Annotated in this window: 202 protein-coding genes, 1 tRNA gene, 3 pseudogenes and 1 riboswitch (2 of these 207 only partly in view); of the genes and pseudogenes, 122 read left to right on the top strand and 84 right to left on the bottom strand. The window is 68.1% G+C overall.

Annotated features, from left to right (window positions below; translation table 11 throughout):
* The 7 genes from CJ179_RS24730 to CJ179_RS24760 all read right to left on the bottom strand — a co-directional run.
* Positions 1-214, bottom strand: the 5' portion of a protein-coding gene (locus CJ179_RS24730; protein ID WP_005244643.1) for a HypC/HybG/HupF family hydrogenase formation chaperone. 59 nt of this gene lie to the left of the window's left edge; the window shows 214 of its 273 coding nt (coding positions 1-214); it begins with the start codon at positions 212-214; the stop codon falls past the left edge of the window.
* Between the two features lie 26 nt (positions 215-240).
* Positions 241-1,341, bottom strand: a complete 1,101-nt coding sequence (gene hypE, locus CJ179_RS24735) for a hydrogenase expression/formation protein HypE (RefSeq protein ID WP_095863188.1) — start codon at positions 1,339-1,341, stop codon at positions 241-243.
* The gene (locus tag CJ179_RS24740) at positions 1,338-2,030 is read right to left on the bottom strand and encodes an SIS domain-containing protein (protein WP_095863189.1); all 693 of its coding nucleotides are present in this window, start codon (positions 2,028-2,030) and stop codon (positions 1,338-1,340) included. The genes hypE and CJ179_RS24740 overlap by 4 nt, the downstream gene beginning before the upstream one ends.
* The gene (locus CJ179_RS24745; RefSeq protein ID WP_095863190.1) at positions 2,027-2,776 is read right to left on the bottom strand and encodes a hydrogenase assembly protein HupF; all 750 of its coding nucleotides are present in this window, start codon (positions 2,774-2,776) and stop codon (positions 2,027-2,029) included. The genes CJ179_RS24740 and CJ179_RS24745 overlap by 4 nt, the downstream gene beginning before the upstream one ends.
* Positions 2,777-2,820: 44 nt before the next feature.
* The gene (hypF, locus tag CJ179_RS24750; RefSeq protein WP_095863191.1) at positions 2,821-5,127 is read right to left on the bottom strand and encodes a carbamoyltransferase HypF; all 2,307 of its coding nucleotides are present in this window, start codon (positions 5,125-5,127) and stop codon (positions 2,821-2,823) included.
* Positions 5,128-5,191: 64 nt separating this feature from the next.
* Positions 5,192-5,764, bottom strand: a complete 573-nt coding sequence (locus tag CJ179_RS24755; protein ID WP_095863192.1) for an ATP-dependent Clp protease proteolytic subunit — start codon at positions 5,762-5,764, stop codon at positions 5,192-5,194.
* Positions 5,765-5,844: 80 nt separating this feature from the next.
* Positions 5,845-6,114, bottom strand: a complete 270-nt coding sequence (locus CJ179_RS24760; protein ID WP_072938908.1) for a helix-turn-helix transcriptional regulator — start codon at positions 6,112-6,114, stop codon at positions 5,845-5,847.
* A 42-nt stretch (positions 6,115-6,156) separates the two neighbouring features.
* On the opposite strand from CJ179_RS24760, the gene lhgO reads away from it, so the two are divergent.
* A complete protein-coding gene (gene lhgO / locus CJ179_RS24765; protein ID WP_072938905.1) occupies positions 6,157-7,362 on the top strand; it encodes an L-2-hydroxyglutarate oxidase in 1,206 nt (401 codons plus the stop codon).
* A gap of 4 nt (positions 7,363-7,366) precedes the next feature.
* On the opposite strand, the gene CJ179_RS24770 is transcribed toward lhgO, so the two are convergent.
* The 3 genes from CJ179_RS24770 to CJ179_RS24780 form a co-directional block, all read right to left on the bottom strand.
* Positions 7,367-7,963: a TetR family transcriptional regulator gene (locus CJ179_RS24770; protein ID WP_072938902.1), complete on the bottom strand. Its 597-nt coding sequence runs from the start codon at positions 7,961-7,963 to the stop codon at positions 7,367-7,369.
* Positions 7,953-9,476 (bottom strand): MFS transporter, encoded by a 1,524-nt coding sequence (locus CJ179_RS24775; protein ID WP_095863193.1) that lies wholly within the window; start codon positions 9,474-9,476, stop codon positions 7,953-7,955. The genes CJ179_RS24770 and CJ179_RS24775 overlap by 11 nt, the downstream gene beginning before the upstream one ends.
* A 76-nt stretch (positions 9,477-9,552) precedes the next feature.
* The gene (locus tag CJ179_RS24780; protein WP_095863194.1) at positions 9,553-10,950 is read right to left on the bottom strand and encodes a cytochrome P450; all 1,398 of its coding nucleotides are present in this window, start codon (positions 10,948-10,950) and stop codon (positions 9,553-9,555) included.
* A gap of 98 nt (positions 10,951-11,048) precedes the next feature.
* Here CJ179_RS24780 and CJ179_RS24785 point away from each other — a divergent pair, with 98 nt between their 5' ends.
* Positions 11,049-11,633, top strand: coding sequence for a TetR/AcrR family transcriptional regulator (locus CJ179_RS24785; protein WP_072938894.1), 585 nt, complete (start codon positions 11,049-11,051; stop codon positions 11,631-11,633).
* A 115-nt stretch (positions 11,634-11,748) separates the two neighbouring features.
* A complete protein-coding gene (locus CJ179_RS24790; protein WP_072938892.1) occupies positions 11,749-12,531 on the top strand; it encodes a class II aldolase/adducin family protein in 783 nt (260 codons plus the stop codon).
* A gap of 28 nt (positions 12,532-12,559) precedes the next feature.
* Here the strand turns inward: CJ179_RS24790 and CJ179_RS24795 are convergent, their stop codons facing one another.
* Genes CJ179_RS24795 through CJ179_RS24805 form a run of 3 tightly spaced genes read right to left on the bottom strand, consistent with a single transcriptional unit; the run spans position 12,560 to position 15,717 of the window.
* A complete protein-coding gene (locus CJ179_RS24795; RefSeq protein ID WP_095863195.1) occupies positions 12,560-13,519 on the bottom strand; it encodes a C-terminal binding protein in 960 nt (319 codons plus the stop codon).
* Positions 13,516-14,151, bottom strand: a complete 636-nt coding sequence (locus CJ179_RS24800; protein WP_095863196.1) for a TetR/AcrR family transcriptional regulator — start codon at positions 14,149-14,151, stop codon at positions 13,516-13,518. The genes CJ179_RS24795 and CJ179_RS24800 overlap by 4 nt, the downstream gene beginning before the upstream one ends.
* Positions 14,152-14,193: 42 nt before the next feature.
* A complete protein-coding gene (locus tag CJ179_RS24805; protein WP_095863197.1) occupies positions 14,194-15,717 on the bottom strand; it encodes a sodium:solute symporter in 1,524 nt (507 codons plus the stop codon).
* Between the two features lie 203 nt (positions 15,718-15,920).
* Here CJ179_RS24805 and CJ179_RS24810 point away from each other — a divergent pair, with 203 nt between their 5' ends.
* Positions 15,921-16,811 (top strand): LysR family transcriptional regulator, encoded by an 891-nt coding sequence (locus tag CJ179_RS24810; RefSeq protein WP_072938885.1) that lies wholly within the window; start codon positions 15,921-15,923, stop codon positions 16,809-16,811.
* Positions 16,812-16,818: 7 nt separating this feature from the next.
* On the opposite strand, the gene CJ179_RS24815 is transcribed toward CJ179_RS24810, so the two are convergent.
* Genes CJ179_RS24815 through CJ179_RS24825 form a run of 3 tightly spaced genes read right to left on the bottom strand, consistent with a single transcriptional unit; the run spans position 16,819 to position 19,831 of the window.
* Positions 16,819-17,481 (bottom strand): IclR family transcriptional regulator, encoded by a 663-nt coding sequence (locus CJ179_RS24815; RefSeq protein WP_072938882.1) that lies wholly within the window; start codon positions 17,479-17,481, stop codon positions 16,819-16,821.
* A 37-nt stretch (positions 17,482-17,518) separates the two neighbouring features.
* Positions 17,519-18,667: a CaiB/BaiF CoA-transferase family protein gene (locus CJ179_RS24820; RefSeq protein WP_072938879.1), complete on the bottom strand. Its 1,149-nt coding sequence runs from the start codon at positions 18,665-18,667 to the stop codon at positions 17,519-17,521.
* A gap of 12 nt (positions 18,668-18,679) precedes the next feature.
* Complete coding sequence (locus tag CJ179_RS24825) at positions 18,680-19,831, bottom strand: acyl-CoA dehydrogenase family protein (protein WP_095863198.1); 1,152 nt, start codon at positions 19,829-19,831, stop codon at positions 18,680-18,682.
* Positions 19,832-20,122: 291 nt separating this feature from the next.
* Here CJ179_RS24825 and CJ179_RS24830 point away from each other — a divergent pair, with 291 nt between their 5' ends.
* On the top strand, positions 20,123-20,485 hold the full coding sequence (locus CJ179_RS24830; protein WP_095863199.1) for a type II toxin-antitoxin system HicB family antitoxin: 363 nt from the start codon (positions 20,123-20,125) through the stop codon (positions 20,483-20,485).
* Positions 20,486-20,818: 333 nt separating this feature from the next.
* Here CJ179_RS24830 and CJ179_RS24840 read toward each other — a convergent pair whose 3' ends face one another.
* A complete protein-coding gene (locus CJ179_RS24840) occupies positions 20,819-21,022 on the bottom strand; it encodes a cold-shock protein (RefSeq protein ID WP_005244612.1) in 204 nt (67 codons plus the stop codon).
* A gap of 230 nt (positions 21,023-21,252) precedes the next feature.
* On the opposite strand from CJ179_RS24840, the gene CJ179_RS24845 reads away from it, so the two are divergent.
* Positions 21,253-22,086: an alpha/beta fold hydrolase gene (locus CJ179_RS24845; RefSeq protein ID WP_095863609.1), complete on the top strand. Its 834-nt coding sequence runs from the start codon at positions 21,253-21,255 to the stop codon at positions 22,084-22,086.
* A 21-nt stretch (positions 22,087-22,107) separates the two neighbouring features.
* On the opposite strand, the gene hutG is transcribed toward CJ179_RS24845, so the two are convergent.
* From hutG to CJ179_RS24865, 4 genes are read right to left on the bottom strand one after another with little or no spacing between them, the layout of a single operon-like run.
* Positions 22,108-23,070, bottom strand: coding sequence for a formimidoylglutamase (gene hutG / locus CJ179_RS24850; RefSeq protein WP_072938871.1), 963 nt, complete (start codon positions 23,068-23,070; stop codon positions 22,108-22,110).
* The gene (gene hutI / locus CJ179_RS24855) at positions 23,067-24,290 is read right to left on the bottom strand and encodes an imidazolonepropionase (RefSeq protein WP_095863610.1); all 1,224 of its coding nucleotides are present in this window, start codon (positions 24,288-24,290) and stop codon (positions 23,067-23,069) included. Before hutI ends, hutG begins: the two co-directional genes overlap by 4 nt.
* 47 nt (positions 24,291-24,337) lie before the next feature.
* Positions 24,338-26,014, bottom strand: a complete 1,677-nt coding sequence (hutU, locus tag CJ179_RS24860) for a urocanate hydratase (RefSeq protein ID WP_095863201.1) — start codon at positions 26,012-26,014, stop codon at positions 24,338-24,340.
* 59 nt (positions 26,015-26,073) lie between these two features.
* On the bottom strand, positions 26,074-27,510 hold the full coding sequence (locus CJ179_RS24865; RefSeq protein ID WP_095863202.1) for a cytosine permease: 1,437 nt from the start codon (positions 27,508-27,510) through the stop codon (positions 26,074-26,076).
* Between the two features lie 227 nt (positions 27,511-27,737).
* Between CJ179_RS24865 and CJ179_RS24870 the strand changes: the two genes are divergently transcribed.
* Together CJ179_RS24870 and hutC are read left to right on the top strand one after the other, a co-directional pair.
* Complete coding sequence (locus CJ179_RS24870) at positions 27,738-32,432, top strand: NAD-glutamate dehydrogenase (RefSeq protein ID WP_095863203.1); 4,695 nt, start codon at positions 27,738-27,740, stop codon at positions 32,430-32,432.
* Between the two features lie 100 nt (positions 32,433-32,532).
* Complete coding sequence (hutC, locus tag CJ179_RS24875) at positions 32,533-33,300, top strand: histidine utilization repressor (protein ID WP_072938860.1); 768 nt, start codon at positions 32,533-32,535, stop codon at positions 33,298-33,300.
* On the opposite strand, the gene CJ179_RS24880 is transcribed toward hutC, so the two are convergent.
* On the bottom strand, positions 33,233-33,871 hold the full coding sequence (locus CJ179_RS24880; RefSeq protein WP_095863204.1) for a helix-turn-helix transcriptional regulator: 639 nt from the start codon (positions 33,869-33,871) through the stop codon (positions 33,233-33,235). The two genes, hutC and CJ179_RS24880, sit on opposite strands and share 68 nt — an antisense overlap.
* 137 nt (positions 33,872-34,008) lie before the next feature.
* Between CJ179_RS24880 and CJ179_RS24885 the strand changes: the two genes are divergently transcribed.
* Positions 34,009-35,235, top strand: a complete 1,227-nt coding sequence (locus CJ179_RS24885; protein WP_072938854.1) for a glycosyltransferase family 87 protein — start codon at positions 34,009-34,011, stop codon at positions 35,233-35,235.
* 54 nt (positions 35,236-35,289) lie between these two features.
* Positions 35,290-35,571: a DUF2277 domain-containing protein gene (locus CJ179_RS24890; protein ID WP_072938852.1), complete on the top strand. Its 282-nt coding sequence runs from the start codon at positions 35,290-35,292 to the stop codon at positions 35,569-35,571.
* An 83-nt stretch (positions 35,572-35,654) separates the two neighbouring features.
* Here the strand turns inward: CJ179_RS24890 and ipdC are convergent, their stop codons facing one another.
* From ipdC to echA20, 4 genes are read right to left on the bottom strand one after another with little or no spacing between them, the layout of a single operon-like run.
* Positions 35,655-36,716: a (3aS,4S,5R,7aS)-5-hydroxy-7a-methyl-1-oxo-octahydro-1H-indene-4-carboxyl-CoA dehydrogenase gene (ipdC, locus tag CJ179_RS24895; protein WP_095863205.1), complete on the bottom strand. Its 1,062-nt coding sequence runs from the start codon at positions 36,714-36,716 to the stop codon at positions 35,655-35,657.
* Positions 36,713-37,474, bottom strand: coding sequence for a cholesterol ring-cleaving hydrolase subunit IpdB (gene ipdB, locus CJ179_RS24900; protein WP_072938846.1), 762 nt, complete (start codon positions 37,472-37,474; stop codon positions 36,713-36,715). Before ipdB ends, ipdC begins: the two co-directional genes overlap by 4 nt.
* The gene (gene ipdA / locus CJ179_RS24905) at positions 37,471-38,364 is read right to left on the bottom strand and encodes a cholesterol ring-cleaving hydrolase subunit IpdA (RefSeq protein WP_072938843.1); all 894 of its coding nucleotides are present in this window, start codon (positions 38,362-38,364) and stop codon (positions 37,471-37,473) included. The genes ipdB and ipdA overlap by 4 nt, the downstream gene beginning before the upstream one ends.
* Before the next feature lie 5 nt (positions 38,365-38,369).
* Positions 38,370-39,146, bottom strand: coding sequence for a (7aS)-7a-methyl-1,5-dioxo-2,3,5,6,7,7a-hexahydro-1H-indene-carboxyl-CoA hydrolase (gene echA20, locus CJ179_RS24910; protein ID WP_072938840.1), 777 nt, complete (start codon positions 39,144-39,146; stop codon positions 38,370-38,372).
* 79 nt (positions 39,147-39,225) lie between these two features.
* Between echA20 and CJ179_RS24915 the strand changes: the two genes are divergently transcribed.
* The 6 genes from CJ179_RS24915 (at position 39,226) to CJ179_RS24940 (ending at position 45,147) form a co-directional block, all read left to right on the top strand.
* Positions 39,226-40,014, top strand: a complete 789-nt coding sequence (locus CJ179_RS24915; RefSeq protein ID WP_373560152.1) for an SDR family oxidoreductase — start codon at positions 39,226-39,228, stop codon at positions 40,012-40,014.
* Positions 40,011-40,925: an SDR family oxidoreductase gene (locus tag CJ179_RS24920; RefSeq protein ID WP_072938835.1), complete on the top strand. Its 915-nt coding sequence runs from the start codon at positions 40,011-40,013 to the stop codon at positions 40,923-40,925. The genes CJ179_RS24915 and CJ179_RS24920 overlap by 4 nt, the downstream gene beginning before the upstream one ends.
* A gap of 201 nt (positions 40,926-41,126) precedes the next feature.
* The gene (locus CJ179_RS24925) at positions 41,127-41,990 is read left to right on the top strand and encodes a TIGR03619 family F420-dependent LLM class oxidoreductase (protein WP_095863206.1); all 864 of its coding nucleotides are present in this window, start codon (positions 41,127-41,129) and stop codon (positions 41,988-41,990) included.
* A gap of 90 nt (positions 41,991-42,080) precedes the next feature.
* Positions 42,081-43,328: a glycosyltransferase family 4 protein gene (locus tag CJ179_RS24930; RefSeq protein WP_095863611.1), complete on the top strand. Its 1,248-nt coding sequence runs from the start codon at positions 42,081-42,083 to the stop codon at positions 43,326-43,328.
* Complete coding sequence (locus CJ179_RS24935; RefSeq protein ID WP_095863207.1) at positions 43,322-44,062, top strand: class I SAM-dependent methyltransferase; 741 nt, start codon at positions 43,322-43,324, stop codon at positions 44,060-44,062. The genes CJ179_RS24930 and CJ179_RS24935 overlap by 7 nt, the downstream gene beginning before the upstream one ends.
* Positions 44,059-45,147: a prenyltransferase gene (locus tag CJ179_RS24940; protein ID WP_095863208.1), complete on the top strand. Its 1,089-nt coding sequence runs from the start codon at positions 44,059-44,061 to the stop codon at positions 45,145-45,147. The genes CJ179_RS24935 and CJ179_RS24940 overlap by 4 nt, the downstream gene beginning before the upstream one ends.
* Here the strand turns inward: CJ179_RS24940 and CJ179_RS24945 are convergent.
* From CJ179_RS24945 to CJ179_RS24965, 5 genes are read right to left on the bottom strand one after another with little or no spacing between them, the layout of a single operon-like run.
* Positions 45,123-45,785: a class I SAM-dependent methyltransferase gene (locus CJ179_RS24945; RefSeq protein ID WP_095863209.1), complete on the bottom strand. Its 663-nt coding sequence runs from the start codon at positions 45,783-45,785 to the stop codon at positions 45,123-45,125. The genes CJ179_RS24940 and CJ179_RS24945 overlap by 25 nt on opposite strands.
* Positions 45,782-46,174: a carboxymuconolactone decarboxylase family protein gene (locus CJ179_RS24950; RefSeq protein ID WP_072938824.1), complete on the bottom strand. Its 393-nt coding sequence runs from the start codon at positions 46,172-46,174 to the stop codon at positions 45,782-45,784. Before CJ179_RS24950 ends, CJ179_RS24945 begins: the two co-directional genes overlap by 4 nt.
* A complete protein-coding gene (locus tag CJ179_RS24955) occupies positions 46,171-47,058 on the bottom strand; it encodes an NAD(P)-dependent oxidoreductase (RefSeq protein ID WP_072938821.1) in 888 nt (295 codons plus the stop codon). Before CJ179_RS24955 ends, CJ179_RS24950 begins: the two co-directional genes overlap by 4 nt.
* On the bottom strand, positions 47,055-47,807 hold the full coding sequence (locus CJ179_RS24960) for an SDR family oxidoreductase (protein WP_072938818.1): 753 nt from the start codon (positions 47,805-47,807) through the stop codon (positions 47,055-47,057). Before CJ179_RS24960 ends, CJ179_RS24955 begins: the two co-directional genes overlap by 4 nt.
* A gap of 42 nt (positions 47,808-47,849) precedes the next feature.
* Positions 47,850-49,319 carry an aldehyde dehydrogenase gene (locus tag CJ179_RS24965; RefSeq protein WP_074933793.1) on the bottom strand — a complete coding sequence of 490 codons (1,470 nt, stop codon included), beginning with the start codon at positions 49,317-49,319 and terminating at the stop codon, positions 47,850-47,852.
* Positions 49,320-49,750: 431 nt separating this feature from the next.
* Here CJ179_RS24965 and CJ179_RS24975 point away from each other — a divergent pair, with 431 nt between their 5' ends.
* On the top strand, positions 49,751-50,941 hold the full coding sequence (locus tag CJ179_RS24975) for a Fic family protein (protein ID WP_095863210.1): 1,191 nt from the start codon (positions 49,751-49,753) through the stop codon (positions 50,939-50,941).
* Positions 50,942-50,952: 11 nt separating this feature from the next.
* Here CJ179_RS24975 and CJ179_RS24980 read toward each other — a convergent pair whose 3' ends face one another.
* From CJ179_RS24980 to CJ179_RS24990, 3 genes are all read right to left on the bottom strand, one after another.
* A complete protein-coding gene (locus tag CJ179_RS24980) occupies positions 50,953-51,408 on the bottom strand; it encodes an OsmC family protein (protein ID WP_072938803.1) in 456 nt (151 codons plus the stop codon).
* Positions 51,405-52,247, bottom strand: coding sequence for a hypothetical protein (locus CJ179_RS24985; RefSeq protein WP_072938800.1), 843 nt, complete (start codon positions 52,245-52,247; stop codon positions 51,405-51,407). Before CJ179_RS24985 ends, CJ179_RS24980 begins: the two co-directional genes overlap by 4 nt.
* 114 nt (positions 52,248-52,361) lie before the next feature.
* Complete coding sequence (locus CJ179_RS24990; protein ID WP_095863211.1) at positions 52,362-53,342, bottom strand: potassium-tellurite ethidium and proflavin transporter; 981 nt, start codon at positions 53,340-53,342, stop codon at positions 52,362-52,364.
* Between the two features lie 124 nt (positions 53,343-53,466).
* Here CJ179_RS24990 and CJ179_RS24995 point away from each other — a divergent pair, with 124 nt between their 5' ends.
* The 21 genes from CJ179_RS24995 (at position 53,467) to CJ179_RS25095 (ending at position 83,021) form a co-directional block, all read left to right on the top strand.
* The gene (locus tag CJ179_RS24995) at positions 53,467-54,036 is read left to right on the top strand and encodes a TetR/AcrR family transcriptional regulator (protein ID WP_072938795.1); all 570 of its coding nucleotides are present in this window, start codon (positions 53,467-53,469) and stop codon (positions 54,034-54,036) included.
* Between the two features lie 188 nt (positions 54,037-54,224).
* Positions 54,225-57,500: a protein kinase gene (locus tag CJ179_RS25000; protein WP_095863212.1), complete on the top strand. Its 3,276-nt coding sequence runs from the start codon at positions 54,225-54,227 to the stop codon at positions 57,498-57,500.
* Between the two features lie 235 nt (positions 57,501-57,735).
* Positions 57,736-58,938, top strand: coding sequence for a CaiB/BaiF CoA-transferase family protein (locus CJ179_RS25005; RefSeq protein WP_072938789.1), 1,203 nt, complete (start codon positions 57,736-57,738; stop codon positions 58,936-58,938).
* Positions 58,939-58,966: 28 nt separating this feature from the next.
* The gene (locus CJ179_RS25010; RefSeq protein WP_072938786.1) at positions 58,967-59,854 is read left to right on the top strand and encodes an LLM class F420-dependent oxidoreductase; all 888 of its coding nucleotides are present in this window, start codon (positions 58,967-58,969) and stop codon (positions 59,852-59,854) included.
* A gap of 28 nt (positions 59,855-59,882) precedes the next feature.
* Positions 59,883-61,337, top strand: a complete 1,455-nt coding sequence (locus CJ179_RS25015) for an aldehyde dehydrogenase (protein ID WP_083395636.1) — start codon at positions 59,883-59,885, stop codon at positions 61,335-61,337.
* On the top strand, positions 61,319-62,929 hold the full coding sequence (locus CJ179_RS25020; protein WP_095863213.1) for an AMP-binding protein: 1,611 nt from the start codon (positions 61,319-61,321) through the stop codon (positions 62,927-62,929). The genes CJ179_RS25015 and CJ179_RS25020 overlap by 19 nt, the downstream gene beginning before the upstream one ends.
* 73 nt (positions 62,930-63,002) lie before the next feature.
* A complete protein-coding gene (locus tag CJ179_RS25025) occupies positions 63,003-63,473 on the top strand; it encodes a VOC family protein (RefSeq protein ID WP_072938780.1) in 471 nt (156 codons plus the stop codon).
* 29 nt (positions 63,474-63,502) lie between these two features.
* Positions 63,503-64,327, top strand: a complete 825-nt coding sequence (locus tag CJ179_RS25030; RefSeq protein ID WP_095863214.1) for an IclR family transcriptional regulator — start codon at positions 63,503-63,505, stop codon at positions 64,325-64,327.
* A 136-nt stretch (positions 64,328-64,463) separates the two neighbouring features.
* A complete protein-coding gene (gene npdG / locus CJ179_RS25035; protein ID WP_072938776.1) occupies positions 64,464-65,144 on the top strand; it encodes an NADPH-dependent F420 reductase in 681 nt (226 codons plus the stop codon).
* On the top strand, positions 65,125-65,442 hold the full coding sequence (locus CJ179_RS25040) for an NIPSNAP family protein (protein WP_072938775.1): 318 nt from the start codon (positions 65,125-65,127) through the stop codon (positions 65,440-65,442). Before npdG ends, CJ179_RS25040 begins: the two co-directional genes overlap by 20 nt.
* Positions 65,443-65,545: 103 nt before the next feature.
* Positions 65,546-66,595 carry an LLM class flavin-dependent oxidoreductase gene (locus CJ179_RS25045; RefSeq protein ID WP_072938773.1) on the top strand — a complete coding sequence of 350 codons (1,050 nt, stop codon included), beginning with the start codon at positions 65,546-65,548 and terminating at the stop codon, positions 66,593-66,595.
* A complete protein-coding gene (locus tag CJ179_RS25050; RefSeq protein WP_095863215.1) occupies positions 66,592-67,290 on the top strand; it encodes an enoyl-CoA hydratase/isomerase family protein in 699 nt (232 codons plus the stop codon). The genes CJ179_RS25045 and CJ179_RS25050 overlap by 4 nt, the downstream gene beginning before the upstream one ends.
* Positions 67,287-68,450: an acyl-CoA dehydrogenase family protein gene (locus CJ179_RS25055; RefSeq protein ID WP_072938769.1), complete on the top strand. Its 1,164-nt coding sequence runs from the start codon at positions 67,287-67,289 to the stop codon at positions 68,448-68,450. The genes CJ179_RS25050 and CJ179_RS25055 overlap by 4 nt, the downstream gene beginning before the upstream one ends.
* A complete protein-coding gene (locus tag CJ179_RS25060; protein WP_179377639.1) occupies positions 68,447-71,005 on the top strand; it encodes a bifunctional FO biosynthesis protein CofGH in 2,559 nt (852 codons plus the stop codon). Before CJ179_RS25055 ends, CJ179_RS25060 begins: the two co-directional genes overlap by 4 nt.
* Positions 71,002-71,733, top strand: coding sequence for a 2-phospho-L-lactate guanylyltransferase (gene cofC / locus CJ179_RS25065; RefSeq protein WP_095863216.1), 732 nt, complete (start codon positions 71,002-71,004; stop codon positions 71,731-71,733). Before CJ179_RS25060 ends, cofC begins: the two co-directional genes overlap by 4 nt.
* A 199-nt stretch (positions 71,734-71,932) precedes the next feature.
* Entirely contained in the window at positions 71,933-73,189 is a 1,257-nt protein-coding gene (locus tag CJ179_RS25070) for an MFS transporter (protein ID WP_095863217.1), read from the top strand.
* Positions 73,190-74,173: a 2-phospho-L-lactate transferase gene (cofD, locus tag CJ179_RS25075; RefSeq protein WP_095863218.1), complete on the top strand. Its 984-nt coding sequence runs from the start codon at positions 73,190-73,192 to the stop codon at positions 74,171-74,173. It abuts the gene before it with no gap.
* On the top strand, positions 74,170-75,528 hold the full coding sequence (locus CJ179_RS25080; protein ID WP_095863219.1) for a coenzyme F420-0:L-glutamate ligase: 1,359 nt from the start codon (positions 74,170-74,172) through the stop codon (positions 75,526-75,528). The genes cofD and CJ179_RS25080 overlap by 4 nt, the downstream gene beginning before the upstream one ends.
* A gap of 120 nt (positions 75,529-75,648) precedes the next feature.
* A complete protein-coding gene (locus CJ179_RS25085) occupies positions 75,649-76,842 on the top strand; it encodes an NADP-dependent malic enzyme (protein ID WP_095863220.1) in 1,194 nt (397 codons plus the stop codon).
* Between the two features lie 284 nt (positions 76,843-77,126).
* A complete protein-coding gene (locus CJ179_RS25090) occupies positions 77,127-80,606 on the top strand; it encodes a multifunctional oxoglutarate decarboxylase/oxoglutarate dehydrogenase thiamine pyrophosphate-binding subunit/dihydrolipoyllysine-residue succinyltransferase subunit (protein WP_373560153.1) in 3,480 nt (1,159 codons plus the stop codon).
* A 174-nt stretch (positions 80,607-80,780) separates the two neighbouring features.
* Positions 80,781-83,021, top strand: a complete 2,241-nt coding sequence (locus CJ179_RS25095; protein ID WP_072947817.1) for an NADP-dependent isocitrate dehydrogenase — start codon at positions 80,781-80,783, stop codon at positions 83,019-83,021.
* A gap of 188 nt (positions 83,022-83,209) precedes the next feature.
* Here CJ179_RS25095 and CJ179_RS25100 read toward each other — a convergent pair whose 3' ends face one another.
* Positions 83,210-83,737: a hypothetical protein gene (locus CJ179_RS25100; protein ID WP_072947819.1), complete on the bottom strand. Its 528-nt coding sequence runs from the start codon at positions 83,735-83,737 to the stop codon at positions 83,210-83,212.
* 125 nt (positions 83,738-83,862) lie between these two features.
* Positions 83,863-84,465, bottom strand: a complete 603-nt coding sequence (locus CJ179_RS25105; protein ID WP_072947822.1) for a TetR/AcrR family transcriptional regulator — start codon at positions 84,463-84,465, stop codon at positions 83,863-83,865.
* An 84-nt stretch (positions 84,466-84,549) separates the two neighbouring features.
* Between CJ179_RS25105 and CJ179_RS25110 the strand changes: the two genes are divergently transcribed.
* The 9 genes from CJ179_RS25110 (at position 84,550) to CJ179_RS25150 (ending at position 93,386) form a co-directional block, all read left to right on the top strand.
* Positions 84,550-85,767, top strand: coding sequence for a cytochrome P450 (locus CJ179_RS25110; protein ID WP_074933788.1), 1,218 nt, complete (start codon positions 84,550-84,552; stop codon positions 85,765-85,767).
* Positions 85,768-85,830: 63 nt separating this feature from the next.
* Positions 85,831-86,391, top strand: coding sequence for a TetR/AcrR family transcriptional regulator (locus CJ179_RS25115; protein ID WP_072947826.1), 561 nt, complete (start codon positions 85,831-85,833; stop codon positions 86,389-86,391).
* 5 nt (positions 86,392-86,396) lie between these two features.
* A complete protein-coding gene (locus tag CJ179_RS25120) occupies positions 86,397-87,623 on the top strand; it encodes a cytochrome P450 (RefSeq protein ID WP_095863221.1) in 1,227 nt (408 codons plus the stop codon).
* Positions 87,616-88,401, top strand: coding sequence for an SDR family oxidoreductase (locus tag CJ179_RS25125; RefSeq protein WP_095863222.1), 786 nt, complete (start codon positions 87,616-87,618; stop codon positions 88,399-88,401). The genes CJ179_RS25120 and CJ179_RS25125 overlap by 8 nt, the downstream gene beginning before the upstream one ends.
* The gene (locus CJ179_RS25130) at positions 88,398-89,750 is read left to right on the top strand and encodes a cytochrome P450 (protein WP_095863223.1); all 1,353 of its coding nucleotides are present in this window, start codon (positions 88,398-88,400) and stop codon (positions 89,748-89,750) included. The genes CJ179_RS25125 and CJ179_RS25130 overlap by 4 nt, the downstream gene beginning before the upstream one ends.
* Positions 89,750-89,965 (top strand): ferredoxin, encoded by a 216-nt coding sequence (locus CJ179_RS25135; protein ID WP_095863224.1) that lies wholly within the window; start codon positions 89,750-89,752, stop codon positions 89,963-89,965. Before CJ179_RS25130 ends, CJ179_RS25135 begins: the two co-directional genes overlap by 1 nt.
* Entirely contained in the window at positions 89,965-90,513 is a 549-nt protein-coding gene (locus CJ179_RS25140) for a hypothetical protein (protein WP_095863225.1), read from the top strand. Before CJ179_RS25135 ends, CJ179_RS25140 begins: the two co-directional genes overlap by 1 nt.
* Positions 90,507-91,763 (top strand): hypothetical protein, encoded by a 1,257-nt coding sequence (locus CJ179_RS25145; protein ID WP_095863226.1) that lies wholly within the window; start codon positions 90,507-90,509, stop codon positions 91,761-91,763. The genes CJ179_RS25140 and CJ179_RS25145 overlap by 7 nt, the downstream gene beginning before the upstream one ends.
* A 12-nt stretch (positions 91,764-91,775) precedes the next feature.
* Positions 91,776-93,386: an acyl-CoA synthetase gene (locus CJ179_RS25150; protein WP_095863227.1), complete on the top strand. Its 1,611-nt coding sequence runs from the start codon at positions 91,776-91,778 to the stop codon at positions 93,384-93,386.
* A 43-nt stretch (positions 93,387-93,429) separates the two neighbouring features.
* On the opposite strand, the gene CJ179_RS25155 is transcribed toward CJ179_RS25150, so the two are convergent.
* The 3 genes from CJ179_RS25155 to CJ179_RS25165 form a co-directional block, all read right to left on the bottom strand.
* A complete protein-coding gene (locus CJ179_RS25155) occupies positions 93,430-94,095 on the bottom strand; it encodes a GNAT family N-acetyltransferase (RefSeq protein WP_072947847.1) in 666 nt (221 codons plus the stop codon).
* 100 nt (positions 94,096-94,195) lie between these two features.
* Positions 94,196-94,612: a nitroreductase family deazaflavin-dependent oxidoreductase gene (locus CJ179_RS25160; protein ID WP_174705562.1), complete on the bottom strand. Its 417-nt coding sequence runs from the start codon at positions 94,610-94,612 to the stop codon at positions 94,196-94,198.
* Positions 94,613-94,780: 168 nt separating this feature from the next.
* The gene (locus tag CJ179_RS25165) at positions 94,781-95,944 is read right to left on the bottom strand and encodes a steroid 3-ketoacyl-CoA thiolase (RefSeq protein WP_072947852.1); all 1,164 of its coding nucleotides are present in this window, start codon (positions 95,942-95,944) and stop codon (positions 94,781-94,783) included.
* 160 nt (positions 95,945-96,104) lie between these two features.
* Between CJ179_RS25165 and CJ179_RS25170 the strand changes: the two genes are divergently transcribed.
* Both CJ179_RS25170 and CJ179_RS25175 read left to right on the top strand, forming a co-directional pair.
* Complete coding sequence (locus CJ179_RS25170; RefSeq protein WP_095863228.1) at positions 96,105-97,361, top strand: cytochrome P450; 1,257 nt, start codon at positions 96,105-96,107, stop codon at positions 97,359-97,361.
* Between the two features lie 87 nt (positions 97,362-97,448).
* On the top strand, positions 97,449-98,705 hold the full coding sequence (locus CJ179_RS25175) for an erythromycin esterase family protein (protein ID WP_095863229.1): 1,257 nt from the start codon (positions 97,449-97,451) through the stop codon (positions 98,703-98,705).
* Positions 98,706-98,714: 9 nt separating this feature from the next.
* Here CJ179_RS25175 and CJ179_RS25180 read toward each other — a convergent pair whose 3' ends face one another.
* Genes CJ179_RS25180 through CJ179_RS25200 form a run of 5 tightly spaced genes read right to left on the bottom strand, consistent with a single transcriptional unit; the run spans position 98,715 to position 103,252 of the window.
* On the bottom strand, positions 98,715-99,128 hold the full coding sequence (locus tag CJ179_RS25180) for a nuclear transport factor 2 family protein (RefSeq protein ID WP_072947859.1): 414 nt from the start codon (positions 99,126-99,128) through the stop codon (positions 98,715-98,717).
* A gap of 10 nt (positions 99,129-99,138) precedes the next feature.
* The gene (locus tag CJ179_RS25185; RefSeq protein WP_072947861.1) at positions 99,139-100,002 is read right to left on the bottom strand and encodes a TIGR03619 family F420-dependent LLM class oxidoreductase; all 864 of its coding nucleotides are present in this window, start codon (positions 100,000-100,002) and stop codon (positions 99,139-99,141) included.
* Between the two features lie 17 nt (positions 100,003-100,019).
* Complete coding sequence (locus CJ179_RS25190) at positions 100,020-101,195, bottom strand: thiolase domain-containing protein (protein WP_095863230.1); 1,176 nt, start codon at positions 101,193-101,195, stop codon at positions 100,020-100,022.
* Complete coding sequence (locus tag CJ179_RS25195) at positions 101,195-102,259, bottom strand: thiolase domain-containing protein (protein WP_072947866.1); 1,065 nt, start codon at positions 102,257-102,259, stop codon at positions 101,195-101,197. The genes CJ179_RS25190 and CJ179_RS25195 overlap by 1 nt, the downstream gene beginning before the upstream one ends.
* A gap of 12 nt (positions 102,260-102,271) precedes the next feature.
* On the bottom strand, positions 102,272-103,252 hold the full coding sequence (locus tag CJ179_RS25200) for a Zn-ribbon domain-containing OB-fold protein (protein WP_095863231.1): 981 nt from the start codon (positions 103,250-103,252) through the stop codon (positions 102,272-102,274).
* Between the two features lie 79 nt (positions 103,253-103,331).
* Here CJ179_RS25200 and CJ179_RS25205 point away from each other — a divergent pair, with 79 nt between their 5' ends.
* Complete coding sequence (locus CJ179_RS25205) at positions 103,332-104,369, top strand: LLM class F420-dependent oxidoreductase (RefSeq protein ID WP_095863232.1); 1,038 nt, start codon at positions 103,332-103,334, stop codon at positions 104,367-104,369.
* Positions 104,370-104,439: 70 nt separating this feature from the next.
* Here the strand turns inward: CJ179_RS25205 and CJ179_RS25210 are convergent, their stop codons facing one another.
* Positions 104,440-105,387 carry a hypothetical protein gene (locus CJ179_RS25210; RefSeq protein WP_095863615.1) on the bottom strand — a complete coding sequence of 316 codons (948 nt, stop codon included), beginning with the start codon at positions 105,385-105,387 and terminating at the stop codon, positions 104,440-104,442.
* A gap of 172 nt (positions 105,388-105,559) precedes the next feature.
* On the bottom strand, positions 105,560-106,411 hold the full coding sequence (locus CJ179_RS25215) for a crotonase/enoyl-CoA hydratase family protein (RefSeq protein WP_095863233.1): 852 nt from the start codon (positions 106,409-106,411) through the stop codon (positions 105,560-105,562).
* A gap of 79 nt (positions 106,412-106,490) precedes the next feature.
* Between CJ179_RS25215 and CJ179_RS25220 the strand changes: the two genes are divergently transcribed.
* Together CJ179_RS25220 and CJ179_RS25225 are read left to right on the top strand one after the other, a co-directional pair.
* Entirely contained in the window at positions 106,491-108,143 is a 1,653-nt protein-coding gene (locus CJ179_RS25220) for an acyl-CoA synthetase (RefSeq protein WP_072947876.1), read from the top strand.
* Positions 108,144-109,259 (top strand): nitronate monooxygenase family protein, encoded by a 1,116-nt coding sequence (locus CJ179_RS25225; protein WP_095863234.1) that lies wholly within the window; start codon positions 108,144-108,146, stop codon positions 109,257-109,259.
* A 41-nt stretch (positions 109,260-109,300) separates the two neighbouring features.
* Here the strand turns inward: CJ179_RS25225 and CJ179_RS25230 are convergent, their stop codons facing one another.
* Genes CJ179_RS25230 through CJ179_RS25240 form a run of 3 tightly spaced genes read right to left on the bottom strand, consistent with a single transcriptional unit; the run spans position 109,301 to position 113,212 of the window.
* Positions 109,301-110,872 (bottom strand): long-chain-fatty-acid--CoA ligase, encoded by a 1,572-nt coding sequence (locus tag CJ179_RS25230; RefSeq protein WP_095863235.1) that lies wholly within the window; start codon positions 110,870-110,872, stop codon positions 109,301-109,303.
* Entirely contained in the window at positions 110,869-111,990 is a 1,122-nt protein-coding gene (locus CJ179_RS25235; RefSeq protein ID WP_095863236.1) for an acyl-CoA dehydrogenase family protein, read from the bottom strand. Before CJ179_RS25235 ends, CJ179_RS25230 begins: the two co-directional genes overlap by 4 nt.
* A 10-nt stretch (positions 111,991-112,000) precedes the next feature.
* Complete coding sequence (locus CJ179_RS25240) at positions 112,001-113,212, bottom strand: acyl-CoA dehydrogenase family protein (RefSeq protein WP_095863237.1); 1,212 nt, start codon at positions 113,210-113,212, stop codon at positions 112,001-112,003.
* Positions 113,213-113,459: 247 nt separating this feature from the next.
* On the opposite strand from CJ179_RS25240, the gene CJ179_RS25245 reads away from it, so the two are divergent.
* The 13 genes from CJ179_RS25245 to CJ179_RS25305 all read left to right on the top strand — a co-directional run bounded on the left by CJ179_RS25245 (position 113,460) and on the right by CJ179_RS25305 (position 126,509).
* On the top strand, positions 113,460-113,651 hold the full coding sequence (locus tag CJ179_RS25245) for a ferredoxin (protein WP_072947890.1): 192 nt from the start codon (positions 113,460-113,462) through the stop codon (positions 113,649-113,651).
* A 104-nt stretch (positions 113,652-113,755) separates the two neighbouring features.
* Positions 113,756-114,673 (top strand): 3-oxoacyl-ACP reductase, encoded by a 918-nt coding sequence (locus tag CJ179_RS25250; protein ID WP_072947892.1) that lies wholly within the window; start codon positions 113,756-113,758, stop codon positions 114,671-114,673.
* Between the two features lie 576 nt (positions 114,674-115,249).
* A complete protein-coding gene (locus CJ179_RS25255; RefSeq protein ID WP_015888557.1) occupies positions 115,250-116,014 on the top strand; it encodes an ABC transporter permease in 765 nt (254 codons plus the stop codon).
* A gap of 20 nt (positions 116,015-116,034) precedes the next feature.
* Positions 116,035-116,886, top strand: coding sequence for an ABC transporter permease (locus CJ179_RS25260; RefSeq protein WP_072947894.1), 852 nt, complete (start codon positions 116,035-116,037; stop codon positions 116,884-116,886).
* A 12-nt stretch (positions 116,887-116,898) separates the two neighbouring features.
* Positions 116,899-118,074 carry an MCE family protein gene (locus tag CJ179_RS25265; protein WP_095863238.1) on the top strand — a complete coding sequence of 392 codons (1,176 nt, stop codon included), beginning with the start codon at positions 116,899-116,901 and terminating at the stop codon, positions 118,072-118,074.
* Positions 118,071-119,093 carry an MCE family protein gene (locus tag CJ179_RS25270; protein ID WP_095863239.1) on the top strand — a complete coding sequence of 341 codons (1,023 nt, stop codon included), beginning with the start codon at positions 118,071-118,073 and terminating at the stop codon, positions 119,091-119,093. Before CJ179_RS25265 ends, CJ179_RS25270 begins: the two co-directional genes overlap by 4 nt.
* A 2-nt stretch (positions 119,094-119,095) precedes the next feature.
* Positions 119,096-120,151: an MCE family protein gene (locus CJ179_RS25275; RefSeq protein ID WP_072947901.1), complete on the top strand. Its 1,056-nt coding sequence runs from the start codon at positions 119,096-119,098 to the stop codon at positions 120,149-120,151.
* On the top strand, positions 120,148-121,440 hold the full coding sequence (locus CJ179_RS25280) for an MCE family protein (RefSeq protein ID WP_072947903.1): 1,293 nt from the start codon (positions 120,148-120,150) through the stop codon (positions 121,438-121,440). The genes CJ179_RS25275 and CJ179_RS25280 overlap by 4 nt, the downstream gene beginning before the upstream one ends.
* On the top strand, positions 121,437-122,666 hold the full coding sequence (locus CJ179_RS25285) for an MCE family protein (protein WP_072947906.1): 1,230 nt from the start codon (positions 121,437-121,439) through the stop codon (positions 122,664-122,666). The genes CJ179_RS25280 and CJ179_RS25285 overlap by 4 nt, the downstream gene beginning before the upstream one ends.
* Positions 122,663-124,072: an MCE family protein gene (locus tag CJ179_RS25290; protein WP_095863240.1), complete on the top strand. Its 1,410-nt coding sequence runs from the start codon at positions 122,663-122,665 to the stop codon at positions 124,070-124,072. Before CJ179_RS25285 ends, CJ179_RS25290 begins: the two co-directional genes overlap by 4 nt.
* Complete coding sequence (locus tag CJ179_RS25295; protein ID WP_095863241.1) at positions 124,069-124,815, top strand: hypothetical protein; 747 nt, start codon at positions 124,069-124,071, stop codon at positions 124,813-124,815. Before CJ179_RS25290 ends, CJ179_RS25295 begins: the two co-directional genes overlap by 4 nt.
* Positions 124,812-125,330: a h domain protein gene (locus CJ179_RS25300; protein ID WP_072947914.1), complete on the top strand. Its 519-nt coding sequence runs from the start codon at positions 124,812-124,814 to the stop codon at positions 125,328-125,330. Before CJ179_RS25295 ends, CJ179_RS25300 begins: the two co-directional genes overlap by 4 nt.
* Positions 125,331-125,498: 168 nt before the next feature.
* Complete coding sequence (locus CJ179_RS25305; RefSeq protein ID WP_095863242.1) at positions 125,499-126,509, top strand: NAD-dependent epimerase/dehydratase family protein; 1,011 nt, start codon at positions 125,499-125,501, stop codon at positions 126,507-126,509.
* Here the strand turns inward: CJ179_RS25305 and CJ179_RS25310 are convergent.
* Both CJ179_RS25310 and CJ179_RS51405 read right to left on the bottom strand, forming a co-directional pair.
* Positions 126,479-128,026 carry a trehalose-6-phosphate synthase gene (locus CJ179_RS25310; protein WP_072947918.1) on the bottom strand — a complete coding sequence of 516 codons (1,548 nt, stop codon included), beginning with the start codon at positions 128,024-128,026 and terminating at the stop codon, positions 126,479-126,481. The genes CJ179_RS25305 and CJ179_RS25310 overlap by 31 nt on opposite strands.
* 33 nt (positions 128,027-128,059) lie before the next feature.
* Entirely contained in the window at positions 128,060-128,233 is a 174-nt protein-coding gene (locus CJ179_RS51405) for a hypothetical protein (protein ID WP_005262874.1), read from the bottom strand.
* 166 nt (positions 128,234-128,399) lie between these two features.
* On the opposite strand from CJ179_RS51405, the gene CJ179_RS25315 reads away from it, so the two are divergent.
* Complete coding sequence (locus tag CJ179_RS25315; protein WP_095863243.1) at positions 128,400-130,103, top strand: ABC transporter ATP-binding protein; 1,704 nt, start codon at positions 128,400-128,402, stop codon at positions 130,101-130,103.
* Positions 130,100-131,848 (top strand): ABC transporter ATP-binding protein, encoded by a 1,749-nt coding sequence (locus CJ179_RS25320; RefSeq protein ID WP_095863244.1) that lies wholly within the window; start codon positions 130,100-130,102, stop codon positions 131,846-131,848. The genes CJ179_RS25315 and CJ179_RS25320 overlap by 4 nt, the downstream gene beginning before the upstream one ends.
* 58 nt (positions 131,849-131,906) lie before the next feature.
* On the opposite strand, the gene CJ179_RS25325 is transcribed toward CJ179_RS25320, so the two are convergent.
* Complete coding sequence (locus CJ179_RS25325) at positions 131,907-132,842, bottom strand: methionyl-tRNA formyltransferase (protein WP_072947926.1); 936 nt, start codon at positions 132,840-132,842, stop codon at positions 131,907-131,909.
* A gap of 110 nt (positions 132,843-132,952) precedes the next feature.
* Between CJ179_RS25325 and CJ179_RS25330 the strand changes: the two genes are divergently transcribed.
* The 5 genes from CJ179_RS25330 (at position 132,953) to CJ179_RS25350 (ending at position 153,905) form a co-directional block, all read left to right on the top strand.
* Complete coding sequence (locus tag CJ179_RS25330) at positions 132,953-133,756, top strand: alpha/beta fold hydrolase (protein WP_015888572.1); 804 nt, start codon at positions 132,953-132,955, stop codon at positions 133,754-133,756.
* 79 nt (positions 133,757-133,835) lie between these two features.
* On the top strand, positions 133,836-135,035 hold the full coding sequence (locus CJ179_RS25335; protein ID WP_095863245.1) for a sensor domain-containing diguanylate cyclase: 1,200 nt from the start codon (positions 133,836-133,838) through the stop codon (positions 135,033-135,035).
* A gap of 307 nt (positions 135,036-135,342) precedes the next feature.
* On the top strand, positions 135,343-152,148 hold the full coding sequence (locus CJ179_RS25340) for a non-ribosomal peptide synthetase (RefSeq protein ID WP_095863246.1): 16,806 nt from the start codon (positions 135,343-135,345) through the stop codon (positions 152,146-152,148).
* Between the two features lie 162 nt (positions 152,149-152,310).
* On the top strand, positions 152,311-153,657 hold the full coding sequence (locus CJ179_RS25345; protein ID WP_095863247.1) for a lysine N(6)-hydroxylase/L-ornithine N(5)-oxygenase family protein: 1,347 nt from the start codon (positions 152,311-152,313) through the stop codon (positions 153,655-153,657).
* The gene (locus tag CJ179_RS25350; protein ID WP_005244517.1) at positions 153,654-153,905 is read left to right on the top strand and encodes an MbtH family protein; all 252 of its coding nucleotides are present in this window, start codon (positions 153,654-153,656) and stop codon (positions 153,903-153,905) included. Before CJ179_RS25345 ends, CJ179_RS25350 begins: the two co-directional genes overlap by 4 nt.
* 109 nt (positions 153,906-154,014) lie before the next feature.
* On the opposite strand, the gene CJ179_RS25355 is transcribed toward CJ179_RS25350, so the two are convergent.
* Both CJ179_RS25355 and CJ179_RS25360 read right to left on the bottom strand, forming a co-directional pair.
* Entirely contained in the window at positions 154,015-155,454 is a 1,440-nt protein-coding gene (locus CJ179_RS25355) for a threonine/serine exporter ThrE family protein (protein WP_072947937.1), read from the bottom strand.
* Position 155,455: 1 nt separating this feature from the next.
* Positions 155,456-155,836 carry a nuclear transport factor 2 family protein gene (locus CJ179_RS25360; RefSeq protein ID WP_095863248.1) on the bottom strand — a complete coding sequence of 127 codons (381 nt, stop codon included), beginning with the start codon at positions 155,834-155,836 and terminating at the stop codon, positions 155,456-155,458.
* A gap of 72 nt (positions 155,837-155,908) precedes the next feature.
* Between CJ179_RS25360 and CJ179_RS25365 the strand changes: the two genes are divergently transcribed.
* Positions 155,909-155,983: transfer RNA gene (locus CJ179_RS25365), tRNA-Thr, on the top strand.
* Positions 155,984-156,128: 145 nt separating this feature from the next.
* Positions 156,129-156,332, top strand: coding sequence for an RNA polymerase sigma factor (locus CJ179_RS25370; RefSeq protein WP_095863249.1), 204 nt, complete (start codon positions 156,129-156,131; stop codon positions 156,330-156,332).
* Between the two features lie 4 nt (positions 156,333-156,336).
* On the opposite strand, the pseudogene CJ179_RS25375 reads toward CJ179_RS25370, so the two are convergent.
* A pseudogene (locus tag CJ179_RS25375) lies at positions 156,337-157,624 on the bottom strand (lipase family protein).
* Here CJ179_RS25375 and CJ179_RS52815 point away from each other — a divergent pair.
* A complete protein-coding gene (locus tag CJ179_RS52815; RefSeq protein WP_241031720.1) occupies positions 157,505-157,771 on the top strand; it encodes a hypothetical protein in 267 nt (88 codons plus the stop codon). The pseudogene CJ179_RS25375 and the gene CJ179_RS52815 overlap by 120 nt on opposite strands.
* Before the next feature lie 71 nt (positions 157,772-157,842).
* Here CJ179_RS52815 and CJ179_RS25380 read toward each other — a convergent pair whose 3' ends face one another.
* The 3 genes from CJ179_RS25380 to CJ179_RS25390 form a co-directional block, all read right to left on the bottom strand.
* A complete protein-coding gene (locus tag CJ179_RS25380; RefSeq protein WP_095863250.1) occupies positions 157,843-158,478 on the bottom strand; it encodes a TetR/AcrR family transcriptional regulator in 636 nt (211 codons plus the stop codon).
* A 72-nt stretch (positions 158,479-158,550) separates the two neighbouring features.
* Entirely contained in the window at positions 158,551-160,443 is a 1,893-nt protein-coding gene (locus CJ179_RS25385) for a glycoside hydrolase family 15 protein (RefSeq protein ID WP_095863251.1), read from the bottom strand.
* 85 nt (positions 160,444-160,528) lie between these two features.
* On the bottom strand, positions 160,529-161,416 hold the full coding sequence (locus CJ179_RS25390) for a sigma-70 family RNA polymerase sigma factor (RefSeq protein WP_095863252.1): 888 nt from the start codon (positions 161,414-161,416) through the stop codon (positions 160,529-160,531).
* 78 nt (positions 161,417-161,494) lie between these two features.
* Here CJ179_RS25390 and CJ179_RS25395 point away from each other — a divergent pair.
* Positions 161,495-161,881, top strand: a pseudogene (locus tag CJ179_RS25395) (SDR family oxidoreductase); the annotation flags it as partial.
* A 37-nt stretch (positions 161,882-161,918) separates the two neighbouring features.
* Here the strand turns inward: CJ179_RS25395 and tnpA are convergent.
* Positions 161,919-162,255: pseudogene (tnpA, locus tag CJ179_RS25400) on the bottom strand (IS200/IS605 family transposase); the annotation flags it as partial.
* A 20-nt stretch (positions 162,256-162,275) separates the two neighbouring features.
* Between tnpA and CJ179_RS25405 the strand changes: the two are divergent.
* Together CJ179_RS25405 and CJ179_RS25410 are read left to right on the top strand one after the other, a co-directional pair.
* A complete protein-coding gene (locus CJ179_RS25405; RefSeq protein ID WP_095863253.1) occupies positions 162,276-163,514 on the top strand; it encodes an RNA-guided endonuclease TnpB family protein in 1,239 nt (412 codons plus the stop codon).
* Entirely contained in the window at positions 163,515-163,946 is a 432-nt protein-coding gene (locus CJ179_RS25410) for an SDR family oxidoreductase (protein WP_241031470.1), read from the top strand. It begins immediately after the preceding gene.
* Here the strand turns inward: CJ179_RS25410 and CJ179_RS25415 are convergent.
* The 3 genes from CJ179_RS25415 to CJ179_RS51415 form a co-directional block, all read right to left on the bottom strand.
* Positions 163,931-164,851 (bottom strand): SigB/SigF/SigG family RNA polymerase sigma factor, encoded by a 921-nt coding sequence (locus CJ179_RS25415; protein WP_095863254.1) that lies wholly within the window; start codon positions 164,849-164,851, stop codon positions 163,931-163,933. The two genes, CJ179_RS25410 and CJ179_RS25415, sit on opposite strands and share 16 nt — an antisense overlap.
* A 43-nt stretch (positions 164,852-164,894) precedes the next feature.
* Positions 164,895-165,038, bottom strand: a complete 144-nt coding sequence (locus tag CJ179_RS51410) for a hypothetical protein (RefSeq protein WP_167372177.1) — start codon at positions 165,036-165,038, stop codon at positions 164,895-164,897.
* Between the two features lie 83 nt (positions 165,039-165,121).
* The gene (locus CJ179_RS51415; RefSeq protein ID WP_167372176.1) at positions 165,122-165,265 is read right to left on the bottom strand and encodes a hypothetical protein; all 144 of its coding nucleotides are present in this window, start codon (positions 165,263-165,265) and stop codon (positions 165,122-165,124) included.
* A 224-nt stretch (positions 165,266-165,489) separates the two neighbouring features.
* Here CJ179_RS51415 and CJ179_RS25425 point away from each other — a divergent pair, with 224 nt between their 5' ends.
* Positions 165,490-165,816: a helix-turn-helix transcriptional regulator gene (locus CJ179_RS25425; RefSeq protein WP_083395631.1), complete on the top strand. Its 327-nt coding sequence runs from the start codon at positions 165,490-165,492 to the stop codon at positions 165,814-165,816.
* Between the two features lie 11 nt (positions 165,817-165,827).
* Here CJ179_RS25425 and CJ179_RS25430 read toward each other — a convergent pair whose 3' ends face one another.
* A complete protein-coding gene (locus CJ179_RS25430; protein WP_072942853.1) occupies positions 165,828-166,211 on the bottom strand; it encodes a hypothetical protein in 384 nt (127 codons plus the stop codon).
* A gap of 241 nt (positions 166,212-166,452) precedes the next feature.
* Between CJ179_RS25430 and CJ179_RS25435 the strand changes: the two genes are divergently transcribed.
* Together CJ179_RS25435 and CJ179_RS25440 are read left to right on the top strand one after the other, a co-directional pair.
* Positions 166,453-166,755, top strand: coding sequence for a MerR family transcriptional regulator (locus tag CJ179_RS25435; RefSeq protein WP_072942855.1), 303 nt, complete (start codon positions 166,453-166,455; stop codon positions 166,753-166,755).
* A 90-nt stretch (positions 166,756-166,845) separates the two neighbouring features.
* Positions 166,846-167,076: a hypothetical protein gene (locus tag CJ179_RS25440; protein WP_072942857.1), complete on the top strand. Its 231-nt coding sequence runs from the start codon at positions 166,846-166,848 to the stop codon at positions 167,074-167,076.
* Positions 167,077-167,091: 15 nt separating this feature from the next.
* On the opposite strand, the gene CJ179_RS25445 is transcribed toward CJ179_RS25440, so the two are convergent.
* From CJ179_RS25445 to CJ179_RS25460, 4 genes are all read right to left on the bottom strand, one after another.
* A complete protein-coding gene (locus CJ179_RS25445) occupies positions 167,092-168,255 on the bottom strand; it encodes an epoxide hydrolase family protein (protein ID WP_072942859.1) in 1,164 nt (387 codons plus the stop codon).
* Between the two features lie 55 nt (positions 168,256-168,310).
* Positions 168,311-168,661 carry a hypothetical protein gene (locus tag CJ179_RS25450; RefSeq protein WP_072942861.1) on the bottom strand — a complete coding sequence of 117 codons (351 nt, stop codon included), beginning with the start codon at positions 168,659-168,661 and terminating at the stop codon, positions 168,311-168,313.
* Between the two features lie 73 nt (positions 168,662-168,734).
* Positions 168,735-169,541 carry an ABC transporter gene (locus CJ179_RS25455; RefSeq protein WP_072942863.1) on the bottom strand — a complete coding sequence of 269 codons (807 nt, stop codon included), beginning with the start codon at positions 169,539-169,541 and terminating at the stop codon, positions 168,735-168,737.
* 48 nt (positions 169,542-169,589) lie between these two features.
* Positions 169,590-169,904 (bottom strand): multidrug efflux SMR transporter, encoded by a 315-nt coding sequence (locus CJ179_RS25460; protein WP_072942865.1) that lies wholly within the window; start codon positions 169,902-169,904, stop codon positions 169,590-169,592.
* Between the two features lie 10 nt (positions 169,905-169,914).
* A riboswitch (guanidine-III (ykkC-III) riboswitch) is annotated at positions 169,915-169,976 on the bottom strand.
* Positions 169,977-170,748: 772 nt separating this feature from the next.
* Between CJ179_RS25460 and CJ179_RS25465 the strand changes: the two genes are divergently transcribed.
* Together CJ179_RS25465 and CJ179_RS25470 are read left to right on the top strand one after the other, a co-directional pair.
* Positions 170,749-171,465 carry a response regulator transcription factor gene (locus CJ179_RS25465; RefSeq protein WP_167372175.1) on the top strand — a complete coding sequence of 239 codons (717 nt, stop codon included), beginning with the start codon at positions 170,749-170,751 and terminating at the stop codon, positions 171,463-171,465.
* 80 nt (positions 171,466-171,545) lie between these two features.
* Complete coding sequence (locus CJ179_RS25470) at positions 171,546-172,928, top strand: cell wall metabolism sensor histidine kinase WalK (RefSeq protein ID WP_072943153.1); 1,383 nt, start codon at positions 171,546-171,548, stop codon at positions 172,926-172,928.
* A gap of 3 nt (positions 172,929-172,931) precedes the next feature.
* On the opposite strand, the gene CJ179_RS25475 is transcribed toward CJ179_RS25470, so the two are convergent.
* Positions 172,932-173,357 carry an HIT family protein gene (locus CJ179_RS25475; RefSeq protein WP_174705505.1) on the bottom strand — a complete coding sequence of 142 codons (426 nt, stop codon included), beginning with the start codon at positions 173,355-173,357 and terminating at the stop codon, positions 172,932-172,934.
* Positions 173,358-173,497: 140 nt separating this feature from the next.
* Between CJ179_RS25475 and CJ179_RS25480 the strand changes: the two genes are divergently transcribed.
* Together CJ179_RS25480 and CJ179_RS25485 are read left to right on the top strand one after the other, a co-directional pair.
* Positions 173,498-174,751, top strand: coding sequence for a bifunctional glycosyltransferase family 2/GtrA family protein (locus tag CJ179_RS25480; RefSeq protein ID WP_095863256.1), 1,254 nt, complete (start codon positions 173,498-173,500; stop codon positions 174,749-174,751).
* A complete protein-coding gene (locus tag CJ179_RS25485) occupies positions 174,748-176,829 on the top strand; it encodes a glycosyltransferase family 39 protein (RefSeq protein ID WP_095863257.1) in 2,082 nt (693 codons plus the stop codon). The genes CJ179_RS25480 and CJ179_RS25485 overlap by 4 nt, the downstream gene beginning before the upstream one ends.
* 59 nt (positions 176,830-176,888) lie before the next feature.
* On the opposite strand, the gene CJ179_RS25490 is transcribed toward CJ179_RS25485, so the two are convergent.
* Positions 176,889-177,287, bottom strand: a complete 399-nt coding sequence (locus tag CJ179_RS25490; protein WP_095863258.1) for a hypothetical protein — start codon at positions 177,285-177,287, stop codon at positions 176,889-176,891.
* Positions 177,271-177,657, bottom strand: coding sequence for a hypothetical protein (locus tag CJ179_RS25495; protein ID WP_095863259.1), 387 nt, complete (start codon positions 177,655-177,657; stop codon positions 177,271-177,273). Before CJ179_RS25495 ends, CJ179_RS25490 begins: the two co-directional genes overlap by 17 nt.
* A gap of 101 nt (positions 177,658-177,758) precedes the next feature.
* On the opposite strand from CJ179_RS25495, the gene CJ179_RS25500 reads away from it, so the two are divergent.
* The 15 genes from CJ179_RS25500 (at position 177,759) to CJ179_RS25570 (ending at position 192,185) form a co-directional block, all read left to right on the top strand.
* A complete protein-coding gene (locus CJ179_RS25500; protein WP_179377640.1) occupies positions 177,759-178,898 on the top strand; it encodes an acyl-CoA dehydrogenase family protein in 1,140 nt (379 codons plus the stop codon).
* 123 nt (positions 178,899-179,021) lie between these two features.
* Positions 179,022-179,810, top strand: a complete 789-nt coding sequence (locus tag CJ179_RS25505; RefSeq protein WP_072942876.1) for an enoyl-CoA hydratase/isomerase family protein — start codon at positions 179,022-179,024, stop codon at positions 179,808-179,810.
* A 38-nt stretch (positions 179,811-179,848) separates the two neighbouring features.
* Positions 179,849-180,226, top strand: coding sequence for a Zn-ribbon domain-containing OB-fold protein (locus CJ179_RS25510; protein ID WP_072942877.1), 378 nt, complete (start codon positions 179,849-179,851; stop codon positions 180,224-180,226).
* A complete protein-coding gene (locus tag CJ179_RS25515) occupies positions 180,226-181,374 on the top strand; it encodes a thiolase family protein (protein ID WP_095863261.1) in 1,149 nt (382 codons plus the stop codon). Before CJ179_RS25510 ends, CJ179_RS25515 begins: the two co-directional genes overlap by 1 nt.
* Before the next feature lie 9 nt (positions 181,375-181,383).
* The gene (locus CJ179_RS25520) at positions 181,384-182,589 is read left to right on the top strand and encodes an acyl-CoA dehydrogenase family protein (protein WP_241031471.1); all 1,206 of its coding nucleotides are present in this window, start codon (positions 181,384-181,386) and stop codon (positions 182,587-182,589) included.
* A complete protein-coding gene (locus CJ179_RS25525; RefSeq protein ID WP_072942880.1) occupies positions 182,586-183,548 on the top strand; it encodes a phosphotransferase family protein in 963 nt (320 codons plus the stop codon). The genes CJ179_RS25520 and CJ179_RS25525 overlap by 4 nt, the downstream gene beginning before the upstream one ends.
* 52 nt (positions 183,549-183,600) lie before the next feature.
* Positions 183,601-184,803 carry an acyl-CoA dehydrogenase family protein gene (locus CJ179_RS25530; protein ID WP_072942881.1) on the top strand — a complete coding sequence of 401 codons (1,203 nt, stop codon included), beginning with the start codon at positions 183,601-183,603 and terminating at the stop codon, positions 184,801-184,803.
* Entirely contained in the window at positions 184,800-185,561 is a 762-nt protein-coding gene (locus tag CJ179_RS25535) for an SDR family NAD(P)-dependent oxidoreductase (protein WP_072942883.1), read from the top strand. The genes CJ179_RS25530 and CJ179_RS25535 overlap by 4 nt, the downstream gene beginning before the upstream one ends.
* A gap of 35 nt (positions 185,562-185,596) precedes the next feature.
* The gene (locus CJ179_RS25540) at positions 185,597-186,358 is read left to right on the top strand and encodes an SDR family NAD(P)-dependent oxidoreductase (protein ID WP_095863262.1); all 762 of its coding nucleotides are present in this window, start codon (positions 185,597-185,599) and stop codon (positions 186,356-186,358) included.
* Between the two features lie 11 nt (positions 186,359-186,369).
* On the top strand, positions 186,370-187,419 hold the full coding sequence (locus CJ179_RS25545) for an NAD(P)-dependent alcohol dehydrogenase (RefSeq protein WP_095863263.1): 1,050 nt from the start codon (positions 186,370-186,372) through the stop codon (positions 187,417-187,419).
* Between the two features lie 73 nt (positions 187,420-187,492).
* A complete protein-coding gene (locus CJ179_RS25550; RefSeq protein WP_072942888.1) occupies positions 187,493-188,995 on the top strand; it encodes a class I adenylate-forming enzyme family protein in 1,503 nt (500 codons plus the stop codon).
* A gap of 87 nt (positions 188,996-189,082) precedes the next feature.
* Positions 189,083-189,691, top strand: coding sequence for a TetR/AcrR family transcriptional regulator (locus tag CJ179_RS25555; RefSeq protein WP_083395629.1), 609 nt, complete (start codon positions 189,083-189,085; stop codon positions 189,689-189,691).
* Positions 189,692-189,765: 74 nt separating this feature from the next.
* Positions 189,766-190,101, top strand: coding sequence for an EthD family reductase (locus CJ179_RS25560; RefSeq protein ID WP_174705508.1), 336 nt, complete (start codon positions 189,766-189,768; stop codon positions 190,099-190,101).
* 11 nt (positions 190,102-190,112) lie between these two features.
* Positions 190,113-191,114, top strand: a complete 1,002-nt coding sequence (locus CJ179_RS25565; protein WP_095863264.1) for an MBL fold metallo-hydrolase — start codon at positions 190,113-190,115, stop codon at positions 191,112-191,114.
* 39 nt (positions 191,115-191,153) lie between these two features.
* A complete protein-coding gene (locus CJ179_RS25570) occupies positions 191,154-192,185 on the top strand; it encodes an NADP-dependent oxidoreductase (RefSeq protein WP_095863265.1) in 1,032 nt (343 codons plus the stop codon).
* A 79-nt stretch (positions 192,186-192,264) separates the two neighbouring features.
* On the opposite strand, the gene CJ179_RS25575 is transcribed toward CJ179_RS25570, so the two are convergent.
* The 6 genes from CJ179_RS25575 to CJ179_RS25600 all read right to left on the bottom strand — a co-directional run bounded on the left by CJ179_RS25575 (position 192,265) and on the right by CJ179_RS25600 (position 198,685).
* Entirely contained in the window at positions 192,265-193,029 is a 765-nt protein-coding gene (locus CJ179_RS25575; protein ID WP_095863266.1) for an SDR family NAD(P)-dependent oxidoreductase, read from the bottom strand.
* Positions 193,030-193,074: 45 nt separating this feature from the next.
* On the bottom strand, positions 193,075-194,775 hold the full coding sequence (locus tag CJ179_RS25580) for an iron ABC transporter permease (RefSeq protein ID WP_072942897.1): 1,701 nt from the start codon (positions 194,773-194,775) through the stop codon (positions 193,075-193,077).
* On the bottom strand, positions 194,775-195,941 hold the full coding sequence (locus CJ179_RS25585) for an ABC transporter ATP-binding protein (protein ID WP_095863267.1): 1,167 nt from the start codon (positions 195,939-195,941) through the stop codon (positions 194,775-194,777). Before CJ179_RS25585 ends, CJ179_RS25580 begins: the two co-directional genes overlap by 1 nt.
* 149 nt (positions 195,942-196,090) lie before the next feature.
* Entirely contained in the window at positions 196,091-196,867 is a 777-nt protein-coding gene (locus CJ179_RS25590; protein WP_095863268.1) for an SDR family NAD(P)-dependent oxidoreductase, read from the bottom strand.
* The gene (locus CJ179_RS25595; protein WP_095863269.1) at positions 196,864-197,901 is read right to left on the bottom strand and encodes an ABC transporter substrate-binding protein; all 1,038 of its coding nucleotides are present in this window, start codon (positions 197,899-197,901) and stop codon (positions 196,864-196,866) included. The genes CJ179_RS25590 and CJ179_RS25595 overlap by 4 nt, the downstream gene beginning before the upstream one ends.
* Before the next feature lie 88 nt (positions 197,902-197,989).
* Positions 197,990-198,685: an alpha/beta fold hydrolase gene (locus tag CJ179_RS25600; protein ID WP_072942904.1), complete on the bottom strand. Its 696-nt coding sequence runs from the start codon at positions 198,683-198,685 to the stop codon at positions 197,990-197,992.
* A 105-nt stretch (positions 198,686-198,790) separates the two neighbouring features.
* Between CJ179_RS25600 and CJ179_RS25605 the strand changes: the two genes are divergently transcribed.
* The 4 genes from CJ179_RS25605 to CJ179_RS25620 all read left to right on the top strand — a co-directional run bounded on the left by CJ179_RS25605 (position 198,791) and on the right by CJ179_RS25620 (position 205,155).
* A complete protein-coding gene (locus CJ179_RS25605; RefSeq protein WP_095863270.1) occupies positions 198,791-200,725 on the top strand; it encodes an FAD-dependent oxidoreductase in 1,935 nt (644 codons plus the stop codon).
* A gap of 104 nt (positions 200,726-200,829) precedes the next feature.
* Positions 200,830-201,699 carry a branched-chain amino acid ABC transporter permease gene (locus tag CJ179_RS25610; protein WP_072942908.1) on the top strand — a complete coding sequence of 290 codons (870 nt, stop codon included), beginning with the start codon at positions 200,830-200,832 and terminating at the stop codon, positions 201,697-201,699.
* Between the two features lie 5 nt (positions 201,700-201,704).
* Positions 201,705-204,278, top strand: coding sequence for an ATP-binding cassette domain-containing protein (locus tag CJ179_RS25615; RefSeq protein WP_095863271.1), 2,574 nt, complete (start codon positions 201,705-201,707; stop codon positions 204,276-204,278).
* Positions 204,279-204,351: 73 nt separating this feature from the next.
* Positions 204,352-205,155 (top strand): SDR family NAD(P)-dependent oxidoreductase, encoded by an 804-nt coding sequence (locus tag CJ179_RS25620; protein WP_072942912.1) that lies wholly within the window; start codon positions 204,352-204,354, stop codon positions 205,153-205,155.
* A gap of 68 nt (positions 205,156-205,223) precedes the next feature.
* Here the strand turns inward: CJ179_RS25620 and CJ179_RS25625 are convergent, their stop codons facing one another.
* The gene (locus tag CJ179_RS25625) at positions 205,224-206,384 is read right to left on the bottom strand and encodes an ABC transporter substrate-binding protein (RefSeq protein WP_072943157.1); all 1,161 of its coding nucleotides are present in this window, start codon (positions 206,382-206,384) and stop codon (positions 205,224-205,226) included.
* A gap of 189 nt (positions 206,385-206,573) precedes the next feature.
* On the opposite strand from CJ179_RS25625, the gene CJ179_RS25630 reads away from it, so the two are divergent.
* Complete coding sequence (locus CJ179_RS25630) at positions 206,574-207,890, top strand: FAD-dependent oxidoreductase (RefSeq protein WP_095863272.1); 1,317 nt, start codon at positions 206,574-206,576, stop codon at positions 207,888-207,890.
* 89 nt (positions 207,891-207,979) lie between these two features.
* Positions 207,980-209,233, top strand: a complete 1,254-nt coding sequence (gene purD / locus CJ179_RS25635; RefSeq protein ID WP_095863273.1) for a phosphoribosylamine--glycine ligase — start codon at positions 207,980-207,982, stop codon at positions 209,231-209,233.
* Between the two features lie 71 nt (positions 209,234-209,304).
* Here the strand turns inward: purD and CJ179_RS25640 are convergent, their stop codons facing one another.
* Positions 209,305-210,057 (bottom strand): 3-hydroxybutyrate dehydrogenase, encoded by a 753-nt coding sequence (locus tag CJ179_RS25640; RefSeq protein WP_072942918.1) that lies wholly within the window; start codon positions 210,055-210,057, stop codon positions 209,305-209,307.
* Entirely contained in the window at positions 210,054-211,442 is a 1,389-nt protein-coding gene (locus tag CJ179_RS25645) for an MFS transporter (protein WP_095863274.1), read from the bottom strand. The genes CJ179_RS25640 and CJ179_RS25645 overlap by 4 nt, the downstream gene beginning before the upstream one ends.
* Before the next feature lie 92 nt (positions 211,443-211,534).
* On the opposite strand from CJ179_RS25645, the gene CJ179_RS25650 reads away from it, so the two are divergent.
* The 6 genes from CJ179_RS25650 (at position 211,535) to CJ179_RS25675 (ending at position 215,999) form a co-directional block, all read left to right on the top strand.
* Positions 211,535-212,482: a LysR family transcriptional regulator gene (locus CJ179_RS25650; protein WP_373560154.1), complete on the top strand. Its 948-nt coding sequence runs from the start codon at positions 211,535-211,537 to the stop codon at positions 212,480-212,482.
* A gap of 23 nt (positions 212,483-212,505) precedes the next feature.
* A complete protein-coding gene (locus CJ179_RS25655) occupies positions 212,506-213,672 on the top strand; it encodes a pyridoxal phosphate-dependent aminotransferase (protein ID WP_072942924.1) in 1,167 nt (388 codons plus the stop codon).
* Between the two features lie 91 nt (positions 213,673-213,763).
* Positions 213,764-214,051, top strand: coding sequence for a PLDc N-terminal domain-containing protein (locus CJ179_RS25660; RefSeq protein ID WP_072942926.1), 288 nt, complete (start codon positions 213,764-213,766; stop codon positions 214,049-214,051).
* A 56-nt stretch (positions 214,052-214,107) separates the two neighbouring features.
* Positions 214,108-214,527: a DUF1707 domain-containing protein gene (locus CJ179_RS25665; RefSeq protein ID WP_072942927.1), complete on the top strand. Its 420-nt coding sequence runs from the start codon at positions 214,108-214,110 to the stop codon at positions 214,525-214,527.
* A 105-nt stretch (positions 214,528-214,632) separates the two neighbouring features.
* Positions 214,633-215,226 carry a PepSY domain-containing protein gene (locus CJ179_RS25670; RefSeq protein WP_095863276.1) on the top strand — a complete coding sequence of 198 codons (594 nt, stop codon included), beginning with the start codon at positions 214,633-214,635 and terminating at the stop codon, positions 215,224-215,226.
* Positions 215,227-215,318: 92 nt separating this feature from the next.
* A complete protein-coding gene (locus CJ179_RS25675; RefSeq protein WP_095863617.1) occupies positions 215,319-215,999 on the top strand; it encodes a DUF998 domain-containing protein in 681 nt (226 codons plus the stop codon).
* On the opposite strand, the gene CJ179_RS25680 is transcribed toward CJ179_RS25675, so the two are convergent.
* Positions 215,986-217,509, bottom strand: a complete 1,524-nt coding sequence (locus tag CJ179_RS25680; RefSeq protein WP_095863277.1) for an alpha/beta fold hydrolase — start codon at positions 217,507-217,509, stop codon at positions 215,986-215,988. The genes CJ179_RS25675 and CJ179_RS25680 overlap by 14 nt on opposite strands.
* Before the next feature lie 99 nt (positions 217,510-217,608).
* Between CJ179_RS25680 and CJ179_RS25685 the strand changes: the two genes are divergently transcribed.
* The 3 genes from CJ179_RS25685 to CJ179_RS25695 all read left to right on the top strand — a co-directional run bounded on the left by CJ179_RS25685 (position 217,609) and on the right by CJ179_RS25695 (position 220,167).
* A complete protein-coding gene (locus tag CJ179_RS25685; RefSeq protein WP_015888636.1) occupies positions 217,609-218,238 on the top strand; it encodes a TetR/AcrR family transcriptional regulator in 630 nt (209 codons plus the stop codon).
* A gap of 22 nt (positions 218,239-218,260) precedes the next feature.
* Complete coding sequence (purB, locus tag CJ179_RS25690; RefSeq protein ID WP_072942936.1) at positions 218,261-219,682, top strand: adenylosuccinate lyase; 1,422 nt, start codon at positions 218,261-218,263, stop codon at positions 219,680-219,682.
* 74 nt (positions 219,683-219,756) lie between these two features.
* Positions 219,757-220,167, top strand: coding sequence for an HIT family protein (locus CJ179_RS25695; RefSeq protein WP_095863278.1), 411 nt, complete (start codon positions 219,757-219,759; stop codon positions 220,165-220,167).
* Between the two features lie 37 nt (positions 220,168-220,204).
* Here CJ179_RS25695 and CJ179_RS25700 read toward each other — a convergent pair whose 3' ends face one another.
* Positions 220,205-220,948, bottom strand: coding sequence for an NRDE family protein (locus CJ179_RS25700; RefSeq protein WP_095863279.1), 744 nt, complete (start codon positions 220,946-220,948; stop codon positions 220,205-220,207).
* A gap of 92 nt (positions 220,949-221,040) precedes the next feature.
* Here CJ179_RS25700 and CJ179_RS25705 point away from each other — a divergent pair, with 92 nt between their 5' ends.
* From CJ179_RS25705 to CJ179_RS25715, 3 genes are read left to right on the top strand one after another with little or no spacing between them, the layout of a single operon-like run.
* Positions 221,041-221,541 carry a MarR family winged helix-turn-helix transcriptional regulator gene (locus tag CJ179_RS25705; RefSeq protein WP_072942942.1) on the top strand — a complete coding sequence of 167 codons (501 nt, stop codon included), beginning with the start codon at positions 221,041-221,043 and terminating at the stop codon, positions 221,539-221,541.
* On the top strand, positions 221,538-222,383 hold the full coding sequence (locus tag CJ179_RS25710) for an ABC transporter ATP-binding protein (RefSeq protein ID WP_095863280.1): 846 nt from the start codon (positions 221,538-221,540) through the stop codon (positions 222,381-222,383). Before CJ179_RS25705 ends, CJ179_RS25710 begins: the two co-directional genes overlap by 4 nt.
* Positions 222,343-223,161, top strand: coding sequence for an ABC transporter permease (locus CJ179_RS25715; protein WP_072942946.1), 819 nt, complete (start codon positions 222,343-222,345; stop codon positions 223,159-223,161). Before CJ179_RS25710 ends, CJ179_RS25715 begins: the two co-directional genes overlap by 41 nt.
* A 9-nt stretch (positions 223,162-223,170) precedes the next feature.
* Here the strand turns inward: CJ179_RS25715 and CJ179_RS25720 are convergent, their stop codons facing one another.
* Genes CJ179_RS25720 through CJ179_RS25730 form a run of 3 tightly spaced genes read right to left on the bottom strand, consistent with a single transcriptional unit; the run spans position 223,171 to position 226,769 of the window.
* Positions 223,171-224,823 (bottom strand): (2,3-dihydroxybenzoyl)adenylate synthase, encoded by a 1,653-nt coding sequence (locus CJ179_RS25720; protein WP_095863281.1) that lies wholly within the window; start codon positions 224,821-224,823, stop codon positions 223,171-223,173.
* 36 nt (positions 224,824-224,859) lie between these two features.
* The gene (locus CJ179_RS25725; RefSeq protein WP_095863282.1) at positions 224,860-225,630 is read right to left on the bottom strand and encodes an SDR family oxidoreductase; all 771 of its coding nucleotides are present in this window, start codon (positions 225,628-225,630) and stop codon (positions 224,860-224,862) included.
* Positions 225,627-226,769 (bottom strand): isochorismate synthase MenF, encoded by a 1,143-nt coding sequence (locus CJ179_RS25730; RefSeq protein ID WP_095863283.1) that lies wholly within the window; start codon positions 226,767-226,769, stop codon positions 225,627-225,629. Before CJ179_RS25730 ends, CJ179_RS25725 begins: the two co-directional genes overlap by 4 nt.
* A gap of 262 nt (positions 226,770-227,031) precedes the next feature.
* Here CJ179_RS25730 and CJ179_RS25735 point away from each other — a divergent pair, with 262 nt between their 5' ends.
* From CJ179_RS25735 to CJ179_RS25750, 4 genes are all read left to right on the top strand, one after another.
* Positions 227,032-227,982, top strand: a complete 951-nt coding sequence (locus CJ179_RS25735; RefSeq protein ID WP_072942954.1) for an Lrp/AsnC family transcriptional regulator — start codon at positions 227,032-227,034, stop codon at positions 227,980-227,982.
* Positions 227,983-228,133: 151 nt separating this feature from the next.
* Positions 228,134-228,403 carry a hypothetical protein gene (locus CJ179_RS25740; protein ID WP_095863284.1) on the top strand — a complete coding sequence of 90 codons (270 nt, stop codon included), beginning with the start codon at positions 228,134-228,136 and terminating at the stop codon, positions 228,401-228,403.
* Positions 228,400-229,872, top strand: a complete 1,473-nt coding sequence (locus CJ179_RS25745) for a sodium:solute symporter (protein WP_095863285.1) — start codon at positions 228,400-228,402, stop codon at positions 229,870-229,872. Before CJ179_RS25740 ends, CJ179_RS25745 begins: the two co-directional genes overlap by 4 nt.
* A protein-coding gene (locus CJ179_RS25750) for an amidase family protein (RefSeq protein WP_095863286.1) crosses the window boundary here: on the top strand, positions 229,869-230,686 show its 5' portion. 619 nt of this gene lie beyond the right edge of the window; only the first 818 of its 1,437 coding nucleotides appear in the window; its start codon is at positions 229,869-229,871; the stop codon falls past the right edge of the window. The genes CJ179_RS25745 and CJ179_RS25750 overlap by 4 nt, the downstream gene beginning before the upstream one ends.

Below are 230,686 nucleotides of genomic sequence, written 5' to 3' on the forward strand. Positions count from 1 at the left end.
TCTGCACCTGATCCAGCGTCAGCTGCGCCTCGATCTCGTCGATCTTCGCCATCGCGAAGCCGACGTGCACGAGCACCCAGTCACCGACGACGAGACCCTCTTCGGCGAGCAGTCGCACACTGATCGTTCTCTGGACGCCGTTCACGTCCACCTTGGCCAGATGCTGTTCGGCGTCGACGATGTCGACCACCTGACCGGGTATCCCCAGACACATCGTGGTTCTCCTTCTCGGGCTGTTCTTCAGCAGATTCGGGGGAGCGGGTCACCGACGAGCATGTCGACGATCCGGCTGCCGCCGAACGAGGTTCGCAGTGCGACGATGCCCGGCGGTTCGGCCAGGATCTCGCCCACCGCGGTCGCGTCAGCTCCCCGCGGGTGGGCTCGCAGCGCCGCGACGGCCGCGTCCGCCTCCTCCGCCGCGACGATGGCGACGAACTTGCCCTCGTTCGCGACGTACAGCGGGTCGATGCCGAGCATGTCGCAGGCACCGAGCACCTGAGGCTCGATGGGCAGCGACTGCTCATCGATGATCACGGCGAGCTGGCAGGCATGGGCCAGTTCGTTGCACACGGTGCCGACGCCGCCACGGGTGGCGTCCCGCATCCACCGCGTCGACGGGGCCGCCTCCAGCAGCGTCTCCACCAGGGAATTGACGGGGGCCGTGTCGGAGGCGATGTCGGCCTCGATGGCCAGGTCGCCGCGGGCGAGCATCACGGCCATCCCGTGTGCGCCGATCGTGCCCGACAGCAGCACCTTGTCGCCCGCGCGCACGAGGTCGGGCGACAGCCGCCTGCCCTCCGGGATGACACCGACGCCGGCGGTGGAGATGTAGACCCCGTCAGCGGCGCCCTTGCCGACGACCTTGGTGTCGCCGGTGACGATCTGCACTCCCGACAGGACAGCCGCCTCGCTCATGTCGGCGACGATCTCCCGCAGTTCGGCGATCGGGAAACCCTCCTCGATGACGAACGCCGCCGACAACCACTTGGGGCGCGCACCGGACACGGCGAGATCGTTGACGGTCCCGTGCACCGCGAGATGCCCGATGGAACCGCCGGGAAACCGCAGCGGCTGAACCACGTACGAGTCGGTGGAGAACGCGAGCCGCTCACCCGACGGCATGGTGAGCGCGGCCGCGTCACCGAGTTGCTCGAGTTCCTCGTTGCGGAACGCCTCCACGAACACCGCGTCGACGAGCGCGGCCGACGACTTTCCGCCCGCACCGTGAGCGAGTGTCACCACCTCGTCGAGCAGCCGGGGCCTGCGCTGCCGGAACTTGTCGATCCGCTCCAGCACCCGGTCTTCGCGTTCCGCCGACGTGGCCGGTTCAGTTGTGCTCATGAAGCCTCCACGGAGTTGGGAGCGGGCCGCGTCATGTGTTCCTGGGCCACCGACCACAGCCGGTACCCGAGCATCGCGTGGCTCTCCTGAATCCGGTGGATGCTCTGCGAATGGACGGTGTAGCAGAAATCGAGTTCGCCTGCGGACGCCATCGCCGCCATCCGGCCGCCCTCGTGCCCGGCGAACCCGATGGTCAACAGCCCCCGCTGCTTCGCCTCGGTGAGCGCGGTCATCAGGTCGTCCGAGTTCCCCGACGTCGACAGCGCGATCGCGACGTCGCGGTCCCGGGCGTGGGCGATGATCTGCCGTTTGAAGATCAGATCGAAGCCCACGTCGTTGCCGAGCGCCGTCACCACGGCCTGATCGGCGGCGAGCGACCAGGCCGCCACCGGGCGTCCGCGGGCGGGACGGCTGAACAGCGACGCCAGCGTGGCGGCGTCGGTGGAACTGCCGCCGTTGCCGAACGTGTAGAGGCGGCCGCCGCGGCGGAACCGGTCGGCCATGTCGATCCCGGCCGCGGTCAGGCCTTCCCCGTATTCGTCGAGGGACGCCTTCTGCAGACGCGCGCTCTCGGCGGCCTTCCCGCAGGCGGAGGCGGCGAGGTCGTCGAGGAGGCTCTGGGCGTCGGTTTCCTCCGAGTCGATGAACGGGTAGAGGAAGCTGGTGCTCTCCGAGTCGTGGGTGGTCATCGGTTCGCCTCCGGACTCGTGTCGTCGAGTCGCGTGATCGCCGCGCCCGCGTGCACCAGGACGAGGTCGTTGGGCCGGACGTCGCCGAGGACGCTGACGTCCACCCATTCCTCGCCGGCGGCCGTGCGGACCAGGGCGGGGCCGAGGGGTTCGGCGGGCTCGATCACCACTTCACCGAGACGGCCCTCGTCGCTGCACGTGACGCAGACCGTCTCGTCGCACTCCTCGGCGTCAGGCTTCAGCAGTCCCGAGTGCTCGAAGCAGACGTGCGTGAGTTCCCACAGCAGGTGGTACATGAGGACGAACCGTCCGGTGGCGGGGACCATCGGGTCGTCCGAGTCGACCCAGAGGATGTGGTTCGCCGCGCCGGCCGGTGGCCGCGGGCCCGCCCCGATCCACATCGTCGTCGCCCCCCACGCCGGTGCGCGGCGCATGGCGTCGACCACGGCGGGTTCGTTCGCCGACGCCACCGCCAGCAGGATGTCGCCGGGCCTGCTCGCCACCCGGGCCTGCGCCACCGGATCGGGTTCGACGAGGGCCACCGACGGCAGCGCCCGTTTGCCCATGATCACGGGATGGACGAATTCGACGGCGACGTGATGGGCGTGCGGTTCCCACTGCGGTGAGATCACCCAGAGCGTCGCCCCGTCATGGAATTTGCGGGCGAGCGACAACGCCGCGGCGGCGAGATCCGCGGACAGGTCCGTGTCGACGAGGTGCCCGCCCGCCTCTGCGGTGGTGGTCATTCACTAGCTCCCGTCCCGGGCCGTCCGGTCGGGGGCTGCCGACGTCACGGTCCGCGCATGGTTGCCGCGGCACCGATCACCGCCTGGCCGAGGGAGAGTCCTCCGTCGTTGGGAGGCACCCGGTGGTGGGTGAGGACTCGATAACCGCTGCTCTCCCAGTGTGCTCTCACCAGTGCGAGGAATAAACGGTTTTGAAAGACTCCTCCGGTCAGCCCGATCGTCGACGCACCGGTCGCGGTGGCGGCCCGGTCGACGAGGTCCGCCGTCGCGCCCGCGAGGGCATGGTGGAAGCCGAGCGCGAGCGCCGCGGGCGGGGTTCCGTCGCGCAGACTTGTGACGATGCCGGACACCAGAAGAGGCAGAGTGAGCTGGTCGTTCTCCACCTGCATGGTGAGGGGCGCGGGGCGCGGGGCGGTCCGGGCGAGGGCCTCGAGTTCGATGGCCGCCTGCGCCTCGTACGTGACCCGGTGCCGGACCCCGAGCAGCGACGCGACGCCGTCGAACAGGCGGCCCGCGCTCGTCGTCCTGATGCATCCGACACCCGAGACGAGTTGCGATTCCACGGCCGCGCGTTCCGCGGCGGGGATCGCCGCCACGCAGGGCAGTCCGCCGACGTCGGTGATGCCGCACTCGTGCAGCAGCGCCAGTGCCACCCGCACCGGATTCCGGACGGCCGCGTCGCCACCCGGCAGTGAGAACGGCTGCACGTGTCCGACCCGCCGCGAGTCGAGGATGTCCGGGCCGACGAGGAGGAGTTCGCCGCCCCACACGGTGGTGTCGCAGCCGTACCCGGTCCCGTCGAACGCGACACCGAGCACCGTCGTCCCGACCAACCCGTGTTCGGCCATCAGCGACGCGACGTGCGCGTGGTGGTGCTGCACGGTGAGCAGCGGGACGCCGGTGCTGTCGCTGTAGCGCCGGGCCCAGTGGTGCGTCGAATAGCCGGGGTGCCGGTCGGCGACCACGGCCTCCGGGGTGATCCCGTGCAGCTGCGTCAACTGCCGCACCGATGTCTCGAAGGCGCGCTGACTCTCCAGGCTGCCCATGTCTCCGAGGTGCGCCGAACAGAACGCGTAGTCCTGCCGGGTCAGGCAGAAGGTGTTCTTGATCTCCGCGCCCACCGCCAGGATCTCCGGGCCCTGCGCGGGCAGCACCACCGGCAGCGGCGCGAACCCGCGCGAGCGCCGGATCGGCAGCACCGCCGCGTCCGCCACCGCCAGCACGGAATCCTCACAGGGCACCGCGATCCGGCGGTCGTGCATCAGGAACACGTCGGCGATGTCCCGCAACCGGGTACGGGCGTCGTCGTTGTCGAAACACAGCGGTTCGCCGCTGAGGTTGCCGGACGTCATGACCAGCACCCGCGGTGGGTCGACGTCGCTGCCGGGGGTCCGGGTGAAGAGCAGGTGATGCAGGGGGGTGTACGGCAGCATCACGCCGAGGTCGTCGATCCCGGGCGCGATTCCGTCGGCAATCGTGGCAGTATTCCGCTTGTGCAGCAACAGGATCGGCCGGGCCGCGTGCCGCAGCAGCGCGCTCTCGGGTTCGGAGATCTCGCACAGTTCGGCGGCGACGGACAGGTCTGCCGTCATCACCGCGAACGGCTTGTCCGGGCGGTGCTTGCGTGCCCGGAGGGTCGCCACGGCGGACGCGTCGGCGGCGTCGCACACGAGGTGGAACCCGCCGAGGCCCTTGACCGCCACGATCCGGCCGCCCCGCAACGCCCCCTGCACCGCGGTGATCACGGCATCGTCCCCGTCCACCCGGCGACCGTCGATCTCGGCGAACAGGTGCGGACCGCAGTCGGGGCAGCACACCGGTTGCGCGTGGAACCGGCGATCGGCAGGGTCGCGGTACTCGGCCAGGCACGCCGCGCACAGCGGGAACTCGGCCATCGTGGTGTTCGGCCGGTCGTAGGGCAGGTCGGTGATCACCGTGAACCGCGGCCCGCAGTTGGTGCAATTGACGAACGGGTGCCGATACCGGCGGTCGTGCGGATCGGCCAGTTCGCGAAGGCAATCCGCGCACGTCGCTACGTCCGGCGACACCAGCGTCCGTGCGCCGGGGACGTGCCGGCTGTCGATGATCCGGAACGACTCGTCCCCGCGCACCGGCACGGGCTGGACCGTCGCGTCCACGATCACGGCCATCGGCGGCGCGTCCGTGCGGAGCCGCCGCACGAACTCCGACACCGACGCGGACTTGCCCTCGATCTCGATGAACACGCTGACGTCGTCGTTGCCGCAGTGGCCGTGCAACCCCAGGTCACCGGCCAGTCGCGCGACGAACGGGCGGAAACCGACCCCCTGCACGACCCCGTGGACCGTGATGCGCGATCGTTCGACCGTCATCCTCGGATGATTCCCCCGCCGAGGTGCGGGGCGCAAGAGCCGCGCCCGCGGTCCGCCTGCCGGATCACTCGCCTTCGACGGTGCGCGCACCGGTGATCGTGTCGATCAGCCCGTAGTCGCGGGCCTCGTCGGCGGTGAGGATCCGGTGGTCCCGCATGTCTGCGATCACCGTGTCGACGGGACGCCGGCAGGAGTCGGCGATCCGCTGCTGGAGTCTGCGCAGCTGTTGCTCGTGCTGTTCCGCGGCGATGGCGACGTCCGACGCCGGACCGGTGCAGGACGTCCGCGGTTCGAGGAGGTGGAACGTGGCGTGCGCCGCCGCCGTCCGGCGGTCGGCAGGCGCGAGGAGAGCGATCGCCGTTCCGCGGACGTCGCCGCGGCAGTGCACGTGCAGCCGGACGCCCATCAGGTCCAGGGTGTCGAGGAGCGTGGCGGCCGCGTCGACGTCGGCGTCGACGCCGTGCAGCCACAACTGGACCTCGTCGTCGCCGGACGCGTCGAGCAGCGCCAGCGACGCCGCCGCGCGGTTCGTGGCTTCCGCGTCGAGCCGGCCGGTGAGCGAGACGATCCGTTTGTCGAACAGGCGCTCGGCCAGCCAGTCGGGACCACCGGTAGCGCCGACGGACGTGACGGGCATCGGTGCCGACGGTAACCGGGGGTCCGGCTGCCAGGGCGTGTGAAAAGGCGGGACCGACGGTGGGGTGGGTGGTGGCCAGATCATGGTGACTCCCGGTGCGGTGAGATCGTCCAGTCGACCGTCCCGCCCACGGCCTCGGCATACCGTTCGAGTGTCGACAGGCGGGGATCGACGTCGCCGCGTTCGAGCCGTGCCACGGCCGACTGCGACGTGCCCATGTGGGCGGCGATCTCCGTCTGCGTCAGACCCCGCTCGCGGCGGGTGGTGACGAGTTCGTCCAGCAGCGCTCGACGCCGATCGGACAGGTTCCCCAGTCCGGGAAAAGACGTGCGTCGAGGGGTGGTCGACATACCATCGATGGTATCTCGAAAACGGTATACGGAGGGGTGCTCATGGCGAAGGTTCGTGCGGCCGTCATCGGCGGCGGCATCATCGGTCTTGCGGTCGCCCGGGAACTTCTGCACCGGATGGACGCCGTCGAGGTGACGCTGTTCGAGAAGGAAACTCGGGTCGCGGCCCACCAGACCGGGCACAACAGCGGCGTCGTCCACGCCGGTCTGTACTACCCGCCGGGCAGCCTCAAGGCGCGCCTGTGCCGCCGCGGCGTCACCCTCCTGCAGCAGTACGCGCAGGACAAGGGTGTGGCCTACGAGGAGTGCGGCAAAGTGGTGGTCGCCCACGACGCGTCCGAAGTGGGCCGGATGGACGCCATCTTCGACCGGGCGGTGGCCAACGGGGTTCCCGGTATCCGCAAGATCGCGGGGGCGGAGATCCCCGAGATCGAACCGCACGCCCGCGGGGTCGCCGCCGTGCACTCGCCGCACACCGCGATCATCGACTACGTGGCGATCGCGGAGGCCCTCGCCGCGGACATCGCCGCGGCGGGGGGACGCGTGCTGCTCGGCCGGGAGGTCGTGGGTCTGGACAGCCGGGCGTCGGAAACGGTGGTCACCACCGGGCACGGCAGTGAGGTCTTCGACCTGGTGGTCACGTGCGCCGGACTGCAGTCCGACCGGGTGGCGCTGCTGTCGGGTGAACCGCGAACCCCCCGGGTGGTGCCGTTCTTCGGCGACTACTTCCTGCTCGAGCCGGAGCGGTCCTCACTCGTGAAGGGGCTGATCTACCCGGTCCCGGATCCTCGGTACCCGTTCCTCGGTGTCCACCTCACCAAGCGGATCGACGGGCGAATCATGCTCGGGCCGAACGCTTTTCTCTCCCTCGGGCGGGAGGCGTACGACCGTCGGGGGTGGTCGGCATCGGACGTGGTGTCCGCGGTCGGGTTTCCCGGATTCTGGCGGTTCGCCGCGCACAACACCGCGGCGGCGGTCCGCGAGGCCCGCACCGTCCTCAGTACGGGCCAGTTCGTGAAGGAGGCGCAGAAGTATGTGCCCGACCTGCGCCGCTCCGACGTCACCCGCGGCCCCCGGGGCATTCGCGCCCAGGCGATGAACGCCGACGGCAGCCTCGAGGACGACTTCGTCATCACCGGGGGGCACCGCGTGATCCACGTCCGGAACGCGCCCTCCCCGGGTGCGACGTCGTCGCTCGCCATCGCCGAACACGTCGTGACGGAAGTTCTCGAACGCACGACCACGTGACGGTCTACGACGTGGTGTCCCGCCCGAGCGGCAGCCCGTCCTCGAGGAATTCCAGTGCGCGCAGGGCGAGCGGCAGATTCCCCGGCAGCAGATCGACCACACCGAGGACGACGCCGACGATGGCCCCGGCGAGCGCGCGGACCTCGAAGTCGTCGGCGGTGCGCCCGACCCTGCGCGCCGTGACGCCCGCGATCATGTCGATGCTGCGCACCATCTCCTGCATGATGGCCCCGCGCAGTTCCGGGACCGAATACATCAGTTCCTGACGCGTCCGCTCGAACTCCATGTCCGCCTCGGACAGACCGGCGAACACGGACTCGGCGGCCTTCCGGAACGCGGTGATCAGCGGGACGTCCGGCGGTTGCGCCTCGATGGCCTCGATCATGGGCGGATCGAGATCGTCGGCGAGGACCAGTTGTTCCTTGGTAGGGAAGTAGCGGAAGAACGTGCTCGGCGACACGTCCGCGGCCTCCGCGATCTGCTCGATCGTGGTGTCGGCGTAGCCCTGTTCGTGGAACAGCCGAAACGCCTCGGCGCGGATGGTCAGCCGGGTGCGCGCCTTCTTCCGCTCCCGGAGGCCTGGTCGGGCATCAGTGGACATGTACCGATTCTGACTCATCCTGCGCAGGGGCCGGGGTATCGCGGGGCGTGAAACGCGCTGCGAGCACGACCGCGACGGCGCAGATTCCCGCGCAGATCCACAGCATGAGGCTCATCCCGGAGACGAACGACGCCTGGACGTGCGCGAGCATCGACGGGTCGCCGGTTGCCTTGGCCACCGCGACGCCGGCGTTGACGCCGTCGCGGACCGGATTCACGTCCAGTTCGCCCAGTTCGGACCGGTACCGGGTGGCGAGGACGGTGCCGAGCACCGCGACCCCGATCGTGCCGCCCGCCTGTCGCAGCGCCTGGATCAGTGCCGAGCCGGAACCGGAACGTTCGGCGGACAACGCCCCCAGGGCGGCTCCCATCGCAGCGGGCATCACAAAACCCATTCCCGCGCCGACGAGCGCGATCCACGTCGCGGTGAACCAGTACGCGGAATCGACGGACGTCAGGGCGCCGGTCGCGAGACCTGCGGTGAGCAGTGCGAACCCGATGACGATGACCGGCCGGGCGCCTGCCCGCCGAAGTAGTTGGTCGCAGAGCCGGGTGCCGACCAGCAGTCCGCCGATCAACGGCAGCAGGCGGAGTCCGCTGCCCAGCGCGTCCACCCCGAGCACGGCCTGAAAGTACTGCGGCACCGTGAAGAACAGCCCGAACATCCCGAAGTTGACGAGCGTCGTGAAGATCGTGCCCCAGCGGAATCCGGGGCTGGCGAACAACGACGTGTCGATCAGCGGATGCCGTGACCGCCGTTCCCACATCGCGAACAGCCCGAGCACGACCACGGACGCCGCGATCGACGTCAAGGCCAGTGCGTCGCCCCAGCCGTCCTGGCCAGCCTTGATGAAACCATAAGTGAGGCTGAGCAATCCGAGCGACGACAGCACGGCGCCGAGGTAGTCGGTGGTCGACCGCTCCTCGCTACGCGATTCCGGCACCAGGGTTGCGACGGCGATCGCGCCGACGACGACCAGGGGCACGTTGATCAGGAACACCGATCCCCACCAGAAGTGCCCGAGCAGCCAGCCGCCGAGGATCGGACCGAGGGGCAGTCCGATCGCGGTGGACGTCACCCAGATGGTCAGTGCCCGCGACCGTTCGTCGGCGTCGGGGAACAGGACGGGCAGCACCGCCATCGACAGCGGCATCATCACCGCGGCTCCCAGCCCCAGCAAAGTGCGTCCGGCGATCAGCTGACCCGACGTGCTCGCGTAGCTGCAGAGCAGCGACGCGGCACCGAACAGGACGAGTGCGCCGAGCAGCAGTTTCTTGCGGCCGTACCGGTCGCCGAGTGCCCCGGCAGGCAGGAGAGCCGCGGCGAGGACCAGCGTGTATGCGGAACTGAACCACTGCAATTGCGAGTTGTCCGCTCCGAGATCGACCGCCAGCGTGGGCAGCGCCACCGTCAGGACCGTGATGTCGAGACCGATGGTCAGCATGGCCACGGACAGGGCGCCGAGCGCCCACCAGCGGCGCGGGGTGACTTCGATGACCGTCGTTTCACTCATGACAGCTCCACTCGAAAGGAAGTTACTATATTTTGATAGTAACTCTCACTTTGTGGCTGTCAAGGGGCGGCAGTGCTCAGCGTCGGCGTAACTGCAGCGTGAATCCCTCCGGCATGAGGGTGAGCCGCTCGGCGACCTTCAGGCGGTAGCCGGGGTCGCCCACGATGTCGTACCGGCGCAGGATCGTGCCGAGAACCAGCACCGCCTCGTGGAGGGCGAACTGCCGTCCGATGCAGGCGCGCTCGCCGGTCCCGAACGGCTTGTACACGTGCGCGGGACGGGACCGGATGCGCTCGGGCAGGAAATGGTCGGGGTCGAACGCCTCCGGGTCGTCACCCCACGCGGGGTCGCGGTGCAGCGCGGGTATGAGGACGAGGACCCAGTCGCCGACCTTCATCGGGTACTTGCCGACGAGGGTCGTGTCGACCGTCGCCTCCCGGCCGTACGCGGGCGCCGTCGGCCACAGCCGCAACGATTCGTCCAGCACCCGGCGCACGTAGCGGAGCTTGGCGACCTGCTCGAACGCGGGTTCCTCGTCGCCCCACACCGCATCGACCTCCGCCTGAGCCTTCGCGAGGACGTCGGGATGCCGCGACAGGTAGTACAGGGCGAAGGACAGTGCACCGGAGGTCGTTTCGTGTCCGGCGACCAGGAACGTCACCACCTGGTGGCGGATGTTCAACTCGTCGATCCGGTGGGGGTCGTTCTCCCGGGCCGCCCGCAGCATGAGTTCGAGCAGGTCCTCGGGGCCGGCCTCGGCGCTGTCGCGGCGGGCGCGGATCACCTCGTCGACGACCTCGGCCATGTGTTCCAGGTTGGCGACGTTGCGGCGATCCGACCGCCGGACCAGCAGGCGTCCGAGCGCCGTCGACTTCACGAACGTGGTGCGCTGCGAATGGCTGAGCGCGCCGACCATTGCCTGCACGAATGGGTGCGGGCGCTCGCGTCGGAAGGAATCGAAGGAATAGCTGAACCCCGTCCGGCCGATGGTCTCGAGCGTCAGCTTCGTCATGTCGGACGACACGTCGACGGGGGAGTCGCCCACGCGCTCGTCCCAGTGCTCCGTCAGTTCGCCGGCAACGTCGAGCATCGTGCGGTGATACGAGCGCATCGCGGATTTCGTGAACGCCGGTGCGAGGAGGTTGTGTGCCTTGCCCCAGTTCGGCTCGTGGTTGTACGCGGTGAACAACCCGTCGCCGCCGACCTCACGCAGCGACGCGACGCCGGGTGCCAGGTGCTTCGCGAACCGGGATTCGTCGGAGAGTTCCGCGACCATGTCGGCGCCGGAGGCGAACACGAACCGGTTGCCGAGAATGTCGCGTTCGAAGATGGGCCCGAGTTTTCTGCCGATCTCCATCGAATTCTGCACGGGAGTGCGGATGCTGATCCCGAACACGTCGCCGAAGACGGGAAGCCGCCATCGGGGATGCGGAATCGTCGCCTCCGCTGTGCTGTGCAGTGATCCGACGCTCATTGTCGACCCCCGTGTCGATGTGGCCCGCGTTACTGAATTGATGTCTAGTACGCAAGGTACGCCTTACTGAACCGGTGTCAAGCAGTACGGTGGCTGGCATGACCAGCGCCCGCCGTCGACTCGCCCCGGAGCAGCGGCGCGCGCAGTTGCTCGACATCGGCGCGCGGTTGTTCGCGGACCGCCCCTACGAGGATGTCTGGATCGAGGAGGTCGCGGAACTCGCCGAGGTGTCGCGCGGATTGATGTACCACTACTTCCCGACGAAGCGGGATTTCTTCGCCGCGATCGTCGAACGCGAATCCGAACGACTCCTCGACGTGACGGCCCCCGACTCCACACTCCCCGTCGAGGAACAGGTCGCGGCCGGACTCGACGCGTACTTCGAGCACGTCGCGAGCCACCGGCACGGAGTCCGGGCCATCAACCGCGGCGCGCTGTCGGCCGACGCCGACATCCGGGCCATCGTCGACCGGGAACTCGACGCGCAGCAGCGCCGCATCGTCGACGCGCTCGATCCGCCCGCCGGCGAGCGCGAACTCGTCGGCGTCGCCGTGCGCGGCTGGATCGCCTTCGTCCGCGCCGTCTGCATGGACTGGCTCGACCACCCCTCGATCGCCGAGAGCGAGCTACGGGAACTCTGCCTCCGCTCGCTGCGGGGCATGCTGAGTGGACGGCTCGACTGAGCCGCTCGTCTCGACGACGTCAACATGTCGATCACGTGTAGCCAAACACTGGCACTTAAATAAATCAGTTGATATATTTAAGCCGAAATCCGTTCCGTGATCAAGGAGATCCCGCATGAGTGCACCCACCGTTACGTCGCAGGGCCGAACGAATCCGGTGAAGACCGAGACGGAACTGCGTCGTGAACTCGCGGCGGTGTACCGACTGCTCGCGCATTTCAAGATGACCGACCTGATCTTCACGCACGTCTCGGTCCGGCTGCCCGGGCCCGAACATCACTTCCTCATCAACCCGTACGGCCTGCTCTTCGAGGAGATCACCGCCTCCAACCTGGTGAAGATCGGACTCGACGGCGAACTCGTCGAACCGTCCGAATATCACGTCAACCCTGCGGGATTCGTGATCCACGGCGCGATCCACGAGGCCCGGACGGACGCGCAGTGCGTGCTGCACACCCACACGAAGGCCGGGTGCGCGGTGGCCGCGCAGGAGCAGGGCCTGCTGCCGCTGAACCAGATCTCGATGGAGTTCTACAACCGGGTCGGCTACCACGACTACGAGGGCATCGCCCTCAACACGGCCGAGCGGGTGCGGTTGGTCGAGGACCTGCGCGATCACCCCGCGATGATCCTGCGCAATCACGGACTGCTCACCGTCGGCGAGTCCGCCGCCGAGGCGTTTCTGCGAATGTTTTACCTGGAGAAGGCGTGTGACATCCAGATCGCCGCCCAGGCATCGGGCGACCTGCGCGTTCCATCGCCCGAGATCGCCGAGCATACGGCGCGGCAGTTCGCCGGCGAGGCCACCGACGACTTCGCCGACGACCAGGCCTACGAGATGGCGTGGGCGGCGCTGCTGCGGATGCTGGACCGGACCGCCCCCGAGTACAAGGACTGAACAGCGCCACAAGGACTGACAGGGGCAATCACATCCCCGGTGAGGCAACGACTCCCACCGGGGATGCGCCCGTCAGGACCGCGGCGACGTTGCGCGCCGACTGCTCCGCCAGCGTGCGCGCGACCTGCGGCGAGTACCACGCGGCGTGCGGGGTGATCACGAGGTTGGGGATGTGCAAGATCGGATCATCCTGTGCGGGAGGTTCGTTCGGAAGGACGTCGACGGCAGCACCGGCCAGGTGCCCGCTGCGCAGTGTGGCTCCGAGCGCGTCGTGGTCGACGAGTCCGCCGCGGGAGACGTTCACCAGATACCCGCCGCGCCGCATCGTCGCCAGCGCACGCTCGTCGATCAGCCCCTGCGTCTCGGGGGTCAGGGGAACGTGCAGACTCAATACGTCGGAGCGGCGCAGTAGTTCCTCGAACCCGACCACCTCGATGCCGTCGGCCGCCAGTTCCGCGGTGCGGTCGCTCAGCCCGCGACCGCTGACGAGCACGGTCATCCCCACCGTCCGGGCCCGCACCGCGAGCGCGCCGGCGATCCGGCCGAAGCCGTAGAGGCCCAGCACGGTTCCCGCGATGCGCCGCGGTGGTGCGGCCGTGACGTCCCACCCGCCGGCGCGTACGGAGCCGTCGAGGGTGTGGGTGGATCGGATCAGTCCGAGGGCGAGCGCGAACGCGTGGTCCGCGACCTCCTCGGTGCAGTAGTCCACTGCCCGCGTGACCCACAGGCCGCGTTCGTGCGCCGCCGACACCGGCAGGTGGTCGTACCCGGCGGAGGTGGCCGACAGTAGTCGCAGGTCCGGGAGTGCCGACAGGTGACGCGGCTCGAGTCCGGTGTTTTCCGGACCCACCAGCAGGGCGACGACACCCGGTCCGGACGGGAACTCGGACTGATGAATCACCTCCGCGGAAATACCCGCGGCGGCAAGAGAATCGGACAGCACTTCGGCCGGGATGAAGCCGTCGAGGACGACGACACGGTCGGTCATGTGCCCACCGCTCCCGCTTCTTCGGTGGTGCGTCGCACGGCGGCGTCGACGCAGCGCGCGGCCGCGTCCCCGGTGCTGATCGCTTCCATCACAACGGGATCCAGGATGGCCTGCAGTGCAAGCCCGTCGGTCAGCGCCACCAGTGCGACGGTGACGGCGTCCGCGTCGAGGTCGGCGGAGACGATGCCCTCCCGCTGTGCGGCGACGACCGCCTCGCGCACGACGCCGCGCCAGCGGGCGAGGAAGCCCGCGATCTCACCGCGGGCCGTGTCCTCGGCCGCCCCCTCCGCATAGAAGAACAGGAAGACGCGGGTCATCGCGAGTCGGCGTTCGTCGAGCGGCAGGATGCTGGCGGTGATGTTCCGCAGCTTCTCGATCGGACCGGCGCCCTCCTCCTCGAGGATCGCCCGGTACAGGTCGCCCTGGATGTCGCCGGCCCGGCGAAGCGCCCCGAGGAGCAGTTCGTGCCGGGACCCGAAGTAGTGGTTCAACACTCCGGTCGACCATCCGCTCTCCTCCGCCACCGCCCGCGTGGTGACGGCGGAGATTCCTTCCCTGGCGATCAACGCGAGAACGGCGTCGGCGAGCGTTTGTCTCCGCTCGTCGTGGTCGACGATCTTCGGCACGATCATTCCTCCCGCTCGTGCGCACTCACCCTCGTGCGCCGGTGTCCCTCAGGCTATCGGTGTCGATGTGCTCGCACCGCTCGGTGTCGATGTGCTCGCACCGCTCGGTGCCGGGACCGGAACCGGCTCTTCCTCGTCCTTTCCCGACACTCGCGCGTTCCACACCGACATCACGTTCGCCGGGGTGGGCTCGGTGAACAGGCTGGTCGCGACGAATACCACCAGGGCGCTGACGAGTCCCACGTACACCGGTTCGTTCGCCATGACGTCGCCGACGACGAACATCGTGGCGATGGTCGCGAGGGTGCCCACCGCCATGGCCGCCATCGCGGCCGTTCCCGTGGCGCGCTTCCAGACCAGTCCGCCGAGGATGGGGACGAGGAGTCCGCCGACCAGGATGTCGTAGGCGATCGTCAGCGCGGAGACGATGTCGTTGATGAGCGCGGCGATCACGATGCTGACGAGGCCGATCACGATCACGTAGAGACGGTTGCCGCGCACGTCGGCTTCCGGGTCGGACGTGTCCAGTTCGGGCCGGGTACGGCCGAAGATCTGGGCGACCAGCGGAAGGACGTCCTGCCGGGCGACCGTGGCGGTCGCGATCAGCGCGCCGGACGCGGTCGACATCATCGCGGCCACCGCGGCGGCGAGGACGATGCCGCTGAGGCCGACTGGCAGGACGTGGACTGCGACGTCGGCGTACACGTCGTCGGACGAACCGATGTCGGGCATGAGGGCGGATGCGGCCAGACCGATCAGCGCGCCCGCGACGCCGTACAGCAGGCAGTAGATGCCGGCGGTGACGCCGCCCCACCGTGCGACCTCGGGCGACTTCGCGGTGAACACGCGCTGCCAGATGTCCTGACCGATGAGGATGCCGAGGGTGTAGACGACGAAGAACGTGATGATGGTGCCGGTGCCGATGGTGCCGAGCCCGAGTGCCTGTTCGCCCACGCGCTCCTTGATGCCGGCGTACCCGCCCGCCTTGCTCCACGTGAACGGCAGCAGCAGGACGAAGACGCCGATGGTCTTGATGACGAACTGGACGACGTCGGTGAGCGTGATCGACCACATGCCCCCCATCGCGGAGTAGGCCACGACGATGAGGCCGCCGAGGACCACCGACAGCGTCCGGTCGAAGCCGAACAGCACGTTGAAGATGGTGGCGTAGGCAATCGTGGACGTGACGGTCAGCATGAGCGTGTACGCCATCATCACGAGACCGGACGCGCCGGTGGCGTCGATGCCGTACCGGAGTTTCAGCATCCCGGAGACGGTGTAGACCTTCAGGCGCTGGATTCGCGCCGCGAAGAGCAGGCTGAGCAGCAGCACGCCGGCGGCGATCGACACGACCAGCCACATTCCGGAGATGCCGTACTTGTAGCCGAGGCCGACGCCGCCGACGGTGGAGGCGCCGCCGATGACGACCGCCGCCATCGTGCTGGTGTAGAGGAATCCGCCGAGGCGGCGGCCTGCGACGAGGTATTCGCTGGAGTTGCTCGCCCGGCGTTTGCCCCACCAGCCGAACGCGAGCATCGCGCCCAGGTAGATCAGGATGATGGTGATGTCCATGGTGCGTCCTTCACGTGTCCTAGCGGATCGGTGATGACGGGCGCGGGTCCCGTCGGTGCCGGTCTCGTCAGACCGTTGCCCTAGACGGTAGGAGAACATTGACGTGAAATAAATCACTTGATACAAATAATCACTTCAGAAAATCGTGAAGTAATGGTGCGAGCCAGCTCACACCCTGTTTTCGACCCTCCCGGAGGAGCACGATGCGCAGCTCGCTGCCCGATCTGAAGCTCCTCCAGATCTTCGCGGCCGTCGTCCGGCACCAGGGGTTCGCACCCGCGCAGCAAGAACTCGGTCTGTCCGCGTCGGCGATCAGCACGTACATGAGTCAGCTCGAACGCCACCTCGGCATCGTGCTGTGCCACCGCGGCCGCGGCGGATTCGGTCTGACCAGCAAGGGCGAGCTCTACCACAAGGAATGCCTCCGCATCCTCGGGGAGCTCGAAGGCTTCGAACGCTACGGCGCCGCGCTGCAGGGAGAACTCCGGGGCACCCTCACCATCGGGGTTCTCGATTCCACCGTCACCGACGCCACCCTGCCGCTCGCCGACGTGATCGGCGTGTTCAGCAAGGACCATCCCGCCGTCTACCTCGACCTCAAGATCCAGACGCCGCACGAACTGCAGGTCGGGGTGCTCGACGATCGGATCGACGTCGCGGTCGGCGCGTTCGCGTCACCGATGAACGGCCTCGTCTCCCAGGCGCTGCACCGGGAACAGCATTGGCTGTACTGCAGCGACAAGCATCCGCTGTTCGGCAGGAAGCGGGTGCCGCCCGAGGTCATCACGCAACAGCGGATGGTGACCCGCGGCTACTGGTCCGAGCAGGAACTCGCCCGCCAGGGATTCCCGCAGCCCTCGGCGACGGTGGAGAACATGGAGGCGCAACTCATCCTCGTGCTGTCCGGCGCCTACATTGGATACCTGCCCGAGCACTACGCGGAGTACTGGGTCGACCGGAACCGGCTGCGCCCGATCCTGCCCGCGTCGTTCGGCTATCAGGCGCCGTTCTCGCTGATCTACCGGCGCGGCCGGGCCCGCGAACCGATGGTCCTCACGTTCCGCGAGTTCGTCCGGACCAGCATGGACAGCTGACCGTCGCTCACTCGGTGGGGGAGCCAAGTTCCGCCGACAGCGCACGGCAATGTTCGACCAGGACGAGACCGTGCTGTGCGCACAGCGCGTCGTCGAGGCGGAACGACGGCCCGATGACGCTGAGCGCGCCCACGATCCGCCCCACCGCGTCGTAGATGGGGGCCGCCACACCCGTCGACTGGTCCTCGATGGTGTCGTGGGCGATCGCGTATCCCTCGCTCTGGAGGTCGCCCCGCAGCGCGGCGCCGACGGCCGTGCCCTCGAGCGGCACCGTCTGCCCGACCCAGCCCATGTGCCGGATGGCGTGGGTGCCCTCGATCTGCGCGAGATACAGGGCGGTGCCCTTCGGGCCGTGGGTCGACAGGTACGTGGATTCGCGGGTTCCCTCCGCGATCGCGACCATCGCGGGCCGGGCCCGGGACAGCAGCTGGTTGTCGCTGATCGCCCGGGCGCCGATCTGGAGAAGTCGCGGTCCGGCCCGGTAGACGTTGTCGTCGCCGCGGACCAGGAACTCGCTCTGCTCCATGCTGCGGATCAGGCGCAGCGCGGTACTCGTGGCGAGGCCGGCGGCCTTCGCGGCGTCGCCGAGCGTCAGCCCGCCCTGCTCGGTGATCGCGCCGAGCAGTTCGAAGGTGCGGCTCGCGCTGCGGGTCACATCTCCGGGGGCCATGGGTTCTCTCCTGACGGTCGCGGGTGTCGGCGTGAATCTACCGTGACGCGATCTCGGACAGCAGGGGCTGCCGGTGTTCGTCGAGCAGCGGGCTGCGGCGGACCCCGGGGCGTGCGCTGTCGCCGAACACGACCGGCTGCCGCACGTAGTCGATGGTTCCCGCGACGGGATGCTCGAACGATTCGACGAGTCCTCGGTGCCTGCTCTGCTCGGACGACAACGCCTGTTCGACGTTCCAGATCTCGGAGCCCGCCAGTCCGGCCGCGCCGAGGATCGCGACCACCTCGGCGACCGTCTTGTCCTTCGCCCAGATCTCGATCTCGGTGCGCAGGGCGGGTTCGTGATCGGTGCGGGAGGTGTCGTCCGCGAAACGGTTGTCGCCGAGAAGATCTGCGCGATCCATGGTGTGCGCGAGCTTCTCGAACCCGGACTGGCTGGCGACGGCGAGGACGAACAGGCCGTCCGACGCCCGGTACGTGTCGAACGGGGTGGACACGGGATGGCGATTTCCCACGCCTGCCGGCGCGACCCCGGATGCCTGCAACTGGCTGTGCGCGGTGGGGAGCATGGCCAGCATGCTGTCGAACATGGCGACGTCGAGGTGTTGCCCCACACCCGATTCCCGGGTGCCGACCAGGGCGGAGCTGATGCCCCACGCCGCGAACAGACCCGCGACGAGGTCGCCGAACGACTCGCCGAGCCGGGTCGGCCCGGATTCGGGGGAACCGGTGATGCTCATGATCCCCGACATCGCCTGCACGACGAGGTCGTAGGCGGCCGCGCCCGCGAGCGGCCCGTCCTGCCCGAAACCGGAGATGGACGCGTACACCAGCCGGGGGTTGCGGGCGTGGACGGTGTCGTAGTCGATGCCGAGCCGGGTGGTCACGCCGGGCCGGAAGTTCTCGACGAGGACGTCTGCCGTGTCGAGGAGGTCGAGCAGGACGGCGCGATCCGCTTCGTCCTTGAGATTGAGTGCCAGTGAGCGCTTTCCACGGTTCAGCACGTTGAAATAGATGCTCTCGCCGTCGCGGAACGGGCCGAGGTGCCGCGAGTCCTCGCCGGCGGCGGGCTCGATCTTGACGACGTCGGCGCCGGCGTCCGCGAGCAGCGCCGTGCAGTACGGCCCGGCCAGAACACGGGAGAGATCGACGACGCGGATGCCGTCGAGGGGAGGCAGGGTAGGCATAACGAGCCCTTCTCAGAATTCGGTCGAGCGCGGCGACGGCGCGTTGGAGGCGATGGTGAGCAGCTGGATCTGCGAGGTGCCCTCGAAGATCCGGAGGATCCGGCAGTCGCGGTAGAGGCGTTCGATCTCGGATTCGCGCATGAACCCGGCGCCGCCGTGAATCTGCACGGTCTGGTCGACGATCGAGAAGCAGGCCTCCGTCGCCACGTACTTCGACACCGAAGCGGCGCGGCGCAGGTCCGCTCCGGCGTCCTTCACGTCCGCCGCCCAGTCTGCGGTGACCCGGGAGGCGACGAGTTGTGCGTCGCACGCACCCAGCAGCAACTGGATCGCCTGGAATTCGGCGATGGGGTGTCCGAACTGTTTGCGCTCGGCCGCGTAGGACCGGCCCAGTTCCCAAGCACGCAGCGCGATTCCGTTCGCCATCGCGGCCACGTCGATGCGGGCGCGGTTGAGGGCGGCGAGTGCGATGTTGCCGCCGCGCCCCTCCGTTCCCACCACCGCGTCGTGGGGCAGCACCACGTCGTCGAGGTACACGGTGTAGGTGGGCGCCGATCGGATGCCCAGCTTGTCCTGCGGCTCCGAGTAACTCACGCCGGGAGTGCCCTGGGGGAGGACGAACGCGGTGATGCCACGGAAGCCGGCGGACGGATCGGTCTTGGCGAAGAGGACGACCAGGTCGGCCTCCTTGGCGTTGGAGATGTACGTCTTCGACCCCGACAGGTGCCACCCGTCGTCCTCGCGCCGCGCCGTCGTGCGCATCGACGCGATGTCGGAGCCGGCGTCCGGTTCGGTGAGGGCGAACCCGGCGAGCAGTTCCCCGGACGCGAGGCGGGGCAGCCACCGGTGCTTCTGCTCCTCGGTGCCGCCGACAAGGATCGGCTCGAGCCCCAGGTAGTGCGCGGTGTAGATCGAGGCGAGGGCGGCGTCGGTGCGGGCCACCTCCTCGATGGCGATCAGCTGCGTCTTGGTGGACATGCCCAGTCCGCCGAATTCCTCGGGCACCGAGATCCCCATGAGGTCCTGTTCGCCCAGTCGCTTCACCAGTTCCGCCGGGAACTCCCGCGTCTCGTCCCGGAAGGCCGCGCCGGGGTGGATCTCACGGTTGGCGAAGGCGCGCACTGCGCCGCGGAACTCGGCGGCATCGAGCAGCTGATCGGTCACGGGAACTCCTGTCGGAAGATCGAAATTGCCATCTAGTGAAATAGCAATGCCACTTGGTGGCATACCGACTATGAAGGAGTACGCCGAATTTGTCCAGGGGATGCCGATGCGATCGGCGACCGCGAATGCTGCCGGCTGTCCTTCTTCGGGTTCATCTCGATGAAGTAGTATCGCGGGTGATATCACCTTGGCCTGTCGAAGCAGGCGAAGCTGGTCGCGAGGATGAGGGCGAGTCCTATCGGGTCGGCCAAGTCGTCATCGCCTTCGGCAGGCTTACGAAGGAGGCTGACAATGGCTGACGCAACGCACTACACCTATCGGGTGACCTGGTCGGAAGACGACGGCGAGTTCGTCGGGGCCGTCGCCGAATTCCCATCGTTGTCATGGCTGGCGGAAACGCAGGCCGAGGCACTCGACGGTGTCATCGGTGTCGTCCGCGACGTCCTCGAGGACATGGCGGTGACCGGCGAGCAACCACCAGTGCCGATCGCTGATCGTCCCTACAGCGGCAAGTTCATGGTGCGAACCTCGCCGCAGGTACACCGGAGCCTGGCGATCGAGGCGGAAGAGCAGGGCGTGTCGCTCAACATGCTGATCAACCAGAAGATCACAGCTCCTGCTGTGCCCCAGTCGACAGCCGTCGGCGCCGCCTGAAGAGAGGTCGCCGTGGCAAAGTCATAGAACTTCAACAGTTCTGCACTGCAGGAATTTTCACTCAAGCCGTGGATTCGGTGGGGGCATCTGGGCGCGGACCCGGACGCGACACGGGAGCAGTCGGCGGCCCAGTTCGACGAGAAGGCGGTCCGGGGTTCCTGACCGACAGGATCTCCCCCAACACCGACGGGAGTTACACCGGGGCCGTCTACGTGGGCGGCAGCCAGGTGGGAAGTTTCGGCCTCTCGAGATAGCTGTCCCGGGGCCTGCTACGACAACGAGGCCGCACCTCTCGGGTGCGACCTCGTCGTCACAGTGTCATCGGGGCGTCGGTCAGACGGCCCGCACGTTCTGGGCCTGCGGGCCCTTCTGGCCCTGTCCGACCTCGAACTCCACCCGCTGGTTCTCCTCCAGCGACTTGTAGCCGCTGCCCGAGATCTCGGAGTAGTGAACGAACACGTCCGCGCTACCGTCGTCCGGCGCGATGAATCCGAAGCCCTTCTCGCTGTTGAACCACTTCACAACACCCTGCGCCATACCGTTCACTCCCTGAGTTGCCGCCCGGGATCTCACATCGAGATCCCGTTCGCGTAAATCTCATCCTGTCATCTAGCCGCGCGTGCTTCCAGTGGTAGGCCCACGAATCCTCCGGATCCGAGGCTCCGGGGAGGTCATGGGCGAGAAATTTCCCCCACGGAACCGATGATTCTGCCCGTCGGGGGCGGTCCTACCTGCGACCGATGATCACCTGCAACGAGGAGAACCCGATGAATTCCGCATCGACCGCCACCACCCACGCCCGGACCCTCGACGTTCCCGGTGCCAGGCTGTACTACGAGGTACGGGGCTCGGGTCCCGTCGTGGTGCTCGTCGGCGCCCCGATGGACGCCGACTCCTTCGCGCCCGCGGCCGATCTGCTGGCCGCCGGATACACCGTGCTCACGACGGACCCGCGGGGCATCCGCCGCAGCCCGGTCGACGACCGCGACCGCGATTCCACCCCGGAGATGCGCGCCGACGACCTCGCCCGGTTGCTGATGCACCTCGACGCAGGCCCCGCCGTGGTGTTCGGTTCCAGCGGCGGCGCCGTCAGCGCGCTCGCGCTCGTGCAGGCGCATCCCGACCTGGTGCACACCGTGGTGGCTCACGAGCCGCCGCTGGACGAACTGCTCGACGACCGCGAGCACCTGCGCGTGAAGACCGACGAGATCATCGACGCCCACCTCGGCGGGGACGTCGCAGGGGCGTGGAGGAAGTTCCTGGACCTGGCGAACATCCACCTGCCCGAGGAGGTGTTCCAGCAGATGGTCGGGGATGAGCGGGACGAGCAGACCGAGGCCGACGAGTACTTCCAACACGCGCACATGCTGCGCCCGACCACCCGCTGGTGCCCGGACGTCGCCGCGCTGCGCTCGGCGTCCACCCGCGTCGTGGTCGGGATCGGCGAGGAGTCGGGAGGTCAACTCTGCGACCGGACGTCGCGGGCGCTCGCCGCCGAACTGGGCGTCGAGCCCACACTGTTCCCGGGTGATCACATCGGCTTCGCCCACGACCCGGCCGCGTTCGTCACCCGCCTGCGCGCAGTGCTGCGGGAGGGCTGAGCGCAGGCTCCCCGGGCGATCTCAGCCCACGATCGGAATGCGCTTCGTGGCGATCCGGTGGATGAATCGGGCGGCGGTGCGGGCGGTGCGGTTGTCGATGTCGAACGATGGATTGAGCTCGGCGACATCGACAACCGCGAGCTTTCCGCTGGCGGCGACCGCGTCGCACACGAATTGAATCGTCTCCGCGGGCACGCCGTACGCTGCGGGAGCGCTCACTCCCGGCGCGACCGCGGCGGGGAGGACGTCGAGGTCGATGGTGAGGTAGACGAGATCGACGTCCGACAGGAACTCGCTGACGAACACGGCCACCCGGTGCCGGTCGGAGACCGAGCACTCGTCGTCCAGGAGGTACCGGACGTCGTACCCGCGTGCGGTGTCGAACAGCGCGGTGGTGTTGCTGGGCTGGCTGATGCCGAGCACGGAGTACTGCAGGGTGGTGCCCGCCGCGTGTTCCCGTTCGAGGATCTGCCGGAACGGTGTGCCCGAACTCGGCACCGGATCGGACCGCAGGTCGAAGTGCGCGTCCAGGTTCAGGATCCCGACCCGTTTGCGCGGGGTCCGGACCGCCGCCTGCGCCAGACCGAGGTACGTCCCGAACGCCACCTCGTGGCCGCCGCCGAGGACCACCGGGAACTGGCCGGCGTCGAGCGTCGCGGCAACCACCGCGCCCAGCGCCTCCTGCCCGGCTTCGAGGCGATTGTCGGTGACCGCGACGGTGCCGGCGTCATACGCGCGGAGCGGCTCGGCGAGCGCCATAGACGACAGCGCGCTCCGCAGCGCGTCCGGACCGCGGGACGCCCCGCGGCGCCCCTTGTTCCGTTCCACGCCCTCGTCGCTGGAGAATCCGATGAACACGCAGGCGCCCGGCTCGGCGCCGTCCCGGAGCGGGGTCACCGCCTGGTGCCAGCGGAGGTGGTGACTCGACGTGCCGTCCATCCTGCCGACCCAAGGGGGTGGCGGTATCAACAGGTTCTCCATCATCGCAATGCCCTCGCTTTCTCGTGACCGACGTGCGCGGACCAGGCGAGTTCGCCGCCCCGCCACACATCGCTGACCAGGGGGACGCCGGGCCGGTAGGCCAGGTGCAGGTACGACGGCGCGTCGAGGGAGAGGGCATCGGCCCGCGCTCCGGGACGCAGGACCCCGACGTCGGCGCGTTGCAGCGCGCGGGCGCCGCCCGCCGTCGCCGCCCAGATCGCTTCGTCCGGGGTCATGTGCATGTCCCGCACCGCGATCGCGATGCAGAACGGCAGGCTGGTGGTGTAGCTGGTGCCGGGGTTGCAGTCCGCGCCCAGCGCGACCGTGACCCCGGCGTCGAGCAGGGCCCGGGCATCGGGGTACTTGTTGCGGGTCGAGAAATCCGCGCCGGGCAGGAGGGTCGCCACCGTCGAACTCTGCGCCAGCGCGTCGATGTCGGCCTGCGTGGTGTAGCAGACGTGGTCGACGGACGCGGCGCCGAGTTCGACGGCGAGCTGGACTCCGGGCCCCTCGCGGAGCTGGTTGCCGTGGACGCGGGGGATCAGCCCCTTCGCCATTCCGGCGGTGAGCACGGCGTGCGCCTGATCGCGGTCGAACGCGCCGGTCTCGCAGAACACGTCGATCCATTTCGCCTGCGGTGCACAGGCATCGATCATCTCCGAGCACACCATGGCGACGTAGTCGTCGGCGCGGCCCGCGTATTCCGGCGGCGGAACGTGAGCGGCGAGCAACGTCACCTCGTCGGTGAGGGACGCCGCAATCCGCGTGCTGCGCAGTTCGTGCGCGACCGTCTGCCCGTAGCCGGTCTTGCACTCCACCGTGGTGCTGCCCGACCGCAGCGACTCGTCCAGCAGTCGCCGCGTGTTCGCCTGCAGTTCTTCGTCGGTGGCGTTCCGCGTCGCCTCGATCGTGTTGCGGATGCCACCTGCCGCGTACGGCTGCCCGGCCATGCGGGCGGCGAATTCCTCCGCGCGTTCCCCGCCGAACACCAGGTGCGAGTGGCTTTCGACGAAGCCCGGCAGCACCGCCCGGCCGTCGAGGTCGTGCCCGACGTCCGCGGCGGGCGCCGCGTCGGTGCTGCCGACCCAGGCCACCACGCCGCCGTCGAAGACGACGGCGGCGTCGCGGATCAGCCCGAGCGGACCTTCCCCCACTGTCGGGTCGTTGGTCACCAGGGTGCCGATGCCAGTCAGCGCTGTGGAGCGGGAGGTGTTCGCTGTCACTGCTGTTCCTTCCAGTGGTTCGAAGATACGGTCGCTCGGGCGGATGGTCATCCCTCGGACATCGGCACGCGGACGCCGCGCTCGCGGGCGACGTCGGCGGCGTGGTCGTAGCCGGCGTCGACGTGCCGGATGACGCCCATGCCGGGGTCGTTGGTCAGGACCCGCTCCAACTTCTCCGCGGCCAGGTCGGTGCCGTCCGCGATGCACACCTGACCGGCGTGGATGGACCGGCCCATGCCGACCCCGCCGCCCTGGTGGATGGACACCCACGACGCGCCCGACGCGGTGTTGACGAGCGCGTTGAGCAGCGGCCAGTCGGCGATCGCGTCGGAGCCGTCGAGCATCGACTCGGTCTCACGGTACGGCGACGCGACCGATCCGGAATCGAGGTGGTCGCGACCGATGGCGACGGGCGCCGACAGCTCACCGGACGCCACCATCTCGTTGAACTTCAGGCCGGCCTTGTGCCGTTCGCCGTAGCCGAGCCAGCAGATCCGGGCCGGCAGACCCTCGAACGCCACCTTTTCGCCTGCCATCGTGATCCACCGCTTGAGGTGCTCGTTCTCGGGGAACAGTTCGAGGATCGCCTTGTCGGTGGCCTCGATGTCCTTCGGGTCGCCCGACAGCGCGGCCCAGCGGAACGGGCCGAGGCCCTCCTCGAACAGCGGACGGATGTAGGCGGGCACGAATCCGGGAAAGTCGAATGCGCGGGAGTAGCCGGCCTTGCGGGCCTCGTCACGGATGGAGTTGCCGTAGTCGAACACCTCGGCGCCCTTGTCGAGGAAGCCGACCATCGCGGCGACGTGGCGGGCCATCGACGCGCGGGAGTCCTCGGTGAACTTCACCGGGTCCTTGTCGGCCATCGCCTTCATGTCGGCGAAGTCGATGCCGAGCGGCAGGTATGACAGCGGGTCGTGTGCCGACGTCTGGTCGGTGACGATGTCGATGGGGGCGTTCATGGCCAGCAGTTCGGGGAAGATCTCGGCGGCGTTGCCCTCGAGCCCGATGGACAGCGGACGCTTCGCGTCGCGGGCCTCGATCGCCAGACGCAGGGCGTCGTGGATGTCGGTGGCCTTGGTGTCGAGGTACTTGTGCGCGATCCGGCGGTCGATGCGGGTGACGTCGCAGTCGACGCAGATCGCGACGCCGTCGTTCATCGTCACGGCGAGGGGCTGGGCGCCGCCCATGCCGCCGAGGCCCGCGGTCAGGGTGATGGTGCCGGCGAGCGAGCCGCCAAAGCGCTTCCGGCCGACCGCGCCGAACGTCTCGTACGTGCCCTGCAGGATGCCCTGCGTGCCGATGTAGATCCACGACCCGGCCGTCATCTGCCCGTACATGATCAGTCCGAGGGCGTCGAGCTTGCGGAACTCCTCCCAGTTGGCCCAGTCGCCCACCAGGTTCGAGTTCGCGAGCAGGACGCGGGGCGCCCACTCGCTGGTGCGGAACACACCGACCGGCTTGCCGGACTGCACCAGCATCGTCTCGTCCGACTTCAGGGTCTTCAGCGTGCGGACCATCGCGTCGAACGCTTCCCAGCTGCGCGCGGCCTTGCCGGTGCCGCCGTAGACGACGAGCGAGTCGGGGTGCTCGGCGACCTCGGGGTCGAGGTTGTTCATCAGCATGCGCAGGGCGCCTTCTTGCTGCCAGCCGAGGGTCGTCAGTTCGGTGCCGCGGGGCGCCGACACGTGGCGGGGTCCGGAAACCGGAGGCGTCGTGGTGGTCATGTCGTGTACTCCTTGATGGTCGAACGAGAGAGGTGGAAGAGTTTGGGGGTCAGCGTGATTCACTGTCGTGTGTCAGCCATGGCGGTGTGTTCCGGGTAGATCATGGCCGGGGGCGGGTTGCTGCTGCGCCGTGCGAGCGGGTAGTAGATCGCGGCGGTGAAGACGATGCCGACGATCCAGGAGATGTCCGCGCCGCCCAGCATGTCCGTCACCGGGCCGGTGTAGAGCTTCTGCGCGAGGAACGGGATCTGCGCGACGACGCCGATGGCGTAGCAGCTCATCGCGGTCTTGTTCCAGCGGCCGTAGCGGCCCGCCGGGTCGTACAGGGCCGGGATGTCCACGCGCTCCTTGGAGATGAGGTAGTAGTCGATCAGGTTGATGGCGCTCCAGGGCGTGAAGACCATCAGCAGCACGAGGACGAAGTTCTTGAAGTTGTTGAGGAAGTCGGCGCTGGCACCGATCGCGATCAGCATCGACACCGCGACGAACCCGATGATGTACAGGGTGCGGGCCCGGGACGAGATGCGCGACTGCCCGTTGAACGCGGTCACGGTGGTCAGGATCGACATGAATCCGCCGTACGCGTTGAGGCAGTTGACGGTGAGCTTCCCGACCAGGATCACCAGGTAGATCATCAGGGCGATGACGGCGGGTCCGGCGAGTTCGCCGATGAAGCCGACCTGGTCGCTGAGGAACGCGTCGCCGGCGACGGCGGCGACGAGCGCGCCCAGCGTCATCGACCACTGCGAGCCGATCACGCTGCCCGCGAACGTCGACCAGAAGGTCTTCCGCTCGCTCGTCGAGCGCGGCAGGTAGCGGGAGTAGTCCGCGACGTACGGTCCGAACGTCAACTGCCAGCCGGCTCCGAGCGAGATCGCGAGGAGGAACGTGACGATGTCGAAGCCCTTGATCCCGACGAACGCGGCCACGTCGTACTCGGCGAACAAGCGGATCAGCAGGTAGGTGAAGCCGATGATGCCGACGACGGTCGCGACCTTGCCGACCACGTGGATGAGCTTGTACCCGGTCACCGCCACGAACGCGGTCATCGCGCCGAAGATGAGGATGCCGACGGTGGCGTTGTCGATGTGGAGGATCTCGTTCACGGCCTGACCGGCGAGGACGCTGCCGGTCGCGGCGAAGCCGAGATACATCAGGACGACCAGGACGAGCGGGAGCACGGCGCCGAGGACGCCGAACTGGGCCCGGCTCGAGATCATCTGCGGCAGGCCGAGGCGCGGTCCCTGAGCGGAGTGCAGGGCCATGACGGCACCGCCGAAGACGTTGCCGATCAGCAGGCCCACGATTGCCCACAGCGCGTCCGCGCCGAAGACGACCGCGAGTGCGCCGTCGACGATCGCGGTGATCTGCATATTGGCGCCGAACCAGAGCGTGAACTGGCTGCGCGGAGATCCGTGGCGCTCGTCGTCCGGGACGACGTCGATGGTGCGACGCTCCGGCGCGAGGCTGATCTCGGGAGGTCCCTCGTGTGTCATAGGCCTGTTCTCTCTGTGACGAGTCCGGCAGCTTCTGGTCGGTCCCGGGTGCTCTGTCCCATGTCCTGAATCCAGTGTGCTCTGACTCACGTTTTTTATCGCCTTAGATGTATAGTCCTGTATAGACAACCCCCTGTCAAGCGTTCTCCAAGGACCCAGCCGAGAAGCGTGCCGGCCCGCCACTGCACCAGCCGGGAGTCCCGATGCTCCCGACGGAAGGTACTGACATGAGACTAATTTCGACGTCCTCACATCCGCTCGAGCGCGATGAGCAGCTGTTTTCCGATCACGAGGCGCGCGAGCGCTTCCTCGACCTCTACCTCCGCACCGCAGGTCACCCCTACGCCGACAACGCGGATCCCGAGGCACGTGATCGGATCGCGAACACACATCTCGAGACGGGGCGGCACCGGATCCCCGGGACCGCGGTCGTGCGCGGAGTCGACGCCGCGGACCCCAGCGGGATCGGACCCGCCGTGCAGATCGTCACCGACGACATGGCGCTGCTCGTCGAATCGGTACTCCTCACCGCGGGCAGGGTCGGCGCCCCCATCGAGGAGGCACTGCACCCGGTCGTCGCCGCCCGCCGCACGGAGTCGGGCACCCTCACCGACGTGCGTCCGGCCACCGAACCGGGGACGGCGGAGTCCTGGATCCACGTGGGACTTCGCTCCGACACCGGCGAGACGGTCGTCGCCGCACTCGTCGAATCCCTGACCGCCGTCCTCGCCGACGTGCGCCGGGTCAACACGGACCTGGCGCGCATGCGCGAACTCCAGACCCAGGTGTCCGGGCAACTCGACGCGCAGGCAGGCCAGGACGCGCTGTCCGAAGAACTCCGCGAGGCCGCCGACTTCCTGCGCTGGTGCGAAGCGGGCAACTTCACCGTCCTCGGATACGCGCGGTACGACGCCGACGGCGCACCCCGGGAAGGTCTCGGTGTTCTCCACGACCGGGAGGGCGACCGTGCACCGGCCACCGATGCCGGTCCCGTCCTCGCGATCGGGCAGGCGGCGCTTCCGGTGTCCGTGCACCGTTCGTCGTATCCGTCCTTCGTCGGTGTCCGGGCCGCAGGGGAGGAGCACCGCTTCGTCGGCGTGTTCACGCCCGCGGGCAGGCACGAGAACGTCCTGGACATCCCGGGTGCGGGCCGCCGGGTGCGGGCCCTGCTCGACCGCGCCGGCTTCGACATCGATTCCTTCTCCGGACAGGCCGTGCTGCAGGTCGTGCAGGCGCTGCCGCTGACCGAGTTGTTCGCAGCGAGCCCGGACTCGCTGCATTCGGCCCTCACCGAGGTCGCCGGCATCACCGCGCGCGAACACATCCACCTCTTCCTGCGCACGGACGTCCCCGGCGACAGCATGTCGGCGTTGGTGTTCATCCCTCGCGACCGGTACAACACGCGGACGCGCCTGGTGGCCCAGCAGGTCCTCCTGGACGAGTTGAACGGCACCGCCGTCGAATACACCACGAACGTGTCCGAGTACCCGCTGGCGATGGTGCATTTCACGATGCGCGTTCCTTCGGACACCGAGGTGACGGACACGCGGCGACTGGACATTCAGCGCCGGATCGCCCGGGCCTGCCGGACCTGGGAAGACCGATTCCGCACGGGCGGCGACGACGAACTCGGCGCCGCGTTCGAACGCGAACTCCTCGCGCACTATTCGGAGAACTTCCCCGCGGTGTACAAGCACGACTTCGACGCCCGGCGCGCCCGGACCGACGTCGCGGTGTTCGAGACACTGACGGACGGCGCGATCGAGACGCGACTCGACACGCAGGCCGCCGACTGGCGTTTCACCTTCTTCGTCGGCGGCGCCCCCGCCTCGCTCAGCGACGTGCTGCCGATCCTGCAGAGCATGGGCGTCGCGGTCCTCGACGAGCGCCCGTACATGGTCGCGAACAGCCGCGGAACCGTGTGCTGGATGTACGAATTCGGGATTCGCCACACAGCGGCCGGGCCGGTGGACGACGCACTGCCGCACCGCTTCACGGAGACGTTCGCCGCGGCCTGGGAATCCCGTGCGGAGACCGACAGTTTCAACGAACTCGTACTCCGGGCGGGCCTGGATTGGCGGGAGGTGGAGGTGCTGCGGGCGTACGCGCGTTACCTCCGGCAGGGCGGGTTCCCGTACAGCCAGAACCACATCGCGACGGTCCTCGGGGATCACCCGGAGATCTCGCAGGCGCTGATCCGGTTGTTCGCCGCGAGGTTCGATCCGGACGCCGCGGAGGAGTCCGGCGAACTGGTCGGCTCGCTGGAAACGGCGATCGGCGACGTGCTCGGCCTCGACGCCGACCGCATCCTGCGTGCCTACCTCAACGTGGTCCTCGCGACCCTGCGCACCAACCGCTACGTTCGTACGGGCCGGGAACGGGAGGTCCTGTCGTTCAAATTCGATCCGCAGCGGATCCCCGAATTGCCGCAGCCGCGGCCCCGCTTCGAGATCTACGTGTACTCACCGTGGGTCGAGGGTGTGCACATGCGGTTCGGCGCCGTCGCGCGAGGCGGCCTGCGGTGGTCCGACCGCAAGGAGGATTTCCGCACCGAGGTGCTCGGCCTGGTGAAGGCGCAGGCAGTCAAGAACTCGGTGATCGTGCCCGTCGGCGCGAAGGGCGGGTTCGTCGTCACGCGCCCACCGGAACCCACCGGCGACCCGGCGCGCGATCGGGACGCGCAGCGCGCCGAGGGTGTGCGCTGCTACCGCAGCTTCATCAGCGGACTACTCGACGTCACCGACAACGTGGACCTCGCGAGCGGCGCCGTCATTCCGGCGCCGCGGGTGGTGCGGCACGACGGAGACGACACCTACCTCGTCGTCGCCGCGGACAAGGGCACCGCGACGTTCTCCGACATCGCGAACGACGTTGCGGCGCAGTACGGGTTCTGGCTCGGTGACGCATTCGCGTCCGGCGGATCCGTCGGCTACGACCACAAGGCGCTCGGCATCACCGCCCGCGGCGCGTGGGAGAGCGTGAAACGGCACTTCCGGGAGATGGGGGTCGACACCCAGTCGGAGGAGTTCACCGCCGTCGGGATCGGCGACATGAGCGGCGACGTGTTCGGCAACGGAATGCTGGCCAGCCCGCACATCCGGCTCGTCGCCGCATTCGACCATCGGCACGTGTTCCTCGACCCGAACCCCGACGCGGCCACCTCCTTCGCGGAACGGGAACGCCTGTTCGCGATGCCGCGGTCGTCGTGGGCGGACTATGCGCCCGACCTGATCAGCGCGGGCGGCGGTGTGTGGGAACGGTCGAGGAAGAGCGTTCCGGTCAGCGACGAGGCGCGGCGCGCGCTCGGGCTGGCGCCCGGGACCACCGAACTGTCGCCACCCGACCTGGTTCGAGCGATCCTGCGGGCACCGGTGGACCTGCTGTGGAACGGCGGGATCGGGACGTACGTGAAGGCGGGCGCCGAAACCCACCTCGACGTGGGGGACAAGGGCAACGACGGCGTGCGGGTGGACGGCGCCGACGTCCGGGCGCGGGTGATCGGTGAGGGCGGCAACCTCGGCCTCACCCAGTTGGGGCGCATCGAATTCTCCCGCAACGGCGGGCGGATCAACACGGACGCTCTCGACAACTCGGCGGGCGTGGACTGCTCCGACCACGAGGTCAACATCAAGGTCCTGCTCGACGCCCTGGTCAGCGGCGGCCGTCTCGCCGCCGAGGACCGCGCGGGTCTGCTCGCCGAGATGTCCGGGGAGGTGTCGCGTCTCGTGCTGTCCGACAATGTCGCCCAGAACGACGTGCTGGGCACGAGCCGGGCCGACGCCGCTGCGTCCCTCGCGGTGCACGGACGGCTCATCGGCCACCTGGAGGGCCGCTACGGTCTGGACCGCGCCATCGAGGTGCTGCCGTCCCGGAAGGAGATCGCCGCCCGGGAACGCGCGGAGGCGGGACTCACCTCGCCGGAACTCGCGACGCTCATGGCGCACGTCAAACTGGCGCTGAAATCGGACCTGCTCGCCGGCGACCTGCCCGACAGTCCGGCGTTCGCGGACGCCCTCGCCGGGTACTTCCCGCGCAGACTCCGGGAGTCGTTCGGCGACGCCATCGGCGAACACCCGCTGCGCCGGGAGATCGTCGCGACGGTCCTCACCAACGACGTCGTCGACAACGGCGGCATCACGTACGCCTTCCGGCTGGGGGAGGAGGCCGGTGCGAGCGGCGCCGACGCCATGCGCGCGTTCGCGGTGGTCTCGGAGGTGTTCGACCTGCCGTCGCTGCGCCGCGACATCCGGGACGCCGACCTCGACGCCGCGCTCTCGGACGAGTTGACGCTGTTCACCCGGCGGCTGCTCGACCGGGCGTCGCGGTGGATGCTCACCCGCAGGCCCCAGCCGCTGGCGGTCGGGGCGGAGATCAGCCGATTCCGTGACCGGGTCGCGGACCTGACACCGCACGTCGCGGGCTGGCTGTGCGGCGAGGACGCGGAGAGTCTCCGCAGCCGCACGGCGGCGCTGGTGGCCCGCGGTGTCCCCGCCGACCTGGCCGGGCGCGTCCAACTGCTGCTCGACCGGTTCGCGCTGCTCGACATCGTCGAGATCGCCGACATCACCCAACGCGACCCCCGCGAGGTGGCCGAGGTGTACTACCGGCTCGGCGAGTGCCTCGGCCTGGTTCACCTCCTGGTCGGGGTCTCGCAGCTGGGACGGGGTACGCGGTGGAACGCGCTGGCCCGGTTGTCCTTGCGCGACGAGTTGTACGACACGGTGCGGGCCCTGTGCCTCGACGTGATCGCGGGCAGCGAAGTCGCGGACACGGCGGAACAGAAGATCGGGGAGTGGGAGGACCGCAACGCCGCCCGGCTGGCGCGGGCCCGCCACACGCTCGACGCCGTCACGGAATCGGGTGAGCACGACCTGGCCGCCCTGTCCGTCGCGACCAGGCAACTCCGCAGCATGGTGAGGTGACGTCGGGCGCACCGCGCGATTGCGGCTTACCCGTGCAGTCGGCCGATAGACTGCAGACGGCCGACTGCACGGGAAGTTCGTCGGTGCCGCAGAGGAATGGGTGTCAGTGGTAGAGATCGCAGTAGTCGACGCGGAGCTTGCTGCGTTGTACAACGGACCGGGGACGGAGTCGGCCCCGGCGTACGAACGCGTCAAGCACCTGATCGTGTCGCAGATCAACGCCGGCCGCTGGCAGGAGGGCGATCAGCTGCCCTCGGAGAATCAGCTCGTCGGCGCTCTGGGGCTGTCCCGCATGACCATCAACCGCGCGCTGCGCGAACTCAGCGCCGAGGGCCTCGTGGTGCGCCTGATGGGGGTGGGCACGTTCGTGGCGGCCACGAAGACGGCGTCGCCGCTGTTCGAGGTCAAGAACATCGCGGACGAGATCCAGCAACGCGGACACCGCCACCGGACCGAAGTGGTGTACGTGCGTGAGGAAGACGCCGATCCGGCCAACGCCTTCATCCGGGATTCGATCCGCGGCAAGGTGTTCCACTCCCTGATGATCCACTACGAGGACGACACACCGATCCAGCTCGAAGACCGGTTCGTCAATCCCGCCGAGGCGCCCGGCTATCTCGATCAGGACTTCACCCAGCAGACGCCCAATCACTATCTGAGCGTGGAAGCCCCGCTCACGAGGGGTGAGCACGTCGTCGAGGCGATCCTCGGATCGCCCGAGGAATGCCGGCTCCTCCACATCGAGCGTTCCGAACCCTGCCTGCTGATCCGACGCCGCACCTGGTCGTCCCGAGGACTCGTCAGCGCCGCGCGTCTCGTGCACCCCGGTTCGCGGAACCGGCTCGAAGGGACGTTCGGGACGGGCTGATCGGTTCGGGCCACGCGAGGTGTCCGTCGCGGATGCCGGCGATCGTCGACGCGATCCAGTCCAGTTCCGCTCGTGCGGCATGGAGTGCGTAGTCCGCCTCGACGACGAACAGGGCGGGCACATCGTCGCCGAGCGCGCGGGTGAGCTTGGTGTGGTCGGATTCGATTCTCGCGGTGAGTCGTTGGGCGCGTTCGGTGAGTGCGTCGACGGCGCCGTCGCGTCCCAGCGCGCCGAGGTAGCTGATCGCGGCGAAGAACGGTGAGAATTCCCGTGCGGCGCTGCGGATCTGGATGTCCAGTCGGCTCACCAATTCCGCGCGCCCGGCGTCGGTGAGGGCGTAGACGGTGCGGACGGGCCGACCCTCCCGCTGCGCACGTTCGTGTTCCTCGATCCAGCCCGCCGCCGCGAGGGCGGCGATCACGTTGTTCAGTGAACCGCGGTTGAGCGGCCACTGACCGTCCTCGCTGCGCTCACGCAGCGTGACCTCCACCTGGTAGGGGTGCATCGGCGATTCGAGGAGCAGGCCCAGCACCGGCAGAACGAGCGGATTGTCGAGGACGCGTCCGGGCATGATCGAAATATACCAGTCTAAATAAACTAGGACGAAGCACGCGGTTCGGGCGCCACGACCTCGCCTTTGTCACGATTGGGTCACGGCCCGCTACGGTGGACCGTTGACCACGACGCCGATCATGAAAGAACAAATTCTTGTTACAGAGTGAATCGAAGTTCAGGGATTATCGCCTCCATGCCGTCGCGCTCCTCGTGGGCGTCCTCTCCGTGGGGGTGGTGGCCTACCGAGAGTTCGATGCGGCAACGGGCTACCTGATGGACCTCTCCGTGTTCCGCGACGCCGGCCACGCCTTCGTCGGCGGGCTGCCGCTCTACTCCGCGGACTTCCCGAGCAGTTCCGGGTTCAGGTTCATCTACGCACCCTTCGCGGCGATCCTTTTCGCGCCGATGGCCGAGATCGACCCCGCGGTCCTGCAGGCGCTGTGGTGCGCCCTCAACCTCGGGCTCGTGTGGTGGATGGTCAAGGTGGCGCTGTCGAAACTCGACGTCGGCCGCCCCGAACTTCTCGCTCTGCTGTCGATGGGCCCGGTACTGCTCCTCGAACCGATGCGCTCGAACTTCGACTTCGGTCAGATCAACATCATCCTGATGGCGCTCGTGGTCGCCGACTGCACCGGAGTAATCCCGAAGAGGTTCCGCGGAATCGCGATCGGCCTCGCCGCCGCAATCAAGATCACCCCCGCAGCCTTCCTGCTCGTCCTGCTCGTCCGCCGCGACTTCCGCTCGATCGGACGGTCGCTCGCCACGATCCTCGTCACCGTCGGACTCGGTTTCTGGCTGCTGCCGCAGTCGTCGGTGTGGTTCTGGACCACCGAATTCTTCGCCACCGGCCGTGCGGGCGCGCCCGACTTCTTCCGCAACCAGGCCGTCACCGGCGTCATCGCCCGGCTCGGGGCGGAGGGCAGGCTCGCCAGCGTCCTCTGGGTGCTCAGCGCGGCCGTCATCGTCTCCGCCGCCGCATGGTCGGCGTACCGGTTCACCCGGTCGGGTGAACACCTGATCGCGCTGTCTGTCGTGGCCCTGGCATCGCTGCTCGCGGCGCCGTTCGCCGTCACTCACCACTGGGCGTACAGCATCCTGCTCATTCCGATCCTGATCGCACCGCAGTACCGCAGCTGGCGGCCGGTGGTCGGCGCCGCGACGCTGATCTTCCTGATCGGCCCCAACTTCGTGCTGCAGTCGTCCTCGTCCGGCTGGGTGGAGGCCGCCGTCCGCGAGGTGATCGGCAGCTCGCAGTGCCTCGTCGCCCTCGTCTTGCTCGGCGCCGCGGTCGTGGCCGCGCGGTCCCGCACCCCGCTCCCGGACGTCGAGACCGACGCGGTGCCCGCCGACGAAGGCGCTCTGGAGCCCGCCCGCAGCTGACAACCCGCTTTCCGCCGGGCCGCGCGGAGGACCGGGCGGCGCTATCGTCGAGTCATGTGCCGAAACATCACCGAGCTGCGCGGACTCGAACCGGCGGCCACCGCGGAGGAGATCGAGGCGGCGGCGCGTCAATATGTCCGGAAGGTCAGCGGAATCCAGAAGCTCTCCGACGCCAACCGTGAACCGTTCGAGGAGGCGGTTGCCGTCGTCACCGAGGCCACCACGAAGCTCCTCGCGGCACTGCCGGCGCGCAAGCAGCCCCCGCAGACCGTGCCCCCGCTGCGACGGCCGGAGGTCCGGGCGCGCATCGCGGCGAAGGCCGCGTCCTCCAGCTGAGCGCGGCGAAGGCCGCCACTTCCTAGCCGGACGAACGGGACGCTCGTTGCGTCAGATCCAACGAGCGTCCCGTTCGTCCGGTCTCAGGCGCGCAGGGCGCCGAGTGCGTCGATGCGTTTGATCGCGTCGGCGACGATGCCGTCGATGAGGTCCTTGCACGTGGGCAGGTCGTCGAGCAGTCCGACGACCTGACCGGAGGCGAGGACGCCGGCGTGGGTGTTGCCGTCGACGAGCCCGGCCTTGAGCAGCATCGGGGTGTTGGCGGCCATGATGATCTGCTGCCAGGTGCGGTCGCCGGACTTCTTCATGGCGAGACCGTCCTTGACGAGCGTCGACCATTTCATGCCGGTCATGGCCTTGAATTTCGACGCGTTGCGGGCGGCGGCGACCAGCCCGCGCACATTGCCGGAGTGTTCGAGGCTGTCGACGAGTTCGGTGTTGAGGACCCGGTGGGGCATGCCGTCGACCTTGCGGGAGACCGTGGTGTCCTGCAGTCCGCGGGCGAGGTATTCCTGTTTGACGGAGTCGGGGACCGTCGATTCCTGGGTGAGCAGGAAGCGGGTGCCCATCGCGACGCCGGCGGCGCCGTACGCGAGGGCGGCGGCGAGCCCGCGGCCGTCGTAGAAGCCGCCCGCCGCGACGACGGGGATGTCGACGGCGTCGAGCACCGACGGCAGCAGCAGGGTGGTGGCGACGGGGCCGGTGTGACCGCCGCCCTCGCCGCCCTGCACGATCACCGCGTCGGCGCCCCACGACGCCACCTTCTTGGCGTGTTTCGCGGCGCCGATCGACGGAATGACCACCACCCCTGCGGCTTTCAGCTTCGCGATCAGTTCCTGCTTGGGGGCGAGCGCGAACGATGCGACGCGCACGTTCTCCCGGATGAGCAGGTCGATGCGTTGCGGGGCGTCGGTGGCGTCGGCGCGGATGTTCACCCCGAACGGCTTGTCGGTGAGCGTCTTCGTCTTCGTGATCGCCGCTTCGAGTTCGTCGTAGGTCATCGTCGCCGACGCGAGGATGCCGAGACCGCCGGCGTTGGCGGTGCCCGCGACGAGGCGCGGTCCCGCGACCCAGCCCATTCCGGTCTGCACGATCGGGTGCTGCACACCGACCAGGTCGGTCAGTGCGGTGCGGAGCGTGCTCATACCGACACCTCCCGGTCGCGCAGGGTGCGGGGGTCGAGGACCTCGCGGATCAGCCGCAGTTCTTCCTCGGTGGGTTCGCGGGTCACGCCGGCGTCGGCCAGCCCTGCCACCTCGAACGAGGTGTTCTCGGCGACCTGTTCGGCGGTGACGCCGGGGTGCAGCGACAGCGCCCGGAACGTGTGTCCGGGTCCGCCGAAGTCGAACACCCCGAGGTTGGTCACCACCCGGTGCAGGTGGTGGAACCGGTAGGCCGGATTGTCGGGGTCGATCCGGTCGTAGCCGACGCCGGAGACGATGTCGACGGTGTCGCAGAACACCCGCGACGTGTGCTTGCCCACCCAGTAGCTGGTGGGGTGGTTGATCGTGTTGCCGGGCGCGCCGCGGACGCCGAACATCTGCCGGGTCGGCTGCTGCAGCGGGCCGAACGCCGAGAGGTTCTGGTTGCCGTGCCGGTCGATCTGGTTGGCGCCCATCACCACGTGGCGGCGACCGGACGCGACGACGTCGAACACCTTCCGGAACGGCATCCAGCCCTCGACCGGTGCCTTCGCGCCGACGGCGGGGGTGTCGGCGAAGATCAGTGCTTCGCCGTCGGTGATGAGCAGGTCGGGTTCGGTGGTCAGTCGCGCGAGCCGGGCGCCGATCAACGGCAGCGTCGCCATCGGGCTGGCCATGATCTCGCCTGCGCCGGAGAAGATCTCGGCGCACGCGATCGCGCAGTATTCGGCGCGGGTGACGCCGGTGGTGGTCTCGGTCATGCCTGGGACTCCTCTGCAAATCTCTTCACGGCCGCCTGGTAGTCGTCCTCACTGCCGGACAGGTAGGTGTCGACGAACTGCTGCCATCCCTCGGGGGTCTTCGCCGCTTCGGCGTAGTGGCGCTGGAACTTCTCGTCGCGGCCGTAGCTGTCGCCTGCAAGGGTGAAGTGGGCGCCGTTCGGTGCCTCGACGACGCCGTCGACCATCATGCGGTTGAGGATCAGATTCTGCAGCGGAACGGTTTTCACCAGCTCCTCGGTCTCCACCACGCGTTCGACGGAGACGAACCGCTTCTCGGCGGCCGCGCAGTACAGGTCGTCGAAATAGGGGTCGACGCCGGTGTAGGCGGCGTTGCCGTGCTTGTCGCCCAGGTTCAGATGCACCAGTGCCGCATCGAGATTCAGGGCCGGCATCGCGATCAGCGTCTCCGACCGGCCGGACGCGTCGGGGTAGGGGGAGGTGACGGTGCGCAGTTCGTCGCCCCAGAAGTTCCGGACGTCGGAGCCGAGCCCGGCACGGATCGGCAGGAACGGCAACCGGGCGGCGGCCGCCTCGAGTCCGCACTTGACCATGCCCTCGTCCATTTCGCGGACCTCGATCTCGCCGCCGGTGCGCGCCTTCGCGAACCACGGGTCGTAGAACGGTGCCGAATCGAGGGACACGAAACCGTAGTACGCCTTCTTCACCTTGCCCGCCGAGCACAGCAACCCCAGGTCGGGGCCGCCGTAGGTGACGACGGTGAGGTCGGTGACGTCCGAGCGCAGCAGCGCCCGGACCAGCGCCATCGGCTTACGGCGCGAACCCCAGCCGCCGAGGCCGATGGTCATTCCGCTCCGCAGTTCCCCGACCGCGTCGTCGAGCGACATCCTCTTGTCGCGCTTGCTCGCCATCGATGTCAGCCTTTCCTGTTGTTCGAGTTGGACCGGGGCTTGCCGGTTTCGACGAACTCGTCGCGGTGCTCGTCCGCGACGCCCGCCAGGTTGAGTTCGAAGGTGTAGCCCTGCTCGAGGCGGTAACTGGTCTTCACGTCGACGGGGTCGATGCCGTTGATCGCCTCCTTGGCGCAGCGGATGACCCGGGTGTCCTTGGCCGCGATCTTGGCGGCGATGTCGCGGGCGGTGTCGTCGAGTTTCTCGCGCGGCACCACCTCGTACACCGACCCGAAATGCTGGAGTTGCTGGGCGGTGACGTTCTGCGCCGTGTAGTACAGGGTGCGCATCATGTGCTGCGGGACGAGCCGGGCGAGATGGGTGGCGGCGCCGAGCGCCCCGCGGTCGACCTCGGGGAGACCGAAGACGGCGTCGTCGGATGCCACGATCACGTCGGCGTTGCCGACCAGCCCGATGCCGCCGCCGACGCAGAACCCGTTGACCGCGACCACCACGGGCACGGCGCAGTCGTAGACGGCGGCGAACGCGGCCGCGCAGCCCCGGTTGGCGTCGACCAGCGCGCCGTACCCCTCGGTGGCCTGCATTTCCTTGATGTCGACGCCGGCGTTGAACCCGCGTCCCTCGGCTCGCAGGATCACCACGTGGGTGTCCGGGTTCCGGCCCGCGTCGAGCACGGCGTCGGCCAACTCGAACCAGCCCCGGGAGGGGATGGCATTCACGGGCGGGTAGTCGACGGTGACCGTGGTGATGCCCCCCGGATCTGTCTCGCTCCGAATTCCCACTGTTTTCTCCTCGTCAGATCCGCACTTCACGCACCAAGCAATTGCTTGGTAGGGTAGCACGATGGAAACAGGTTCCAACATGACCGGAAGTGTCGTGCTCGTGACCGGCGGAGTTCGCGGGGTGGGCGCGGGCATCAGCCGCACCTTCCTGCGGGCGGGTGCGACGGTGGTCGCCTGCGCTCGCCGACCGGGCGACGACCCCGTGGAGGTGGACGGACGCGCCGCCGAATTCCTGCCGTGCGACATCCGCGACCCGGAGCAGGTGCAGGGTCTCGTCGACCGGATCGTCGAGCGCCACGGCCGCCTCGACGTGCTGGTCAACAATGCCGGCGGGGCGCCGTTCGCCCTCGCGGCGGACGCGAGCCCGAAGTTTCACTCGAAGATCGTCGAGCTGAACCTCCTTGCCCCGCTGCTCGTCTCGCAGGTCGCGAATGCTCAGATGCAGACCCAGGATTCGGGTGGCGCGATCGTCAACATCTCCAGCGTCAGCGGGTCGCGGCCCTCGCCCGGCACCGCGGCGTACGGGGCGGCGAAGGCCGGGGTCGACAGCCTGACCACCAGCCTGGCGGTGGAGTGGGCGCCGAAGGTGCGGGTCAACTCGGTGGTCGTCGGCCTGGTCCGCACCGAACTCGCGCACCTGCACTACGGAGACGAGGCGGGGATCGCGGCGGTCGGGAACACGGTCCCGCTGGGCCGGATGGCCTGCCCCGAGGACGTCGGCAACTGCGCGGTGTTCCTGGCTTCACCGTTGGCGGCGTACGTCAGCGGTTCGACACTGACCGTCCACGGCGGCGGGGAACGTCCCGCCTTCCTGGCGGCAGCAACAGCATCTACATCAGCTACAGCATCTACAGAGGAGAAGGCATGAGTGGAGTGGTCGACGGTCGCGTCGTCATCGTGACGGGCGCCGGGCGCGGAATCGGACGCGCCCATGCGCTGGCGTTCGCCGCCGAGGGGGCGAAGGTCGTGGTCAACGACATCGGGGCCGGACTCGACGGTTCCGCGACCGGGGAGAGTCCCGCCGAGCAGGTGGTCGCGGAGATCGTGGCCGCGGGCGGCGAGGCCGTCGTCAACGGCGACGACGTCGCAGACTGGGCCGGGGCCGAGAACCTGATCCGGACGGCGATCGACACGTACGGGCGGCTCGACGTGCTGGTCAACAACGCCGGATTCCTGCGCGACCGCATGCTCGTCGGGATGAGCGAGCAGGAGTGGGACGCCGTCGTGCGGGTGCATCTCAAGGGGCATTTCGCGACGCTGCGGCACGCCGCCGCGTACTGGCGGGCCGAGGCCAAGGCGGGCAATCCGGTGGACGCCCGGATCGTCAACACCAGTTCCGGTGCCGGACTGCAGGGCTCGATCGGGCAGGGCAACTATGCCGCCGCGAAGGCGGGGATCGCGGAGCTGACCATCCAGGCGGCCGCGGAGTTGAAGAACTACGGCGTCACCGTCAACGCGATCGCGCCCGCCGCCCGAACCCGGATGACGGTCGGCGCGGGCGGCGCGATGGCCGAGGCGATGGCCGCGCCCGAGGAGGGGTTCGACGCGATGGCGCCGGAGAACATCTCCCCGCTCGTCGTGTGGCTGGGCAGTGTGGACTCGAAGGACGTGAGTGGGCGGGTGTTCGAGGTCGAGGGAGGCAAGATCACCGTCGCCGAGGGCTGGCGGCACGGCCCGGCCCAGGACAAGGGCGCGCGCTGGGAGCCGAAGGAGATCGGGCCCGTCGTCGCGGACCTGCTCGCGAAGGCGGAGGACCCGGTCCCGGTCTACGGCGCCTGAGCAGGTGAGTGGCGATGTGTGCTGGGGGACGCATTGCCACTCACCTGGGCGGGACGAACGGGACGCCCGTTGCCTCAGATCGAACGAGCGTCCCGTTCGTCCGGCCGCGCGGAGAACTGGAGAGTTGTTTGGACACATTGATAAACAGGTGTCCAGAAGTTAGTGTGCTTGAAGGAAAAGGCTCTCGGCCAAGGAGAATTCGTGAAATTCGGCATAACGTTGTTTACGAGTGACCGCGGGATCGAGCCGGCCTCGGCCGCGAGGGGTGCAGAGGCCACCGGATTCGACTCGTTCTACGTGCCCGAGCACACACACATTCCGGTGAAACGCGATGCGGCGCATCCTCAGACGGGAGACGCGTCGCTGCCCGACGACCGGTACATGCGCACCCTCGACCCGTGGGTGGCCCTCGCCACGGCGGCTGCGGTCACGGAGCGGATCGAACTGGGCACGTCGGTGGCGCTGCCCGTCGAGCACGATCCGATCACGCTGGCCAAGACGATCGCCTCGCTCGACCACCTCAGCGGCGGGCGGGTGATCCTCGGCGTGGGGTACGGGTGGAATCTGGACGAGCTCACCGACCACAACGTCCCGCCGGGCCGGCGGCGGACGATGCTGCGGGAGTACCTCGGGGCGATGCGTGCGTTGTGGACGCAGGACGAGGCGTCCTACGACGGCGAGTTCGTGAGCTTCGGTCCGAGCTGGGCGTGGCCCAAGCCGGTGCGGGTGCCTCCGGTGGTCGTCGGCGCCGCCGGCAACGACAAGAACTTCAAGTGGATCGTGAAATCCGCCGACGGCTGGATGACCACCCCGATCGAGCAGGACATCGACGACCGCGTCGCCGCGCTGCGACGGATGTGGCGGGAGGCCGGCAGGGACGGCGAACCGCGGATCGTCGTGCTCGACGGCAAACCGGACGTCGACAAGTTGCGCCGGTGGAAGGACCTCGGCGTCACCGAGGTCGTGTACGGGGTGCCCGACCGCAGCGAGGAGGAGGTCCTCGCCTACCTCGGACGCCTGGCGGGAAAACTCGAGGGATTGCGCGAGTCGACCGCGGTGGGGTGAGTGAGTGCGGTTGGATGGAACGAGGACACACCCCGAGTAGGAACGTGTTCTAGTATTGCTTGCCAGTTGCTCGAGGAGAGGCCGAAGTCCGTGCGCATCGCACTCTTGTCGTACCGAAGCAAGCCCCACTGCGGTGGGCAGGGTGTGTACGTCCGCCATCTCAGCCGTGAGCTGGTCGAACTCGGCCATCAGGTGGAGGTGTTCTCGGGCCAGCCGTACCCGGACGTCGACCCCCGGGTGACGCTGACGAAGGTTCCCAGCCTCGACCTGTACCGCGAGCCGGATCCGTTCAGAACGCCGCACCCGCGCGAGTTCCGCGACGCCGTCGACCTGCTCGAGGTCGCGACCATGTGGACGGCCGGTTTCCCGGAGCCGCTCACGTTCAGCCTTCGCGCCGCGCGACTGCTGAAGGAGCGGGCCGGCGAGTTCGACGTGGTGCACGACAACCAGTGCCTCGGCTACGGGCTGCTGCAACTCCGGAAGGCCGGGCTCCCCGTCGTCGCCACCATCCATCACCCGATCACCCGCGACCGCGAACTGGATCTCGCGTCGGCGAAGTGGTGGCGCAAGGTGACGGTCCGCCGCTGGTACGGATTCCTGCGCATGCAGAAACGGGTGGCGCGAGCCATCCCCGCGCTGCTGACGGTGTCGCAGTCGTCCGCCGACGACATCAGCGCCGCGTTCGACGTTCCCGCCGCGAACCTGCGGACCGTCCCGCTGGGTGTGGACACCGAGGTCTTCCGGCCCCCGTCCGCCGCGCGGGTGCCGGGCCGCATCGTGTGCGTCGCCAGCGCCGACATGCCACTCAAGGGGGTGTCGACGCTCCTCGAAGCGGTCGCGAAGGTGCACACCGAGCGCGCCGTCGAACTGGTGCTGGTCACCAAGCTGGCACCCGGCGGAGTCACCGAGAAGCTCATCGAGGAATTGGCCATCGGTGACGTCGTCCGGACGGTGTCGGGCATCGACGACGCCGAACTGGCCGCGCTGCTGGCGTCCGCCGACGTCGCGTGCGTGCCGTCGCTGTACGAAGGCTTCTCGCTGCCTGCCGTCGAGGCGATGGCGTGCGGTACCCCACTGGTCGCGAGCCGCGCAGGCGCCATTCCCGAGGTGGTGGGAACGGATGAGGAGGCGGGTGTGCTCGTGACGCCCGGCGACCCGCAGGAACTCGCGGACGTGCTGGGTGCGTTGCTCGACGATCCGCAGCGCCGCGCCCGGCTCGGCGACGGGGGCCGCCGTCGCGTCCTCGAGCGCTACAGCTGGGCCGCCGTGGCCGCGAGAACCGCGCAGACCTACGTCGAAGCGATAGCGCAGACCCGTGAAGGAGGCCGACCGTGCTGACCGTGGACTTCGACCGGCTGGGTGTGAAGCCCGGCGACAAGGTGATCGACATCGGGGCGGGTGCCGGACGGCACTCGTTCGAGCTGTATCGACGCGGCGCCGACGTCATCGCCTTCGACCAGAACGCCGACGAACTCGCGGACGTCGAGAAGATGTTCGTGGCGATGGCCGAGGTCGGTGAGGTCCCGGCGGGCGCGTCGGCTCGGGTGGAGGTCGGCGACGCGCTGAACCTCCCGTACGAGGATGCGACGTTCGACGTCGTCCTCATCTCCGAGGTCCTCGAACACGTGCCCCGCGACGGCCGTGCCATCGCCGAACTGACCCGCATCCTGAAGCCGGGTGGCGTTGCGGCGGTGACGGTTCCGCGGTGGCTGCCGGAGAAGATCTGCTGGGCGCTGTCCGACGCGTACCACGAGGTGGAGGGTGGGCACGTCCGCATCTACCGCGCCGACGAACTGGCGGAGAAGCTCACCGCCGCCGGGCTGGAGGTGCGGGGCCGGGACCACGCGCATGCCCTGCATTCCCCGTACTGGTGGCTCAAGTGTGCGGTCGGGGTGGAGAACAACGACAATCCCCTCGCGAGGGCGTACCACCAGGTTCTGGTGTGGGACATGATGAAAGCGCCCTGGCTCACCCGGACCGCCGAGAAGGTCCTCAACCCGGTGGTCGGCAAGAGCGTCGTGTTCTACCTCGAGAAGCCGAGGGAACCGAGCGTGGTGAAGGCGCCGCGGTGAGAGCCGCCGGCGTCCCGTCGGTGCCGAACGTGCTGTCGGAGAGCCAGGTCCGGCTGACGGCACGGTCGATCGCGGCAGCGCAGGAGTCGTCGGGGGCGCTGCCGTGGTTTGCCGGTGGGCACACCGACCCGTGGGATCACGTCGAATCCGCCATGGCGCTCACCGCGGCCGGCCTGATCGAGGAGGCGGAGGGCGCGTACGAGTGGTCGCGGCGGACGCAACGCCCGGACGGGTCGTGGCCCATGAAGTTCCGCGACGGAACCGTGGAGAATCACGATTCCGACAGCAACTTCTGCGCGTACCTCGCGGTGGGGGTGTGGCACCACTACCTGATCACCGGTGACCGCAATTTCGTCGACACCCTGTGGCCGTCGGTGCAGGGCGGTCTCGATCTCGTCGTCGACATGCAGTCGTCGAGCGGCGAAATCTGGTGGGCCCGCGGTCAGAACGGTCAGGACTGCCCCGAGGCGCTGCTGACGGGGAACTCCAGCATTCATCACAGCCTGCACTGCGGGCTGCTCCTCGCCCGGCTGGTCGACGACCCGCAGCCGGAATGGGAGTTCGCGAAATACACGCTGGGCCATGCGATCAGGCAGCACCCGGAGTCGTTCGCGATCAAGGACGAGTACTCCATGGACTGGTACTACCCGATCCTCGGGGGCGCCGTCCGCGGTGAGGCCGCGTCGGATCGCATCGATTCGCGGTGGGACGACTTCGTGGTCGAGGGACTCGGCATCCGCTGCGTGGACCACCGGCCGTGGGTGACCGGCGCCGAAACGTGCGAACTGGTGCTGGCGCTCGACGCGATGGGGGAGCACGCCCGCGCGCTCGCGCAATTCACCGCCATGCAGCACCTGCGGGATCCGGACGGCTCGTACTGGACCGGCCTCGTCTACAGCGACGGCAAGCGGTGGCCGGTCGAGCAGACCACGTGGACGGGCGGGGCGATGATCCTCGCTGCGGACGCGTTGTCCCGCACCACGCCCGGACACGGAATCTTCCGGGACGCGGCGCTGCCCGTGGGACTACCGATCGGTCTCGACCGCTGCGGCGACTACTGTCACGCCAGCGGTTCGCCGGTCTGACCGCCCACCCGCTCGAGAACGCGCAGCGACCCGGTGACGGACGTCTCCTTGAATTGCCCTGTCGCCAGGGCACGTTCGTAGATCTCGAACGGCGGCCGACCACCGTCCGCGGGGTCCGGAAACACGTCGTGGATCACCAGGGCGCTGCCCACGTTCACCCACGGCGCCCACCCCTCGAGATCCGCCGACGCCGCCTCCGACGTGTGGCCGCCGTCGATGAACACGAAGTCGACGGGGGTGCGCCAGAACGTCGCCACCGTCGACGACCGGCCCAGCACCGCCACCACGTACTCCTCGAGCCCCGAATCCGCCATCGTGTGCCGGAACCGGCCGACTGTGTCGAGCAGACCGGTGTGCGGGTCGACGAACGCCGGTTCGTGATACTCCCAGCCCGGCTGGTGCTCCTCGGAACCGTGATGGTGATCGACGGTGACGACGCGGGCGCCGCGCGCCCTGGCCGCCGCCCCGAGGTAGATCGTGGAGCGGCCGCAGTACGTGCCGATCTCGACGCCCAGCCCACCGGGAGTCAGGTACTGCATCGCGGCCTCGTGCAGGGCCGTCCCCTCGTCCTCCGGCATGAAGCCGGGGACGGAGTCGGCGAGTCGAAGTAGCTCTGGTGTCAGATGTTCGGTGCTCATGTGGCCTCTGCGTCCGGGGCGGCCGCTCTGGCCGCTTTCTTCCGCTTGTGTAGCACCCCGCCGATCATCGCGTCGAGTTTCGTCCCCAACGGCCAGCCCACGTAGTGGCACAGGAACAGGGCGATCTCCCGGAGTTGGTCCTCGTCCAGCTCCTCGTTGTGCAGGGCCGCCCCCACCTGGATCTCGGCGACGTCGACGAGTCCCTGCGCGGTGAGCGCCCCGAGGAGCAGAAGCCGGCGGTCGCGGATGCTCAGCCCGGGCCGCGACCAGATGTCGGCGAACAGGTGGTCGGCGGTCACGGCGAAATGCGCGCCGGGCCCGTCCTGCATCTCGAACCCGTAGACCTGCTCCATCATGGCCAGGCCACGGGTGCGGGTGTCGTCGGTCATGGTTGCTCCTCCTTGTCCACGATCTTGTCCACGGTGCTGTCGACGCCGAGTCCCGGACCCAGGCCCGAGAGCGCGAGCCGGGCGAGCGGCAGCGCGACGTCGAGTCGTTCGGCGAGCCCGATCGCCAGCGACAGGTCCTTCTCCCCGAGGTCCCGGACGTGGGACATGATCGGGTACCAGTTGTCGTTCTCGTCGAGAGCGTCGGTGGTGTCGCGGAGCATGATCGCGCCCGCGCCACCGGTGATCGCGTCGGTGTGCCGCACCACCTTCCCGAGTTCGGTGATGTCGAGACCGGCGGCCTCGGCGAGCCGCTGCGCCTCAGCGGCGGCGGTGAACGAGACGAAGTGCAACAGGTTGCGGGCCAGCTTCATCCGCGTGCCCGCGCCCACGTCTCCGGCGTGCACGACCAGTTCGGCCCAGTGCCCGAACGGCTCCCGCACCTTCTCGAACGCGTCTTCGCTCGCTCCGACCATCACAGCCAGCTTCCCCTTGTACGCGCCGGGTGCGCCGCCGCTGACTGGCGCGTCGATCAGATCGACGCCGTGCGCGCGGCAACGGTCGGCCAACTCGACGGCGGTGACGTCGCTGATGGTGGAGTGCACCGCCACGACGGTGCCCGGCCGCGCGGCCTCGAGGATCTGGGTGACCACTGCGCGCACCTGCTCGTCGTTGAGCACGGTCACGGAGATGACGTCCGCGTTCTCTGCCACCTCCCGCGGACTCGACGTCACCTTCGCGCCCGCCTTGCCGAACGGTTCCAGCGCCTCCGGCCGGGTGTCGCACACGATGAGTCCGCCGGGCCGGGCCAGCAGCCGCTTGGCCATGGGCGCACCCATGTTGCCGAGGCCGATGTAGCCGACGGACACCTGCTCGGTCGTGGTCATGATCGGAAGATCTGTCCGCCATCGACGTTGAAGATCTGCCCGGTGATCCAGCTCGCCTCGTCGGACAACAGGAACAGGCAGGCGCCGACGAGGTCGTCGGGGGTGCCCATCCGCTTCAGTGGCAATGTCTTGACCATGTCTGCCACCATATTTCCCGGTGTCACGGTGCGGGTGGCTTCGGTATCGATCGGTCCGGGCGCGATGGCGTTGACCCGGATGTTCATGCCGCCCACCTCGTGGGCCAACTGCTGGGTGAGTCCGTTGATCCCGACTTTCGCGAGCCCGTAGAAGCCGGAGTACAGCCACGCCGCCGTCGACGACTGATTGACGATGGAGCCGCCCCCGCGCTCGTTCATCGCCGGCCACACGGCCCGCGTCACGTTGAGGGCGCCGTCGAAGTTCACGGCCATGAACTTCTTGTAGTAGTCCCACGGCACGGTGATCAGCAGGTCGAGTTTCATGGCGCCGTAGATCGCGGCGTTGTTCACCAGATGATCGATGCCGCCGAACTTCTCGACGGTGAACGCCGCGAGTTCCTGCGCCGAAGCCTCGTCGGCGACGTCGACGTCCTTGAACACCGCGGTCCCGCCGTCGGCGGCGATCTGCTTGGCCACGGTCTCGCCGAGTTCCGCGTTGAGGTCGGCCACCACCACGTTGGCGCCCTCGCGGGCAAGAGCACGCGCGTACCCCTCGCCGATGCCCTGTGCGGCGCCGGTGACGATGGCCGTCTTACCGTCGAAACGTCCCATATCGATTGACTCCCTGCATTATCGGGCCGGCTCGCCGGCGTATTATCGGGCCGGCTCCGCGACCAGCTTGGTTTCCAGGTATTCCTCGAAACCGGCCACACCCATCTCGCGGCCGATTCCGGACTGCTTGTAACCGCCGAACGGGGCGTCGGCGGAATACCAGACGCCGCCGTTGACGCTGAGCGTGCCCGTGCGCACGCCGTCGACCACGCGCTGCACCCGTGCGGGATCCGTGCCCCACACCGATCCGGACAACCCGTAGGGCGAATCGTTGGCGATGCTGATCGCGTCCTCGTCGCCGTCGTGCGGAATGATCACCAGCACCGGTCCGAAGATCTCTTCCCGGGCCACCCGCGCGGTGTTGTCGAGGCCGCTGATCAAGGTGGGTTCGACGAAGAACCCGCGGTCCCGATCGGCCGGGCGGCCGCCACCGACCACGATCGTGCCGCCCTCCTCCCGGGCGAGTCGCAGGTACTCCTCGACCCGGGCACGTTGCCGGGCGGAAATGAGCGGCCCGCAGATGGTGCCGGGTTTCGCAGGATCGCCTGCGCTCAGTCCGCCGAGTGTGCGGGCCGTCGCCTCGACTGCCTGGTCGTACTTCTCGCGGGGCACGAGCAGCCGGGTGGTGATGGCGCAACCCTGTCCCGCGTGGGTGGAGACGGTGAACGCGGCGACCCCGCACGCCCCGGCGAGGTCGGCGTCGTCGAGCACGATGAACGCGGATTTGCCGCCGAGTTCGAGGAACACCTTCTTCAACGATTCGGACGCCGCCGCCATGACGGCTTTCCCCGTGGTGCTCGAACCGGTGAACGATACGAGGTCGACTCGGGGGTCGGTGGCGAGCTGTGCGCCGAGGGCATGGTCGCTCGACGTGACGATGTTGACGACACCGGCCGGAAGATCGGTCTCCTCAGCGATGAGGTGTCCGACGAGGGCGGCGCACCAGGGAGTGTCGGGTGCGGGTTTGAGCACCACCGTGTTGCCGGCCGCCAGCGCGGGGCCGATCTTGGCGAAGTTGATCTGGTGCGGGAAGTTCCACGGTGTGATGGCCCCGACCACCCCGACGGCCTCCTTGAGGACACGTCGGCGGGTCCTGATGCCCATCGGTTCGGCGACGCCCAGATCCTGTTCCCAGGAATAGCTTTCGGCGAGGTCTGCGAAGTAGCCGAGGTCGGCGACCGGGCCCTCGAGCTGCGGTCCGCTGGTGAGGAAGGCGGGGGCGCCGACCTCCGCGATGGTGAGGTCGCGCAGTTCCTCGATGTGGGATTGCAGTACGTCGCGCAGCTGTCGCAGGCAGCGGGCGCGGAAGCCGTGGTCGCGGGACCACGTGGTGTGGTCGAAGGCTCGCCGGGCCGCGGCGATCGCGGCGTCCATGTCGGAGTCGGTTGCGTCGGCGGCCCGTCCCAGCACTTCCTCGGTGGCCGGGTTGATCACCTCGAACGTGCCGCCGGAACCGGGAATCAGTTTGCCGTCGATCAGGAGAGCAGAGCTGTCGGTGGGGCGCAGAGTCATCGATTTTCGCTTCCGAGTCGGGTAAGTGTCACAGCGATCTCTGAAAACTGGACATGTGTCTGGACTATAGTTTGAACAACTGGATGCCGCAATGACGAGTTCCCGGAGGTGCGAGGACGGCGCGCGCGAAAAGGCGACTGGAAGGGTGGGGAGCCGGCGACCTCGCCACAGGCATCACCGGGCGAATCTTCGCCGGATCAGTTTGCTTCGTCGGTAGATTCGACCGACCGACTCCGACACTGCTGGCCTACCGCGGCCACGCGACAGAGCCGCCGTGGTCGCTCGACGAACTGGCGGAGCTGGTGGGTGCGGCATCACCCGGCTTACGAGGATGCTCGATATACCAACGATGTCTATAACTACGTTTGAGGTGCTAAAAGTAAGTTAAGGTAGCCGTTATCTTACGTTCGTCCTCGAACGAGGAGATTGTTGTGATCTGGCCGCCGCATCGAAGAGAGTCTCGAGAGTGGAACCCGCGTCATCGGCAGGGTTCGCGCGCCGACCGCACTCTGGAGTCGGTCGACGTTTCGATTCCGCCGATGATCGGTTCCCTCCACTGCGACCTGGTCGGTGCTGTCGCTCGCGTGCACGAGGAGGCGGTCATCTCCGTTGCCCGCCTCGAAGCTGGTTTCGGCGAGCACCTGGTGCCGCTGTCGGATTTTCTGCTGCGCAGCGAGTCGGTGGCGTCGTCGAAGATCGAGCACATCGATGCGGGCTGGCGGGCGTTCGGCAAGGCGCTGGCCGGCGGTAAGGCGAATGAGGAGGCCAAGTCTCAGCTCGCCGCGGTCAAGGCATTGATTGTGATGGTCGACGCCGCCGGCGGTGGCCCGATCACGCTCGAGACTCTGCTGAGTGCGCACCGGCTGTTGATGGCACCGGACTACTACACCGCCCGCGACTCCGGCAAGGTCCGCGACGTGCAGCACTGGGTCGGTGGCAGCGATTACACCCCGATCGACGCGCTTTACGTGCCGCCGCCGCCGGAACTGGTTGACGATCTGATGGCCGATCTAGTGGAATTCGCGAAGCGCACCGATCTGCCGATTCTCGCGCAAGCGGCGATCGCGCACGCCCAGTTCGAGTCCATCCATCCGTTCATCGACGGCAACGGCCGCATCGGCCGAGCCCTGATCAGCGCGATTCTTCGACGCCGCGGCCTGACGCGCCGCGTCACTGTCCCGTTGGCGCCGGTGATGCTCGCGGACACGCGCCACTACTACGACCAGCTGACCCGCTACCGTGCGGGTGACGCCGACGAGTTCGTCGAGTACGTCGCCCGCGCGGCGATCGTCTCCAGCGAGGCCGCTCAGGACTCTGCCCGCGCCCTGGCCGAACTCCCCAGCTATTGGCGGGATATCGCACGGCCGCGCAGCAATTCCGCCGACGAGAAGATCATCGACGCCCTCCTGGACATGCCGATCTTCAGCGCCGACACCGCCCAGCGGATCACCGGCACCACCGATGCCAGCACGTACCGCGCCTTGGGCCGGCTCACCGCGGCCGGGGTGCTCGAGGTGCTGTCCGAGAGCAAGCGCAACCAGATCTGGGCCGCCACCGGTGTGCTCGCCGAACTCGACGCCCTGACCACCACGATCGGCAGACGCACCACCGAGCACCCGTAACCGACGGGCAGTCACACGCCCGCGGTCGCCGGTGCGCGGACCGACACCTCTTCCGTGACGGCGGCTGCGGCGTCGATCAGCGCCTGTCCGGGTCGGCGAGTCGCGAGGTCGGGAAGCGCGGCGCGCAGGCGATCCGCGTGTGCCGCGTTCGCCACTTCCCAGTCCAGCCGGATCAGTTCGATGACGGCGCCGTCGTCGGTGCCCATGACGCGATCGACGTTCAAGGTCGCGGACACGGTGAGCGCGGCGGACTCGGCGATCGCAACCTCGCCGAGGAGCCGCAGCACCACGAGGGAGGCGGCCGCGATGCCGGCGAGCATGTGTTCCACCGGGTTTGCGCCGGAATCGTGCCCGCCGTACTGCTGGGTTTCGTCGATCGTCAACTCGTGCCTGCGCGCGGTGACCGTCGTGCCGTGGGTCCCGGGCAGCGCGTGCACGACCAGTTGCTCACGTCGAGAAGTAGTCATCGAACCGCCTCATAGAAGTCTGCGGCGGTGTTCCCGCCTGTATTCAACACGTCTGCAAGCCATTCGATCGCATCCGCACCGGCAGCTCGGACGTCACGTGGATCGGGACCGTACTGAGGGGATAGGTAGTCCGCCAGCAAGCGCTGCGCATCTGTCCCGCTGTCGTCGTGGAGCAGCGACGCCACGGCGTCGAGTGCCACAGGATCTCTGCTCCTGACCTTGGCGATCGCCGCCGTCTGTGCGGCGACGACCTTTCGTACCGACGGATGGTCGATTCCGGTCTTGTCCACGTCGACTGCGACACCTGCGGTGGGGAACCTCAGGGCGACGCCGAAGAACAACGATTCGGCGAGCCCGAGCCGTGACAGGGTGCCGGGAGCGAATGCGGAGCCCAGAACCGCGGCGTCGGCTTCTCCGGATCTCAGTGCCTCCAGTCGCTGCCGATCGCCTGCGCTTCCTGCGGGGAAGCGCAGCATCGACGGGGTGCCGTGGCCTGCCCAGCGATAACTCAGCATCCGCTGGGTGAATGCGCACACGATCGATCCCTCCGGGTGGCCGGCCACGACGGTCGGCCCGGCTGATCGTGTGTCACCCTTTCGCGTCCAGATCCAGAACAGCGGGTGGAGGGTGTGGACGAGCGCAACTTTCCAACGACGTTGCCCCCGAAGGGTTTCGACCAGAGATCCGCCGAGCCCAGCAGACAGGGCGGCCTCCGGATGGTCTGGGCCGGACACCGCTTTCACGTCGATGCCCAGACGGTCGTAGTAGCCCGCTCGCGCGGCGATCTCGTGGCACACCAGTTCGTGGACGTTGTGATCGCGATACCCCAGCAGAATCATTCCCGTTCCTTACTCGGCGAGTTCGGTCAGCCGCTGTGTTCATTATGCTGAAGCCGATACGATATTTGGAACACGCCGAACATATGATCCGCGCCGGAATCTGTCAAGCACCCCTCATCGAATCTTCTGAGCGCTCTTGTAGGTCAACAGGATCGATTTCGTCGCGATCGTCACCACGAGGAGAGTCGCGGCGCCGAGCAGTCCGGCCGTGAGGGGCTGCCAGGCACGTGGCTGTACGAGGTGAAGCCACGTGATGGTGAGGGCGACGACACTCGCCACCGGAAAGGTGAACGACCAGAAGCCGTGCGAGAACGTCAGGGCGCGGTAGCGCGTCAGCAAGGGCGCCTGGACCATGACCATGAACGCCGTGACGGCGGTGAGCGCCACGAACAGGGCGTCGGGTCGCCCGTTCGAGATGGTCAGCCATGCTGCCGAGCCGACTGCCGGCGGAGCGATCATGATCGCGAGTGTCGGGGTCAGGGGCGCGGGCATGGTGGGGCGCAGCGCGAGTCTGAGGAACAAGAACACGGAAATGATCACCCAGAAGAACAGGCCGACCGCGAAGCTTCCGACGGCGAGCCAGTCGAGACCGATTTGGGCTGCGGCAAGCGCACCGACGAGGCCGGCTGCGCTGAGGGGGAGGTAGTAGCCGCCGTGCACGGATTCGAGCGCCATCTCTCCGCTCATCCAGAAGCTCAACATCCATGCGCCGAATACCGCCCCGGCCGTGATGGCGAGCAGGGTCAGAGCCGTGCCGGCGATCGGAAATGTGCGGTGCAGGTTTGCTCCGAGCAGCATCGCCGAGATCGGAAGTAGCGCCGCGAGTGGGCCGTGGACGAAGTGTGTGAGCTGTTGCGAAATCCCGTGGTCCGCGCGCCTGGCGCGATGCGTGTGTGCGGTGGCGGTCCAGATCCAGGCGAGCGCTGCGAGCAGCCAGAACGCCTGGGTCAGCGCGAACGGAGTGCCGAGCGCGGTCGTGGCGACCGACCAGGCCTGGGCCAGTCCGGCGAGACCCAGAGGGATCGCGAACAGGTTCAACGGTCGGTGGGCACGGACGCGTGACTCACGGGCAGTGCTCGGGCGGTGATTGGACAAGGAAAATGCCTTCCTTCTCGAAACGGCGTACTCCGTTATTGACCTAGAGGTCTAATATGGGCGAGGGTCACCGTATTGCTATTTGACCTTGAGGTCAAATAGCGATCGCGAGTAACCTACTTCGGTGGCTAGACCGAGGCTGTTCGAGACGGATGCGGCGATCGACAAGGCGATGGACCTGTTCTGGCTTCAGGGGTACGCCGCGACGACGCCCCAGGAACTCGCCGGTCAGATGGGGATCGGCAAGGGCAGCCTGTACAACACATTCGGGAGCAAGCACGACTTGTTCCTGCGAGCGCTTCGGCGTTACACCGCGATGCGGCTCGAATACCTCGCCGATCTGTTCGCCGCGCCCGGCCCGGTCGGGCCCCGCCTCGAGACGGCGATGGCGGTACTCGCCGGGGTCGGCGAGCACCGGCGTGGGTGCGTCATGGTCAATGCCGCGGCCGAGCTCGGCACCGTCGACGACGAGGTGAACCGCATCGCGGACGAGCTGTTCGCCCGGATCGAAGGCATCTTCAGGGACGCGATCGAGCAGGGGCAGCAGTCCGGGGAGTTCGGAGCGGACCGGCCTGCCGACATTGCGGCGCGTCAATTGCTCGCGTCGGTGATCGGACTCAGCGTGCTCGTGAAATCAGGTGGCCGACCCGAGGCGTGTGCGACCGTCGTCGCGGGGTGCGTCGGCGGACTGTGATCTGCGCAAGACCGGGGTGTCCGGAACTCGAGTCGGCGACGTTCAGATGCTCCCGCGCGCAGGGTCTGCGGCTATATCCTGGAATGCACGCTACCGAGGGCTGAGGAGCCCACGATTGTTCTTGCACTGGTCGTGCCGTCGGGACCGGTGTTCGGGACCATGAGCCGACGGGGTGAGTAGACCGTCCGATGGGTGAAGCCGATCCGCTCGACACGCAGCGGCACGTCGTCCCCGTCGTGGCTTCGGAGCTGAGTGCGGCGGGTTTCGACGACGCCCGGGAGATCGGGCGCGGCGGCTTCGGGGTGGTGTACCGCTGCATTCAGGCGGACCTGGATCGCACGGTCGCGGTGAAGGTGCTCACCGTCGATCTCGACGAGGAGAACCGGGCCCGGTTCTTCCGGGAGCAGAGGGCGATGGGCCGGCTGACCGGGCACCCGAACATCGTCGGCGTATTGCAGGTCGGCGCCACCGACAGCGGCCTTCCCTACATTGTGATGCCGTATCACCCGCAGGACTCGCTGGAGGTCCGGGTTCGTCGGGACGGCCCTCTCGAACTGGACAGAGTATTGCGGCTGGGGGTGAAGATGGCGGGTGCGGTCGAGACCGCGCATCGGCTCGGGATCCTGCACCGGGACGTGAAACCCGCCAATATTCTGCTCACCGATTACGGCGAGCCGGCGCTGACCGATTTTGGCATCGCGCACATCTCCGGCGGTTTCGAGACCGCGACCGGTGTCGTCACCGGGTCGCCGGCCTATACGGCACCGGAGGTCCTCGAGGGCGATCCGCCGAGCCCGGCCGCGGACGTCTACGGTCTCGGGGCCACGCTGTTCAGCGCTCTCACCGGTCATGCCGCGTTCGAACGCGGCAGTGGGGAACAGGTGGTCGCGCAGTTCCTGAGGATCACCACGCAACCCGTGCCCGACCTGCGGGAGCACGGGATCCCCGACGACGTGGCCGACGCGATCGCGCGCGCGATGTCCCGTACTCCCGGCGAACGTCCGGCGACGGCGGCAGATTTCGGAGAGGAACTGCGCCGGATCCAAGTCGATCACGGTCTTCCGGTCGACGACATGGCCCTCCGCATGGAATCCGACGCGCACGGGAACGACGGACAGCCGGTGTCCGGCCGGTTTCGATCCACGGGCACTACCGGTACGTCCGCGAGGAGTGGCGGGCGGAACCTCCCCCTGGAACTCACCAGTTTCGTCGGCCGCCGGAACGAGCTCACCGAGGCCAGGAATCTGCTCGCGGGGTCGCGGTTGGTGACGTTGACCGGGATCGGAGGGGTCGGCAAGACGCGGCTGGCGATGCGGGTCGCCGCGGCGGTGCAACGGGACTACGGCGATGGCGTGCGGCTGGTCGAGTTGGGCGAGGTGCGTGAGGAGTCTTCGCTGGTCGACGCGGTGGCCGCGGCGGTGGGTGTGCGGGATCATTCGGCGCGGCCGCTACGCGAGGTGTTGATCGAGTTCCTCGCTTCCAGGGAACTGCTGCTGGTCCTCGACAACTGTGAGCACCTGGTGGACTCTGTGGCGGAGCTGGCCGAGACACTGTTGCGGGTGTGCCCGGCGCTGCGGATCCTGGCCACCAGCCGCGAACCCCTGGTCATCGGTGGGGAAGCGGTGTTGCGGGTGCCGCCGCTGGCCGTGCCGGAGCTTGACCGGAAACCGTCCCTGCGGAGTGTGCGCAGATACGAGGCGGTGTCGTTGTTCGTCGAACGTGCCGCGGCCGCGGTTCCCGGGTTCGAGCTGACGGAGGACAACGCGGCGGCGGTGGCGGGGATCTGTAATCGCCTCGACGGGTTGCCGTTGCCGATCGAATTGGCCGCGGCCCGGTTGCGGGCGATGTCGCCCGAGCAGATCCTGCACCGTCTGACCGACCGCTATTCCCTGCTGTCGCGCGGCAGCAGGGGTGCGCCGACGCGGCAGCAGACCCTGCGGTTGTCCATGGACTGGAGTTTCGAATTATGCACCGCCGGTGAGCAATTGGTGTGGGGACGGCTGTCGGTCTTCGCGGGGAGCTTCGAACTCGATGCCGCCGAGCAGGTGTGTGGCGACGGACTGGGCCCGGACGAATTGCTCGACACGCTGACCTCCCTGGTGGAGAAGTCGATCCTGATCCGGGAGGGGCACGGGTCGGTGGTGCGGTTCCGGATGCTCGAGACCCTCCGCGAGTACGGTTGCGAGAAGCTCGAGCAGACCGGCGAGACCGTGACTTTGCGTCGTCGTCACCGTGATTGGTACGAGACGCTGGCGCTCGAGGCGGAGTCCGAGTGGATCAGCGCCCACCAGTTGGACTGGATCCGCAGGTTGAAGCGCGAGCAACCGAACCTGCGGGAGGCCCTCGAATTCGGTGCCGACGACGATCCCGCCGCAGCACTGCGCACCGCATCCGCACTGTTCCTGTTCTGGGGCTCCCAGGGTCTGTACGGCGAGGGGCGGCGCTGGTTCGCGCAGTTGCTCGCCCGGCAGAGTGGTCCGCCGACAGTCGAGTGGGTCAAGGCACTCCAGCGTGCCGGCATGATGGCCAATGTGCAGGGTGACCTGCAGGCGGGGGCGGCACTCGTGGCGGAGGCGCGGACTCTCTCCGCGCACACGAGCGATCCCATGATGCGCTCTCTCGTTGCCTATGCCGAGGGCATGCTGGCCCTCTACAGCGGTGAACTGGAATCTGCGTCCTCGCACCTGGAAACGGCGCTCGCGGAGTTCGCCGAACGCGGCGATCGCACGCTCGAAGTCGCCGTCCTGTACCCGTTGGGGCTGGCGTACGGGCTCCGCGACTTGACGGACCCGGCGATCGAATACCTCGAGCGTGTTCTCGCGATCACGGAACACCACGGCGAGAAGATGTATCGGTCGCATTCGCTGTGGGCCTTGGGGATTGCCGTGTGGCGACAGGGCGACGACGATCGCGCGGTCCGGGTGCTCGAGCAGTCGCTGGAGCTGACCCGGCAGGTGCACGGCCCACGCGTCGCCGCGTCGGGGCTCGAGGCACTCGCCTGGATCGCCTGCGGGCTCCGCGACGAACCGAGGGCCGCGGTGCTGCTCGGAGCAGCGGAAGGGTTGGCGCGATCGGTGGGAAGCGCTGCGGTGATCTATTCCGATTTGCTTGTCTACCATGAAGAATGCAAACAAAAGAGCCGGAAGGCACTCGGAGGCAAGGTGTTCGACGCTGCCCACCGCAGAGGTGAGCAGCTCGGCTTCGATGCGGCCATCGCCTACGCCCTGCATGAACAGCCGGCCGGCACGTCCGCGCACGGCACCGGCCCGTCGACGCGTCTGACCAAGAGGGAGCGTCAAGTCGCCGACCTCATCGCCGAAGGGCTGACCAATCAGGCCATCGCCGACCGCCTGGTGATCTCGCCGCGCACCGCTCAGGGGCATGTGGAGCACATCTTGGCGAAACTGGGCTTCACCTCGCGAGCACAGGTCGCGGCCTGGGTCGTGGAGCAGACCGGCGGCTGAACGCAGGCACGTCCGTTCTAGTCGAACGGATGAAAATCTGTGGTCGGCAAACGTGTATCTCGCGCTTCGCAAGTCTTCGCGGCGAGGTCCGGCAGCGGTGCCGTCCTGGGGCCGAGTCGCGCACTCTGCCCGCCGATCGGCGGCAAATCCCCTCTTGACAGCGGGTGGCGGTGCTCGTAACGTCCGTGGAGTTCCAAATAATGATGTCAGTTCAGTATTATGAACGGAGCTTGTGATGGGGTTCACCGGAAATAGCGGAGCGTTGTCGGGCATCAAGGTGATCGACGCCGCGACGATGGTGGCCGGCCCGTTGGGCGCATCGCTGCTCGCCGACTTCGGTGCCGACGTCATCAAGGTCGAGCCGATCGGTGGTGACGAGTCGCGGACGTTCGGGCCGGGGCGCGACGGCATGAGTGGCGTCTACTCGGGCGTCAACCGAAACAAGCGCGCTGTCGCGCTCGACCTTCGAACGGCGGCAGGTCTCGAGCTGTTCCACGAACTCTGCTCGACGGCGGACGTGCTCATCGAGAACATGCTGCCCGGGGTTCGTGAGCGATTCGGGCTGACCGCCGCCGAGCTTCGCGAACGGCACCCTCACCTGATCTGCCTCAACGTCAGCGGGTACGGCGACAGCGGGCCCCTCGCGGGCCGTCCTGCCATGGACCCGGTCGCTCAGGCGCTCACCGGCCTCATGGAGGCCACCGGGGAACGCTCCGGGAAGCCGCTCAAGGCCGGGCCGCCCGTCGCCGACAGCGCCGCGGGCTACCTGGTCGCGATCGCCGCCCTCGTCGCACTCTTCGCGAAACAGCGCACGGGGGAGGGGCAAACGGGCTCGGTGTCCCTGGTCGGGGCGTTGTTCCATCTGCAGACTCCGTGGCTGGGGCAGTACCTCCTCGCCGATTACATTCAGGGCAAGGTAGGCAACGGCAGCAATTTCTACGCGCCGTACAACGCCTATACGACCCGTGACGGCGGCGCGGTCCACCTGGTCGCGTTCAACGACCGCCACTTCGTCAAGCTGACCCGGGCGATGGGTGTGGAGGCTCTCGTCGACGATCCGCGCTTCGCGGACGCCGCGTCCCGGTTGGAGCACCGCGAGGCCCTCGACTCCGCCTTCGCGCCCTGGTTCGCCGCCCGCGATCGTGACGACGTGGTCGAGTTGCTCTCGGCTCACGACATCATCTGCGCCCCGGTCCTCGCATACGACGAGGCCGTCACCCATCCCCAGATCCAGGCCCTGGACCTCGTCGTCGACATCGACCACGACCAACTCGGACCGCTGCGGGTCCCGGGCCTCCCGGTCAAGCTCTCGGGCACCCCGGGTCACGTGCATCGCCCACCGACTTCGCTGGGCGAGCACACCACCGAGATTCTCCGGGATCTCGGCTACCAGGACGACCGGATCGCGGCCCTCCGGGCCGACAGCGTCGTCCGATGACCACCGAACACGGCGAAAGGAAGCATCAATGAAGGTCGGAATCAGGATCCCGGGAGCGGGACCGTGGGCAGGGCCCGAGGCGATCACGGAGGTCTCGCGGTACGCGGAGAAGATCGGCTTCGACTCCCTCTGGATGACTGATCACGTCGCGCTGCCGACCCGAGTCGAGACGCCGTACCCGTACACCGAGGACGGCAAGTTCCTGTGGGACCCCGCCACGCCGTACCTCGACTGCCTCACGTCGTTGACGTGGGCGGCGGCGGCCACCGAGCGGATCGAGCTCGGCACGTCGTGTCTGATCCTGCCGTGGCGTCCCCTCGTCCAGACCGCGAAGACGCTGGTGAGCATCGACGTGATGTCGCGCGGGCGGCTTTCGGTCGCCATCGGCGTGGGCTGGATGAAGGAGCAGTTCGAGCTGCTGGGAGCGCCCTTCAAGGACCGCGGCAAGCGGACCACCGAGATGGTCAACGCGATGCGGCACATGTGGAAGGAAGACGAGGTCGACTTCGACGGCGATTTCTACCAGCTCCACGACTTCAAGATGTACCCGAAGCCGGTGCGTGGCACGATCCCCGTCTGGTTCGCGGGATATAGCACCGCCTCGCTGCGCCGCATCGCTGCGATCGGCGACGGCTGGCACCCCCTTGCGATCGCGCCCGACGAGTACGCCGGATACCTGGCCACCCTGCAGCAGTACGTGGAGGAGGCGGGCCGCGACATGAGTGAAATCACGCTCACCGCAAGGCCTTTGCGGACGGCGCCGTACAACGCCGAGACGATCGAAGCGTACGGCGACCTCGGTGTCACCCACTTCATCTGCGACACGTCGTTCGAACACGACACCCTCGAAGCAACCATGGAGGAGCTCGCGGAACTCGCTGACGCCGTCCTCCCCACCGCACACAACCTGGCCTGACGGCCCGGCGGAAGAAAGGACGAGAATTGTGCAGGCACTCACCTCGACAGTTCCCCTCGTCATCGGCGACCAACTGAGCCCGTCGTCGACAGGGGCGACCTTCGACTCGATCAACCCGGCCGACGGGTCGCACCTGGCCACGGTGGCCGAGGCGACGGTTCAGGACGTCGCGCGCGCCGTCGAGTCCGCGAGGGTCGCGGCCAAGGCGTGGCAGCGCATGCGTCCCGCCCAGCGGACCCGGCTCATGTTCCGCTACGCCGCGCTGATCGAGGAACACAAGATCGAGCTCGCCCAGCTGCAGAGCCGGGACATGGGCAAGCCCATCCGAGAGTCGTTGGGCGTCGACCTTCCGATCATGATCGAGACCCTCGAGTACTTCGCGGGCCTCGTGACGAAGATCGAGGGTCGCACGACGCCGGCTCCCGGCCGGTTCCTCAACTACACCTTGCGTGAGCCGATCGGCGTAGTGGGTGCCATCACACCGTGGAATTTCCCTGCAGTGCAGGCGGTCTGGAAGATCGCGCCGGCTCTCGCGATGGGCAACGCCATCGTGCTGAAGCCTGCGCAGCTCGCCCCGCTCGTCCCCGTGGCGCTCGGCGAGCTGGCCCTCCAGGCCGGGTTGCCGCCGGGGCTGGTCAACGTCCTGCCCGGTCGGGGTTCGGTGGCGGGTAACGCGTTGGTGCAGCACCCGCTGGTCGGCAAGGTGACGTTCACCGGCTCGACCGAGGTCGGCCAGCAGATCGGCCGGATGGCGGCCGACCGCCTCATCACGACCTCGCTCGAGCTCGGCGGCAAGTCGGCGCTGGTGGCGTTCGGCGACTCGTCCCCGAAGGCGGTCGCCGCCGTGGTCTTCCAGGCGATGTACGGCAACCAGGGCGAGACGTGCACGGCTGCGAGCCGGCTGCTCGTCGAGCGGCCCATCTACGACGAGGTGGTCGAACTCGTCCAGAAGCGGGTCGAGGCCGCCCGGGTGGGCGACCCCCTCGACCCCGAAACGGAGATCGGCCCGTTGGTCAGTGCCGCGCAACGGGAATCGGTCCACTCGTACGTCGTGGCCGGGACCGAGGAGGGCGCCAAGCTGATCAGCGGCGGCGGCCAGTCGCCGAACGGAGCCGCGGAGCAGGGCTTCTACTACCGTCCGACGCTGTTCGCCGGAGTCACCGCGGACATGCGCATCGCCCGGGAGGAGATCTTCGGACCCGTGCTGTCGGTCCTGCCGTTCGAGGGCGAGGACGAGGCGATCACCCTCGCCAACGACACCATCTACGGGCTGGCCGCGGGCGTGTTCACCCGCGACGTCGGCCGCGCACTGAGGTTCGCGCAGACCCTCGACGCCGGCAACGTGTGGATCAACACCTGGGGAGTGCTCAACCCCGCGTCGCCGTACCGCGGCTTCGGACAGAGCGGCTACGGCAGCGACCTCGGCCAGGCCGCCATCGAGAGCTTCACCAAGGAGAAGAGCATATGGGCACGCCTGGATTGACCTCCGGGCCGTCCCGGCCACAGATCGTGGGACGGCTGATCGACGCCCGCCACGTTCCGGACTGGGAGCCCGCGGCGGACTACACGATCACCGAGGACGCCCTCTTCTCCCGCGATCCCGACGCCGTTGCCGTGCTGCGCGAGGGGACCCACGCGCCCGAGAAGGTGACGTTCGGTCAGGTGCAGCGCGCCGCCGTGCGCATCGCGGGTGTCCTCCGCGCCCGCGGGGTCGAGCCCGGTGACCGTGTCGTCCTGTACCTCGACCCGTCGGTCGAGGCCGCCGAGGTCGTGTTCGGGGTGCTCGTCGCCGGGGCCGTGCTCGTGCCGGTCCCGCGACTGCTCACCGGCAACTCGGTGGGGCACCGGCTCGCCGACTCGGGTGCGACCGTGCTGGTCACGGACGGTCCGGGCGTCGACCGGCTCGAGTCGACGGGGTGCTCGCTGCGCGACGTCGACGTGCTCACGGTGGACGGCGCGCGTGGTCCGAGGCTCGGGGACCTCGCCCGCCGGGTCGACCCGTTGGCCCCGGTGCCCGGCCGGCCCTCGGACCCGGCCCTGCTGATGTACACATCGGGCACCAGCGGTCCACCGAAAGGCATCGTTCACGGACACCGCGCCCTGCTCGGGCACGCGGGCGTCGATTACGCCTTCGAGCTGTTCAGGCCCGGGGACGTGTATTTCGGCACCGCGGACTGGGGTTGGATCGGCGGCCTGATGCTCGGGTTGCTGGTCCCGTGGTCGTTCGGCGTCCCCGTCGTGGCTCATCGGCCACAGCGTTTCGACGCCGCCGCCACCCTGGACATGATGGCCCGCTTCGGCGTGACCACCGCCTTCCTGCCCGCGTCGGTGCTGCGGATGTTCGCCGAGCACGGGGAATCGGCACGGCAACGCCTCCGCGCGGTCGTGACCGGGGGAGAGCCCGCCGGTGCTGCGGAACTCGGCTGGGCCCGCAGCCACCTCAGTGACTGCGTCAACAAGGCCTACGGCCAGACCGAGGCCAACGCCCTCATCGGCGACTCCGCGGCTCTCGGATCGGTCGACGACGCAACCATGGGCGCCCCGTACCCCGGGCACCGCATCGCAATTCTGGACGAGGACGGCGTCCGCGTCGCACCCGGTGAGGTCGGTGAGATCGCGCTCGAACTGCCGGATCCGGTTGCACTCCTTGGCTATTGGGACTCGTCTTCGGCTCGGGCGGTACCCCCTCCGGGGGATTGGCACCGGACGGGCGATCTGGCGCGGCTCGCACACGGGCGCCGGCTGGAGTACCTGGGCCGCGCCGACGACGTGATCAAGAGCCGCGGCTACCGCATCGGCCCGGCCGAGATCGAAGAGGCCCTGAAGCGTCATCCGCAGGTCCTGGACGCGGCAGCGGTGGGGCTGCCCGACCGGGAGATGGGCCAACAGGTCAAGGCGTTCGTGCACCTCGCTGCCGGAGAGCTCACGGAGGAGATCGCGGCACAGCTCCGCGAACTCGTCACGGCGGCGGTGGGTCCGCACGCCCGGCCCCGTGAGATAGAGGCAGTCGCAACGTTGCCGCGCACGGAGACCGGAAAGGTCCGGCGCCGCGAGTTGGTGCGGCCCCCGGCTTGAGCACTCGGCGAATCCCGCGAACCCGCGGAGCGCTATTTATCGACCCAGCTAGACGAACACGAAGGACGAAGCAATGCGAAAATTCTGGCACGTCGGCATCAACGTGACCGACATGGACAAGTCGATCGACTTCTACCGGCGAATCGGCTTCCAGGTAGCGCAGGACAAAGAGGTCGACGACAGCAACCTCGCGCGGGCATTCATGGTCGAAGGGGCCAGCAAGCTCCGTTTCGCGCACATGCGCCTGAACAACTCCCCGGACGAGGCCATGCTCGACCTCATCCAGTGGCGGGACGCACGCTCCGAGGGGCGGGCGCAGAGCGACCTCGTACACCCCGGCCTGTGCCGATTCTCGATCCTCACCGACGACATCGACGCCGAATACGCACGGCTGGCGGACGACGGTGTCGAGTTCCTGCACTCGCCGCAGACCATCATGGGTCCGGACGGAGTCAACGGCTGGCGGCTGCTCTTCGCCCGCGATCCCGACGGCACGCTGTTCCATTTCGCCGAACTGCTGGGGCAGGCCGCTACGGTCGGCTGACAGCATTCGCACGACGAAGGTAGGAACCCTTGACCAAGGCAGAAGTCCCGGGAAGCGGCACGACCGACGAGCGGGGCGAGCAAACCGGTGAACAGTTGGTCCCCGCTGTCTCACGCGCCACCCGCGTGCTCGAGACGCTGGTCCAGCAGTCTGCCGGTGCCACGCTCACCGAGCTGGCCAAGCGCTGCGCCCTGGCGAAGAGCACGGCGTCGGTCCTGCTCCGGACCATGGTGGTCGAGGGTCTCGTCGTGTACGACCAGGAGACGCGCCGGTACAACCTCGGTCCGCTGCTCGTGGAATTCGGGGTCGCGGCGATCGCGCGAACGTCGGCCGTCGCCGCGTCGCGGACGTACATGGAGTGGTTGGCCGAGCGGACCGAGCTGGCCTGCCTGGCCATCCAGCCGATGCCGGACGGTCACTTCACGGCGATCGCGAAGATCGAGAGCCGCAAAGCCGTCAAGGTCACCATCGAGGTCGGTTCGCGCTTCGACCGCACTACCCCGTTGATCAGCCGATTGGCGGCAGCATGGCCGGGCCGGGGGCGCCCGGGGCCCATCTCGTTCCCCGACTCCGAACTGGAGCAGCTCCGGGCGCAGGGCTACGGCGCGGTCTACGGCGAGTATCGCCCCGAACTCAACGTCCTGGGGGTCCCGGTATTCGACCGGGACGGCGTGCCATGCCTGTTCATTGCCCTGCTCGGCATGGGTGACGACCTGACGGTCGAGGGCGTGGCCGGCATCGCCGACTACCTCGTCACGGCGTCACGGGAGATCAGCTCGCGCATCGGCGGACACATCCCCGAGGACTACCCGACTCCCGCCGGGGCGCCGGACCTCGACGCCGGACGCGGCTGACCGACCCGCACTTTTTCTTTCCTGCGGCGACCCCACCCGGGGCCTGCCGCTCCGAGTCGACCCTCGATGGTCGGCTGCCCACCTCCGGGTGCCACGCGCCCGAGGTATCCCCGTCCACTGTTCGTAGGAGACATAGATGACCAGCAACAAGATCGCCGTCGTCGGCGGCACCGGGCCCCAGGGAAAGGGGCTGGCGTACCGGTTCGCAGCGGCCGGCAGACACGTCGTGATCGGATCGCGTTCGATCGAACGCGCCGAGGAAGCGGCCGCCGAGGTGCGCAGACGCGCCGGTGACGGCGCCCGGGTCAGCGCTGCCGACAACGCGTCGGCCGCCGCCGACTGTCCCATCGTCCTGTTGGCCGTCCCGTACAAGGGCCATCGTGAGCTGGTCTCCGGGTTGGCTCCCGTTTTCGCGGGCAAGCTCCTGGTCAGCTGTGTGAACCCGCTCGGCTTCGACAAGGCCGGGGCGTACGGTCTGGACGTCGAGGAGGGCAGCGCTGCCGAGCAGTTGCGGGACCTGGTGCCCGACGCCACCGTCGTGGCTGCGTTCCACCACCTGTCGGCAGTCACACTCTGGGAGCACGAAGGCCTCGTCCAAGAGGATGTGCTCGTGTGCGGCGACGACCGGACCGCCAAGGACGAGGTGGCCCGGCTCGCAGTCGCGATCACGGGCCGGCCCGGCATCGACGGCGGGGTACTGCGGGTGGCGCGGCAGCTCGAACCGCTGACCGCCGTTCTCATCAACGTCAACAAGCGCTACAAGACGCACTCGGGTCTCGCTGTGAACGGGGTTGTTCATGATCCACGAGCTGCGTGAGTACATCGCTCTACCGGGCCGCGCCGACGACCTTCATCGCAGGTTCGCCGACGAGACCCTGGCCCTGTTCGCGGAATTCGGGCTGCAGGTCGACGGCTTCTGGCACGAGGCGGGCAACCGCGGCCGGATCGTGTACCTGGTGGCCTTCCCCGACGCCGAGGCCGCGGACGCGCACTGGGCACGGTTCCAGACCGATCCTCGGTGGCTCGCGGTGAAGGCGCGCACGGAGAGCGACGGGCCGCTGATCTCGGAGATTCGAAGCACGTTCCTGGTCACTCCGGCGTACGCCCGGCCCTGAGCGGCGCCCGAAGAGGTTGGGCCCGACTCTTGACCGTCGCCGCATCCTGCCCCTAATCTGTTCCATATAGTGATTCGAGTTCAATATCATGAAGAGAAGTTCCATGATCAAAGGAATCCAGCTTCACGGCTGGGCTGACGGGCCACAGATGGTGGAAGTGGCAGAGATCGCTGCTCGGAGTTTCGAGACCGTCTGGCTCAGTGACCAACTCCAGTCCCGAGGCGTTGCGGTTCTCCTCGGCGCCATCGCTGCGCGCACCGGCGCGGGCGTCGGCACGGCGGTGACGTTCCCCTTCGGACGCAACCCGCTCGAGATGGCGTCCAGCATGGCCACCCTCGCGGAATTCATGCCCGAAGGACGCCGGGTCAGCATGGGAATCGGCACCGGGGGTGGGTTGGTGAGTGCGCTCATGTCGCTGCAGAATCCGATCGAGCGGGTGGCCGAGTTCATTGCGATGTGCCGACTTCTCTGGCAGGGCGACGCGATCCGAATGGGTGACTACCCCCAGATCTGCGCAGGCCTCGGATTGCGTGAGGATGCTCGGGCGTCGTTCTCCTGGACGAGCAAGCCCGACGTGCGCGTCGTGGTCGCCGGCGCCGGACCGAAAGTACTGGAGATGGCCGGCGAGCTTGCCGACGGCGTCATCTGCGCCAGCAACTTCCCGGCGCACAGCCTCGCGGCCTTCCGCAGCGGCCAGTTCGACGCGGTGAGCAACCTCGATTCGCTCGACCGGGGACGACAGCGCAGCCAGCGGGGAGAGTTCACCCGGATCTACGGTGTCAATCTGTCCGTCTCCGCGGACCGGGACAGCGCCTGTGCGGCGGCGCGGCGACAGGCCACACTCATTGTGAGCCAACAGCCTCCGGAGAACCTGCACCGGGTGGGCTTCGAGCCGTCCGACTACGCCGCCACCCGAGCGGCGCTCAAAGCCGGTGACGGCGTGGACGCCGCTGCCGACCTCCTCCCGCAGGAAGTCGCGGACCAGCTCGTCGTGTCCGGCACACCGGGCGACTGCATCGAGGCGCTGGCCGAGCTGCTCGAGTACGCGGAGGACGCCGGATTCACGGAGGCCTACATCGGTGCCCCGGTCGGCCCCGATCCCCGTGAGGCAGTCGAGCTGCTCACCTCCCAGGTCCTGCCGGAGCTCCGATGAGCGCGAATAGGGAAGTAGCCCTGGACTTGTGCCCGGCCGAGCACCACGACGGTCTGGTCGTCCTGACACTCAATCGTCCCGAGGCACGCAACGCCCTCGACGTCCCCCTGCTCGAGGCGTTCGTCTCCGCACTTGCCGAGGGAAAACGCGCGGCCGTCGATGTCCTTCTCGTGCGGGCGGAGGGACCCGCGTTCTGTGCAGGAGCCGACGTGCGTTCGGACGACGGCACCGCGACCGGCCGCCCGGGTCTCCGGCGCCGGCTGATCGAGGAAAGCCTCGACCTGATCGGCGACTACCCGGCCGCAGTGGTCGCGGTCCAGGGCGCCGCGGTCGGCGCCGGCTGGGCCATAGCCGCGGCCGCGGACATCACCCTGGCCTCACCTGCCGCTACGTTCCGATTCCCCGAGCTCCCACTCGGGTTCCCGCCGCCCGACAGCACGGTGCGCCGACTCGAGGCCGCCGTCGGCCCGGCGCGGGCACTGCGGCTCCTGGCCCTGAACGAGCGCTTCGTCGCCGACGACCTCGCCAGGCTCGGTCTGGTGGACGTCGTTCCCGAGGATTCGCTCGACGTGACGGCGCGCGAGACGGCCGCCCGACTCGCGATTCTTCCGCCCGAGCTGTTGCGCGATCTCAAAACAGGGCTCTCCGCCTGGAAGCGGACCTCTCTACCGAACACCCTCGAAAGGCAATCATGACCACCAGCATCCACATCCAGACCGACGAGCAGGCGCACCTGCGCACCACGGCCCGGGCGTTCCTGGCCCGGCACGCTCCCGCGCTCGACGTGCGAATCTGGGACGAGGCGGGGACGTACCCCGAGCACCTGTTCCGCGAGATCGCCCGCCTGGGGTGGTACGACGTGGTGGCCGGAGACGAGGACGTCGACGGTACGGCCGGCCTGCTGATCACGCTCTGTGAGGAGATCGGCAAGGCGAGCTCCGACCTCGTGGCCCTGTTCAACCTGAACCTCAGCGGGCTGCGCGACATCCACCGCTGGGGCACGCCCGAGCAGCAGGAGACGTACGGCGCGCCGGTGCTGGCCGGCGACGCGCGCCTGTCGATCGCGGTCAGCGAACCCGACGTGGGCTCCGACGCGGCGAGCGTTGCCACGCGCGCCGAGAAGGTCGGGGACGGTTGGGTCCTCAACGGTCAGAAGACCTACTGCGAAGGCGCGGGCCTGCCCGGCGCGGTGATGGAACTCGTCGCCCGGGTGGGCGGCGGTGGCCGTAAGCGCGACCAGCTCGGCGTATTCCTCGTCCCGGTCGACCATCCGGGTGTCGAGGTCCGCCGGATGCCGGCGCTGGGACGGAACATCAGCGGCATCTACGAGGTCTTCCTGCGCGACGTCACCCTCCCGGCGACGGCGGTGCTGGGTGAGCCCGGTGAAGGATGGCAGATCCTCAAGGAACGCCTGGTGCTCGAACGCATCATGATCAGCTCCGGCTTCCTGGGCAGCGTGGCCGCGGTGCTCGACCTGACGGTCCACTACGCCAACGAGCGCGAGCAGTTCGGCAAGGCACTGTCGACCTACCAGGGCGTGACCTTGCCCCTCGCCGAGATGTTCGTCAGGCTCGACGCGGCCCGATGCGCCGTGCGCCGTTCGGCCGACCTCTTCGACGCGGGTCTGCCGTGCGAGGTGGAGAGCACCATGGCGAAGTTCCTCTCCGGTCAGCTCTACGCAGAGGCCTCCGCGCTGGCGATGCAGATCCAGGGCGCCTACGGCTACGTGCGCGACCATGCCCTGCCGATGCACCACTCCGACGGGATCATCGCCCGTGTCGTGGCGGGGCCGCCCTCGGTGCAGCTCGACTTCATCGCCCGGTCGATGGGCTTGGGGACAGGAGCGAGCAGGTGACGGGTCTGAGGCGCGCACTCGCGCGGGCGAGCGCCGGCAAGACCATCGACGCCGGTGAAGCCGAGGCCCTCCTCGGTGCGCGCGGCGCCGACCTCGACCGACTGTGCGAGGTCGCCGCGGGCGTCCGGTCGGCGGGCCTGTTCGACGCAGGCCGCCCGGGGGTGGTGACCTACAGCCGGAAAGTGTTCATACCGCTCACCCGCCTGTGTCGCGACCGCTGCCACTACTGCACCTTCGCAACGACCCCCGGGCGGGTCGACGAGCCGTTCCTCTCTCCCGACCAGGTGCTCGAGATCGCCCGTGCGGGCGCCCGGATGGGCTGCAAGGAAGCGCTTTTCACGCTGGGCGACCGGCCCGAGGATCGGTGGGACGCCGCCCGCGACTGGCTCGAGTCGCGCGGCTACGCCGACACACTGTCCTACGTGCGGGCCATGGCGGTGCTGGTCCTCGAGGAGACCGGCCTGGTGCCCCATCTGAACCCGGGGGTCATGAGCTGGGCGGAACTCCAACGCCTCAAGCCGGTGGCCGGTTCCATGGGACTGATGCTCGAGAGCACGGCCCGCTCACTATGGGCAGAGCCCGGCGGCTGCCACTACGGCTCCCCGGACAAAGATCCCGCCGTCCGACTGGCCTGCATCGAGGACGCGTCCCGCACCAACATCCCCTTCACGACCGGGATCCTGGTGGGGATCGGCGAGTCGTACGCCGATCGGGTGGAGTCCATCCTCCAGATCCGCCGGATCGCAAAGCAGTACGGCTCCATCCAGGAAGTGATCGTCCAGAACTTCCGCGCCAAGCCCGACACCGCGATGCGGTCCGCCGACGATGCAGACCACGAGGAGTACCTGGCCACGATCGCGGTGGCACGCATCCTCCTCGGACCTTCGATGCGCCTGCAGGCCCCGCCCAATCTGTCGGAGCCGGGTGAGCTGCGCCGGCTGTTGGCGGCGGGCATCGACGACTGGGGTGGGGTGTCGCCGCTGACCCCCGACCACGTGAACCCCGAACGCCCCTGGCCGGAGATCGACCGGCTCCGTGAACTGAGCGCTGCCGCCGGTTTCGAGCTCCGGGAGCGCCTCGCCGTCCAACCGCAGTACGTCCTCGCGGGAGATCCGTGGATCGACGCCCGGGTCCGGCCGCACCTGCTGGCGCTCGCCGACCCGGAGACCGGTCTGGCCGCGGACGTGCTTCCGGAGGGCCGGCCGTGGCAGGATGCCGCGCCCGTAGAATCCAGTGGCCGAACCGATCTGCACCTCGAGATCGACGCGGAAGGGCGTCGTACCGATACCCGCAGCGACTTCGCGAACGCGTTCGGTGACTGGACGGTACTCGGCGAGGAGATGAACGCACGCGCGGCGGCCGGCGCCCATCCCCGCCTGGGCGGTGAGGTGCTCGCCGCCTTGCGCACGGCCGAGCGGGACCCCGCGGGTCTCAGCGACGACGAGGCGCTGGCGCTCATCCACTGCGACGGCGCCGATCTGGATGCCTTGTGCGCCTTGGCGGACCAGGTCCGGCAGTCGACGGTGGGCGACGCGGTGACCTACGTCGTCAACCGGAACGTCAACTTCAGTAACGTCTGCTACACCGGCTGTCGATTCTGCGCGTTCGCGCAGCGCGCCAGCGACGCTGATTCGTACCGGCTCTCCGTCTCCGAGGTGGGGGACCGGATCGCCCAGGCCTGGGACGTCGGCGCCACCGAGATCTGCATGCAGGGCGGGATCGATCCCGGTCTCCCCAGCACCATTCATCTGGACCTGGCCGCCGAGGCGAAACGCCGGGCCCCGAAGATCCACCTCCATGCGTTCTCGCCGATGGAGATCGTGAGCGGGGCGTCGCGCATGGGCATCTCGGTGGCCGAGTGGCTGACCGAGGCGCGCAACGCCGGGCTCGATTCCGTGCCGGGCACCGCCGCCGAGATCCTGGACGACGAGATCCGGTGGGTGCTCACCAAGGGCAAACTGCCTGCGGCCGAGTGGATTCGGGTAGTCAAGACCGCGCACGAGCTCGGGATCCGCACCACCGCGACGATGATGTACGGGCACGTGGACGAGCCCCGGCACTGGGTCGGTCACCTTCGCGTGCTGCTGGACATTCAGCGGGAGACGGGCGGCTTCACGGAGTTCGTTCCGCTGCCGTTCGTGCACCAGAGTTCACCCATCTACCTCGCAGGTCTGGCGAGGCCGGGCCCGACCCGACGGGACAACCGCGCGGTACACGCATTGGCGCGGTTGATGTTGCACGGTCAGATCGACAACATCCAGTGCTCGTGGGTCAAGCTCGGTCCAGACGAATGCGTGGAACTGCTTCGCGGTGGCGTCAACGACCTCGGCGGCACCCTGATGGAGGAAACCATCAGCAGGATGGCCGGTTCGACCAACGGATCGATGAAGACCATCGCCGACATCACCAACATGGCCGCGGCTGCAGGCCGACCTGCCCGGCAGCGCACCACCACATACGAAGCCGTCGACGCCGAACGAACCGCCGCAGCCGAACGGTTCGACGACAGGGCGAGGTCCGTGCTGCCGCTCGCCGTCGGGATGGTCGGCCAGTGACCGCACATCCAGCTCCCGAGAGTGGTGGAACCCGCAGTCGAGGTCCCCGCGGGCCGTGGGTGGCCGTGATTCCCCAGCGGGACATCACGTCGGCGAAATCCCGGCTCCTGCTCCGGCCGGAAGCCCGGCAGGCGGTGGTTCGCGCAATGTTCCGAGACACCGTCTCTGCGGTTCGGGCTGCCTCGCAGGTGGAGGCGGTGCTCGTTGTCGTCGACCGGATTCAGGACGCGGCCCACGTGCGGTCGCCGGGTGTCGTCCCACTCGTATTGCCGGGCACGCCGGGCATGAACGCCGCCGTGCGCGAAGGTGGGCGCCGGGCCCGCGAGTGGTGGCCGCGCTGCCGGCTGGCGGGACTGCCCGCCGATCTTCCGAGCCTTCGCAGCGAGGACCTGGACGTCGCGCTGAAGGTGGCCGGGCGGCACGAGCGCACATTCGTGGCGGACCGAAGACGCGAGGGGACAAGTCTTCTGACGGCCTCCGAGGGCGTCGACCTCGATCCGGAATTCGGGGAGCGCTCGCGGCTGGCGCACCTGGGCTCCGGGGCGGTGGAGACGCTCGACCCGAACATCGAGTCCCTGCGGCGGGACGTCGACGATCTCGACGACCTGCTGGACGCCGCACTGGGACATCCCGGTGCCGCGCTGGGCGCCATGCTGCGCAGTCTGGGTCACCCGTTCGATCGGATGTCGGCGCGGCAGCGGTCCGGCTCTTCCTCGGTGGCGCCCTGACTTTCGGTTCGGCGCACTGATTTTCATCCCTATACAGCGGTGATCGGCTCGATGAGGTGACCTGTCGGTGACCTCGCGAGCATCGATCGCGTGTCTCGCTGTGTTCTCGGTCGGCCTGAGTGGGAATGTGCTCGATGGTCGATTCTCTTCATCTCCACCAGTATTCAGAGCGGCTCCCTTACTTTCTTCGAGGAGACACATGAACAATCGGCTCAGCTTTCCTGCATATGTGGGCGTCGCCGCCCTGGCATTTCTCGCGATAGCCGCTGACGGCTACGACCTCGCCATCTTCGGTGCCGCGACGCCGAACCTACTCCACTACGCAGATTGGGGTCTGACGACCGCGCAGGTCGGAGTGATCGCCAGTGCGGCGATCCTCGGGATGGGCATCGGACCCATCGCCGCCGGAGTGCTCGCCGACCGATACGGTGTTCGGCGGTTGTTCCTGCTCTGCGTCAGCTGGTTCTCGGTCGGCATGATGCTGTGCGCCGTGGCACCCACCGCCGAACTGCTGGGTGCCGCCCGGTTCTTCGCAGGGTTCGGCCTCGGCGGGGTCGTGCCCACCGCGGTCGCGGTGACGATGAGCGTCGCACCGGCAGACCGGAAGAACTTCCTCAACGGCGTGATCCTGGCCGGCATACCCATTGGCGGCGTCCTGGCCGCTCTCACCGCCCTGGCCTTCCTCGACGTGCTGGGCTGGCGCGGCGTCTTCTTCGTCGGGGGCGCTTTTCCCCTGCTGACCGTGGTACCGATCGCCGCGGTGAAGCTCCGGCGGTGGGTACCCACGCCGAACGCTCTGCGTTCGGACGGCGCGGCCGACCGCCGCACCTTGCGTGTCGTCTTCAAGAATCTCGGACCGACCGGATGGGGAGCGCTGGCAGTGTTCACCGCGCTGACCTTCTGCGGCCAGATCCAGTGGTACGGACTGCTCACCTGGTTGCCGCAGATCATGAAGGCCAGCGGTTACTCCCTCGGATCCGCATTGGTCTTTCTGGTGATCTTCAGCCTCGGAGCCGCCACCGGTGCGTCCGGAGGTTCCTGGATTGCGGACAAGTTCGGAGAACGTCGCGCAGTTCTCGCCGCCTTCACAGTCGGCGCGGTCGCCGTCATGACCCTCGCGGTACACCTGCCGTCACCCGTTCTCTACGTCTTTCTGTTCCTCGCCGGGGCGGGGACGGGCGGAACGCAGCCGATCGTCTTCGGCTACGTGGCCACCTACTTCCCCGTCGACATCCGCACCAGCGTTCTCGGATTCGTTGCCGGAGTGGGCCGGATCGGTGGTGTCTGTGGACCGATCCTGGGCGGCCTTCTCGCGGGCCGGCCGCCGATCGTCATCTTCTCGGTCCTCTCTGGGATCGGGGTGTTCGCCGCACTGCTCTGCGCTGTCGCGCTGGCGGCGCGCAAGGCCGAGAAGGACCACACCACCGTTACGGCGAGCACTCCAGCCGAGGTCTGAGTGAACGTGACTGTATTGGTTGGCGGGGTCGGTGGGGCCCGGTTCCTGCAAGGGGTGCGGCGGCTTCTCGGTGTTGATGCGCCGGATGGTGGGGGTTCGTCGCATCGGATCACGGCGGTGGTCAATGTCGGTGACGATGTGTGGATGCACGGGTTGCGGATCTGCCCGGATCTGGACACCTGCATGTACACCCTCGGTGGGGGTATCGACCCGGTGCGGGGGTGGGGGCATGCGGGTGAAACCTGGAACGCGAAGGAGGAACTCGCCGCGTACGGGGCGAAGCCGGAGTGGTTCGGGCTCGGCGACCGGGACATCGCGACGCATCTGATCCGCTCCCAGATGCTGCGGACGGGGTATCCGTTGTCGGCGGTCACCGAGGCGTTGTGCAACCGGTGGCGGCCGGGTGTGACGTTGCTGCCGGTCACCGACGATCGGAGTGAGACTCACGTGGTGATCACCGACCCGGAGGACGGGGAGCAGCGGGCGATCCACTTCCAGGAGTGGTGGGTTCGGCACCGCGCGCAGGTCCCGTCGCACAGCTTCGCGCACATCGGCGCCGAGCAGGCGTCCCCGGCGCCGGGGGTGCTGGAGGCGATCGAGGGCGCCGACATCGTGTTGCTGGCGCCGTCGAATCCGGTGGTCAGCGTCGGGGCGATCCTGGCGGTGCCGGGGATCCGGGGGGCGCTGCGCACCACCACCGCGCGGGTGGTCGGGGTGTCGCCGATCGTGGGTGGGAAACCGTTGCGCGGCATGGCCGACGAATGTTTGGACGTGATCGGGGTGGAAACCTCCGCGGAGGCGATCGGGCGCTGGTACGGGGCGCGCAGTGGCACGGGGATCCTCGACGGGTGGCTGGTCCACGACACCGACACCGCCGACGTCCCCGGGGTGGCCGTGGCCAGTGTGCCGTTGCTGATGTCCGACCCGGACGCCACCGCGGACATGGTCCGCTCCGCATTCAACCTGATGGGAGCCCTGCTATGACCGAACCGGAAAGACCGGCCGATCATGCGCCAGGCGGCGCGATCGAAATCCGGCCCATCGCGGGTCTGCCCGAGTTCCGGCCGGGCGACGACCTGGCTGCCGCGATCGTTGCCGCCGCGCCGTGGCTCGAGGACGACGACGTCCTCGTGGTCACCAGCAAGGTGGTGTCCAAGGTGGAGGGCCGGATCGTGTCCTCTCCCTCCGATCTCGATGCCCGTGAGGCCGCTCGGCGCCTCCTCGTCGAACAGGAAGCCGTCCGGGTCGTAGCGCGCAGGGGCCCCATCCTGATCACCGAGAACCGGCTCGGGATCGTCCAGGCGGCCTCGGGGATCGACGGCTCGAACGTCGACGGCGCCGAACTCGCTCTGCTGCCGGAAGATCCGGACGCCAGTGCCCGCACCCTGCGCGATGCGGTGAAGGGTGCATTGGGTGTCACCGTCGCGGTGGTGGTCACCGACACCATGGGCCGGGCATGGCGCAACGGCCAGATCGACGCCGCGATCGGTGCGGCCGGGGTGCCGGTGCTGCACGGGTACGCCGGGGCCCGGGACTCGCAGGGCAACGAACTCATGGTGACGGAGGTTGCGGTGGCCGACGAGATCGCCGCGGCCGGGGATCTGGTGAAGGGCAAGCTCGGTGGGGTGCCGGTCGCGGTGGTCCGCGGTCTGGGTGTGGCCGACGACGGGTCGCGGGCGCGGGATCTGATCCGGGCCGGTGAGGAGGACCTGTTCTGGCTCGGGACCGCCGAGTCGGTGGAGCGGGGGCGGGCGGAGGCGGTGCTGCTGCGCCGCTCGGTCCGGGAGTTCGCCGACGATCCGGTCGATCCGGGTGCGGTGCGGGCGGCGATCGGAGAGGCGTTGACCGCCCCGGCGCCGCATCACACCCGGCCGGTGCGGTTCGTGTGGGTCCGCACCCGCACGGTGCGCGAGGAGTTGCTGACCGCGATGCGGGAGCGGTGGCGCACCGACCTGACCGCGGACGGTATGGACGGGGCGGCGGTGGCGGCGCGGGTGGCGCGGGGGAACATCCTGTTCGACGCGCCGGAGGTGATCGTCCCGTTCTGCGTGCCCGACGGCGCGCACCCCTACCCGGATCCGCGTCGGCGGGCGGCGGAGGCGACGATGTTCACCGTCGCGGTCGGTGCGGCCGTGCAGGGGCTGCTGGTGTCGCTGGCGACCAAGGGGATCGGCAGCTGCTGGATCGGTTCGACGATCTTCGCCGCGGACACGGTGCGCGGTGTCCTCGACCTGCCCGACGACTGGCAGCCGCTCGGCGCGATCGCCGTCGGCTACCCCCTCGAACCACTCACACCCCGCCGGCCCACCGACCCCGGCGACGCCCTCATCGAGAAATGACCCACACACCATGAGGCACCTGAACGAGGCGAGAGCTCCTTGCGCCGCGCACGCACACGCTGATCGATTGTGACGACACGCTGACGTGGATCGTCGAAACCGAAAGGGAATGAGTAGAGAATGACCATCGTGTCCGAATCCACCGCATCGCAGAAGGTCGAGCTGACCGACGAGGAGATTTTCGCCGGCCACGTCGGGGGAAAGCTGTCCGTGGAGTTGACGACCCCGCTGGACAGCCAGCGCGACCTGTCCATCGCCTACACCCCCGGTGTCGCGCAGGTCTCCCGCGCCATCGCCGCCGACGAGACCCTCGCCGACCGCTACACCTGGACCAGCCGCCTGGTGGTCGTCGTCTCCGACGGCTCCGCGGTCCTCGGTCTCGGGGATATCGGCCCGCGTGCCTCCCTTCCGGTGATGGAGGGCAAGTCGGCCCTGTTCAAGAACTTCGCGGGCCTGAACTCGATCCCGCTGGTCCTCGACACCCAGGACCCCGACGAGATCGTCGAGACCCTGATCCGGCTGCGCCCGAGCTTCGGTGCCGTCAACCTCGAGGACATCTCCGCGCCGCGTTGCTTCGAGATCGAACAGCGCGTCATCGAGGCGCTGGACTGCCCGGTCATGCACGACGACCAGCACGGCACCGCCATCGTCGTCCTCGCTGCGCTGAAGGGTGCGGTCAAGGTCCAGGACCGGGACATCCGTGGGTTGCGCGTGGTCATCTCCGGTGCCGGCGCCGCCGGTGTGGCGTGCGCGAACATCCTGCTCGCCGCCGGGATCGCGGACGTGACGGTCCTGGACTCGAAGGGCATCGTCTCGGCCGACCGCACCGACCTCAACGAGATCAAGGTCGACCTGGCCGCCCGCACCAACCCGGCCGCCCGCCGCGGCGGCGTCGCCCAGGCCCTCGACGGCGCGGACGTGTTCCTCGGTGTCTCCGCGGGCACCGTGCCGGAGGAGTTGATCGCGACCATGGCGGAGAACTCCATCGTGTTCGCACTGTCGAACCCGGACCCGGAGATCCACCCCGACGTCGCCCGCAGGCATGCGGCGATCGTCGCCACCGGGCGCTCGGATTTCCCGAACCAGATCAATAATGTGCTGGCCTTCCCCGGTGTGTTCAAGGGTGCCCTGGATGCCGGCGCCCGGCGCATCACCGAGGGCATGAAACTCGCCGCCGCCGAGGCGATCCTCTCGGTCGTCGGTGACGAGCTGGCTGTGGACAAGATCGTTCCCAGCCCGCTCGATCCTCGCGTCGCCCCCGCTGTCGCGGAGGCAGTCGCCGCCGCTGCTCGCGCAGAAGGCGTCACCGACTAGCGAGAATCCACCCGAGCACCCCGATCCGGAACCCGCACCCACGGTTCCGGTGTCGGGGTGTCCGTGACGAACAGGCACGAACGCATCCGAGGGTGCGAGTGGCACACCGCACACCGAGTATTTGACCGCAAGGTACAAAATAGTTCTATGCTGAGAAGCAAGGAGCATCCGGCAGACCGTCGAAGTTCGAGCCGGAAGACGTAGCCGACGCAGGTCCAGGCCGACCCAATTGCGTTCCGGCAGAAACGTATCGAAGCGAACAGACGTGAAGTAGGAGATCGGCTGTGTCAGTCACCGTGATCGGACCGAAGACCATGACCGAGGCGGCGGCATCGATTCCGCCGAACCCGGCGCAGGCGGCCACATTCTCTGCGCCACCGGCCGAGGCGGCCGACGGCAGAACGACCACGGCCGCGATTCGCGGGATGGCCAGGTCTCTGGTCACCAACATGACCGCCAGCCTGGGTATTCCGACCGCGACGAGCGTCCGCACGATCCCCGCGAAGCTGATGATCGACAATCGCATCGTCATCAATAGCCACATGACCCGGGCGCGTGGGGGCAAGGTCAGTTTCACGCACCTGATCGGCTGGGCGCTCGTACAGGCCCTGAAGGATTTTCCGAGCCAGAACGTGTCGTACGCCGAAGTGGACGGCAAGCCGTTCGCCGTGACACCTGAGCACGTGAACCTCGGGATCGCCGTCGACGTCGCGAAACCCGATGGATCGAGATTCCTTGTCGTCCCGAACATCAAGCGCGCAGACGACATGAGTTTCGGTGAATTCCTGGAGGCGTACGAGGCTCTCATCGTCAAGGCGCGAAGCAACGCGTTGACCGTCGAGGATTTTGCCGATACGACGCTGTCGTTGACCAACCCCGGCGGCATCGGGACGGAGCATTCGATCACCCGCCTGATGAAGGGCCAGGGTTGTGTCATCGGTGCGGGCGCCCTGGAGTATCCGGCGGAGTTCCACGGGGCGAGCGAACAGACCCTTGCCGATCTCGCCATCGGCAAAACGGTCACCCTGACGAGCACCTACGATCACCGCGTCATCCAGGGCGCGGCTTCCGGCGAATTCCTCGGGCGAGTCCATGAACTCCTCATCGGGCAGCATCGGTTCTACGAAGAGATCTTCGCGGCCTTGCGAATCCCCTATGAACCGATCCATTGGGCACCCGACATCAGGGTGGATCCGACGAGCGCGGTCGACAAGACAGCGCGTGTACAGCAACTCATCGATGCGTTTCGCACCCGTGGTCACCTGATGGCCGACGTCGACCCTCTGGAGTACGTCCAGAGGTCACACCCCGATCTGGATGTGGAAAGTCATGGGCTCACGTTCTGGGACCTGGACCGGGAGTTCGTCACCGGTGACTTCGGCGGCGACCGGCGGCAGATGAAACTCCGCGACATCGTCGGTGTTCTGCGTGACGCCTATTGCCGCACGGTCGGCATCGAGTACATGCACATCCAGGATCCGGAGCAACGCGCGTGGATCCAGAACCGGGTCGAGCGGCCCTATTCGAAGCCGACCCACGGTCAGCAATTGCGGATTCTGGGCAAGCTCAATGAAGCGGAAGCCTTCGAGACCTTCCTCCAGACGAAGTACATCGGCCAGACGCGGTTCAGTCTCGAAGGCGGAGAGTCGACGATCCCCTTGCTGGACGCGATCATGCATGCGGCGGCCGAGAGTGGTCTCGACGATGTGGCCATCGCGATGGCGCACCGCGGACGACTCAGCGTGCTCACGAACATCGCGGGCAAGACCTACGGTCAGGTATTTCACGAGTTCGAGGGCACCGATCTTTCCGATACCTTCGACGGCTCGGGGGACGTGAAATACCACCTGGGTACCGAGGGAATCTTCACCGGCGCCGATGGCGAGACGATCCCCGTCTATGTCGGGGCGAATCCTTCGCATCTCGACGCGGTCGACGGTGTGCTGGAGGGCATCGTGCGGGCCCGGCAGGATCGGAGGCCGGCCGGTACGTTCGCGACTTTGCCGATCATCATCCACGGCGACGCGGCGATGGCCGGTCAGGGTGTCGTCGGCGAGACCATGCAGATGTCACAGCTGCGTGGCTACCGCACGGGCGGCACGATCCGTATCAATATCAACAACCAGGTGGGCTTCACGACCCTGCCGGGTGAGGCACGGAGTTCTGTCTACTCGACGGATGTCGCCAAGACGATTCAGGCGCCGATCTTCCATGTCAACGGCGATGATCCCGAGGCAGTCGTCCGGGTCGCGGAACTCGCGTTCGCCTACCGCCAGAAGTTCCATCGCGAGGTCGTCATAGACCTCGTCTGCTACCGCCGGCGTGGGCACAACGAAGCCGACGATCCGTCGATGACACAGCCGCACATGTCCGATCTCATCGCGACCAAGCGCAGCGTCCGGACCCTGTACACCGAGGCGCTGATCGGGCGGGGTGACATCACGATCGAGGAGTACGAGCAGGCCAACCGGGACTTCCGTGGTCGGCTCGAGAACGCCTTCGCCGAGACTCGTGCCGGACAGCACGACCTCGTGCCGGACTCCTCGACAACCACGATCGGCGCACCGGCGAGGACGCCTGCTTCCGAACCCGAAGCACCGACCAGGCCCCACGGAACCGGGGTGAGTCCCGGCGTGATCGCCCTCGTCGGAGATGCCTTCGACAAGCGGCCGCCAGGCTTCACCGTCCACCCGAAGTTGCAACAGCTGCTCGACAAACGAGTGGAGATGAGCCGAGACGGGAACATCGATTGGGCCTTCGCCGAGCTCCTGGCATTCGGCTCATTGTTGGTGGAGGGGACAACGGTCCGGCTGACCGGTCAGGACAGTCGCCGCGGCACGTTCGTCCAACGCCACGCGGTGCTTCACGACCGCGGCAATGGTCAGGAATGGTTCCCGCTCACCGACATTGCGGAGGGTCAGGGTCGGTTCTGGATCTACGACTCGCTGCTCAGTGAGTACGCCGTCATGGGATTCGAGTACGGCTACTCGGTGGAACGGCCCGACGCGCTGGTTCTGTGGGAGGCGCAGTTCGGCGATTTCGCGAACGGCGCCCAGATCGTCATCGACGAGTTCATCAGCTCGGCCGACCAGAAATGGGGACAGCAGTCCTCGCTGGTGTTGCTGCTGCCGCACGGCTACGAAGGCAGCGGACCGGATCACTCCTCGGCGCGCATCGAACGCTTCCTGCAGCTCTGCGCGGAGAACAATATGACGGTGGCGCAGCCGTCGACGCCCGCGTCGTACTTCCACCTCCTCCGCCGTCAGGCATACGCTCACCCACGCAAGCCGCTCATCGTGTTCACCCCGAAGTCGATGTTGCGTATGCGTGGCGCGACCAGCGCCCTGGCCGATTTCACCGGCAGCACGTTCGAACCCGTCATCGACGATCAGCGGGCGATCGACAAAGCCGCCGTCCGCCGCGTGCTGTTGGTGACAGGGAAGCTGTACTACGAGCTGCGCGACAGGCTCGCCACGTCTCCGGATCCGCAGATCGCGCTGGTGAGAATCGAACAGTTCTACCCGCTGCCCGAAACGGAGCTGGCCGACGTCGTCGGCTCCTACCCCAACGCCGAACTGGTATGGGTGCAGGAAGAGCCGAGAAACCAGGGTGCCTGGACGTTCCTCCTCAGCGAACTCGGGACCATCGGCTCGCGTCGCCTCGGCCTCGTGTCGCGCCCGGCGTCCGCCGCCCCGGCGACGGGCTCGAGCAAACGCCACGCCCAGGAACAGAGGAAGCTGATCGACGAGGCGCTGGAGAAGTAGGCCGCGAATCACGGCGTGAGAGCGCGCGTCAGTAGCGCGGTTTGTTACTCGCGGGTAGCGGTGCTCGAACAAGTCGCCGGCGATGCCGCAACGTAACCTGATAGTCGTCGCGATCCGATAGCTGCACGCTGAACCTGTGAAATTTAACCGAACTGACGCGGGAGAACAACAACAATGAGCGCCCATAAGCCGCCGACCATCATCTACACGTTGACCGACGAGGCGCCGCTGCTCGCGACCTACGCCTTCCTGCCGATCGTGCGGACCTTCGCCGGTGCCGCGGGCATCGAGATCGACTCCAGCGACATCTCCGTGGCGTCGCGGATCCTGGCCGAGTTCCCCGAGAACCTCACCGAAGAGCAGCGCGTCCCCGACAACCTCGCCGAGCTGGGTCGCCTGACGCAGCTGCCCGAGACGAACATCATCAAGCTGCCCAACATCAGCGCGTCCGTGCCGCAACTCCTGGCCGCCATCAAGGAACTGCAGGGCAAGGGCTACAAGATTCCCGACTTCCCGGACGACCCCAAGTCCGACGAGGAGCGCGATATCCGTCAGCGCTACGGCAAGATCCTCGGCAGCGCCGTAAACCCGGTCCTGCGTGAGGGCAACTCCGACCGTCGCGCACCCCGGGCCGTCAAGCAGTACGCCCGCAAGCACCCGCACAGCATGGACGAGTGGTCGATGGCATCGCGCAGCCACGTCGCACACATGCGGCACGGCGACTTCTACCACTCCGAGAAGTCGGTGACGCTGGACCGGGCGCGCAAGGTCCGGATGGAACTGGTCACGAAGGCCGGCGAGACGATCGTCCTCAAGCCCGAGGTGGACCTGGGCGAGGGCGACATCATGGACAGCATGTTCATGAGCAAGAAGGCGTTGCTCGACTTCTACGAGGAGCAGATGGAGGACGCGCGCAAGACGGGCGTCATGTTCTCGCTCCACGTCAAGGCGACGATGATGAAGGTATCGCACCCCATCGTCTTCGGCCACGCGGTGAAGACGTTCTACAAGGATGCCTTCGCCAAGCATCAGGCGCTGTTCGACGAACTGGGCGTCAACGTCAACAACGGCCTCGGTGACCTCTACGACAAGATCGAGACGCTGCCCAGCACGCAGCGCGAGGAGATCATCCAGGACCTGCACGACTGCCATGAGCACCGTCCCGAGTTGGCCATGGTCGACTCCGCCCGTGGCATCTCGAACTTCCACTCGCCCAGCGATGTGATCGTGGACGCCTCGATGCCCGCGATGATCCGCTCCGGCGGCAAGATGTACGGCGCGGACGGACGGCCCAAGGACGCCAAGGCCGTGATGCCGGAGTCCACGTTCGCGCGCATCTACCAGGAGATCATCAACTTCTGTAAGACCAACGGCGCATTCGACCCGACGACCATGGGCACCGTCCCCAACGTCGGGCTCATGGCGCAGAAGGCCGAGGAGTACGGCTCGCACGACAAGACCTTCGAGATTCCGGAGGAGGGCGACGCCAACTTCGTGGACGTCGAGACCGGTGAGGTGCTGCTCACCCAGCACGTCGAGGCCGGCGACATCTGGCGCATGTGCACCGTCAAGGACGCGCCGATCCGCGACTGGGTCAAGCTCGCCGTCACCCGGGCACGCAACTCCGGCATGCCGGTCCTGTTCTGGCTCGACCCGTACCGCCCGCACGAGAACGAGCTGATCAAGAAGGTCAACCTGTACCTGAAGGATCACGACACCGAGGGCCTCGACATCCAGATCATGTCGCAGGTGCGTTCGATGCGGTACACCCTGGAACGCCTGATCCGTGGGCTGGACACCATCGCCGCGACCGGCAACATTCTGCGCGACTACCTCACCGACCTGTTCCCGATCCTGGAACTCGGCACCAGCGCGAAGATGCTGTCCATCGTGCCGCTGATGGCCGGTGGCGGCATGTACGAGACGGGTGCCGGCGGCTCGGCGCCCAAGCACGTCAAGCAGCTGGTGGAGGAGAACCACCTGCGCTGGGATTCGCTCGGTGAGTTCCTGGCGTTGGCCGTCAGCCTGGAAGAACTCGGCACCAAGACCGACAACGAGCGCGCGAAGATCCTGGCCAAGACGCTCGATGCGGCCACCGGCAAGCTGCTCGACGAGAACAAGAACCCGTCGCGCAAGACCGGTGAGCTCGACAACCGGGGCAGCCAGTTCTACCTCGCGAAGTACTGGGCGCAGGAACTTGCCGCGCAGAGCGAGGACAAGGAACTGGCGGAACGCTTCGCCACGCTCACCCAGGCGCTGGACGAGAACGAAGACACCATCGTGCGGGAGCTCATCGAGGTGCAGGGAACCGCGGTCGACATCGGCGGCTACTACAAGCTGGACGGCGACAAGACCGCCGCTGTGATGCGTCCGAGCGCGACGTTGAACAGCGCGCTGGAGGCCGTGCAAAGCTGAGCCTGAACCACGACACCCCCGGGTCGGACCCGGGGGTGTCGTGGTTTATCGGAACTGTTCCCGTACAACATAATTCAGTGATAGCGATGCCTGTGCCGTGGTTGCGGGGCAATGGCCGGTCGTGGTCCCTCCCCCTTCCTTGCCTCCGCTGCGGACGATGAGTGCCGTCTTCCAGTGACGAAATGCGGTCAGCTGCCGAAGATTTTGCCCAGATCTCCCGCGTCGGGGATGGCGGCGGCGGGTGGCGCGGGGGCGACGCTCGGCACGGTGACCACCGAGGATGCTTGCTCCACGGTGTAGGCGGTCATCGGGAACTGGACCAGGAATTGCTCGATGCCGGGGTAGTCGGACACCCACAGGGCCGGGGCGTTGCCCTCCCGCCCGCAGGAGGCGAGTGCGACATAGGAGCCGTCGGGGACGTCGAGCACCGACTGGGTGGTGGTCCCGGGTGGTATGTCGTCGTGCTGGTAGAGGGACTGTCCGGGGCCGACGACTTCGGCAACCGGTGGGAGCACGCCGTCGGGGGCGAGGGCGAGCGAGGTCGTGCAGCCGATGGTGGCACCGGTGTTGTTGGTGATCGTGTTGGTGACGGTCGATCCGTCGACGCCGAAGGCGTAGGTGACATCGGTGGCTTCCGCGGCCGATGCCGGGGCTGCGGCGATGGCCAGGGGGATGGTCGCTGCGGCGAGGAGGGTGGTGCGGGCGATCGTGCGCATCCTGGTGTCCTGTTCGTCGGGGCGTGGGTCGTCCTCTGTGAATGGTGCAGCAAAAAGCGACCGATCGGAATGGTTTTGGTGAATTGCGGGCACTCCCGGTCGGTGGACATGCTCGCGCGCTGCTGTCAGGACCGTGTGGACGTGCGCTCCGGCCACCCGACGCTGGAGAGTGCTCCGCGCAGTACGGATTCGTAGATCGCGTCCAGATCCAGTTCGTTGCCGAGGAAGTCGGTGTTCACCAGCATCACGAAGCCGTGCATGGCGGCGAAGACGCTGACGGCGGCGTCGAGGGTGTCTTCGGGTGGCAGTCCGCACGACGCCAGCATTGTGCGTAGTGCCGTGTTGGCGTCGAGTGCGGCGGAGATGAAGGCGTCCCGGTCGACGGGGCTGGTGGTGAGTGTCTGGTACCGGTGCGGATGTGCGGTCGCCCAGGCGCGGTGCGCGTCGACGAGGGCGCGGAGGCCGTCGGGACCGGTTCGGCCCATGGCGATTTCGCGCAGGTGCGCGCCGAGTTCTGTCATGGTGCGCACCTGAACGGCGCCGCGGATGTCGTCGAGGTTGCGGACGTGGTTGTACAGCGAGGCGGTGACGACGTTCAGCCGGGCCGAGAGGCTCGTCATCGACAGTTGCTCCCAGCCGAGTTCGTCGATGATCTCGATGGCGGCATCGACGACCTTGTCTCGGGTGAGGGTGCGACGTCGGATCGGTGCGTTCTGTCCTTTCGCCATGGCCTCAGCATACGGTCTTCCATTCTAAATGAAAGTGTGTAGTTTAAGACGCATCACATTCGTTTATCGATCGAGGAGCAGTGAATGACCGCATCTCGGATTGATCTGAAATCCCCCGATGTCTACACCGAGGGAGTGCCCTACGCGTTCTTCGACCACCTGCGGTCGAGCGAACCCGTCTACTGGCAACCCGAGGAGAACGGCACCGGATTCTGGGCGGTGACCAGGCACGCCGACGTCGTCGCCGTGTCCCGCGACAGCGCGACCTTCTCGTCGGCGGTGGGCACCACCCAGATCGACGACTTCGACGAGCAGACCCGCGCGAAGCAGGCCGCCATGCTCGTCAACCTCGACCCGCCCGACCACACCCGGTTGCGGCACCTGGTCAGCCGCGGATTCACCCCGCGCACGGTGAAGGTGCTCGAGGGCCACATCCGCGACATCTGCACCCGGATCGTCGACCGACTCCTCGAGGCGCGTGACGTCGACTTCGTCCCCGAGGCGGCGGCGCCGCTACCGCTCGAGGTCATCGCGGCACTGCTGGGTGCGCCGCCCGGGGACGTCGACAGGCTGTACGACTGGTCCAACCGGATGATCGGCTTCGACGATCCCGAGTACGGCACCACCCAGGCCGACGGGGAGATGGCTGCGGCCGAGATCTTCCTGTACGCGAACGAGCTTGCCGCGCAACGCCGCATCGAGCCGCGGGACGACATCGTCACCACACTCGTGCAGCCGGACGAGAACGGCGACACGCTCACCGAGATGGAATTCAACATGTTCTTCGTCCTGCTCGTGGTGGCGGGGAACGAGACGACGCGCAACGCGACCGCCGGTGGGATGCAGGCGTTCATCGACCATCCCGATCAGTGGCGGCGACTGCAGTCCGAGCCCGAACTGGTCGCGAGCGCGGTGGAGGAGATCCTGCGGTGGGTGACCCCGGTGATGGATTTCCGGCGCACCGCCACCCGGGACGCGTACATCGGCGACCAGTTGGTTCGGGCCGGCGACAAGGTGGTGATCTACTACCCGAGCGCGAACCGGGATGAGGCGGTATTCGACGAACCGTACCGGTTCGACATCGGCCGGAGTCCCAACCCGCAGATCGCGTTCGGCGGAAGCGGGGTGCACTTCTGCCTCGGTGCGCACCTGGCGCGACTCGAACTGAGGATTCTGTTCGAGACCCTCGCCGCGCGGATCGACCACGTGGAACCCACCGGGCCGGTGTCCCGGCTGCGGTCGAATTTCATCAGCGGCATCAAGACGATGCCCGTGCGGATTCACCCGCGCAGTCCGGTGTGAGACCCCGGTTTTCGTTGCCACCCGGCGGTAACTGTAGTAGCGTCCAGACACGTGTCCAGTAGTATGAATTTCGAGTCCACTCGCCGCCGTCTGACCGAGAAGCAGGCCGACACCGTCGACCGCCTCACCAGGGCGGCCGTCGAAGTACTGCGTGAAGAGGGCTTCGCAGGGCTCACCGTCCGCTCGGTGGCCGGGATCGCCGGGGTCGCACCCGCCACGGCCTACACGTACTTCTCGTCGAAGGAGCACCTCGTCGCCGAGGTCTTCTGGCGGCGTCTCGCCGCCGCACCGCAGCCGGCGGACGAGGGACTCGACCGCACCGGACGCGTGGTCGCCGTGCTCCGCCACATCGCCCTGCTGGTGGCGGACGAACCCGAACTCGCCGGAGCCGTCACCAACGCGCTACTCGGCCGCGACCCCGACGTGGAGCACCTCCGCGCCCGCATCGGGCTCGAGATCCGTGATCGCCTCGCCACCGCACTGGGCGACGGCCACGATCCCGACGTCCTCGAGGCGCTGGAGCTGCTGTACGCCGGCGGCCTGGTCCGCGCGGGAATGGGATACGGGTCCTACGCCCAATTCGCCGATCGACTCGAAACTTCCGCCAAGCTGATTCTGGAGTAGATGCCATGACCGCAGCCTCGATGCCCGGGGTGTCACACAATCCGGTGACGTTCAATCCGTACGACTATGGCTTCCACGAAGACCCGTACGTCACGTATCGAAGACTGCGGGAAGAAGCACCGGCCTACTACAACGAGGACCTCGACTTCTGGGCGTTGTCCCGGCACGAGGACGTCGTCGCGGCCTTCCGCGACAACCAGCGCCTGTCGAGCGCGAACGGGGTGTCGCTCGACCCGGCGGCCTACGGTCCGCACGCCCACAAGACGATGTCCTTTCTTGCACTGGATGATCCGCGGCACATGCGGATGCGTCAGTTGGTGTCCCGCGGGTTCACCCCGAGGCGGGTGAACGAACTCGAGGGGCGGATCCTGGACCTGACCCGGCAGTACCTCGACCCGGCACTCGAGGTGGGCGAGTTCGACTGGATCGCCGAGTTCGCGGGCAAACTGCCGATGGACGTGATCTCGGAACTGATGGGGGTACCGGAGGCCGATCGCGTCGAACTCCGCCGCCTCGCCGATCTGGTGGTGCATCGCGAGGAGGGCGTCCTCGACGTGCCGCACGCGGCGATGGAGGCGTCGCTCTACCTCGTCGGCTACTACGCCGACATGCTGGCGGAGCGGCGCAGGAAGCCGACCGAGGATCTGACGTCCGCGCTGCTCGAGGCGGAGATCGACGGCGACCGGCTCACCGACGACGAGATCATCGCGTTCATGTTCCTGATGGTGGTGGCGGGCAACGAGACCACCACCAAGCTGCTCGGCAATGCGCTTTACTGGGGGTTCCGCTATCCGGGCGAGGCCAGGCAGGTGTTCGAGGACGCGAGCCGGGTGCCGGACTGGGTGGAGGAGACGCTCCGCTTCGACACATCCAGCCAGATGGTCGCGCGGACGGCGGCCGTCGACTTGGACTTCCACGACCGGACGATCCCCGCCGGCGACAAGGTGCTGATCCTCATCGGCTCAGCGAACCGCGACTCGGCGGTATTCGGGGACGCCGACGAATACCGGATCGGCCGGGACACATCCAACAAGCTGGCGAGCTTCGGCGGCGGCACCCACTTCTGCCTCGGCGCCCACATGGCTCGGCTCGAAGCACGGATCGCGCTCACCGAACTCGTTTCCCGCATAGACGATTACGACGTCGACGAGGCAAACAGCGTGCGGGTCCACTCGACCAACGTCCGTGGTTTCGCCACCCTTCCCCTGAAAGTGCAGGTCCGCGATGCCTAGGTTCGAACCCAATCCGCAGCGCCGGCCGTCGATCGTCGCCGGGGCGTCGTCGGGCATCGGCACGGCGACGGCCTACGCGCTCGCCGAGGCAGGCCACCCCGTCGCGCTCGGCGCCCGCCGGGTCGCGGAGTGCGAGGAGATCGCGGAGAAGATCCGCAGCAACGGGGGAGAAGCGTTCGCGCACTTCCTCGACGTCACCGACACCGCGTCGGTCGACGACTTCGTCACCGCCGCGGAGAACGCGCTCGGCCCCACCGAGATCGCGTTGTCGGGAGCCGGCGACCTCGAGTTCTCCGTCGCACACGAGATGGACCCGGAGCAGTTTCTGGACCAGGTCAACGTCCACCTCGTCGGGGCGCAGCGTCTCGCGCACCGCATCGTTCCCGGCATGATCGAACGCCGGCGCGGAGACTTCGTCCTGATCGGCTCCGACTGTGCGGACTCGCCCCGGCCCCGGATGGGGGCCTACAACGCGGCGAAGGCCGGTGTCGAGATGATGGGCCGGCAGATGCGGATGGAACTGGAAGGCACCGGCGTCCGGGCGTCGGTCGTGCGGCCGGGGCCCACCCAGACGTCGATGGGAATGAACACCACCGAGGAGGTCATCGGACCCGTCCTCGAAGACTGGGCGACATGGGGATTCGCCCGGCACTCGTACTTCCTGCGCGCCTCCGCGATCGCCGACGCCGTCGTCGCCGCCGTCAGTGCACCCCGCGGCGCGCACATGGTGCTGATCGAGGTGCAGCCCGAGGCGCCCCTGCGAAAGGATGGAGAATGAATCTGGTTACCCCGCAACGTGTGTCCGGCGGTGAGCACGAGCACGGACATCTCGACGAGCTGCGCACCGACCCGATCGCGCTGATGCGCCGCGTCCGGGAGGAATGCGGAAACGTCGGCGTCTTCCAGCTCGCGGACAAGAAGGTGGTGTTGCTGTCCGGCGCCGAGGCCAACGAATTCTTCTTCCGCTCCACCGACGAGGATCTCGACCAGCAGGCCGCCTACCCGTTCATGAAGCCGATCTTCGGCGAGGGGGTCGTGTTCGACGCGAGTCCCGAGCGTCGCAAGGAGATGCTGCACAACCAGGCGCTGCGTGGTGAGCAGATGAAGGGGCACGCCGCGACGATCGCCCACGAGGTCGACCGGATGGTGGCGCAGTGGGGCGACGAGGGCGAGATCGATCTGCTCGAATTCTTCGCGGAGCTGACCATCTACACGTCCTCGGCCTGCCTGATCGGCACGAAGTTCCGGGAACAACTCGACGGCCGGTTCGCGCACCTGTACCACGAACTCGAGCAGGGCACCGACCCCATCGCCTACGTCGACGCGTACGCCGACATCGAGAGCTTCCGCAGGCGGGACGAGGCGCGGGTGCAGTTGGTGGCCCTCGTCCAGGACATCATGACCGGGCGCATCCAGAATCCTCCGCAGGGCAAGGAGGGTCGGGACATGCTCGACGTGCTCGTCTCGATCAAGGACGAGAACGGCAACGAGCGCTTCACCGCCGACGAGATCACCGGCATGTTCATCTCGATGATGTTCGCCGGGCATCACACCACGTCCGGCACCGCGGCCTGGACGCTGATCGAACTGTTGCGGCACCCGGACTACGCGAAGCAGGTGGTCGCGGAACTCGACGACCTGTACTCGGACGGCTCCGACATCAGCTTCGGAGCGCTCAGGCAGATCCCGAAACTCGAAGCGGTACTGAAGGAGACGCTCCGGCTGCACCCTCCGCTGATCATCCTGCTGCGCGTCGCGCGGGGCGAGTTCGAGGTCGGCGGCTACCGGATCGCGGAGGATGATCTCGTGGCGGCGACGCCGGCGATCTCCAACCGGATCGCGGAGGACTTCCCGAACCCGGACACGTTCGATCCCGAGCGGTACATCGACCCCAATCAGGAAGACATCGTCAACCGCTGGACATGGATTCCGTTCGGCGCGGGCAGGCACCGCTGCGTCGGAGCGGCGTTCGCGCTGATGCAGCTGAAGGCGATCTTCTCGATCCTCCTGCAGGACTGGGAGTTCGAGATGGCGCAACCGTCCGAGACGTACCGCAACGATCACAGCAAGATGGTGGTGCAGCTGCAGCAGCCCTGCACCGTGAGGTACCGGAAGCGAAGCACGTGATGAAAGTCGAAGCCGATCTCGACCTGTGCCAGGGCCATGCCGTGTGCGAGATGGAGGCACCCGACGTCTTCGTCGTCCCCAAACACGGCAAGGTCGAGATCCTCGACAGCAACCCACCCGAGAATCAGCGCGCTGAGGTCGAGAGCGCCGTGCGTTTCTGCCCGACCCAGGCCCTGCGGATCGTCGCGGACACCGACTCAGAAGGAGAATCCTGATGGCCCCTTTCGACCGCGCCGAACTCGACGAGATGGTGCAGCGCTGGGTGGACGAGAACAAGCGGTGCGAGTCGCTCGGCGACTGGAAGCCGCTGGCCGAGATGTACACCGAGGACGCCACGTACGGGTGGAACTACGGGCCGAAGGACGACTTCATGGCCGTCGGCCGGGACGAGATTCGCGACCTGGCGCTCGGGCAGGAAATGGACGGCCTCGAGGGCTGGGAATATCCGTATCAGCAGTTCGTCATCGACGACCGCAGCGGCGACGTCATCGGATTCTGGAAGCAGGTGTCCGAACGCACCCGCGACGACGGCACCCACTATCAGGTCACCGGGATCGGCGGCAGCTGGTTTCGGTACGGCGGCAACTTCCAATGGTCCTGGCAGCGTGACTTCTTCGACTTCGGCAACGTCTCGAGCCTGTTCCTCGAAATGATCACGAACAACGCGATGTCCGACGGCATGAACGCGCGGATCCAGCGCGCGACGTCCGGTCGGCTGCCGGGGTGGTACCCGGTCGGGAAGGCCCCGGTCTCGCTGTGGTGAGCACGGTGAAGGTTCCGGCGTCGTTCGCGGATCTGTCCCGCGAGGATCTGGCGATCCTCGTGCCGGAACTGCTGCTGTGCGGTCACCTCATCGACCGCTCCGGGATGCCGCACCTCATCGGGGCGTTCGGCCGCGAGGGCATGACGCAGGTCGCGATCGAGGAATGGATGGCGTCGAGCCCGATCTACGCGCGGCGGATGCAACGCGCGCTGGGGTTCGAGGGCGACGGCGTCGTGACGATCTTCAAGGGCCTGCAACTCGACATCGGTGCGCCGCCGCAGTTCATGGACTTCCGGTACCGCGTCACCGATCACGACCACGGCGAATTCTGGCTGGATCACTGCGGGGCGCTGATGGACGTCGAACCGATGGGCGACGAGTACGTCACGGCCATGTGCCACGACATCGAGGACCCGACGTTCGACGCCACCGCCCTGGCCACCAACCCGCACGCGCAGGTGCGGCCCGTGCACCGTCCGCCGCGACGGCCCGCGGACCGGACACCGCACTGCCTCTGGACGGTCACCATCGACGACACGAACGAGCCACCGCCGGTCCCGGAAGGGCTGGTGACGGTGGGGAAGTCGCGGGCGGCGACGGTGGGGCTGTCGCCGATCGACACCGGCGGTCCGGGACAGCACGACTACGCGGGCGCGCTCCTCGCCGACCTGCGGTTCCCGGACTTCTCCCATTCGGCGCTGACCCGGATCGCGGAGGAGGTGTGCGTGCAGCAGCACCTGCTGACGCTCGGTTTCCTGCTCGCGGTGCGGGCACGCACGGATGCCGGCGCCGCGCTCGACATCGCCCGCAAACAACTCACCGGAATCGCCGGCCTCACGTCGGAGCGGATCCGGAACGCGCTGGGCCTGCCTGCGGATCTGGAGGGGCTGGCCGTCGTCCTCGCCGTGCACCCGGCGCTGAATCCCCGTCAGTACGTGGACGTCACGATCGCCCTCGGCGACCGACTGCTGCTGACCCTGGGCCGCGAGTGCGGCGCGTCGGAGGACGGGGCGTGGCCGTCCATGATCGACGGCGAGCATCTCGCGCCGTTGACGGCCCTGGTGCGCGGGGTGTCGCCGCGGTTCGCCGTGCAGGTGGTCGAGGAGACGGACACGGCGCTGACGGTGGAGGTCGTGACCGGTGAACCGCCGGCGAAGGAGGCACCCGAAGTCGCGCTCACCCGGTTCAGCACCGGGGCCGATTTCGCCTTCACCGATCGAGGGATTCCCCTTCCACTCACCGTCGTCTGAGAGGACACTCCCGTGGCCTACAACCTGGCAGATCTGTTCGAGCACTCCGTCGACGTGATGCCGGAGCGGGTGGCGCTGATCTGCGGCGCTCGCCGCGTCACGTACCGGGAACTGGAGGACCGCGCCAACCGGTTGGCCCACCACTTCCTGGACGCAGGACTGACCGCCGGTTCGCACATCGGCGTGCACCTGCACAACTCCATCGAGACCATGGAGACGCTGGTGGCGGCGTACAAGATTCGCGCGGTTCCGGTGAACATCAACTACCGGTACACCAGCGACGAACTCGCCTACGTGTATGGCAACGCGGAACTCGACGCCGTGGTCCACCATCGGATCTACTCGCCGCGCATCGCGGAGGTCCTGCCCTCGCTGCCGAGAATCCGGCACACCGTCGTCGTCGAGGACGATCTCGGCGGCGCCGGTGTGCCCAGCGACTCCGTCCCGTACGAGGAGGCGCTGTCCGGCAGCGGCGACCGCGACTTCGGTGGACGCAGTTCCGAAGACCTGTTCATCATGTACACCGGCGGCACCACCGGACGTCCGAAAGGTGTGGTGTGGACGCACGAGGCCATCTGGCGCGTCCTCGCCGGTGGTCTCGACTTCTACACCGGCGAGGCGATCGACGACGAGTACCAGCAGTCGCGGGTCGGATCGCAGGGGGAGCCGACGCTGTGGTTCGCGTTGCCGCCGCTGATCCACGCCGCCGCGATGATGCCGACGTTCACCGCGCTGTTGAGCGGGAACACGGTGCTGCTGGAATCGAAATTCGACGCCGACCGGACGTGGGACCTCGTCGAGCGGCACCGGGTGCAGATCCTCATCATCACCGGCGACGCGATGGGACGGCCGCTGATCGAGGCTCTCGACCCGGCCCGGACCGACACGTCGAGTCTCGGTGTGGTCGCGTCGGGAGCCGCGCTGTTCTCCCCGGTGATCAAGGACGCGTTCCTCGAGGCGTTCCCGGGGCTGCTGGTGTCCGATTCGATCGGCGCGTCCGAGACCGGTTTCGGTGGAATCGGTTTCGCCACCAAGGGGGAGAAGCAGGTGGGTGGTCCCCGGGTCCCGGCGGGGCGGTACGCGCTGGTGATCGACGACGCGGGGCGTCCCGTCGAACCCGGCTCCGGGATCGACGGCTGGTTCGCCAAGGGCGGGTACGTTCCGCTGGGCTACTACAACGACCCGGAGAAGACCCGGGAGATCTTCCGTGAGGTCGACGGACGATCGGTGGTCGTCACCGGCGACCGCGCGCGGATCGAGGCCGACGGGTCGATCACCCTGCTCGGTCGCGGCAACATGGTGATCAACACCGGCGGCGAGAAGGTGTTCGCCGAGGAGGTGGAGAGCGCGGTGAAGGCGTACCGCGACGTGTACGACGCCATCGTCGTCGGCGTCCCCGACGAACGGTGGGGGCACCGGGTGTCCGCGGTCGTGCAGGCACGCGACGGCCGGGGCGTCGACTTCGCCGGCCTCGAGCAGCACGTGCGGCAGAGCCTGGCCGGCTACAAGATTCCGCGGCTGGTGTGGGTGGAAGACGCCGTCCATCGCACACCGAGCGGCAAACCCGACTACCGCTGGGCCCAGGGCGTCACCAAGCAGCGCGGCCCCGACCACCGCACGTGAGTGGCGAAGTGTGCTCCCGCACGCTTCGCCACTCACATGCGGGTCAGGCGGGAGCGCGGACGACCAGGACCGTTCCCGGGAACTCCGCGGCGAGTTCCTGACGGCTGTGCTTCACGGCCGCGGTGCCGTAGCCCTTCTTCCGGGCGTCGGGGGAGATCCAGATCGCGACGTCGACCTCGCGTCCCGACAACTCGCCGAACACCATGCCGACGGCCGTGTTCTCCTCGGTGTCCTCACACACGAACCACGCGGCGGACTCGTCGTCGACCCGGCTCAGGCCCTCCGCGCGCTCCTTCTCGACCCGCTCCTCGGACCATTGCGTGCCCGCGTCGTCGACCTGTTCGACGCAGCGGCGCCGGAACAGTTCGGCGTCCTCGTCGGTTTCGGTGAACGGGCGGAGGCGGAAGTTCCGGCCGGTGCTCGCAGGCCGGTCCGTCGACGTCCACTCCAGCGTGGCGTCGAGGTCCTTCAGTTCCGTCTGGATGCGGCGCCGCTCGACCTTGGTGAGACGGCGAAAGGTCAGGTTGAGGACGGCTTCCGCGTACGCCTCGGTCGTCTCGAGGAGCCCGGCGACGGTGGTGAGGGCCTCGGCGTGGTCCTCACTGTCGACGATGGCGTCGAGAACCTCGTGCCGCTGCTCCAGTGCGCGCAGCAGGACCGCGGTGAGCTCTCGACGGTCGTGTATCCGATCTTGAACCTGTGTACTCATCTGCAATTCCTCGCCCTCGGCCGTCCTACAAGTCCGTACGCGTCAATACTGCAAGAAGTCCTCCGACATGGCACGCGTTACCCGACGGTACATACAACTGCTATCGGGGTGTGCAGACGACGACGGGGATCGTGCGGTCCGTCCAGGCCTGGTAGTTGTCGAAGTCCGCGTACATGTCGACGAGCCGCGGCCACAGCCGCGCGCGTTCCCCGGGGTCCGCCACCTGGGCGGTCATCGGCCGGATCCGCGACTTCACCTGGACGGTCACCTGCGGGTTCGCGCGCAGGTTGAGGTACCACATCGGGTGCTTCGGGAGGCCGCCCTGCGACGCGACGAGGATGATGCGGTCGCCGTCCTCGAGGAACAGCAGCGGGCTGATCCGGGGCTCGCCGCTCTTACGGCCGGTGGTGGTGAGCAGGCAGACGGGCAACCCGCGCGGGAAGGCGCTGCCGACGCGCCATTTGCTGCCCAGACGCCCGCCCGTCCGCCGGTACAGCACGACGTTGATCTTCGACATCCACTTGATGAGGGAGGCCGTCCACTTCGAGTCGAGACCGGGCGGTCGAGCGGAGCGAGGGGAATTTGGCTCGGGTCGAGCGGAGCGAGGGGAATTTGGCTCGGGTCGAGCGGAGCGAGGGGAATTTGGCTCGGGTCGGGCGGGGGCGGGCGCATTCATCGGGCGGCCCTAGATCCGCTCGATGATGGTGCCGGTGGCCAGTGCGCCGCCGGCGCACATCGTGATCAGGGCCGTCGACCCGTCGGTGCGCTCGAGTTCGTGCAGCGCCGTCGTGATGAGCCGGGACCCGGTGCTGCCCACGGGATGTCCGAGTGCGAGCGCGCCGCCGTTGACGTTCACCCTGTCCATGTCGGGCTCGTGCACCGACGCCCACGACAGCAGGACCGAGGCGAACGCCTCGTTCACCTCGAACAGGTCGAGGTCGCCGATCTTCATGCCGCTGCGTTCGAGGACGCGCGCCGTGGCCTGGACAGGTCCGTCGAGGTGGAATTCGGGTTCGGAACCGACGAGCGCCTGGGAGATGATGCGGGCCCGCGGTTTCAGGCCGAGGGCGCGCGCCCTGGCCTCGTCCATGAGCATGACGGCGGCGGCGCCGTCGGAGATCTGCGAGGAGGTGCCCGCCGTGTGGATGCCGCCCTCGAGTACGGGCTTCAGCCTGGCGAGCGATTCCGCGGTGGTGTCGCGCAGACCCTGATCGCGCGTCACGATCCGGGTCTCCCCGGTGAGGTTGCCGTCCTTGTCGACGACGGGCGCCGCCACCTGCAGCACTTCCCGGTCGAAGCGTCCTTCGTCCCACGCCTGCTTGGCACGGGCCTGCGAACGCACTCCGAGGGCTTCGACGTCGGCGCGGGTGATTCCGCGGCGGCGGGCGATGCGCTCGGCGGCCTCGAACTGATTGGGCATGTCGATGTCCCAGTCGGCGGGCCTGCGTGGGCCGGCGTTCTCCCCGACGTTCGCCCCGAGCGGCACCTGGCTCATGGCCTCGATGCCGCAGGCGATTCCGACGTCGATCGCGTCCGTGGCGATCAGGCCCGCGATCAGATGGTTGGCCTGCTGCGCGGAGCCGCACTGACAGTCGATCGTGGTGGCGCCGACCTGCCAGGGCAGTCCGGCGTGCAGCCACGCGGTTCGGGTGATGTTGTTCGATTGCGCACCGGCCTGGGTGACGCAACCACCGATCACCTGCTCCACCAGGTCGGGGTCGATGCCGGAGCGGTCGAGGATGCCCCGCTGAGCGGCGCCGAGGATCTCGGCGGCGTGCAATCCGGACAGCCAGCCACCGCGCTTTCCTATGGGGGTGCGAACTGCCTCGACGATGACGGGTGTGCCCACGGCGGGCTCCTTTCCTTGTTCTCAGAAAATAGAACAGGTTCTGCTGTCTGGGCAAGGTCTGATTGAGCTTTTCTTTGCTAGTCGCCCGGCTTGTGCTTCAATGCTAGTAGAACGTGTTCCACATCACTGAGTGGTGTATGGCTTAGGGCAGGAGACAGCAGTGGCGCAGCCCAATCTTCCAGAGGGTTTCGACTTCACCGACCCGGACATCTACGCAGAACGCATCCCCTACCAGGAGTTCGCCGAACTGCGGAAGACTGCGCCGATCTGGTGGAACCCGCAGCCGCCGGAGATCGGTGGCTTCCACGACGACGGCTACTGGGTCGTCAGCAAGCTCGAGGACGTCAAAGAGGTGTCGCGGCGCAGCGACGTCTTCTCCACCCACGAGAACACCGCGATCGTGCGCTTCGCCGACGACATTCCGCGCGAGAACATCGAGATGCAGCGCTTCATCCTCATCAACAAAGACGCTCCCGAGCACACGAAACTCCGCAAACTCGTCTCCCGCGGCTTCACACCCCGCGCGATCAACAGCCTGCGCGAAGAACTCACCGAGCGCGCCGAGAAGATCGTGAAGGAGGCCGCCGAATCGGGGGCCGGCGACTTCGTCACCCAGGTGGCATGTGAGCTTCCGCTGCAGGCGATCGCCGAACTGCTCGGCGTGCCGCAGGAGGATCGGCTGAAGGTGTTCGACTGGTCGAACCAGATGACGGGCTACGACGACCCCGAACTGGACATCGACCCACAGGCCGCGTCGATGGAGATCCTCGGCTACGCGTACCAGATGGCGGACGAGCGCAAGAAGTGCCCCGCCGACGACATCGTCACGACGCTGATCGAAGCGGACATCGATGGAAATGAGCTCTCTCCCGAGGAATTCGGCTTCTTCGTGATCCTGCTGGCGGTCGCCGGCAACGAGACCACCCGCAATGCCATCACACACGGCATGATGGCGTTCCTCGACCATCCCGATCAGTGGGAGCTCTACAAGAAGGAGCGTCCCAAGACGGCGGCGGACGAGATCGTCCGGTGGGCGACCCCGGTCAACTCGTTCCAGCGCACCGCACTGGAAGACACCGAGCTCGGCGGCGTGCACATGAAGAAGGGGCAGCGGGTCGTAATGCTGTACGGCTCCGCGAATTTCGACGAGGACGCATTCGAGAATCCCGAGAAATTCGACATCCTGCGGGAGAACAACCCGCACGTCGGGTTCGGCGGTACGGGCGCGCACTTCTGCCTCGGAGCCAACCTCGCCCGCCTCGAAATCGACCTGATCTTCAATGCGATTGCGGATCACCTGCCGGATATCAGTAAGCTGGGAGATCCGCGGCGGTTGCGCTCGGGCTGGCTCAACGGTATCAAGGAGTTTCAGGTCGATTACAAGACTGCGTCAGGCGGTTGCCCGGTCAGGCACTGACCCCACTGATTCAGCGGCGTCGGAGGGCACCCTCATCCTCTCCGACGCCGCTGTTCCCTTTCTGTCCGAGGAGGGTGGGAGCAGGTCATGACTGTGCGGTCCATCGTCCACGACCCGGGTGCCGGTTTCTCGGCGCCGGGAGATCCGAGCGTCACTGCCGCCCTCGACGCGTTCCTTCGCCGCCTGGACGCCGCTCCTCGCCTGCTCGGGTTCGGCGAGCCCATGCACGGGGAGGAGAGCTTTCTGCTGCTCCGCAATCAGATGTTCCGATACCTCGTCGAACATGAGGGCTATCGATCCATCGCGATCGAAAGCAGTTGCCTGAAAGGGATACTCGTCGACTCCTTCGTGCGGGGCACGAACGGCGTGCCACTCGACGACGTCATGGAACACGGTTTCAGCCACGGCTTCGGAGAGTCCCGGGCCAACCGCGACCTGATCCGATGGATGGCCGACCACAACAGCCGACGCGAAGCGGGCGAGCACGTGCGGTTCTTCGGTTTCGACGCCCCCATCGAGATGACGTCCGCCGACAGCCCCCGGCAGGCCCTGACCTTCCTCGACACCTACCTGCGGACCCACCTCGACGAGCGGGATCTGCCCTGCACTCCGGACCGGATCTCCGCCCTGATCGGCGACGACGACCGCTGGAGCGACCCGGCCGTCGCCATGGACCCGGCCCGATCCGTCGGTGCCACCGCCGAGGCCGGACAGTTGCGTCTGATCGCCGACGACCTGATGACGCTGCTGGCCTCGGAGGCGCCTCGCCTCGTCGCTGCGGGCACGCGAGACGAATGGTGGGAGGCCGAACTGCACGGTCGCGTCGCCACCCGCCTGCTCAGCTATCACGCCGGAATGGCAGAGAACTCCCCACGCCGCATTGCCCGCCTTCTGGGGATCCGCGACACCCTCATGGCGGACAACCTGTCCGCGCTGGTGCGGAGGGAGGCGGATCGGGGGCCGACATTCGTCTTCGCCCACAACGGCCATCTGCTGAAGGGCGAAACCCACTGGGATCTCGCCGGAATGCACCTGCACTGGTGGTGCGCCGGCGCCCACCTGGACTTGCGGTTCGGCGACGCGTACACGGTCATCGGTTCCGCGGTCGGTGAGGCGCCCGGTCACGGCATCGGACAGCCGCCACCGGGCACCCTCGAGGATCTGCTCTTCGCGGTCGGCGAGAGTTGTCTCGTGCCTGCCGCGGCGATGGCGGACGCCGTCCGCGGCGCACAGAAGCGCGCCGACCCGTCGAGCAACTCCACATACTTCCCGCTCGACCCCGCGTGCCTCGGCGAACTCGATGCCGTCCTCTTCGTCCGGCACCTCGACGAGGCCGCCGGGTGATCCGAATCCTCAGACCTTGCGCAGCGTCTTCATCGCCCGCTCGACCTCCCAGAAGGCCCGTAGCGACGTGATCTTGCCTTCGTCGTCCACGCGGTAGACGAACACGCCCTCGGCGTCGATCTGCGATCCCGCCACCGTCGACCGGATGGTCCCGATGTTCACGTTCTCGTTGCCGCACACCAGTGAATCGGTGATGAGGAATTCGAGCGATTCGGTGGTCGCGATCGTCATGTCGTAGAACCGGGAGATCGCATCGAGGCCGTGGTGCCCCTTCCCTTCGGGGTCGAAACCCGAAGGGCCGACGGGATCTTCGACACATGCGTCCTCGGCGAACAGGGCCAGCCACTCCTCCTTGCGCCTGCCGCTGGCCGCCGCGCGGGACGCCTGTCCGGCGAGGCGGGCAGGATGGTCGGTCGTCGTCATGTCCACACTCCTATCCGATGTACTGATCGGCGAACTTGCGCAGCGACTCCTGCTTGGCGTCGAGCGGTCCGTCGAAGCCGATGCCGTCGAACACCCACGGGACGACGATCGTGTCGGTCACCCCGGCGTCCGCGAGTTCGGCGTAGCCGTCCTTGCCGAAACGGTCGATGCAGACCGTCTGGATCTCGTACGGCAGATCGGCGCGGCCGTACTCCTCCCGCAGTTCCCGCAGTCGCGCGATGACCTGGACGAGATCGTCGAACTTGATCATCGCCGACGTCCAGCCGTCACCGACCCGGGCGGCGCGCCGGAGTGCGACGTCGGTGTGGCCGCCGACGTAGAACGGCACCGGCTTCGTCGGGGCCGGGCTCATCTGCAGGCGGTCGAAGTCGTAGAACTCACCGTGATACTCGACCATCCCGCCGCCGAGGATTAGCTTGATGACGTCGATCATCTCGTCGACGCGGGCGCCGCGTTTCGCGTACGGCACCCCGCACCATTCGAATTCCTCGGGCGCCCAGCCGATCCCGACACCGAAACCGAACCGGTTGCCGATCAGGTTGGCCACCGATCCCACCTGGCGGGCCAGGAGCACCGGATTGCGGGACCCCAGCTTGAGGACCTGGGTGTAGAACTCGATCTTCGACGTCACCGCACCCATGGCGGCCGCCGCGATCAGCGGATCCACCCACGGCGTCTCCTCGGTCCACATCCGGGAGCCGTCCGGTGTGTACGGGTAGTCCGCGCTCTGCTTCTCCATGAAGAACAGCGAGTCGGGGAGTGCGATGGACGAGAACCCGCACTCCTCGGCTGTTTTCGCGAGAGCCGGCAACTGATCGAGGGGATTCATGGCGATGCCGACGGTGAATTTCACTGGTGACGTCCCTACTACTAGTTGTTCGGCCGGTCGGAACCGACCACCCACATCGAGAAGTACTGCGAACCGCCGCCGTAGGCGTGGCCGAGTGCCTTGCGCGCGTCCTTCACCTGGTGGTCGCCGGCGCGGTGCATCACCTGCATCGCCGCCTCTGCGAACCGGATCATCCCGGAGGCGCCGATCGGATTGGACGACAGGACGCCGCCCGACGCGTTGAGCGGGAGCCGGCCGCCGATGGCCGTCTCGCCCGCCTCGGTGAGCTTCCAGCCCTCGCCCTCGGCGACGAAGCCGAGATTCTCGAGCCACATCGGTTCGAACCAGGAGAAGGGGACGTAGATTTCGGCGACGTCGATCTCGTCGAGCGGATCCTTGATGCCCGCGGCCTTCCACAGTGCGGCCGACGCGTCCCGTCCGGCCTGCGGATTCACCTGGTCGCGTCCGGCGAACGTGGTGGGCTCGGTGCGCATCGCGGTCGCGTGTATCCAGGCCACCTCACGGCCGTCCGCGACGACCTGCTCGGCGGCCTCCTCGTTGCCGATCACCAGCGCGCAGGCGCCGTCCGAGGACGGACAGGTCTCGTCGTAGCGGATGGGATCCCACAGCATCTGCGAGGCCTGCACCGATTCGAGCGTGATGTCGGGCTGCTTGAGGTGGGCGTACGGGTTGAGGCTGCCGTTCAGCCGGTCCTTCACCGCCACCATCGCGCCGATGTGATCGGGTGCGCCGGACCGCCGGATGTACGAGCGGACGTGCGGGGCGAAGTACCCGCCCGCGCCCGCGCCGACCGGCATGTGGAACGGAATGGGTGTGGACAGCGCCCACATGGCGTTCGACTCGGACTGCTTCTCCCACGCCACCGTCAGCACCCGCTTGTGCACCCCCGACTTCACGAGGCTCGCCGCCACGCAGGCGGTCGAACCGCCGACCGAGCCCGCCGTGTGCACACGCAGAAGCGGTTTGCCGTTGGCGCCCAGTGCGTCCGACATCGCGAGCTCCGGCATCATCGACCCCTCGAACAGGTCGGGGGCCTTGCCGATCACGACGGCGTCGATGTCGTCCCAGCCCACCCGCGCGTCTTCCATCGCGCGGTCGATCGCCTCGCGCACCAGCCCGGCCATGGACACGTCGTGCCGTTTCGCCACGTAATGGGTCTGACCGGTGCCCAGTACGGCGGCCAATTGATTCGCCATCAGTTGCGTCCCTCCAAGACTGCGACCAGATTCTGTTGCAGCACAGCACCACTCGTGGCGTGCGCCAGCGTGCGCCCGGCGTTGCCGTCCATGATGGCCTTGGCTGCGTAACCTATGCGTTCCAGACCCGCGGAGAACATCGGGTTCCCGCTCAGCGGGCCGCCCGACGGGTTGATCGTCGTCGCATCGGACAGCCCGATGGCCTCGCGGAGGATCAGTTCCTGATGGGTGAACGGTCCGTGCAGTTCGGCCACGTCGATACCGCCGACGTCCCCGCCGGTGGCCGCCCGCGCCGACGCCGTCGTCGACGGCGAGACCGTCAGGTCACGGGCGCCGAAGTTCGGGGAGTCGATCCGATGCTCGATCCCGGTGATCCACGCCGGTCGCTCGCACAGCTCTCGGGCACGGTCTCCGGAAGCGAGAACGACGGCAGCGGCGCCGTCCGTGATCGGCGCGCAGTCGTGGGCGCGCAACGGATCCGCGACGAACGGTCTCGCGAGCAGTTCGTTGATGTCGACGTGCCCCGACAACTGGGTGTTCGGGTTGCTCTCGGCCGCGGCCCGGCTGCGCGCGGCCACCGCCGCCATCTCCTCGGACGTCCACTTCCCGGCGTCGAGTCCGAGACGCGCCTGCAGTCCGGCGAGCGACACCGAGTCCAGGGCCAGTGGCGCGACCAGGTAGGGGTCGAGTTGCATGGACAGGACCTTGCGGAGATTGCCGGCCGAGGACTTCCCGAACCCGTACACCAGGGCCGTGTCGACCTCGCCGGTCATGATCTTGATCCAGGCCTCGTAGAATGCCCAGGCGGCGTCCATCTCCACGTGCGACTCGTTGATCGGGGGTACCGCGCCGATCGAGTCGACCGCGGAGATGAAGGAGAACGCACGGCCGGCCAGGTAGTCCGAGGATCCCGAACACCAGAAACCGATGTCGGACTTGGTGATCCCGAGATCCTCGTACAGCTGCTGGAAGCAGGGAACCAGCATCTCGACGCCGTTGGTGGTGCCGGTGGTCTCACGCACGTGCGGTGCGTGCGCGAACCCGACGACTGCGATATCTGTCATTGTGCCGCGCCCTCACAGGTGGTGTTTGTAGGTGTCGTACTCGGCGTCGGGCTCGCCCGTCGGCCTGAAGTACTCGATGTTCTCGAGCGTGTAGTCCCACTCCTCGCGTGGCTTCCACTTGGCCTCCACTCGCATGCCCATCCGCACGTCGGCGGCATCGCAGTCGAGGATCAGGTGCAGGAACGCGATGTCCGCGCCGTCGAGCAGCACGTAGGCGGCGACGTACGGCGGCTTGATCCGCTGCCCGAGGAAGGGGACGTTCACGATGCAGAACGTCGTGACGATGCCCCGGTCCGGCAGTTCCACCTGCTCCTTCGTCGGGATGCCGTCGGTGGGGTTGGCGCTGCGCGGCGGGATGTACACCTTGCCGCCCGGGCCGGTGCGGCCACCGATCAGCTTGCCCTCCTTCAACCCTCGGAGGTAGAAGCTCTCCTCGGCGGACGCGGAGTGCAGGTAGTCGAGATCGATCGGCGTCGTGACCATCGTGACCGGTTCCGACTCCGAGGCCGGTCCGGGTTCGCCGGTCGACTCGCCGGGTTCGAAGCACACGATGTCCTGTATCCGCCCGACGCGTTCCTGCGCCCACCGTGCCCGCACCCGCATGCCCGTGCTCATTCCGGCAGGGGAGGCGACGTCCACGGCATGCACCAGCGACGTGTCGGCGCCGTCCAGCTTGATCAACGCCCACGCGAACGGGGTGGTGAGAGGTTGCCCGGCAATGGGTTCCGGCATCCACGTCCAGCTCACCACGGTGCCTGCGTCGGACACCCCGACGAAGTCGGTGAGTGGTTCGGCGGTGTCCGGGTCGAATTCGGGCGGTGGGACGTAGACGCGTCCGTCCGAGCCGCGGGCGCCGATGACCTTGCGGTCGCGCAGCGCGGTCACGAAGGCGCCGACGGTCGGGCCCACCGATCGGGTGTAGTCGAATTGAAGTTTCAGCGGGGCGCTCAACGGTTCGTTCGAGAATTTTTCGGCCACCGCGCTCTTTCCCATGCTCACAACTTCGAGTAGAACAGGTTCTAGTGTTTGTGGCAAGGGTCACTTCTGACGACGGTCGATGCGGAGGCACACGATGAAGCTCGGGTTGCAACTCGGATACTGGGGCGCAGAGCCGCCCACCAACGCCCCGGAGTTGATCGCCGCCGCCGAAGCCGACGGATTCGACGCCGTCTTCGCCGCCGAATCGTGGGGATCCGACGCCTTCACCCCCCTCGCCTGGTGGGGTTCGAGCACCGACCGCGTCCGCCTCGGCACGTCCGTCGTGCAGATCTCCGCGCGCACACCCACCAGCACCGCCATGCACGCCCTCACCCTCGACCACCTCAGCGGCGGCCGCGCCATCCTCGGACTCGGCGTGTCCGGACCGCAGGTCGTCGAAGGCTGGTACGGGCAGCCGTTCACGAAACCGCTCGCCCGCACCCGCGAATACGTCTCCATCGTCCACAAGGTGCTGGCGCGGCAGGAACCCGTCACCAGCGACGGCCCACACTTCCCCCTGCCCTACACCGGTCCCGGCAGCACCGGACTCGGGAAACCACTCAAGCCGATCACCCACCCACTCCGCGCCGACATCCCGATCTGGCTCGGCGCCGAAGGTCCCAAGAACGTCGCGCTCACCGCCGAGATCGCCGACGGCTGGCTCGCCATCTACTACTCACCCCGCCTCGCGCCCATGTACAACGAATGGCTCGACGAAGGCTTCGCCCGCCCCGGCGCCCGTCGCAGCCGCGAAGAATTCGAAGTCGCGGCCACCTGCCAGGTCATCGTCACCGACGACCGCGCCGCCGCCATCGCCGGCCTCAAACCCGTCACCGCCCTGTACGTCGGCGGCATGGGCGCCCCCGAACTCAACTTCCACGCCCAGGTTTACACCCGCATGGGTTACGGCGAACAGGTCGACGAAATCGGACGCCTCTTCCGCGCCGGCCGCAAGGACGAAGCCGCCGCCGTCGTCCCCGACGAAATGGTCACCGAAACCATGATCATCGGCAACGTCGACGAAGTCCGCGCCGACGTCAAACGCTGGGCCGACGCCGGCGTCACCATGCTCCTCGTCTCCTGCCGCGACGCCGACCACGTCCGCGAACTCTCCGCCGCGGTCCTGGGCTGACCCCTCCGGCCGACCTCCCCGGCCCGGGCGAATGTACCTTTCGGCGCACCTGAGGCGTTGAACGGTGCATTCACCCGGGCGCTCCGAGCATCCGGACCTCAGGCCGGGGCCGCGAGGACGCCAGCTGGTAGTGCGACTGGAGGTCGGCGATCACGCGGTCGGGGTCGTCGCGGATAGCGCTCGGCAACGTCGGCAGCACAATAATGCCGTGGTTCTGCATCCGGGTGCGGCGCTCGACGGTCGATTTGTACGCCTTCGGCGCCAGATGCCAGTCGAGAGAGTCGATGTCCCACGCGAACGCGACATCGTCGATCCAGCCGTCGGGCATGGCGATGAACTGCCCGGCAACGTCGCCGATCCTGCGGTTGAAGACCATTCGGGGCAGTCCGCTGCGCAACCACAGCCGACGGGCTTCGGCCTCGGACACCGAGTGGACGTCGGCACTCACTTCGCGCAGCACTGTCCGGGGGAGTGCGGCACCCCGGCCGCTACCCGAGTTCAACTCCGCGACACTCACCTCGCCTCGCTGGACTACCTCCGCGATGAGGGATCGAGTGCTGTCCAGGGTGCGGCACCGCCGCGCCGCGTCGAGCAACGCGCGCGGAAGCGGGGCACAGGGAAGTCCGTTGCGCGTCACGGGTGCCGGCAAACGCGTCGTACGTTCGACGAGCACGAAGCCCGTGGACTGCACGCGCCGATGCGTGGCGATCAGAACATGGGCATCCCCGGAGTACGACGTGCCGTACCCGTATTCGTGCAGCGCTGCGCGCCCCGTGAGGACTGCGTTCTCGCCGCTGAGCACGATCGCGGCCACCGCACGCTGACGCGCGGTCGGGTGGCCGTTGCCGAGCATCACGACACCCGGAAGGATGCGTTGCCACGGCCCGCCCGGACGGCATCGAGCGTCGATCGCCGAATTCGACACGCCCCATTGCCTCAACTCGGCGGTGCGGATGATCCCGGACCGGCTCACTCCGTACAGGTCATCGAGGCGATGCCCCCACTCTCCCCGTCGCATGAGTTGATGATGACGCACCCGGTGCGGGCGGCAGCTTCGGTCACCAGGCTTTTTGGTGGGGCCTGTGGATAAGTTGGGGCTGTGGATAACCCTCACACCCTGGGCGAATGTACCTCTCGGCGCCGCAGATGCGCCGAAAGGTACATTCGCCTCCGGGGTTATCGCACCGCGGTCAGCGGCCCTCGAACTTCGGCGCGCGCTTTTCGGAAAAGGCGCGCGGACCTTCCTTCGCGTCGGCGCTCTTGAAGACCTCGGTGCCGAGGGCGGCGTCGATCTGAAAGGCCTCTTCCTCGTGCATGCCTTCGGTGTCGCGGATGGTCTTGAGGATCGCCTGGACGGCGAGGGGACCGTTGGCGGAGATGAGGTCGGCGAGTTCGAGGGCCTTGTCGAGGGCCTGGCCGTCGGGGACGACGTGCCCGATGAGGCCGATTTCCTTGGCCTCGGGGGCCTTGATGTGACGTCCGGTCAGCAGGATGTCGGCTGCGACGGTGTACGGGATCTGCCGGACGAGGCGCACGGCGGAGCCGCCGAGGGGGAATAGTCCCCATTTCGCCTCGGAGACACCGAATTTGGCGCCCTCGCCGGCGACGCGGATGTCGGTGCCCTGCAGGATCTCGGTGCCGCCGGCGATGGCGGGACCCTCGACTGCGGCGATGAGAGGTTTGGTGAGGCGCCGTCCCTTCAGCAGCGCCTCGATCTTGGACAGGTCCCAGCCCGAATTTTTCCCCTCGCTCCGCTCGCCCGCGCCGGAGAAGGAGTCGCCGGGGTGCTGCGACGTCATGGCCTTGAGGTCGGCGCCGGCGCAGAAGGCACCGCCGGCGCCGGTGAGGATGGCGACCCGGATGTCCGGGTCGGAGTCGACCTGATCCCACGCGTCCCGCATGATCGTCATCATTTCGCCGGACAGCGCGTTCTTCGCCTCGGGGCGGTTCATCGTGACGATCAGGACGTGCCCGCGTTTCTCGACGAGGCAGTGCGGCGACTGTGCCGAAATGTCGGATTTCTCGGTCGTTGTAGAGGACACTGAAGTCTCCCGAAGGGTGTGTGAGCTGGCTCTCAAATTAGGTCTTGCCAGAAACGGTAACACGTTCTACTTTGTTGACGTGGCCCTTAATATCGCAGACCTCGTAGAGCACGCAATCGACCTCGTTCCGGACCGCGTCGCGTTGGTGTCCGACGACCGGGAAGTGACGTACGCGCAGATGGAGGAGAGGGCCAATCGCCTCGGCCACTACCTGCGTGAACAGGGTGTCCGGCCCGGTGACAAGGTGGGCATCTACTGCCGCAACACCATCGAGGCCATCGAGGCCATGGTGGCGGTCTTCAAGATTCGTGCGGTGATGGTGAACGTCAACTACCGGTACATCGAGAACGAGTTGCAATACATCTTCGACAATTCGGACATGGTCGCGCTCGTCCACGAACGCCGGTACTCCGACAAGGTGGCGAATGTGCTCCCCGAGACGCCGCTCCTGAAGACCACCGTGGTGGTCGAGGACGGCACCGATCTCGACTACGAGGGGGTCGAATACGAGGCGGCGCTGGCGCAGGGTTCCCCCGACCGCGACTTCGGCGAGCGCAGCAATGACGACCTGTACATGCTCTATACCGGTGGCACCACCGGAAAGCCGAAGGGGGTGATGTGGCGTCACGAGGACGTCTGGCGGGTGCTCGGCGGCGGCATCAACTTCATGACCGGTGAATACGTCGAGGACGAGTGGGATCTCGCGAAGCTGGGTGCCGAGAGCCCCGGCATGACGCGCTTCCCGATCCCGCCGATGATCCACGGCGGCAGCCAGTGGGCGGTGTTCCAGAGTCTGTTCGGCGGCGGAAAGTGCGTCATGCACCCCGAATTCGACGGCCACGACGTGTGGCGGATCGTCGACCAGCACAAGGTCAACCTCATCTTCATCACCGGCGACGCGATGGCGCGCCCGATGCTCGACGCGCTGGTGGAGGGCAACGAGGCAAGCGGCGAACCCTACGACCTGTCTTCGCTGTTCCTGATGGCGAGTTCGGCGGCGCTGTTCTCGCCCAGCATCAAGGAGAAGTACCTCGAACTGCTGCCCAACCGGATGATCACCGACTCCATCGGTTCGTCCGAGACGGGTTTCGGCGGCCTCAGCGTGGTCGCGAAGGGCGACTCGCACGGTGGCGGCCCGACGGTGAAAATCGACGCGTCCACCTCCGTCCTCGGCGAGGACGGCAACCCGGTCGAGCCCGGCTCCGGCGTCGTCGGCATCCTGGCGCGCCGGGGGCACATCCCGATCGGCTACTACAAGGACGAAGAGAAGACCAAGGCCACGTTCAAGGAGATCAACGGCATCCGCTACTCCATCCCCGGCGACTTCGCGCAGGTGGAGGCGGACGGCACGGTGACGATGCTGGGCCGCGGTTCGGTGTCCATCAACAGCGGCGGCGAGAAGATCTTCCCCGAGGAGGTCGAGGGCGCACTCAAGTCGCATCCCGACGTCTTCGACGCCCTCGTGGTCGGCATTCCCGACGAACGCTTCGGCCAGCGGGTGGCCGCCGTCATTCAGACCCGTCGTGGGGTGCGTCCGAGCCTGCACGAGATCGCCGACGCGGCACGCAAGGAGATCGCGGGATACAAGGTTCCGCGCAGCCTCTGGTTCGTCGACGAGATCAAGCGCTCGCCTGCGGGCAAACCCGACTACCGCTGGGCCAAGGAACAGACCGAGACCCGGCCGGCCGACGACCACAACGGCAACGGTTCGCCCGAAAGCAAAGGCGCGTAAATGCATACGAGTTTGAGTGAGAAGTTCGGCATCGAGTACCCGGTGTTCGGGTTCACGCCGTCCGAACACGTGGCCGCGGCGATCTCCCGGGCCGGCGGCCTGGGTGTGCTCGGCTGCGTCCGGTTCAACGATCCCGAGGAACTCGAGGCCGTCCTGGCGTGGATGGACGAGAACACCGACGGCAAGCCGTACGGCGTCGACATCGTGATGCCCGCGAAGGTGCCCACCGAGGGCACGTCGGTGGACCTGGAGTCGCTGATCCCCGCGGAACACCGCGCGTTCGTCGACCGGACCCTGTCCGAACTGGGGGTGCCGCCACTGGATTCGGGGGTCGAACACGCGACCGGCGTGCTCGGCTGGCTGCACTCGGTGGCGCGGTCGCACGTGGACGTCGCCCTGAATCATCGAATTGCGTTGATCGCCAACGCCCTCGGTTCACCCCCGAAGGACGTCATCGACCAGGCCCACGAGAAGGGGGTTCCGGTGGCCGCGCTGGCCGGCGCCGTGGAGCACGCGCGCAGGCACGTCGCGAACGGTGTCGACATCGTCATCGCGCAGGGGTACGAGGCCGGTGGGCACACCGGGGAGATCGCGTCGATGGTGCTGGTTCCCGAGATCGTCGACGCCATCGGAGATTCCGCCGCCGTACTCGCGGCCGGTGGTATCGGCAGCGGACGCCAGGTGGCCGCGGCGCTGTCGCTGGGGGCGGCGGGGGTGTGGATGGGGTCGTACTGGCTCACCACGTCCGAGTACAAACTGGGCAGCGCGTCGGCGGAGGGTCCGTCCGCGATCCAGCGCGCCCTCCTCGGGGCGACGTCGGCGGACACGGTGCGGTCCCGGATCTACTCGGGCAAACCCGCGCGCCTGCTCAAGACCAAGTGGACCGACGCGTGGTCGAAGCCGGACGCGCCCGCGCCGCTGCCGATGCCGCTGCAGAATCTGCTGGTCAGCGAGGCGCATCAGCGCATCGCCGCGTCCGAGAACCCGGATGTCGTGGCGATGCCGGTGGGGCAGATCGTCGGGCGGATGAACGAGATCCGGCCGGTGGCCGAGGTGATGGACGAACTGGTCAAGGGCTTCGACTCGGCGGTGTCCCGCCTCGACAGCTTCCGCTAACCCAGGTGAGTGGCAAAGCGTGCGCCAGCACACTTTGCCACTCACCTGGGGGAGTAGCGGTCTCCGTCGCGGACCCACACCGGATCGGCGCACTGCGTGGCCTCGGCGCTCAGCGCGCGGGTGAGCACCTTGAACGTGGCCGTCCGCGGGAACTCGGCACACACCCGGATCAGACTCGGGCGCTGCTTCGGACCCAGATCGGATTGCGCGTCGAGGAAGTCCGCGAAGGCCACGGGATCGAACTCCCGGGTCGGTACGACGGCTGCCATCACCCGGTCCCCGACCTCGACGTCGGGCACCCCGTACACCGTCACCTGGGCGAAGCCGTCGTACCGCAGGAGGATGCGCTCGATGGGCGCCGAACCGAGGTTCTCGCCGTCGACGCGCAGCCACCCGGAACTGCGGCCCGCGAAGTAGACGAATCCCTCGGCGTCCCGGTAGGCGAGGTCGCCACTCCAGTACCGACCGTCGCGGATCCGTTCAGCGTCGGCCTCGGGATTGTTGTAGTAGCCCGCGAACGCCCCCGACCCCGCGACATTGACGAGTTCACCCGTTGCGGCCTCGGCGTTGACGACCCGGCCGGCCGCATCGAATTCGGCTGGCGGGCAGGGATCTCCGGTCTCGGGGTCGAGGATCGCGACGCCCTCGGGGAGCCTGCCCAGAGAACCCGGCGGTGCCCCGGGTGCCGAGGAGATGGCGATGCCGCCCTCGGTGGAGCCGAACCCGTCGATCACCGCGGTGCCGAAGCGGCGCGCGAACGCCGCGACCGCGGGAGCGGACCCCTCGTTGCCGTACATCACCCGCAGGGTGTTGTCGGCGTCGTCGGGCATGTCGGGAGTCGCCAGCACATACGACAGCGGCTTTCCGACGTAGTTGGCGTACGTGACGCCGAATCTCCGCACGTCGGGCAGGAAGTTCGACGCGGAGAACCTGCGCCGCAGCGCAATCGAGCTGTGCCCCGCGAGCGCCACGGACCACGCCGCCATCATGGCGTTCGAATGGAACATCGGCATCGACATGTACACGACGTCGTCCGGGGACAGCGCGAAGCGCTCGGCAAGCATGACGCCGGGGCCGGTGATCTTCGCGTGCGTGCAGCGCACCGCCTTCGGGTCGCCGCTCGTGCCCGACGTGAAGATGAGCATGAACAGGTCTTCGGGCGCGGCGGCCTTCGGGGTGAAATCGGGGCGCTCCTCGGCGAGCAGATCGGACCATGCCGGTGAATCCACGTCGACGACGGGAACACCGGGGTCGACACCGTCCAGCAGGGCGGACCGGCCGGATTCGGTGAAGACCACCTGGCAGTCGGCCAGCACGATGTCGCGGGTCAGCGCCTCCCCGCGCCGAGTGGTGTTGAGCCCCACGAGTACGGCGCCGGACAGCGCCGCCGCCCCGGCGAGCAGGGAGAACTCGGGGACGTTGTCCATCAGAACCCCGAAGTGCCGGGGCCGCTGCGCGTCGAGGAGGTGGTCGAGAATCGCGGCGCGGCGCAGGCTCGCCCGCACGTGTTCGGACCACGACACGAACCGGTCCTCGAAGTACAGCCCCTGCGCGCCGGAGTGCGCGACACCGAGCAGCAGGTCCGATACCGTGCGGGCGAGCGTGGCGGTCATGCCGGGACGGTGGCCAGTTCGGCGCCGAGGACCCGCAACTGCTGCGTGGCCGAACCGAGCCGGAACTCGAGCGCCTTGGCGGCGAGGAAGTACCGGTGCACGGGGTGGTCCTCGTCGAGTCCGACGCCACCGTGGACGTGGACGAGGGTGTGGGACACCCGGTGTCCGGCGTCGGACGCCCAGAAGTTGGCGGTCTGGACATCGCCTTCACTGGGCAGTCCCTCACTGAGCCGCCACGCCGCCTGCCACAGTGTGAGCCGGACGCCCTTCACGTCGATGTAGCCGTCGGCGAGTCGCTGGGCTACGGCCTGGAAGCTGCCGATGGGCCGGCCGAACTGCACCCGCTCCCGGGCGTAGGCCGCGGTGAGTTTCAAGGATTCGTCGAGGACGCCGTACTGATACGCGCACGCGCCGAGCGTGCCGCGCTCGACGATCCAGTCGACGATCTCGTGGCCCCGCTCGACGCTGCCGAGAATGCGGTCCCCGGCCAGTGACACTCCGCGGAGGGTCACCTCACCGACGCTGGCCAGGTCGACGGTCTGCTGGCGGGTGACGGTCACCCCGGCGTCGTCCGGGCGGACGAGGAAGACCGCGACCCCGTCCGGGGTGGTTGCCGGGACCAGGAAGAGGTCCGCGGACGGTGCCGCGTCGACCACGATCTTGATGCCGTCGAGCGTCCAGCCGTCCGCGCCGGGTTCGGCACGGGTCGTCGGCGCGGCCGGGTTGTCGCCCAGTTCCTCGTCGAGCGCCACGGTGAGGATCTTCTCGCCCCTCGCGGCCGGAGTGCCCCAATCGGCACGCTGCTGTTCGCTTCCGTACTGCGCGATCGCCCCAGCCGCCATCACGATCGACGACAGGTAGGGGACCGCTGCCACGGCACGGCCCAGTTCGACGAGAATGCTGCACTGCTCGAGGACGCCGAAACCATCGCCGCCCACCGACTCCGGCAGTGCGGCGCTCAGCACGTCGGACGACGCGAGCGCGGACCAGAGCCGGCGATCGAGACGGTCTTCCGCCGCGTCGAGTTCGCGCAGCCGGTCGTTGGTGACGAGATCCGAGACGATTCCTCGGGTGAGCCCGGCAAGATCCTGCTGGGCCTCGGTGGGAGTGAAGTCCATGGTGATAGTCCTAACGCGTCGCGGGGGGCAGGCCGAGGGCGGTCATGGCGATGATGTCGCGCTGCACCTCGTTGGTTCCGCCGCCGAACGTGAGGATCAGCGACGACCGGTGCATCCGCTCGAGCCGCCCGCGCAGCAGGACGCCCGGGGAGTTCTGCCGCAGCGTGGCCGACGGTCCGAGGATCTCCATCAGCAGCCGGTACGCCTCGGTGGCGAACTCCGTGCCGTACACCTTGTTCGCCGACGCCGCCTCCGGGCCGGGGGCGTGCGCTGAATCATCCCCCGTCGCTTCGCTCGCCCCGGTCGACGAGGCGATCTCCCAGTTCATGAGCTTCAGGTACTCGGCCTTCGCGTGGACGCGCGCGAGATTGATCTGCACCCATTCCTGGTCGATGACGCGGCGACCGTCCGGCAGCTTGGTGTTCTGCGCCCATTCGCGCACCTCCCGCTGGGCGGTGAGGACCGGCCCGGCGGACGTCAGGGCGACGCGTTCGTGATTGAGCTGGTTGGTGATCAGCGCCCAGCCGCCGTGTTCGGGGCCGACGAGCGCGGACGAGGGCACCCGCACGTCCTGGTAGTAGGTGGCGCTGGTGTCCGGGCCCGCCATCGTGTGCACGGGGGTGTACGAGAAGCCTTCGGCGGTGGTCGGGACGATCAGCATGCTGATGCCCTTGTGCTTCTTCGCTTCGGGATCGGTGCGGCACGCCAGCCACACGTAGTCGGCGTACGCGATCAGACTCGTCCACATCTTCTGGCCGTTGATGACGTAGTCGTCGCCGTCCTTGACCGCGGTGGTGCGGAGGCTGGCGAGGTCGGTCCCCGCTTCGGGCTCGGAGTAGCCGATCGAGAAGTGCAGTTCGCCGGCCGAGATCTTGGGCAGGAAGAACGATTTCTGCTCGGGGGTGCCGAAATGCATGATCGTCGGCGCGACCGAGTTGATCGTGAGGAAGGGGACGGGCGCGCCTGCGATGGCTGCCTCGTCGGTGAAGATCAGCTGATCCATGGCGGATCGTTCCTGGCCGCCGTACTCCCTGGGCCACCCGAGTGTCAGCCAGCCGTCCCTGCCCATCTGGGCGACGACGTCGCGGTAGACGTTGCCCTCGCCGTATTCGCCGGTGGTGGCGGCCAGTGCCTCTCGACGCTCCGGCGTCATCAGCTTCGCGAAGTACGCGCGCAGCTCTTCCCGCAGCTGTTGCTGCTGCGGTGTGTACGTGATGTGCATCGAAATACCTCTCCGGTCCGAGAGCGAAATCAGCTGATATCTGGCACAGGTTCCAGTCTCTGCGGTGCATCGGCGGAGTCGGCTCAGGCCGGCCCCGGAGCGTGCCCGGTAGGCGTGCCCGCAGTCGTGGAACGAATCATTGCACACGACTGGAACAGGTTCTAGTGTTATCGCAGGAACGGCGTGCGCCACAGCCCGGCTGCACCCGGATCCGCGAGTGACGAGACGAGAAGAAGTGAGGGTTGCCATGGAGGTCAGAGTCGATTTCGACCGTTGCGAGGCCAATGGTGTGTGCGTGGGGATCGCACCCGACATCTTCGAGCTCGACGACGACGATCAGCTGCACATCACGAGTGCCGTTCCTCCCGCTGACCGGGAGGAAGACGTGCGTACGGCGATCGCCCAGTGTCCGAGGGCCGCACTCACCGAGCACCCCTGAGGATTGTTGCCCGGAATGAGAACACGTTCTAGAGTGGCGTCGACCTACCGCCGCGCCGTGGTTCACGACCTGCGGCGAGCGCACAGAACCAGGAGAGCGTGTTCATGAATGCTGTGGCTGACCGCGAAGTGAACGTGGACGGCAAGGTCGCCGTCGTGACCGGTGCCGGATCCGGCCTCGGAAAGTTCGAGGCGATCGCACTGGCCCGTGCGGGTGCGTCCGTCGTCGTCAACGACCTGGCCGCGAACGAGGCCGTCGAGGAAACTCTGGAGGAAATCCGGGGCCTGGGCGCAAAGGTCGAGTTCGTGGCAGGCGACATCGGCGAACGGTCCACGGCCGACGCGATCATGGAGGCGGCGCAGAGCCGGCTCGGCAGCCTCGACATCCTGGTGAACAATGCGGGCATCACGCGGGATCGCATGCTGTTCAACATGTCCGACGAGGACTGGGACCTGGTGCTGAAAGTGCATCTGCGCGGCCACTTCCTGCTGTGCCGTTCCGCCGCGTCGTATTGGCGGGGCAGGTCGAAGGAGGCCGGCGCGCCCGTGTACGGGCGGATCGTCAACACCTCGTCCGAGGCGGGACTGCTCGGACCCGAGGGGCAGGCGAACTACGGTGCCGCCAAGGCGGGCATCACGGCGCTCACGCTGTCGGCGGCCCGTGGGCTCTCCCGGTACGGCGTCCGGGCCAACGCGATCTGCCCTCGGGCCCGCACGTCGATGACGGAGAGCGTCTTCGGGGAGGCTCCCGCCGAGGGAGTCGATCCGTTGTCGCCCGAGCATGTGGCCGCGCTGGTCGCCTACCTCGCATCTCCCGCCGCCGACTCCGTGAACGGCCAGGTCTTCGTCGTCTACGGCCCGATGGTGGCGTTGATGGCGGCGCCGGTCGTCGAGCGGCGCTTCGACGCCGTGGACGGCCGCTGGACACCCGGTGCGCTCGCGGAGGAGCTCGGGACCTACTTCGAGGACCGGGATCCGGCCGCGATGTTCTCGGCCTCCGCGGCGCTGCGCGAACTGGGCTGATCCGCGTCCTGCGGGTCGAGGAATCGACACGACCCGGGTTTGCGTATCGTTTCCGCAGGTAATGCGTCCGCGATGGGCGATACTGAAGGCAACTGAACAGCTGCGGAGCGGGGCCGGGTGACGGTGGAGGGGGTGTGGAACACGTGCCGGATTTGACTAGATCGTGTTCTAGTTTTCCGCCGTCGACCGGTTCGATCACCCTTGCCTGCGACACTCCCGAAGCGCTGGTGCCCGGCGGGCGCGCCCGGTCGCCGGAATCGGACGCAAAGGCGATTTCCGCGCTCGCCCGTGCGCGATGATATTTATTCAAAGGTCTTGTGCTATAACAACTTAGCGCCAACGCTTTGTGTTTCCGGCTGGCACCAACTTCCAGGTCCGATCGCGGGGTGACACGCCCTGATTTTCGGTCGAATCCGACCCTCGGAGCGTGCTGAATATGGGACGATTCTTGCTGATGAGCGGCCACCTTTGACAGGTGAACACGTTCTAGTTAATATGACCTGAGTCACAGACCGTTGGGGGGCTGGGCTCGAACTGACAGTCGGTGCTGGGCGAGATCATGGACGAGGAGGACGGATGGTAGACCTCCTCGAGGTGCCGTTGCGTGCGGTCGGCGGGTTCTTCACGATGTCGGGCGAAACGTTGAGGGCAGTCTTTTCGAGGCCCTTCCAGCGTCGCGAGTTCGTCGACCAGGCGTGGTTCGTCGCCCGGGTCTCGATGGTGCCCACCGTGCTGGTGGCCATTCCGTTCACCGTGCTGGTGAGCTTCACGATCAACATCCTCCTCCGTGAGATCGGCGCCGCCGACCTCAGTGGCGCCGGCGCCGCTCTCGGCACCGTCACCCAGGTCGGCCCCATCGTCACCGTGCTCATCGTGGCGGGTGCAGGCGCCACCGCCATCTGCGCAGACCTCTCCGCCCGCACCATCCGCGAAGAGATCGACGCGATGCGCGTGCTGGGCATCAACCCGATCCACCGCCTGGTCGTGCCGCGCGTGCTGGCCTCGACCGTCGTGGCGCTCCTGCTCAACGGGCTGGTCTGCACCATCGGCATCCTCGGCGGTTTCGTCTTCTCGGTCTACATCCAGGACGTCAACCCGGGTGCCTTCGTCAATGGCATCACGCTGCTCACCGGTTTCGGGGAACTCGTGATCTCGGAAGTCAAAGCAGGTCTGTTCGGCATGATCGCCGGCCTCGTCGCCGCCTACCTCGGCCTGAACGTCAAGGGTGGCGCGAAGAGCGTCGGTGACGCCGTCAACCAGACCGTCGTGTTCTCGTTCATGGCCCTCTTCGTGGTCAACGTTCTCGTCACCGCCGTCGGCATCAAACTGACGGCAGGGTGATCGACTTGGTGGTGGAGTAGATGGCACTAGCGGCGGCCGGGCGCTTTCCCCGAACTCGCAGACGGTTCGCGTCGGCGTCCCGCTCGATCGACCGGCTCGGTGAGCAGGCACTGTTCTTCGCGCGGGCCATCGGCTCGGCGCCCCGCGCCCTGATGCACTACCCGAGGGAGACGCTGCGGCTGATCGCCGAGATCAGCATGGGCACCGGTGCGCTCGCGGTGATCGGCGGAACGGTCGTCATCGTCGGCTTCCTGACTCTGTTCACCGGCGGCACCATCGCCGTGCAGGGGTACAGCTCGCTCGGCAACATCGGTGTCGAGGCACTCACCGGCTTCTTCGCGGCATTCATCAACGTGCGCATCGCGGCGCCGGTCATCGCGGGCATCGGGCTGGCGGCCACCATCGGCGCCGGCTCCACTGCCCAACTCGGCGCGATGCGCGTCTCGGAGGAGATCGACGCACTCGAGACGATGGCGATCCCGTCGATCCCGTACCTGGTCAGCACCCGCGTGATGGCGGGCATGATCGCGATCATCCCGCTGTACGCCCTGGCGGTGATCGCGTCCTTCATGGCGAGCCGGTTCGCGACCGTCGTGCTGTACGACCAGTCGTCCGGCGTCTACGACCACTACTTCTCGACGTTCCTGATACCCACGGACATCCTGTGGTCGTTCGCCCAGGCCATCGTCATGGCGATCGCGATCATGCTCATCCACACCTACTACGGCTTCAACGCCTCGGGCGGCCCGGTCGGCGTCGGTGTGGCCGTCGGCAACGCGGTGCGCTCCTCGCTGATCGCCGTCGTCACCGTCACCCTGCTCATCTCGCTCGCCATCTACGGCGGGTCCGGCAACTTCAACCTTTCGGGATAGGAGTGCCGGTAGATGACTGATTCGAGTGGGAAGAAGAAGCTCGCGGCACTCGTACTCGTGGTGAGTCTTCTCGCGATCATCGGTGTGTCACTGGCCATGTTCAACGGCACGTTCAACGAGACCACGCCCGTCACCGTGACGTCGGATCGCTCCGGACTGGTGATGGAACCCGACGCCAAGGTCAAGCTCCTCGGTGTCCAGGTCGGCCGCGTCGCCGCCATCGAGCACGTGACCGACGGCGCCGAGCTGAAACTGGCGATGTACCCCGACATGATGTCGCTGATTCCGTCCAACGCGACTGTGGAAATCAAGTCCACCACCGTGTTCGGCGCCAAGTACGTCAACTTCGTGATGCCGGAGAACCCGTCGTCCACCCCTCTCCAGTCGGGGGACGTCATCGCATCCGACAACGTCACCGTCGAATTCAACACGGTCTTCCAGCACCTGTCCGACGTGTTGGCCAAGGTGCAGCCGGAGAAGCTCAACGCCACCCTCGGTGCCATCTCCTCGGCGCTGCACGGGCGGGGTGACGAACTCGGCGCCCTGCTCGAGCAGAGCGACAGCTACCTGGCGGAGATGAACCCGAGTCTGCCCCAGTTGCAGGAAGATCTGGCGAAGGCGGCGCAGGTCACCGACGTGTATGCCGACACCGCGCCCGACCTGCTCCGGGTGCTCGACAACGCGACGGCCACCAGCGGCACCGTCGTCGACGAACAGGACAACCTGGACGCCGTGCTGCTCAACGTCACCGGGCTGGCCGACACGGCGAACACCGTCCTGACCGAGAACGAGCAGAACCTGGACTCCGCTCTCGGCCTGCTGCTCCCGACGACGGATCTGCTGGCCGAGTACTCGCCCGAGATCTCCTGCTTCATCGTCGGCCTGAACAACGTGATCCCCCTCGCCGAACAGCTCATCGGCGGCAATCAGCCGGGTATCGCGCTGAGTGCCAGCTTCATGTACGGGCAGGAGCCGTACACCTATCCGAAGGACCTGCCGAAAGTGAACGCGACAGGTGGGCCGAACTGCCACGGTCTTCCCAACCCCGATCTCAGCAAGCACGCGAACTTCGTCGTGGCCGACACCGGCACGGTGCCGTTCGTGCCGTCGACGGAAGTCCAGGTACATCTGCCGAAGGTGTTCCAACTGTTGTTCGCGGGCGTGTTCCCCGGGCAGGGTGGGCAGTGACTGTGCGAGCGACCACGGTCAAGCTGCTGATCTTCGCGACGGTGATGTCGGTGATCTTCGCCGGGCTCGCCCTGGTGTTCAGCCAGTACCGATTCAGTAGTTCCGACGGCTACCACGCTACGTTCACCGACGTGTCCGGGCTCAAGCCCGGCGACAAGGTCCGCATCGCCGGCGTTCCCGTCGGCGCCGTCGAGAAGGTGGGCATCGACGACGACAACCTGGCCGACGTCGACTTCACCGTCGACACCAAGTACTCGCTGTTCGACGGGACCAAGGCGACGGTGCGGTACGAGAACCTCGTCGGCGACCGGTACATGGAACTCCTCGAAGGCGCCGGATCGGTGGAACCACTGCCGGACGGTGGTTCGATCCCCGTCGAGAACACCTCTCCCGCACTCGATCTCGACCTTCTGCTGGGCGGGTTCAAGCCGCTGCTCCGGGCGCTGGACCCGCAGCAGGTCAACGACCTGTCGCAGGCGCTGGTCCAGGTGTTCCAGGGGCAGGGCGGCACGCTCGTCTCGCTCCTCGGCAGCACGAGTTCGTTCACGAACACCCTCGCCGACCGGGACCAGTTGATCGGCGAGGTGATCACGAACCTCAACCAGGTGCTCGGGACCATCAACGACCGCGGCGACCAGTTCCGGTCGACGCTCGACCGGTTGCAGCAGTTGGTGAGCGGGCTCTCCCAGGACCGCGATCAGATCGGTGACGCCATTCCCCGCATCGCCGGGGCGACGGGCGATCTCGCACATCTGCTCGAAGGTGCGCGGCCGCCCCTGCAGAGCACGATCGCGGAGGCCAACCGCACCGCGACTCAACTCCAGGCGGGCGAGGACGACCTCGACTGGGTGTTCCAGAATCTGCCCGACGCGTACCGCAGGCTCATCCGCATCGGCACGTACGGCAGCTTCTTCCAGATGTACGTCTGCACGGTCAAGTTCAAGTTCTCCGGCCCGGACGGATCGGATCTGCTCCTGAACATGCCGGGCGGTCAGACGGCAGGGAGGTGTGCACCGTAGCCATGAAGAGTGAACGCAATCCCGTACAGGTGGGACTCATCGGTGTCGCCGTCGCGAGCATGATCGTGATCGCGACCCTGCAATACGATCAGCTGCAATTCCTGTCGGGCGGCACGCAGTACTCCGCCTATTTCGAGGACGCGGGTGGGCTGATGACCGGCGACACGGTGACCCTCGCCGGTGTCGACGTCGGGAAGGTCGCCGAGGTGGAACTCGACGACCAGAAGGTGCTCGTCACGTTCACCATCCAGGACGGCATCGCCCTCGGCGACGCCACCGAGGCGAACATCAAGACCAACACCGTTCTCGGGCGCAAGTCCCTCGCCGTCACCCCGCTCGGGCACGACACGATGCGGGTGGGATCGACTATTCCGTTGGAGCGCACCAACTCTCCGTACTCGCTCAACGACGCACTCGGCGATCTGTCGACCACCGTCTCCGAACTCGACACCGACGAGGTCAACAACGCGTTGAACGCGATGTCCGGCGCTCTCGAGAACACGCCGCCCGAGCTGCGCACCGCACTGGACGGCCTGACCCGGTTGTCGGAGAGCATCAACTCGCGGGACGAGAGCCTGCGGCAGCTGCTCTCGCGGGCCGAGAACGTGACCGGAATCCTCGCCGAGCGCAGCGGGCAGATCAACTCGCTGATCGTCGACGGAAACGAGCTGTTCGGTGAGCTCGACCGTCGCCGCGCGGCGATCAGCCAGCTGATCGTGAACATCTCCGAGGTGTCCCGGCAGCTCACCGGGCTGGTCCAGGACAACGAGGAGCAGATGAAACCGACGCTCGACAAGCTGAACTCGGTGGTCGACGTCCTGCAGCGCAACAAGGACAACATCTCACAGGCTCTCGACGGCCTCGCGCCGTACGCCACTCAGCTCGGCGAGTCGGTGGGTAGCGGCCCGTTCTTCATGGCGTACGTCTACAACATCGGCATCGGCAACCTGTTCCAGGGGCTCAGCGACGCGGTGACGTGGCCGGAGCATCTGCCCAACGACCTCCAGGCGTACCTGCAGACGGGTCCGTCCATCGAGCTGAGGGAACCGCCGCGATGACGACGAACCCGGAAATCACCAACACGCGGAAGAAGTGGCTGATCCGCGGCGGCGTCGCCGCGGTCGTGGTGGTGCTGATCGTCGGCGCCGCAGTGATGTTCGTGCCCAAGCTGTTCCAGAACACGATCACCGCCTACTTCCCGGCGACCACCGGGCTGTATTCGGGCGACGACGTCCGCGTCCTCGGTGTGAAGGTGGGGACGATCGATTCGATCGAGCCCGGCGCCGACTTCGCGCGGGTGACGATGAACGTGAACAAGAGCGTGAAGATTCCGGCCGACGCGAAGGCCGTCATTGTCGCGCCCAGCCTGGTGTCGGGACGGTTCGTCCAGCTGACACCCGTGTACGCGGGTGGGCCGACGATGGGCGACGGCGCGAGCATCCCGGTGGAGCACACCGCCGTCCCGGTGGAATGGGACGAGATCAAGACTGAGCTGAACAAGCTGTCGGAGGCGCTCGGACCGCAGGGCGCCGACCCGCAGGGCTCGCTCGGCACGTTCATCGACACCGCCGCCGCCAATCTCGACGGGAACGGCGAGTCGCTGCGCAACACGTTGCGGGAACTGTCGGAGACCATGCGGACCCTGTCCGACGGCCGCACCGACCTGTTCTCGACCATCCGCAACCTGCAGACGTTCGTGGCGGCGCTGTCGTCGAGCAACGAGCAGATCGTCCAGTTCGAGGGCAGGCTCGCGTCGGTGTCGAACATGCTCGCCACCAACTCCGACGAACTCGGAACCGCCCTGAACGACCTCGACCTGGCGCTCGGCGACGTCAACCGGTTCGTGGCGGAGAACCGCGCCGCCCTCAGTGAGCAGGTCGGCCGTCTGGCGGACGCCACCCAGGTGCTCGCCGACAAGAGGCCCCAGATCGAGCAGGTGCTCCACGTGGCGCCCACGGCGCTGGCGAACTTCAGCAACATCTACAAGCCGGCGCAGGGGTCACTGGTCGGTGCGGTCGCGTTTGCGAACCTCGGGAACCCCGTGAACTTCATGTGCGGCGCCATCCAGAGCCTGCAGGCCAACGAGGCGAATCGCAGTGCCGACCTGTGCACCCAGTACCTGTCGCCGGTCCTGAACTCGCTGACGATGAACTATCTGCCCGTCCTCACCAACCCGACCACGGGAGTGAATGCGTTCCCGGATCAGATCGAGTACACCCCGCCGAGTCTCGAGGCCTCCGTGCCGCCGCGGTCCGCGCCCCCGGTGACCGGCACCCTCGCCGGGATGCCGACGGTGGACGTGCCCAGAGACCTGAACGATCTGCTGCAGCCGGGAGGTGGGCGATGACGAAGCACGCACGGATGCGTCGCGGTGGCATCGCCGCGGTGGCGATCACACTGACGCTGACCCTGACCGGATGCGAGTGGGAAGGGCTGAATTCGCTTCCCCTGCCGGGGACCGAGGGGCAGGGCGACGACGCCTACACCGTCGAGATCCAGATGCCCAATGTGACGACGCTGTCGCAGAACTCGCCCGTCCGGGTGAACGACGTGACGGTGGGTTCGGTGACGGGCATCGAGGTGCAGGACTGGCACGCCCTGGTCACCGTGTCGATCAACGGCGACGTCCAGTTGCCCGCCAATGCGACCGCCAAGATCGGCCAGACCAGCCTCCTCGGCTCGCAGCACCTCGAGCTGGCTCCGCCGAGCGACGTCGAGCCCGAAGGCAAACTCGAGGACGGCGACGTCATCCCGATCGAGCGGGCGGGCGCCTACCCGACCACCGAGCAGACGCTGTCGTCGCTGTCGGTGGTGCTCAACGGCGGCGGCATCGCCCAGATCCGCGACATCACCCAGGAACTCAACGCCGCGCTGGGCGGACGGGAGGAGTCCATCCGCGACCTCCTTCCGCAACTCGACCAGCTCGTCACGAGCCTCGACCGGCAGCGCGGCGACATCATCGGTGCGATGGAGGGGCTCGACCGGTTGTCGGGCACCGTCAACGAGCAGAAGGCCACCCTGGACGCGGCGCTGGACGGCATCCCGCCCGCGCTGGACGTGCTCGTCACCCAACGGCAGAATCTCACCACCGCTCTGGTCGAGGTGGGCAAGCTCAGCGACACCGCCTCCCGTCTCGTCGAGAGCAGCGGCGAGGACCTGAAGGCGAACCTGCGCAACCTCACCCCGGTGCTGCGTGAACTCGCCAACTCGGGGAGCGCGCTGACCGAGGTGCTGACCCTGATGCTCACGTACCCCTTCCCGATGAAGACGATGGACAAGGCGATTCAGGGCGACTACGCGAACCTCATGATGACGATCGACATGACCAACGAACGCGTCGACAGCAACTTCCTGACCGGAACCGGGCTCGGCGGATCACTCGGCGGCGTGGAGGGCGCCGTGGGATCGCTCGCCGGGGTGGCCGGACAGTCCGGCGATCCGCTGCAGGCGCCGCTGCAGCCGGCGCCGAAACCGGCACCGGCGCCGCCGGTGATTCCCGGGCTCCCGCAGATACCCGGACTGCCGCAGATACCGGGCCTTCCGCCGCAACTGGGAGGGGCGCCGACACCATGAGAATGACGAGATTCGTTCGTATTCAGCTGATCATCTTCTCGATCCTCACCGTCATCGGGCTCGTCGTGATGTCGATCCAGTACATCAAGGTGCCGGTGCTGTTCGGCATCGGACGCTACGAGGTGAGCGTCCGGCTGCCGTCCACCGGCGGGCTCTACTCCCACGCCAATGTCGCGTACCGCGGCACCAACATCGGTGTCGTCGAGAACGTGACGCTCACCGGCGAGGGTGTGGAGGCGAAGATGTCGCTCGACAGCGACTACAAGATCCCGGCCGACGTCGACGCGGCGGTCAAGAGCGTGTCGGCGGTCGGCGAGCAGTACGTCGACCTGATCCCGCGGGAAGGCACAGCCGACGGCCCGTACCTCGCGAACGGCGATGTGATCCCGGAGGATCGGGCGACCATCCCGCAGGACGTCGGCGAGATGCTCGACCAGGCCGACGAACTGCTCGCCAGCATTTCGGACACCAGGCTGCAGACGGTGATCGACGAGGCGTTCACGGCGTTCAACGGATCCGGTCCCGACCTGCAGCGGCTCATCGACTCGGCCCGCCTGTTCGTCGAGGAGGCCGACGCGAACAGCGACGCGACAAAGGCCCTGATCGACCAGGTCGGTCCGCTGCTCGACACCCAGACGGTCAGCAGCGACGCCATCCGCTCGTGGACCCAGGACCTCGTGACGTTCACCGACCAGTTGCGGGCGAGCGACCCGAGCCTGCGGTCGGTGCTGGAGAAGGGTCCCGGCGCGGCGCAGGAAGCCACCCAGCTGTTCCAGGACCTGCAGCCGACGCTGCCGATCCTGCTGCGGAATCTGGTGAGCGTCGGGCAGGTCGGGGTGATCTACAACAAGAGCATCGAGCAGGTGCTGGTCATCTACCCGCCGCTGACCGCGGCGCTCGTGACGGCGGCGACCGGCGGGCCCGTGGAGGACGGCGCGATCGTCGACTTCGCCCTGCAACTGCACGACCCCCCGGCGTGTACGACGGGATTCCTGCCCCCCGACCAACGCCGGTCGGGAGATCAGACCGACCCGATCGCGACACCGAACGACCTGTACTGCAAGGCCGCTCCGGACGACCCGTCCGTCGTGCGCGGCGCGCGGAACCTCCCGTGCATGGAGTTCCCCGGACGCCGCGCACCGACGGTCGAGGCATGCCGCGAGGGCTGGGAGGCGTCGGGCAACAACCCGCCGTACGGGCCGATCATGCCGCCGGATGTACCCTCGTACACAGCCGTTCCGAGTTCCTACGAAGGCTCCGCGGGTGCACCGGTCGCGGCCGTGCCCTACGACCCGGCCACCGGTAGCTTCATTGGTTCGGATGGAAAGACGTACACCCAACCGGATCTGGCGGTGCAGGGAAAGGACTCGACGTGGCAGACGATGATGACAGGTCAGCAGATTTGAGTTCCGGCACGGACGAGCGCGTGACCGACTCCGCGGATCAGGCGCAGCAGACACCCGCATCGACGGACCGGACGAGACGCCGGGCCGTCCGGCACGCCGGCCCGCCGGTGGGGGAGACCGAGGCCCCGAAGCCGGTGGTCCTCGCCAAGCCGGCGGTCGCGCAGGCCACTCCCGAGGCGGAGAAGGTCTCCACGACGACGTCCGCACCACAGGCGTCCGAGGCGCCGCCGATCGAGGCGCCGAAGCAGGGTCGGTCCCTGAAGTCGTTGCTCGCGTGGGGCGTTACGGCGGTGGTGATTGTCGCACTGGTCGTCGCGGCGGTAGTCCTGCTGCTCGACCAGCTGTCCGCGCGCGAACGGGACGACCGCCGTCAAGCCTTCGTCGACACGGCCCGGCAGACGGTGCTCAACCTGACGACCATCCACCCCGAGACCGCGAAGGACGACGTCGCCCGAATCGTCGCCGGTGCTTCCGGCCAGTTCCTCGAAGAGTTCCAGGGCCGGGAGGATCCGTTCGTCGGTGTCGTGCAGGACGCGAACGTGACCACCGAGGGCGAGGTCATCGAGGCCGGCATCGAGAACGGTACCGAGACGTCGATCTCGGCGAACGTCCTGGTGGCCGCGCGGACGATGGTGAGCAGCAAGGAACAGCCGGAACCCTCACCGCGCGACTTCCGGATGCGGGTGACGATCAGCGACGTCGACGGCAAGTTGACCGCATCGAAGGTGGAGTTCGTCCCATGAGCGACAACAACGAAGGCAAGCGAAAGTTCGCAATCACCAAGGGCGCAGCGCTGAAGATCGCGGCCGCGGTCGTGGTGGTCGCGCTCGCCGTCGGGGTGGGCTTCCTCTGGTACGGCCACCGGCAGGATCAACTCTCCGAGCAGGCGCGCATCGACGCCGTCGACGCCGCGGGCAAGCAGGCCGTCGCGATGCTGGCGTACGACTTCGCCGACGTCGACAACCAGTTGGCCTCTGCCGCAGACGGACTCACCGGTTCGTTCCGTGACGACTACACCACGCTCGTCCAGGAGACCATCGCACCGGGCGCCAAGCAGAAGCAACTCACCGTGCAGGTGTCGGTGCAGGCCGCCGCGCCGGTGTCGACCACACCCGACGAGGCGGTGGTTCTGCTGTACCTGAACCAGACGACGACGAGCGCCGACGCCCCCGACGCCCGAACGTCGGGCAGCCGGGTGCGGGTGTCGCTGCAGAAGGTCGACGACCGCTGGCTCGTCGATCAGCTGACCCCGGTGTAGCTGCGCTGCCCGTGAGTACTTATTAACGTCGGGCGGTTAAGAAGTACTCACGGGGCGGAGCCACCCCCTTCACAAAATGAAACAAGTTCTAGTAGTCTCGGGGTTTCCTGGCCGGGTGCCGACGCACGACGCTGTGTCGCACGGCCACAACCGAACGGGGAGTCGTCGATGAAGGTTGCAGTAACCGGCGCCGCGGGATTCGTGGGCAACAATCTGCTGAATCTGTTGGTCGAGGCAGGGCATGAGGTGACTGCCATCGACCGCGTCCGTTCCCGGTACGCACCCGAATACGGGGTCACCTGGGTGAACGCCGACGTGCTCGACGTCGAATCCATGAAGCAGGCGCTGGACGGCGCCGAGGTGGTCTACCACCTGGTCGCGATGATCACCCTCGCCCAGAAGGACGACCTGGCGTGGACCGTCAACACCAAGGGTGTTCGCACCGTCGCCGAAGCCGCTCTCGCGGTGGGAGTTCGGCGGATGGTGCATTGCAGTTCTGTGCACTCCTTCGACCAGAGCAGTTGCGGCGGAACGCTCGACGAGTACTCGCCGAGGTCCGTCGACGCGTCGATCCCCGTGTACGACAGGTCGAAATGGGCAGGCGAGATCGAACTCCGCGAGGTGGTCGACGCCGGCCTCGACGCGGTGATCTGCAACCCCACCGGGGTGTACGGGCCCGCCGACTACGGACTGTCGCGGGTGAACGCGTTGCTGCGCAACGCCGCTCGTGGCCGGGTGCCCGCGGCGGTGCAGGGCGGGTTCGACTTCGTCGACGTCCGCGACGTCGCCGCCGGACTGATCGCCGCAGGCGAGAAGGGCCGGACCGGTGAGAACTACCTGATCTCGGGGCACATGCTCGGCATGCATGATGTCGTGAGGAGGGCAGCGCGTGCGGCGGGCCGTCGGGGGCCGCTGTACTCGTTCCCGCTCAGTGTCATCGAACGCGTGCTGCCGATCGCCGAACCGATCGGGACCCGCTTCGGGTCGGACGTGCTGTCGCGGTCGGCGATGTCGGCGCTGCTCGCGGCGCCGGTCGTCGACGGTGGCAAGGCGCGGTCCGAACTCGGTTACGCCCCACGTCCCGCCGACGAGACGATCCGCGACTTCGTCGCCTTCCTGGTGACGTCCGGTCAGCTGAGCCGGGGAGGTCAGCTGTTCCCGGTCGCGTCTTCGGTGTAGTCGGACTCGGAAGCCTCGGCGGGAGCGATCAGCGCGGGGCCCGCGGCGCCGCCGTGTGCGAGGGCGTCGAGGAAGGACCGGGCCCACCGGTCGACGTCGTGTGCGAGGACCTGCCTGCGCAGGGCCCGCATGTGGCGTCGGCCGTCCTCCTTCGGCTGGTTCAGGGCCTGCTCCATCGCGTCCTTGACGCTGTCGAGATCGTGCGGATTGCACAGGAACGCCTGACGCAGTTCGGCGGCCGCACCGGTGAACTCGCTGAGCAGCAGCGCGCCGCCGAGATCACTCCGGCACGCCACGTACTCCTTGGCGACCAGGTTCATGCCGTCCCGCAGCGGGGTCACCAGCATCACGTCGGCGGCGACGAAGAACGCGATCAGTTCGTCGCGGGGGATGGGCCGGTGGATGTAGTGCACCACGGGCCTGCCGACCTCGCCGTACTCGCCGTTGATCCGCGACACCGACTGCTCGATCTCGCCGCGCATGTGGACGTAGCTCTCGACGCGCTCGCGGCTGGGTGTCGCGAGTTGCACGAGCACGGTGTCGGCGGGGTCGACGCGGTTCTCGTCGAGCAGTTCGTGCAACGCGGCGAGGCGGACGTCGATGCCCTTCGTGTAATCGAGGCGGTCGACGCCGAGCATGATGTGTTTGGGATTGCCCAGTTCCTTGCGGATCTTCCTGGCGCGGTCCCGGATGGACTTGGACCGGGACTGCTCGTCCAACTGCCCCGAGTCGATGGAGATCGGGAACGCGCCGACGCGGACCGTGCGGAAACCTACCTGCACGACGCCCAGCTTGGAGCGGACGCCCACGTTGCCGCGGGACGTCTGCTGGCCGGCGAGCTTGCGGGCCAGGTAGAGGAAGTTCTGGGCACCGCCCGGGAGGTGGAACCCGATCAGATCGGCGCCGAGCAGGCCCTCGATGATCTCGGTGCGCCACGGCATCTGCATGAACAGTTCCACCGGCGGGAACGGAATGTGCAGGAAGAACCCGATGGTGAGGTCGGGTCGGAGCATGCGCAGCATCTTCGGAACGAGCTGCAGCTGGTAGTCCTGGATCCACACGGTGGCGCCCTGCGCGGCAGCCTTCGACGTGGCCTCCGCGAAACGGCGGTTGACCTCGACGTAGGCGTTCCACCAGGCGCGGTTGTACTCGGGCTTGACGATGACGTCGTGGTACAGCGGCCACAGGGTGGCGTTGGAGAAGCCCTCGTAGTAATCGGCGATCTCCGCGGCGCTCAGCGGAACCGGGTACAGCTCGAGATCGTCCTCCACGACGGGATCGAGTTCCGCGTCCGGGACCCCCGCCCAGCCGACCCATGCGCCCTTGTTGCGGCGCAGGATCGGCTCGAGCGCGGTGACGAGGCCACCGGGGCTGCGCTTCCAGCGGGTGGTGCCGTCCGGAAGGCGTTCGAGATCGACGGGGAGTCGGTTCGCGACGACGACGAAGTCGGCTTGCCCGGAAACCGGATCAGAAGTCGAGCGTGATGACGATGCTGACGATTCCGAACTGGCAGCCACGGGCTTCCTTCGCAGTCGAAGTGGATGAAATTCTCAGTCGAGCTTGGAGGTGGGTCCGATTCCCAGCATCGAGAGCAGCATCCTGCACTCGTCGGCATCTTCGGCGTATGCAGCGACAACACGCTGCGCCTGGCGAGCGGTCTCGTCGGCTAGGGGTTCGAGATCCTCGTCCGCGATGTCGTTTTCGGCGGTCGTCTTCGCGGCCATCTTTGTCCTCTCGGGCTTGCTGCTGCGTCACGCGCAGTAGTTCGTATCGGCGACTCTATGAGAACCGGGCATGTCAACGCTAGTTGCCCATCGATTAGGGTTCATCTAGTTAGGGTCCGCTTACTTTGTGGTGGGTGGGGAAGCGTCGGCGTTGGGAGTTACGCGCGTGAAGACTGGTGGCACCGCAATTCTGCGTCGCACCCTGGTGCGGAATCGGGGACGGCTGGGCATCGGCACCGTACTCGTCTGCTTGCATCAGGTAGCCGAGACGCTGGTCCCGATCTCGATCGGTGTGATCGTCGACCGGGCCGTCGCGACCGGCGACGTGTTCGCGCTCACGGTGTGGCTGTGCGCCCTCGCACTGCTGTTCCTGGTGCTCACCGCGGCCTGGCGCTACGGTGCGCGTTTCATCGTCGTGGCGATGCAGAACGAGGCCCACCAGCTGCGGATGGAGGTCGCGCACCGCATCCTCGACCCGCGGGGGGTGCGCACCGAGCTGCGCGCCGGTGAGCTGCTGTCCGTGTCGACGTCGGACGCCGACCGCGCGGCCTGGATCGCGGACATCACCCCGCGCGCCGCCGCGGCCCTCACCGCGGCGATCGGATCCGCGATCGCCCTGCTGCTGATCGACGTGCCCCTCGGCCTCGCCGTCCTGATCGGCACCCCCGTCATCCTCGGACTTCTCCAACTCGCGGCACCGCTGATCACCCGCCGCGCCACCGACCAGCAGGCGGCGGTCGCGCGGGCGTCCGCGATGGCCACCGACCTCGTGAGCGGGCTCCGCCCCCTGCGCGGGATCGGCGCCGAGGTGTCGGCGTCGCGCCGGTACCGGGCGGCCAGCCGCGACGCACTCGGCGCCACCCTGCACACGGCGAAGAGTTCCGCCGTGTTCGCCGGGGTGTCGATGACCGTCAGCGCACTCCTCGCCGTCGGGGTCGCGGGTTTCGCGGGCTGGTTCGCGCTCGAGGGCCGCATCACTATCGGCGAACTGATCACCGTCGTCGGACTGTCCCAGTTCTTCATCGAACCGCTCGGCGTTCTCGCCGGCCTGCCCGGGTTCCTCGCCCTCGCCCGCGCGTCGGCGGACCGCCTCGCACTCGTACTGGACGCGGAACCCCTGCTGCCCGCCGGGTCGGGCCGGACACTCGACGGCAGCGAACTCAGCCTCACCGGCGTGTCCTACCGGTCCCTGAGCGGACTGGACCTCCGGGTCACCCCCGGCGAACTGCTCGGCGTCGTCGCGTACCGCCCCCAGGACGCGGAGGCGCTGGCCGCGCTGCTGTCCGGGCAGGTTCCGCCCGACCGCTACGACGGCGAACTGACGGTGGGCGGGGTCCGGCTGTCGGACGCGGATCTTTCGCACGCCCGCCGGACGCTGCTCGTCGAACCGCACAACGGCGACCTGTTCTCCGGAACCGTCGCCTCGAACGTGACCGCGGGCAGGCCCGGCGCGACGGCGTCCGAGGTACACGCGGCGCTGTCCGCGTCCGCGGCGGTCGACGTCGTCGAAGCGCACCCCGAGGGGCTCGACCACGAGGTCGCCGACCGCGGGTCCTCGCTGTCCGGTGGTCAACGACAGCGCGTCGCCCTGGCACGCGCACTCGTGGCGCAGTCGCCGGTGATGGTGCTGCACGATCCGACGACGGCGGTGGACGCCGTCACCGAACACACGATCGCGGGCGGAATCGCGGACCTCCGGCATCGCGGCTCCCCGGATCGCCAGACCACGATCCTCATCACGAGCAGCCCCGCGCTGCTGTCCGTCACCGACCGCGTCGTCGTGCTCGACGACGGAACGGTGGCCGGTGAGGGCACCCACTCGCAACTGGCCACCGAGAACGCGAACTACAGTCAGGCGGTCCTGCGATGAGTGAACTGCTTCCCATCGCGAACGCGCGCGACACGTGGGCGTGGCTGAGGTACGAGCTGGGACAGCGCCGCGGCCGGAGCGTCTTCACGCTGCTGGTGGCGGCTGTCGCGGCCGGCATGGCGCTGGTCCCCGTCTACGTCTTCGGCGTCCTCGTCGACCGCGTCCAGGACGGTGCGCCGCCGTCCACCGTCGGCTGGGTGGTCGCGGTGATCGCGTCCGCCGCGGTGATCGGCGGACTGTGCGCCGGGTTCGCGTCGTACCTGATCCGCAGTCTCGGCGAGGGAATCCTGGCGGACCTGCGCGAGCGGACCGTCGACCGGGCGCTCCGGCTGCCGATCCAGACGATCGAACGGGTCGGCAAGGGCGACCTGCTGTCGCGCGTCGGCGACGACGTCGCGGTGATCGGCAAGGCCGTCACCGACGTGGTCCCCAATCTCGTCACGGCGGTCCTGCTGGTGGTGCTGAGCATGGTCACGATGCTCGGCATCGACTGGCGGCTCGGGCTCGCGGGCATGGTGGCGCTGCCGATGTACGCGCTGGCGATGCGCTGGTACCTGCCGCGGTCGGCGCCGGTGTACGCCGCCGAACGCGTCGCGATGGGGGAGCGTTCGCAGGCCCTGATCAGCAGCATGCAGGGTGCCCGGACGGTGCGCGCCTACGGCCTGGAAAACAGCCACCTGGGTCAGATCAACGGCGCGTCGGAGAAGGCCCGCGACCTGTCCGTCGGCGTCTTCGCACTGTTCACCCGGTTCGCGGGACGCGGCAACCGGGCCGAGTTCGTGGGGCTGGCCACCATCCTCGCCGCCGGATTCGCCCTGGTGAACGCGGACATCGTGACAGTCGGCCAGACCACGACCGCGGCGCTGCTCTTCCACCGGTTGTTCAATCCGATCGGCATGCTGATGTACACGTTCGACGAGGTGCAGTCTGCCGGTGCGAGCCTGGCGCGGCTCGTCGGCGTCGTCGACCTCGACGACGAATCCTCCGCCGGGACCGCCGCCGCCGGGGAGAACACGGACGCGACGCTCGAACTCGACGGCGTCCGCCACACCTACGACGGCAGCCACGAAGTGGTGCACGGCATCAGCCTGCACGTGAAGTCGGGTGAACGTGTCGCCCTCGTCGGCTCGACCGGGGCGGGCAAGACGACGGTCGCGGCGATCGCGGCCGGGTCGATCGTCCCGACGGCCGGTTCGGTGCGGATCGGCGGAACCGCGCTGGCGGACCTCGAGCCGGGTGGCCTCCGTCGCCGGGTCGCGATCGTCAGCCAGGAAGTCCACGTGTTCGCCGGACCGCTGATCGACGACCTGCGGCTCGCGGCACCCGACGCGTCCGAGGAGGACGCGGCGATGGCATTGAAGGCCGTCGGCGCCGACGGCTGGGTGACCGCTCTGGACGACGGGGTCCACACCGTGGTCGGGGAGGGCGGACACGAGTTGACCGCCGCCCAGGCGCAGCAGCTGGCCCTGGCGCGACTCGTCCTCGCGAACCCGGCGGTCGCGATCCTGGACGAGGCGACGGCCGAAGCGGGCAGCGCGGGTGCCCGGGAACTCGAGGCGTCGGCGGAGGCCGCGACCCGCGGTCGCACGACGCTGGTGGTCGCCCACCGGCTGACGCAGGCGGCTGCCGCAGACCGGGTCGTCGTCCTGGAACACGGCCGGATCGTCGAGGAAGGTCCGCACACCCGGCTCGTCGAGGCCGGCGGACGCTACGCCGAGCTGTGGTCGGCGTGGGAGGGGCGGTAGGGCGTTCCGCCCCGTGCGCCTTTCTGGTAGCACCCACTACCAGAAAGGCGCACGGGCGTCAGCTGAGGTAGCCGCCGCCGTGGGGGAAGAAGTCGGTCCCGGCGAGTTCGGTGCCGTCGTCGAGGCGGACGCGCTGGATCTTCAGGCCCTTGTTCTGTCCGGTGCGGGCGTCGGGTCCGGCGACGATGACCATTCCGTCGCCTTCGTGGATGAAGACACGCCCGGGCGTTCCACCGTAATTTCCCTCGGATACGGCGGCCTTCAGAACCCGGACACGCTGACCCTTGAAATGGGTGAAGGCGTTCGGGTACGGGTCGGACTGCGCGCGGACGAGGCGTTCGATGGCGTCGGCGGGCCACGTCCAGTCGATGAGGCTGTCCTCGGGGGCACGCTTGTGGAAGAACGTGGCCTGCGAGCGGTCCTGCGGCGTCCAGTCCGTGCGACCGGACTCGATCAGTGCGAGCGCGTCGAGCGTGATCGGGCCGATCATGTCGACGGTGCGGTGGAACAGATCGGTGACGGTGTCCGTCGGCCCGACCCGCGTCGACCTCTGCAAAACGATGTCGCCGGCGTCGAGTTCCTCGTCCATCAGGTGCGCGGTGAGGCCGACTTCTTCCTCGCCGTTGATGAGCGCCCAGATGAGCGGGGAGAATCCTGTGTACTTGGGCAGGAGCGAATCGTGAATGTTGAGGGTGCCGTAGCGGGGAGAGTCGAAGACGTCCCGCGGCAGCCACGTGCGCCAGTTGTTGGCGACGACGATGTCCGGGTCGGCCTGCTTCAGGGCGGCCTTGAAGTTTTCGTCCGGCTTGGTGGCGATGTGCACGGGCACCCCGTGCTCGGTGGCCAGGTCGGCGACGGAGTCCGCCCACATCTGTTCGTAGACGTGATCGCTCTTGGGGTGGGTGATCGCGAGGACGACCTCATGGTCGGACTGGAGCAGGGCCTGCAGGGTACGGTGACCCCAGGTTTGATATCCGAGTGTGGCGACTCTCAACGCGGTCCTCCTGGACGAGCTTGTCGGTCAGCGCCGCTTTTGAGCGGCGGCGAAGCCAGCTTAGGCTATCCAATCTAGTTCGGTGAGACCGCCCAGGGAAGGAAGGCAAGATGACGATCGCCACGATCAACGGGATCCCCCTGAATTACCAGGTCAAGGGATCCGGCGATTTAGTGGTGCTCATCATGGGAACCGGAAGCCCGGGGCGGGTGTGGGATCTGCATCAGACCCCCGCGCTCGTCGACGCCGGCTACCGCGTCTGCACGTTCGACAACCGGGGCATCGCGCCGTCCGGTGAGAGCGTCGATGGGATCACCATGGACGACCTCGTCGCGGACACCGCGGGACTGATCGAGCACCTCGGTGGCGGACCGGCCCGTGTCGTCGGCACCTCGATGGGCGCCCGTGTCGCGCAGGAACTGGCACTGTCCCGCCCTGATCTCGTGCTCAAGGCGGCCTTCCTCGCCGGCCACGCCCGCATGGACTACTTCCAGCAGACCCTCACCGAGGGCGAGCGCGCCCTCCACGACAGCGGGGTCGAACTCCCCGCCAAGTACCGGGCCGCGGTGACCGCCGTGATGAACCTGTCGCCCGCGTCGCTCGTCGACCCGCACACGGCCCGCGACTGGCTCGACCTGTTCGAGTTCAGCGGCGGCCGGACGTCGGACGGTGTGCGCGCGCAGATGGAGATGGACCGCAGCTTCGACCGCAGGCAGGCCTACCGGGCGATCACCGCGCCGTGCCTGTCCGTCGGTTTCGCCGACGACAGGATGATTCCGCCGTACCTCTCGCGTGAGGTCGCCGAGGCGATCCCGTCGGCCCGGTACTACGAGATCCCCGACGTGGGGCACTACGGCTACCTCGAACAGCCCGAAGTGGTGAACAAGGTACTGCTCGAGTTCCTCGCCAACTGACCGGTGGCTGCCGCCACCGTTGTGAGTAGGGTGGATCTTCGAGTGGCTGGGGGGCGATCACGGTGACGGCGAGGACCTGATGGCGTTGGGCATTCCGCGCCTCGGGGTGGGCATCGTCCGGTACGACGTCGTGAACGGCACCTTGTGGTGGGACGAGAAGGCCGCCGCCATCTTCGGGGACGACGGTTCCCTGCCGCCGCTCGAATTGTGGCGGGAGCGCGTCCATTCCGAGGACATCGGCACGGTGCGCCGGATGTTCGAAGACACGGCCGGCTCGGTCGGCGCGGAATGCGTGTTCCGTATCGTGCTGACGGATCGGTCGACCCGGTACATCCTCACCCGCAGCATCGACGTCACCACCGATGCGTCCGGGGATCCCGTCGAGTTGACGGGGGTCGTCATCGAACTCGGACACGTCGCCGGCCGGGACGCCCAGCTCGCGTCTCTGCTCGACCGGGTGGGCCTGGGGTTCTTGGCGCTCGACGAGGACCTTCGGATCATCTACGTCAACTCCGTCTGCCTGCGGCACGTACGACGGTCGCGGGAGGAGTTGCTCGGCCGCGTCGTCACCGAGGTTCTCCCCGAAACGCAGGGCAGCTACTTCGACGCACTGTGCCGCAAGGTTCTCGCCACCGGGACTCAGCAGCAGACCCGGGTGGATTCGTTGTATCGGCCCGGGGCGACGATCGAGGTGACCGCCGCGGCCGACGCCGGCGCGCTGGTCGTGCATTTCCGGGATGTCACCGCGGAAGTCACCGCCCAGAAGCAGGCGGAGGAGGCGCATGCGCTGCTTCTGCACGAGGCCACGCACGACAGTCTCACCGGGCTGCTCAATCGCGCCGCCATCACGGAGCATCTGCAGCGCTTGTTCGAGCCCGGCGTGGGTCCGGCGGTCGCGTTGTTCCTCGACGTGGACGGGTTCAAGGAAGTCAACGACACCCGGGGCCATCGCGTCGGCGATTCCATCCTGCAGGCGGTGTCCGAGCATCTGCGGCACGCGATGCGGACGCCGTCCGCGGTGGGCAGACTCGGCGGCGACGAGTTCGTCGCGATCCTTCCGGACATCGACGAACTGGACGCCGACGACGTGGTCGACCGGATGCTCGCCTCGATCATGACGCCGATCGACGTCGGCGACGAACTGCTCGTCGTGACGATCAGTGTGGGGATGGCGCGCAGTACGTCGGCTCGCACGGTCGACGAGTTGCTCCATCACGCCGATATCGCCCTCTACGCCGCCAAGCGCCGGGGCGGGAACACCGCGGTCTGGCACGAATAGGTTTGCCGGGCGGCTGCGGTTGCTGGACGGCTGCCCCCGGAAACCGGCATCGCCCGGGCCTCCCGAGTGAACGAACGCACGGTATGTTTATGGGGCAAAACCCGACGTAGTGACCGCTTTGGCGCGGGGAATTCTGTTGGCAGTGCGGGGGACACGCGGCCGGGGAGATTGAACCGAAACTGCCGCCGTGATAACCATCGCCTGTGAACTTGCTGGCAACCGGCTTGTTGCTGGTGGGTAGCCTAACCTAAACTTCCTCGGGTGCCCGTCGTTGGACGGGCGCTCTCGACGGACGATCGGATCACCCATGTCTCCGGACCACTCGGCGGCTGCTCGCCTTCAGCATCTTTCGGCTGAGAGCGCTTCTTCCTCGATGGGCGCCAGTTCGACGCCTGTCGCGTTGCCGGTGACGGCCGCGCAGTCCGAGGTGTGGGTCGGGCAGCAGCTGAACCCGCGCAGCCCGGTCTACAACCTCTCGCTCGTCGTGGAGGTCGCGGGCCCGATCGATCTGGACCGGACGGTCGCGGCGATTCGGAAGACCGTCGCACGGGCCGACGCCCTGCACGTGCGCTTCGAGCGCGGTGAAGGCAACGAATTGCTCCAGGTGCCGACAGCGCCCGGCGAGTGGACCCTGAGCGTCGTCGACCTGCGCCGCGAAGAGGATCCCGAAGCGAGTGCGCGCGCGTGGATGGACCGCGACATGGAGACGGTCGTCGACATCGAGGGCGACGAACCGCTGTTCCGACACGCCCTGCTGCGCACCGGAGACGAGTCGGTGATCTGGTACCAGCGCTACCACCACAGCCTCATCGACGGGTACGGCATCACCCTGCTCGTGGCGGACGTCGTCCATCGATACGACCATCCGGAACTCGAGACGTCCACGGCGCCGTGGCCGCTCGACTCCCTCGTGGCGTCCGATCGCGACTACCGCGCCTCGGAGCGTTTCGAATCCGACCGCGACTTCTGGATCCGGCAGGTCGTCGACGCGCCGGAACCGCCCCGCCTGCTCCCGCAGGTCGTCGACCACTCCGGGACGCCGATCTCCGCCCTCGTCGAGATCGACGGGGACGACGCCGACGCGCTCTACGCCTTCGCCTCCGATGCCGGGATCCGGCGCACCCGGCTGCCGCTCGCCGCGGTCGTGGCATACATCCACCGGCTCACCGGCCGCCGCGACCTCACGTTGTCGCTGCCGATGACGGCGCGGGTCGGGCGCGAACTGCGCCGCATCCCGGGGATGTGCTCGACGATCCTGCCGCTCCGGGTGCAGGTGGATCCCGAGATGACGGTGGGTGAGCTCGCCACCCGCATCGACACGACGCTGATCTCGGTGCTGCGGCACGGGCGTTACCGCGGTGAGGACCTCGCCCGCGAACTGCGGTCGATCGACCCGGACCGCCAGATCTTCGGTCCCGGAATCAATTCCATGATGTTCGAGCATTCGCTGACGTTCGGCGGATTCCCGGCGTGGGTGCGCGGTTCGGCGACCGGACCGGTCCGCGACCTCGACTTCTCGATCCGCGGTGGGCAGGATTCGGAGCCCATCCAGATCGACCTCCGGGCCCCGGCCGGTCTCGGGGCCGAACTCGAGGAACACCACCGTCGGCTCGAGCACTTCGTCGGGCAGATCGTCGCCGACCCGGCGCAGCCCATCGCGTCGCTCGATCCGATGACCGCGGCCGAGCGCCGGCAGTTGCTGGTGGAGTTCAACGACACCGCGTCCCCGCAGGAATCCGTGACGGTCCCCGAACTGTTCCACGCCCAGGTGGCGCGGACGCCTGATGCCGAGGCCCTGATCGCCGGCGACGTCCGGCTCACCTACCGGGAGCTCGGGGAGCGGGTGGCGCAGCTGTCCCACCACCTCCTGGACCGCGGTGTCGGGTCGGAAACTGTTGTGGCGATCGGCCTTCCGCGCTCCACGGAAATGGTGATCGGACTGCTCGCCGTCATGTGCTCGGGTGGGGCGTTCGTGCCCCTGGACCCGTCGTGGCCGGAGGACCGCCGGACGTCGGTGCTCGCCGACGCCGGGGCCGCCCTCGTTCTCACCGGCCCCGGCGGGGTCACCGACGCGGGGGAGCGGGCCGTGCCCGTCGACCTCGTGGCGTGGGCGCACGCCGGGCAGCCGACCGAACCGCCCGCCGTGACCGTGCAGGGTGCGCGGCTGGCGTACGTCATCTTCACGTCGGGTTCGACGGGCAGGCCCAAGGGGGCCATGATCCGGCACGAGGCCGTCTGCGCGCGACTGCTGTGGCAGCGCGACGAGATCCTGGGATTCGGGCCTTCGGACGCGTCGCTGTTCAAGGCGCCGCTGTCTTTCGACATCTCCGTGAACGAGATCCTGCTGCCGCTGGTGGCGGGTGCCAGGCTGGTGGTGGCCGAGCCCGGCGGGGAACGGGACCCGCAGTATCTCCTGGACCTGATCGCGCGCGAGTCGGTGACGTTCGTCTACCTCGTGTCGTCGATGCTGGACGTGCTGCTCGACCTGTCCCGGGGCACGGACCGGATGTCGGCGCTGAAGCACGTGTGGTGCGGCGGTGAGGTTCTCACACCCCGGCTGTTCGAGAGGTTCCGAGCGCAACTGGCCATCACGATGTACCACGGCTACGGTCCGGCGGAGGCGACGATCGGGGTATCGCACGTGATCTACCGGGAGGACGCCGCGCGGATAGCGACGTCGATCGGGCGCCCGAACCCCAACACCCAGCTGTACGTGCTGGACGACCACCTGAACCCGGTGCCGCTCGGCACCGGCGGTGAACTGTACGCAGGCGGATTCCTCCTCGGGCGCGGCTATGTGGACGCACCGGAGCTGACGGCGTCCCGCTTCGTCGCCAACCCGTTCGCGGACGACGGTTCCCGGCTGTATCGGACCGGCGACCTCGCCCGGTGGGCGCCGGACGGCACCCTCGACTTCCTCGGCCGCGCCGACAACCAGGTGAAGATCCGGGGCATGCGGCTCGAACTCGAGGACGTCGAGGCGGGCATCGTGTCGCATCCCGCCGTCCGGCACAGCGCCGTCGTCGTGCGGCAAACACCGTCGGGTGCACGGTATCTCGCGGCCTACGTCGTGGCGAAGCAGGATTCGGTGCCGGACGTCGCGGAACTGCGGGTCTGGGCGTCGTCGAAGCTGCCGGAGTATATGGTGCCGTCGGCGTTCGTCGTCCTCGATCGGTTCCCGCTCACCCCCAACGGAAAATTGGACCGGCGGGCGCTGCCCGAGCCGGACCTCGGCGCGGCAGGCGAGAACGTCGCGCCCCGCACCGCCGCCGAGAAAACCCTGTGTGCGCTGATGGCCGGTGTCCTCGGGGTGGAATCGGTGGGCGTCACCGACGACTTCTTCGCGTTGGGCGGCGACAGCATCGTCGCGATCCAGCTGGTCAACCATGCTCGGCGGGAAGGGCTTTCGATCAGCCCACGGGAGATCTTCCAGCTCCGCACCGCCGAGGCGCTCGCCCGGGTCCAGGACGGCCGGACCGCGGCCGCCGTGGACTCCGACGACGTCGCCGTCGGTGACGTCCGCAGCACCCCGATCGTCGCGCGCACCGCCGAGAGGGGCGGCGAGATCGCCGCGTTCCACCAGTCGGTGCTGGTGCAGACTCCGGCGGCCCTCGACGAACCTGCCGCGAGGGCGGCTCTGGCGGCGGTGCTCGAGCGGCACGACGCCCTGCGCGCGACGCTGGTCCGTGGTAGCGGAAGCGGCCTCCGCCGCGGGGGTAACCGCTGGACACTCTCCGTGCCCGAACCGTCCCCGGCGGCGGTCGACGGAATCCTCCGGGTCGTCGAATTCGACGGCAGCGCCGAGCAACTCGACAGCGAGACCAGGGCGGCCGTCGCACGGCTCGACCCGGACGCGGGCACGATGCTGCAGGCCGTCCTCTTCTCCGCCGCCGAGGGGTCCGGCCGGTTGCTGCTGATCGGGCACCACCTCGTGGTCGACGGGGTGTCCTGGCGCATCATCCTCGAAGACCTCGCCCGCGCGGGCACCGCCGCGGCGGCCGGGGGCGTCCCCGAACTGCCTCCGGTCGGGACGTCGCTGCGCCGCTGGTCCGAATTGCTGGACGAGCACGCGAAGTCGGGCGCGTTCGACCACGAACTGCCGTTCTGGGCGGACGTCGCGGCCACTGCAGACCCGCTCCTCGGATCGCGTGCGCTCGATCCGGCCCTCGACCTCGCCGGTGACGCCGACACCCTCACGGTGACATTGTCTCCGGAGTTCACCGGGCCGCTGCTCTCCACCGTGCCCGCAGCGTTCCACGGCCACGTCAACGACGCGCTCCTCACCGGTTTCGCGGTGGCGCTGCAGAGGTGGCGGGACGGCGAACCCGGCCCCCTGCTCCTCGACGTCGAAGGGCACGGACGCGAGGAAGACCTCGTGCGCCGCACCGACGGACCCGCCCTCGACCTCTCCCGGACCGTCGGCTGGTTCACCACCGTCTACCCGGTGGTGCTCGACCCCGGTGCGGCCGCGGACGAGGCGGGCATCGCCGACGCACTGAAGGCGGTGAAGGACCAGTTGCGCCGCATCCCGGGTGCCGGGTTCGGTTACGGCGCCCTGCGCTACCTCGGCGTGCCGAAACCGGAACTCGGGCAGGCGCCGACACCCCAGGTGCTGTTCAACTACCTCGGACGGGTGACGTCCGCCGACGGCGCCGATTGGCTGCCGCGGGCGATGGGCGGCGCCGAAGACCCACGGACGCCGCTCGGACATGCCCTCGCGTTCGACGTGATCGCCGAGGACGGCGCCGACGGTCCGGTGCTGCGTACGACGCTGACGTGGGCTCCCGGTGTGCTCACCCGCGACGCCGTCCGGGCCCTCGCCGACGAGTGGACCGCGGTGCTGCGGGTGCTCGCCGGGGTCGATGGCCTCGGCGGTCACACGCCTTCGGACTTCCCGCTCGTCTCGCTGGCCCAGTCGGATGTGGACGCGCTGGCGGGGGCGGCCGACGTGCTGCCGCTGACACCGCTGCAGGAGGGCATCTACTTCCAGTCGGCTTTCGAGGACACCGGCACGGACCCCTACGTGGTGCAGCAGGTGATCGAACTGACCGGGCCCGTCGACGCCGCGGCGCTGCACCGCGGACTGCAGGCGGTCGTCGACCGGCACGCGGCCCTGCGCGTCGGTGTGCGGGCGGTGTCGGACGGCCGGGTGGTCCAGGTGGTCTGCGACGACGTCCGGGTGCCGATGGAGGTACTCGATCTCACCGGCGTCGCGGATCCGGCGCCGCGCGTGGAAGAGGTGCTGGCGGCGGACCGGGCGCGGGGCTTCGACTTCGCCCGCGGACCCCTGCTGCGCTACACGCTCGCGCGGGTGGAACCCGGGGCGAGCGAAGCGACGGGGGATGTGCCGCAGAAGTTTCTTCTGCTGCAGTCGATTCACCACATCGTCGCCGACGGGTGGTCGGTGCCGGTGATGTTGCGGGAGCTGATGGCGCTGTACAGCGTCGAGGGGACGCCGCAGGCGCTGCCGATGCCGACGCCCTACCGGAACTACCTCGAATGGCTGGGGACGCGGGACCGTCAGGCGTCGCTCGCGGTGTGGCGGGAGGCGCTCGCAGACGCTCCCGAGCCGGTGGAACTCCCGACGTCCACGACGAAGGGGGAGTCCGGGATCCGCAGTGTCCGGGTGGCGCTGCCGTCGGAAGACACCGCCGCCCTCACCGCGGTGGGCCGGGCCCGCGGACTGACGCTCAGCACGCTGGTGCACGGCACGTGGGGCCTGGTCCTCGGCCGCCTCACCGGCCGCGAGGACGTGCTGTTCGGTTCGACGGTGTCGGGCCGCGGCGGCGACCTGCCCGGCATCGAGACCATGGTCGGCCTGTTCATCAACACCGTTCCCACCCGGCTGCGGTACCGGGCCACCGACACGGTGGCCGGGACCCTCGCCCGGTGGCAGCACGAGCAGTCGACGCTGCTCGACCACCAGTACCTCGGACTGGCCGAGCTGCGCCGGGAAGCGGGACTGCAGAACCTGTTCGAGACGCTGGTCGTGTTCGAGAACTATCCGCTCGGCGACGGCGCGGTCGCGGATCCCACGGGTGCGGTGCAGTTGACCGGCATCCGTTTCGACGAGCATCCGCCGTACGCGATGACGCTGATCGTGGTGCCCGGTGACGCGCTGACGCTCGAGCTGAAGTACGACGCCGCCCGCGTCGATGCGGCGACCGCCACCCGGTTCGCGGAGTCGACGATCGCCTATCTCGCCGAGCTGACCCGGGACGTCGACCAGACCGTGTCCGCCGTCCCGCTGGCGTCGCGGGAGCCGATCGCGGCCGCACTGCGCGACGTCGACGTGGAGTTCCCCGACACGACGGTGACGGCCCTGCTCGAGGAGCAGGCCGAGCGCACACCGGACGCGGTCGCCGTCGTGTTCGAGGACGACCACCTCACGTACGCGGAACTGCACGCGCGCGCCAACCGCCTCGCCCGGCTGCTCGTCGAGCGTGGGGTGGCGCCCGAGTCGAAGGTCGCAGTGGCACTGCCGCGTTCGCTGGATCTGATGGTGGCGCTGCTCGCGGTCGGGAAGGCGGGCGGCGCGTACGTTCCGCTCGACACCGGGTACCCCGCGGACCGGCTGACGTACATGCTGGCCGACGCGCAGCCGGTGTGCGTGCTCACGGACGGCACCGTGGCGTTTGCCGGGTCCGGCGTCCCGGAGGTCTGGGTGTCCGACGCCGACCGGTACTCGCCCGAGCCGCTGACCGGTGTCCCGCTCGCACCGCGGCACCCGGCCTACGTGATCTACACGTCGGGCTCGACGGGACGGCCCAAGGGGGTCGTCGTGCCGCACGCCGGCATCGTCAACCGCCTGCTGTGGGTTCAGCGGTTCCGCCCGATCACCTCTTCGGACAACGTGTTCCAGAAGACACCGTCCAGCTTCGACGTGTCGGTGCTGGAATTCTTCGGACCACTCCTCGCCGGGGCGACGCTCGTGCTGGCCCGGCCGGACGGTCACAAGGATCCGGCGTACCTCGCCGACGTCATCGTGCGGCAGTCGATCACGCGCGTGCACTTCGTGCCCTCGATGCTCGAGGTGTTCCTCGCCGAGCCGGCCGCCGCCCGGTGCACCGGTCTGCGGATCATCTCGTGCAGCGGTGAGGCGCTGCCCGTGGCGTCCGCGCGGCGCGTCGCCGAACTCCTGCCCGGGGTGGAACTCGACAACCTCTACGGTCCCACCGAGGCGTCGGTCGACGTCAGCTATGCCGCGTCCGTTCAAGGAATCGACGCGGCCGCGCCGTCCGTGCCGATCGGTCTGCCGACGTCCAACACCGGACTCTACGTGCTCGACCGGTACCTGCAGCCCGTGCCCGCGGGCGCCGCCGGTGAGCTCTATCTGTCCGGGCCGCAGCTGGCCCGCGGCTACCTGGGCAGGCCCGGGTTGAGCGCGGAGCGCTTCGTCGCCGACCCGTTCTCCCGCGCCGGGACCCGCATGTACCGGACCGGTGACGTCGCACGGGTCGACGCGGACGGTGCCGTCGAGTACCTCGGCCGGATCGACGATCAGGTGAAGCTTCGCGGCTTCCGGATCGAACTGGGCGAGATCGAAGCCCAGATGGCCGCCTGCCCCGGCGTGCGGCAGGCCGCCGCCGTCGTGCGCTCGGACCGGCCCGGTCGGCAACAGCTGGTCGGGTACGTCGTCGGGGACGCCGATCTCGACGACGTCCGTGCGCGCCTGGCCTCGGCGCTGCCGGAGTTCATGGTGCCCGTCGCGTTCGTGAACGTGGCGGAATTCCCGCTCGGCCCCAGCGGCAAGCTGAACCGCAAAGCCCTTCCCGCACCGGACTTCTCCGCGCACATGACTTCGGCGCAGGCGAGCTCCGGGCCGGTCGTGGCGAGCGGCTCAGCGGCTGTGCTCGCCGCCCACTACGCCGAGGTTCTCGGTCTCGGGACCGTCGGCGTGGACGACGACTTCTTCGCTCTCGGCGGAGACAGCATCCTCGCCATCCGCCTGGTGAATCTCGCTCGCCGGGAGGGGATCACCGTCACCCCACGGCAGATTTTCGAAGAACGGACGCCGGCCGCGCTCGCGCGACTGGTCGCGGCCACGGCCGTCCCGCAGACGCCGCGGGTGGAGGAGTCGGGCATCGGCGTTCTGCCGCCGCTGCCCGTCGTCCACCGGCTGTCCGAGTGGAGTGGCAGCAAGAACCGCTTCAACCAGGCAGTTCTGCTGCACACACCGGCCGGTACCACCGGTGCCGTCCTCACGTCGGCCCTGAATTCGGTGATCGCTCACCACGACGGCCTGCGGCAGACGCTCACCCGGCACGCACCGGGCGTGTGGTCGCTCGAGATCGCCGCCACCGCCGAGGTGACATTGCGCCGCGTCGACGTCACCGGACTCGACGCCGACGCGCTGCGCGAGACGGTGGCAGGCGAATCCGACGCCGCCACCGACCGGTTGAACCCCGACGACGGCACCATGCTGTCGGCGGTGTGGTTCGACGCCGGCCCGCAGGAACTGGGCAGGCTGCTGCTCGTCGCGCACCACCTGGTGATCGACGGGGTGTCGTGGCGGACCCTGATCGAGGACCTCGCCATGGCGTGGGTGGCCGCCGACAGCGGCGAGAACGCGGCACTCGACCCGGTGCCCACGTCGCTGCGCGGATTCGCCCGCATCGTTACCGAGCAGGCGCAGGAACCGGCCCGCCTGGCCGAACTCGACCACTGGCTGCGGGTCACCGAACCCGGCGCCGACCTGGTGCCCGGCACCGACGGGCATGCCGTCGTGAGCAGCGGCGCCCGGCGGACGGTCCGCCTGGACCGGCAACTGACGACGGCCCTGCTGACCACCGTGCCCGCCGTCGTCGGCGCGGACGTCACCGACGTGCTGCTCGCGGCGCTGCGACTGTCGGCCGACCGTTGGCTCGCCGAGCGCGGACGCGAGAACGACCTGCTGGTCGACCTCGAGCGGCACGGGCGCGAAGAACTCGCCGAAGGCGTTGATCTCTCCCGCACGGTCGGCTGGCTCACTAACGTCACCCCCGTCCGGTTGCGCAGCCGGACGGGCGCATTCGACACGCTCAAGGACGTCAAGGAACAGTTGCGCGGCGCGCCCGACGGCGGCATCGGCTACGGCATGCTGCGGTACGTCAACGCGCGCACCGCCGGTCTCCTCGCGGCACGGTCCGAATCGCAGGTGCTGTTCAACTACCTGGGCCGCATGCCGCACGTCGCGCCCGGGCCCTGGACTCCCGCGGTCGAATCCGTTTTCCTGGCAACCGATCCCGACGCCGACCTCGGCGGTCCGTACCGGCTGGTGATCAACGCGCTGTGCGAGGAATCCGCAGAGGGCACCGAACTGCAGGCCGTGTTCGCCTGGTCGGACGCCGACCTGAGCGAGGTCGACACCGTCGCGTTGAGCGACGGCTGGGTGGCCGCCCTTCGTGAACTCGCCGACGCCGCCGCAGCACACGACGGACCGGCGATGCTCACGCCGTCCGACCTGCCGCTCGTGACGCTGACGCAGGACGAGATCGACCGGATCGTCCAGACGAGCCCGAGCGGGGTCGACACGGTGCTGCCGCTGTCGCCACTGCAGGAGGGCCTGTACTTCCAGGCCGGGTTCGACTCCGGCACCGACATCTACACGGCACAGTTCTCCCTCGACTTCGAGCACCGCCTCGACACCGATCGGCTCGCCGCCGCGCTGCGGACCCTGCAGCGCCGCAACCCCACGCTGCGAGCGGGATTCGTCAGCGCGGGCCTGCCCGCGCCGGTGCAGTTCTTCGGCACCGGACTGGACGTGCCCGTCGCCGAGTTCGACCTGCGCGAACTCGACGAGACCGAACGCGACTCCTACGCCGCACAATTGACGGCGCAGGACCGGCTGACACCGTTCGACCTGACCGCCCCGCCGCTGTGGCGGGCAATGGTGTTGCGACTCGGTGATTCCCACGACCGACTGGTGATCAACCGGCAGTTCCTGCTGTGGGACGGATGGTCCAACGGTCTCGTCGTCAGCCAGCTGCTCGCCCTGTACGAATCGGGCGGCGACGACACCGGGTTCGCCGCCCCGGAAGGGTCCTTCGAGGACTACCTGCAGTGGCTGGCCACCCGGGACGCGGACGCCGCACAGTCGGCGTGGACCGACGCCCTCGCCGGGCTCGACGAGCCGACACTGCTCGCCGCGACGATCACCGGGGAGCCGGAGCCACCGCAGCGCCGGGACGCGGTGCTGTCCGAGGACCTGAGCGAACGGCTCCGGGCCGGTGCCCGCGGCGCCGGTGTCACGTTCAACGCGGTGCTGAACGCCGCGCTGGCGGTCGTACTCGGCATCGAGACGGGACGCCGCGACCTCGTGTTCGGCACCACCGTGGCCGGACGGCCACCGGAGGTCCCGGGCATCGACGCGGTGACGGGCATGTTCCTCAACACCGTCCCCGTCCGGACGACACTGCGCGCCGACGAGACCGTCGCCGACCTGCTGCGGCGAATCCAGTCCGAGCGGTTGGCGCTGACCCCGTACGACTACCTCGGGCTCGCCTCCATCCAGCGGGTCTCCGAGCACCGGCAACTGTTCGACGTGCTCTACGTGCTGCAGAACTTCGTGGACGAGAAGCAGGTGTCGGCGCTCAACGCGGCGCACGACATCAGCGGTGGCGACAGCATCGACCACACGCACTACCCGGTCACGGTCGTCGTGACACCCGGCGTGAGCGTGAAGGTGAAGTTCGAGTTCCACCCGGAGAAGATCTCGGAGTCGCGGGTCGAACGCATGCTGTCGCGGTACGTGACCGTGCTCGAGGAGTGGTCCACGGACCTGTCGGGCATGGTCGGCGGAATCGCCGGTGCCGCAACACCCGTGCCGATCCAGCCGAAAGCCCTGCCCGACGCGACCATCGCCGACCTGTTCGCCGACGCGGCGCTCGTCCGTCCCGACGAGACGGCCCTCGTGTTCGGGGACCGCGCCGTGAGCTACGCCGAACTCGACGCCGACGTGAACCGGATGGCCCGGCTGCTGCTGGGCCGCGGCGCGGGACCGGAACGGATCGTCGCGCTCGCACTGCCGCGGACGGTGGAGATGGTGGTGGCGCTGTTCGCCGTCCTGCGCACCGGATCCGCGTACCTGCCGCTCGAACTGGACCATCCGGCCGAGCGCCTCGTCGCGATGCTCGACGACGCCCGGCCGACGGTCATGGTCACCACGTCGGACGTCGCCGGGACGCTCGCCGCGGCCACCGTCGACACGCTGGCCGTCGACACCCTCGACTTCGGCGCGGTCGCGTCCGCACCGCTGTCGGAGGCCGAACTCGGCGGTTTCGCGCCCGGAACCCCGGGGCGCCTGGACCATCCGGCGTACGTCATCTACACGTCCGGGTCCACGGGCAAGCCGAAGGGCGTCGTCACCCCGTACCGCGGACTGACCAACATGCAGTTCAACCATCGCGAGGCGATCTTCGAACCGGTCGTCGCCGCGGCGGGCGGTCGGCGACTGCGGATCGCGCACACCGTGTCGTTCGCGTTCGACATGTCGTGGGAGGAACTGCTGTGGCTGGTCGAAGGACACGAGGTCCACATCTGCGACGAGAACCTGCGGCGTGACGCGGAGGCGCTCGTCGCCTACTGCGACACCCACGAAATCGACGTCGTCAACGTGACACCGACGTACGCGCAGCACCTGATCGAGGAGGGTCTGCTCGACGACGGTCCGGGGCGGCACCGGCCGCCGCTCGTACTCCTCGGCGGCGAGGCGGTGCCGGATTCGGTGTGGAACCGGTTGCGCGACACGGACGGAACGTGCGGGTACAACCTGTACGGTCCCACCGAGTACACCATCAACACGCTCGGTGCCGGCACCGCCGACAGCGCGACGCCCACCGTCGGCACACCGATCTGGAACACGTCCGCCTATGTGCTGGACGCCTGGTTGCGTCCGGTTCCGGACGGCGTTCCCGGTGAGCTGTACATCTCCGGGGTGGGGTTGGCCCGCGGCTACCTCGACCGGTTCGCGTTGACGGCGGAGCGTTTCGTCGCCGACCCGTTCCGTCAATCCGTACGTATGTATCGGACGGGTGACCTCGTGCGCCGGCGTGACGACGGGAACCTCGACTTCCTGGGCCGCACGGACGATCAGGTGAAGATCCGCGGTCACCGGGTGGAACTCGGCGAAATCGCCTCGGCGCTCGAAGCGCTGGACGGCGTGCGCCAGGCGGCGGTCGTCGTCGACTCGGGGCCGGGCGGGTTCAAGCGGCTCGTCGGCTACGCCGTACCCGTGAGTACTTATCAACCGCCGGACGTTAACAAGTACTCACAGGCGCTGCGCGCAACGTTGCCGGACTACATGGTGCCCGCCGCGGTCATCGAGGTCGACAGGCTGCCGATGACGGTCAACGGCAAACTCGACGTCAAGGCGCTGCCGTCCGCGGACGACGTGCTCGGCCGGAGCGGCGGTGCGCGCACCGAACCCCGCACCGACACCGAACGGGTGCTGTCCGAATTGTTCGGCGAGATCCTCGGCGTTCCCGCCCCCGGGGTCGACGACGACTTCTTCGACCTCGGCGGTCACTCGCTGCTCGCCACCAGGCTGATCAGCCGGGCACGGGCCGCGCTCGACACCGACCTCACCATGCGCGACCTGTTCGAGGCGCCGACGGTGGCCGAACTCGCCACCCGGATCGGCGACGACACCGCGTCGACGCGTCCGGTGCTGGCGGCCAGGCCACGGCCCGAGCATCTGCCGCTCTCCGCTGCGCAGCAACGCCTCTGGCTCCTGCAGCAGATGGAAGGGGCGTCGGTTCAGGATGGGGCGGGCCCCGCCGTCGCCTACAACTTCCCGATCGTCCTGCGACTGCGGGACGCACTCGACCCGGAGGTGTTCGAGCAGGCGCTGACCGACGTGGTGTCGCGGCACGAGTCGCTGCGCACCGTGTTCGGGGAGCACGACGGGGAACCCGTGCAGGTGATCCTGGACGACGTCCGCCCCGACGTCGCGGTCGTGGACGGCACCGGGGCCGATCTGGTCCGGCTCGTCACCGAGACCGTCGGCCGGCCGTTCGACCTGGCCACCGAGATCCCGGTGCGCGCGAGCCTCATCCGGGTCGGCGACGAGCAGGTGCTGGCGATCGTGCTGCACCACATCGCAACCGACGAGTGGTCGGACCGGCCGTTCCTGCGGGACCTGATGACGGCGTACGCCGCTCGCGCGCAGGGTTCGGCACCGGGCTGGGAGCCGCTCGACGTCCAGTACGCCGATTACACGCTGTGGCAGCGCGACGTCCTGGGTGACCCGCAGGAGAAGTCCAGCCTCGTCAGCCGTCAACTCGACTACTGGGCGAAGACCCTCGACGGGGCGCCGGAGGAGTTGGTGCTCCCCGCCGACCGCACCCGGCCGGCGCGGCCCAGCTTCGCGGGCGGCGCCATCGAGGCGACGCTCGACGCCGCGACGACGCGGGCGCTCCGTTCGCTCGCGCGGACGTCGGGGACCAGCATGTTCATGGTGCTGCACGCGGCGTCGGCGGCGTTGCTGCACCGTCTCGGCGCGGGCGACGATCTGCCGATCGGGGCACCGGTCGCCGGCCGCAGCGAACAGGGCCTCGACGACCTGATCGGGTTCTTCGTCAACACCGTGGTGCTGCGGACGGACGTGTCGGGCAACCCCACGTTCGACCAGCTGCTGGCCCGGGTCCGCGACACCGACCTGGCGGCCTTCTCGCACTCGGACGTTCCGTTCGAAACCGTTGTGGAGAAGGTGAATCCGGCGCGGACGCTGGCCCGGAACCCGCTGTTCCAGGTGATGGTCGGCTACCACAGCCGGACGTCCGATTCGGCGCAGGCCGCCGGATCGGCCCTCACCCCGGTGGTGTTCGAGGAACGCACGGCCAAGTTCGACCTGGTGTTCAACTTCACCGAGTACCTCGACGACGACCGGGTCGAACTGCGCCTCGAATACGGTTCGGACCTGTTCGACAAGGCCACCGCGGAGAAGATCGCGCGCAGGCAGGTCGAGGTGCTCGGCGCCGTCGCGTCCGACTCGGGGCGCGCCATCGGCGACCTCGACGTGTTCCTCGGCGACGAACGTGAACTGGTGGTGCACGGGTTCAACGACACCGCACAGCCGGTGGCGGAGGAGACGTTCTACGAGGCGTTCGCGCGCCACGTCGCCGCGACCCCCGACGCTGTGGCCGTCGTCGACGCCGCGGGCGAGGTGACGTATGCGGAGCTGAGTGCCCGCGCCGACCGGATCGCCGCGCTGCTGCATCGCCGCGGCGTCTCGGCCGAAGACGTTGTGGGTCTCGCGGTCCCGAGGTCTTCGCAGATGGTGGCGGTCGTGCTCGGGGTGCTGAAGCTCGGGGCGGCGTACCTGCCGCTCGACCTGAACCACCCGTCCGACCGCATCTCCTACATGCTCGCCGACTCCGCGGCGCGGGTGCTGGCGACCACGGTGGGGGAGAGCCCGCGCATCGCGGAGGCCGACGGCCTCGTTCGCGTTCTGCTCGACGACGAGTCCGTCGTCACGGAGCTCGAGGCCGGGTTCGACGGACCGGTGCCGCAGCCCCCGCGGGGCCTGAACCATGCCGCGTACGTCATCTACACGTCGGGCTCCACCGGTAAACCCAAGGGCGCGATCCTCACTCACGACGGGATCTCCAGCCTCGTCGCCACCGCCGAACAGCGGATGAAACTCGTCCCGGGCTCGGTGGTGATGCAGTTCGCGTCGATCGGATTCGACGTGGCGGTCTTCGAGTTGTCGATGGCGCTCTGCACGGGCTCCCGTGTGGTGATCGTGCCCGACGAGTCCCGCGTCGCCGGACCGGAACTCACCGATTTCATGGCCGCGCATTCCGTGACGCACGCGATCATTCCGCCGTCCCTGCTGGCGGCGCTGCCGTCCGGATGCGACGTCCCCGAGGGATGTACCGTGCTGGTGGGCACGGAGACCGTGCCGCCGGAACTGATCGGACGGTGGGCGGAGCGGCTCAACCTGCTGGCCGCCTACGGTCTCACCGAGGCCACCGTCAACAACACGTTGTGGCAGGCGGAGCCCGGGTGGAACTCCGCTGTGCCGATCGGCATCCCGGACCCCAACGAACAGGCGTACGTCCTCGACGACCGCCTGCAGCCGGTGCCGCCGGGGGTGGCGGGCGAGTTGTACATCGCCGGCCGCGGACTGGCGCGCGGATATCTCGGCAGGCCCGACCTCACGTCGGTCCGGTTCGTGCCCAGCCCCTTCGGCGACGCGGGCACCCGCATGTACCGGACCGGTGACCGGGCGCGCTGGCGGGCCGACGGCAACATCGACTTCCTCGGACGCGTCGACGACCAGGTGAAGATCCGTGGGTTCCGCATCGAACTCGGCGAGATCATCGCGGCCCTCGGAAGCCATCCGGCCGTGAAGCAGTCGGCGGTCGTCGCCGATCGGTCCGGCGACATCGTCCGCCTCGTCGGCTACGTCACCCCGGCCGACGGGCACGGGGCCGGGCAGATCGATCCGCAAGCAGTGCGGGAACACGCCGCCGCGCGCTTGCCCGACTACATGGTGCCGACTCTCGTGGTCGTGCTGGACGGCGAACTTCCGTTGACCCCCAACGGGAAACTCGACCGCAAGGCGCTGCCGCTGCCGGACTGGTCGGCCCTGACCGGGGACGGCACTCCGCAGACGCCGGAGCAGAAGGAGATCGCCGCAGCGTTCGCCGAGATCCTGCACCTGCCGTCGGTCGGCATCCACGACAACTTCTTCGACCTCGGTGGTAACTCCATGGCGTCGATGCGGCTGGTGGGCCGGATCCGTGGGCGGTTCGCCGTCGACATCGGCATCCGGGACGTGTTCGACAGTTCCACGGTGGCCGAACTCTCCGCGATCGTCGCGGCGGCCGCGTCCACCGGCAGGCCGGTGCTGACGGCGTCGGACCCCCGGCCCGAGACGCTTCCGCTGTCCGGGCCGCAACGCAGGTTCTGGAAGCAGTTCCGGGCGGCGGGCGCCGACGCCCGCGCCAGTCACGCACTGTCGCTGCAGCTTCGCGACACCGTCGACCCCGAGATCCTGGCGCAGGCTCTCGACGACGTCACGACGCGGCACGAACCGCTGCGCACCGTGTACGTCGAGGTCGGGGACACCGTGTTCGCCCAGGAGGCGGTGCGGCCCGCCCTCGAACTCGTCGACGTCGACGACGGGGACGTGCACCGCACGGTCTTCGAGTTGGCGCAGGCACCCCTCGACCTCACCGAGCACGCACCGCTGCGGGTGCATCTGGTGACCGGTGCGGACGGCACCCAGGCGCTGCTCCTCGCGATGCACTACATCGCCGTCGATGAATGGTCCGTGGTGCCGTTGCTCGGTGACCTGATGGGCGCATACGCCGCCCGCTCACACGGCGGCGAACCCGAATGGGACCCGCTGCCCGTCGGATACGCCGACTACGTGGTGTGGTCGCAGGCACTCGCCGGCGATCCCGGGGACCCGGACAGCCGCCGGTCCCGTCAGCTCGCGTACTGGCGCGAGACGCTGGACGGGATGCCGTCCCGGCTCGAACTTCCCGCCCCGGGCATTCGCGGACCGCGGACGGCGGAGATCGTGCCCGTCGAGATCGACGCGGAACTGCACAGCGCGGTCACGAAGTTCGCGAGCGACACGGGCACCAGCCTGTTCATGGTGTTGCAGGCGGCGCTCGCGACCGTGCTGACCCGGCACGGCGCCGGCACGGACATCCCGCTGGGGTCGCTCGTCGCGGGACGCACCGAGGAGACGCTGGACGCGCTCGTCGGCTGCTTCTTCAATATCGTTCTGCTGCGAACGGATACGAGTGGTGATCCCGATCCCGTGGAGTTGCTGCAGCGTATCCGCGCTGGAAATCTCGACGCGCTGGACAACCAGGACGTGGCCTTCGCCGACGTGGTGGAGGCGCTCGGCGACACGCCGGTGCTTCGTCCGCAGGTCATGATCGTTCATCACGAGCAGGCCAGGCTCGGTCACCTCGACGCGCTGGGCGGCTTCATGCCGGTGCCGGTGGGTGTGCCGGATTCGGATCTGACGCTGAGCTTCTACGAGCCGATCGGCGGCGGACCCGTCCACGCATATTTCTCTTTCTCCTCGGATGTGCTGGATGCCGAGGAGGTCCGTGGCTGGGCGTCGGAGTTGTCGGCGCTGGTCACCGCATGGGCGCAAGGCGTCCGATGATCAAGAGTGATCTAGATCGCAGTTCTGGGGCGGACTTCGCCGCCTCGGGGGCCGGAAGTGCTTGGTACTGTGCTCGAAATAAGGATAGGCTTCACTATCTTGCCGGAAGACAGACGGCGGCTGGGTCGGGTGCGGCGCGGCGTCGAGGACGGACAACGAGCTATGAGTGAATCGCCGGAAACGGTCGGTACAGATCTCCCGGTGCGAGATGTCGTGGGTGTCGGATTCGGTCCCGCCAACCTCGCACTGGCCATTGCCATCGAGGAACACAACGCGGAGTGCCCCCCGCGCGAGCGGATCAGCGCGCAATTCTTCGAGAAGCAGGATCGATTCGGGTGGCATCCCGGAATGCTGCTCGACGGCGCCACCATGCAGATCGCGTTTCCCAAGGATCTGGTGACGTTCCGGAATCCGCGCAGCGCATTCACCTTCTTCAATTACCTCTTCGATCAGGGTCGCCTCGTCGACTTCGTCAATCACCAGACGTTCTTCCCGACTCGTCACGAGTTCCACGACTACCTGCAGTGGGCGGCACGCCGAGTGGACGCCGACGTGCGGTACGGCACCACGGTGGAGGCGGTACGCGGAATCCGCGGCGACGACGGGGTGATCGACCGTTTCGAGGTCCGTGCCGCCGACGGCTCCACGGTGATCGCACGCAACGTCGTGGTCGGCGCGGGTCTGCGGGAACGAATCCCCGAGTGGGCCAACCCCTCTGCGCGGTGCTTCCACAACCATCAATTCCTGTTCCGGCTCGGCGAGATGCCGGCCCCGGTTCACCAGCGGTTCGTCGTCCTCGGAGCGGGTCAGAGCGCCGCCGAGATCGTCCAGTACCTGCACGGAAACTACCCCGAAGCCGAAGTCCACAGCGTCTTCTCGCGTTACGGCTACAGCCCGGCCGACGACAGTCCGTACGCCAACCGCATCTTCGATCCGGAGGCCGTGGACGACCTGCACGGCGCCCCGGAGGGGGAGCGTCTGCGATTGCTGGATGTCCATAGGAGTACTAACTATTCGGTGGTCGACATCGAGCTCATCAACGAGCTGTACGCGACCGAGTACCAGGAACGCGTGCGCGGGCGCCGCCGGCTGTTCATGCGCCGCGCGTCGGAGATCATTGCCGTCGACGAGACTTCGGACGGAATCGAGGTGGCGGTGCGCAGCGGTGTGGACGGCCTCACCGACACTCTTGCTTGCGACGCACTGATTCTGGCCACCGGTTTCACCCCCGCTCCCCTCGAGCCGCTGCTCGGCGAACTGGCGCCGAAAACCCACCCGCCCCGGGAAGTCGGCCGAGATTACCGATTGGCGGTTTCGCCGGACGTCACAGCGGGAATCTATCTGCAGGGCGGCACGGAGAAAACGCACGGAATCACGTCGTCGCTCCTGTCGAACGTTGCCGTGCGGGCGGGAGAGATCGTTACATCTGTCGTAACAAGGCGTGGCAGCAACGGCACGCTTGCTAGTGTGAACGCACAGGACACGTATGCGACAAGCGAGGCGAGATGAGCACCAATCCATTCGATGACGAAGAAGGCCGCTTCTACGTGCTGGTGAACGACGAGGACCAGCACTCACTGTGGCCCACGTTCTCTGAGGTGCCGGCAGGCTGGCGCGTGGTTTTCGGCGAGGAAAGCCGGGCAGCCTGCCTCGAGTACGTGGAGAAGAACTGGACCGACATGCGGCCGAAGAGCCTGCGTGAGGCCATGGAGGCCGACGAGAAGTCGGGCGGACGGCACAGCGTCGACAAGAGCTGACCTCCTCGTCGCCCGCGTTTCGGCGACGTTGTGGGCCGGGACGACCGTCCGGTGAGATTCCGGCGGTCGCGCCCGGCCGACGGCCGAGAGGCCGTCACCTGAAACTGCCTCAGGCCGCCTTCTGTGTGTGTGTTTCGACCGGCTTCCGCCGCCTCGTCTTGAAGACGGGGCGGCGGATGTCGTCTGTGCGGCGCAGGATGCGCGGCCTCCGCAGGGTCCGGGCGATCCATTCGCCGAGTGTGACGCCGGCCGCGAGCGCGCAACCGATACCGAACGCCGCCAGCAGCGAGCCCAGTCCGATCACCACCTCGTTGTTGAGCAGGGCGTACAGACCCCGGTACAGGGACAGACCCGGCAGCAGCGGCGTGATACCCGCCACCACGACGACCAACGGCGGCGTGAGCGCGCGGCGGGCCATCAGACCACCGGCGAAGCCGACCACGGTGGCGGCGAGTGCCGAACCGATGATCGGGCCGATGCCGAACTGGTGCGCCACCATGTACACGAGCGCGCCGGCCGCGCCACCGAACCACGCGGCCGTCAGGGCCCGTTGCTCGGCGTAACAGGCCAGTGCATAGAACATCGACGCGAAAGCGCCCGACATCACCAGCACGGGGAGTTGCACGAGTTCGGTGATCTCGACGTTGACCGGGGGCAGGGTCGAACCCAGCACGCCGGTCAGACGCAACGAGATGGCCACACCGGCGATGATGCCGCCGGTCATCATGACCACTTCGAAGAATCGCGCCGCCGCCGTGATCGGTGCTCCCGTGATGGCGTCCTGTACGGAACCGACCAGTGACAGCCCGGACAACAGCACCACCACACCGGCCGAAATGATCTGCGACGGTCTGATCTCGACACCCAGCTGATCCTGGAACGTGTAGAGCGTCGCCGCCGGGGTCGCGGCCACCAGGCCGCCCGCCACCTGCTGGAAGAAGAACGGCAGACCGATGCGGTTGAGGACGCGGTTGACCCGGTAGATCACCATCGTCGTCAGGAAGGCGACGGACGCGACCAGCACCCCACCACCCATCAACACGGACACCGACGCGGCCATCGACGCCCAGGCGAGCGTCGCGATCCAGCGGTTGTACGGGTGCGGCGCCGTGGTGACCGCGGTCAGGGCCTCATGCGCCTCGCCGGGGGTGACCGCTTCCCGGCGGATGCGCCGGGTGAGCCGGTCGACCGCCGCGAGCCGGGTGAAGTCCATCGAGCGGTAGTGCACGATCCGCATGGTGCTCGCCGGCGGGAGGGTGGGCCCGCGGTACGCCGACAGCACGATGGAGTTGTACGTGACATCCACATCGCACTGGGCGAGGCCGTACGTGGCGGCGATGAACTGCACCTGTTCGGCGGTGTCCATCGCACCGGTGCCGGACGCGAGGAGGACTTCACCGACTCGCACGGCGAGGTCGAGTACTTCGGCGACGACCGCATCGTCGGTGAGGTCGATCGGCTGCAGCGGGGTGGGTGCAGCGGTGACCGCATCGACCGTTGCGCGACGGTCGCCTGTGAGACGTTGGAGGGATTCTGTGAGCTTGGACATACTACGTGTCGGAGACAAGGTCTTTCTCGGTCAGATCGGTAGCGGAGAGTGCAGACTCGAGTGTCTCGTGGCGGAACGTGGAGATGACCTGATCGTGGACGACACGGAATGCAGAGGCCAGGATACGCGTCTCTTCCGGGTCCGTGGCCCACGTGGCCTGCTGTTCGACCACCAGCACTCCGTCGTAGTAATACATTCGCTTCGGATTCAGCGTGATGCCCGCGGTGGACGCCCATTCCCGCAGCGGCGCCAGGCCCTGAGTGGCGCCTTTCGGTCCACCCATCTCGATGTCGTCGCTCGACAGCGACAGCAGAGTGTCGATGTCGCCGGAGTTGAGGGCGTCGTGCCAAGCGAGGACGGTGGCGATCTCCGAGGTACTCATGGCTCCAACGCTATCCAATGTGGGCGGAAGTGGCCGACGTTCCTGCAATGGATATGATGGGCGCGCGTGTCCGCCTCCTTAGCTCAGTGGTAGAGCACTCGCCTTGTAAGCGAGCGGTCGTCAGTTCAATCCTGACAGGAGGCTCCACCGCGGAATTGCCTCCGCACACAGAGGGCCACCTTCCCCCGGGGGAAGGTGGCCCTCTGTCTTTTCCGCACGCTCACCCCTGGGTGGGCAGTTCGTCACCCTGGGGTCCCTGTCTCCGACCCCGCCGGTCATTGACGATGGGTACATGCAAGTGAATTCGTGCAGGTCGGCGGTATTGGACGCGGTCGACGCGCTGCCCGCCCTCGAAAGGGAGACACTCGCCCTCGTGTTCTACCGGGGAATGTCCTGCGACGAGGTGGCGGCGACGATGAAGACCACCGTCGACGTCGTCCGGGACCGGCTCCACGAGGGCTCGCGCACCCTGCTCGCCGGTGTCGGCGGGCTGTGAACCGTCACGTCCCGATCGGCTGACCGAGCAGGCTCGCGAGTGTGTCGCCGACGATCGACGACCACACCGGCCACGTCTTCTCGTCGAGGGCCATCGACCCCACGTCGTGGGTGGCGCACCCGGCGCCGGCCGGGACCCCGTCGAAACGGTCCCGCAACCACATCAGGGCGCTCGCGGCCGCGACCGGCTCGAGGGACAGGTGCTCGCTGGCGTGGTCGCGGATGTACGTCACCCGGGCGTCCGGGTCCTGGCAGTACGTGTCGACGAGCCGGTCGACGGGCCCGACCGGCACCAGCCAGTCCGGGTTCGCCTGATACATGAACATGGGGACGTCCGGCACCCGATGGCCCATCCTCGTCCGGTCGAGTACCGATTCGACCACCGGATCGCGCAGCGGGTCGCCGCTGGGGCTGTCGAACAGGCCCCGCAGGTTCGCGAACGGCAGCAGCGCGGACTGATAACTGACGCACAGGTTGCCCTTGGCGGCGAGGAGCTGCTTGCCGAGGGGGTTCAGGTGGGTGTCGAGATACTCCGCGAGTTCGGGGTAGTCCCGGCTCACCCCGAACACCCCGCCCAGCACGATCCCCGCGCCCAGGTTGTTGTCCGCGAGATCGACCAGGGCGCCGAGATCGGCCGGGATACCGCCCTCGGCCGCGCCGACGATGTTCAGGTCCGGCGCGTAGCTCTCGTGGAGTTCGGCGGCATGCCCCGTCGCGATCGCGCCACCCGAGTACCCCATCAGTCCGACCGGGGTCTGCCTGCCGGACAGCTCCAGGGGGTCGAAGTTCTCCGCCGCCCGGATTCCGTCCAGGGTGATGCGGCCCGCGAGGGGCCCGGCCGCGTAGGCGGCGTTCGGGCCCTGATGGTCCGGCAGCACGACGGCCCATCCCTGGGCGAGCGCGGCCTGGGCCTCGAGGAACTGCAGCGGCGCGGACCTGACCGGTCAGCGGCGCGGGAACGGACCACTGCTGCAGCGCGTACGAGGCGGCGCAGTACTGGCCGAGCGAGTCTTCCGCCGGCTGGAGCGACAGCAGATTGCGGACGCCGTCGATCGTGCCCCGCGGTTTGACGACCGTCGCGACCGCCGGGATCGCCTCGTCCCGCGAATTGTTGGAGCGATACGACAGCTGCCACGCGTCGACGTTCACCGGAACCGCCGACAGGTTCGCCAGATGGACTTCGCGGGCGGCGATGATCTCGCCCGGCTCGGCCGCCGCGACCACGTCCGCAGGCGGCTCGTAGAAGCCCCGGTCGGCCTCGGGCCAGGCGGGAACGGCCGGGGCCGGCTGCACGTCCACCGCCGTCCCGCCGTCGGTGGGCGCCCCGACCGACGGTGCGGCGACGGCGAGCTGTGCACCCACCACCATCGCTCCCACCAGCAGTATTCGGTGTCGCAGCGCTCTCGATCTGATCATGTGGTCCTCCCCGGGCCGAAGTGAGACGTCCATGTCTCACTTTGAGTGCCAGATCAGGTGTGACGGGTATCGCAATACTCGCGAGTAAGTTCCGGTCAGGCCTGATCGGTGACCAGCGCGATGAGCATCGTGCTCAGGACGTCCACCAGGACCGACGCGGACGGCCGGGGTGAGGCGGTGCTCCAGTGGTGGGCGAGGTCGTTGACCGCCCCGATGAAGGCGATCGACACCATCGCGAACCGTTCGGGTGGGTCGACGACGCCACCGTCGATCGTGCGGGTGACCGCCTCGAAGAGTTGCGCCCACTGTGCGCGGCGCTCGAGGCGGTACTGCTCGACCCGGGGGCCCGCCCCGACCACCTCCACGAAGATGATCCTGGCGCGCCGCTCGTCGGTGCCGACCGATTCGATGTAGGCCGTCATCACGGTGCCGGCTACGGTCCGCGGATCGCGCGAGGGGGCCGCCTCGTTCGCGGCGAGCACGGCGTCCCGGGCGTCGTCCTGAATCGTGTCGTAGACGGCCAGGAGGATGTCCTCGCGGCTGCCGAACTCCTCGTAGAACTGGCGCCGCGACAGTCCCGCGTCGGCGCAGATGTCGCTGATCGAACTGTGGGCGTACGTCTTCTCCGCGAAGACCGACAGGGCCGAGTCGAGGAACCGTGCCCGGCGGGCTACGCGACGTTCGGCGACCGGTTGGCCGCTGTACGTCCGACTCGATTCGGCTCGGGACACATGATCAGCCTACGGTGGCGGACACAGCGAGGCCGTCGCCCGCGCGGCGGACGTGTCGGGCCCGGCCTCGGCTCACATCAGTTCCCGCATCCGCTCGTGCAGGATGATGCGCCCCGCGGCCTCGATCAGCGCGAGGTGGGAGAACGCCTGCGGAAAATTGCCGAGGTGACGGCCCGTGCTCGTGTCGAATTCTTCCGCGTACAGGCCCAGGGGAGACGACACGCTGACCAGTCGCTCCATCAAATCGGTGGCCTCCTGCACCTGATCGACCACGGTCAGGGCCGACACCAGCCAGAACGAGCAGATCAGGAAACTGCCTTCCTTGCCCGACAATCCGTCGTCGGTTTCGCCGGTGCGGTAGCGCAGGACGAATCCGTCCTCGGTGAGATCGCTCGCGATGGCGTCGACGGTGGCGCGCAGCCGGACGTCCCCGCGGGGTAGGAACCCGAAGACCGCGGCGAGCAGCGTCGACGCGTCCAGCGCCTCGGTGTCGTAGTGCTGTCGCAGCACCCCCTTCTTCACGCCGTGCGCGAGGATGTCGGCGCGGATCTCCTCGGCTGTGGCACGCCAGGTGTCCTCTGCCGCCCGATCGCCGCGGATGCCCGCGATCTTCGACGCCCGGTCGAGCGCCACCCAGCACATCAGCTTCGACGACACATAGTGCTGCGGTGCGCCGCGCGCCTCCCAGATCCCCTGATCGGGGTCGCGCCACACCGCCGAGGCGCACGCCGCCTGCTGCTGCACTAGCGGCCACAACCGGCGGGGAAGTCGCTTGCTGCGCACCGTGTGCAGCAGGATCGAGTCGAGGACGGCGCCGAACACGTCGTTCTGCCGCTGGTCGAACGCGCCGTTACCGATCCGCACCGGGCGCGCGCCCGCATAGCCGGACAGGTCGTCGCGGGTCGACTCGGTGAGGTCGCGGGTGCCGTCGATTCCGTACATGATCTGCAGTGCGCCGTCACCGTTCGACTCGAGGTCGGCGATGAACTGCATGAACTCGTCGGCCTCCCAGTCCAGGTTCAGGTAGTGCAGGGCCTGCAGCGTGAACGTGGAATCCCGCATCCACGTGTAGCGATAGTCCCAATTGCGTTCGCCACCAGGGGTTTCCGGCAGGGAAGTTGTGAGGGCTGCGACGGTGGCGCCGGTCGGCATGTACGTGAGGCCCTTGATGGTCAGGGCGGACCTCTGGATCGCCTCACGCCACCGATGGTCTGGGAAGCGGGCGTGACTGAACCAGCGCCGCCAGAACGTCGCGGTCGCATCGAGTTGCGCGACAGCCTCTTCCACCGTTCCCGGCGCGGCGAGTTCCGCGGCCCAGGTCAGCGCGCAGTACAGGGTTTCGCCCTTCTCGAGCATGTGGCGCGCGCGAACCCGTCCGCCCTCGATGCCGAGCGCCATGTCCGTCTGCAGGCGCAGCGTGAGCCCCGCACCGCTCGCGTCGGCGGTGTGCCGATCACCGTTCACGAGAACCCACTCCGCCGGTGCGCGTCCGTAGTCGAACACGGGCTCGCACACCAACTCCACCTCCACGCTGCCGTCGAGGCACGTGACCGTGCGGACCAGCATGTGGTCGGCATCCTCGTCCGCCGGCGGCCTCGTGTGGGGAGTGACGGTGTCCTCACCGCGGGTCGGGCTCATCGTCAGCGCACTGCGCACGTTCACCCACCCGGTCGGGGTGTTCCACACCGCCGAGATGATGTTGGTGCCCGGCTCGTACTGGCGGGACGCCGGAACGTTGAGCCCGAACGGGCCGATCCGGAACATCCCGGCCTCACGGTCGAGGAGGGAACCGAACACGCTGGGCGAATCGAACCGGGGCACGCACAGCCAGTCGACGGAACCGTCCGGCGCGATCAGCGCCCCGGTGTGGCAGTTCGAGAGGAAGGCGTAGTCCGCGATCGGCGGGAACGGCGACGGCGCGGCCGCGCTCCGGGGTGGGGCATCGTCGTCCGAGGCAGTAGTCACGTTCGCGCCCCTCTCCCCGGGTGTCGGCTCCCTCCATGCTGCGGGGTCTCGGCGCCGACGGTCATCACCCGGATCGGGTGACCGGTCAGTCCCCGAGGACGGCGAGATCGAGCCGGCGGACGCGATCCGGCTCCGCGATGACGTCGATCTCGGTGATCGTCCCGTCCACGATCGTGAACGCCAGCACCAGGGGCGGCCGCCCTCGGGGAGCCATCACGAGCCCGGCCGCCCCGTTCACCAGGGCCACCTGGGTGACCCGGGCCCGTTCCGCGGATGCGAGCGCGCCCTTGGCCACGACGCGGGCGCCCCGGATCACGAGCGGTCCCGGGGTGGGTCCGACAGCCGGATCGGCCCGGAGCACCACCTCCGGATCGAGCAGGGCGACCAGCGCGTCGAAGTCGCCGCCGCGGGTGGCGGCCAGATAGGCGTCGACGACAGCTCGCCTGCGGTCCAGGTCGGCGGAGTCCGGTGCCGGCGCCGCGCCCTTCACCCGCCGGCGGGCGCGGCTGGCGAGTTGCCGCACCGCCTGGGAGGAGCGGCCCACGATGGGGGCGACGTCGTCGAACGGCACGTCGAACATGTCGTGCAGCACGAACGCGAGCCGCTCGGCCGGGGTCAGCGTGTCGAGCACGACCAGCAGCGCCAGCCCGACCGAGTCGGCCAGCATCGCTTCGTGTTCGGGGTCGCCACCGTCGTCGTGGCCGACGGCCGGATCGTGTGCCTGCACGTCGAGAGGTTCCTCGCGCCGCTGCTCGCGTGAGCGCAGCACGTTCAGGCACACCCGCGACACCACCGTGATCAGCCACGCCCCGAGGTTCTCCACCTCGCCGGTGTCCGCGCGAATCGTGCGCAACCACGCTTCCTGGACGGCGTCGTCGGCCTCGCTCACCGAGCCCAGCATCCGGTAGGCGACGGCCCGCAGCCGCGGCCGGTGTTCCTCGAAACGCTCGGTCAGCCGATCGCGGTCGTCCACCGTGTCACATTCCTTCCTCGCGGCGTGTCTCACGGGTAGACCCACCGAAATCAGCAGTCCGAAGAATCTGGACAGATCATGACATCACCCATTCTCATCACCGGCGGTACCGGCACGCTCGGACGTCAGGTCGTCCCACTGCTGCGGGCGGCGGGGCGGGACGTGCGGGTCGTCAGCCGGCACGGCCGAGACCCCGGCGACGGCGTCGAGTACATGATCGGCGACCTGTTCGAGGGCAAGGGAATTGAAGCCGCACTGGACGGGGTCGAGACCGTTCTGCACCTGGCGGGTGGCCCCAAGGGCGACGAGGTGGCGACCCGGAACCTGGTCGAGGCCGCCTCGCGCGCCGGGGTGCAGCATCTCGTCTACATCTCGGTGATCGGGGCCGACCGGGTTCCGCTCGGCTGGTTCACCGGATTAATCAGAGGAAGCCTGGCCCTTCAGGGCCGGGAGGAAGCTGATTCTGTACTGCGCGATCGCGCGTAGCGGGGTCGCTTTCTGGTGTGGGTTCGGGTCGTTTTTGGTTGGTGATGTACTCGGCGACGATGGCGAGTGGGGCTCCGCCTGCGGAGGCGGCGAAGTAGGACGGTGACCAGAAGTGATTGCCCCACAGGTATTTCTGGATGTGGTCGGGGAACTCTTGGCGCAGGTATCGAGCGGAGACGCCCTTGAGGCTGTTGACCAGGGTGGAGAGTTGCACGGTAGGTGGGTAGTGGATCACTAGGTGGACGTGGTCGGTGTCTCCGTTGAACTCGGTCAACGTGCGCCGAACTTGTCACACACCTCTGCCATGATTGCCCGCATCGGGTCAGCATCGGGTCGGTGAACGCACCGCGACGATCAGGGAAAGGCGCAGGGTGTGAAGCGGATCGTTGTCGTGAAGCTGGCTCCCACCCCGGAGCAGTATGTGGCGCTGAAATCGACACTGGAGTTGTGCAATGCGGGGGCGAACATGGTTGCGCAGCTCGCGCACACCGCCGCTGATCGGCGCCCGTTCGCGCTGCAAAAGCAGGTCTCTGCCCAGCTCAAGGCGTGCGGGTTGTCGGCGCAACCGGCGATCCGGGTCATCAAGAAGGTGGCGGATGCGTACGCGACCCGGACAGCGAACCTGCGTAACGGGAATTACGGCACGCCGGGATCGACACGGTATGCGAAGGTTGCGGGTAAGGCGGTCGTGTTCCGTCAGGACGCGGGCCAACCGTTCGACGATCGGTGCTTGTCGTGGCAGATCGATCGATCGACGGTGTCGATCTGGACGAGCGCGGGCCGGATGCGCAACGTCGGATTCGTGTGCGCGCCGTGGCAGCGGACAATGCTCGCCGACCGCACAGGCGAGTCGGATCTGATTTTCCGGGACGGATGTTTCTACCTGCATGCAACCGTCGACACCGGCGCACCGCAGCAGCTGGTCCCCGCCGACGACCCCGCCGGGTGGCTGGGTGTGGACTTGGGGATCGTGAACCTGGCTGTGACCACCGCAGACGACCCGGCCGAACTCGACGTCCGGTGGTCCGGTGGTGCGGTCACCGCCCGCCGGAAAAAGAACGGAACCATCCGGTCCGCGCTGCAGAAGGTGGGGACCAGGTCCGCGAAGCGGAAACTGAAGAATCGGCGGAGGAAGGAGACTCGGTACGCCACCGACATCAATCATCAACTCTCGAAAACGATTGTTGCCCAGGCGCAACGCACCGGTCAAGGAATCGCGGTAGAAGACCTGTCGGGAATCCGGGACCGGGTACGGCTCGCACGCAGACAACGGCAACAATTGCACTCCTGGGCATACGCGCAACTGCGCGACCAGATCACCTATAAGGCGCACGCCGCAGGAGTGCCGGTGCAGGTGATCAACCCTCGCAATACCAGTAAGACGTGCCACCTCTGCGGGCACTGCGACACCGCGAACAGGCACAGTCAAGCACTGTTCCGGTGCCGCGGCTGCGGATGGACCGGTCACGCGGACCATAACGCCGCCGCCAACATTGCCGCACTCGGACACACCAACTACCGGGCCGCCCAATCAACCGTGCCTAAAGCAGCCACCCCTCTCACAGCCAGTGAGAACGTGAGCAGCAAACCCGCGTCCTTCAGGACCGGGTAGTTGATATTCAAGCTGGCCGCGGAGCGAGCGGTGGCCGACTCGGGCCTGCCGTGGACGACGTTGCGCGCAGCCCAGTTTCACGAACTGGTGCTGAGCATGCTGCAGAAGATGGCGAAACTGCCGGTGATCCCGGTCCCGGGCGGACTGCGCTTCCAGCCGGTCGACTCGGGGGAGGTGGCGGCGCGTCTGGTGGAACTGACGCTCGGCGCCCCGGCAGGCCTGGTTCCCGACCTGCCCGGGCCGACGGTGTACGGGATGGGCGATCTGGCGCGCAGTTACCTGCAGGCGACCGGCAGGCACCGGCTGACGATGCCGGTCCGGATGCCGGGCAAGGCCGGCCGCGCGTACCGGGACGGCGTCAACCTGTCGCGCGAGGCGGCGACGGGCAAGCGGACGTGGGAGGACTTCCTGGCCGCCTACCCGGGCATCTGACCGCTGGCGTCGGCGAGTTTCCCGCGCAGGTCCGCCAGGGTTTTGTTCAGCAGCCGGGACACCTGCATCTGCGAGACGCCCACCCGAGCGGCGATCTGCGACTGGGTCATGTTGCCGAAGAACCGCAGAACGAGGACGGTGCGTTCGAGGTCGGGAAGGGATCCCAGCAGCGGCTCGAGAACCACGTGGTCCTCGACGTGTGCGAGGGACGGGTCGACGTCGCCGATCGTCTCCGACAGCGGGCGCTCGTCCTCGCCGAGCGGGAAATCGACGGACAGGGTGCTGTAGGCGTCGGCAACCCGGAGGCCCCGGACCACCTCCTCCTTGTCGATCCCGAGGGCCTCGGCCAATTCGCTCGCCGTCGGGGCGCGTCCGAGTGTGGTGGTCAGTTCGGTCGTCGCGGTCGTGAGGGAAAGGTGCAGTTCCTGCATGCTGCGCGGGACGCGCATCGCCCATCCCGTGTCGCGGAAGTGCCTGCGGACTTCGCCGGTGATCGTCGGGACGGCGTACGACACGAAGTTCGCCCCGCAGCGGGCGTCGAAACGGTCGACTGCCTTGACCAGACCGATGCGGGCGACCTGGATCAGGTCGTCGAGGGGTTCTCCGCGACCGAGGAAACGCCGGGCGATGTGTTCGGCGAGCGGCAGGCACCGCTCGATCAGTCGCTGTCGCAGCAGTTCGCGGCGGGGGTCGGAGGCGGCGAGCCGGCCGATGGCCTCGCACTGCGCGGGCACGTCACGATACTGGTCACGCTCGCGGCGCGCGGTCTCGTTTCGGGCCTGCCGTAGCTCTACTCGTGCGGCGTCGGCGTCGGCTGCGGACTTCGTGCGATGCACCGGCTTCGACCGCGTGGGGATGCGTCGGATTTCGAGCGATGGTTCGACGAGCGGGGTGGACACTTTCATGGCTCTGCCCTTCTCTGACCTGCCGGCATCGGCGATGGCGTCGCTATTCGACGAGTGCGGGGGACGTGTCTGCGGCCTCGTCGGCGAACATCGCCTCGATCCGGGCCTTGATTTCCTCGGTGCTCATCGTGGCTCCGCCGCGCGTGGTGCTGGTGGCGGAAGCGTGGAATGCGGAGCTGGCGGGCATGAGGGCTGCGTCCTGTCGTGTGCGAAGAGTCTGTGTCTGGGTCTGTGTCGGTGTCGAACGGGTGCGGGTGTCGGGGTGTCCGGTCACGTCGGCAGGGACGAGAGGAGAGTGAGCGCGCTGAGCGCCAGCGTGGCGATCAGGCCGCCGGCGATCGCTCCGCCGCTGCCTGCACCGAGAACGAGGACCTCCCCGTCGTGGGGAGTGCTCTGAGGGTCGTGGGTGGTCATCTGCGGTTCTCCTTCGTGCGGCCTCGTCGTGAGAACTAATCTGCGTTGAAGAATATAGATTTGTTCTACAGCGGTCGGACGGGAAGTTCAAGCCGAATCGGCAAGATTGCTGGTCCAGCCCCGCGGGGGTGTGGGCATTCCGGAGCGAACCTGCGCGCCCCGCGGCATATTGTGTCCACCGGCGCTTGCTAAGGTTGATGTGCCCTGAGAAGAAGGGAGACCCGGTGACGTCCTCTCATATGCCGCTTCGTTCGCAGCGGGGTGTATACGGGATCTCGGTAACGTCGGAACTGACGGGTATCGGACCACAGACGCTGCGCCTGTACGAGCGGCGCGGGTTGATCACACCGACTCGCACGGGCGGTGGCACACGCCGGTACAGCGAGGACGATGTCGCGCGCCTCCAGAAGATCACCGAACTCGTCGCCGCAGGAGTCAATCTCATCGGCATCGGCCAGATCCTTCGGCTCGAGGCCGAGAACGCGGTCCTCGCGGCGCGGAACGCCGAACTCGAGCAACTCGTCCGATCCGAGGTCCCGGACCGCGCCTGAGCGGCGCCGGATCAGCTCGCAGACTGGTCGTTCGTGGGGTTGAACTCGTCGAACGACGCGTCGGCCGACTGCCATTTACCTTCGGCCCGGATGTCGGCGAACGCGAGGTCGAATGCGTCGACCAGCCACGCGTGCCCGGCGGTGGCCAGCAATTCGTCGGACGTGCCGTCGGCGGCGCCCTGGAACAGGCTGACCCTCCACTCGGACGCGTCCTCGACGGCGTCGGTCAGTCCGTCGGTGGCATTCGACGCGAGAAGGTACCGGTTGAACTCGAAGTCGACCCGGATCGCGTAGCCCGCACCGGTGTTGACCACGTTGGCCGGTCGCTGCGTGGCCGCGGCGAGCGCCGTGAGGGCGTCGCGGTAGCGATCTGCGTGTTCCTGAGTACGGGGCACCGTCTTCTCGTCTCTCGCACAGAGGCCGCGGCGCTCACGGCCACGACACCTCGACGAATCCGTCCGGGGTCGGTGGCGGTTCGTGTTCGGTTCGGGTCCGAGATTACGTGACCCGATGGTCGTCTTGGCGGCCGCCGGCCAGGCATGACGGGTCCGAGATGCAAAATCTGTATTTACGAATGCAGATTCATTTCATTTGCGTGTTAATATCAGGTGTTCCTTAAGCAGAAGGGAGCCTGTTATGACCATCGACGTCCTGCCCCGCTCACGTCGCGGGGTCTACGGAATTGCGGTGACGTCGGAGTTGACGGGCATCGGCCCGCAGACTCTCCGCCTGTACGAGCGGCGGGGGTTGCTCACCCCCGCCCGGACCAGCGGCGGCACCCGCAGATACAGCGACGACGACCTGATCAGGCTGGCACGCATCGCTCAGCTCATGGACGACGGTGTGAACGTCGCCGGCATTCGGCGCATCCTCGCGCTCGAATCCGAGAACGCCGAACTGGCGTCCCGGCTGGACGGGCCGGGCCGCACGCCCGGATAGTGATCCACCACTGCGCCGGGGAGGTGAACTCTGTACCCGCCAGGGCTCCGACTCTGGCCCCGCATTCGACTCCAGACGGGACAAAGAATCATGACCCTCACGGCCCACAATGCATTCCGCACGCACAGTGCCCGGCACGCGAAGGACCGGCAGGCAGAGCCCGACCGCCGCTTCTCGCTCGGAACCGCGCTCGTCGCCGCCCTCGTCGCGGCGGCGCCGGCAATGGCCGTGACCGGTTCGGTGGTCCTCGCGGCCGCCACCGCCGGATCCGTTCTCGTCGGCGTGCTGCTTGCCGCCTTCCTCATCTCGAGCCTGATCTGACCGCTCCGGATCCGCTCAGCGAAGTCCGGCGAAGAAGTCCCGGATGTCCGCAGTCAGGGTCGCGGGCTCCTCGAGTGCGGCGAAGTGGCCGCCGCGATCCTCGACGTCGGTCCACCGCGTGATCGCATGCTCCCGCTCCGCGTAGCGGCGGATGCCGACGTCGTGGGCGAAGACGATGACGGCGGTCGGGATGCCGGACACGGAATTGGCGGTGCCCCAAGAAGATTCCTGCATGTAGCCGACGTACGCGGCCGAGGACGCGGTGTCGGTCAGCCAGTACAACATGACGTTGGTGAGCAGGCGGTCGATGCCGACGACGTCGTGGGGGAGCGCCTCCCGCGGATGCGTCCACTCGCGGAACTTGTCGACGATCCAAGCGAGCTGACCGACCGGTGAATCGGCGAGCGCGGCACCGAGCGTCGCAGGTCGCGTCGACTGGATGGAGATGTAGCCGAACTCGTCGGTCAGGAACCGCAACACCCGGTCCAGGCGGTCCCGCTCCAGCGGTGTCAGGCTCGCCCGCTCCGCCTCGTCCACGTCGTGGACGGGAACCCCGATGTTGCCGTTGAGGTGCACCCCGGCCACCGCGTCCCGGGCGATGCGGGCGACCTCGGGCGAGACGCCCGCGCCGATGTCGCCGCCCTGGACCCCGTAACGGTCGTATCCGAGCCGGCTCATCAGCTCCGCCCACGCCCCGGCGATCCGGTGGATGTTCCAGCCCGATTCGCGGACCGGTCCCGAGAATCCGAATCCGGGCAGCGACGGCACCACCACGTGGAATGCGTCCGCGGGGTTGCCACCGTGCGCCACGGGGTCGGTGAGGGGCCCGATCACGTCGAGGAACTCGACGAACGAACCCGGCCAGCCGTGGGTGAGGACCAGGGGCAGTGCGTCCGGTTCGGGTGAGCGGACGTGCAGAAAGTGGATGTTCTGCCCGTCGATCTCGGTCACGAACTGCGGGAAGGTGTTGAGCGATTTCTCCTGTGCCCGCCAGTCGAACTCGTCGCGCCAGTACGCGACGAGTTCGACCAGGTAGGACGTGGGCACCCCGGTTTTCCAGTCGTCACCCGGGAGCGGGGTGCCGAACCGGGTCCGCGCGAGTCGTGCGGCGAGATCGTCGAGTTGCGCCTGCGCGATGTCGATGCGAAACGGTCGGATGGACTTCGTCGTGTCGGTCATGCAGACCACGCTACGAAGGATTGAGGACAGTTCCGGTCCTTGATCGAGGGACGGGTCAGCAGGCCCCGGTCTTGGCGGCGTCGTAGGCCTGGATCATCTGATCCTTGCGCTCCTGCGGAGCGTCCTTCCACTCCGCCGTCTCGGCCGACTGGGTGAAGAGGTCGTCGAGGGCCTTCGTGCGGTCGAACGTCTCGCCGCTCTGCTGCGCGCGGGCCTCGGCGCCCTTCGCGTACTGGAGGAGGCCTTTGCACAGGTCCGCGACGGCGGGCAGGCCTGCGGAGGACGCCTCGGTGGCCTCGGTCGTTGCGCTCGCCGTGGACTCGGCGTCGGTGGTGGTCGATTCGGAACTGCACGCCCCGAGCAGCAGGGCGGCCGGGATCAACAGCGCAACGATGGTTCGTGTCATGCGAAATACATACCAGAGGCAGGTGTCGGTCAGTGTCGGCCGGTCGCTCCCAGGCCGTCCCGAGCGGACAGCGTCAGGCGGGGCCGAGGGTGTAGTCGACGCCCGGACGGTCGCCCTTGCCCTTGTTGAGCCAGCGCCCCGGCAACTTGCCCGCCAGTTCACCGAGCGGCCCGACGGCGGCGCTGAGAACCCCCACCGTCTCCTGCAGCAGGTCGACGCTCGCGCTCATCCGCTCGAGGTTGGGCGCCAGCGCCGTCAACGTCTCGGACAGTGCCACGATCTGATCGAGCGGGCCGCCCTCGGCGATGAGGCGTTCGAACGCGCCGCCCTCTGACAGCAGTGTGTCGAGGATGCCGTTCTCGGCGAGCGCCCGATCCACCAGTCCGCCCGGCGCCGTGAGCCGTTCGACCGCGCCGTCCTGCGCAGTCAGCCGTTCGAGGGGTCCCTGCTCGGCGGTGAGACGGTCGAGCAGGCCGTCTTTCGCGAGCAGTCGCTCCAGGGTGCCGTCCTCGGCGAGGACCCGGTCGAGCGGGCCGTCCTTGGCGAGGACCCGCTCGAGCGGCCCACCCGGCTCGAGCAGTCGTTCGAGGGTGCCGCCCTCCGACGTGAGACGGTCGACGGGGCCGCCCGGGGCGAGGAGACGATCGAGCGGACCGCCCGGCTGGAGGGCCTGCCCGAGCGGCCGGTCGTTGGCCGCCAGCGACGACAGTTGGCTGATCACCTGCAGCGGGCTCCCCTGGGTGCTCATTCCCGTGACCACGCCGGTCCCGGCGACCGCGGTCCGCACCGACACGAGGGCGGCCTCGGCGATACCGAGACCGACATCGGCCGCCGCGAGACCGGCACGCACCGGGAGGGTCATCAACGACACCAGGTTCATGGAGTTACTGTAACCCGCGACACACAATCATCGAGCGTGTCGATCAGGTCAGTGCAGAGCCTTCAGTCCGACGACGCATCCCACGATGCCCAGGATCAGCAGAATCTTCACCGGCGTGGCACTCTCGGCGCCCGTCAGCATCGCGAACCCGACCGTCAGCGCCGCGCCGATGCCGACCCACACCGCGTACGACGTTCCGGTGGGGAGACTGCGCATCGCGTAGGCCAGACCCGCCATGCTGAAGACCAGGGCGACGCCGAAGACGATGCTGGGCCCGAGCTTGCTGAATCCCTCCGACCGGCCGAGGGCGGTGGCCCAGACAGCCTCCAGAACCCCCGACAGCACGAGCACGATCCACGCCATGACAAACCTCCGGGCACCGTCTTGTCGCTGGCCGGGTACGGTGCGCTCGTCCGGATGTCGTGTCGACGAATTCCACGGTACCCAAAGACGCGCTCCGCGCCCGTGAGTGGTGAGCGACTCCACAGGCTCGCTCCGCGCGCACGGCGCGGGAATGCACCGAATATCTCGCAGATCGAGACCTGCTGACTTATTGTCGAGCGCGACAGTGAATTCTGTGCGTATACCACGGAAGATAACGAGGAACATCATGATGCTCGGACTGCTCGCCGCAATCAACAGCGCTTTCACCCTCGGACTCGCCAACACGATCGGCACGTTCGGCGGAGTGGTGCTCAACCTGAACGTCGTCGCCTGAACTTCCTGCCTGTCAAGACAACTCCGGTCGCAACCCCGCCGTCGGCTCGACGGCGGGGTTGTCGCGTTGTGCGGCGACCGTGAGCGCCGGGGCGCGGGAGAGCAACTGTCCCATCCTCGCTCATGCGCCCGGAATTTCATCCTTTTTCGCTCGAGAAGAATGGGTGATTTTATTCAGGGAAATTGCGTGCGCGTGTCGCCACGAATTTGTCGAACGTGACTTAGTGTCATCCGCAACGCGTACGGACAGCGCGCAAACACCCCTTCACCGGGGCGACGATGGAGGTCATGATGCTGGGACTGCTCGGGGCGCTCAACAGTGGTGTCACACTCGGATTGGCCAACACGATCCTGACGTTCGGCGGGGTAGTGTTCAACCTCAATATCGTCGTCAACTGACGATCGGAATCCGTCCGGCCAGGGCCGGCCGCACCGGCTCACAGGAACCTCCCAGGAAACCTACAGCGACGATCCAGCGTCACGAGTGATGATGGGTTGCGTGAATGATAAGCCTGTCGAAGCCCGCGTCCTCGTCGTCGACGACGAACCGAACATCCTCGAGTTGCTCTCCGTGAGTCTCCGATTCCAGGGATTCGAGGTGGCGACGGCGTCGACCGGGGCCGAGGGACTCGACACGGCGCGCACCTTCCGCCCGGACGCCGTCATTCTCGACGTCATGATGCCGGGAATGGACGGGTTCGGCCTGCTCAAGCGGTTGCGCGCCGACGGTGTGGACGCGCCGGTGCTGTTCCTCACCGCGAAGGATGCGGTGGAGGACAAGATCAGCGGCCTGACCCTCGGCGCGGACGACTACGTCACCAAGCCGTTCAGCCTCGAAGAAGTGGTGACCCGGCTTCGCGTCATCCTCCGGCGGGCGGGCAAGGTGTCGGTGGAGGAGCAGTCGGCCCGCATCAAGTTCGCCGACATCGAACTCGACGACGACACGCGGGAGGTCTGGAAGGCGGGCGACCTGGTGTCGCTCTCTCCGACGGAGTTCACGCTGCTGCGGTACTTCATGGTCAACGCCGGCACGGTGCTGAGCAAGCCGCGGATCCTCGACCACGTCTGGAACTACGACTTCGGCGGTGAGGTCGGCGTGGTCGAGTCGTACGTGTCGTACCTGCGCCGGAAGGTCGACACCGGCGAGACCCCGCTGATCCACACCCTCCGCGGCGTCGGCTACGTGATGCGCGAACCGCGGCGATGACCGCGCCCGCGGCTCCCCGGGAGTCGGCCGAGGTGGTCGCCACCGTCCCGAACAGGCCTGCGCGACGGTGGATCCGGGCGATGCCACTGCGCATCACGCTCGTCGGCGCCGTGCTCCTGCTCGCTGCGCTCGGGCTTCTCGCGTCCGGTGTCGCGGTGACGTCGGCGCTCGAGAATTCGCTGACCAACCGCGTCGATCACCAACTCCACGAGGCCGCTCAGGGGTGGGCGAAGCCCGGCAAGTCGCGTCCGCTGCCGCCGCCCGACGAACCGAATCCCGGACGTCCGCCGAGCCCGTTCTACGTCCGCACGACATTGGCCAACGGCACCGTGCTGCGTGAGATCAACGACGAATCCGTCTCGCCCGCACTGCCGGAAGACCCCGCCTCCGTGCCCGTGACGGTCGGCTCGACCGACGGTTCCGACGTGCGGTGGCGGGTGCTGACCACCACCGCGCCGGACGGCATCGAGACGACGGTCGCGATGACGCTCACCGAGAACGACGAAACCGTGAACCGGCTGGCCGTGCTGCAACTCATCATCGGTGTGGTGGTGCTGATCGTGCTCGGAGTGGTCGCGTATTTCGTGGTCCGGCGCAGTCTGCGTCCCCTCGTCGAAGTGGAGGAGACCGCCGCGGCGATCGCGGCGGGAGACCTGCACCGACGCGTCCCGGAACGGGACGACCGTACCGAGATCGGGCGACTGTCTGTGGCGCTCAACGGAATGCTCGCGCAGATCCAGCACGCGTTCGCCGCCACCGAGGCGTCGGAGGAGTCGGCGCGGCGGTCCGAGGAGAAGATGCGGCGATTCGTCGCCGACGCGAGCCACGAACTGCGCACCCCGCTCACCACGATCCGCGGCTTCGCCGAACTGTATCGACAGGGCGCGATGACCGACACCGAAACCCTGATGAGCCGCATCGAAGGGGAAGCGTCGCGGATGGGTCTCCTGGTGGAAGACCTGCTGATGCTCGCCCGGCTCGATGCCCAGCGACCCCTCGAGACCCGGCCCGTCGACCTGCTGTCGGTGGCATCCGACGCCGTGCACGGGGCGCGCGCCGTCGCCCCCGAGCGGTCCATCGCCCTCGACGTCCGCCCCGGACCCGGGACACCGGAGGTGATCGGCGACGAGGCCCGGCTGCGGCAGGTCCTCGGCAACCTGCTCGCCAACGCCGTCAAACACACCCCCGCCACCGCGGACGTGACGGTCCGGCTCGGCACCACCGAGCACAGCGTCGTGCTCGAGGTGGCCGACACCGGACCCGGACTGACCGAGGAAGACGCGGCCCGGGTGTTCGAGAGGTTCTACCGCACCGACGCGTCCCGCACCCGGGAGAGCGGCGGCAGCGGGCTCGGCCTGTCGATCGTCGCGGCCCTGGTCGCCGCCCACCGAGGGTCGGTAACCGTCGACAGCCGGCCCGGCGAAGGTGCCACGTTCCGGGTGGAACTGCCGCGGTCGAGCTGACCGTCAGTCGGGGACGTTGGCCCCGTGGCCGAGTTCGCGCAGCGCCGCCTTGATCTTCGCCTGCGCCTCCTCGAGCGATTCCTGGGACGGATTCTGCTCGGCGTTGCTGATGTTGAAATCGCCGAGATCGTAGGCGGGGAAGACGTGCAGGTGCAGGTGGGGCACCTCGAGGCCGGCGATCAGCAGTCCCGCCCGCGGTGCGTCGAACGCCGGGCGGACGGCCTGCCCGATCGTGCGGGCCACGTCCATGACCTTGTTCCAGACCTCACCGTCGACGTCCTGCCACTGGTCCACCTCCTCGCGCGGCACGACGAGGGTGTGGCCCTGGGTCACGGGGGCGATCGTGAGGAACGCGACGACGTCCTCGTCCTCCCACACGAACCGTCCCGGCAGATCTCCGTTGATGATGGCGCTGAATACAGATCCCATGGCCGCCATTATGCGGCTTCGCCACCCGTGAGTACTTATTAACCTTCCGCGGTTAATAAGTACTCACGGGCGCGAAGCGCACAGGAAACTCCCAGCCTCCGTCCAGAGTGATCGCAGCGTCCGGGCCGAACCTTGGACGCATGACGACGAATTCCCTCTCCCGAGCACCGGGCGCCATGGGACGACTCGAGACCTCCGGAACCTCCGAGACCGCGCCCGTGCTCGACGTTGTCGTGCCGGTCTACAACGAGGAAGCCGGACTCGAACGTTGCGTGCGCCGGCTGCGGCGGCACCTCGACGAGAACGTTCCCTACACCGCCCGCATCACCATCGCCGACAACGCCAGCGTCGACGCCACCCTCGCCGTGGCCCACCGACTGGCCGCCGAGATCGACGGCGTCCGCGTCGTGCACCTCGACGAGAAGGGACGCGGCCGCGCCCTGCGCGCGGTGTGGAGTGCCTCCGACGCCGAGGTGGTGGCGTACATGGACGTCGATCTGTCGACGGACCTCAACGCCCTGATGCCGCTGATCGCACCGCTGCTGTCGGGGCATTCGGACCTCGCGATCGGCTCCCGGCTCGCCCGCTCCTCGCGGGTGGTCCGGGGCCCGAAGCGTGAGTTCATCTCCCGCAGCTACAACCTCATCCTCCGCAGCGCGCTGCACGCGCGGTTCTCCGACGCGCAGTGCGGGTTCAAGGCGATGCGGGCGGACGTCGCGCAGCGTCTGCTGCCGCTGGTCGAGGACACCGGATGGTTCTTCGACACCGAGCTGCTGGTGCTCGCGGAACGCGCAGGCCTGCGCATCCACGAGGTCCCCGTGGACTGGGTCGACGACCCGGATAGTCGCGTCGACATCGTCGCGACCGCTGTCGCCGACCTCAAGGGCGTGTGGCGGGTGGGCCGGGCGCTGTCCACCGGATCGCTGCCGATCGGCAGCTTGCGGGACAGCTTCGGACGCGAGCCGCTGGTGCCCGGGGTTCCCCGCGGCATGGTCGGGCAGTTGGCCCGGTTCGCGGTGATCGGTGTCGCGTCCACCGTCGCGTACGCGCTGCTCTACCTGGTTCTGCATCCGGTCCTGGGCGCGCAGTGGGCCAACGCCGTCTCACTGCTGGTCACGGCCGTGCTCAACACGGCCGCGAACCGCGCGTTCACGTTCGGGGTGCGCGGATCCGAAGGCGCCGCCCGGCATCAGATGCAGGGTCTGCTCGTGTTCGCCTTCGGACTGCTGCTCACCAGCGGTTCCCTGTTCGTCCTGCACTCGGCGGCCCCGGACGCGTCCAAGCACGTCGAACTCGCCGTCCTCGTACTCGCCAATCTCGTTGCCACCATCAGTCGTTTCATAGCCCTTCGCTGGGTGTTCCGGAACGCTCGCCCCGAAGGAGTTCACGCATGACGACGACCCTCGAACAACCGAAGGTCGAAACGCCCGAACCTCCTCCGGCCCGGCGGAGGTGGGAGCCCTGGGCGCTCGCCGCACTGCTCGTCGGGACGGCGGTCGCGTACATCTGGGGGCTCGGCGCTTCCGGCTGGGCCAACTCGTTCTATGCCGCCGCGGTGCAGGCCGGTTCGGAGTCGTGGAAGGCGTTCTTCTTCGGGTCCTCCGACGCCGCCAACTCCATCACCGTCGACAAGCCGCCGATGTCGCTGTGGCTGATGTCGCTGTCGGTCCGGATCTTCGGCCTCAGCTCGTGGGCGATGCTGGTGCCGCAGGCCCTGCTCGGCGTCGGTTCCGTCGCGCTGCTGTACGCGACGGTGAAGCGGTGGTTCGGGGCCCCGGCCGGTCTGCTCGCCGGTCTGGTGCTCGCACTGACGCCGATCGCGGTGCTCATGTTCCGGTTCAACAACCCCGACGCGCTGCTGGTGCTGCTGATGATCGCGTCCGTGTGGGCGATGCTGCGTGCCGTGGAGGACGGACGCACCCGGTGGATGGTGCTGACCGGCGTGTTCGTCGGGCTGGGGTTCCTGACCAAGCAGCTTCAGGTGATGCTCGTCGTTCCGCCGCTCGCCCTGACCTACCTCTTCGCGGGACCACCGAAGTTCGGCAAACGCCTCGCCCAGTGCTTCGCCGCGCTCGGCGCGATGATCGTCTCCGCGGGCTGGTGGTTGCTGACCGTCGAGCTGTGGCCGGCGTCGTCGCGGCCCTGGATCGGCGGTTCGCAGAACAACTCGATCCTCGAACTCACCCTGGGCTACAACGGTCTCGGCCGGTTGAACGGTGAGGAGACGGGCAGCGTCACGCCCGGTGGCGGCGCGCGTGGCGAAGCCGGAGCAGCAATGGGTGACGCCATGGCAGGCGGGGGCTTCCCCGGAGGCGGCCCCGGCGGTGGCGGCGGAATGTGGGGCAGCACCGGCATCACGCGCATGTTCGAGTCGGCTCAGGGCGGTCAGATCGCCTGGCTGATCCCGGCCGCTCTGATTCTGCTCGTCGCCGGTCTCGTAGTGCGTGGCAGGGCGCCACGCACCGACACGCAACGTGCGTCGTTCGTCGTGTGGGGCCTGTGGCTGCTCGTCACCGGGCTGACGTTCAGCTTCATGGCCGGAATCTTCCACGCGTACTACACCGTCGCGCTCGCACCGGCCGTGGCCGCGCTGGTGGCGATCGGTTCTGTGACGCTGTGGCGTCGACGCGACACCCTGTGGATGCGTGCTGTTCTTGCGGTGACACTGCTGGCCACAGCGGCCATGTCCTGGGTTCTGCTCGGGCGCAGTGCGTCGTTCGTGCCGTGGCTGAAGTGGGCCGTGGTCGTCGCCGGTGTTCTCGCCGCGGTGGCCGTGCTGATCCCGGCGCTGACCAGGGGACGGATCGCGGCCGTCGTCACGCTGGCCGCGCTGTTCACTGGGCTCGCCGGACCGACGGCGTACGCCGTCGACACGATCGCGACGCCGCACACCGGTTCGATCGTCTCGGCCGGACCCACCGTCGAAGGCGGTCGCGGTGGCTTCGGCGGAATGGGTGGCCCCGGTGGCATGGACGGTGCCGGACGCATGGGCGGGCGCACCGACGGCGGCGCCGCGCCCACGATGCCGGGCGGTGCGGCTCCCGGTGCCACCGACGGCGCAACGGCAGGCGCCGCCGACGGCATGGGCGGCATGGGAGCCATGGGCGGCGCTGCCGGGGGACTCCTCTCCGGCAGCAACCCCGGCGAGGAACTGGTGTCGTTGCTGGAGCAGGATGCCGGCAACTACACCTGGGTGGCCGCGGCCATCGGATCCAACAGTGCGTCCGGTTACCAGCTGGCCACCGAGGACCCGGTCATGCCGATCGGCGGGTTCAACGGCAGCGATCCGTCACCCACGCTGGAGCAGTTCCAGCAGTACGTGGCGGACGGGAAGATCCACTACTTCATCGCCGGCGGCCGGGGCGGCGGAATGGGTGGCGACGGCACCGCGTCGGAGATCTCCACCTGGGTGCAGGCGAACTTCACCGCAGTCACCGTGGACGGCGTGACCCTGTACGACCTCACGTCCTGACCGAAACCCCCTGTGAGTACTTGTTAACCGCCCGCGGTTAACAAGTACTCACAGGTGTGTCAGAGGGGGAACGAGATCTCGGGCGTGCGGCAGATGAGCAACCTCCGCACGAGCCCGGACTCGTCGAGCTGTGCCGAGGTGTTGAACGACGCCTCGAATTCGCCGTTCCGGGTGGTGCGTCCCAGTGCCAGTTCGACGTCACCCACCCGCGAGCCCGCGAGGATCTCGTGTACCAGCACGCTCTTCTCGCGTTGCTGCAGGTACCCGACGAGACCTGCGCGATCGCCGACGAATTCGGCTGCCTTCCCGCCGCCGGTGGAGAACTGGATCGACATCCGGAAGTCGTCGGTGATCATCGTCAGGACGCGGTCGGGATCGTCCGAATCCATGAACGCGAACCATGCGACCAGCACGGGCGTCGGTGACGTCCTCGGATTCAGGTCAGTCGCGCTTGTCATGTGCCAACTCCCTTGTGAGAATGCTGAATTCCGTGTCGAAGGACACTTCATATGCGTCGATGGTGCCGTCGGCGTCGAGGTGCATGGCGGCGAGGAAGTAGCCGGTCGTCTTCGTCTCGTTCTCGACGACGGAGCCGTAGGCGAACTGGACGTCGCCGGCGCTGCTCGTCCGGAGCAGCACGTGCCGCCGGTCGACCGGGGGTCGTCCCCGGAGGTAGTCGAGCATGTCGGCGCGGGTGTGGCCGCGACGGACGGTACCGGGAAGAACTATGGCGAACTCGATCGATTCGTCGAGCAGGGCAACCGCGTCTTCGATCCGGCCGCTGTCGAGGATCGCGTAGTACTGCTCGATCACGAGTGCATCGGTCATGAAATGAACTTAGTTCAACATGGGTGGGTCTGTCGAGAGTCCTTGCCGTCTCGTCTTCTGCGAAACTAAACTGAACTCACGTCAATTTATAGGAGAGTTCAATGCAGTCCTCCCATTCCAGCCCTTGGCCCGAGACCGAACCCGCGGCGATGACCCCCGTCGCCGAGCACGAAGACATCCGCGACGTCATACGCCGCCTGCTCGACCGCCACTCGACCCTCGAGGACGGCCGACTCGCCGCCCGGTCCCCGGTCGGCTATTCCCCCGAGTTGTGGTCGCTGCTCGTCGAGGAGATGAACGTCGCGGCCCTGACGGTGCCGGAGGATCGCGGCGGCCTCGGATACAGCGTGGTCGAACTCGGCATCGTTCTCGAAGAATGCGGGCGCGCGCTGGTCTGCGAACCGGTGCTCACGTCCGCCACGCTGGGAGTGCACGCCCTACTCGCGGCCGAAAGGTCGCAAACAGTAGACGAACTGCTCGACCAGGTCGTCCGGGGCGAACTCGTCGCGACGGTGACGGCCCTGAGTGGGCAGACCGATTTCGTCGACGCCGCGCGCGCCGGCGACCGATGGTCGCTGTCCGGTCGCGCGACGAATGTCGTGCAGGGCGGCGCCGCCGATGTCGTCGTGCTGCTCGCGCACGCCGACGACGGACCCGGCCTCTATGCGGTCGATCTGCGGACCGCGACGGTGCGGCGAACAGAACTTCCGGTGGTCGACCCCAGTCGACGGCAGGCGAATCTGCTCTTCGACGACGCGGAGGCGGTGCGGCTCGCCGGACCCGGTGACGCACCGCGCGCGGTCGAATCGTTGCAGAGCCTCGGAGTGATCGGACTGGCCTGCGAGCACGTCGGCGTGATCGACCGATTACTGGACAGTACACGGGAATACACCATGCAGCGCCGCCAGTTCGGGCGGGCGATCGGCTCCTTCCAGGCTGTCAAGCATCGACTGGCGAACACTCTCGTCGAGCTCGAGAAGGCGCGATCGGCGGCGCGGTACGCGGCCGCGGTGTTCGCGGAAGACCCGGGCGCCGCGGCGCTTCCGGCCGCTGTCGCGGGTGCGGTCTGCACCGAGGCCGTGATCGCCACCGCGATGGAGGCCGTGCAACTTCACGGGGGAGTCGGCTTCACCTGGGAACATGCGACGCACTCCTATGTTCGCCGCGCGCTCGGAGACGAACCGCTGCTGGGGGATTCGCGGGCGCACCGCGGGCGGATCGCGGATCTCGTCGGACTCTGACATCGGGCCGGCTGCTGCCGGCCGAATCCGACGCTCTTCGACCCCGCTATTGACGGAACACCTCCCACCCAGTAGAACTGAAGTGAATCCAGTTCAGTTTTCATCCCTCGAAAGGACCCCGACATGGTGGACACCGATCACATCGTTCTCGAGAAGGACGGCGACGTCGCCCGCGTGTGGCTCAACCGCCCGCACAAGAAGAACGCGGTCACCGTCGAGTTGCTGCACCGCCTCGACGAGATCATCGTCGAGGTCGACAACGACCCCGAACTCAAAGTGCTGGTCCTGCGTGGACGCGACGGCACGTTCTGCTCGGGATTCGATCTCGACGAACTGCGGGAGAAGTACGTCGGCTCCACCACCGCGATGGATGTCGCGGTGCTGTCGGCCCGGGTGTGCGACCGCCTGTACTCGATGAACACGCCGTCCGTCGCGGTCCTCGAAGGCTTCGTCACCGCGGGCGGTTTCGAGCTGATGATCTCCTGCGACTTCGCCATCGCGGCCGAGGACGCTCGTATCGGCGACTTCCACATTCGCCGCGCGCTGTTCGGTGGTGCGGGCCCGATCTACCGGCTCCCGCGGATGATCGGCATTCGGAAGACCAAGGAGCTCATGCTCACCGGCAAGCTCCTCACCGGCAAGGAGGCGGAGGCCTTCGACCTGATCAACGCTTCGGTGCCGGCCGAAGACCTCGACAAGCTCGTCGCCGAGTTCATCGCGCCGATCGTGGACAAGAGTCCGTTCATGATGAAGCTCACCAAGATGTGCATCGACCGCGGTCTCGACGCGGACATCCAGTCGCTCATGGTGATGGAGCACCTCGCCGTCGGCAACGCGCTGCAGTCCGAGGACGCACGCGAAGGCGTGAACGCGTTCCTCGAAAAGCGTGACCCGGTCTGGGTCGGTCGCTGACCCGAACGCCGCCGACGAATCCCGAGGAGAGATTGACGATGGGCGAGACACATACCGCGCCGGCACTCGGCGCGAGCCGGTGCTCCCACTGCTCGACGGTGGCGTTCCCGGCCACCAGCCTGTGCTCGCAGTGCTCACGACCGGCGATGTCGCCGGTTGCGCTGAGCACACGCGGAACGGTCTGGGCGTACACGGTTCAGCGGTTCGCCCCGAAATCGCCGCCGTATGTTCCGCCGCCGGACGGGTTCTCGCCGTTCGCGGTCGGCTACGTCGAACTCCCCGAGGGAATCAGGGTCGAAGCCGTGCTCGACTGCCACGACTTCGACGAGTTGGACGACGGGGCGCCGGTGACCTTGGTCGCCACGGCACCGGTGCCCCGGTTTGCCACCGACGCATATCTGAAGGAGACCCGCTGATGTCCACCGTGTCGATCATCGGGGCCGGACTGTCGAAATTCGGGCGCCAACAGGACAAGACCGGCCGCGGGCTCGCCCTGGACGCGATCGCGTCCGCCCTGGCCGACGCCGGCATCGCGTGGACCGACGTTCAGGTCGCGTTCGGTGGCAGTGACGGCTCCGGGCTCGCCGACACCCTGGTGTCCGAACTCGGACTCACCGGAATCCCGTTCACCAACGTCAAGAACGGTTGCGCGACAGGGGGTAGCGCTCTGGTGTCGGCCGTCAACGCCATTCGTGCCGGCGCCGCCGACATCGCGCTCGCGGTCGGCTTCGACAAGCACCCGCGCGGTGCGTTCGACCCGGCGCCACAGGACTGGGGTCTGCCCGTCGGCTACGGCGAGGCGGGTCTCATGGTCACCACCCAGTTCTTCGGCATCAAGATCGCGCGGTACATGCGCGAACACGGAATCAGCGCCCCCACACTGGCCGCCGTCGCGGAGAAGGCGTATCGCAACGGCTCCCTGAACCCGAATGCCTGGCGGCGTGAACCCATGTCCGCCGAGACGATCGCCGCCGCGGACATGGTCAACGACCCCCTGACCAGGTACATGTTCTGCTCACCCGGCGAGGGCGGTGCGGCCGTCGTCGTGGCGAGCGAGACCGCCGTCCGGCGACTCGGCGGACGACCGGTGCACCTGCGGGGCATTTCGGCGGGCACCCGCCGGTTCGGCTCGTTCGAGGTGTTCGGCCCGTCGATACAGGGCGCGGGTACCCCGTCGAGCGTGAGCACGTCCACCGCGGCGGCCGCATTCGAGCAGGCCGGACTCGGACCTTCCGACGTGGACGTCGCGCAACTCCAGGACACGGAGAGCGGCGCCGAGATCATGCACATGGCCGAATGCGGATTCTGCGAGCACGGCGAGCAGGAAAAGCTGATCGCCGCAGGGGAGACGGAAATCGGCGGGCGGATCCCGGTCAACACCGACGGCGGTTGCATCGCGAACGGGGAACCGATCGGCGCGTCCGGCCTCCGGCAGATACACGAGATCGTCACGCAATTGCGCGGTGAGGCCGGTGCCCGGCAGGTCCCCGGAAACCCGCGCATCGGATTCACCCACGTCTACGGTGCGCCCGGGATCAGCGCCTGCACCGTCCTGTCAGTCTGAGGAAGAGCCATGAATCAAGCAACGATGCCCGGCCTGGACCAGTTCGTGGACGGCGCCCGCGCGTGGCTGCGAACGGTCGCCGAACCGCGCACCCAGATCAAATGGGGGGTGGGACCCGACTCGGTCGCCGTCTTCGAGAACTGGACCGCTGCGCAGGAACGCGAAGAGACCGACCACATCCGGGCGTACGAGCAGACGAAGTTCGACGCCGGCTGGGGTTCGATGAACTGGCCGGTCGAATTCGGCGGACGCGGACTGCCGATGTCCTATGTGCTCGCCTTCCGGCGGGAGGAGAACTGTTTCGACGTGCCCCGCCGAACCGAAATGTTCTCGGTCACTCAGCAACTGGTCGCACCGGCCATCGCCCAGTGGGGAACGCCCGAGCAGTGCGATCGGTATGTGCGGGCGATGCTTCGCACCGACATCATCGCCTGTCAGCTGTTCTCGGAAACCGAAGCCGGATCCGACCTGGCGGCGGTCCGGACGAGAGCGGTCGAGCGGGACGGCCGGTGGACGATCACCGGGCACAAGGTCTGGACGTCCGGCGCCCGGGTCGCCGACGTCGGGGTCGCGGTGTGCCGCACCGACCCCGACGCGCCCAAACACAAGGGCCTCACCGTCTTCCTGGTCCCGATGGACGCTCCCGGCGTCACCGTCCGGCCGATCCGCCAGATGACCGGGGGCAGTTCCTTCAACGAGGTGTATCTCGACGGCGTCGAACTCTCGGACGACCACCGGCTGGGGCCGGTGGGGCAGGGCTGGCCGGTCGCATTGACCGTGCTGGCCGCCGAGCGCCTCGACGCCGGTAACCTCGGCCTGGCCAACGCGGACCAGGCCGTCGAACTCGCCCGCCACCTGGGCCGGGAGCTGTCCGAGATCGAGCGCGACAAGGTCGCGGATCTGGTGACGCGCAGCTATGTCCAGCGGGTGACGGGAATGCGGGTGGCCGCCGCCGTCGTCGCCGACAAGGACCCCGGCCCGGAGGCGTCGGTGGGCAAGTTGCTCGCCACCGACACCATGGCGCGCACCTCGGAGGTCGTCCGGATGCTGCTGGGGCGCGACCTGATCGCCGACTCGGGCGAGTGGGGAACGTTCGCGTGGACCGAGCACGTGCTCGGCGCACCCGGCTACCGCATCGCAGGCGGCACCGACGAGATCCAGCGCAACATCCTCGCCGAGCGCGTGCTCGGCCTGCCGAGGGAGCCCCGCCCGTGAGTGCAACGATCACCCTCGACGACCGTGTGGCGCGTCGCCTGCGCGAGCAGAACCCGGGCCTGGACGTCGGCCCGCTCGAGCCGCTGCCCGGCGGGCACTCCGGACTGACCTACAAGGTCCGGACCGGTGGGGGCGACCTCGTCGTCAAGGCTGTGCCCGAGGGGCAGCGTCCCATCGGGCGGCACGACATGGTGCGCCAGGCGAGGATCATGGAAACGCTCGGCGCCACAGCGGTTCCCGTGCCCCGCATCGTCACCGTCGACGAGGACGGTCCGGCGTGGTTCGCGATGGAGTGCGTCGCCGGGGAATCCCTCGAGCCGGTGCTCGATACACCGGCGGTCGAACCGGCCGTCGCTGCCGCGCGGATGCGCCGGGCCGCCGAGGTGCTCCCGCTGCTGCACGCGGTGCCCCTCGACACGATCCCGGCCGCCGGTGATCCGTTGTCGCCGGCCGCCGAGCTGGCGCGGTGGCAACGCACCCTCGGCGCCGTTCCCCCCGAACTCGTGAGCGGGGGCGAGGAGTTGCTGCGTCTGCTCGCCGCCGATGTCCCGGACGGGATGGCGCCCACGTTGGTGCACGGCGACTACCGGCTCGGCAACATCATCGCGCGGGGCACGGAGCCGGCGGCATTGATCGACTGGGAGATCTGGAGCCTGGGCGATCCGCGGGTCGAGCTCGGCTGGTTCCTCGTCTTCGCCGACGGTGTGAACTTCCCCGGTGTGGGGCGCGCGGTGCCGAACCTGCCGAGCGAGGACGAGCTGATCGACCTCTACACCGGGGACGCCCCGGCACTGCCGGACATGAACTGGTTCAACGCACTCGGCCGTCTGAAGATGGCGGCGATCATGGGCCACAACCTGCGCAGGCACCGAGAGGGCCGCCACCACGACCCCGATCAGGAACGGCTGCCCGACACCATCTCGCAGCTCATTCGCAGCGGCACCGCACTACTTGCCTGACCACTCTTTCGCGCACCGCTCGAGGCGCTGACAGGAACAGAAAGGACGACACGTGGACTTCGGATACTCCGCACGCACCGAGCGACTGCTCGAGCAACTGCGGACCTTCATGGAAGAGCACGTCTATCCGGCCGAGGCCGTGTACGACGAGCAGATCAGGTCGAACGACAACCCGCACGAACAGCCGAAGGTCATGCTGGACCTGCAGGCGAAGGCACGGGAACTCGGACTGTGGAACCTCTTCATGACGCACGGCGAATGGGGCGCCGGGCTCACCAACCTCGAGTACGCCCCTCTTGCCGAGATGGTCGGACGATCGGTGATCGGCAACGAAGCGATCAACTGCTCGGCACCCGACACCGGCAACATGGAAATCCTCGCCATGTACGGCACCCCGCAGCAGCAGTCACGCTGGCTCGCGCCGCTCCTGGACTGCACGATCAGGTCGGCGTTCGCGATGACGGAACCGGAGGTGGCGAGTTCGGACGCCACCAACATCACCTCGACCATCCGCCGCGACGGCGACGAGTACGTCCTGAACGGCCGGAAGTGGTACACCTCGGGCATTCTCGATCCCGACTGCAAGCTCGTCATCTTCATGGGCAAGTCCGATTCCGACGCCCCGACGTACCGGCAGCAGAGCATGATCCTGGTGCCGGCGGATGCTCCCGGCATCGAGGTGCTCCGCGATCTGCCGATGTTCGGCTACCGGGACCGGCTCGGCCACGGCGAGGTCCAGTTCACGGACGTGCGGGTGCCCGCCGACCACATGCTCGGCGCCGAGGGCGACGGGTTCGCGATCGCGCAGGGCCGACTCGGGCCGGGGCGCATGCACTACGCGATGCGGGCGATCGGCATGGCCGAACGCGCCCTCGAGCTGATGTGCCGACGGGTCCTGCAGCGCACCGCGTTCGGGGGACCCCTCGCCGATCGCGGTGTGGTGCGTGAGTGGATTGCGCGGAGCCGGATGGAGATCGACCAGATCCGGCTGCTGGTTCTGCAGTCGTCGTGGCTGATGGACACCCGCGGCAATGCCGCGGCCCGCTCGGAGGTCGCCGCGATCAAGGTGGCGGCGATGGAGGTTGCGCATCGAGTGGTCGACCACGCCGTCCAGGCGCACGGCGCCGCGGGCGTGAGTGACGACACGATCCTGGCCCGGCTGTACGCGATCACCCGGGCACTGCAGATCGCCGACGGCCCGAACGAAGTCCATCTGCGCACGATCGCGCGCCTCGAACTGAAGAAGTACGCATGAACACGACACAGGAGTTGACGGGCAAGGTCGCACTGGTCACGGGCGCGACCCGCGGGCTCGGATACGCCATCGCCGGCGGCCTTGCCGCCGCGGGAGCCACCGTGATCGTGTCGAGCCGCAAGGAGGAGGCGTGCGTCTCCGCGGCCCGTGCGATCGTCCGGGACACCGGTGGAATCGCCGAACCGCTCGCACTGCACGTCGGGAAGTGGGACGCGATCGAAACCGCGGTCGACCACATCGTCACCCGATTCGGGAAGCTCGACGTCGTCGTGAACAACGCCGGCATCGCACCCCTGTCACCGACACTGGAGTCGGTGTCCGAGTCGCTCTTCGACAAGACGATCGAAGTCAACCTCAAGGGACCGTTCCGGCTGATGGCGGTGGCCGGCGCCAGGATGAGCGCGGCCGGAGGCGGTTCGATCATCAACATCTCGAGCATCGGCGCGGTGCGGCCCAGCCCGCCCGAGGCGATGTATGCGGCGTCGAAGAACGGCCTCAACGCGCTGACGATGGCGTTCGCGCAGGAATACGCGCCCCGGGTGCGGGTGAACTGCATCATGCCGGGCGGATTCGCGACCGACATGGCGGCCGACTGGGACGACGAGTTCGTCGGCAAGATCGTCGACCGGCTGCCCGCCGGACGGCTGGGGCATCCGGATGAAATCGCCGGCCTCGTCGTGCATCTGGCCGGGGACCGTGCCGGCTACACAACAGGGGCCGTGATCCCGGTAGACGGCGGACGCACCGCCGTCTACTGACGCGCGTGCCACGAACAGGAGTAGGAGCCAACCACATGCAGGTACCCGAGCTGTTCCAGCTGAGCGGTCGCGTCGCCGTCGTCACGGGTGCGTCGTCCGGACTGGGGATGGGATTCGCGCGGACGCTGGCCGCGGCAGGCGCCACCGTCTACGCGGCCGCCCGCCGCATCGATCGGCTCGAGGCACTGGCAGCGGAGGTCGACACCGTGGTCCCGGTCGAATGCGACATCACCGTCGACGCCGACCGCCGCCGCCTCGTCGACCGCGCCCGCGAGCGAACCGGCCACGTCGACGTCCTGGTCAACAATGCCGGCAAGCCCGGACCTCCGAACGCGGAGGACGAAACCGCCGACGGGTTCTCGTCGATCCTCGACGTCAACCTCGCGGCGGGTTTCCATCTGGCCACGTATGCCACGTCGACCGTTCCGGAGGGCGCGGGGATCTCGATCATCAACATCTCGTCGGTGATCGGTCTGGTGTCCACCGCTCCCATCGGCGGTGCGAGCTACGCGGCGTCGAAGGCGGGCATTCTCGGGCTGACCCGCGAGTTGGCGGGTCAGTGGGGCAGGCGGGGCGCCCGTGTCAACGCCGTCGTGCCCGGGTGGTTCGATACCGAAATGACGGACGGACTGTTCGGCAACCAGCGCTCGGCCGACTGGGTGCGCCGCAATACGATGCTCGGCCGCGGTGGCCGGGCGGGCGAGGTGGACGGCGCCGTGCTGTTCCTCGCATCGGATGCTTCTTCGTATGTCACCGGACAGACGCTCGTCGTCGACGGCGGCTGGGCAGCCAGGTAGGCGACAGGACCATGGACATCGAGATGATGCGTGCAGTGCGCCTGACCACCTGGGGCCAACCGGTGGAGGTCCAGCGCGTCCCAGTCCCCGAACCGCGGGGCGCCGAACTGCTGATCGAGGTCCGGGCCGCCGGGCTCTGCCGATCCGACCTGCACGTCATGGACGCACCCGCAGGTGCGTTCGACTACCCGCTCCCGCTCACACTCGGGCACGAGGTGGCCGGAACCGTGGTCGGCGCGGGACCGGACGCCGACAGGTCGTGGATCGGCGAGTCCGTGGTGGTCCACGGTGTGTGGTCCTGCGGGGAGTGCCGCAACTGCAGGCGGGGCCGGGAGAACTACTGTCACGACCTGCGTCCGCGGGCGGACGGCAGGCTCGCGGCGATCGGCAACGGTCTCGGACACGACGGCGGCCTCGCCGAGGCCATGATCGTTCCCTCGGAACGGTTCGTGGTGCGCACCCGGGGGCTCGCTCCCGAGAGTGCCGCCCCGCTCGCCGATGCCGCCCTGACCGCCTACCACGCGATCCGAACGAACCGGGACCTCGTCGACGGCCACTCGGTCACCGTCGTGGTCGGTGTCGGGGGGCTGGGCCATCTCGCTGTCCAGATCCTTCGCGCTCTCGGCGCCGGCACGATCATCGCGGTCGATCCACGCGAGGACTCGCGCGACCTCGCCCTCCGGTTGGGGGCGGACCGGGCGGTGTGCGAGGTGGCCGATTCCGGCACAGAGCCTCGCTTCGCCGACGTGGTGTTCGATTTCGTGGGATCACCGGCCACGATGGAATCGGCGGCGCAGTTGCTCGGCCCCGGTGGCCGCCTGGTGACCGTGGGCAGCGGGGGCGGCCGGCTCACGGTCGGCAAGGACCTCGGACTGCCGGGCGGCTGGCAGGTCAGCGCCCCGTTCTGGGGAACCCGCGCCGACCTCGAGGCGGTGGTCGATCTCGCGCAACGAGGTCTGCTGAGCGTCGAATCGACGTCTTACCGATTGGACGACGCCGTCGACGTGTACGACCGGCTGCGCCGCGGAGCGATTCGCGGGCGCGCCGTCCTCGTGCCGTGACCGACGACGTCTGCGCAATACCGCGCATGATGACCGAGAATGACAGTGGTTCGCTGAACAGGAGGATTGCGGGATGTGGGAGTTGGCTCGCGAATTCGTTGCTCGCGCAAAGAATTCGCCCGATGAGATCGTGGTCGTCGACGCCTCGGGCGAGTACACCGCCGCGCGCATCGCCGCGGCGGCGACAGAACTTGCCGCACTTCTGGACACCGCTCGCGGGGGTTCGCCCACCGTGCTCGTCCAAGCGGACAACAGCTGGCGGACGCTGACTGCCGCACTCGCCGTCGGTCTGCGAGGCGGCGTCGTCGCAGTGTTCAGCAGGCACGCCACCCCGTCGGAGTTCGCCGTGGCCCTGCACGACATCGCACCCGACGTGGTGATCGCCGACCCCGGGTCCCTTGCGCACTGGGGCGCGTCGGACGACCACTTCAGCGAAGAGGCGACCGCGCTGGACGGCTGGTCGATGCGCTGGTCGCGGACACCGGTCAGCGACGTCGCACGGTGGAACGGCGGAATCGCGATCGCGATGACGTCCGGGTCCACCGGACACCCCAAGTGCGTCGTGCAGTCGGAATCCGCGATCCGTTACGCCTGCCGCTGCACGATCGACGCCGTCGGCCTCGAACCCGGAGACCCGGTCGCCGCGTTCGTTCCGCTGTCGTCGGTGGCCGCATTCTGCTTCGGTCTCTACCTCCCCACGATGCTCGCCGCGCCGATGGTCTGCATGGACGGCTGGAAGCCTGCAACCGCCCTCGAGGTGGTCAGGAAACACCAGGTTGCCTGGACGATGCTCGTCCCGACCATGGCGCTTCAGCTGGCTGTCGCGCCCGACGCGGCGGGCGCGCTGACCTCGCTGCGGGCGATGACCGTGGGCGGCGGCCCGATGGACGCCGGTGCGCTCGGTCGCGCCGAGCAGATTCTCGGGACGACGTTCCTGCGGGTGTTCGGGATGTCCGAGTGCCTCGGGCACACCACCCCGCTGCCGTCGGACGCGCCGGACATACGCCTCGGACGGGACGGCAGGCCGTTCCCCGGCACCGTTGTCCGAGCCGTCGACGAGCACGGCGCTCCGCTGCCACCGGGGCGGGTGGGCGACGCTCAGGTCAATGGGCCCTCCCTCTTCGTCGGTTATGCCCGAGCCGGGGTTCCCGCGCCGCCCGGACTCACCGCGGACGGGTTCCTGCCCACCGGCGACCTCGTCGAGATCGCGGACGACGGGAGCATCCGGGTGATGGGGCGGCAGAAGCAGATCATCATCCGCGGGGGCCGCAACATCGACATCAACGAGGTCGAAGCCGCCATCGCTCGCATCCCGACCGTGTCCCAGGTGTGCGTGGTACCGGTGCCGGACGAACTGCTCGGTGAACGCGCCGCGGCCCTCGTCGTGAGCACGGGTGCAGCAATTACCCTCGGTGAGGTGGTTGCGCACCTCGGTGACATCGACTTCCCCAAGTTCAAGTGGCCGGAGTTCGTATTCACGATCGACGATCTGCCGCAGAACCGGGTCGGCAAACTGTCTCGACCGGATGCGGTGGACCTCGCAACACGCCTGCTCGCCGGTAGCGAGACCACCTGATCTCCACCCGACCTGACCTCAGTTCAGGTAGTCTTACCGATACCGACCCGACGACAAATGGATGGGGATCCCGTGTCCGTAGAAGCCATGACGCTCCGCGATGGTCCGCGTTCCAAGCGCGGGCTCATCCTTACGGCCGCAATCGAGCGCTTCGGGGAAGTGGGCTTCGAGCACACGAAGTGGGCGTCGATCGCCGACGAGGTCGGTATCGGCCAGACCGCGCTCTACCACTACTTCGAATCCAAGGCACACTGCCTGCTGACGATCATGCGTCTCGAACTGGCGCAGTCGCTCGAGCGATTCACGACCGCGATCGAGGGCATCGACGACCCGGTCGAGGCGTTGAGCGCCGCCATCACCAGCGCCCTGGAAGCGACCCCCCGCGACGCCCTGCAGCGTCGGATCCTCCAGAGCCACATGGATCTGCTGGCCACGCCCCGTCAGTCCGAGAAAGAAGAAGCCGAGCGCCAGACGTCACGGGCGCTGGTGAATTCGATCGAAGAGGCATGGTCTCTCCTCATCGCGAAGGGGATGGGCGCCGGGGCCTTCGCCGATGCCGATGCGCGTTTGATGGCCCGGCTCGTCCTCGGACTCGTCGTCAGCGTGTGGCGCTGGTACCGGCCCGACGGCGACATGACACTCGACCAGCTCAACCGGCACGTTCGCGACGCCACTCTGCGTATCGTCCGCGCGTGACCCGCGGAGATCGGAGAGTGGCTTTTGCACACCCTCGATAATTGAACCTAATTCATGTCAGTAATGGAGAGATGATGTACAACTTGATCGTCCTGGCCGCCCGTCCGCACGACTGGAGCCACGAGCAGTTCATCCAGTGGTGGCGCGGTGAGCACGCCGACGTGACCTATCCGCTTCCCGGCCTGCGACGCTGGCAGCACACCGAAGTGCTGGACGCGATGGACGACAGGTCCCGGGAGTGGGACGGTGTGTCGATCCTGAGCTTCGACTCCCGCGAGGACCTCGACGCCGCGCTGGCCAGCCCGGAATGGCAAGCCGCAGTGGAGAACGTCGGCAAGATGCGCGGAAAGCGCATCCTCGTCATGGGCGAGGAGAAGACGATGGTCGAAGTGGACAGCGCAACATCATGAGGGCGGGGTGGATGGAGCCGGGCTGCTACGAGGTGGCGCCCGGTGTGCATCGAATACCCCTCCAGATGCCCGGTGACGGTCTCGGGGCCGTGAACGTCTACGCCCTCGAGACCCCGGACGGTCTGGCCCTCGTCGACGGTGGCTGGCGAGTCGGCACGACGTTCGAGGAGATGGAGCGGGCACTGCTCCGGATCGGCCACGGCACCGAGCAGATTCACGACATCTACGTCACCCACGTGCACCGCGACCACTACACGTTCGCCGTCGAACTCCGCCGCCGTCACGGTTCACGCGTCCACCTCGGAGTCGCGGAGGCGGACGGTCTGGCAGCGGTCGGCGCCCTCGGCAGCAACGTTCCGACGGATTCGCTGAACGAACTCCGCCGCGCGGGAGCCCCCGTCCTGGCAGACACCGTCGAGGCCCTGACCGCCGCGGAACCGTTCTACCCCGCGGACTGGGAAGAACCCGACCACTGGCTCGCCGCGGGTCCACTTCCGATCGGCCGGCACGCCCTCGACGTCGTGCACACCCCGGGCCACACCAAGGGACACATGGTGTTTCACGACGTGGATCAGGGGCTGCTGTTCAGCGGCGACCATGTCCTGCCCTCGATCACGCCGTCGATCGGCTTCGAGTTGGGCGAGTGGGACCTGCCGCTGGGGCGCTACCTCGACTCGCTGTCCCGGTTGCTCGACCGCCCCGATTCGCAACTTCTGCCGGCACACGGAGATCCGACACCGAGCGTGCACCGTCGAGTAGAAGAGCTTCTCGCGCACCACGACCAGCGATTCGATGCCATGCGCAACGCGCTGATCTCTCTCGGGCAGGGGACCGCGACCGCCGTGGCACACGTGGTCACGTGGACTCGTCGCGAAAGGCCGTTCACCACGCTCGACCCGTTCAATCAGATGATCGCCACCTGTGAGACCCTCGCGCACCTCGACACCCTGGTCGACCGCGGCCGGCTCACCGTCCGAAAACGAGACGGCCACGACGTCTTCTCCGTCGTCTGAGTCGACGTCGTCTCCGTGGTCTGAGTGGAAAGGATTCCCGTGCAGAGTCGTGAGCTCACACTGGCACACCATCCCCAGGGGAGGGTTCGACCGTCGGACTTCCGCCTCGACGTGGTGACGGTTCCCGAAGAACTCGGGCCCGGTGACATTCTCGTGCGCAACTCGTGGTCGTCGATCGACCCGTCCGTCAGGATGCGACTCGGCCCCACCGGCCCCGCCGGCTACCTGCCGCCGTTCCGCATCGGGGAGACGCTGACCGGGTTGGCCGTCGGGGAGGTGCTCCGGTCCCGTGCCCCCGGCTTCGCGCCGGGCGACACGGTGCTGCACATCAACGGTTTTCGTGAGTTCGCCGTGATCCGGCAGGACGGTGACACCCTCGCCGGGGCCGGTGGTGTGACGCGACTCGACATCGGCGAGCACCCGCCGCAGGCATATCTCGGAGCGCTGGGCAGCGCCGGGCTCACCGCGTACGTGGGATTGCACTGCATCGGTGAACTCGCAGGCGGAGACGTCGTGTGGATCTCGTCGGCGGCCGGAGCGGTCGGCAGCCTCGCCGCCCAGATTGCCAAGCTCCGAGGTCACTACGTGGTCGGCAGCACGGGATCCACCGAAAAGGTCCGGTTCCTGCTGGAAGAACTGAATCTCGATGCCGCGTTCGATTACCACACGCCGGACCTGACGCGGGCCCTCGACAGTGCGGCACCCGACGGCATCGATCTGTATTTCGATAACGTGGGCGGAACGCATCTCGGGGCCGCCCTGCATCGCCTTCGGCCGGGAGGCCGAGTGGCCATGGCCGGCGCCGTCGCGTCCTACGACGCCGAGACGGCGGCAGCAGGTCCGGACAACCTCTTTCAGATCGTGTCGAAGAGCCTCACGGTGAAGGGTTTCCGGGCCGGTGCCTACGACCACCTGCTCGGCGACATGCGAGCCGAGGTCGGGGCCTATCTCCGCGACGGGCGGCTCGTGGCCGAGGAGACCGTGTTCGACGGTCTCGAGTCGGCGCCGGACGCGATCGTTGCGATGCTGCGCGGCCGCACCGTGGGAAAGACGCTGTGCCGTCTGCGGTGACGACCCAGCCACACAGCAAACCTGGCCACAGCAAACATGGCCTCCGCATCGCGCGGAGGCCATGTTCGTGTGCCGGGGTTCAGGCAGCCGTCCACCCGCCGTCGGCGTAGATCTCCGATCCCGTGATGAAGGTGGAGTCGTCGCCGGCGAGGAAGGCGACCGCGGCCGCGATCTCCTCACCGCGCCCGAGCCGGCCCATCGGCGTGCCGGCGAGCATCTCGCGGTGACGCTCGGTGCCCTCCCACCGTTCGAGCAGCGGTGGCGTCGCGATGAATCCCGGGTGCAGCGAGTTGACCCGCACGCCCGCTTTCGCCCAGTGCAGGGCAGCGTTCTTCGTCATCGTGCGGACGGCGCCCTTGGCGGCCGCATAGGCGACACTGTTGCCCAGGCCACCCACGGTTCCCAGGATCGAGCACATGTTCACGATGGAACCGCCGCCGCTGCGTTCGATCAGGGGGCCGGCATGTTTCATGCCCAGCCACGTGCCGGTCTGGCCGATCCCGATCACACGATCCCAGTGCGCTCGGGTTTCGTCCTCGGCTGTTGCGACACTGCCGATGGCAGCGTTGTTGACCAGGGCGTGCACAGCGCCGAACTTTCCCTCGACTGCCGCGACGACCGCCTCCCACTGCTCCTCGGAGGAGACGTCCAGGGCGTGCGCGGCATGTCGCTCGGGCTGGGCGAGAGTGCGGAGCAGGTCGTGGCAGGCCGATTCGTCGAGATCGGTGACGACGACGTGGGCGCCTTCGTCGGCAAGCCTGCGGACTATCTCGACGCCGATTCCACCGGTCGCACCCGTCAGCAGGACGACCTTGTCGCGAAGCCGGTCAGGTCCCACACTCATCTGTACTCCTCGTCATTCGTTCGGATCGGGCAGGACATACCGATATCACAGGTTGCTCAACACGTTCCGGCCACCGACGAGCATCGCGAACACGACGCCGATGCTGGTCACGGCCGTCATGAGCAGCGCCATCGCCGCCACCAGCGGGTACGAACCGTTCTCCCACAGGTCGAACAGCAGCGTGCCCATCACCTGTGTCGTGGCGGCACGGACGAGCAGCGAGGCGGCGAACTCGTGGGTCAGCAGGATGAACATCAAGGCGACGGCACTGAGCACGGTCGGTCTCATCAGCGGCAGGATCACCCGGAGATTGGTGACGAACGGGCTCGCGCCACTGGTCGCCGAGGCCTCGGCGTAGGTCTCCCCGAGCGACAGCATCGCCGTCATCTGCATCCGGGTGGAGAACGGCACCATGAGCACGACGTACACGAGGATGATGACCGCTTTGGTGCCGTAGAGGATCAGCGGAGGCTGCGTGTAGGTCAGCAAGAACCCGACACCGAAGATCACCGCCGGAATGCCCAGGGGGAGAGCCGTGATCACGTCACCGATGGTCCCCAGGACCCGGTGCTTGCGGCCTCGCACGAGCAGAGTGGCGGTGAGATAGCCGATCGGCACGCAGATCGCCACTGCGACGACGGAGGTGAGAAGACTGGTGAACACCGAGTCGACGATGCTCGCCGTCTGGAAGAGTGCCCGGAAGTTGTCGAGCGTGAACAGATTCCAGGACAGCGATTCCGACCAGTACGGAGACACCGCCACGATGGCGAGCCCGATCAGCGGAACGACGAGTGCGAGAATCGCGTACACGGAGATCGCGGCGGCGGCCCAGACCGAGCGACCGGTGTTCGGTGCGAACGCTTTTCCGCCGTGGGTGACGAAGCGCTTCTGATTGCCGAGAAGCATCTTCTGCGCGAGCACGACAACGATTCCGAAGATGACGAGCGGTGACCCCGCGGCCGCCGCGGCCGCGAAATCCGCAGGCGACTCCGACACACGGCGGTACATTTCGGTGGTGAGCACCTTCACACCCGCGTTCTGCCCCAGCAGGAGCGGCCCCGTGAACTGGCCCAGTCCGAGAAGCAGCGCGATTCCGCCGCCGTACACCAGGGACGGGCGGAGCAGCGGAAGCACGACGCGAAAGAACACCCCGAGCGTCGACGAACCGCTGATCTGTGCGGCCTCGAGGTGCTCCGAACTGATGTTCTGCATTCCCGCGCTCACGAACAGGTATACGAACGACGTGAGTCCGAAACCGGTGAGAATGATGATCCACGGCGTGCTGTAGACGTCGATCGGTCCGGAATCCACGGTGTTCCACCAGGGAAGCTTGCGCAGGAGTGCGTTCAGGTACCCCGGCCCCGGAGAGAGGAGGAATGCCCACCCGACCACGTTGGCAACCGCGGGCATCACGATAGGCAGGATGGGGACGATCCGGAGAAAGCTCAGCCGGCGTGGCAGCCTGGTGGCCGCGAACGCGAGCACCGTTCCCAGCACCATCGCGATGGCGAGCGACGTGACGGCGAGGGCGATGGTCGTCCGGATGGTCTGACCGATGTCGTACCGCCCGTACTGGGCCTGATATCCGCGAGCGCCGTCTTGGAACGCCAGCGACTGCAGCCGGAACAGCGGGAGCACGACGAGGTACGCGAGAAACGCCAGCAGCGCGCCGTACCCGAGCCGGGTCCGCCACACCGCGCTGACGACGAGCGGCCGCGCGCTACGGCTCACGGCGACGGTAGCCATCATGCCTCCGATCGGGCTGCGGCCCGAGCGAGCTCGGGAGCGTGCAGATCGACGTGCCCGTCGGGGTGCGGGAACACCCGTAGTGCGCTGGGGGAGAAGCTGACCACCAGAGGAGATCCCGTGGCGGCGCCGCGCAGCCAGGACCCGTGCCGTCCCGCATCCGCGCGCAGGTACAACCGCTCACCGCCGGCGTCGACCGTCACGTCGAAGTAGCGGCCGCCGTACTCGGAGGTGACGAGTTCACCGGTCAGGCCGACATCGCCCGGGGCGACCTCGTCGAGCGAACGGTGCAGTGCGAGGTCGTCGGGGCGCATTCTTCCCAGGGCCGCGTCGCCGCCGATGTGTCCGCCCTGGATGCCGGCCGCATCGAGATCTACCGGGGTGCCCGCGCGCGTCGTCCAGCCCTCGTGCCGCCGGACGAGCTCGAGTCGGTTGGCCATGCCGATGAAGGCGGCGACATAGTCGGAGGACGGCGTCTCGTAGACCCGCTCCGGGGTGTCGTACTGCTCGATCTTGCCCGCCTTCATGATGGCGAGCCGGTCTCCGAGCGCGAACGCCTCGGCCTGATCGTGGGTGACGAAGACGGCTGTGAAGCCGAGACGTTGGTGGAGCTGATGGATCTGGGACCGCACCTGATCGCGCAGTCGCGCATCGAGATTGCTCAGGGGTTCGTCGAACAGCACCAGGTCGGGTTGTGCGACCAATCCGCGCGCCACCGCCACCCGCTGTTGCTGCCCACCGCTGAGCTGGGAGGGATACCGGTCGAGCAGGGCCCCGCAGTCCACCATTCCCGCAGCGGTTTCGACCTGGCCGGACGCCATGGCGCTCTTCATCCGGCGGACCTTCAACGGGTACCGGATGTTCTCCCGCACCGTCATGTTCGGCCACAGCGCGTAGGACTGGAAGACCATGCCGATGTTGCGTTTGTACGCCGGAACATTGATCCGGGCCGATGCGTCGAAGACGGTGTGGTCCTTGAACGTGATCGACCCGCCCTCGGGTGTCTCGAGGCCGGCGATGCAGCGGAGCGTGGTCGTCTTCCCACAACCGCTCGGGCCGAGCAGGACGAGGAATTCACCGTCCTCGATGTCGAGGTCGAGCTGGTCGACGATGGTGTTGGACCCGAAGGTCTTGGTCAGGTTGGAAACCCTGAATTGCGATGTCACCTGGCACCTGCTTGGTTGCGAGTGGTTTGTCTTGGAGGGCGTCCGTCCGGCTCCCGGGTTCGGAGCGCCGGTCGGAGATAAAATGAATTCAGTTCATTTCAGCGTAGCGGTGGGAAGCCCGGCGGGCAAGGAGTTGCCCGGCCGGGCCGTCACGACGACGAGAGCTTGGGAGTCCTGGCGCCCGCCGACGTTCCACCGTCGATCATGAGGTCGGTGCCGGTGACGTAGCTGCTCTCGTCGCCCGCGAGGAACAGGATGGCCTTCGCCACCTCGAGCGGCAGACCCCGGCGCTGCATCGGAATGCTTTTCACATACGCATCCATGTCGTCGTCGGCGAAACCTGCGCCCGCGGTGATGGCCGTGTCGATACTGCCCGGGCACACCGCGTTGACCCGGATGTTCTTCTCCGCGAACTCCAGCGCCGCAACGCGGGTCAGGGCGCGAACGCCGAACTTCGACGCGCCGTACGCACCGAGTTCGGCGGTCGCGAGGACACCGCGCAGCGAGGACAGGTTGACCACCGACCCGCCTGCGGTCATCGCGGCGCCCGCGGCCTGCAGTCCGAGGAACGTGCCCACCAGGTTGAGATCGATCATGCGTCGCAACTCGGCGAGCGAGGTGTCCATGATCGACGCCTTGGACGCGGCGCCGGCCGAGTTGACGAGAATACGCAGCGGGTGGCCGCGGTCCGCCATCTCGGCGGTCACCCGTGACCAGTCAGCTTCGTCGGTCACGTCCAGATGCCGATAATGGGCTCTCGCACCGAGTTTCGCCGCGACACTGTTGCCCAGGTCGTCGTCGACGTCGCACAGGTACACCGTCGCGCCGTGCGCATGGAAGAGTTCCGCGGTCGCGGCGCCGATTCCTCGTGCCGCACCGGTGACGAGAGCGCAGGTGTCACGCAGTCGCGCATCGTCTGAAGTCACTGGATGAATCGCTTTTCCCAGTCGGCCTGGTATTCGGTGAGCGATTCGGGCGTCAGATCGGACGGGTTGGGCAGTGCGATGTCCTGGGCCCGCGCGACGCTGCCTTCGATGCCGGGAAGGGCGCTCGCATAGCCGAGCGACAGCGCCTTCTGGCCGGCCGGGGTGACCATGAAGTTCGCCAGTACCTGAGCCGCATTCGGGTGCGGCGCCGCGGACAGGGCATGCGTGAACCAGGGTGTTCCCCACGGCGGCGTGGGCAGAGCCCAGTCGACGGGCGCACCCGATTCCTTCTCCCGCACCAGGGGTTGCACCACCGGGGTGGCGACGATCTCGCCGGACGTCAAGGCCTGGGCGACTCCCAGCGCGCTCGGGTAGATGCGCGGTTTCAGTTCGGCGAGTTTCTGGAGATAGCCGGGGCCGAAGTTCTTTTCGAAGAAGCGGTAGAAGTCGACATAGGAGGCGATACCGGACGGGTTGACGATGCCGATCTTGCCCTTCAACGCCGGGTCGAGGAGGTCTTCCGGCTTCTGCAGACCGCCGGGAAGTGCTGTCGTGTTCCATCCGAGGGAGAACACCGCCGCGCTGGTCAGGAAGAACTTGTCGGAGATGATGCTCTTCTGTGGTTCGTACTCCGGCGCGTCGAACGCCGGGCCGACGAGGTCGGCCGAGTACGTGCCCGACTCCGCGGCCGTCTCGATCCAGGCGGAGTCGGTGAGCATGTGGACGTCGGCCGTGCCGCGTTTCGTCTGATTCTCGACCTCGACCTTCGGGTTGATGTCGGCGTCCGTTCCCCGGACGTATTCGAGGGAGATCTCGGGATACTCCTGCTCGAACGCCACTTTGAGCGCCTCGAGATTGGCGGGATTCTGGCTCGAGTACAGCAGTACGCTGCCTTCGCTCTTGGCTGCCGCGACGACGTCGTCCCACGTCCCCGACACTGGTTGACTGACACCGGACCCGCCGGATCCGCAGGCGGCGGAAGCGAACGCGGCGACCACCGCGACCGCCATCAGCTTTATCGGCACACTTCTCATGGCATGAACGTCCTTCCGGAATCGGTTCGCCGGATGCGAAACCGTGTATTTGTTTTGCGGAGCGAGGGATCGAATGCGCGGCGACGGCCTACGACGAGAGCCTGTGAAGCAGCGCGGCGACCTGATCGGGAATCGTCACCATGGCCATGTGGCCGGATTCGAGAAAGACGGTATCGCCGCCGACGACGGCGGCCGATCGCTCCTGCAGTTCGGGCGGATAGCAGGCGTCCTTCGTCAACCGTACGTATGTGCGGGGTATGTCGGCCCGAAGGCCGGACAGATCGACGGACTCGGTGAGTAACGCGGCGGAGTCGTCGACCAGCTGGTCGATCATCCAGCCGGTCTGCTCGGCGTCCATGTCGTTGCAGAGCATCGCTGTGGCGCCCCCGGGATCCTGGCGATAGACACCGCCTTGTACCGACTCTTCCACTGTGGCGCGGACGTCCGGGTCGATCTGGTCGAGCACTCGCGTGCCGTCGGCCGGGACGACGGCGGAGAGGAAGACGACGTGCCGCAGTCGGCCCGCGAGCGCCGGCATGGCCGGCGTGGCCGTCACTCCGGCGAATGAATGTGCGACCAGAACGATGTCCTCGAGGTTCGCCGCCTCCACATCCTCGACGACGGCCGCGGTGCAGTCGGCGAGGGTGACGGACCGCGGGTCGGCGGACCGGCGTCTACCCCGTCCGGGGAGATCGACTGCGAGAGTGTCGCCTTCGAGCAACGGCAGGAGTGGGTCCCAGCAGGAGGCGCCCATTCCTGCGCCATGGATGAGAACGAACGACATGATTCCCCTCAAATTGAACTGATATCAGTTTGAATCTAAAGAAGTTACCGTGTGATGTCAATCACCTGCTAGCGTGAAGTGAATCCAGTTCAGTTAGGAGCATTCATGACGTCTCCACGTGCTGCTCGGCCGCTGCAGCTCGGCCCGCTTCGGTTGGCGAACCGACTCGTCGGGACGGCGCACGCCTCGGGAGCGGTCGCCGGCGGTGTCCCGTCGCCCGGCGACGCAGACTACTGGCGCCGCCGGGCAGCGGGCGGGGCCGCGATGCTGATCGTCGGCGGCACCGTGGTGTCACCGAACTCGGCCAACCGCAACGGCAACATCACCGAGGCCTGGCGTCCGGAAATCGTCGCAGGCCTCGAGGCCCGGGCACGGGCGATCACGGAGGAGGGGGCCGTGGCGGCGTGCCAACTGGTCCACCTCGGTCGTGAAACGCTCGGCGCCGAACTGTGGAGCCATCCCGTGGGGCCGACCGTCGTCCGCTCGCCTCGCGAACCGACGCGTCCCCGCGCACTCGGGCCCGCCGAAGTCGACGGGATCGTCGACGCCTTCCGCACATCCGCTGTTCACGCGTGGTCCGCCGGATTCCCCGTCGTCGAACTGCACGCAGCCCACGGATACCTGCTGGCGCAGTTCCTCTCGCCGGTCACCAACTTCGGCCCCGACGCCACGACGGTCTCGCAGCGGGTGCGGATCCTCGACCGCATCGCGGCCGCGGTCCGCGACGCGTGTCCCGGTCTCGTCCTCGGTGTGCGCGTCTCCGCAGAAGGGGGCGAAGAAGCCGGCCTCGGCATGGACGGGCTGTGTGAGCTCCTTCCGTACCTCTCCGGCTTCGACTACGTCAACGTCACTGTCGGCGTCCGCACCACCTACGTCCGGGACATGGCCGTCACCGACCCGCCGCTGCTCGATGCGGTCGGACGGCTGCGCGCGGCCACCGCGACACCGCTGCTCGTGTCACAGTCCTTCCGCACCGGTGCGTCCATCGACACCGCCCTGCGGTCGGGTGCCGACCTCGTCGGCGTGGCACGACCGCTGATCGCGGACCCGCACTTCCCGCGGAAGATGCTGACCGGCCGGGAATCCTCGATCCGCCCGTGCGTGTCCTGCAACGAGGACTGCCGGGCGTTCGACCCGGTCCTGCTCTGCTCGGTCAATCCGGAACTCGCTCCGCCGGGCGAGTCCGCACGCCCGGCGTACCCGCTGACCCTCGGCCCGACGCGCCGGTCCACGGACCGGCGCCGGATCGCCGTCGTCGGTGCGGGCCCGGCCGGGCTCGAGTGCGCGACGCGGCTCGGACCCGACCACGACGTCACCCTCTTCGACGGTCGCGACCGGATCGGGGGCCAGCTCGCGATTGCCGCGGGCGCACCACACCGCAGCGGCTGGCGTCGCCTCCTCGACTACTACTCCGACAACCTGTCGGGGGTGACGATCCGGCTGGGCCACCGGGTGAGTGCCGCCGAGCTGGAGGGCTTCGACGACGTGGTCCTGGCGGTCGGGGCCGAGGAGACGCTGCCCCGTGAAGCGGCAGGAACGACGTCGCTGCTCACGTCGCAGGCACTGGCCGGGGGAGGGGAGCCCCTGCGCGGCGCCGGCCATGTCGTCGTGGTCGACGACGGATTCGGGCTCTGGCCCGCGGCGAGTTCGGTCGAAGCCGCACTCGCCGCCGGCGCCGACCTCGTGACGGTCCTGACGCCGGCCGCGGCCTTCGCGTCGGGCCTTCCCGCAGAGGGGCGCGTGCAGTATCTGCGCCGGCTGTCGGGCCAACCGGTCGACGTGCGCGTGCTGTCGTCGATCGTCTCGGTCTCCGACGGCTCGGTCGAGTTCGAGAGCACGCTGTCGGGGGCGAGGACCCGCCTCCACGCCGACCGGGTCGTCGTCGCCGGCGAGCGGCGCTCGGCCGACTGGTCGCTCCTCGCGCCCGACAACCCACGCGTACACGTCATCGGCGATGCGCTCGTCCCACGCAAGGTCGCACACGCCGTCGCCGAAGGCCATGCTGTCGCCCGTGAGTACTTGTTAACCGCCGGCGGTTAACAAGTACTCACGGGGGCAGCGGTGTGGTTGCGCTCACACTCGCGGTCCCTTAGGTTACTGAACTGAAGTCAACTCAATTCGAATCGGCCGCCCTCGGAGGCATCGTGGATCAGTTGTTCATCACCTTGACCACCGGCATCGCCAACGGTGCCGTGTACGGTCTCATCGGACTCGGATTGGTCATCATCTTCCGATCGACCGACGTCATGAATTTCGCAATGGCATCGCTGTCCACTCTCGCCATCTATGTTGCTCTCAGTGCATACGGGGCCGGCGTGGGCATCGTCGTCGCACTGGTCGTCGCGGTCGTTTTCGGAGCCCTCAGCGGAGTCGTGGTGCGGGAAGCGCTGATCCGTCCACTGGGGCAGGGAAAGCTCTTCGCCGCGCTCGTCGTCACGATGGGCTTGTCGATCATTGTCGAGCATCTGATCGGCCAGTACTGGGGAGAGCAGCCGCGACGCTTCCCGCAGCTCATCGACGGCACGATCTCGATCGGCAACTCGAATCTGATGCTGCAGGACATCGCCACGATCGTCCTCGCCGCGCTGGCCGTGTCGGCCATTGCGTACCTCTTCACGCGTACGCCGCTCGGATCTGCGATGCGCGCGGTCGCCGAATCTGCCGAGACCGCCGAGATCATGGGCATCAACGCGCACAAGGTCGCGCGGACCGCCTGGGCTCTCGGCATGGCGCTGGCGGTGCTGGGAGTCTTCCTGTACGCCCCGAAAACCGGGGTGTCGCCGGTGATCCTCGCCCCCGTGTTGTTCCGTGCTTTCGCAGGCATCCTGCTCGGTGGCCTCACCAGCATGTACGGCGCCGTCATCGGTGGGCTCATCATCGGTGTCCTGGACAACCTCGCTGCAGCCTATATCTCCGCCAGCTTCCGCGACACGTTCGTCTTCTGTGTGGCGGTGCTCGTGCTGCTCATTCGTCCCCAGGGCATCTTCGGCCGCCAAACCTTCGAGAGGGTCTGATATCCATGGTCACAAAAGACATCTCGGCCCAGCCCACCGGACGCACCGCCCAGCGGCTGTACAGCGCCGGTCAGCTCCTCGGAGGCCCGGCTGCCGCGCTCCTCACGCTGGTGGTGCTGTCTTCCGGACTCGTACCGGGCTACCAGATGTACACGGTCGGACTCGCTGCCGTGTACGGACTGATCGTCCTGTCCATCTCGCTGCTCGCCGGGTGGACGGGTATCTGGTCGATCGGGCACCCCGCAATGGTTGCGATCGGCGCGTATGCAACCGCCTACGGCAGCAGTCACGGTTGGGGACTTGCCTTCACCTCCGTTGTCGCCGTTGTCTTGTGCGCACTGCTGGGAGGCTTCCTCGGTTTCGCCGGCTCCCGCTTCTCCGTGCTGTACGTCGCCCTTCTGACGTTGGCGTTCACCTTGGTGATCCTCGAGATCATCGGTGCGTGGAAGAGCGTCACCGGCGGCGACCAGGGAGTGCCGGTCGAGACGTTCGAGACCGCGCTCGGCGACCTCGTTCCGTCGTCCGACGAAGTCACCTACCTGGCCGTCGGAATTCTCGGTCTCGCGATCGCGGTGTCGGTGTTCCTGCGCCGCACGACCATCCGTATGCGTATGGTCGCCGCCAAGACGCACCCCCTGGCGGGCAGGTCGATCGGTATCGCTCCCGAATTGCAGTCGAGCCTCGGCTTCGCGATCAGTGCGGGTGTCGCGGGCCTGTCCGGTGTGCTACTCGCCTTGCTGTCGGGCTTCATCAGCCCGGAGGGGTTCTCGATGGTGTTCGCGGTCAACCTGATTGCCGCGACCGTCCTCGGCGGGACCGGCAGTGTGATCGGTGCCGTTCTCGGCGGCGCGTTCCTGGCGTCCGCACCGACCTTGGCGTCGTCCCTGTCGATCGACCAGCCCTACCTGATCGGGGGTGTCCTGATTCTCACCCTGCTGTTTCTCGCCGATGGAATCGTCCCGACGGCCGGGAAGCTGTTGCGCCGATTCGTCCCGGTCACCCGGGCACTCGGCCGCCCGGCGCCGTCCCTCTCGGGACCCGATCTCGTCGACACTGCGGGATCGGGCGCGAACCTGCGGGCCGATGCCGCCGAGGCGGCCGTGCTGAGGACGGAGGCACTCGGTGTCCGATTCGGTGGTCTTCAGGCCGTGCACGATATCGATCTCCGCGTCGGTGCGGGTGAGGTGCTCGCGATCATCGGGCCGAACGGGGCCGGCAAGACCACGTTCGTCAACGCCCTGTGTGGCCTGATCGGTGGCGGTGAACTCGAGGGGACGATGGAACTCGGTGGCCGACCGCTGAACGGCGTGCGGGCGACTCGTCGACGTTCGCTCGGCCTCGGCCGGACATTTCAGCATGCCGAACTTTTCGCGGAACTGACCGTTCTCGAGAATGTCAGTGTCGTCAACCGTTGGGAGCGCCGTGCCGATCGCGACTCTGCGTTGCAGGTACTCGCAAGTGTCGGGTTGGCCGACCACGTGCACCGACTCCCCGGAGAACTGCCGTTCGGGCTGCAGAAGCGGGTCGATCTGGCCCGTGCGGTCGCGGCGCTGGCCGACAACCCGCGATTGATGGTTCTCGACGAGCCGTTCGGTGGCCTCGACGCGGACGAACGTCGGACCCTCGCAGAACACATCCGCCGGCTCTCGGATTCCGGTACCTCGGTGGTCATCATCGACCACGTCCTCGACGATCTGTTCGCCGTCGCGGATCGGGTGGTGGCGTTCGACTTCGGTGAGCTGATCGCCGATGGAACCCCGGATACCGTTCTCCAGAACCAAACGGTCCGCGACTCGTATCTCGGAAACATCGACACCACACTGATCGCACCCGACATCGACCGAGCGGCGACGCCGTTGATCTCCGTGCGGGGGGTCGAGCACCACTACGCGGGTGTACGTGCGTTGTCCGGCATCGATCTCGACGTCCACGCGGGCGGCATCCTCGGCATCGTGGGCGCGAACGGCGCCGGCAAGAGCACCCTGGGCCGGATCCTGCACGGCGACCTGCACTCGACCGGCGGCACCCGGACGGTCACTGGCACAGATGCGCTGCGGCTCAGCCTGGTTCCCGAGGGGCGTGCCTTGTTCCGCACCCTGTCGGTGCGCGAGAACCTCGAGGTCGCGGCGTACGCCGCAGGAATCTCCGGCCGCCGGTTGCGCACTCGGCTCGAAGAGTTGCAGCACGGACTCCCCGAACGTGTCCGCACCCGCATGAACATCCCGGCAGGCTCGCTGTCCGGCGGCGAACAACAACTGGTCGCCATCGCCCGTGCGCTGATGGCCGACCCCGAGGTTCTGATCCTCGACGAACCTGCGCTGGGTCTGTCCCCGGCCATGGTCGACGAGGTCTACTCGCAGGTCAATGCTCTGGCGCGTCGCGGCATCACGACCATCCTGCTCGACCAGTCCCTCGCCCGCGCGCTCGAATCCTGCAGTGAGATCGTTGTTCTCCGTCAAGGTGAGGTCGTCGCGCGCGGCAACAGCGGCACGCCGGGATTCGGTCAGATCGCGGAGGCGGCGTACTTCGGTACCGAGATCCCCGCGCACATCGGGGAAGTGTTCGTACCAAAGCCGTGACGGCCGTGGGCGTTCCGCGAAGCTGAATCGCCGTCCGGATCGATCAGGCTCGGAGAAAAGGAGAACGGAGAAGATGAACAAGTCTCGGACGGCAGGACACGGCAGATTCGACGGCGCAGTAGCCCTGGTAACCGGAGGCGGATCAGGAATCGGAGCAGCCGTTGTCGCGCAGCTCGTCGACGAGGGTGCTGCCCGCGTCTACGTGGTCGACATCGTGGTCGACGAGCTGCGCCGTCGGTACGGCGACGATCCGAAGACGATCGTCCGAGTGGTCGATGTCTCGGACCCGGCGGCCGTCGACGCCGCCATGGCGGAGGTCGTCGCCGCCGAGGGCCGGCTCGACGTCGTCGTGCACGCCGCCGGTGTGGACGACCCTGAGTCCAAGAAGATCATCACGGAGGCGACTGCCGCGGGCACCCCGATCGACCTGACGGCGAACCTCACCGATGCACGGTGGCGTCGTGTGATGTCGGTCAACCTGGACGGAACATTTCACGTGGTGCGCTCCGCAGTGCGGGAAATGAAGCCGAAAGGTGGCGCGATCGTCGTGATCGGCTCGTCCTCGGCATTCGACACCTTGACGGGGTACCCGCACTACGCGGCGTCCAAAGCGGCCGTCCATGCTTTCTGCCAGGCCGTCGCCAAGGAGGTCGTGGCCTTCGGCATCCGGCTCAACCTCGTCGCTCCCGGACCGACGGAGACCGGCATGTCCGCTCGCACACCGGAAGAACTGAAAATGCAGTGGGTCAACAACACACCGGTGCCGTACGCGACACCGGACGAGATCGCGGACAACGTGCTGTTCCTCGCCTCGGAACAGGCCAGGAACGTCGTCGGTGCGGTGTTGCTCAGCAACCGTGGGCGATTCACCGTCTGAGCTCCACCCCCACCGACAACTGTGTCCCGCCCCTGAATTCAGGGGCGGGACACAGTGCTACTGCGGTGCTACTGCGGCGACACGAAGTCGCCGATGGGGACGAACTTGCCGTCCTCGACCTGGACCCGGACCACGCTGCGGGTGCCGACATGCTCGTCGGCGCTGAACGTGAGCGGAGGCATGACGCCTGTGTCGAGGGTGCCGCTCGCGACTATCGCGTCGGTGATGGACTCGGACGTGATCTCGCCGTCGATGGTCGCGAGAACCTGGGCGAACGCTTTGGCCGAACCGTAGGTTGCCAGCGAGTAGAAATCGGGCTTCTCGCCGGGCTTGTACTTCGCCAGTGCCTGACGGTATTCCTCGACCTCCGGGGTGTCGGCGGTGGGAGGCAGCGTGAGTGACACGGCGCGGAATCCGTCCGCATTCTTACCTGCCAGGTCGAGCAGGCTGTTGCCGACCGTAGGGGAGTAGCCGTAGCTGGGAATCTTCACACCCTGCAGCGCCATCTCGTTGAGGTAGGCGGCGGCCTCCTGGATCGGCAGAATCGTGAGGACCGCGTCGGGTGCGGCCGCACGGATCTGGGACACGAACGGGCTGTAGTCCGTGGTACCGAGCTTGACCTCCACCGTCGAAACCTCCGCACCGGCCTTCTCGAGCTCGGTCGTGGCGACTGCGCCCACATTCACGAACGCGGCCGGATCGTTGCGGATGATCGTGACCTTCTTGGCACCCTCGTCGAGTGCCCACTGCGCGGCAGCGCGCGCCTGGTTCTCGTAGAGCGTCTGGCTGCCGAACAACCCGTCCCGCGGCGGGTCGTACCAGGCGGCGGAGCCGCCGTAGGTCCCGAACACGGGGATCTTGTTCTGTTCGAGGACGAACGGAAACGTTGCTTCCGTGGTGGCCGTGCCGTTGGCGCCGACAATCGCGACAACCCGGTCGCGAGAGACCAACTGTCGCGCCACCTGAATCGTCTGCTGCGGATCGAAGGCATTGTCGACCGGCGTCCACTCGACGGGGCGTCCGTGGATCCCCCCTGCCGCATTGAGCTGATCGAAGAACGCTTGGGTGCCCGCCTCCTGCGGAAGACCGCCCGACGCCTGTGGCCCCGAGAGGGGAAGCCACGCACCGAGTTTGATCGGGCCACCCGCATCGCCGTCGCCGGCATGCGTTCCGCAGGCGGTCAAGGTTGTGGCGAGAACCACGCCGACCGTGAGAAGAATTTTCCGCACATCCACTCCTTGAATCGAGTTCAGTTCAATGGATGTTATAGGGGAACTCGTGTGTCGGCAATCACATTCGTGCACGACGCGGAGCCGCGCGGCTCGGCAATCTCCCGAACTATTGAACTGACTTCAGTTAAAGAGTTAGTGTGTCGGTGGTAACACAACGGCTCGGTCACATGCGATGAGGAGCATTGGATGGCAGAAATCGAAACCGACGTACTTGTGATCGGCGCCGGGATGGCCGGGTTGACTGCGGCCGCGCGGGCGGCGACCAGCGGAAAATCGGTTGTCGTCGTCGAGAAGTCCGCGGCGATCGGCGGGTCCGCGCAGTTCGCCGGATACGCATGGACCGCGCCTTCGCACGAGGTCATGGACGAGGTCAACCCGGACGGTGATCCGGAATTGCGGCGAGCGCTGGTCGACGGGTTCTCCGACGGAATCGACTGGATCCGGTCCCTCGGCGTCGACTGCGCGGACGCGGTCACCGTACTCCGCTACGGCACCGGGCATCAGTTCGACACCAACCGGTACATCGACGAGTGTCGTCGCCGAATCCGAAGTCACGGCGGTGAGGTGCACACAGGGGCAGAGACTCTCGCGCTGCTCCCGCTGGACGGTGGAGTCGCCGGTGCGCGTGTCCAGCTCGCGGACGGCACCGAATGTGAAATACATTCCCCGGCGACGATTCTTGCGACGGGCGGATTCCAGGCGAATCCCGAGTTGGCCTCCGCGCACATCCACCCCGCGGCGAGCGAGATGCAACTGCGTTCCAATCCCACCAGTGCGGGAGACGGACTTCGCCTGGCCGAGGCCGTCGGCGCGGCGACCGGGACGGATCGGTCCGGCTTCTACGGCCACCTCGTACCGACGGGCGTGCGCTTCCGCGACCCGTCCGATTTCGTCGCACTCTCGCTCTACTACAGCGAGCACGCGCTGTTGTTCAACCTCGACAACCGCCGTTTCACGGATGAGACCGTCGGGGACCATCTGACCACGATGGACCTGCTGGAGCAGCCCGAGTCGCGAGGGTTGCTCGTTGCCGATGCGCGGGTCTACCGCGACTGGATCACCGGCAGCTACGTGGAAGGCGCCGCGTCTCTCGACAAGTTCGACCTCGCGCAGCGCCGGGGTGGGCGGTGTGGAATCGCCGAGAACCTGGACGAGTTCGCCTACCTTCCCGAGGAGTGGGGCTACGACGGCGCTGCGATCGCACATCAGATCCGCTCTCTCAACGCGGCGGGTGCGGACGGGCAGCCTCCGCGGAGGTTCGACTCGTCCCCGCTCGACGAGGGTCCGTACTACCTCGTCGAGGCATGCCCGGCTCTGACGTTCCCGTTCCACGGCATCCGCATCGACGAGCACGGCCGTGTCCTCGATTCGGCGGGCGGCACGATCAGTGGACTGTTTGCCGCCGGATCGGACACCGGCGGACTCTACAACCGCGCATACACCGGAGGTATCGCACCTGCTCTGGTGTTCGGCTTGGCCGCCGCGGATCGAGCAGCTTGCTGACGCCCGTGAGTAATTGTCAACCGCCGGCGGTTAACAAGTACTCACGGGTGGCGGAGCCGCAGCCTGGCGCGGCCCGTAGGCTGACACCCGTGCGCGTACTCGTTATCGGCTCCGGAGCCCGTGAACATGCCCTCCTTCTCGCCCTTGCTCGCGATCCGGGTGTCAGTGCCCTGATGTGCGCGCCCGGCAATGCCGGGATCGGCAAGATCGCCGAGCAGCACTCGGTCGACATCGCGTCCGGGGAGGCGGTGTCGGCCCTCGCGAAGAAGCTGGACGCCGACCTCGTCGTGGTGGGCCCCGAGGTCCCGCTGGTGCTCGGTGTCGCGGACGCCGTCCGCGCGGCAGGCATCGCCTGCTTCGGCCCGTCGGCCGACGCCGCGCGTATCGAGGGTTCCAAGGCGTTCGCGAAGGACGTCATGGCCGCCGCCGGCGTGAAGACCGCGCACAGCGAGATCGTCGACTCGCCCGCCAAGCTGGACGAGGCACTGGACCGCTTCGGGCCCAACTGGGTGGTCAAGGACGACGGCCTCGCGGCGGGCAAGGGTGTCGTGGTCACCACCGATCGGGACGCCGCCCGCGACCACGCGGCCGAACTGCTCGAGAACGGCCACCCCGTCCTCCTCGAATCCTTCCTCGACGGTCCCGAGGTGTCGCTGTTCTGCGTCGTCGACGGTGAGACCGTCGTGCCGCTGCTGCCGGCCCAGGACCACAAGCGGGTCGGCGACGGCGACACCGGACCCAACACCGGCGGCATGGGCGCCTACACGCCGCTCCCGTGGCTGCCGGAGCAGACCGTGACCCAGATCGTCGACGACGTCGTGAAGCCGGTGGCCGCCGAGCTCGTCGCCCGCGGCAGCGCCTTCAGCGGTCTGCTGTACGCCGGGCTGGCGATCGGCAAGGACGGCCCGGCCGTCGTCGAGTTCAACTGCCGTTTCGGTGACCCCGAGACCCAGGCGGTTCTCGCGCTGCTGAAGAGCCCGCTCGGGGAGCTGCTGAACGCGGCGGCCACCGGAACGCTCGACCGGGTCGCGCCGCTCGAATGGCAGGACGGCTCGGCGGTGACTGTCGTGGTCGCGGCCGAGCACTACCCGGCGACCCCGCGTACCGGCGACGTGATCACCGGCGCCGACGGTGACGGCGTCCTGCACGCAGGCACGAAGCTCGTCGACGACCAGGTGGTCTCCGCAGGCGGACGCGTGCTCAGCGTGGTCGGCGTCGGAGCCGACCTCGACGCGGCGCGCGCCGACGCGTACTCCAAGATCTCCGCGATCAAGCTGCCGGGAAGCCACTTCCGGAAGGACATCGGGCTGGCCGCGGTCGAGGGCCGCATCGCCATTCCCTGAGGTCGAAGCACTGTAGAAGCAGGCGTGCACCCCCGGAGTATCCGGGGGTGCACGCCTGCTTCGTCACCAGGTCATCGGGCGGTCCAGCCTCCGTCGATCGTGTAGGAGGCGCCGGTGACCATGCCTGCGTCGGCGGACGCGAGCCACGCGACGAGGGAAGCGACCTCCGACGGTTCCACCAGTCGCTTGATCGCACTCTCGGTGAGCATCACCTTCTCGATCACCTCGGACTCGCTGATGCCGTGCACCTGCGCCTGATCCGCGATCTGCTTCTGCACCAACGGCGTCAGGACGTATCCGGGGTTGACGCAGTTGCTGGTGACGCCGTGCGGACCGCCCTCGAGGGCCGTCACCTTCGACAGTCCCTCGAGCCCGTGCTTGGCGGTGACGTACGCGGCCTTGAACGCCGACGCGCGGAGTCCGTGCACCGACGAGACGTTGACGATGCGCCCGAAACCCGTCGCATACATGTGCGGCAGGGCGGCACGGATCAGCAGGAACGGCGCCTCGACCATCAGAGTCTGGATGCGCCGGAAGTCCTCGGGGCGGAATTCCTCGATGGGACTGATGGTTTGGATCCCGGCGTTGTTGACGAGGATGTCCGTCTCGAGCCGCAACTCGGTGAGCGGATCGGTGTCGAGGAGGTCGACGTGCCACGCCGTTCCGTCGATGTCGTCGGCGAGGCTCTTGGCGGCCACGTCGTCGACATCGGCGACGGTGACGTGGGCTCCGCGCGCGGCGAGCGCCCGGGCGCAGGCCGCGCCGATGCCGCTGGCGCCGCCGGTGACGAGCGCGGTGCGCCCGCTCAGGTTCTGCTCGGTCATGCCGGGACCTCGTTCTTCGCGCCTGCGGCCTTCTCGTCGGCGAGGATCTGCGCGTCCGCCGCGTCGATCGACTCGAGCGAGATGCCCTTGGTCTCCCGGGCGACGACGACGGCGACGGCGGTGATCAGGCAGGCGATCGCCAGGTAGATCGCGATCGGAACGGCCGAGTCGTACTTGCTGAGCAGGCTGGCCGCGATGATCGGCGCCAGCGAACCCGCCACGATCGACGTCACCTGGTAGCCGAGGGAGACACCCGAGTACCGCATGCGGGTCGGGAACATCTCGGCCATGATCGCCGGCTGACCGGCGTACATGAACGCGTGGAACACCAGTCCGATGATGATCGCCGCAAGGATGACGGCGTTGTGCCCGCTGTTCATCATCGGGAAGGCGAAGAAGCCCCACGTGCCCGCGGTCAGCGCACCGATCATGTAGACGGGACGACGGCCGATGATGTCGGAGAGCCGCCCGACGAGCGGGATCGCCGCGAAGTGCACGGCATGGGCGATCAGCATCCACCAGAGGATCTGCGCGGTGTCCGTGTGGACGACCACCTTGAGGTACGTGATCGAGAACGTGACCACCAGGTAGTACATGACGTTCTCACCGAAGCGCAGGCCCATCGCCGTCAGCACGCCGCGGGGGTAACGCTTGAGCACCTCGAAGACGCTGAACGACGTCTCCTTGATGTGCTCCGCTTCCTTCTGCGCCTGGATGAAGATCGGCGCGTCCGTCACCTTCGTGCGGATGTAGTAGCCGACGAGGACGATGACGGCGGACAACCAGAACGCCACACGCCAGCCCCAGCTGAGGAAGGACTCGTCGGACAGCGTCGTCGTGAGGATCAGCAGGACCACGGTCGCGACGAGGTTGCCCGCGGGCACACCGGCCTGCGGCCACGACGCCCAGAAGCCGCGGGATTTGCTGGGGCTGTGCTCGGCCACCAGCAGCACCGCGCCGCCCCACTCGCCGCCGACGGCGAATCCCTGGATGAAGCGGAGCGTGACGAGCAGGGCGGGGGCCCAGTACCCGATCTGGCCGTAGGTGGGCAGGCAGCCCATCAGGAACGTGGCCGTGCCGACGAGCAGGAGGCTGAACTGCAGTAACTGCTTGCGGCCGAACTTGTCGCCGAAGTGACCGAAGACGATGCCGCCGAGCGGCCGGGCGACGAAGCCCACGGCGTAGGTCACGAACGCCGCGATGATCGCGTCGAGTTCGTTGCCCCCGGCCGCGAAGAAGACCTTGCTGAACACGAGCGTCGCCGCGGTCCCGTAGAGGAAGAACTCGTACCACTCGACGACGGTGCCGGCCATGGATGCGCCGACCACCTTCTTCAGCCCGGACGGCGGGGCTTCCTTCACGTGCGCTGTATCGTCGACGCTCATCTGTCGCTCCTCTTCACACTCCGCACCCTGTTGTGACTGGGGGCACAGTTCATTGGTCCTGCCGAGTATTGATGCATATTTGTGCGCACACAATGACGCAACCTGCAACCCGCATGTGCAAATATGCAGAAGTGACGCCCGGAACAGCCATGCCCAGCCCCGACGACCTCCTCGTTCTGCTGGCAGTGGGGCGAACCGGCCGCTTCAATACGGCCGCCGACGACCTGGGTGTCAACCACACGACCATCTCGCGCCGGATCGCGAGTCTGGAGAAAAGCCTCGGCGGCCGGGTGCTCGTGAAGGCCGCGGGCGGATGGGAACTCACCGACCTCGGGCGGCAGGCGCTGACCGCGGCCGAACGCGTGGAGGCCGCCGTCCACGGACTCGTCGCCGAACCCGGCGGCGCCGACCACCTGAAGGGAGTGGTCCGGGTGTCGGCGACCGACGGGTTCAGCGCCTACATCGCGGCGCCCGCAGGCGCGCTGATCCGCAGCAGGCACCCCGACGTGTCCGTGGAGATCGTCGCGATCACCCGCCGGGCCTCGCAGCATCGCTCGGGACTCGACATCGAGATCGTCGTGGGCAAACCGCAGGTGCACCGGGCGGAGGCGCTGTGGCTGGCCGACTACACCCTCGGCCTGTACGGGGCGCGGTCGTATCTGTCCGAACACGGCACCCCGACCCGAGTGAATGATCTGGCCGATCATTCACTCGTCTACTTCATCGACTCGATGCTGCAGGTCGACGAACTCGACCTGGCGCGCCGCCTCACCGTCTCGATGCGCGAATCGGTGACGTCCACCAACGTGTTCGTGCACGTCGAGGCCACCCGGGCGTCGGCTGGCATCGGGCTGCTGCCGTGCTTCATGGCCGACCGCCACGACGACCTCGTGCGGGTGCTGCCCGGGCAGGTCGAGGCCACGCTGGCGTACTGGCTCGTGGCGCGGCCCGAGTCGCTGCGACGACCGGAGGTCGCGGCGGTGGTGGGGGCGATCCGGGAGACGGTGGAATCGCAGCGGGACGCGTTGGCGGGGGAGTGAGCGCGTCACGCTAGCGTCATGGGGTGCGTCCCGAATCCCAGCGGTCCAACATCCAGACCTTCCACGTGATGGACGTGTGGAAGGCCGCCACCGAACGTCAGCGCACCCACGGCGACGTGCTGACCCTCGCGGCCGGGCAGCCGTCCACGCCCGCGCCGCAGCCGGTGCTCCGCGCGACGCGGGAAGTGCTCGACGGGCACCTGCTCGGCTACACCGAGACGTTCGGGATCCTGCCGCTGCGGGAGGCGATCGCCGGATATCACGCCGGCAAGTCCGGGATCGACGTCGACGCCGAGGACGTCGTCGTGACCACCGGTTCCTCCGGCGCATTCACGCTGCTGTTCCTCGCCGCCTTCGACGTCGGCGACACCGTCGTGGTGGCCCGCCCCGGCTACCCGGCCTACCGGAACACGCTCGCCGCGCTCGGCTGCAACGTCATCGAGATCGACTGCGGAGCCGACACCCGGTTCCAGCCGACGGTCGCGATGCTCGACGCCCTGCCCGAGCCGCCCGCCGGACTGATCGTCGCGAGCCCCGCCAACCCCACCGGCACCGTCATCGACCCCGGCGAACTGGCCGCCCTCGCCCGCTGGTGCGACGCCCACGGGACGCTGCTGATCTCCGACGAGATCTATCACGGCATCGGATACGGCGATCAGGCGATGACCAGCTCGTGGGAGACGTCCCGCGAATCCGTCGTCGTCGGCTCGGTGTCCAAGTACTTCTCGATGACGGGCTGGCGGCTGGGCTGGATGCTGGTCCCCGAGGGGCTGCGCCGGCCGTTGCAGCGGCTGGCGTCGAACATGACGGTGTGCCCGCCCGCCATCTCCCAGTACGCGGCGATCGCGGCGTTCACCGAGGAATCGAGGGCCGAACTCGACGGCCACGTCCAGCGCTACGCCGTCAACCGGGAGTTGCTGCTCACCGGACTTCCCGAGCTGGGCATCACCGACCTGGCACCCGCCGACGGGGCGTTCTACGTCTACGCCGACATCGGGCACCTGCTCGGCGGATCCCACGGCGCGACGTCGACGGAATGGTGCTCGCGGCTGCTGCAGGACACCGGTCTTGCGCTGGCCCCCGGCATCGATTTCGACACCGTCCACGGAGACAAGACCGTCCGGCTGTCGTTCGCCGGGTCCACGGCCGAGGTCCGGGAATCCCTGGTGCGACTGGGCCGCTGGCTGTAGCCGCGGTTCACTCTTGCGGCGATGCCGCAGCAGTTGTTCGATGGACTTGGGCGCACCGCGTGTTCGGGCGCGCCAGGCAAGGAGAACGACGATGCTGTACGTCGCGTTGCTCGCATTCGTGTTGTGGGTCCTGTGCTTCGCCGACGCCGTCACCACCGACGACGACCAGTTCCGGAACCTCTCGAAGGAGGGGTGGCTGGTGATCGTGCTGCTGCTTCCGCTCGTCGGCTCGGTGCTGTGGCTCGTGGCCGGGCGGCCGCAGAAGATTCCGCGCGATCGGCTGCCCGCCGATCCGGAGGAAGCCGAGTTCGTGCGGCGGTGCCGGGAACGCGCGGAGGAACAGCGCCGGCAAGGTTTCCACGGGCGCGACCAGGAATAGAAGGCCTACACTGTGGCTAGGATTACAGTGTTACAAACCAGGCGCGAGGCGACGACATGAGCGACATCAGTCATCCACAGCCACCCCTTCCTGGCGGAGTCCGCATCGGGACCGTGGAGCGGGAGCAAGCAGCGGCGGCACTCGCCGAACATTTCGCAGCCGGACGGCTCGAGACCGACGAGTTCGACGCCCGGGTGCGGGCGGCGTACCTCGCCAAGACCGCCGGCGACCTCGTGCCGCTGTTCGCGGATCTTCCGGACAAGCAGCGCTTCACGCCCGAACCCGAACGGGTGCGCGTGCGACGCGACCCCGGGCGGGAGGCGGCGGCGCTGCGGGTACTCGTGTTCGTGGTGGCCATCCTCGCCGCGATCCTGTGGGTCGCGTTGGTCCGCGTCCCCCCGCTCGTCTTCCTGCCCATCGTGTGGCTCGTGCTCGCCCGGCGCAGCTTCGGGCGGGGGTCGTGTCGGGCGTGGTGAGGGTCTGACTCGGGCCGAGAACTGGCGAAAACTACCGCGAGGTCGGTTGTGGCTCCCGTACTCTGACAGGCAGGTTTGACGCCGTCGAGCGATCGAGGAGCCACGATGACCAGCAGAATTGTGCGCTGTGCGAGCCTGATCCCGGTAGTCGCGGCCTCCGCGCTGCTGCTGGGCGGATGCGGTTCTGACAGCGGTGACACCCCGTCGACCTCCGCCAGTGCCACGGCGTCGGCCTCCGCTGCGATGACGTCGCCGACCGCCACGAGCGCGGCAGGGGCCGCGGCGGTCACCAAGGAACAGGCGGAGCAGACCGCTGTCGCGACGGTCCCGGGCGGCACGGTCGTGAACTCGGAGCAGCAGCAGCGGGACGGTAAGCCGGTGTGGCACGTCCACATCCGCGACACACGGGGCTACGACTACGACGTGAACGTCGACGCGGCGACCGGCACCGTGGTGTCCGACAGCCAGGACGGGCAGACCGCCACGGCGGCCGCACCCGCACCGCCCGCCGGCGCGGTGACCCAGCAGCAGGCGGAGCAGATCGCCCTGGCAACGGTCCCGGGCGGCACGGTCGCGAATTCGGAGCAGCAGCAGCGGGACGGTAAGCCGGTGTGGCACATTCACATCCGCGACGCCAAGGGCTGGGACTACGACGTCAACGTCGACGAGGCGACCGGGGCCGTCCTCCCCGACAACTGACCGCAGTGGGTAGAACGACTCAGATGACCGTCTCGGGAAGATGGGTAAGTTACCCGATGCCCGGACGGTGACGTCGCCCTAGCGTCGTGGTCATGGTCACCACGTCAGTTCGCGTGTCACGCCCCGACTTCCAGCGGTGGGCGGCCCGCGCGGGCGTCGCGGGTCCGGTGTTGTTCACCGCGGGATTTTTCGTCCAGGAGGCATTTCGCCAAGGCGACTACAGCCGGATCGCCGACCCGATCAGTGCTCTCGAGGCGGACCCACGCGGATGGATCCAACAGCTGAATTTCGTGGCCTTCGCCGTGCTGCTGACGATCTTCGCGATCGGACTCCATCGCGGCATCGCGAAAACGCGGTACGGCTGGGCAGGGCCCGCTCTGCTCGGCGTGGCGGCGGTGGGGCTGATACTCGCCGCAGTGTTTCCGTTGCGCGAAGATCCGGCAGGGGAGCCCTACGACCCGGGCCACCACGTGATCGCGGGGGTCACGTTCTTCTCGTGCAGCGCCCTCGCCCTGGTGGTGCTGTCGCGCCGGTTCGCCGCCGATCCGCGGTGGCGCGGCCTGGCGCGGTACGTCGGGGTCGCCGGAATTCTCGGTCTGGGCTGTTTCGTGTTGCTCGGCCGGTTCGCGATGCCGGGCGGCGCACCGTTGCACGAGGTCGCCGGGCTCCTCCAGCGCATGACAGTTCTCGCCGTCACGTTCCCGGCGCTGGTGGCGATCGCGCTGCGGCTCCGTCGCCTCGCCTGCCGGCCTCCGGCTCTCACCCGGTCGTGAACACCGGCATCTGCACTCGCGTGAGGCAACTCGTGTCGTAGCCGCCGGTCGGCTGCTCGAGGAAGCCGATCGTGACGGCCGGGGCGCAGTCCGAGGACTGCAGCACGTCGTGGCCGAGTCCGGGAAACTCGAGCACCTCGGACCGCGACAGGGTGGCGGCAGCGGTGCGCGCCTGCGACGGCGGAGTAACGGCGTCGAGCGATCCGGTGAGGAGCAGGGTCGGCACGTTGCTTCCCGTCGGCTCGTGCACGCGGACGTCGGACGCGGGCACGTCCCAGACGTCGCAGTCGTCGAAGATCCGGGCGGCCTGCGGCACCAGCGACAGCACCGCGTCCGGGAAGTCCGGGAGCACCTGCTTCGCGGTGGCGGCAACCTGCCCACGGTCGGTGAACGCCGTCTGCTCACCGCAGAACACCCCGAACGTCAGTCCGTAGCCGATGAGGCCGGGCGGCGTCACCGTGCCGAGCAGTGCGGTCGCGGCCGGGACGCCGTCGCCGGTGGCGGTCGCGTGGACGAGCGCGGGGAGTCCGGCGTAGTTGCCCGGCGCGAGGCTCTGCTGGATGACCAGATTCGCGAACGTGTACCCGTCGAGCACGACGCGTCTGCCGGACAGGTCGACGGTCAGCGGAGCGACGGCCAGGCGGTTCACGGTCGCGGTGAATTCGTCCTCGAGGCCCGGGTAGGCCTCGGCGCACGCCGGCTGCGCCGCGCACGCGTCGAACAGTGCTCGGTAGCCCGCGGCGGCGCCCGGCCAGAAGCCCTCGATGATGTTGTTCTGCGTCGGCACGACCGAGTCCAGCACCACGCTGCGGATGCCGTCCGGGTGGTCGCGGAGCACGGTGAGTGCGAGGTCGGTGCCGTACGAGACGCCGTAGACGTTCCACTCGTCGAGGCCGAGCGCCACCCGCAGATCCGCGACGTCGGCGGCGTTCTCCGCGGTGTCGTAGGCGCCGAGGTCGTAACCGCCCCCGGTGACCCGGTCGCGGCAGGTCCGAGTGGCCTCGACGTCGAGGGGTGCGGTCGCCGGATCGAGCGGGCTCAGAGCCGTCTGCGCCGCCTGGAACTCGTCGATCTCGGGGCATGCCAGGAAGGGGTCGGAATGCATGGTGCCGCGCTGGCCGAGGAACAGGACGTCGCGATCCCGGTTCAGCCCGAGCGGCGCGACCTGGGCGGCACTCGCCGGCGCGGGCCCGCCCGGACCTCCCGTGAGATAGACGAGAGGGTCGGGTCGCGGGGTCGCGGACGTGGCACCGAGCCGCGTCACGGCCAGTTCGATGCGTCGTCCGTCCGGACGGGAGCGGTCCTCCGGAACGGTCAACGTGCCGCAGCTGAACTCGGCGCCGAGGTCCAGTTGCGGCAGTCCGGGGACGTTCGGCGACGGGCATGCGGCGGCGGTGAAGACGGCCGCCGGATCGGGTGCCGGATCGCCGGCGGACCCGCACGCCGACGCCAGGACCATCGGCGCCGTCGCCGCGCATCCCAGGGCCAGCATCCGCACCGACACCCGCATCGTTCCGACGCTACGCCGGTGCGCGGCACCACCCACATACTTCGCGGTCTGTCGCCCAATCTGCCCTGGTGCGGCATCCGCGGCTGGCAGGATGAATTGGTGTCATCCGCGGCAACTCCGAAGGGCGAACGGCGCCGACAGGCGCTGGTCGAGGCTGCCGCCGATCTGCTCCTCGAGGGTGGATTCGACGCGGTCCGGCACCGCTCGGTGGCCACCCGCGCCGACCTTCCGCTCGCGTCGACCACCTACTACTTCGAGTCGCTGGACGACCTGATCGCGAAGGCAGTCGAATGCAACGGCAACCGCGACCTCGCGGTCATGCGCGGCCGCGTCGAGGACGTGACGCACCGGCGCCGCGGCCGCGAGTCCACCGTCGACCTCCTCCTCGACCTGCTCGTCGGACCGGCCCTGATCAGTGAGGACTGCCGCGAGAGGCTGATCTCCCGGTACGAGCGGTTCACGGCCTGCGCGCGCCGCCCCGAACTGCGCGAAGTCCAGTTGCGGTTGCGCGCGCAACTGGACGACGTCCTGACCGAGGCGCTGCGGCGCTCCGACCGCGACGTCCGGCAGGAGCAACTCCGGCGGCTCGTCGCCGTCGTCGACGGAGCCGTGGTCACCGCGCTCGGCGAGCACGACCCCGACCTGCGGGCCCTCGCCCGGGCGATGCTGCTCGACGTCGTCGACGTCGTCGCGCCCGCCCTCGACCGGCCGGACCACGTCGAGCTGTAGCGCCGCCGTAAACTGAGGACTCGTGAGCCGCATCCCGAACGTCCTTGCCAACCGTTACGCCAGCCCCGAACTCGTCGAGTTGTGGTCGCCCGAGCACAAGATCGTCCTCGAGCGTCAGCTGTGGCTCGCCGTGCTGCGGGCTCAGGCGGAACTCGGGATCGACGTGCCGGCCGAGGCGCTCGCCGACTACGAACGCGTGCTCGAGCAGGTGGACCTCGACTCCATCGCCGACCGCGAGCGCGTCACCCGCCACGACGTGAAGGCCCGCATCGAGGAGTTCAACGCCCTCGCCGGCCACGAGCAGGTCCACAAGGGGCTGACCAGCCGCGACCTCACCGAGAACGTCGAGCAGTTGCAGATCCTGCGGTCGCTCGAGCACGTCCACGCACACGGTGTCGCGGTCGCGGCCCGGCTGGCCGAGCGGGCCGCCGAGTACAGCAGCCTCGTCATGGCAGGCCGCTCGCACAACGTCGCGGCGCAGGCCACCACCCTGGGCAAGCGGTTCGCGTCCGCCGCCGACGAACTGCTCGTCGCGCTCACCCGGCTGCGTGAGCTGATCGACCGCTACCCGCTGCGCGGCATCAAGGGCCCCATGGGCACCGCGCAGGACATGCTCGACCTCCTCGACGGTGACTCGTCCAAGCTGGAGGCGCTGGAGCAGAAGGTCGCCGAGCATCTCGGCTTCTCCCACGTGTTCACGAGCGTCGGCCAGGTGTACCCGCGGTCGCTGGACCACGACGTGCTGTCCGCGCTGGTGCAGGTGGCGGCGGGGCCGTCGTCGTTCGCGCACACCATCCGCCTGATGGCGGGCCACGAACTGGTCACCGAGGGCTTCCAGCCCGGGCAGGTCGGGTCGTCGGCGATGCCGCACAAGATGAACACCCGCTCCTGCGAGCGCGTCAACGGACTGCAGGTCGTGCTCCGCGGATACGCGTCGATGGCCGCCGAACTGGCGGGCGCGCAGTGGAACGAGGGTGACGTGTTCTGCTCGGTGGTGCGCCGCGTCGCGCTGCCGGACGCGTTCTTCGCGATCGACGGACTCATCGAGACGTTCCTGACGGTGCTCGCCGAATTCGGCGCCTACCCCGCCGTCATCGAGAAGGAACTCACCCGGTACCTGCCGTTCCTCGCCACCACCAAGGTCCTGATGGCGCTGGTGCGGGCCGGAGTGGGCCGGGAGACCGCGCACGAGGTCATCAAGGAACACGCCGTCGCCGTCGCGCTGGCGATGCGTGAGCAGGGCAAGGAGCCCGACCTCCTCGACCGGCTCGCCGCCGACGACCGCCTGCCCCTCGACCGGGCCGCCCTCGACCAGGCTCTCGCCGACAAGAAGGCGTTCATCGGTGCCGCAGAGGCGCAGGTCGCCACGGTCGTGGCGCAGGTGCAGAAGCTCGTCGACGCCAACCCCGAGGCGGCCGCCTACCAGCCGTCCCCGATCCTGTAGGCGGCTCCGCCGCCCGTGCGCCTTTCTGGTTGCTGGGACTACCAAAAAGGCGCACAAGCACCGGAGGTGCCTACGTGAACTGCATTTTCTGCGAGATCGTGTCCGGCCGTTCCGATGCCAGCGTCGTGTACGAGGACGAGAACGTGATGGCGTTCATGGACATCCGGCCGTGGACGTCCGGACATCTGCTGGTGGTCCCGAAGCGGCATGCGAGCGGGCTCGCCGACCTCGACCCGGGCGACGGCGCGGCGGTGTTCGCGGTGGGGCAGCGTCTCGCGACCGCGCTGCGGCACGGGCCGATGCGGGCTCAGGGCGTCAACCTGTTCCTGGCCGACGGGATCGCCGCCGGCCAGGAGGTCTTCCACGTCCACCTGCACGTCGTTCCGCGGACTGCCGGTGACGGGTTCGGGTTGCGCGGAATGCCGAAGTCGCCGAGCCGGATCGCGCTCGATCAGACGGCGGGGGTCATCCGGTCCTCCCTCTGAGGTGAGTGGCAAAGCGTGCGGGAGCACACTTTGCCACTCACGTGGGGAGGGGGCCGTTCTCGTCGAAGCGTCGCTCGGTGATGTCGTAGGTGCCGTCCGCCCGGACCCGCAGCAGGGTCGACGCCCGCGTCCCGTACTCGCCGTGGCGGATGAACCGGGACGACAGGGCGCGTTCGAGTTCGGGTGCGACGCCCGTGTCGGGCAGCGCGTCCCACGGTGCCGGGTCGCTGTCGGCGAGCACGTCGAAGTACGCCCCCGGATCTGTGTCGGGGCTGCCGTCGTCCGCGGCGAGCGCGGCGGCGAACGCCTGTTTGCCGCCCGTCACCTTCGGCCACGGGGTGTCGAGTTCGGCGTTGGACAGGCCGTGGACGCCGGGTTCGACGCGCTGGATGCGACCGTGGGGCCGGTTGGTGACCCACCACAGTTCTGCGGCGTCGCCGACGAGCAGGTTGAAGCTGCCGTACTCGGCGCCGGTCGCGGCCACCTGTTCGGCGTGGTCGGCGGGTGAGAGCAGGCCGCGGAGGTAGTCGACGGGCAGGTCTCCGCGGGACCGGGCCCCGGTCGCGGGGGCGCCGTCGCGGACGTTGGTGACGGCCGCGAACCGCAGGGCGTCGGAGATGCCCATCCACGTTCCGCCTGCGAGCAGATCGCGGCCCGCGACGAAGCCGTCCTCCCATCGGTGCAGCGGTTCGGTGGGGCGGGCGTAGAACTCGTCGCGGTTGGCCGCGACGACGAGGGGGAGATCGGGGCGGGTATGCCAGGCGAACAGAACCAGGCACATACGGACGTCTCCTCGTCACCCTCGGTTACACGGTTGCAGGCCCGAGCGTAGCCGCCCTCGTAATACCTCTGAAACAGAGCTATATTGTGGGTATGGCACAGAACGAGGCTCCCGACCACTCCGGGTTGGCGCCTGCCGAGCAACTCTTCGCCGCAATCGGATTGTTGCGCAGGCACACCCGCCGACGCGTCGGCCGGCCGTGGCCGGAGACGCCGCTGACCGGGTCGCAGGTGGAGTTGGTGCGACTGCTCCGCCGCAGGCCCGGGACCTCCGTCGCGGAGGCCGCGGCGGCACTGGGTCTCGCGGCGAACACCGTCTCCACCCTCGTGCGGCAACTCACGGACGCCGGGCTGATCGAACGGGTGCGGGACGAGTCCGACCGCCGCGTCGCCCGCCTGGCGCTCACCGGCGCGGCGCGGTCGCAGGTCGAGCGCTGGCGCGACCGCCGCAATCTCGAGGTCGCGGCCGCATTCGACGGACTGAGCGCCGAGGACAGGGCGGCCATCGAATCCGCCATTCCCGCCCTCATCCGCCTCGCCGGAGCGCTCCATCCGGATCGCGCCGAGGACAGCGATCAGGAGGTCGCCCGATGATATTTCGCAGGGAGAAGGCCGCCGCACGAGCGCGGCCGTCCCGCAACGCGCTGGAACTGTCGCATGTGACCTACCGGTTCGGCGACTACACCGCGGTGAACGACCTGAGCCTCGTGATCGAGGCGGGCGAGTGTTTCGGCCTTCTCGGCCCGAACGGCGCGGGGAAGACCACGACGATCCGGCTGCTCAACACGCTTCTTCCGCTGCAGGACGGTGACGTCGGCATCTTCGGATACGACGTGCGCTCTCAGGCGATGTCCGTTCGACGGCTGCTGGGGTACGTGCCGCAGCAGTTGTCGATCGAAGGCGCGCTCACCGCCCGGGAGAACGTGTCCTGGTTCGCCCGCCTCTACGACGTCCCGCGGTCCGAACGCCGCGGCCGGGTGAACGAGGTGCTGGAGATGGTGGATCTCGCCGACGTCGCCGATCGGGTGGCGTCGAGTTTCTCCGGCGGCATGGTCCGGCGCCTCGAACTCGCGCAGGCGCTGGTCAACCGGCCGTCGCTGCTGGTGCTCGACGAACCGACGGTCGGGCTCGATCCGGTCGCGCGGGATTCGGTGTGGACCCGCGTCACCGAGATGCAGAAGCAGTACGGGATGACGGTGCTGCTCACCACCCACTACATGGAAGAGGCCGAGGCGCTGTGTGATCGGATCGCGCTGATGCACCGGGGCGAACTGCGCGCGGTCGGTTCGCCGGCCGGACTCGTCGCCGCACTCGGGCCGGACGCGACGCTCGACGACGTCTTCCGCCACTACACCGGTGACAGTCTCACCGCCGACGAGAAGGGAGGGCTCCGGGATGTCCGTAGCGCCCGCCGCACCGCGCGTCGTCTGGGGTGAACCGCCGACCCGCGGTGTGCTCCGGCTGATCTCGCGGATCGCCACGTTCTGTCTGGTCGAGTTGCAGAAACTCCGTCACGACCGAACGGAGTTGGTGACCCGTGCGATCCAGCCGATCCTGTGGCTCGTCATCTTCGGGGAGACGTTCAGCCGCATCCGTGCGATCCCGACCGGCGACGTCCCCTATCTGGACTACCTGGCGCCGGGCATCATCGCGCAGTCGGCGCTGTTCGTCGCGATCTTCTACGGCATCCAGATCATCTGGGAACGCGACGCCGGTGTCCTCACCAAATTGCTCGTGACACCCACTCCGCGTGCGGCTCTCGTGACGGGCAAGGCGTTCGCGGCCGGTGTCCGCGCGGTGGCCCAGGCCGTGGTCGTGGTGGTCGTGGCGGCGCTGCTCGGCGTCGCGATGACGTGGAACCCGCTGCGCCTCCTGGGCGTCGTCGTGGTGGTGGTGCTGGGAGCGGCGTTCTTCTCGTGCCTGTCGGTGGCGATCGCGGGGGTGGTGCTCAAACGTGACCGGCTGATGGGGATCGGGCAGGCGATCACCATGCCGCTGTTCTTCGCGTCGAACGCGCTGTATCCGGTGGAACTCATGCCGGGATGGGTCCAGGCGATCAGCCGGGTCAACCCGCTGAGCTACGAGGTGTCCGCGCTCAGGGGGCTGCTCATCGGCCAGCCGACCAACTACTGGCTCGATTTCGGGGTGCTCGTGGCAGCCGCGGTGCTCGGGATCGCCGTCGCGTCCGCGCTGCTGGGGAGACTGTCCCGGTAGCCGGCCGGGTCACGACGTGACGAACGTCTTCTCCAGTGCCCGGCGCAGTTCCGACTTGCTGATCTTGCCGATACCGGTGACCGGGAACTCGTCGACGAACACCACCTTGTCGGGCACCTTGTAGTCGGCGAGTCCGCGGCCGCGGACGAACTTCTTGAGTTCCACGGCCTTCGGCTGCTCGCCCTGGACGACGACGAACGCGCAACTGCGTTCGCCGAGGTACTGGTCGGGCATCGACACGACCGCGACGTCGGCGACGGCGGGGTGCACGAGCAGATGGTTCTCGACCTCTTCCGCGGCCACCTTCTCGCCGCCGCGGTTGATCTGGTCCTTCGCGCGGCCCTCGACGACGAGATAGCCGTCGTCGGTGAGGCGGACGATGTCGCCGGTGCGGTAGAAGCCGTCCTCGGTGAACGCCGTCGAATTGTGTTCGGGGGCCCGGTAGTACCCGCGGATGGTGTAGGGGCCGCGGGTGAGCAGATGACCGGACGTGCCGCTCGGGACGGGTTCGCCGTGGTCGTCGACGACCCGCACCTCGTCGTCGGGGCTGATCGGCCGGCCCTGGGTGGTGACGATCGTGTCTTCCGGGTCGTCGAGCCGGGTGTAGTTGACCAGTCCCTCGGCCATCCCGAAGACCTGCTGCAGCGTGCACGCGAGTTCGGGCCGCACCCGCTTGGCGGCCTCGGCGCTGAACTTCGCGCCACCGACCTGCAGCACCTCGAGACTCGAGATGTCCCGTTCCGTGCGGGCGGCGGCGGACAGCCACGCCAACGCGAGCGGCGGCACCAGCGACGCGATCGTGACGCCCTCCCGCTCGATGAGCGCGAACGCGGTGTCGGGACTCGGATCCGGTGCGAGCACCACGCGGCCACCGGCGTGCAGCACGCCGAGGATGCCGGGGGAGCTCATCGGGAAGTTGTGCGCCGCAGGGAGAACGACCAGCAGGCGGGTGTTCTCGTCGATGCCGCAGATGCGGTCCGACTCACGCACCGAGTACAGGTAGTCGGTGTGGGTGCGCGGGATCAGCTTCGACACCCCGGTCGTTCCGCCGGAGAGCTGCAGGAATGCCACGGATTCCGGACCTGCCGCCGGCTCGTCCGAGATCGGGTCCGCCGTGCGCAGTTCGTCGAGGGAGGTGAACTCCTCCGCGTCCCCGGCCACGAAGACTGTCGGCGGGTTCTCCGCCGACGCCACCACGTCGCGGGCGAGCGTGCGATAGTCGAAACCGGCGTGCGTGTCGGTGACGACGTAGGCCGCGGCGTCGGCGAAACTGCAGAAGTAGGAGATCTCCTGGGAGCGGTGCGCGGGCAACGCGAACACCGGCAGGGCGCCGAGCCGGAAGACCGCGAAGATCACCTCGACGTACTCGACGATGTTCGGCAGTTGCACCACCACCCGATCGCCGGGCTGCACCCCCGACGACTGCAGCCCGGCGGCGAGCCGGTCGGCGCGGTCGGACAGTTCCCGGTAGGTGAGGGCGCGGTCGGTCCCGGACGCGTCCGGTCCGGTCACGGCGATCGCGTCCCCGAATCGCTCGGCGCGGGCGCCCAGGAACTGCTGGAACGTCTCGTCCGTCCAGTACCCGGCGGCACGGTACCGTGCGACGAGTTCGGCGGGATAGCCGGTGGTGGTCTCCAGGGGAGCGCGAACGCTCGTGGTCATCGAAAGTCCTTTCACGGGCACGGCTGTTCGGGGCGGTCAGGCTTGGAGGGTAGCGCCGCCGTCGACGTAGAGCGCCTGCATGGTGATATGCCGCGCGCGATCCGACAGGAGGAACTCGACGGAGTCGGCGATGTCGGCGGCGTCGGCGATGCGACCCAGCGGGATGCCGACCTTGAACGAGCCCAGGTCGCCGTCGATCGCGCCGCGCGCCCCGGTGTCGTCGTCGGGGTCCGACCACAGTGACCGCTGCATCGCGGTGTCCGTCGAGCCGGGGGCGACGATGTTGGCGCGGATCCCGTATTCGGCCAGCTCGAGGCCGAGTACCCGGACGATCATCGCGACGGCGGCCTTGGACGCGCCGTACGCGCCCATCCCGGTGCGGGGGACGCCCGCGGCGTTGGAGCCGACCACGACGATGGAACCGGCTGAGCGGTCCCGCATTCCGGTGCCGACGGCCCGCAACACGTTGACGAGGCCGGTGACGTTGACGTCGAACACGCGCTGCCAGCTCGCGGGATCGGCGTCGAGCACCGACCCGGTTTCGAGTACCCCGGCCACGTGCGCGAGGGCGGTGACGGGACCGTGCTCGTCCTCGATCCGGCGAACCGTGTCCGTGACCCCGGCGGTGTCGCGGATGTCGGTGACGGCGGTGCCGAGCGGAGGGGCGTCGAGCAGTGCGGCGGTGGCGGCGAGGCCGTCGGCGTCCCGATCGAGCAGTACCAGGCGGTGACCGGACCGCGACAGGGTGACGGCGGTGGCCCGCCCGATGCCCTGCGCCGCCCCGACGACCAGTGTCGTGCCGCTCATCGGGGAAGTCCCAGTGCCGCGAGGACGGTGCCCAGTTTGGTTGTGGTCTCGGCGAGTTCGTCGTCCGGTTCGGACGCGGCGACGATGCCCCCGCCCGCGTACGCCGTGACGGTGGTGCCGTCGGCGTCGATCTGCGCGCACCGGATGGTGACCATCCATTCGCCGTCACCGTCGGCGTCGGCCCAGCCCACGGCGCCGGCGTAGAAGCCGCGGTCGCCCTCGAGTTCGCCGATCAGCGTACGCGCGGCGTCGGTGGGGGTGCCGCACACCGCCGGTGTCGGGTGCACGGCGACGGCCAGGTCCAGCGCGGTCACCGAGCGGTCCCGCAGCCGTCCCGCCACGGGTGTGCCGAGGTGCCACAGTTGGGGTGTGCTGGTGAGGGTGGGCCGGTCGGGGATGTCGAGTTCGGTGCAGAACGGTTCGAGGCTCGCGAGCAGCGCGTCGACGACGAGGGCGTGTTCACGCAGGTTCTTCTCCGAGGAGGCGAGGTTCTCCGCTGTCTGCCGGTCGATCTCGGGGTCGGCGTGCCGGGGAGCCGAGCCGGCGAGAGGATGGCAGGTCACGGTGTCGCCGCGGCGGCGGATGAGTACCTCCGGGCTCGAGCCGACGAGGTGCCGTCCCGACCATCCGGTGCCCGCGGAGCCCAGGTCGACGCTGAAGCCGTTGCCGCCGAGGTCGTTCGCGACGAGCCGGGCGAGCAGCGTGTGCGGGTGCAACGGTTCTTCGGCGTGCAGGACGACCGATCGGGCGAGCACCACCTTGTGCAGTGCGGCCTCGGGTTCGCGCAGCACGTGGATCGCGGCGGCGACGCGGGCGAGGTGGTCGTCCTCCGGGGGGACCGACGTTCCGGCGCGCACGTGCGGAATCGTCTGCAGGCGAGGAGCCCAGCTTCCCGGGTGATGACGCAGCGTCTGCGGCGCGACCAGCGCGGCGGGGTGGGACGGGTCGAAGGCGAGTGCCCCGGCCACCGAGGTCACGGTGCCGCTCTTCAGGGCGGCGGCGGCGTCGCGGGCGGAGTCGAAACCGGTGCGGGTGCCGTCCGCGATCACGGTGCCGTGCGGGCGGGAGAGGACGAACGGCGCGCCCGGCGGAAGGTCCGCCGAAGTCTCTGCGGACCCGGCAACGGCCGTCGACTGCATGTGCGATCACCTTTCGTAGTGGACAACTGCGGCGCGCGTCGCGATGCGTACCGTCACACCCCGACCATATACGGTTAGCCTAACCTTTGGCGGCTCACCTTCTCGGCCGGCGGTCCGAGACCGGGGCGTATTGCCCTGCAGTCCAGCGGTTTCGATCCTTCATGCGCGGGTGCGATTCGGTCCGCGACCGGATCGGAGTTCTCGACGTCAACGACTGGCCTAACATCGCATGCACACGTGGCATGGAGGGCAGGCTTCTGCAATGACCGAACGCAGGTTCTCGCTCGATCAGCGGATCGTCGCCGCCCTCCAGGTCGACGGGCGGTGCTCGTGGAGTCGGATCGCCCAGGCGCTCGGCGAACCCGAGCGGAACGTGACCCGGCACGGCATCGCGCTCCTCGAGTCCGGCCGAGTGGCCGTCACCGCCGTCGCGAACAGCGGCGGCACCGCGATCGTCCGTCTCCAGTGCTCCCCGGGAACGGTGCGGGTGGCGGCGAGCGCCCTCGCCCAGCGCAGTGACTGCATCTTCGTGTACATCCTCACCGGCACCGCCGACTGCGTGGCCGAGATCCACGTGTCGCGGGACCGCCTGCCGAAACTCGTCATGGACGAACTGCCCGCGACGATGGGCGTCGTCCGGAGCTGGACGGACCCCGTGCTGCGGTACTTCCGCACGGTCCGTGAATGGGAGGCCGGGGTGCTGACCCCCGCCGAGAAGGAATCGATCGGCGGGGTCGCGCCTCCGGCGTCGTTCCTCACCGACCTGGAACGCGGAACCCGGGATCCCATCGACCGCACCATCATCCGCGAACTCATGCAGAACGGGCGGGTGGGCACCACGGCCCTCGCCCGGACCGCGGGGGTGTCCGAGGCGACGGCGCGGCGACGCGTCCAGTCGCTGCTCACCGAGGGGGCGATCAGTCTCCGGGTGGTGGTGGATCCGGCACTGTTCGGGCTGCGGGCCGAGGCGATGCTGTTCATCAAGACCCAGCGCAACCGGATCGAACCGCTGGTGCGGGGAATGCTCGAGATGCCCTACGTGCGGTACGCCGCGGGCACGGCCGGCGAGTACCAGGTGGTCGCGAACATCGCCGCACCCGACGAGTCGGTGCTCTACGACTACATCACCACCGCCCCGTGGGTGGCGGACGCGCTGGCGCTGGAAACCAACATGGTGGTGCAGGCGGTCAAGCGCAGCGGCAGGGTGATGTGACGGATTTCGACATCAGACGGCCCCTCCGGCGCGTCTGATTGCGATCTCCGACAGGTGGGTGGCCGATTTCGCCGAACCTCCCTCAGCGGTTGAGTGCTGTGACCCGCACCACGCATGCTTCCTCTACTCCCTGGATGGAAGAAGGAACAGCATGCAACGAGAAGCCATTCTCGGGGCGATCGAGGATTCGCCGCAGCGCCGCTGGCTGCTGCTCGTCCCGGTCGCCCCGGTGCTCGCACTCGTCACCGCCGTGTGGCTGCCGTTTGTGAACACGGCCGATCTGTGGCTGGGCATGCCCCGGCTGCTCGTGTGGTGCTCGGCGTGGGTGCTCCTGCTGCTGCCCGCGCTGGCGGTGGTGGAGCTCGGCCTCGTCCGGCCGTTCGAGGACGGCCTCCGCCTCGAGGAAGCGAGCCTCCGATGACGAACTCGGCACTGTGGATCACCCTGGCAGGCATGATCGGTCTCGCCGTGATCGCCGTCGGCGGACACCGGAAACGCGCTCAGAGCCTGAGCGAGTGGACGGTCGGCAAGCGGAACTTCGGTGTGGTGACCAGCTTCTTCCTGCAGGCCGGTGAATCGTTCACCACGTTCACTTTCCTCGGCGTCGCAGGGATCGCGTTCACCGCGGGCATCGGCGCCACCTACGCCATCCCGTACATCCCGCTCGGCTACGTGGCCCTGTATTTCATCGGACCGCGGATCTGGAAGCTCAGCAAGGATCGCGGGTACATCACCCAGGCCGACTTCTTCGCCGACCGCTACCGCAGCCCGCTCCTCGGCCGGCTGGTCGCGTTGTGCGGCATCATCTTCCTGCTGCCGTACCTGCAGTTGCAGATCACCGGCCTCGGCCTCATCGTCCGCCTCGTCACGGGCAGCGCGAGTTCGGGCACGCTGAGCATGATCGTCGCGACCGTCCTCGTCGTCGGGTTCGTGCTGTGGGCGGGCATCCACGGCCTGGCGCGCACCGCCTACGTCAAGGACGTCCTGATCCTGCTCGCCGTCGTGGTGCTGTCCATCGTGATCCCGCTGCACTTCGCCGGTGGCATCGGCGACGTGTTCGGCCAGATCGCGCAGACCCACAGCGAGATGCTGACCGTGAACCCCGGCGACTACGACAAGGTCTGGTGGACCACCAGCCTGCTGATCTCCGCGATCGGCTGCGGCTTCCTCACCACCCCGCACCTGTGGCCGCCGCTGCTCGCCGCGAAGAACGGCCGGGTGATCCGCTCCAACAACACTTTTCTGCCGATGTACCAGGTGGTCATGATCCTCCCGATCATGCTGGGTTTCGTCGGGATCCTCGCACTGAATCCGAACACCAGCAGCAACGCCGTCCTGCTCACGCTGGCCGGGGGAGCGCTGCCGAACTGGGCGCTCGGCCTGATCGCGATCGCCGCCGCCTCCGCCGCGATGCTGCCCGCCGGCGCCATCTGCATCGGCATCTCCACCCTGGCCTCGCACAACCTGGTGAAGATCGAGAGCGAGCGCACGAAGCTCCGGTTCAACCACCTCGTCGTGATCGCCGCCGCCACCATGGCTCTGGTGCTCGGCCTGACCCGCCCCGACCTGCTGGCCAATCTGCTGCTGCTCACGTTCGGCGGTCTCAGCCAGCTCGCCCCCGGCCTGGCGCTCGCCCTGCCCGAGAAGCCGCTGCTCGCCAAGCAATCCGTGTTCGCCGGTCTGCTCGTGGGAATGCTCACCGTCATCGTGATGACCGTGTTCGACCTCAACCTCGCCAACATCGACGCGGGCATCTGCGGCCTGGTCCTCAACCTCGCGGTGATCGCCGCGGTCGAGACCGTGGTTCGCCTCGCCCGTCCCCGCCCCCCGACCCCCGCGCCGTCGGAAGACCGTCCGGCCACCGCCCCGATCCTGGAGACCTCGAAATGACGCTCGACCACTACTCGACCGCGCGTGAGATGCTCACCGCACTCCGCAGCAGGGACATCTCGGCCCGCGAGCTACTCGCCCTGCACACGGACCGGATCGCACAGGTGAATCCGACGGTCAACGCGCTCGTCAGCCTCGACCTGGACCGCGCGCACGCCACCGCCGCCGCCGCCGACGCGCAGACAGCCGCCGGCGACCCTGTGGGTCCGCTGCACGGACTTCCGTTCGCATTCAAGGACACTCACGACGTCACCGGATTCCCCACGGTCGCCGGTTCGCCCATGCTCGTCGACAACGTGCCCCAGACCAGTGAGCTGATCGCCGAACGCGTCACCGCGGCCGGCGCCGTCACGGTCGGCAAGACGAACGTTCCCGAGTTCGCCGCCGGATCGCACACGTTCAACCCCGTCTTCGGGACCACCACCAACCCGTACGACCCCACCAGGAGCGCGGGTGGCTCGAGCGGCGGCGCCGCAGCCGCACTGGGCGCGGGACTGATTCCGCTCGCCGACGGCAGCGACATGGGCGGTTCGCTGCGCAACCCGGCGTCGTTCTGCAACGTCGTCGGACTGCGCCCCACGCCCGGCCGCGTGCCGTGCTGGCCCAACAGCGCGCCCTGGGACGCACTGGTGACGCAGGGGCCGATGGCCCGCAACGTCGACGACCTGGAACTGCTGCTGTCGGTGATCTCCGGACCCGACGCGCGGATCCGCAGCTCGCTCGGTGCCGATGCGCTCGCGCCCCGGCACGGTGTCGCCGGCCTGCAGGGTCTGCGTGTCGCGGTGTCCGCGGATCTGAACGGCCTCTTCCCGGT

It is taken from the genome of Rhodococcus sp. ACS1, from assembly GCF_002300155.1.
Classification (GTDB): domain Bacteria; phylum Actinomycetota; class Actinomycetes; order Mycobacteriales; family Mycobacteriaceae; genus Rhodococcus_F; species Rhodococcus_F koreensis.

What these genes read in the sequence shown, in the direction of transcription:
- hypE (WP_095863188.1), bottom strand. Translation starts at nt 1,341, where the DNA reads ATGAGCACAACTGAACCGGCCACGTCGGCGGAACGCGAAGACCGGGTG.
- CJ179_RS24740 (WP_095863189.1), bottom strand. Translation starts at nt 2,030, where the DNA reads ATGACCACCCACGACTCGGAGAGCACCAGCTTCCTCTACCCGTTCATC.
- CJ179_RS24745 (WP_095863190.1), bottom strand. Translation starts at nt 2,776, where the DNA reads ATGACCACCACCGCAGAGGCGGGCGGGCACCTCGTCGACACGGACCTG.
- hypF (WP_095863191.1), bottom strand. Translation starts at nt 5,127, where the DNA reads ATGACGGTCGAACGATCGCGCATCACGGTCCACGGGGTCGTGCAGGGG.
- CJ179_RS24755 (WP_095863192.1), bottom strand. Translation starts at nt 5,764, where the DNA reads ATGCCCGTCACGTCCGTCGGCGCTACCGGTGGTCCCGACTGGCTGGCC.
- CJ179_RS24760 (WP_072938908.1), bottom strand. Translation starts at nt 6,114, where the DNA reads ATGTCGACCACCCCTCGACGCACGTCTTTTCCCGGACTGGGGAACCTG.
- lhgO (WP_072938905.1), top strand. Translation starts at nt 6,157, where the DNA reads ATGGCGAAGGTTCGTGCGGCCGTCATCGGCGGCGGCATCATCGGTCTT.
- CJ179_RS24770 (WP_072938902.1), bottom strand. Translation starts at nt 7,963, where the DNA reads ATGTCCACTGATGCCCGACCAGGCCTCCGGGAGCGGAAGAAGGCGCGC.
- CJ179_RS24775 (WP_095863193.1), bottom strand. Translation starts at nt 9,476, where the DNA reads ATGAGTGAAACGACGGTCATCGAAGTCACCCCGCGCCGCTGGTGGGCG.
- CJ179_RS24780 (WP_095863194.1), bottom strand. Translation starts at nt 10,950, where the DNA reads ATGAGCGTCGGATCACTGCACAGCACAGCGGAGGCGACGATTCCGCAT.
- CJ179_RS24785 (WP_072938894.1), top strand. Translation starts at nt 11,049, where the DNA reads ATGACCAGCGCCCGCCGTCGACTCGCCCCGGAGCAGCGGCGCGCGCAG.
- CJ179_RS24790 (WP_072938892.1), top strand. Translation starts at nt 11,749, where the DNA reads ATGAGTGCACCCACCGTTACGTCGCAGGGCCGAACGAATCCGGTGAAG.
- CJ179_RS24795 (WP_095863195.1), bottom strand. Translation starts at nt 13,519, where the DNA reads ATGACCGACCGTGTCGTCGTCCTCGACGGCTTCATCCCGGCCGAAGTG.
- CJ179_RS24800 (WP_095863196.1), bottom strand. Translation starts at nt 14,151, where the DNA reads ATGATCGTGCCGAAGATCGTCGACCACGACGAGCGGAGACAAACGCTC.
- CJ179_RS24805 (WP_095863197.1), bottom strand. Translation starts at nt 15,717, where the DNA reads ATGGACATCACCATCATCCTGATCTACCTGGGCGCGATGCTCGCGTTC.
- CJ179_RS24810 (WP_072938885.1), top strand. Translation starts at nt 15,921, where the DNA reads ATGCGCAGCTCGCTGCCCGATCTGAAGCTCCTCCAGATCTTCGCGGCC.
- CJ179_RS24815 (WP_072938882.1), bottom strand. Translation starts at nt 17,481, where the DNA reads ATGGCCCCCGGAGATGTGACCCGCAGCGCGAGCCGCACCTTCGAACTG.
- CJ179_RS24820 (WP_072938879.1), bottom strand. Translation starts at nt 18,667, where the DNA reads ATGCCTACCCTGCCTCCCCTCGACGGCATCCGCGTCGTCGATCTCTCC.
- CJ179_RS24830 (WP_095863199.1), top strand. Translation starts at nt 20,123, where the DNA reads ATGGCTGACGCAACGCACTACACCTATCGGGTGACCTGGTCGGAAGAC.
- CJ179_RS24840 (WP_005244612.1), bottom strand. Translation starts at nt 21,022, where the DNA reads ATGGCGCAGGGTGTTGTGAAGTGGTTCAACAGCGAGAAGGGCTTCGGA.
- CJ179_RS24845 (WP_095863609.1), top strand. Translation starts at nt 21,253, where the DNA reads ATGAATTCCGCATCGACCGCCACCACCCACGCCCGGACCCTCGACGTT.
- hutG (WP_072938871.1), bottom strand. Translation starts at nt 23,070, where the DNA reads ATGATGGAGAACCTGTTGATACCGCCACCCCCTTGGGTCGGCAGGATG.
- hutU (WP_095863201.1), bottom strand. Translation starts at nt 26,014, where the DNA reads ATGACCACCACGACGCCTCCGGTTTCCGGACCCCGCCACGTGTCGGCG.
- CJ179_RS24865 (WP_095863202.1), bottom strand. Translation starts at nt 27,510, where the DNA reads ATGACACACGAGGGACCTCCCGAGATCAGCCTCGCGCCGGAGCGTCGC.
- CJ179_RS24870 (WP_095863203.1), top strand. Translation starts at nt 27,738, where the DNA reads ATGAGACTAATTTCGACGTCCTCACATCCGCTCGAGCGCGATGAGCAG.
- CJ179_RS24880 (WP_095863204.1), bottom strand. Translation starts at nt 33,871, where the DNA reads ATGCCCGGACGCGTCCTCGACAATCCGCTCGTTCTGCCGGTGCTGGGC.
- CJ179_RS24890 (WP_072938852.1), top strand. Translation starts at nt 35,290, where the DNA reads ATGTGCCGAAACATCACCGAGCTGCGCGGACTCGAACCGGCGGCCACC.
- ipdC (WP_095863205.1), bottom strand. Translation starts at nt 36,716, where the DNA reads ATGAGCACGCTCCGCACCGCACTGACCGACCTGGTCGGTGTGCAGCAC.
- ipdB (WP_072938846.1), bottom strand. Translation starts at nt 37,474, where the DNA reads ATGACCGAGACCACCACCGGCGTCACCCGCGCCGAATACTGCGCGATC.
- ipdA (WP_072938843.1), bottom strand. Translation starts at nt 38,364, where the DNA reads ATGGCGAGCAAGCGCGACAAGAGGATGTCGCTCGACGACGCGGTCGGG.
- CJ179_RS24915 (WP_373560152.1), top strand. Translation starts at nt 39,226, where the DNA reads ATGACCGGAAGTGTCGTGCTCGTGACCGGCGGAGTTCGCGGGGTGGGC.
- CJ179_RS24920 (WP_072938835.1), top strand. Translation starts at nt 40,011, where the DNA reads ATGAGTGGAGTGGTCGACGGTCGCGTCGTCATCGTGACGGGCGCCGGG.
- CJ179_RS24945 (WP_095863209.1), bottom strand. Translation starts at nt 45,785, where the DNA reads ATGAGCACCGAACATCTGACACCAGAGCTACTTCGACTCGCCGACTCC.
- CJ179_RS24950 (WP_072938824.1), bottom strand. Translation starts at nt 46,174, where the DNA reads ATGACCGACGACACCCGCACCCGTGGCCTGGCCATGATGGAGCAGGTC.
- CJ179_RS24955 (WP_072938821.1), bottom strand. Translation starts at nt 47,058, where the DNA reads ATGACCACGACCGAGCAGGTGTCCGTCGGCTACATCGGCCTCGGCAAC.
- CJ179_RS24960 (WP_072938818.1), bottom strand. Translation starts at nt 47,807, where the DNA reads ATGGGACGTTTCGACGGTAAGACGGCCATCGTCACCGGCGCCGCACAG.
- CJ179_RS24965 (WP_074933793.1), bottom strand. Translation starts at nt 49,319, where the DNA reads ATGACTCTGCGCCCCACCGACAGCTCTGCTCTCCTGATCGACGGCAAA.
- CJ179_RS24980 (WP_072938803.1), bottom strand. Translation starts at nt 51,408, where the DNA reads ATGACTACTTCTCGACGTGAGCAACTGGTCGTGCACGCGCTGCCCGGG.
- CJ179_RS24985 (WP_072938800.1), bottom strand. Translation starts at nt 52,247, where the DNA reads ATGATTCTGCTGGGGTATCGCGATCACAACGTCCACGAACTGGTGTGC.
- CJ179_RS25000 (WP_095863212.1), top strand. Translation starts at nt 54,225, where the DNA reads ATGGGTGAAGCCGATCCGCTCGACACGCAGCGGCACGTCGTCCCCGTC.
- CJ179_RS25005 (WP_072938789.1), top strand. Translation starts at nt 57,736, where the DNA reads ATGGGGTTCACCGGAAATAGCGGAGCGTTGTCGGGCATCAAGGTGATC.
- CJ179_RS25010 (WP_072938786.1), top strand. Translation starts at nt 58,967, where the DNA reads ATGAAGGTCGGAATCAGGATCCCGGGAGCGGGACCGTGGGCAGGGCCC.
- CJ179_RS25020 (WP_095863213.1), top strand. Translation starts at nt 61,319, where the DNA reads ATGGGCACGCCTGGATTGACCTCCGGGCCGTCCCGGCCACAGATCGTG.
- CJ179_RS25025 (WP_072938780.1), top strand. Translation starts at nt 63,003, where the DNA reads ATGCGAAAATTCTGGCACGTCGGCATCAACGTGACCGACATGGACAAG.
- npdG (WP_072938776.1), top strand. Translation starts at nt 64,464, where the DNA reads ATGACCAGCAACAAGATCGCCGTCGTCGGCGGCACCGGGCCCCAGGGA.
- CJ179_RS25040 (WP_072938775.1), top strand. Translation starts at nt 65,125, where the DNA reads ATGATCCACGAGCTGCGTGAGTACATCGCTCTACCGGGCCGCGCCGAC.
- CJ179_RS25045 (WP_072938773.1), top strand. Translation starts at nt 65,546, where the DNA reads ATGATCAAAGGAATCCAGCTTCACGGCTGGGCTGACGGGCCACAGATG.
- CJ179_RS25050 (WP_095863215.1), top strand. Translation starts at nt 66,592, where the DNA reads ATGAGCGCGAATAGGGAAGTAGCCCTGGACTTGTGCCCGGCCGAGCAC.
- CJ179_RS25055 (WP_072938769.1), top strand. Translation starts at nt 67,287, where the DNA reads ATGACCACCAGCATCCACATCCAGACCGACGAGCAGGCGCACCTGCGC.
- CJ179_RS25070 (WP_095863217.1), top strand. Translation starts at nt 71,933, where the DNA reads ATGAACAATCGGCTCAGCTTTCCTGCATATGTGGGCGTCGCCGCCCTG.
- CJ179_RS25080 (WP_095863219.1), top strand. Translation starts at nt 74,170, where the DNA reads ATGACCGAACCGGAAAGACCGGCCGATCATGCGCCAGGCGGCGCGATC.
- CJ179_RS25085 (WP_095863220.1), top strand. Translation starts at nt 75,649, where the DNA reads ATGACCATCGTGTCCGAATCCACCGCATCGCAGAAGGTCGAGCTGACC.
- CJ179_RS25095 (WP_072947817.1), top strand. Translation starts at nt 80,781, where the DNA reads ATGAGCGCCCATAAGCCGCCGACCATCATCTACACGTTGACCGACGAG.
- CJ179_RS25100 (WP_072947819.1), bottom strand. Translation starts at nt 83,737, where the DNA reads ATGCGCACGATCGCCCGCACCACCCTCCTCGCCGCAGCGACCATCCCC.
- CJ179_RS25105 (WP_072947822.1), bottom strand. Translation starts at nt 84,465, where the DNA reads ATGGCGAAAGGACAGAACGCACCGATCCGACGTCGCACCCTCACCCGA.
- CJ179_RS25110 (WP_074933788.1), top strand. Translation starts at nt 84,550, where the DNA reads ATGACCGCATCTCGGATTGATCTGAAATCCCCCGATGTCTACACCGAG.
- CJ179_RS25115 (WP_072947826.1), top strand. Translation starts at nt 85,831, where the DNA reads ATGAATTTCGAGTCCACTCGCCGCCGTCTGACCGAGAAGCAGGCCGAC.
- CJ179_RS25120 (WP_095863221.1), top strand. Translation starts at nt 86,397, where the DNA reads ATGACCGCAGCCTCGATGCCCGGGGTGTCACACAATCCGGTGACGTTC.
- CJ179_RS25125 (WP_095863222.1), top strand. Translation starts at nt 87,616, where the DNA reads ATGCCTAGGTTCGAACCCAATCCGCAGCGCCGGCCGTCGATCGTCGCC.
- CJ179_RS25130 (WP_095863223.1), top strand. Translation starts at nt 88,398, where the DNA reads ATGAATCTGGTTACCCCGCAACGTGTGTCCGGCGGTGAGCACGAGCAC.
- CJ179_RS25135 (WP_095863224.1), top strand. Translation starts at nt 89,750, where the DNA reads ATGAAAGTCGAAGCCGATCTCGACCTGTGCCAGGGCCATGCCGTGTGC.
- CJ179_RS25140 (WP_095863225.1), top strand. Translation starts at nt 89,965, where the DNA reads ATGGCCCCTTTCGACCGCGCCGAACTCGACGAGATGGTGCAGCGCTGG.
- CJ179_RS25155 (WP_072947847.1), bottom strand. Translation starts at nt 94,095, where the DNA reads ATGAGTACACAGGTTCAAGATCGGATACACGACCGTCGAGAGCTCACC.
- CJ179_RS25160 (WP_174705562.1), bottom strand. Translation starts at nt 94,612, where the DNA reads ATGTCGAAGATCAACGTCGTGCTGTACCGGCGGACGGGCGGGCGTCTG.
- CJ179_RS25175 (WP_095863229.1), top strand. Translation starts at nt 97,449, where the DNA reads ATGACTGTGCGGTCCATCGTCCACGACCCGGGTGCCGGTTTCTCGGCG.
- CJ179_RS25180 (WP_072947859.1), bottom strand. Translation starts at nt 99,128, where the DNA reads ATGACGACGACCGACCATCCTGCCCGCCTCGCCGGACAGGCGTCCCGC.
- CJ179_RS25190 (WP_095863230.1), bottom strand. Translation starts at nt 101,195, where the DNA reads ATGGCGAATCAATTGGCCGCCGTACTGGGCACCGGTCAGACCCATTAC.
- CJ179_RS25195 (WP_072947866.1), bottom strand. Translation starts at nt 102,259, where the DNA reads ATGACAGATATCGCAGTCGTCGGGTTCGCGCACGCACCGCACGTGCGT.
- CJ179_RS25200 (WP_095863231.1), bottom strand. Translation starts at nt 103,252, where the DNA reads ATGGGAAAGAGCGCGGTGGCCGAAAAATTCTCGAACGAACCGTTGAGC.
- CJ179_RS25205 (WP_095863232.1), top strand. Translation starts at nt 103,332, where the DNA reads ATGAAGCTCGGGTTGCAACTCGGATACTGGGGCGCAGAGCCGCCCACC.
- CJ179_RS25210 (WP_095863615.1), bottom strand. Translation starts at nt 105,387, where the DNA reads ATGCGACGGGGAGAGTGGGGGCATCGCCTCGATGACCTGTACGGAGTG.
- CJ179_RS25225 (WP_095863234.1), top strand. Translation starts at nt 108,144, where the DNA reads ATGCATACGAGTTTGAGTGAGAAGTTCGGCATCGAGTACCCGGTGTTC.
- CJ179_RS25230 (WP_095863235.1), bottom strand. Translation starts at nt 110,872, where the DNA reads ATGACCGCCACGCTCGCCCGCACGGTATCGGACCTGCTGCTCGGTGTC.
- CJ179_RS25235 (WP_095863236.1), bottom strand. Translation starts at nt 111,990, where the DNA reads ATGGACTTCACTCCCACCGAGGCCCAGCAGGATCTTGCCGGGCTCACC.
- CJ179_RS25240 (WP_095863237.1), bottom strand. Translation starts at nt 113,212, where the DNA reads ATGCACATCACGTACACACCGCAGCAGCAACAGCTGCGGGAAGAGCTG.
- CJ179_RS25245 (WP_072947890.1), top strand. Translation starts at nt 113,460, where the DNA reads ATGGAGGTCAGAGTCGATTTCGACCGTTGCGAGGCCAATGGTGTGTGC.
- CJ179_RS25250 (WP_072947892.1), top strand. Translation starts at nt 113,756, where the DNA reads ATGAATGCTGTGGCTGACCGCGAAGTGAACGTGGACGGCAAGGTCGCC.
- CJ179_RS25255 (WP_015888557.1), top strand. Translation starts at nt 115,250, where the DNA reads ATGGTAGACCTCCTCGAGGTGCCGTTGCGTGCGGTCGGCGGGTTCTTC.
- CJ179_RS25260 (WP_072947894.1), top strand. Translation starts at nt 116,035, where the DNA reads ATGGCACTAGCGGCGGCCGGGCGCTTTCCCCGAACTCGCAGACGGTTC.
- CJ179_RS25265 (WP_095863238.1), top strand. Translation starts at nt 116,899, where the DNA reads ATGACTGATTCGAGTGGGAAGAAGAAGCTCGCGGCACTCGTACTCGTG.
- CJ179_RS25275 (WP_072947901.1), top strand. Translation starts at nt 119,096, where the DNA reads ATGAAGAGTGAACGCAATCCCGTACAGGTGGGACTCATCGGTGTCGCC.
- CJ179_RS25280 (WP_072947903.1), top strand. Translation starts at nt 120,148, where the DNA reads ATGACGACGAACCCGGAAATCACCAACACGCGGAAGAAGTGGCTGATC.
- CJ179_RS25285 (WP_072947906.1), top strand. Translation starts at nt 121,437, where the DNA reads ATGACGAAGCACGCACGGATGCGTCGCGGTGGCATCGCCGCGGTGGCG.
- CJ179_RS25290 (WP_095863240.1), top strand. Translation starts at nt 122,663, where the DNA reads ATGAGAATGACGAGATTCGTTCGTATTCAGCTGATCATCTTCTCGATC.
- CJ179_RS25300 (WP_072947914.1), top strand. Translation starts at nt 124,812, where the DNA reads ATGAGCGACAACAACGAAGGCAAGCGAAAGTTCGCAATCACCAAGGGC.
- CJ179_RS25305 (WP_095863242.1), top strand. Translation starts at nt 125,499, where the DNA reads ATGAAGGTTGCAGTAACCGGCGCCGCGGGATTCGTGGGCAACAATCTG.
- CJ179_RS51405 (WP_005262874.1), bottom strand. Translation starts at nt 128,233, where the DNA reads ATGGCCGCGAAGACGACCGCCGAAAACGACATCGCGGACGAGGATCTC.
- CJ179_RS25320 (WP_095863244.1), top strand. Translation starts at nt 130,100, where the DNA reads ATGAGTGAACTGCTTCCCATCGCGAACGCGCGCGACACGTGGGCGTGG.
- CJ179_RS25330 (WP_015888572.1), top strand. Translation starts at nt 132,953, where the DNA reads ATGACGATCGCCACGATCAACGGGATCCCCCTGAATTACCAGGTCAAG.
- CJ179_RS25335 (WP_095863245.1), top strand. Translation starts at nt 133,836, where the DNA reads ATGGCGTTGGGCATTCCGCGCCTCGGGGTGGGCATCGTCCGGTACGAC.
- CJ179_RS25340 (WP_095863246.1), top strand. Translation starts at nt 135,343, where the DNA reads ATGTCTCCGGACCACTCGGCGGCTGCTCGCCTTCAGCATCTTTCGGCT.
- CJ179_RS25345 (WP_095863247.1), top strand. Translation starts at nt 152,311, where the DNA reads ATGAGTGAATCGCCGGAAACGGTCGGTACAGATCTCCCGGTGCGAGAT.
- CJ179_RS25350 (WP_005244517.1), top strand. Translation starts at nt 153,654, where the DNA reads ATGAGCACCAATCCATTCGATGACGAAGAAGGCCGCTTCTACGTGCTG.
- CJ179_RS25355 (WP_072947937.1), bottom strand. Translation starts at nt 155,454, where the DNA reads ATGTCCAAGCTCACAGAATCCCTCCAACGTCTCACAGGCGACCGTCGC.
- CJ179_RS25360 (WP_095863248.1), bottom strand. Translation starts at nt 155,836, where the DNA reads ATGAGTACCTCGGAGATCGCCACCGTCCTCGCTTGGCACGACGCCCTC.
- CJ179_RS25370 (WP_095863249.1), top strand. Translation starts at nt 156,129, where the DNA reads ATGCAAGTGAATTCGTGCAGGTCGGCGGTATTGGACGCGGTCGACGCG.
- CJ179_RS52815 (WP_241031720.1), top strand. Translation starts at nt 157,505, where the DNA reads ATGGACTTCGCGGGCGGCGATGATCTCGCCCGGCTCGGCCGCCGCGAC.
- CJ179_RS25415 (WP_095863254.1), bottom strand. Translation starts at nt 164,851, where the DNA reads ATGAAAGTGTCCACCCCGCTCGTCGAACCATCGCTCGAAATCCGACGC.
- CJ179_RS51410 (WP_167372177.1), bottom strand. Translation starts at nt 165,038, where the DNA reads ATGCCCGCCAGCTCCGCATTCCACGCTTCCGCCACCAGCACCACGCGC.
- CJ179_RS51415 (WP_167372176.1), bottom strand. Translation starts at nt 165,265, where the DNA reads ATGACCACCCACGACCCTCAGAGCACTCCCCACGACGGGGAGGTCCTC.
- CJ179_RS25435 (WP_072942855.1), top strand. Translation starts at nt 166,453, where the DNA reads ATGACCATCGACGTCCTGCCCCGCTCACGTCGCGGGGTCTACGGAATT.
- CJ179_RS25440 (WP_072942857.1), top strand. Translation starts at nt 166,846, where the DNA reads ATGACCCTCACGGCCCACAATGCATTCCGCACGCACAGTGCCCGGCAC.
- CJ179_RS25445 (WP_072942859.1), bottom strand. Translation starts at nt 168,255, where the DNA reads ATGACCGACACGACGAAGTCCATCCGACCGTTTCGCATCGACATCGCG.
- CJ179_RS25450 (WP_072942861.1), bottom strand. Translation starts at nt 168,661, where the DNA reads ATGACACGAACCATCGTTGCGCTGTTGATCCCGGCCGCCCTGCTGCTC.
- CJ179_RS25455 (WP_072942863.1), bottom strand. Translation starts at nt 169,541, where the DNA reads ATGAACCTGGTGTCGTTGATGACCCTCCCGGTGCGTGCCGGTCTCGCG.
- CJ179_RS25460 (WP_072942865.1), bottom strand. Translation starts at nt 169,904, where the DNA reads ATGGCGTGGATCGTGCTCGTGCTGTCGGGGGTTCTGGAGGCTGTCTGG.
- CJ179_RS25465 (WP_167372175.1), top strand. Translation starts at nt 170,749, where the DNA reads ATGGGTTGCGTGAATGATAAGCCTGTCGAAGCCCGCGTCCTCGTCGTC.
- CJ179_RS25470 (WP_072943153.1), top strand. Translation starts at nt 171,546, where the DNA reads ATGCCACTGCGCATCACGCTCGTCGGCGCCGTGCTCCTGCTCGCTGCG.
- CJ179_RS25475 (WP_174705505.1), bottom strand. Translation starts at nt 173,357, where the DNA reads ATGGGATCTGTATTCAGCGCCATCATCAACGGAGATCTGCCGGGACGG.
- CJ179_RS25480 (WP_095863256.1), top strand. Translation starts at nt 173,498, where the DNA reads ATGACGACGAATTCCCTCTCCCGAGCACCGGGCGCCATGGGACGACTC.
- CJ179_RS25485 (WP_095863257.1), top strand. Translation starts at nt 174,748, where the DNA reads ATGACGACGACCCTCGAACAACCGAAGGTCGAAACGCCCGAACCTCCT.
- CJ179_RS25490 (WP_095863258.1), bottom strand. Translation starts at nt 177,287, where the DNA reads ATGACAAGCGCGACTGACCTGAATCCGAGGACGTCACCGACGCCCGTG.
- CJ179_RS25495 (WP_095863259.1), bottom strand. Translation starts at nt 177,657, where the DNA reads ATGACCGATGCACTCGTGATCGAGCAGTACTACGCGATCCTCGACAGC.
- CJ179_RS25500 (WP_179377640.1), top strand. Translation starts at nt 177,759, where the DNA reads ATGCAGTCCTCCCATTCCAGCCCTTGGCCCGAGACCGAACCCGCGGCG.
- CJ179_RS25505 (WP_072942876.1), top strand. Translation starts at nt 179,022, where the DNA reads ATGGTGGACACCGATCACATCGTTCTCGAGAAGGACGGCGACGTCGCC.
- CJ179_RS25510 (WP_072942877.1), top strand. Translation starts at nt 179,849, where the DNA reads ATGGGCGAGACACATACCGCGCCGGCACTCGGCGCGAGCCGGTGCTCC.
- CJ179_RS25515 (WP_095863261.1), top strand. Translation starts at nt 180,226, where the DNA reads ATGTCCACCGTGTCGATCATCGGGGCCGGACTGTCGAAATTCGGGCGC.
- CJ179_RS25520 (WP_241031471.1), top strand. Translation starts at nt 181,384, where the DNA reads ATGAATCAAGCAACGATGCCCGGCCTGGACCAGTTCGTGGACGGCGCC.
- CJ179_RS25535 (WP_072942883.1), top strand. Translation starts at nt 184,800, where the DNA reads ATGAACACGACACAGGAGTTGACGGGCAAGGTCGCACTGGTCACGGGC.
- CJ179_RS25540 (WP_095863262.1), top strand. Translation starts at nt 185,597, where the DNA reads ATGCAGGTACCCGAGCTGTTCCAGCTGAGCGGTCGCGTCGCCGTCGTC.
- CJ179_RS25545 (WP_095863263.1), top strand. Translation starts at nt 186,370, where the DNA reads ATGGACATCGAGATGATGCGTGCAGTGCGCCTGACCACCTGGGGCCAA.
- CJ179_RS25550 (WP_072942888.1), top strand. Translation starts at nt 187,493, where the DNA reads ATGTGGGAGTTGGCTCGCGAATTCGTTGCTCGCGCAAAGAATTCGCCC.
- CJ179_RS25555 (WP_083395629.1), top strand. Translation starts at nt 189,083, where the DNA reads ATGACGCTCCGCGATGGTCCGCGTTCCAAGCGCGGGCTCATCCTTACG.
- CJ179_RS25560 (WP_174705508.1), top strand. Translation starts at nt 189,766, where the DNA reads ATGTACAACTTGATCGTCCTGGCCGCCCGTCCGCACGACTGGAGCCAC.
- CJ179_RS25565 (WP_095863264.1), top strand. Translation starts at nt 190,113, where the DNA reads ATGGAGCCGGGCTGCTACGAGGTGGCGCCCGGTGTGCATCGAATACCC.
- CJ179_RS25575 (WP_095863266.1), bottom strand. Translation starts at nt 193,029, where the DNA reads ATGAGTGTGGGACCTGACCGGCTTCGCGACAAGGTCGTCCTGCTGACG.
- CJ179_RS25580 (WP_072942897.1), bottom strand. Translation starts at nt 194,775, where the DNA reads ATGGCTACCGTCGCCGTGAGCCGTAGCGCGCGGCCGCTCGTCGTCAGC.
- CJ179_RS25595 (WP_095863269.1), bottom strand. Translation starts at nt 197,901, where the DNA reads ATGAGAAGTGTGCCGATAAAGCTGATGGCGGTCGCGGTGGTCGCCGCG.
- CJ179_RS25600 (WP_072942904.1), bottom strand. Translation starts at nt 198,685, where the DNA reads ATGTCGTTCGTTCTCATCCATGGCGCAGGAATGGGCGCCTCCTGCTGG.
- CJ179_RS25605 (WP_095863270.1), top strand. Translation starts at nt 198,791, where the DNA reads ATGACGTCTCCACGTGCTGCTCGGCCGCTGCAGCTCGGCCCGCTTCGG.
- CJ179_RS25615 (WP_095863271.1), top strand. Translation starts at nt 201,705, where the DNA reads ATGGTCACAAAAGACATCTCGGCCCAGCCCACCGGACGCACCGCCCAG.
- CJ179_RS25620 (WP_072942912.1), top strand. Translation starts at nt 204,352, where the DNA reads ATGAACAAGTCTCGGACGGCAGGACACGGCAGATTCGACGGCGCAGTA.
- CJ179_RS25630 (WP_095863272.1), top strand. Translation starts at nt 206,574, where the DNA reads ATGGCAGAAATCGAAACCGACGTACTTGTGATCGGCGCCGGGATGGCC.
- CJ179_RS25640 (WP_072942918.1), bottom strand. Translation starts at nt 210,057, where the DNA reads ATGACCGAGCAGAACCTGAGCGGGCGCACCGCGCTCGTCACCGGCGGC.
- CJ179_RS25645 (WP_095863274.1), bottom strand. Translation starts at nt 211,442, where the DNA reads ATGAGCGTCGACGATACAGCGCACGTGAAGGAAGCCCCGCCGTCCGGG.
- CJ179_RS25650 (WP_373560154.1), top strand. Translation starts at nt 211,535, where the DNA reads ATGACGCAACCTGCAACCCGCATGTGCAAATATGCAGAAGTGACGCCC.
- CJ179_RS25660 (WP_072942926.1), top strand. Translation starts at nt 213,764, where the DNA reads ATGCTGTACGTCGCGTTGCTCGCATTCGTGTTGTGGGTCCTGTGCTTC.
- CJ179_RS25665 (WP_072942927.1), top strand. Translation starts at nt 214,108, where the DNA reads ATGAGCGACATCAGTCATCCACAGCCACCCCTTCCTGGCGGAGTCCGC.
- CJ179_RS25670 (WP_095863276.1), top strand. Translation starts at nt 214,633, where the DNA reads ATGACCAGCAGAATTGTGCGCTGTGCGAGCCTGATCCCGGTAGTCGCG.
- CJ179_RS25675 (WP_095863617.1), top strand. Translation starts at nt 215,319, where the DNA reads ATGGTCACCACGTCAGTTCGCGTGTCACGCCCCGACTTCCAGCGGTGG.
- CJ179_RS25680 (WP_095863277.1), bottom strand. Translation starts at nt 217,509, where the DNA reads ATGCGGGTGTCGGTGCGGATGCTGGCCCTGGGATGCGCGGCGACGGCG.
- CJ179_RS25700 (WP_095863279.1), bottom strand. Translation starts at nt 220,948, where the DNA reads ATGTGCCTGGTTCTGTTCGCCTGGCATACCCGCCCCGATCTCCCCCTC.
- CJ179_RS25705 (WP_072942942.1), top strand. Translation starts at nt 221,041, where the DNA reads ATGGCACAGAACGAGGCTCCCGACCACTCCGGGTTGGCGCCTGCCGAG.
- CJ179_RS25710 (WP_095863280.1), top strand. Translation starts at nt 221,538, where the DNA reads ATGATATTTCGCAGGGAGAAGGCCGCCGCACGAGCGCGGCCGTCCCGC.
- CJ179_RS25715 (WP_072942946.1), top strand. Translation starts at nt 222,343, where the DNA reads ATGTCCGTAGCGCCCGCCGCACCGCGCGTCGTCTGGGGTGAACCGCCG.
- CJ179_RS25720 (WP_095863281.1), bottom strand. Translation starts at nt 224,823, where the DNA reads ATGACCACGAGCGTTCGCGCTCCCCTGGAGACCACCACCGGCTATCCC.
- CJ179_RS25725 (WP_095863282.1), bottom strand. Translation starts at nt 225,630, where the DNA reads ATGAGCGGCACGACACTGGTCGTCGGGGCGGCGCAGGGCATCGGGCGG.
- CJ179_RS25730 (WP_095863283.1), bottom strand. Translation starts at nt 226,769, where the DNA reads ATGCAGTCGACGGCCGTTGCCGGGTCCGCAGAGACTTCGGCGGACCTT.
- CJ179_RS25735 (WP_072942954.1), top strand. Translation starts at nt 227,032, where the DNA reads ATGACCGAACGCAGGTTCTCGCTCGATCAGCGGATCGTCGCCGCCCTC.
- CJ179_RS25740 (WP_095863284.1), top strand. Translation starts at nt 228,134, where the DNA reads ATGCAACGAGAAGCCATTCTCGGGGCGATCGAGGATTCGCCGCAGCGC.
- CJ179_RS25745 (WP_095863285.1), top strand. Translation starts at nt 228,400, where the DNA reads ATGACGAACTCGGCACTGTGGATCACCCTGGCAGGCATGATCGGTCTC.